General features: G+C 47.9%; 212 protein-coding genes and 1 tRNA gene (1 of these 213 cut by a window edge). 103 read left to right on the top strand and 110 right to left on the bottom strand.

Translation table 11 applies throughout. The annotated features are described in order from the left end of the window. The 3 genes in view from mpl to KIU71_RS10545 are tightly spaced (at most 13 nt apart) and all read left to right on the top strand, a layout consistent with a single transcriptional unit that may run on beyond the window. On the top strand, positions 1-672 hold the 3' end of the coding sequence (gene mpl, locus KIU71_RS10555; protein WP_214131239.1) for a UDP-N-acetylmuramate:L-alanyl-gamma-D-glutamyl-meso-diaminopimelate ligase. Its footprint begins 726 nt before the window's first position; only the last 672 of its 1,398 coding nucleotides appear in the window; the start codon falls outside the window, past its left edge; it ends in the stop codon at positions 670-672. Next, entirely contained in the window at positions 669-1,286 is a 618-nt protein-coding gene (locus tag KIU71_RS10550) for a flavin prenyltransferase UbiX (protein WP_214131238.1), read from the top strand. The genes mpl and KIU71_RS10550 overlap by 4 nt, the downstream gene beginning before the upstream one ends. A 13-nt stretch (positions 1,287-1,299) precedes the next feature. Then, entirely contained in the window at positions 1,300-2,094 is a 795-nt protein-coding gene (locus KIU71_RS10545) for a S1/P1 nuclease (protein ID WP_214131237.1), read from the top strand. A 1-nt stretch (position 2,095) separates the two neighbouring features. Here the strand turns inward: KIU71_RS10545 and rraA are convergent, their stop codons facing one another. After that, positions 2,096-2,581, bottom strand: a complete 486-nt coding sequence (gene rraA / locus KIU71_RS10540; protein WP_214131236.1) for a ribonuclease E activity regulator RraA — start codon at positions 2,579-2,581, stop codon at positions 2,096-2,098. A 201-nt stretch (positions 2,582-2,782) separates the two neighbouring features. Here rraA and KIU71_RS10535 point away from each other — a divergent pair, with 201 nt between their 5' ends. Genes KIU71_RS10535 through KIU71_RS10500 form a run of 8 tightly spaced genes read left to right on the top strand, consistent with a single transcriptional unit; the run spans position 2,783 to position 9,098 of the window. After that, complete coding sequence (locus KIU71_RS10535) at positions 2,783-3,313, top strand: phosphatase PAP2 family protein (RefSeq protein WP_214131235.1); 531 nt, start codon at positions 2,783-2,785, stop codon at positions 3,311-3,313. Between the two features lie 9 nt (positions 3,314-3,322). After that, positions 3,323-4,390 (top strand): MJ1255/VC2487 family glycosyltransferase, encoded by a 1,068-nt coding sequence (locus KIU71_RS10530; RefSeq protein WP_214131400.1) that lies wholly within the window; start codon positions 3,323-3,325, stop codon positions 4,388-4,390. A 49-nt stretch (positions 4,391-4,439) separates the two neighbouring features. Next, positions 4,440-4,643 carry an LPS translocon maturation chaperone LptM gene (lptM, locus tag KIU71_RS10525; protein WP_214131234.1) on the top strand — a complete coding sequence of 68 codons (204 nt, stop codon included), beginning with the start codon at positions 4,440-4,442 and terminating at the stop codon, positions 4,641-4,643. Continuing rightward, positions 4,643-5,893 carry a diaminopimelate decarboxylase gene (lysA, locus tag KIU71_RS10520; RefSeq protein WP_214131233.1) on the top strand — a complete coding sequence of 417 codons (1,251 nt, stop codon included), beginning with the start codon at positions 4,643-4,645 and terminating at the stop codon, positions 5,891-5,893. Before lptM ends, lysA begins: the two co-directional genes overlap by 1 nt. 35 nt (positions 5,894-5,928) lie before the next feature. Next, positions 5,929-6,759 (top strand): diaminopimelate epimerase, encoded by an 831-nt coding sequence (gene dapF / locus KIU71_RS10515; protein ID WP_214131232.1) that lies wholly within the window; start codon positions 5,929-5,931, stop codon positions 6,757-6,759. Further along, on the top strand, positions 6,756-7,460 hold the full coding sequence (locus KIU71_RS10510; RefSeq protein ID WP_214131231.1) for a DUF484 family protein: 705 nt from the start codon (positions 6,756-6,758) through the stop codon (positions 7,458-7,460). The genes dapF and KIU71_RS10510 overlap by 4 nt, the downstream gene beginning before the upstream one ends. Before the next feature lie 2 nt (positions 7,461-7,462). Beyond that, positions 7,463-8,374: a tyrosine recombinase XerC gene (gene xerC, locus KIU71_RS10505; RefSeq protein ID WP_214131230.1), complete on the top strand. Its 912-nt coding sequence runs from the start codon at positions 7,463-7,465 to the stop codon at positions 8,372-8,374. Between the two features lie 4 nt (positions 8,375-8,378). Next, positions 8,379-9,098, top strand: a complete 720-nt coding sequence (locus KIU71_RS10500) for an HAD-IA family hydrolase (protein WP_214131229.1) — start codon at positions 8,379-8,381, stop codon at positions 9,096-9,098. A gap of 7 nt (positions 9,099-9,105) precedes the next feature. Here the strand turns inward: KIU71_RS10500 and cysE are convergent, their stop codons facing one another. Then, positions 9,106-9,918 carry a serine O-acetyltransferase gene (gene cysE / locus KIU71_RS10495; RefSeq protein ID WP_214131228.1) on the bottom strand — a complete coding sequence of 271 codons (813 nt, stop codon included), beginning with the start codon at positions 9,916-9,918 and terminating at the stop codon, positions 9,106-9,108. Positions 9,919-10,073: 155 nt separating this feature from the next. Here cysE and uvrD point away from each other — a divergent pair, with 155 nt between their 5' ends. Together uvrD and KIU71_RS10485 are read left to right on the top strand one after the other, a co-directional pair. Beyond that, the gene (gene uvrD, locus KIU71_RS10490) at positions 10,074-12,242 is read left to right on the top strand and encodes a DNA helicase II (protein ID WP_214131227.1); all 2,169 of its coding nucleotides are present in this window, start codon (positions 10,074-10,076) and stop codon (positions 12,240-12,242) included. 44 nt (positions 12,243-12,286) lie between these two features. Continuing rightward, positions 12,287-13,534, top strand: coding sequence for a diguanylate cyclase (locus KIU71_RS10485; protein ID WP_214131226.1), 1,248 nt, complete (start codon positions 12,287-12,289; stop codon positions 13,532-13,534). Here KIU71_RS10485 and rarD read toward each other — a convergent pair. Together rarD and KIU71_RS10475 are read right to left on the bottom strand one after the other, a co-directional pair. After that, positions 13,517-14,431, bottom strand: coding sequence for an EamA family transporter RarD (gene rarD, locus KIU71_RS10480; RefSeq protein ID WP_315853277.1), 915 nt, complete (start codon positions 14,429-14,431; stop codon positions 13,517-13,519). The two genes, KIU71_RS10485 and rarD, sit on opposite strands and share 18 nt — an antisense overlap. A gap of 12 nt (positions 14,432-14,443) precedes the next feature. Next, positions 14,444-15,784, bottom strand: coding sequence for a magnesium transporter (locus KIU71_RS10475; RefSeq protein WP_214131225.1), 1,341 nt, complete (start codon positions 15,782-15,784; stop codon positions 14,444-14,446). Positions 15,785-15,911: 127 nt separating this feature from the next. Here KIU71_RS10475 and recQ point away from each other — a divergent pair, with 127 nt between their 5' ends. Beyond that, positions 15,912-17,741: a DNA helicase RecQ gene (gene recQ / locus KIU71_RS10470; RefSeq protein ID WP_214131224.1), complete on the top strand. Its 1,830-nt coding sequence runs from the start codon at positions 15,912-15,914 to the stop codon at positions 17,739-17,741. Here recQ and KIU71_RS10465 read toward each other — a convergent pair. Together KIU71_RS10465 and KIU71_RS10460 are read right to left on the bottom strand one after the other, a co-directional pair. After that, positions 17,732-18,406 (bottom strand): glutathione S-transferase, encoded by a 675-nt coding sequence (locus KIU71_RS10465; protein ID WP_214131223.1) that lies wholly within the window; start codon positions 18,404-18,406, stop codon positions 17,732-17,734. The two genes, recQ and KIU71_RS10465, sit on opposite strands and share 10 nt — an antisense overlap. Before the next feature lie 82 nt (positions 18,407-18,488). Continuing rightward, positions 18,489-18,791 carry a c-type cytochrome gene (locus KIU71_RS10460; protein ID WP_214131398.1) on the bottom strand — a complete coding sequence of 101 codons (303 nt, stop codon included), beginning with the start codon at positions 18,789-18,791 and terminating at the stop codon, positions 18,489-18,491. Positions 18,792-19,107: 316 nt separating this feature from the next. Between KIU71_RS10460 and KIU71_RS10455 the strand changes: the two genes are divergently transcribed. After that, positions 19,108-21,999: an EAL domain-containing protein gene (locus KIU71_RS10455; protein ID WP_214131222.1), complete on the top strand. Its 2,892-nt coding sequence runs from the start codon at positions 19,108-19,110 to the stop codon at positions 21,997-21,999. A 96-nt stretch (positions 22,000-22,095) separates the two neighbouring features. Continuing rightward, positions 22,096-22,710 carry a GTP cyclohydrolase II gene (ribA, locus tag KIU71_RS10450; RefSeq protein ID WP_214131221.1) on the top strand — a complete coding sequence of 205 codons (615 nt, stop codon included), beginning with the start codon at positions 22,096-22,098 and terminating at the stop codon, positions 22,708-22,710. A 20-nt stretch (positions 22,711-22,730) separates the two neighbouring features. Here ribA and KIU71_RS10445 read toward each other — a convergent pair whose 3' ends face one another. Both KIU71_RS10445 and KIU71_RS10440 read right to left on the bottom strand, forming a co-directional pair. Continuing rightward, positions 22,731-25,904, bottom strand: a complete 3,174-nt coding sequence (locus KIU71_RS10445) for an efflux RND transporter permease subunit (RefSeq protein WP_214131220.1) — start codon at positions 25,902-25,904, stop codon at positions 22,731-22,733. Between the two features lie 9 nt (positions 25,905-25,913). After that, positions 25,914-27,020: an efflux RND transporter periplasmic adaptor subunit gene (locus tag KIU71_RS10440; RefSeq protein ID WP_214131219.1), complete on the bottom strand. Its 1,107-nt coding sequence runs from the start codon at positions 27,018-27,020 to the stop codon at positions 25,914-25,916. A 245-nt stretch (positions 27,021-27,265) separates the two neighbouring features. Here KIU71_RS10440 and KIU71_RS10435 point away from each other — a divergent pair, with 245 nt between their 5' ends. Further along, entirely contained in the window at positions 27,266-28,588 is a 1,323-nt protein-coding gene (locus KIU71_RS10435) for a DUF3300 domain-containing protein (protein ID WP_214131218.1), read from the top strand. Between the two features lie 5 nt (positions 28,589-28,593). Here KIU71_RS10435 and KIU71_RS10430 read toward each other — a convergent pair whose 3' ends face one another. Further along, a complete protein-coding gene (locus tag KIU71_RS10430; RefSeq protein WP_214131217.1) occupies positions 28,594-29,463 on the bottom strand; it encodes an ATP-grasp domain-containing protein in 870 nt (289 codons plus the stop codon). A 125-nt stretch (positions 29,464-29,588) separates the two neighbouring features. Here KIU71_RS10430 and KIU71_RS18110 point away from each other — a divergent pair, with 125 nt between their 5' ends. Further along, entirely contained in the window at positions 29,589-29,726 is a 138-nt protein-coding gene (locus KIU71_RS18110; protein WP_390881850.1) for a DUF6436 domain-containing protein, read from the top strand. On the opposite strand, the gene KIU71_RS10425 is transcribed toward KIU71_RS18110, so the two are convergent. Then, positions 29,723-30,256: a DUF1439 domain-containing protein gene (locus tag KIU71_RS10425; protein ID WP_214131216.1), complete on the bottom strand. Its 534-nt coding sequence runs from the start codon at positions 30,254-30,256 to the stop codon at positions 29,723-29,725. The genes KIU71_RS18110 and KIU71_RS10425 overlap by 4 nt on opposite strands. A 139-nt stretch (positions 30,257-30,395) precedes the next feature. Here KIU71_RS10425 and KIU71_RS10420 point away from each other — a divergent pair, with 139 nt between their 5' ends. The 4 genes from KIU71_RS10420 (at position 30,396) to KIU71_RS10405 (ending at position 37,467) form a co-directional block, all read left to right on the top strand. Continuing rightward, positions 30,396-31,310 (top strand): M14 family metallopeptidase, encoded by a 915-nt coding sequence (locus KIU71_RS10420; protein WP_214131215.1) that lies wholly within the window; start codon positions 30,396-30,398, stop codon positions 31,308-31,310. Positions 31,311-31,349: 39 nt separating this feature from the next. Next, positions 31,350-33,230, top strand: coding sequence for a glutathionylspermidine synthase family protein (locus KIU71_RS10415; RefSeq protein WP_214131214.1), 1,881 nt, complete (start codon positions 31,350-31,352; stop codon positions 33,228-33,230). A gap of 593 nt (positions 33,231-33,823) precedes the next feature. Beyond that, positions 33,824-36,043: a TonB-dependent siderophore receptor gene (locus KIU71_RS10410; RefSeq protein WP_214131213.1), complete on the top strand. Its 2,220-nt coding sequence runs from the start codon at positions 33,824-33,826 to the stop codon at positions 36,041-36,043. A 77-nt stretch (positions 36,044-36,120) separates the two neighbouring features. Beyond that, on the top strand, positions 36,121-37,467 hold the full coding sequence (locus KIU71_RS10405) for a PepSY-associated TM helix domain-containing protein (protein WP_214131212.1): 1,347 nt from the start codon (positions 36,121-36,123) through the stop codon (positions 37,465-37,467). Positions 37,468-37,564: 97 nt separating this feature from the next. Here the strand turns inward: KIU71_RS10405 and KIU71_RS10400 are convergent, their stop codons facing one another. From KIU71_RS10400 to KIU71_RS10385, 4 genes are read right to left on the bottom strand one after another with little or no spacing between them, the layout of a single operon-like run. After that, positions 37,565-39,064 (bottom strand): beta-mannanase man5E, encoded by a 1,500-nt coding sequence (locus tag KIU71_RS10400; RefSeq protein ID WP_214131211.1) that lies wholly within the window; start codon positions 39,062-39,064, stop codon positions 37,565-37,567. A 2-nt stretch (positions 39,065-39,066) separates the two neighbouring features. Then, positions 39,067-40,278 (bottom strand): AGE family epimerase/isomerase, encoded by a 1,212-nt coding sequence (locus KIU71_RS10395; RefSeq protein ID WP_214131210.1) that lies wholly within the window; start codon positions 40,276-40,278, stop codon positions 39,067-39,069. Continuing rightward, positions 40,278-41,453, bottom strand: a complete 1,176-nt coding sequence (locus tag KIU71_RS10390) for a glycoside hydrolase family 130 protein (protein WP_214131209.1) — start codon at positions 41,451-41,453, stop codon at positions 40,278-40,280. Before KIU71_RS10390 ends, KIU71_RS10395 begins: the two co-directional genes overlap by 1 nt. 10 nt (positions 41,454-41,463) lie before the next feature. Then, complete coding sequence (locus KIU71_RS10385; protein WP_214131208.1) at positions 41,464-43,332, bottom strand: sodium:solute symporter family protein; 1,869 nt, start codon at positions 43,330-43,332, stop codon at positions 41,464-41,466. A 217-nt stretch (positions 43,333-43,549) separates the two neighbouring features. Between KIU71_RS10385 and KIU71_RS10380 the strand changes: the two genes are divergently transcribed. Then, entirely contained in the window at positions 43,550-44,545 is a 996-nt protein-coding gene (locus KIU71_RS10380) for a LacI family DNA-binding transcriptional regulator (RefSeq protein WP_214131207.1), read from the top strand. 237 nt (positions 44,546-44,782) lie between these two features. Here the strand turns inward: KIU71_RS10380 and KIU71_RS10375 are convergent, their stop codons facing one another. The 3 genes from KIU71_RS10375 to KIU71_RS10365 form a co-directional block, all read right to left on the bottom strand. After that, positions 44,783-45,889, bottom strand: a complete 1,107-nt coding sequence (locus KIU71_RS10375; RefSeq protein ID WP_214131397.1) for a cellulase family glycosylhydrolase — start codon at positions 45,887-45,889, stop codon at positions 44,783-44,785. A 235-nt stretch (positions 45,890-46,124) separates the two neighbouring features. Beyond that, positions 46,125-49,229: a TonB-dependent receptor gene (locus KIU71_RS10370; RefSeq protein WP_214131206.1), complete on the bottom strand. Its 3,105-nt coding sequence runs from the start codon at positions 49,227-49,229 to the stop codon at positions 46,125-46,127. 58 nt (positions 49,230-49,287) lie between these two features. Continuing rightward, positions 49,288-52,470 (bottom strand): glycosyl hydrolase, encoded by a 3,183-nt coding sequence (locus KIU71_RS10365; RefSeq protein WP_214131205.1) that lies wholly within the window; start codon positions 52,468-52,470, stop codon positions 49,288-49,290. A 1,221-nt stretch (positions 52,471-53,691) separates the two neighbouring features. On the opposite strand from KIU71_RS10365, the gene KIU71_RS10360 reads away from it, so the two are divergent. From KIU71_RS10360 to KIU71_RS10345, 4 genes are read left to right on the top strand one after another with little or no spacing between them, the layout of a single operon-like run. Further along, positions 53,692-54,867 (top strand): AGE family epimerase/isomerase, encoded by a 1,176-nt coding sequence (locus KIU71_RS10360; protein WP_214131204.1) that lies wholly within the window; start codon positions 53,692-53,694, stop codon positions 54,865-54,867. Beyond that, complete coding sequence (locus tag KIU71_RS10355; RefSeq protein ID WP_214131203.1) at positions 54,857-56,698, top strand: sulfatase-like hydrolase/transferase; 1,842 nt, start codon at positions 54,857-54,859, stop codon at positions 56,696-56,698. The genes KIU71_RS10360 and KIU71_RS10355 overlap by 11 nt, the downstream gene beginning before the upstream one ends. A gap of 10 nt (positions 56,699-56,708) precedes the next feature. After that, positions 56,709-58,061 (top strand): phosphomannomutase, encoded by a 1,353-nt coding sequence (locus tag KIU71_RS10350; RefSeq protein WP_214131202.1) that lies wholly within the window; start codon positions 56,709-56,711, stop codon positions 58,059-58,061. Next, on the top strand, positions 58,054-58,572 hold the full coding sequence (locus KIU71_RS10345; protein ID WP_214131201.1) for an NUDIX hydrolase: 519 nt from the start codon (positions 58,054-58,056) through the stop codon (positions 58,570-58,572). The genes KIU71_RS10350 and KIU71_RS10345 overlap by 8 nt, the downstream gene beginning before the upstream one ends. Before the next feature lie 91 nt (positions 58,573-58,663). On the opposite strand, the gene KIU71_RS10340 is transcribed toward KIU71_RS10345, so the two are convergent. The 11 genes from KIU71_RS10340 to gmk form a co-directional block, all read right to left on the bottom strand. Then, on the bottom strand, positions 58,664-59,827 hold the full coding sequence (locus KIU71_RS10340) for a BaiN/RdsA family NAD(P)/FAD-dependent oxidoreductase (RefSeq protein WP_315853276.1): 1,164 nt from the start codon (positions 59,825-59,827) through the stop codon (positions 58,664-58,666). A 95-nt stretch (positions 59,828-59,922) separates the two neighbouring features. Beyond that, positions 59,923-60,396, bottom strand: coding sequence for a peroxiredoxin (locus KIU71_RS10335; RefSeq protein ID WP_214131200.1), 474 nt, complete (start codon positions 60,394-60,396; stop codon positions 59,923-59,925). 66 nt (positions 60,397-60,462) lie between these two features. Continuing rightward, positions 60,463-61,275, bottom strand: coding sequence for a class I SAM-dependent methyltransferase (locus KIU71_RS10330; RefSeq protein WP_214131199.1), 813 nt, complete (start codon positions 61,273-61,275; stop codon positions 60,463-60,465). Next, entirely contained in the window at positions 61,262-63,337 is a 2,076-nt protein-coding gene (recG, locus tag KIU71_RS10325; protein ID WP_214131198.1) for an ATP-dependent DNA helicase RecG, read from the bottom strand. Before recG ends, KIU71_RS10330 begins: the two co-directional genes overlap by 14 nt. Before the next feature lie 16 nt (positions 63,338-63,353). Next, positions 63,354-63,938, bottom strand: a complete 585-nt coding sequence (locus tag KIU71_RS10320) for a peroxiredoxin-like family protein (protein ID WP_214131197.1) — start codon at positions 63,936-63,938, stop codon at positions 63,354-63,356. A gap of 161 nt (positions 63,939-64,099) precedes the next feature. After that, positions 64,100-64,753 (bottom strand): peroxiredoxin-like family protein, encoded by a 654-nt coding sequence (locus KIU71_RS10315; RefSeq protein WP_214131196.1) that lies wholly within the window; start codon positions 64,751-64,753, stop codon positions 64,100-64,102. Between the two features lie 78 nt (positions 64,754-64,831). Continuing rightward, on the bottom strand, positions 64,832-65,539 hold the full coding sequence (trmH, locus tag KIU71_RS10310; protein ID WP_214131395.1) for a tRNA (guanosine(18)-2'-O)-methyltransferase TrmH: 708 nt from the start codon (positions 65,537-65,539) through the stop codon (positions 64,832-64,834). A gap of 10 nt (positions 65,540-65,549) precedes the next feature. Next, entirely contained in the window at positions 65,550-65,936 is a 387-nt protein-coding gene (locus KIU71_RS10305) for a RidA family protein (RefSeq protein WP_214131195.1), read from the bottom strand. A gap of 53 nt (positions 65,937-65,989) precedes the next feature. Further along, positions 65,990-68,110: a bifunctional GTP diphosphokinase/guanosine-3',5'-bis pyrophosphate 3'-pyrophosphohydrolase gene (gene spoT / locus KIU71_RS10300; RefSeq protein WP_214131194.1), complete on the bottom strand. Its 2,121-nt coding sequence runs from the start codon at positions 68,108-68,110 to the stop codon at positions 65,990-65,992. 114 nt (positions 68,111-68,224) lie between these two features. Beyond that, positions 68,225-68,494, bottom strand: coding sequence for a DNA-directed RNA polymerase subunit omega (rpoZ, locus tag KIU71_RS10295; RefSeq protein ID WP_214131193.1), 270 nt, complete (start codon positions 68,492-68,494; stop codon positions 68,225-68,227). Positions 68,495-68,569: 75 nt separating this feature from the next. Next, complete coding sequence (gmk, locus tag KIU71_RS10290) at positions 68,570-69,214, bottom strand: guanylate kinase (protein WP_214131192.1); 645 nt, start codon at positions 69,212-69,214, stop codon at positions 68,570-68,572. A 103-nt stretch (positions 69,215-69,317) separates the two neighbouring features. Between gmk and cyaY the strand changes: the two genes are divergently transcribed. From cyaY to KIU71_RS10255, 7 genes are all read left to right on the top strand, one after another. Continuing rightward, entirely contained in the window at positions 69,318-69,647 is a 330-nt protein-coding gene (cyaY, locus tag KIU71_RS10285; protein WP_214131191.1) for an iron donor protein CyaY, read from the top strand. A gap of 16 nt (positions 69,648-69,663) precedes the next feature. Next, positions 69,664-70,341: an alpha/beta hydrolase gene (locus KIU71_RS10280; RefSeq protein ID WP_214131190.1), complete on the top strand. Its 678-nt coding sequence runs from the start codon at positions 69,664-69,666 to the stop codon at positions 70,339-70,341. Between the two features lie 115 nt (positions 70,342-70,456). Next, positions 70,457-70,924, top strand: coding sequence for a YHS domain-containing (seleno)protein (locus tag KIU71_RS10275; protein WP_214131189.1), 468 nt, complete (start codon positions 70,457-70,459; stop codon positions 70,922-70,924). Between the two features lie 106 nt (positions 70,925-71,030). Continuing rightward, positions 71,031-71,951 (top strand): hydroxymethylbilane synthase, encoded by a 921-nt coding sequence (gene hemC / locus KIU71_RS10270; RefSeq protein WP_214131394.1) that lies wholly within the window; start codon positions 71,031-71,033, stop codon positions 71,949-71,951. Positions 71,952-71,964: 13 nt separating this feature from the next. After that, positions 71,965-72,708, top strand: coding sequence for a uroporphyrinogen-III synthase (locus KIU71_RS10265; protein ID WP_250207434.1), 744 nt, complete (start codon positions 71,965-71,967; stop codon positions 72,706-72,708). Between the two features lie 3 nt (positions 72,709-72,711). Continuing rightward, positions 72,712-73,857, top strand: coding sequence for a uroporphyrinogen-III C-methyltransferase (locus tag KIU71_RS10260; RefSeq protein WP_214131187.1), 1,146 nt, complete (start codon positions 72,712-72,714; stop codon positions 73,855-73,857). Then, the gene (locus tag KIU71_RS10255; RefSeq protein WP_214131186.1) at positions 73,854-75,017 is read left to right on the top strand and encodes a heme biosynthesis HemY N-terminal domain-containing protein; all 1,164 of its coding nucleotides are present in this window, start codon (positions 73,854-73,856) and stop codon (positions 75,015-75,017) included. The genes KIU71_RS10260 and KIU71_RS10255 overlap by 4 nt, the downstream gene beginning before the upstream one ends. 101 nt (positions 75,018-75,118) lie before the next feature. On the opposite strand, the gene KIU71_RS10250 is transcribed toward KIU71_RS10255, so the two are convergent. After that, on the bottom strand, positions 75,119-77,755 hold the full coding sequence (locus tag KIU71_RS10250) for a TonB-dependent receptor (RefSeq protein WP_214131185.1): 2,637 nt from the start codon (positions 77,753-77,755) through the stop codon (positions 75,119-75,121). A gap of 179 nt (positions 77,756-77,934) precedes the next feature. Between KIU71_RS10250 and KIU71_RS10245 the strand changes: the two genes are divergently transcribed. Further along, on the top strand, positions 77,935-79,416 hold the full coding sequence (locus KIU71_RS10245) for a tryptophan halogenase family protein (RefSeq protein ID WP_214131184.1): 1,482 nt from the start codon (positions 77,935-77,937) through the stop codon (positions 79,414-79,416). Positions 79,417-79,428: 12 nt separating this feature from the next. On the opposite strand, the gene KIU71_RS10240 is transcribed toward KIU71_RS10245, so the two are convergent. Both KIU71_RS10240 and KIU71_RS10235 read right to left on the bottom strand, forming a co-directional pair. Then, positions 79,429-80,979: a tryptophan halogenase family protein gene (locus tag KIU71_RS10240; protein WP_214131183.1), complete on the bottom strand. Its 1,551-nt coding sequence runs from the start codon at positions 80,977-80,979 to the stop codon at positions 79,429-79,431. 4 nt (positions 80,980-80,983) lie between these two features. Next, on the bottom strand, positions 80,984-82,018 hold the full coding sequence (locus KIU71_RS10235) for a LacI family DNA-binding transcriptional regulator (RefSeq protein ID WP_214131182.1): 1,035 nt from the start codon (positions 82,016-82,018) through the stop codon (positions 80,984-80,986). A gap of 320 nt (positions 82,019-82,338) precedes the next feature. Here KIU71_RS10235 and KIU71_RS10230 point away from each other — a divergent pair, with 320 nt between their 5' ends. The 6 genes from KIU71_RS10230 to KIU71_RS10205 all read left to right on the top strand — a co-directional run bounded on the left by KIU71_RS10230 (position 82,339) and on the right by KIU71_RS10205 (position 90,529). Next, positions 82,339-84,909: a family 20 glycosylhydrolase gene (locus KIU71_RS10230; protein ID WP_214131181.1), complete on the top strand. Its 2,571-nt coding sequence runs from the start codon at positions 82,339-82,341 to the stop codon at positions 84,907-84,909. Between the two features lie 12 nt (positions 84,910-84,921). Then, entirely contained in the window at positions 84,922-85,824 is a 903-nt protein-coding gene (locus tag KIU71_RS10225) for a BadF/BadG/BcrA/BcrD ATPase family protein (protein WP_214131180.1), read from the top strand. Next, positions 85,821-86,819 (top strand): glucosamine-6-phosphate deaminase NagB-II, encoded by a 999-nt coding sequence (gene nagB-II / locus KIU71_RS10220; protein WP_250207433.1) that lies wholly within the window; start codon positions 85,821-85,823, stop codon positions 86,817-86,819. Before KIU71_RS10225 ends, nagB-II begins: the two co-directional genes overlap by 4 nt. Then, positions 86,816-87,961 carry an N-acetylglucosamine-6-phosphate deacetylase gene (gene nagA / locus KIU71_RS10215; RefSeq protein WP_214131179.1) on the top strand — a complete coding sequence of 382 codons (1,146 nt, stop codon included), beginning with the start codon at positions 86,816-86,818 and terminating at the stop codon, positions 87,959-87,961. Before nagB-II ends, nagA begins: the two co-directional genes overlap by 4 nt. Next, entirely contained in the window at positions 87,958-89,277 is a 1,320-nt protein-coding gene (locus KIU71_RS10210; protein ID WP_250207432.1) for a sugar MFS transporter, read from the top strand. The genes nagA and KIU71_RS10210 overlap by 4 nt, the downstream gene beginning before the upstream one ends. 145 nt (positions 89,278-89,422) lie before the next feature. After that, positions 89,423-90,529, top strand: a complete 1,107-nt coding sequence (locus tag KIU71_RS10205; protein ID WP_214131178.1) for a hypothetical protein — start codon at positions 89,423-89,425, stop codon at positions 90,527-90,529. Here KIU71_RS10205 and KIU71_RS10200 read toward each other — a convergent pair. Together KIU71_RS10200 and KIU71_RS10195 are read right to left on the bottom strand one after the other, a co-directional pair. Then, positions 90,526-93,627, bottom strand: coding sequence for an efflux RND transporter permease subunit (locus KIU71_RS10200; RefSeq protein WP_214131177.1), 3,102 nt, complete (start codon positions 93,625-93,627; stop codon positions 90,526-90,528). The genes KIU71_RS10205 and KIU71_RS10200 overlap by 4 nt on opposite strands. Beyond that, entirely contained in the window at positions 93,624-94,700 is a 1,077-nt protein-coding gene (locus tag KIU71_RS10195; protein ID WP_390881849.1) for an efflux RND transporter periplasmic adaptor subunit, read from the bottom strand. Before KIU71_RS10195 ends, KIU71_RS10200 begins: the two co-directional genes overlap by 4 nt. Before the next feature lie 216 nt (positions 94,701-94,916). On the opposite strand from KIU71_RS10195, the gene KIU71_RS10190 reads away from it, so the two are divergent. Further along, positions 94,917-95,831 (top strand): MipA/OmpV family protein, encoded by a 915-nt coding sequence (locus KIU71_RS10190; protein ID WP_214131176.1) that lies wholly within the window; start codon positions 94,917-94,919, stop codon positions 95,829-95,831. 8 nt (positions 95,832-95,839) lie between these two features. On the opposite strand, the gene KIU71_RS10185 is transcribed toward KIU71_RS10190, so the two are convergent. Next, complete coding sequence (locus KIU71_RS10185) at positions 95,840-96,571, bottom strand: phosphatase PAP2 family protein (protein ID WP_315853275.1); 732 nt, start codon at positions 96,569-96,571, stop codon at positions 95,840-95,842. Positions 96,572-96,785: 214 nt separating this feature from the next. Between KIU71_RS10185 and KIU71_RS10180 the strand changes: the two genes are divergently transcribed. Further along, positions 96,786-98,867: a S9 family peptidase gene (locus tag KIU71_RS10180; protein WP_214131175.1), complete on the top strand. Its 2,082-nt coding sequence runs from the start codon at positions 96,786-96,788 to the stop codon at positions 98,865-98,867. Positions 98,868-99,077: 210 nt separating this feature from the next. On the opposite strand, the gene KIU71_RS10175 is transcribed toward KIU71_RS10180, so the two are convergent. The 5 genes from KIU71_RS10175 to KIU71_RS10155 all read right to left on the bottom strand — a co-directional run bounded on the left by KIU71_RS10175 (position 99,078) and on the right by KIU71_RS10155 (position 102,739). Next, positions 99,078-99,239 carry a DUF1328 domain-containing protein gene (locus KIU71_RS10175; protein ID WP_214131174.1) on the bottom strand — a complete coding sequence of 54 codons (162 nt, stop codon included), beginning with the start codon at positions 99,237-99,239 and terminating at the stop codon, positions 99,078-99,080. A gap of 592 nt (positions 99,240-99,831) precedes the next feature. Next, the gene (locus KIU71_RS10170) at positions 99,832-100,149 is read right to left on the bottom strand and encodes a hypothetical protein (RefSeq protein ID WP_214131173.1); all 318 of its coding nucleotides are present in this window, start codon (positions 100,147-100,149) and stop codon (positions 99,832-99,834) included. An 18-nt stretch (positions 100,150-100,167) separates the two neighbouring features. Then, positions 100,168-100,611: a host attachment protein gene (locus KIU71_RS10165; protein ID WP_214131172.1), complete on the bottom strand. Its 444-nt coding sequence runs from the start codon at positions 100,609-100,611 to the stop codon at positions 100,168-100,170. A gap of 308 nt (positions 100,612-100,919) precedes the next feature. Further along, the gene (locus KIU71_RS10160) at positions 100,920-101,120 is read right to left on the bottom strand and encodes a CsbD family protein (protein WP_214131171.1); all 201 of its coding nucleotides are present in this window, start codon (positions 101,118-101,120) and stop codon (positions 100,920-100,922) included. A 92-nt stretch (positions 101,121-101,212) separates the two neighbouring features. Next, positions 101,213-102,739 carry an ATP-binding protein gene (locus KIU71_RS10155; RefSeq protein ID WP_250207431.1) on the bottom strand — a complete coding sequence of 509 codons (1,527 nt, stop codon included), beginning with the start codon at positions 102,737-102,739 and terminating at the stop codon, positions 101,213-101,215. A gap of 306 nt (positions 102,740-103,045) precedes the next feature. Between KIU71_RS10155 and KIU71_RS10150 the strand changes: the two genes are divergently transcribed. From KIU71_RS10150 to KIU71_RS10140, 3 genes are all read left to right on the top strand, one after another. Next, positions 103,046-103,297, top strand: a complete 252-nt coding sequence (locus KIU71_RS10150; RefSeq protein WP_214131170.1) for a hypothetical protein — start codon at positions 103,046-103,048, stop codon at positions 103,295-103,297. Positions 103,298-103,636: 339 nt separating this feature from the next. Next, positions 103,637-103,903 (top strand): XRE family transcriptional regulator, encoded by a 267-nt coding sequence (locus KIU71_RS10145; protein WP_214131169.1) that lies wholly within the window; start codon positions 103,637-103,639, stop codon positions 103,901-103,903. Next, the gene (locus tag KIU71_RS10140) at positions 103,903-105,216 is read left to right on the top strand and encodes a type II toxin-antitoxin system HipA family toxin (protein ID WP_214131168.1); all 1,314 of its coding nucleotides are present in this window, start codon (positions 103,903-103,905) and stop codon (positions 105,214-105,216) included. Before KIU71_RS10145 ends, KIU71_RS10140 begins: the two co-directional genes overlap by 1 nt. Positions 105,217-105,260: 44 nt before the next feature. Here KIU71_RS10140 and KIU71_RS10135 read toward each other — a convergent pair. Then, positions 105,261-105,337: transfer RNA gene (locus KIU71_RS10135), tRNA-Arg, on the bottom strand. A gap of 380 nt (positions 105,338-105,717) precedes the next feature. On the opposite strand from KIU71_RS10135, the gene KIU71_RS10130 reads away from it, so the two are divergent. Together KIU71_RS10130 and KIU71_RS10125 are read left to right on the top strand one after the other, a co-directional pair. Beyond that, positions 105,718-106,080, top strand: a complete 363-nt coding sequence (locus KIU71_RS10130; RefSeq protein ID WP_214131389.1) for a c-type cytochrome — start codon at positions 105,718-105,720, stop codon at positions 106,078-106,080. Positions 106,081-106,138: 58 nt separating this feature from the next. Beyond that, the gene (locus KIU71_RS10125; protein ID WP_214131167.1) at positions 106,139-108,745 is read left to right on the top strand and encodes a sensor domain-containing diguanylate cyclase; all 2,607 of its coding nucleotides are present in this window, start codon (positions 106,139-106,141) and stop codon (positions 108,743-108,745) included. Here the strand turns inward: KIU71_RS10125 and rep are convergent. Then, on the bottom strand, positions 108,735-110,747 hold the full coding sequence (gene rep, locus KIU71_RS10120; protein ID WP_214131166.1) for a DNA helicase Rep: 2,013 nt from the start codon (positions 110,745-110,747) through the stop codon (positions 108,735-108,737). The two genes, KIU71_RS10125 and rep, sit on opposite strands and share 11 nt — an antisense overlap. A gap of 166 nt (positions 110,748-110,913) precedes the next feature. Between rep and ubiK the strand changes: the two genes are divergently transcribed. After that, positions 110,914-111,168 carry a ubiquinone biosynthesis accessory factor UbiK gene (gene ubiK, locus KIU71_RS10115; protein WP_214131165.1) on the top strand — a complete coding sequence of 85 codons (255 nt, stop codon included), beginning with the start codon at positions 110,914-110,916 and terminating at the stop codon, positions 111,166-111,168. Between the two features lie 4 nt (positions 111,169-111,172). Here the strand turns inward: ubiK and KIU71_RS10110 are convergent, their stop codons facing one another. From KIU71_RS10110 to KIU71_RS10100, 3 genes are read right to left on the bottom strand one after another with little or no spacing between them, the layout of a single operon-like run. Further along, positions 111,173-113,125: a methyl-accepting chemotaxis protein gene (locus KIU71_RS10110; protein ID WP_214131164.1), complete on the bottom strand. Its 1,953-nt coding sequence runs from the start codon at positions 113,123-113,125 to the stop codon at positions 111,173-111,175. Between the two features lie 25 nt (positions 113,126-113,150). Next, positions 113,151-113,972 carry a 4-hydroxybenzoate octaprenyltransferase gene (ubiA, locus tag KIU71_RS10105; RefSeq protein ID WP_214131388.1) on the bottom strand — a complete coding sequence of 274 codons (822 nt, stop codon included), beginning with the start codon at positions 113,970-113,972 and terminating at the stop codon, positions 113,151-113,153. Between the two features lie 40 nt (positions 113,973-114,012). Next, the gene (locus KIU71_RS10100; protein WP_214131163.1) at positions 114,013-114,576 is read right to left on the bottom strand and encodes a chorismate--pyruvate lyase family protein; all 564 of its coding nucleotides are present in this window, start codon (positions 114,574-114,576) and stop codon (positions 114,013-114,015) included. A 415-nt stretch (positions 114,577-114,991) separates the two neighbouring features. Between KIU71_RS10100 and KIU71_RS10095 the strand changes: the two genes are divergently transcribed. Further along, positions 114,992-115,408 carry a flagellar basal body-associated protein FliL gene (locus KIU71_RS10095; RefSeq protein ID WP_214131162.1) on the top strand — a complete coding sequence of 139 codons (417 nt, stop codon included), beginning with the start codon at positions 114,992-114,994 and terminating at the stop codon, positions 115,406-115,408. On the opposite strand, the gene glpG is transcribed toward KIU71_RS10095, so the two are convergent. The 7 genes from glpG to KIU71_RS10060 all read right to left on the bottom strand — a co-directional run bounded on the left by glpG (position 115,386) and on the right by KIU71_RS10060 (position 123,044). After that, positions 115,386-116,261 (bottom strand): rhomboid family intramembrane serine protease GlpG, encoded by an 876-nt coding sequence (glpG, locus tag KIU71_RS10090; RefSeq protein ID WP_214131161.1) that lies wholly within the window; start codon positions 116,259-116,261, stop codon positions 115,386-115,388. The two genes, KIU71_RS10095 and glpG, sit on opposite strands and share 23 nt — an antisense overlap. Further along, positions 116,258-116,584 carry a thiosulfate sulfurtransferase GlpE gene (glpE, locus tag KIU71_RS10085; protein ID WP_214131160.1) on the bottom strand — a complete coding sequence of 109 codons (327 nt, stop codon included), beginning with the start codon at positions 116,582-116,584 and terminating at the stop codon, positions 116,258-116,260. Before glpE ends, glpG begins: the two co-directional genes overlap by 4 nt. Further along, positions 116,584-117,612 carry an L-threonine 3-dehydrogenase gene (tdh, locus tag KIU71_RS10080; RefSeq protein WP_214131159.1) on the bottom strand — a complete coding sequence of 343 codons (1,029 nt, stop codon included), beginning with the start codon at positions 117,610-117,612 and terminating at the stop codon, positions 116,584-116,586. Before tdh ends, glpE begins: the two co-directional genes overlap by 1 nt. Next, on the bottom strand, positions 117,609-118,805 hold the full coding sequence (locus KIU71_RS10075; protein ID WP_214131158.1) for a glycine C-acetyltransferase: 1,197 nt from the start codon (positions 118,803-118,805) through the stop codon (positions 117,609-117,611). Before KIU71_RS10075 ends, tdh begins: the two co-directional genes overlap by 4 nt. Positions 118,806-118,929: 124 nt before the next feature. Further along, complete coding sequence (locus tag KIU71_RS10070) at positions 118,930-121,371, bottom strand: putative bifunctional diguanylate cyclase/phosphodiesterase (protein WP_214131157.1); 2,442 nt, start codon at positions 121,369-121,371, stop codon at positions 118,930-118,932. 3 nt (positions 121,372-121,374) lie between these two features. Then, entirely contained in the window at positions 121,375-122,577 is a 1,203-nt protein-coding gene (locus KIU71_RS10065; RefSeq protein WP_214131156.1) for a TonB-dependent receptor, read from the bottom strand. Continuing rightward, positions 122,574-123,044, bottom strand: a complete 471-nt coding sequence (locus KIU71_RS10060) for a hypothetical protein (protein WP_214131155.1) — start codon at positions 123,042-123,044, stop codon at positions 122,574-122,576. Before KIU71_RS10060 ends, KIU71_RS10065 begins: the two co-directional genes overlap by 4 nt. 80 nt (positions 123,045-123,124) lie before the next feature. Here KIU71_RS10060 and KIU71_RS10055 point away from each other — a divergent pair, with 80 nt between their 5' ends. Then, positions 123,125-124,423, top strand: a complete 1,299-nt coding sequence (locus tag KIU71_RS10055; protein ID WP_214131154.1) for a 3-deoxy-D-manno-octulosonic acid transferase — start codon at positions 123,125-123,127, stop codon at positions 124,421-124,423. Here KIU71_RS10055 and KIU71_RS10050 read toward each other — a convergent pair. Beyond that, positions 124,410-125,483, bottom strand: coding sequence for a glycosyltransferase family 9 protein (locus KIU71_RS10050; RefSeq protein ID WP_250207430.1), 1,074 nt, complete (start codon positions 125,481-125,483; stop codon positions 124,410-124,412). The two genes, KIU71_RS10055 and KIU71_RS10050, sit on opposite strands and share 14 nt — an antisense overlap. A gap of 83 nt (positions 125,484-125,566) precedes the next feature. On the opposite strand from KIU71_RS10050, the gene KIU71_RS10045 reads away from it, so the two are divergent. After that, complete coding sequence (locus tag KIU71_RS10045; RefSeq protein WP_214131153.1) at positions 125,567-126,295, top strand: 3-deoxy-D-manno-octulosonic acid kinase; 729 nt, start codon at positions 125,567-125,569, stop codon at positions 126,293-126,295. Between the two features lie 67 nt (positions 126,296-126,362). On the opposite strand, the gene KIU71_RS10040 is transcribed toward KIU71_RS10045, so the two are convergent. From KIU71_RS10040 to KIU71_RS10030, 3 genes are read right to left on the bottom strand one after another with little or no spacing between them, the layout of a single operon-like run. Beyond that, positions 126,363-126,758 carry an adenylyltransferase/cytidyltransferase family protein gene (locus tag KIU71_RS10040; protein WP_214131152.1) on the bottom strand — a complete coding sequence of 132 codons (396 nt, stop codon included), beginning with the start codon at positions 126,756-126,758 and terminating at the stop codon, positions 126,363-126,365. Between the two features lie 9 nt (positions 126,759-126,767). Continuing rightward, the gene (locus KIU71_RS10035) at positions 126,768-127,604 is read right to left on the bottom strand and encodes a glycosyltransferase family 2 protein (RefSeq protein WP_214131151.1); all 837 of its coding nucleotides are present in this window, start codon (positions 127,602-127,604) and stop codon (positions 126,768-126,770) included. Positions 127,605-127,612: 8 nt separating this feature from the next. Beyond that, a complete protein-coding gene (locus tag KIU71_RS10030; protein WP_214131150.1) occupies positions 127,613-129,157 on the bottom strand; it encodes a capsule assembly Wzi family protein in 1,545 nt (514 codons plus the stop codon). Positions 129,158-129,275: 118 nt separating this feature from the next. Here KIU71_RS10030 and coaD point away from each other — a divergent pair, with 118 nt between their 5' ends. Next, positions 129,276-129,794 (top strand): pantetheine-phosphate adenylyltransferase, encoded by a 519-nt coding sequence (coaD, locus tag KIU71_RS10025; RefSeq protein WP_214131149.1) that lies wholly within the window; start codon positions 129,276-129,278, stop codon positions 129,792-129,794. A 17-nt stretch (positions 129,795-129,811) separates the two neighbouring features. Here coaD and mutM read toward each other — a convergent pair whose 3' ends face one another. The 7 genes from mutM to radC all read right to left on the bottom strand — a co-directional run bounded on the left by mutM (position 129,812) and on the right by radC (position 134,133). After that, positions 129,812-130,624, bottom strand: a complete 813-nt coding sequence (mutM, locus tag KIU71_RS10020) for a bifunctional DNA-formamidopyrimidine glycosylase/DNA-(apurinic or apyrimidinic site) lyase (protein WP_214131148.1) — start codon at positions 130,622-130,624, stop codon at positions 129,812-129,814. A gap of 18 nt (positions 130,625-130,642) precedes the next feature. Then, a complete protein-coding gene (locus tag KIU71_RS10015; protein ID WP_214131147.1) occupies positions 130,643-131,098 on the bottom strand; it encodes a hypothetical protein in 456 nt (151 codons plus the stop codon). Positions 131,099-131,195: 97 nt separating this feature from the next. Next, entirely contained in the window at positions 131,196-131,351 is a 156-nt protein-coding gene (rpmG, locus tag KIU71_RS10010) for a 50S ribosomal protein L33 (RefSeq protein WP_010179093.1), read from the bottom strand. 11 nt (positions 131,352-131,362) lie between these two features. Next, positions 131,363-131,599: a 50S ribosomal protein L28 gene (gene rpmB, locus KIU71_RS10005; protein ID WP_214131146.1), complete on the bottom strand. Its 237-nt coding sequence runs from the start codon at positions 131,597-131,599 to the stop codon at positions 131,363-131,365. Between the two features lie 184 nt (positions 131,600-131,783). Continuing rightward, positions 131,784-132,590, bottom strand: a complete 807-nt coding sequence (locus KIU71_RS10000; protein WP_214131145.1) for a glycosyltransferase family 2 protein — start codon at positions 132,588-132,590, stop codon at positions 131,784-131,786. Between the two features lie 23 nt (positions 132,591-132,613). Beyond that, positions 132,614-133,348 (bottom strand): glycosyltransferase family 25 protein, encoded by a 735-nt coding sequence (locus tag KIU71_RS09995; protein ID WP_214131144.1) that lies wholly within the window; start codon positions 133,346-133,348, stop codon positions 132,614-132,616. 110 nt (positions 133,349-133,458) lie between these two features. Further along, a complete protein-coding gene (gene radC, locus KIU71_RS09990) occupies positions 133,459-134,133 on the bottom strand; it encodes a RadC family protein (RefSeq protein ID WP_214131143.1) in 675 nt (224 codons plus the stop codon). A gap of 88 nt (positions 134,134-134,221) precedes the next feature. Between radC and coaBC the strand changes: the two genes are divergently transcribed. Both coaBC and slmA read left to right on the top strand, forming a co-directional pair. Further along, the gene (coaBC, locus tag KIU71_RS09985; RefSeq protein WP_214131142.1) at positions 134,222-135,451 is read left to right on the top strand and encodes a bifunctional phosphopantothenoylcysteine decarboxylase/phosphopantothenate--cysteine ligase CoaBC; all 1,230 of its coding nucleotides are present in this window, start codon (positions 134,222-134,224) and stop codon (positions 135,449-135,451) included. Continuing rightward, positions 135,451-136,041, top strand: coding sequence for a nucleoid occlusion factor SlmA (gene slmA, locus KIU71_RS09980; protein ID WP_214131141.1), 591 nt, complete (start codon positions 135,451-135,453; stop codon positions 136,039-136,041). Before coaBC ends, slmA begins: the two co-directional genes overlap by 1 nt. 44 nt (positions 136,042-136,085) lie before the next feature. Here slmA and KIU71_RS09975 read toward each other — a convergent pair whose 3' ends face one another. After that, on the bottom strand, positions 136,086-137,783 hold the full coding sequence (locus KIU71_RS09975) for a M28 family metallopeptidase (RefSeq protein WP_214131140.1): 1,698 nt from the start codon (positions 137,781-137,783) through the stop codon (positions 136,086-136,088). A 152-nt stretch (positions 137,784-137,935) separates the two neighbouring features. Here KIU71_RS09975 and KIU71_RS09970 point away from each other — a divergent pair, with 152 nt between their 5' ends. From KIU71_RS09970 to KIU71_RS09925, 10 genes are all read left to right on the top strand, one after another. Further along, positions 137,936-138,502, top strand: coding sequence for a TetR/AcrR family transcriptional regulator (locus KIU71_RS09970; protein ID WP_214131139.1), 567 nt, complete (start codon positions 137,936-137,938; stop codon positions 138,500-138,502). Between the two features lie 73 nt (positions 138,503-138,575). Beyond that, positions 138,576-139,682, top strand: coding sequence for an MBL fold metallo-hydrolase (locus tag KIU71_RS09965; RefSeq protein WP_214131138.1), 1,107 nt, complete (start codon positions 138,576-138,578; stop codon positions 139,680-139,682). Positions 139,683-139,729: 47 nt separating this feature from the next. After that, positions 139,730-140,056 (top strand): DUF1820 family protein, encoded by a 327-nt coding sequence (locus tag KIU71_RS09960; protein ID WP_214131137.1) that lies wholly within the window; start codon positions 139,730-139,732, stop codon positions 140,054-140,056. 14 nt (positions 140,057-140,070) lie between these two features. Further along, entirely contained in the window at positions 140,071-141,831 is a 1,761-nt protein-coding gene (locus tag KIU71_RS09955) for a DUF885 domain-containing protein (protein WP_214131136.1), read from the top strand. Between the two features lie 9 nt (positions 141,832-141,840). Beyond that, positions 141,841-142,347: a hypothetical protein gene (locus tag KIU71_RS09950; protein WP_214131135.1), complete on the top strand. Its 507-nt coding sequence runs from the start codon at positions 141,841-141,843 to the stop codon at positions 142,345-142,347. Between the two features lie 72 nt (positions 142,348-142,419). After that, positions 142,420-143,100, top strand: a complete 681-nt coding sequence (gene imuA / locus KIU71_RS09945; RefSeq protein WP_214131134.1) for a translesion DNA synthesis-associated protein ImuA — start codon at positions 142,420-142,422, stop codon at positions 143,098-143,100. A gap of 6 nt (positions 143,101-143,106) precedes the next feature. Beyond that, positions 143,107-144,534 (top strand): Y-family DNA polymerase, encoded by a 1,428-nt coding sequence (locus KIU71_RS09940; RefSeq protein WP_214131133.1) that lies wholly within the window; start codon positions 143,107-143,109, stop codon positions 144,532-144,534. After that, complete coding sequence (locus KIU71_RS09935; protein ID WP_214131132.1) at positions 144,534-147,605, top strand: error-prone DNA polymerase; 3,072 nt, start codon at positions 144,534-144,536, stop codon at positions 147,603-147,605. Before KIU71_RS09940 ends, KIU71_RS09935 begins: the two co-directional genes overlap by 1 nt. 307 nt (positions 147,606-147,912) lie before the next feature. Next, positions 147,913-150,063 (top strand): prolyl oligopeptidase family serine peptidase, encoded by a 2,151-nt coding sequence (locus tag KIU71_RS09930; RefSeq protein WP_214131131.1) that lies wholly within the window; start codon positions 147,913-147,915, stop codon positions 150,061-150,063. 70 nt (positions 150,064-150,133) lie between these two features. Then, positions 150,134-150,919: a substrate-binding periplasmic protein gene (locus KIU71_RS09925; RefSeq protein ID WP_214131130.1), complete on the top strand. Its 786-nt coding sequence runs from the start codon at positions 150,134-150,136 to the stop codon at positions 150,917-150,919. Positions 150,920-151,035: 116 nt separating this feature from the next. On the opposite strand, the gene KIU71_RS09920 is transcribed toward KIU71_RS09925, so the two are convergent. From KIU71_RS09920 to rpmH, 23 genes are all read right to left on the bottom strand, one after another. Continuing rightward, the gene (locus KIU71_RS09920) at positions 151,036-151,452 is read right to left on the bottom strand and encodes a F0F1 ATP synthase subunit epsilon (protein WP_214131129.1); all 417 of its coding nucleotides are present in this window, start codon (positions 151,450-151,452) and stop codon (positions 151,036-151,038) included. 36 nt (positions 151,453-151,488) lie between these two features. Continuing rightward, the gene (gene atpD / locus KIU71_RS09915; protein WP_214131128.1) at positions 151,489-152,877 is read right to left on the bottom strand and encodes a F0F1 ATP synthase subunit beta; all 1,389 of its coding nucleotides are present in this window, start codon (positions 152,875-152,877) and stop codon (positions 151,489-151,491) included. Between the two features lie 33 nt (positions 152,878-152,910). Next, a complete protein-coding gene (gene atpG, locus KIU71_RS09910) occupies positions 152,911-153,771 on the bottom strand; it encodes a F0F1 ATP synthase subunit gamma (protein ID WP_214131127.1) in 861 nt (286 codons plus the stop codon). A gap of 58 nt (positions 153,772-153,829) precedes the next feature. Beyond that, a complete protein-coding gene (gene atpA / locus KIU71_RS09905; protein ID WP_214131126.1) occupies positions 153,830-155,371 on the bottom strand; it encodes a F0F1 ATP synthase subunit alpha in 1,542 nt (513 codons plus the stop codon). 14 nt (positions 155,372-155,385) lie between these two features. Continuing rightward, on the bottom strand, positions 155,386-155,919 hold the full coding sequence (gene atpH, locus KIU71_RS09900; RefSeq protein WP_214131125.1) for a F0F1 ATP synthase subunit delta: 534 nt from the start codon (positions 155,917-155,919) through the stop codon (positions 155,386-155,388). Between the two features lie 12 nt (positions 155,920-155,931). Next, positions 155,932-156,402, bottom strand: a complete 471-nt coding sequence (gene atpF, locus KIU71_RS09895; RefSeq protein ID WP_214131124.1) for a F0F1 ATP synthase subunit B — start codon at positions 156,400-156,402, stop codon at positions 155,932-155,934. A 39-nt stretch (positions 156,403-156,441) separates the two neighbouring features. Continuing rightward, a complete protein-coding gene (gene atpE, locus KIU71_RS09890; RefSeq protein WP_214131123.1) occupies positions 156,442-156,672 on the bottom strand; it encodes a F0F1 ATP synthase subunit C in 231 nt (76 codons plus the stop codon). Between the two features lie 59 nt (positions 156,673-156,731). After that, a complete protein-coding gene (gene atpB / locus KIU71_RS09885; RefSeq protein ID WP_214131122.1) occupies positions 156,732-157,565 on the bottom strand; it encodes a F0F1 ATP synthase subunit A in 834 nt (277 codons plus the stop codon). A gap of 47 nt (positions 157,566-157,612) precedes the next feature. Next, positions 157,613-157,999: an ATP synthase subunit I gene (locus KIU71_RS09880; RefSeq protein WP_214131121.1), complete on the bottom strand. Its 387-nt coding sequence runs from the start codon at positions 157,997-157,999 to the stop codon at positions 157,613-157,615. 196 nt (positions 158,000-158,195) lie between these two features. Further along, positions 158,196-159,077, bottom strand: coding sequence for a ParB/RepB/Spo0J family partition protein (locus KIU71_RS09875; RefSeq protein ID WP_214131120.1), 882 nt, complete (start codon positions 159,075-159,077; stop codon positions 158,196-158,198). Between the two features lie 17 nt (positions 159,078-159,094). After that, a complete protein-coding gene (locus KIU71_RS09870) occupies positions 159,095-159,892 on the bottom strand; it encodes a ParA family protein (RefSeq protein WP_214131119.1) in 798 nt (265 codons plus the stop codon). Between the two features lie 8 nt (positions 159,893-159,900). Further along, a complete protein-coding gene (rsmG, locus tag KIU71_RS09865) occupies positions 159,901-160,551 on the bottom strand; it encodes a 16S rRNA (guanine(527)-N(7))-methyltransferase RsmG (RefSeq protein ID WP_214131118.1) in 651 nt (216 codons plus the stop codon). Continuing rightward, complete coding sequence (gene mnmG / locus KIU71_RS09860; protein WP_214131117.1) at positions 160,548-162,449, bottom strand: tRNA uridine-5-carboxymethylaminomethyl(34) synthesis enzyme MnmG; 1,902 nt, start codon at positions 162,447-162,449, stop codon at positions 160,548-160,550. The genes rsmG and mnmG overlap by 4 nt, the downstream gene beginning before the upstream one ends. A gap of 486 nt (positions 162,450-162,935) precedes the next feature. Continuing rightward, positions 162,936-163,718 (bottom strand): DUF4097 family beta strand repeat-containing protein, encoded by a 783-nt coding sequence (locus KIU71_RS09855; protein ID WP_214131116.1) that lies wholly within the window; start codon positions 163,716-163,718, stop codon positions 162,936-162,938. Between the two features lie 73 nt (positions 163,719-163,791). Beyond that, a complete protein-coding gene (locus KIU71_RS09850; protein WP_214131115.1) occupies positions 163,792-164,628 on the bottom strand; it encodes an ATP-binding protein in 837 nt (278 codons plus the stop codon). 36 nt (positions 164,629-164,664) lie between these two features. Continuing rightward, positions 164,665-165,309, bottom strand: coding sequence for a DnaT-like ssDNA-binding domain-containing protein (locus tag KIU71_RS09845; RefSeq protein ID WP_214131114.1), 645 nt, complete (start codon positions 165,307-165,309; stop codon positions 164,665-164,667). Then, positions 165,306-165,755 (bottom strand): FMN-binding protein MioC, encoded by a 450-nt coding sequence (mioC, locus tag KIU71_RS09840; RefSeq protein ID WP_214131113.1) that lies wholly within the window; start codon positions 165,753-165,755, stop codon positions 165,306-165,308. Before mioC ends, KIU71_RS09845 begins: the two co-directional genes overlap by 4 nt. A gap of 238 nt (positions 165,756-165,993) precedes the next feature. Continuing rightward, complete coding sequence (gene mnmE / locus KIU71_RS09835) at positions 165,994-167,376, bottom strand: tRNA uridine-5-carboxymethylaminomethyl(34) synthesis GTPase MnmE (RefSeq protein ID WP_214131112.1); 1,383 nt, start codon at positions 167,374-167,376, stop codon at positions 165,994-165,996. A 12-nt stretch (positions 167,377-167,388) separates the two neighbouring features. Continuing rightward, entirely contained in the window at positions 167,389-167,871 is a 483-nt protein-coding gene (locus KIU71_RS09830; RefSeq protein WP_214131111.1) for a YajQ family cyclic di-GMP-binding protein, read from the bottom strand. Between the two features lie 29 nt (positions 167,872-167,900). Continuing rightward, positions 167,901-169,589: a membrane protein insertase YidC gene (gene yidC / locus KIU71_RS09825; RefSeq protein WP_214131110.1), complete on the bottom strand. Its 1,689-nt coding sequence runs from the start codon at positions 169,587-169,589 to the stop codon at positions 167,901-167,903. Between the two features lie 9 nt (positions 169,590-169,598). Next, a complete protein-coding gene (gene yidD / locus KIU71_RS09820; RefSeq protein WP_214131109.1) occupies positions 169,599-169,868 on the bottom strand; it encodes a membrane protein insertion efficiency factor YidD in 270 nt (89 codons plus the stop codon). Continuing rightward, the gene (rnpA, locus tag KIU71_RS09815) at positions 169,835-170,191 is read right to left on the bottom strand and encodes a ribonuclease P protein component (protein WP_214131108.1); all 357 of its coding nucleotides are present in this window, start codon (positions 170,189-170,191) and stop codon (positions 169,835-169,837) included. Before rnpA ends, yidD begins: the two co-directional genes overlap by 34 nt. A gap of 14 nt (positions 170,192-170,205) precedes the next feature. Further along, positions 170,206-170,340 (bottom strand): 50S ribosomal protein L34, encoded by a 135-nt coding sequence (gene rpmH / locus KIU71_RS09810; protein ID WP_008842504.1) that lies wholly within the window; start codon positions 170,338-170,340, stop codon positions 170,206-170,208. A gap of 581 nt (positions 170,341-170,921) precedes the next feature. Between rpmH and dnaA the strand changes: the two genes are divergently transcribed. The 15 genes from dnaA (at position 170,922) to KIU71_RS09735 (ending at position 185,265) form a co-directional block, all read left to right on the top strand. Further along, positions 170,922-172,373, top strand: a complete 1,452-nt coding sequence (gene dnaA, locus KIU71_RS09805; RefSeq protein WP_214131107.1) for a chromosomal replication initiator protein DnaA — start codon at positions 170,922-170,924, stop codon at positions 172,371-172,373. Between the two features lie 24 nt (positions 172,374-172,397). Next, positions 172,398-173,501 carry a DNA polymerase III subunit beta gene (gene dnaN, locus KIU71_RS09800; RefSeq protein ID WP_214131106.1) on the top strand — a complete coding sequence of 368 codons (1,104 nt, stop codon included), beginning with the start codon at positions 172,398-172,400 and terminating at the stop codon, positions 173,499-173,501. A gap of 7 nt (positions 173,502-173,508) precedes the next feature. Beyond that, positions 173,509-174,606 carry a DNA replication/repair protein RecF gene (gene recF, locus KIU71_RS09795; RefSeq protein ID WP_214131105.1) on the top strand — a complete coding sequence of 366 codons (1,098 nt, stop codon included), beginning with the start codon at positions 173,509-173,511 and terminating at the stop codon, positions 174,604-174,606. Between the two features lie 3 nt (positions 174,607-174,609). Beyond that, positions 174,610-177,027, top strand: a complete 2,418-nt coding sequence (gyrB, locus tag KIU71_RS09790; RefSeq protein WP_214131104.1) for a DNA topoisomerase (ATP-hydrolyzing) subunit B — start codon at positions 174,610-174,612, stop codon at positions 177,025-177,027. Positions 177,028-177,161: 134 nt separating this feature from the next. Beyond that, a complete protein-coding gene (locus tag KIU71_RS09785) occupies positions 177,162-178,502 on the top strand; it encodes a sigma-54-dependent transcriptional regulator (protein WP_214131103.1) in 1,341 nt (446 codons plus the stop codon). A gap of 24 nt (positions 178,503-178,526) precedes the next feature. Continuing rightward, positions 178,527-178,745, top strand: a complete 219-nt coding sequence (locus KIU71_RS09780; RefSeq protein ID WP_214131102.1) for a hypothetical protein — start codon at positions 178,527-178,529, stop codon at positions 178,743-178,745. A 36-nt stretch (positions 178,746-178,781) separates the two neighbouring features. Then, positions 178,782-180,290, top strand: coding sequence for a sensor histidine kinase (locus KIU71_RS09775; protein WP_214131101.1), 1,509 nt, complete (start codon positions 178,782-178,784; stop codon positions 180,288-180,290). 25 nt (positions 180,291-180,315) lie between these two features. Beyond that, the gene (locus KIU71_RS09770) at positions 180,316-180,735 is read left to right on the top strand and encodes a response regulator (protein WP_214131386.1); all 420 of its coding nucleotides are present in this window, start codon (positions 180,316-180,318) and stop codon (positions 180,733-180,735) included. A 5-nt stretch (positions 180,736-180,740) separates the two neighbouring features. Further along, positions 180,741-182,741, top strand: a complete 2,001-nt coding sequence (locus KIU71_RS09765; RefSeq protein ID WP_214131100.1) for a response regulator — start codon at positions 180,741-180,743, stop codon at positions 182,739-182,741. A gap of 95 nt (positions 182,742-182,836) precedes the next feature. Further along, complete coding sequence (locus KIU71_RS09760) at positions 182,837-183,307, top strand: DUF2383 domain-containing protein (protein ID WP_214131099.1); 471 nt, start codon at positions 182,837-182,839, stop codon at positions 183,305-183,307. A gap of 187 nt (positions 183,308-183,494) precedes the next feature. Then, the gene (locus KIU71_RS09755) at positions 183,495-183,821 is read left to right on the top strand and encodes a DUF883 domain-containing protein (RefSeq protein ID WP_214131098.1); all 327 of its coding nucleotides are present in this window, start codon (positions 183,495-183,497) and stop codon (positions 183,819-183,821) included. 10 nt (positions 183,822-183,831) lie between these two features. Beyond that, a complete protein-coding gene (locus KIU71_RS09750) occupies positions 183,832-184,323 on the top strand; it encodes a hypothetical protein (RefSeq protein WP_214131097.1) in 492 nt (163 codons plus the stop codon). Further along, entirely contained in the window at positions 184,320-184,571 is a 252-nt protein-coding gene (locus tag KIU71_RS09745; RefSeq protein WP_214131096.1) for a hypothetical protein, read from the top strand. The genes KIU71_RS09750 and KIU71_RS09745 overlap by 4 nt, the downstream gene beginning before the upstream one ends. 258 nt (positions 184,572-184,829) lie before the next feature. Then, positions 184,830-185,006, top strand: a complete 177-nt coding sequence (locus KIU71_RS09740; protein WP_214131095.1) for a DUF1328 domain-containing protein — start codon at positions 184,830-184,832, stop codon at positions 185,004-185,006. A gap of 67 nt (positions 185,007-185,073) precedes the next feature. Then, positions 185,074-185,265, top strand: coding sequence for a hypothetical protein (locus KIU71_RS09735; protein WP_214131094.1), 192 nt, complete (start codon positions 185,074-185,076; stop codon positions 185,263-185,265). A gap of 63 nt (positions 185,266-185,328) precedes the next feature. Here KIU71_RS09735 and KIU71_RS09730 read toward each other — a convergent pair whose 3' ends face one another. From KIU71_RS09730 to KIU71_RS09710, 5 genes are all read right to left on the bottom strand, one after another. After that, positions 185,329-185,778 (bottom strand): hypothetical protein, encoded by a 450-nt coding sequence (locus tag KIU71_RS09730; protein ID WP_214131093.1) that lies wholly within the window; start codon positions 185,776-185,778, stop codon positions 185,329-185,331. Positions 185,779-186,050: 272 nt separating this feature from the next. Continuing rightward, a complete protein-coding gene (locus tag KIU71_RS09725) occupies positions 186,051-188,489 on the bottom strand; it encodes an efflux RND transporter permease subunit (protein ID WP_214131092.1) in 2,439 nt (812 codons plus the stop codon). Further along, on the bottom strand, positions 188,470-189,330 hold the full coding sequence (locus KIU71_RS09720; protein WP_214131091.1) for an MlaA family lipoprotein: 861 nt from the start codon (positions 189,328-189,330) through the stop codon (positions 188,470-188,472). The genes KIU71_RS09725 and KIU71_RS09720 overlap by 20 nt, the downstream gene beginning before the upstream one ends. Next, complete coding sequence (locus KIU71_RS09715; protein WP_214131090.1) at positions 189,327-189,650, bottom strand: hypothetical protein; 324 nt, start codon at positions 189,648-189,650, stop codon at positions 189,327-189,329. The genes KIU71_RS09720 and KIU71_RS09715 overlap by 4 nt, the downstream gene beginning before the upstream one ends. 156 nt (positions 189,651-189,806) lie before the next feature. Then, complete coding sequence (locus KIU71_RS09710; RefSeq protein ID WP_214131089.1) at positions 189,807-190,832, bottom strand: DNA topoisomerase IB; 1,026 nt, start codon at positions 190,830-190,832, stop codon at positions 189,807-189,809. Between the two features lie 330 nt (positions 190,833-191,162). Here KIU71_RS09710 and KIU71_RS09705 point away from each other — a divergent pair, with 330 nt between their 5' ends. Then, on the top strand, positions 191,163-191,678 hold the full coding sequence (locus tag KIU71_RS09705) for a hypothetical protein (RefSeq protein ID WP_214131088.1): 516 nt from the start codon (positions 191,163-191,165) through the stop codon (positions 191,676-191,678). Between the two features lie 77 nt (positions 191,679-191,755). On the opposite strand, the gene KIU71_RS09700 is transcribed toward KIU71_RS09705, so the two are convergent. Continuing rightward, positions 191,756-192,265: a DUF2878 domain-containing protein gene (locus KIU71_RS09700; protein WP_214131087.1), complete on the bottom strand. Its 510-nt coding sequence runs from the start codon at positions 192,263-192,265 to the stop codon at positions 191,756-191,758. A gap of 200 nt (positions 192,266-192,465) precedes the next feature. Here KIU71_RS09700 and KIU71_RS09695 point away from each other — a divergent pair, with 200 nt between their 5' ends. The 4 genes from KIU71_RS09695 to KIU71_RS09680 all read left to right on the top strand — a co-directional run bounded on the left by KIU71_RS09695 (position 192,466) and on the right by KIU71_RS09680 (position 196,328). Next, positions 192,466-194,106 carry a diacylglycerol kinase family protein gene (locus KIU71_RS09695; RefSeq protein ID WP_214131086.1) on the top strand — a complete coding sequence of 547 codons (1,641 nt, stop codon included), beginning with the start codon at positions 192,466-192,468 and terminating at the stop codon, positions 194,104-194,106. 3 nt (positions 194,107-194,109) lie between these two features. After that, positions 194,110-195,453, top strand: a complete 1,344-nt coding sequence (gdhA, locus tag KIU71_RS09690) for an NADP-specific glutamate dehydrogenase (protein WP_214131085.1) — start codon at positions 194,110-194,112, stop codon at positions 195,451-195,453. A 210-nt stretch (positions 195,454-195,663) separates the two neighbouring features. Then, complete coding sequence (locus KIU71_RS09685; protein WP_214131084.1) at positions 195,664-196,101, top strand: hemerythrin domain-containing protein; 438 nt, start codon at positions 195,664-195,666, stop codon at positions 196,099-196,101. A gap of 8 nt (positions 196,102-196,109) precedes the next feature. Then, positions 196,110-196,328, top strand: a complete 219-nt coding sequence (locus KIU71_RS09680) for a hypervirulence associated TUDOR domain-containing protein (protein ID WP_214131083.1) — start codon at positions 196,110-196,112, stop codon at positions 196,326-196,328. A 36-nt stretch (positions 196,329-196,364) separates the two neighbouring features. On the opposite strand, the gene KIU71_RS09675 is transcribed toward KIU71_RS09680, so the two are convergent. Continuing rightward, positions 196,365-196,712 carry a hypothetical protein gene (locus KIU71_RS09675; RefSeq protein ID WP_214131082.1) on the bottom strand — a complete coding sequence of 116 codons (348 nt, stop codon included), beginning with the start codon at positions 196,710-196,712 and terminating at the stop codon, positions 196,365-196,367. A gap of 204 nt (positions 196,713-196,916) precedes the next feature. Here KIU71_RS09675 and KIU71_RS09670 point away from each other — a divergent pair, with 204 nt between their 5' ends. Further along, positions 196,917-198,239 (top strand): DUF2254 domain-containing protein, encoded by a 1,323-nt coding sequence (locus KIU71_RS09670; RefSeq protein WP_214131081.1) that lies wholly within the window; start codon positions 196,917-196,919, stop codon positions 198,237-198,239. Here the strand turns inward: KIU71_RS09670 and KIU71_RS09665 are convergent. Together KIU71_RS09665 and KIU71_RS09660 are read right to left on the bottom strand one after the other, a co-directional pair. Next, entirely contained in the window at positions 198,236-198,577 is a 342-nt protein-coding gene (locus KIU71_RS09665; RefSeq protein WP_214131080.1) for a BON domain-containing protein, read from the bottom strand. The genes KIU71_RS09670 and KIU71_RS09665 overlap by 4 nt on opposite strands. Further along, on the bottom strand, positions 198,564-199,658 hold the full coding sequence (locus KIU71_RS09660) for a DUF748 domain-containing protein (RefSeq protein ID WP_214131079.1): 1,095 nt from the start codon (positions 199,656-199,658) through the stop codon (positions 198,564-198,566). Before KIU71_RS09660 ends, KIU71_RS09665 begins: the two co-directional genes overlap by 14 nt. Before the next feature lie 282 nt (positions 199,659-199,940). On the opposite strand from KIU71_RS09660, the gene KIU71_RS09655 reads away from it, so the two are divergent. The 4 genes from KIU71_RS09655 (at position 199,941) to KIU71_RS09640 (ending at position 202,800) form a co-directional block, all read left to right on the top strand. Then, the gene (locus KIU71_RS09655; RefSeq protein WP_214131078.1) at positions 199,941-200,534 is read left to right on the top strand and encodes a CC0125/CC1285 family lipoprotein; all 594 of its coding nucleotides are present in this window, start codon (positions 199,941-199,943) and stop codon (positions 200,532-200,534) included. A gap of 11 nt (positions 200,535-200,545) precedes the next feature. Further along, positions 200,546-201,517: a mechanosensitive ion channel family protein gene (locus tag KIU71_RS09650; protein WP_214131077.1), complete on the top strand. Its 972-nt coding sequence runs from the start codon at positions 200,546-200,548 to the stop codon at positions 201,515-201,517. 313 nt (positions 201,518-201,830) lie between these two features. Further along, entirely contained in the window at positions 201,831-202,277 is a 447-nt protein-coding gene (locus tag KIU71_RS09645) for a PA2169 family four-helix-bundle protein (RefSeq protein ID WP_214131076.1), read from the top strand. Positions 202,278-202,404: 127 nt separating this feature from the next. After that, a complete protein-coding gene (locus tag KIU71_RS09640) occupies positions 202,405-202,800 on the top strand; it encodes a hypothetical protein (protein WP_214131075.1) in 396 nt (131 codons plus the stop codon). Positions 202,801-203,267: 467 nt separating this feature from the next. Here KIU71_RS09640 and KIU71_RS09635 read toward each other — a convergent pair whose 3' ends face one another. Beyond that, on the bottom strand, positions 203,268-203,840 hold the full coding sequence (locus KIU71_RS09635; RefSeq protein ID WP_214131074.1) for a BON domain-containing protein: 573 nt from the start codon (positions 203,838-203,840) through the stop codon (positions 203,268-203,270). A 157-nt stretch (positions 203,841-203,997) separates the two neighbouring features. After that, positions 203,998-205,065 (bottom strand): mechanosensitive ion channel family protein, encoded by a 1,068-nt coding sequence (locus KIU71_RS09630; RefSeq protein ID WP_214131073.1) that lies wholly within the window; start codon positions 205,063-205,065, stop codon positions 203,998-204,000. A 245-nt stretch (positions 205,066-205,310) separates the two neighbouring features. On the opposite strand from KIU71_RS09630, the gene KIU71_RS09625 reads away from it, so the two are divergent. Continuing rightward, positions 205,311-205,481, top strand: a complete 171-nt coding sequence (locus tag KIU71_RS09625) for a hypothetical protein (protein WP_214131072.1) — start codon at positions 205,311-205,313, stop codon at positions 205,479-205,481. 10 nt (positions 205,482-205,491) lie between these two features. On the opposite strand, the gene KIU71_RS09620 is transcribed toward KIU71_RS09625, so the two are convergent. From KIU71_RS09620 to glyQ, 3 genes are read right to left on the bottom strand one after another with little or no spacing between them, the layout of a single operon-like run. Then, on the bottom strand, positions 205,492-205,974 hold the full coding sequence (locus KIU71_RS09620; RefSeq protein WP_214131071.1) for a hypothetical protein: 483 nt from the start codon (positions 205,972-205,974) through the stop codon (positions 205,492-205,494). Positions 205,975-205,990: 16 nt separating this feature from the next. After that, positions 205,991-208,063 (bottom strand): glycine--tRNA ligase subunit beta, encoded by a 2,073-nt coding sequence (gene glyS / locus KIU71_RS09615; RefSeq protein WP_214131070.1) that lies wholly within the window; start codon positions 208,061-208,063, stop codon positions 205,991-205,993. A 5-nt stretch (positions 208,064-208,068) separates the two neighbouring features. Next, on the bottom strand, positions 208,069-208,974 hold the full coding sequence (gene glyQ / locus KIU71_RS09610; RefSeq protein WP_214131069.1) for a glycine--tRNA ligase subunit alpha: 906 nt from the start codon (positions 208,972-208,974) through the stop codon (positions 208,069-208,071). Between the two features lie 107 nt (positions 208,975-209,081). Between glyQ and KIU71_RS09605 the strand changes: the two genes are divergently transcribed. Continuing rightward, positions 209,082-209,678 carry a DNA-3-methyladenine glycosylase I gene (locus KIU71_RS09605; RefSeq protein ID WP_214131068.1) on the top strand — a complete coding sequence of 199 codons (597 nt, stop codon included), beginning with the start codon at positions 209,082-209,084 and terminating at the stop codon, positions 209,676-209,678. Here KIU71_RS09605 and KIU71_RS09600 read toward each other — a convergent pair. The 3 genes from KIU71_RS09600 to KIU71_RS09590 form a co-directional block, all read right to left on the bottom strand. Beyond that, the gene (locus tag KIU71_RS09600) at positions 209,668-210,108 is read right to left on the bottom strand and encodes a DUF2489 domain-containing protein (RefSeq protein ID WP_214131067.1); all 441 of its coding nucleotides are present in this window, start codon (positions 210,106-210,108) and stop codon (positions 209,668-209,670) included. The genes KIU71_RS09605 and KIU71_RS09600 overlap by 11 nt on opposite strands. A gap of 5 nt (positions 210,109-210,113) precedes the next feature. After that, positions 210,114-210,641 carry a Der GTPase-activating protein YihI gene (yihI, locus tag KIU71_RS09595; protein WP_214131066.1) on the bottom strand — a complete coding sequence of 176 codons (528 nt, stop codon included), beginning with the start codon at positions 210,639-210,641 and terminating at the stop codon, positions 210,114-210,116. 466 nt (positions 210,642-211,107) lie between these two features. Then, the gene (locus KIU71_RS09590) at positions 211,108-211,743 is read right to left on the bottom strand and encodes a c-type cytochrome (protein ID WP_214131065.1); all 636 of its coding nucleotides are present in this window, start codon (positions 211,741-211,743) and stop codon (positions 211,108-211,110) included. Between the two features lie 172 nt (positions 211,744-211,915). On the opposite strand from KIU71_RS09590, the gene yihA reads away from it, so the two are divergent. Then, positions 211,916-212,527 carry a ribosome biogenesis GTP-binding protein YihA/YsxC gene (gene yihA / locus KIU71_RS09585; protein ID WP_214131064.1) on the top strand — a complete coding sequence of 204 codons (612 nt, stop codon included), beginning with the start codon at positions 211,916-211,918 and terminating at the stop codon, positions 212,525-212,527. 279 nt (positions 212,528-212,806) lie between these two features. Here yihA and polA read toward each other — a convergent pair whose 3' ends face one another. Continuing rightward, on the bottom strand, positions 212,807-215,572 hold the full coding sequence (gene polA, locus KIU71_RS09580; RefSeq protein ID WP_214131063.1) for a DNA polymerase I: 2,766 nt from the start codon (positions 215,570-215,572) through the stop codon (positions 212,807-212,809). 602 nt (positions 215,573-216,174) lie between these two features. On the opposite strand from polA, the gene KIU71_RS09575 reads away from it, so the two are divergent. The 3 genes from KIU71_RS09575 (at position 216,175) to KIU71_RS09565 (ending at position 219,238) form a co-directional block, all read left to right on the top strand. Next, positions 216,175-217,626: a TrkH family potassium uptake protein gene (locus KIU71_RS09575; RefSeq protein WP_214131062.1), complete on the top strand. Its 1,452-nt coding sequence runs from the start codon at positions 216,175-216,177 to the stop codon at positions 217,624-217,626. Positions 217,627-217,730: 104 nt separating this feature from the next. Continuing rightward, complete coding sequence (locus KIU71_RS09570) at positions 217,731-218,414, top strand: hypothetical protein (protein ID WP_214131061.1); 684 nt, start codon at positions 217,731-217,733, stop codon at positions 218,412-218,414. Then, positions 218,414-219,238, top strand: coding sequence for a hypothetical protein (locus KIU71_RS09565; protein ID WP_214131060.1), 825 nt, complete (start codon positions 218,414-218,416; stop codon positions 219,236-219,238). The genes KIU71_RS09570 and KIU71_RS09565 overlap by 1 nt, the downstream gene beginning before the upstream one ends. 2 nt (positions 219,239-219,240) lie before the next feature. Here KIU71_RS09565 and trkA read toward each other — a convergent pair whose 3' ends face one another. The 4 genes from trkA to def are packed head-to-tail and all read right to left on the bottom strand — an operon-like array spanning position 219,241 to position 223,421. Continuing rightward, positions 219,241-220,620 (bottom strand): Trk system potassium transporter TrkA, encoded by a 1,380-nt coding sequence (trkA, locus tag KIU71_RS09560; RefSeq protein WP_214131059.1) that lies wholly within the window; start codon positions 220,618-220,620, stop codon positions 219,241-219,243. A gap of 28 nt (positions 220,621-220,648) precedes the next feature. Then, a complete protein-coding gene (rsmB, locus tag KIU71_RS09555) occupies positions 220,649-221,977 on the bottom strand; it encodes a 16S rRNA (cytosine(967)-C(5))-methyltransferase RsmB (RefSeq protein WP_214131058.1) in 1,329 nt (442 codons plus the stop codon). Continuing rightward, entirely contained in the window at positions 221,974-222,909 is a 936-nt protein-coding gene (fmt, locus tag KIU71_RS09550) for a methionyl-tRNA formyltransferase (RefSeq protein WP_214131057.1), read from the bottom strand. The genes rsmB and fmt overlap by 4 nt, the downstream gene beginning before the upstream one ends. 2 nt (positions 222,910-222,911) lie before the next feature. After that, entirely contained in the window at positions 222,912-223,421 is a 510-nt protein-coding gene (gene def / locus KIU71_RS09545; protein WP_214131056.1) for a peptide deformylase, read from the bottom strand. 169 nt (positions 223,422-223,590) lie between these two features. Between def and KIU71_RS09540 the strand changes: the two genes are divergently transcribed. From KIU71_RS09540 to aroE, 7 genes are all read left to right on the top strand, one after another. Continuing rightward, on the top strand, positions 223,591-224,658 hold the full coding sequence (locus KIU71_RS09540) for a LysM peptidoglycan-binding domain-containing protein (protein ID WP_214131055.1): 1,068 nt from the start codon (positions 223,591-223,593) through the stop codon (positions 224,656-224,658). Between the two features lie 46 nt (positions 224,659-224,704). Further along, complete coding sequence (gene dprA / locus KIU71_RS09535; RefSeq protein WP_214131054.1) at positions 224,705-225,844, top strand: DNA-processing protein DprA; 1,140 nt, start codon at positions 224,705-224,707, stop codon at positions 225,842-225,844. 1 nt (position 225,845) lies between these two features. After that, a complete protein-coding gene (locus KIU71_RS09530) occupies positions 225,846-226,322 on the top strand; it encodes a DUF494 family protein (RefSeq protein WP_214131053.1) in 477 nt (158 codons plus the stop codon). Between the two features lie 23 nt (positions 226,323-226,345). Continuing rightward, the gene (locus tag KIU71_RS09525) at positions 226,346-226,900 is read left to right on the top strand and encodes a DNA topoisomerase family protein (protein ID WP_214131052.1); all 555 of its coding nucleotides are present in this window, start codon (positions 226,346-226,348) and stop codon (positions 226,898-226,900) included. 3 nt (positions 226,901-226,903) lie between these two features. Then, complete coding sequence (gene hemF, locus KIU71_RS09520) at positions 226,904-227,836, top strand: oxygen-dependent coproporphyrinogen oxidase (RefSeq protein WP_214131051.1); 933 nt, start codon at positions 226,904-226,906, stop codon at positions 227,834-227,836. Positions 227,837-227,986: 150 nt separating this feature from the next. Continuing rightward, on the top strand, positions 227,987-228,670 hold the full coding sequence (locus KIU71_RS09515; protein ID WP_214131050.1) for an OmpW/AlkL family protein: 684 nt from the start codon (positions 227,987-227,989) through the stop codon (positions 228,668-228,670). Between the two features lie 131 nt (positions 228,671-228,801). Continuing rightward, entirely contained in the window at positions 228,802-229,629 is an 828-nt protein-coding gene (gene aroE, locus KIU71_RS09510; RefSeq protein WP_214131049.1) for a shikimate dehydrogenase, read from the top strand. A 13-nt stretch (positions 229,630-229,642) separates the two neighbouring features. Here the strand turns inward: aroE and KIU71_RS09505 are convergent, their stop codons facing one another. Further along, positions 229,643-229,882 carry a hypothetical protein gene (locus KIU71_RS09505; protein WP_214131048.1) on the bottom strand — a complete coding sequence of 80 codons (240 nt, stop codon included), beginning with the start codon at positions 229,880-229,882 and terminating at the stop codon, positions 229,643-229,645. 61 nt (positions 229,883-229,943) lie between these two features. Then, positions 229,944-230,480, bottom strand: a complete 537-nt coding sequence (locus tag KIU71_RS09500) for a gamma carbonic anhydrase family protein (protein WP_214131047.1) — start codon at positions 230,478-230,480, stop codon at positions 229,944-229,946. Between the last annotated feature and the right edge of the window lie 206 nt (positions 230,481-230,686).

The raw sequence follows: 230,686 nt of genomic DNA, 5'->3' as shown, positions 1-230,686 counted from the left end.
AGCCATTGGGACTACACCTTACTGAATAAAGACGGTAGCCATTTCGTCGTGCTAAATGAAGGAGTGCCATGCGGTGAAGTGAAGTGGGATCTGATCGGTGATCACAACGTCAAAAACGGCATGATGGCCATCGCAGCCGCGCATCATGCCGGTGTCAAAACTACCGATGCTGTAGCCGCTTTATGTGCATTCAAAAATGTGAAGCGCCGTATGGAAGTCAAAGGTCAGGTAGGTCATACCCGTGTCTATGATGATTTTGCTCACCACCCGACGGCCATTAAGACCACGCTGAATGGTCTGCGGGAACGTGTTGGCGATGAGCGTATTATTGCGGTTCTGGAGCCTCGTTCACACACCATGAAGATGGGCGTGCACAAGGCCGACTTAGTGGATGCTTGGCGAGCCGCAGACGAGGTATTTCTCTATATGGCGGACAATGTGTTGTGGCGTATCGATGAGATTGGCGATATTAATGGTCCCCCCTTACGGGTTTTCACCAGTGTTGATGAACTTGTTGAAGCGGTTGTGCGTAGTGAGCATGCTGTTGCAGACGTTCCACCGGGTACTCCGGAGTCACTGAACGTGCCGCAGCAGCATATCTTAGTCATGAGTAACGGTGGATTCGAAGGGATCCACGGCAAACTCTTAGCGCAGTTGGGGAAATCCGAATGACAGGTAAACGCATTACGTTGGCTATCACTGGCGCATCGGGTGCGCCTTATGCTCTGCGTTTATTAGCGCAGTTGCTAGCGGCCGACTACACCGTATTTGTATTAATGTCGTCTGCAGCTCGAGTAGTCTTTGCGACAGAAGAAAATCTGAAAATTCCGGCCGGGGCAGACAACGCAACAACATGGTTTTCAGACCATTTTAAAGCAAAACCGGGACAATTGATTGTGTGCGGCAAAGACGACTGGTTTTCGCCAGTTGCGTCGGGATCGTCGGCCCCTCAGCAAATGATTATTTGCCCATGCTCAACGGGAACATTGTCCGCAGTAGCGCGAGGCGCATGCGATAACTTAATTGAACGCGCTGCGGATGTCGTGATTAAAGAAAAAGGGCAGTTGATCGTTGTGCCCCGAGAAATGCCACTATCCACAATTCATCTAGAAAATATGCTCGCGCTAAGCCGTTTGGGCTGCACGATAATGCCGGCGGCACCGGGCTTTTACCATCAACCTGAATCAATTTCAGATTTGATCGATTTTGTGGTGGCCCGCATTCTCGATCATCTATCCATTCCACAAACATTAGTGGGGCGCTGGGGCTACGCGCCATCGGTCTGATACGGGATTTTATATGAGACTTTTTATTCTTTTAACCTCGTTAGCCAGTCTGCTGCTGGTGAGCACACAGGTTTCGGCGTGGGGTCAGATTGGCCATCGCATTACCGGTAAAATTGCTGAGCAGTATTTGTCTGAATCGGCAAAAAATGCCGTCCAACAATTGTTACCGAATGAATCTTTGGCCGAAGCCTCTACCTACGCTGATGAAATGCGTTCAAACCCTGATGATTTTTGGCAAAACGTGGCCGGGCCGTACCACTACGTGACTGTGCCAGTGGGCAAACACTACCATGAAGTCGGTGCGCCAGAACAAGGCGACAGCGTGACCGCGCTTGCAACGTTTAAAGATGTGCTTCTGGACGAGCAAAGTAGCCGGGCAGATAAGCAACGTGCGTTACGCTTTATCGTGCATATTATTGGTGATTTACACCAGCCGTTGCACGCCGGTAATGGCACTGATCGTGGCGGCAATGACGTCAAAGTTCGCTTTTTCTGGGAAGACTCAAATTTACACCGCGTGTGGGATTCGGGACTGCTGGATCGACGTCAGTTGTCTTACTCCGAATGGTCTGAATGGTTGTCTGCGAAGATTGAGCCACAAGATGTCACTCAATGGTCTAACACCGATCCACACGTTTGGATTGCTGAAAGCACAGCGATTCGCGATACCGTTTATCCTGACAATGCGAATGACTTAAGTTGGGACTACTTGTATGAGCATTTGCCGACAGCCACCTTACGTTTACAACAGGCGAGCGTGCGCATTGCAGCCTATCTCAATGCGCTTTATGCACAACCTGCCGAATAGGCTAGTCGATATCCAAAGGCTCTGGCGACAGTACTATTCCGGTACTGTCGGCGTAGAGATGATCTTCTGGCAAGAACGTCACGCCAGCAAAGTTGACCGCAACATCAATATCACCGGTTTGTTCATCGCTGGCAAGCACAGGGATTGAGCCGACAGCAAAAATGCCAATGTCCAGATCTTCGAGCGCATCGACCTCGCGCACGCTACCATAGCAAAGGATGCCTTCCCAGCCGTTTTCAACCGCCAATTGAGCAATATTTAAATCAATCAGCGCACGCCTGACGGAACCCCCTCCATCAATCAATAAAACCTTGCCTTCACCATTTTCAGCCAAGACACGGTCGATTAGACCTTTATCTTCGTAGCATTTTACCGTGGTTATTTCGCCGCCAAATGAAATACGGCCACCGTAGCTAGCAAATATCGGTTCGACAACATCAACGCTGTCTGCAAACAGATCACATAATTCTGATGTGTTGTATTCCATGGGGTTTCCTATGATTATCATGATGATGACATTTCGAGTGTAGAGGGTCGCGCTGTGCTTTGCCACAAATACTCTCAGTTATTCTGTACAGGCTTGTCGCGCGGGGTGCGATTGTCACAAACACTTCTTTTTAGTGTCACAAAGTTGTCATTCGCTTTACCTAAGCTCCGCTGTGTATTTTATGCACAAGTGGACGCCGTTATGACGATCAACGCGACACCAAACGCCATTGTGAAAGCCGACCGCGAGCTATTTTGCTTTCTGTTCAACAAAGCCAAACAGTATGATTGTCGGCCCGTAATCTGGCTCTCAAAAACCGGTGACGGCTATTTGTACTTCTTGATTGGCGCTTTATTGTGGGCCTTTGAACATCAGAATGGCCAACTATTCCTATACAGCGCGCTGATTGCCTATGCGCTCGAAATCCCAATGTACCTGATCCTTAAAGCGTTTTTTAAGCGCCCACGGCCTTGTGACCTATTAACAAACTATAAATCGCACATCAAACCCTCTGACAAATTCAGCTTGCCATCTGGGCATACCGCGGCGGCTTTTCTGATGGCAGTAATGGTCGCTTCATTTTATCCCCCGTTTGCTTTGCTTGCGTTTGGCTGGGCCGGACTCATCGGATTGTCGCGCATACTGCTGGGTGTGCACTATCCCAGTGATGTGATTGTGGGTGCGGTGCTTGGTCTATCAATCGCCACCATTAGCATTCAAGTGATGGCATAAGAATTAATGATGAAAATAGCTTACGGTGTTCAAGGCACCGGTAATGGACATATCACACGTGCTCGTATTATGGCGAAAGCACTGGCACAACGAAGCGATGTTGATGTCGATTTCTTTTTCTCTGGTCGCGAGCCTGACCGCTACTTTGATATGCAATGTTTTGGTGACTATCGCACATTTACTGGCCTAAGCTTTATTACTGAGCATGGTAAGGTTAATCAATGGGCAACATTGACACAGGCCAAGCCTGCCGAACTGGTGCGTGATATTCGTGGGCTTGACTTAAGCCAATACGATTTGGTGCTCAACGACTTTGAGCCGGTGACAGCGTGGGCCGCGCGTCGGCAAGGCATTCCCTCCATGTCGATCAGTCATCAAGCGGCATTTGCTCAAGGCGCCCCGAAGCAGGGTGCTGGGCTCATCGATAGATTTATTATGCAGTATTTTGCACCCACCGATATTCAGATGGGTGTACATTGGTTTCACTTCGGGCAAAGCATACTGCCGCCATTCATCCATGAGAAGCCGCTGGCGAAACCCAGTGGAGAACACACGTTAGTGTACCTTCCTTTTGAAGCGATCGAAGATGTGCGTTTAATGCTTGAGCCGCTCAGTGAACGCAGCTTTGTGTGCTTTCACCCAGCGATAACGGCACCGCAGGTTGACGGTCATATTCATTGGTATCCAACTTCATTAGCCGAGTTCAAGCTGGCTCTTCAGCATTGTAACGGTGTGATTGCGAACGCGGGCTTCGAGCTGTCCAGTGAGAGCTTGCAGCTAGGCAAGAAGCTGCTATTGAAGCCCCTTTCGGGTCAATTTGAACAACTCTCCAATGCGCAAACGCTGAGCCAACTTGGGCTTTGTCACATTATGTTTCGACTCGACACAGACAGCATCGAAGAATGGCTGGACGTTGCCGATATCGAACCCGTGGTGTTTCCGGATAATCCTGACATTTTGATTGACTGGTTAGTGAAACGAAATTGGGCGGATACGACGCAGGTCTGTGAGCAACTTTGGAAACAAGTGAAGTTTCCAGACCAGACCCGACAAAAATTGATGACGCTTGCTTTTTAACGAGTCGATGCGATGATATTGGCCTATTCGATATCGATTGCGAGACATTGTGTTGGCCACCCGTTTCTTTTCACGTTTTTGTAAATTCACTGTCACTATGGTGATACTGGTTCTCGGCGTCACTGCTTGCGGGTATCGGGGCGCCTTGTATTTACCACCAGAAACTGAAAAACAACGCTCAACAGAGTCGTCAGACGCGACTACAGGCCAACCCAATCAGGCTGAGCAATCCTCTGAAGATGAGCCACACTGATGGATTTTTTTGAATACCGCGATACCACCCTGTTTGCTGAAGAATGTGCTGTTTCCGATATTGTTAAACAGCATGGCACGCCTTGTTACATTTACTCTCGTAAGACGCTAGAGCGTCACTGGCACGCTTTTGACAATGCCGTAGGCAAACATCCTCACCTGATTTGCTACGCCGTTAAATCAAATTCGAATTTAGGCGTACTCAGCGTCTTAGCGAAGTTGGGATCTGGTTTTGACATTGTCTCAGGGGGTGAGTTAGCACGCGTCGTTGCGGCAGGCGGTGATCCCAGTAAAGTTGTGTTTAGTGGCGTCGGCAAAACATCAGCCGAAATTGAATATGCGTTAGCTCAAGGCATCATGTGCTTTAACGTGGAGTCTGAGTCGGAGCTGCACCGTATCAGCACTGTTGCGCAGAAGTGTGATCAGACTGCAGCTATTTCCATTCGGATTAACCCTGATGTTGATGCCAAGACTCACCCGTATATTTCCACAGGTTTGAAAGCCAACAAATTTGGCATTGCACGCGACAATGCCGTCGCGATTTATCAATTAGCCGCGTCGCTGCCGAATTTAAACGTCGTGGGTATGGATTGCCATATTGGTTCGCAGCTCACCAGCTTGGAGCCCTTTGTGGATGCCCTAACCAGGCTTCTTGACCTTATCGACGAGCTCGCAGAATTGGGCATAGTGATTAAACACCTCGATGTCGGCGGAGGCTTGGGCGTGAAATACCGCGATGAGCAGCCCCCACACCCTGATGCCTACGCCCAAGCAATGGCAGAGAAAATGGTCGGCCGCGAAGATCTGCTACTCATTCTTGAGCCAGGTCGCGCAATCAGTGCAAACGCCGGTATTCTGGTGACGCAGGTGGAGTTCATCAAACACGGTGAAGAGAAAAATTTTGCCATTGTTGATGCGGCGATGAATGACCTGCTACGCCCAGCGCTTTACTCAGCCTATCAGGACATTGTGCCGGTCTCGATGAATTCCGAAGCGTCTGAATTAATGTATGATGTGGTCGGTCCGGTGTGCGAGACAGGTGATTTTCTCGGTAAAGAACGGCTGCTACGCATTAATCAGGGCGATTACTTAGCGGTGAGAAGTGCTGGTGCATACGGCTTTGTGATGGCCTCTAACTACAACAGTCGCTGCCGTCCTGCGGAAATTATGGTGGACGGCGACAACGTTCATGTGGTTCGTGAACGAGAAAAACAAAAAGATCTCTGGAAAGGTGAGTACAAACTTCCGTAAACTAGAGGCATAACTAAAATAAAGCTGCGCTAATCATGCAAGTCGAATTTTCAAAAATGCACGGGCTAGGCAACGACTTTGTCGTTGTGGATAACGTGTCTCAGAATGTTTTTCTGTCAAAAGAAAAAATTCAGCAGCTTGCTAATCGCAATTTCGGCATCGGCTTTGACCAATTGTTAATGGTTGAGCCGCCCTACGACCCTGATCAGGATTTTCATTATCGGATTTTTAACGCCGATGGTTCAGAGGTTTCTCAGTGTGGAAATGGTGCGCGATGTTTTGCTCGCTTTGTCAAACTTAAGGGCTTGACCAATCGCAATAAGATTGTGGTGAGCACCAAATCAGGTCGAATGGTGCTTTATCTTGAGCGCGACGGCAATGTCACCGTCAATATGGGAAAACCAGAATTTTCGCCTGCGAATATTCCCCTACAGGCACAAAAAGAAGAGAAGACCTATATCATTCGAGCCAACGACCACACCTTATTTTGTGGTGCCGTGTCGATGGGTAACCCGCATTGCGTCATGGAAGTCGACAACGTGCAAACAGCGGACGTAAAAGGATTGGGGCCGCTGTTGGAAACACACGAACGCTTTCCTGAAGGTGTGAACGTTGGGTTTATGCAAATTATCAATCCATCGCACATTAAGTTACGTGTATATGAACGCGCTACTGGGGAAACCTTAGCCTGTGGCAGTGGGGCTTGCGCAGCGGTTGCAATCGGCCAAATTCAAGGTAAATTAGGAAAGGATGTGCGCGTTGAACTCCCCGGCGGCGATTTAAAGATCCGCTGGCAAGGTAAAGACAACGTACTCAAGATGACAGGACCTGCGGAACATATTTACGACGGAACATTCCAGCTATGAAGGACGCGACACAAGCGGCTGAGAACCAGGTAATAGCCTCCCTCGCCGAACAACAATTAGACGTGCCGCCAGCCAACGATGAGAGCGTTCGAGCCTACCTGCTCCAGAACCCCGATTTCTTCTCGCGCTGCCCGGAGTTATTGGAAAAATTGGTTATTCCCCATGAGCGCAGTGGTAGCGTTTCATTGGTAGAAAAACAAAGTGAGATTTTGCGCAATAAAGTGCGCCAACTGAGCCGCAAAATTCATCAGTTAATCGCCATCGCAAAGCAAAACGAGCGGATTTATCGCGTGTACGTCGACTTAAATCTGCGCTTGTGGCGCTGCACTGACTTTGAAGATATTCAAAACACGCTTGAACAGGTCATGCTGCAACAGTTGAAATTGTCTGCTGTGGCAATCAAGCCCTTTAAAGGCCCCTATGCGATGCCAGAAATACAGCAGCGTTTGTTTATTGAGAAGCATTTCAAAAACAGAGCATTTTATTTTGGACGCCTGACGGAGCATGAAAAGCACCTCTTATTCGATGAGCAGACTGCTCAGTCTTGCGTGTTAGTTAGACTTGGCGTTGACAACGATTGCGGGATCCTCGCGGTTGGCAGCAATGATCCGGGCCACTTTAATCCGGATATGGATACCTTGCTACTGACTCAGCTTCAGCAGTTCCTAAACATACTCTTGCCTGATATTTTAGGCGCATAGCCATGACTGACCATCCCGCGGATGGTGAAATCCACCTGTGGCTATTGCGCTTCATAGACTACCTACGCATTGAACGAGGTCTATCTGAGCACACGGTGAGCAGCTACAAGCACCAACTGGGTGCAGCATTCGATGATGTCCCTTGCGCCGCCTTGAGTGACCTTAACCACAACGTTGTGAAAAATGCACTTGCCGCTGCCCGTCGAAAAGGGCTCAGTGCGCGCAGTTGTGCACTGCGGCTGTCATCAATGCGCAGTTTTTTCCGCTACCTCATCCGGCATAATCAGTTGTCTGTGAATCCTGCTGACGGTGTGTCAGCACCCAAACAAGGTAAGCCACTACCGAAACACATCAGTGTTGACCAAGCACAGCAGCTCCTTGATGCCAAACAGGACGAAGGTGCCGCCGATCTTATTGCCCGCGATGAGGCCATGTTCGAGTTATTGTATGGCTGTGGATTGCGTTTGTCTGAATTGACCGGTTTGCAGCTAAATGATGTTCAGTCTGATGGCACGTTGCGCGTGCTGGGAAAGGGCAATAAACAACGCATTCTCCCATTGGGCCGCAAGGCACGCAGCGCGCTCAATCACTGGCTCACGATCCGTTCGCAGATGACCCAACCCGATGAAACTCGCCTGTTCGTCAGCCGCCAGCAGCGCCCCATATCTAATCGACAGGTGGCAAATCGATTGAATCAAATGGCAGCACAGCGCGGCCTCGATGGTTCGATCAGCCCGCACAAGCTTCGCCATTCTTTTGCGACCCATGTGCTCGAATCCAGTGGCGATTTGCGTGCCGTGCAGGAATTGCTGGGTCATGCAAACTTGTCGACCACACAAGTTTACACACACCTTGATTTTCAGCACCTCGCCGCGGTGTACGACGCGTCGCACCCTCGCGCTAGGAAAAAGTGAAATTATGATATTTTATCGACGCTTTCAGCCACCCGCTGCGATCACCTTTGATTTAGATGACACGCTGTATGACAACCTACCGATAATCAAGCGGGCGGAACAGGTTTTGCGCGACCATTTGGTTGAACATCACCCTGAGGTTTTTGCACTCATCGCTGCGCAATGGCAATCTGTTCGGCAAGCGTGTATTGCACAAGACCCACGTCTTGGTTCCGACATGAGCCAATTAAGGCTGCAGATTTTGCAGCGTTTAGCCGAGCAAGCTGGCTATTCCAAGGCTGAGCAAGAAAGCGTGGCAGACACGGGCTATCGCTTATTCTACGAAGCACGCAGTGCATTTTCGGTGAACAAGACTATTGATTCTTTATTGTTTGAGCTCAGTCAGCGATGCCCGCTGATTGCCATTACCAACGGGAATGTAAATCTGCAGCAAGTCGGTATTGCACAGTATTTTCAAGCGAATTTTCAGGCCTCGCTCGACTACCCCGCCAAACCCCATGCTGCCATGTTCAACGCTGCACTGGATCACTTAGCCATTCAGCCGGACAAGATTCTTCATGTGGGCGATCATTTGATCAAAGACGTGCTCGGTGCTCATCAATGCGGTATGCAAACTGCTTGGTTTGCTGTCAATCGGCCGATGCGATTGGGTCACGAAGAGGTCGCGGTGCTGCCAACCGTGGAACTTCAGCAACTCAGCGAGTTGCTCACACTCACCGAATAAACGCGATTCACTTTTTATCGTTCAGTACATTTTGCTGCATCGACTGACATGGCATGGTGCAGTCGGGTTTGCCAACGACCTTAGCTGGCACACCGACGACAGTCACGCCCGCAGGGACTGACGCAAGTACAACACTACCGGCACCCACCTTAGAGCCTTTACCGACCTCAATGTTGCCTAAAATTTTTGCTCCAGACCCCACCATCACACCGGCGCGAATCGTGGGGTGGCGCTGACCAGATTCATTGCCGGTACCGCCTAAAGTCACATTTTGCAGGATCGAGACATTATCCTCGATGACTGTTGTTTCTCCAATGACGATCCCGGTGGCATGGTCGAACATAACGCCTTTGCCAATTTGCGCGGCGGGGTGGATATCCACCGCAAAGACTTCTGAATTGCGGCTTTGGATAAAAAGCGCCAAGTCATGTCGGCCTTGTTGCCATAAATAATGAGCAAGACGATGCACCTGCACGGCTTGAAAACCTTTGAAATAGAGCAACACCGGCAGGTATGAATCGACCGCAGGGTCGCGATCGACGACAGCCTGTATGTCAACGACAGCGGCTTCACTGATGCTCGGCGCCAATAAGTAAGCTTGCTCGAATACTTCGCGTATCGCCAATGCAGGCATCACCTCATCGGCTAGCTTGTTCGATAAGATAAAGCTTAAAGAACTTTCAAAATTGTGATGCGCAATTAAACAGGCGTGAATGTAGCTTGCCAACAGCGGCTCACGCGAGGCAGTGTGTTGGGCTTGCTGTTTTAACGTCTGCCAAAAAGGTTGTGTCGCAGAGTCGGTGTAAAGTGAAGTCTTCATGATTGCACTCATTGGGCGTTAAGTTTATGTGGTGGGGTCGCGACGCGGAAAATCAATAGACGATTTTCACCGAGCCGTGATTCCCCTAGTGCTGTATAAATGACCAGATATCTGTATACTTTAGCGTTTTGATGAAACCAGGGTAAAGCAGCCTGATGGATGTATCCAGACTCCTTGATGACCTCAACGATAAACAGCGCGACGCCGTAGCCGCTAAACCTTCTGACATGTTGGTTCTGGCCGGAGCAGGTAGTGGCAAAACACGTGTTCTGGTTCACCGAATCGCGTGGTTGATTGAAGTAGAACATATCGCGACACACAGCATACTCGCGGTGACCTTTACTAACAAAGCAGCACGAGAGATGCGTGGGCGCATTGAGAATTTAATGGGTCAATCGCTGCAGTCCATGTGGATCGGCACCTTTCACGGCTTGGCACATCGCTTATTGCGCAGCCACTTTGAAGAGGCCAAGCTGCCGCAAAGTTTCCAGATCCTCGACTCAGATGATCAATATCGATTAGTGCGTCGCGTTTTAAAAAGCATGAACCTCGATGAAAAGCACTATCCGCCCAAACAAATACAGTGGTTTATCAATGGCAATAAAGATGAGGGGTTACGCCCCCAGCATATTGAAACCCACGGCGATCCAACGCAGATAAAGATGCGGGAAATATACGAAGTGTATCAACAAACCTGTGACCGCTCGGGTTTGGTCGACTTTGCGGAACTGCTACTCAGGGCGCACGACTTGTGGGTCAACAATCCGTCGTTGCTGGCTCACTACCAACGGCGTTTCAGAGCTGTGTTGGTGGACGAGTTTCAAGATACCAACAACATTCAGTACGCTTGGTTACGATTGCTGGCAACCGGTGACAATGACATGATGATCGTGGGCGATGACGATCAGTCTATTTACGGCTGGCGCGGTGCAAATGTGCAAAACATACAGCATTTTCTAAATGACTTCCCCACTGCCACTACGGTTCGCCTTGAACAGAATTATCGCTCAACCGGGAATATTCTCACTGCCGCCAATGCGGTTATCGACCATAACTCAGGCCGTCTTGGTAAAGAGTTGTGGACCGACGGTGAAGAAGGCGAACGCATCGGTATTTACGCTGGATTCAATGAGCTCGATGAAGCACGCTTTATTGTTTCGCAAATCAAGCGCTGGTCTGACTACGGTAATGCGTTAGAAGACTGCGCAATCTTGTATCGCAGCAATGCACAGTCTCGCGTGTTGGAAGAGGCTTTATTGCATGAACGAGTCGCCTATCGAATTTACGGCGGATTGCGCTTTTTCGAGCGACAGGAAATTAAAGATGCGCTGGGCTATCTGCGTATGATCAACCAACCGCTCGACGATGCCGCATTTGAACGTGTAGTCAATACGCCGACTAGAGGCATCGGCGACAAAACCCTGACTCAAGTACGTGAAAATGCTCGCGCGATGGAACAGTCGTTGTGGCAAACATCACTGACGTTGTTGACTGAAAAACGCTTATCAGGTCGAGCGGCTAGTGCGCTACAGGCCTTTGTTGACCTGATTTTCACCCTGCAGAAAGAGGTTCAGGACCAGTCGCTGGAACAGCAAGCCGACATTGCTATCCGCCGCTCAGGACTGTATGCGATGTATCAAGCTGAAAAAGGCGAAAAGGCTCAGGCGCGAATTGAAAACCTAGAAGAGCTCGTGTCTGCGTGCAAGCAGTTTGAAATGCCCGATGAGGTTGAAAATATGTCTTTGCTGGATGCCTTTTTGGCACACGCCTCGTTAGAGGCAGGTGAGTCACAGGCAGACAGCCATCAAGACGCCGTGCAATTGATGACTATCCATACCGCTAAGGGCTTAGAGTTCCCAATGGTCTTTTTGGCAGGGGTAGAAGAAGGGATGTTCCCAAGCCAGCAGTCATACGAAGAACCTGGCAGGCTCGAAGAAGAGCGTCGCCTATGCTATGTCGGAATGACCCGCGCCATGCAAAAGCTATTCATCACCTACGCAGAAACGCGGCGTGTTTACGGTCAGGATAAATTTCATACGGCCTCTCGATTTATCAAGGAAATGCCGCAAGAGTGTATTGAGGAAATACGCCTACGTACTACCATCAGCCGCCCGGTACACAACCGATTCAGTGCAGCAGCCTCGTTAGATGCCTTTGATGACAGTGGCTTTGCTCTGGGCGACAGGGTGATGCATCAAAAATTTGGGGATGGAACGGTCCTCAACTACGAGGGCTCCGGCGGGCAAGCGCGAGTGCAAGTGAATTTTGATGATTTTGGCACAAAGTGGCTGGTATTAAGTTATGCAAAGTTGTCTAAACTTTAAATCCATTGGTATAGTGTTGATTCTTTCTACCCATTAGGTATGCAATGCAGCGCAAGGTATTAGTGATTGAGGACAGTGCGGTTAGCATGAACCTTGTCACCAGGCTAGTGCAGCAGGCTAAATTGATGCCGATATGTGCTGCTACGCTGACCGAAGCCAAACATTTATTTTCGCAGTCCAATCCTGAGGAGTTTCTGTGCGCCGTGGTTGACTACCACCTACCTGATGCGCCGCATGGCGAAGCCATCGACTACGCCATCGCCAGCTTCGTTCCCACGATAGTGATTACCGGCCGGTTAGACGAAGAAACCCGTACTCATGTGCTGAGCAAAGAAGTCGTTGATTACATTCCAAAAGAAAATACGCAAGTTTACGACTATCTGAGTCGCCTGCTCGCCCGGATGGAAAAAAACAAACACATTGGCGTATTGGTCGTCGACCATATGCGCAGTAGTCGCACCAGTATGGCGTCATTGTTGCGACGGCACAATTTTGAAACGTTTGAAGCTAGCAGTGCCCAAGAGGGGTTAGATATTCTGCACCAGCGCGACAATGTTCAGCTGATAGTCACTGATTTTAAAGTTCCCGACATGAATGGCACACAGTTTGTCGCTGAACTGCGAAAGTCCTGGCCAAAAGAACAACTGGCTATCATTGGGGTATCTTCTGGCAATAGCGCCTTGCTGTCTGCAAGGTTTATCAAAAGCGGTGCCAATGACTTCCTGCAGAAACCTTATTGCCATGAAGAGTTTCTGGTTAGGATCATGCAAAACGTCGAGTACATTGAGAATGTTGAGACTATTCGCCGTGCCGCTAATTCAGACTATCTCACCGGGTTGCCTAACCGGCGTCATTTCTTCTACTCCGTCAACCACGTGGCGCGGACATCACCGGCTTTGCAAAGCGTCGCTCTAATCGACTTAGATCACTTTAAGCGCGTGAATGACCAGTTCGGTCACGACGCGGGCGACAAAGTCCTTAAAGAAGTCGCCAAACTGATCGCGAACCACTTTTCTGACCACAATGTGTCTCGGTTCGGCGGTGAAGAATTCTGCCTGTATTTCGCAAACGTTGCCGCCGAGGAAGTGGACAAAAGCCTAGAATCATTTCGCCGGGCAGTGCGTGAGCGCCCCATTCGCCATCAACAACAAGATATTCCTATATCCGCCAGCATCGGCGTAACCCACCAAGGTCGTAAAAATCTGGACGCGATGCTCGCCAAAGCAGATGAGCTGTTGTATCGGGCTAAATCCAGTGGGCGTAACCAACTCCAGTCAGACTTGCTCGCGTAATATCAGTTTGCGCTGCAAACGATAATGTCTGAGCGAATCCCAGCAGAACAGCAACAACGCAGACCACACAAAGGCAAAGGTAACCAGCCGGGCGGTATGCAAGGGTTCATCGAATAAAAATATCGCGAGCACAAACATGATGCTTGGGCCGATGTATTGGAAAAAACCCAGCGTCGTATACTGAATTCGCCGCGCGGCCGCCGTAAAGCATAGCAAAGGTGCCGTCGTAACCACACCAGCAGCGAGTAGTAGGCTATTGACGTACCATTCATTAGACACCATGTCACTGGCGCTACTGGCAAACCAAAGCCAATAACCCAATGCAAATGGCAGCATCATTAACGTTTCCACAAATAACCCGGGAAGCGAATCCACGGCGACAGTTTTACGTAGAAGCCCGTAAAGTGAGAACGATATCGCTAGCGTCAGTGCAATCCATGGTAAATATCCCAAACCAACCACGGCGATAACGACCCCTGTCAACGCAAGCAGAACAGCGAGCTTTTGCAATGGGCGTAAGCGCTCGGCCAGAAACAGGCGGCCAAATAACATATTAAACAGTGGATTAATGTAATACCCCAAGCTGGCTTCAAGCAGTTTGTCACTGTTTACCGCCCAGATAAACAATAGCCAGTTTCCAGCAAGCAGCAGACCTGCCAATAGCAGCGTTCGCATAACTCTGGGCGAGCGAAATGCCCGTTTAATCTGTGGCCATTGACGCCGCAGCGCAATCAGACCGATTAATATCACAATCGACCAAACCACGCGATGCACCAGAATTTCAGTTGCGAGCATGAACACCAGCAATTTGAAATACAGCGGTGCAAAGCCCCACATACTGTACGCCGCAATGGCAAAAAGGACACCGGCTTTGGTGCGTTGTTCAGAAGCTGTCACGCGTATGTCATCCTACAGTAAAAACAGGCTACCCAGACCCAAAAACGCCACAAAGCCAACGATATCGGTCACAGTAGTGAGTATCACCGAGCCCGACAACGCGGGATCGATCTTAAGTTTTTCAAGTAACACCGGTAAAAATACGCCAGCGACGGCGGCGGCAATGATATTGAGTAAAATCGCCAGAGCGATAACCACACCCAGCAGCGGATTCGCAAACCAGAAGAAAGCAATAACGCCGACCACCACAGCCCAGATCACGCCGTTCACCGCGCCCACTTTAAATTCTTTGCGTATCAGCGCTTTTATGTTGGCAGCATTAACCTGCTTTAGCGCAAGGCCTCGCACAATCAGAGTTAACGTTTGACTCCCCGCAATGCCGCCCATGCTGGCAACTACTGGCATCAATACTGCCAGCGCCACCACTTGTTGCAAAGTGGCCTCAAATAAGCCGATAAACCACGACGCCAAAAATGCGGTAATCAAATTGATGCCTAGCCACAAGGCACGGCTACGAGCACTTTTTGCCACCGGAGAAAACAAATCCTCATCTTCATCCATACCGGCTGTTGCCATCACCTGTCGCTCGTAATGTTCATTCACCAGTTCACTGGCAGAGCCGATATCAAGACGGCCTAGCAGCTTGTTGTTATCGTCTACCACTGGCAGCGATGCGAAACCTGAGCGCTGCACGAGCAGTGAAGCTGAAACGTTTTCGTCGCTTCCTTTGAGAGTCGATACCGTTTCTTCTGCCAATTCAACCAGTGGTAAATGGTCGGCAGCACCGTATAAACGGTATATTTTGATCACTTCCGCAAACTGGCCGGAGCGATTAACCAGATAAATTGAATCACAGTAATCAGGCACCCCCCTGCGCACCAAACGCAGCCCATCTCGCACTTTAGCGTTCAAAGGCAGCACCAATAGACTGTGATTTAACCAGTGCCCTATTTGATCATCGGGGAATTGCTTAGCATCGTTGAAATAGGTTTGCTGTTGAGAATCGAGCGCTTCATAGGCACGGTCAATCAATCGATTCGGCAATGAGTCGGTGAGTTCTAGCAGGTCTTCAGCGTCGATGTCGCTGAACATACTGCTCCATTCACTGTGCTCAGTAGCATCAATAAGGATTTCTCGCGGATCCGAACGCATTTCAACCAGCACATCTAATTTGCGGTGCTTCGGCAGAGCTTTAAACGTGGCAATACGCTGCTCAACCGGCAACGACTCCAGAATAAATGCGATCGCGGTATCGTCTTGCTCTAACATGGCAGCAGAGCGCGCTATATCAGACGCCTCTTGGGCAGGAGTGCTCACCAACTCTTCAATTAAATCAGGCAATTGTTCATTCATGGTGACTTCTCCTAAAATGTACCGACTTGTATCATATAGACAGTGAAGCGACAGGGTAAAACGCGTATCATACGCAGTATTCACTGCAATTTTGCTGGACTCATGTTATCACCAATTTGCCTCAGTAATGCATAACCAATCGTCCCAAGATATTCAAAAACGCACGCCACGTGAGATCCTCAGCTCGGTGTTTGGCTACGACGCCTTTAGAATGGGGCAAGAAAGCGTGATTGAGAATACATTAGCGCGTCGCGACAGTTTGGTGCTCATGCCAACCGGTGGCGGCAAGTCGCTGTGCTATCAAGTACCGGCTTTACTGATGGATGGCGTAACCATCGTTGTCTCGCCGCTCATTGCATTGATGCAAGATCAGGTTGAACAGTTAGGCGCTAATGGCGTTAACGCAGCGTTTGTGAATAGCAGTGTCGATGATGCAACCATCGAACAAACATTTGCGGCAGTGACTGAAGGCACTATTAAGATACTGTACGTAGCTCCCGAGAGGCTGGTGCAAGGACGGTTTTTGCAGCGCCTGTCGGCGTGGTCTGTTGCGGCATTTGCTATCGACGAAGCGCATTGCGTATCCCATTGGGGCCATGATTTTAGGCCGGAGTATCGGCAACTTGGGTTATTGAAACAACGATTTCCCGATGTCCCGGTGGTGGCGCTCACTGCGACAGCTGACACCACAACACAAGCCGATATTCAATTCCAATTGGGGTTACAAGAACCACTAGTCTTAAAAAGTAGCTTTGATAGACCGAATATCCGCTATAACGTGCTACCGAAATATAAGGCGTTTGACCAGGTTGTTGCTTATGTTAAACAGCAAGATGGCAGTGGCATCATTTATTGTAACAGCCGACGTAAAGTGGATGATTTGAGCCAGCGACTTCACCGCAGTGGTTTTAAAGCAGCAGGATACCATGCGGGTTTAGACAGTGATGAACGCCAGCGCATTCAGCGTCAGTTTTTGACAGACCGGATTGATATTGTCGTCGCGACAGTGGCGTTCGGTATGGGCATCAATAAGAGTAATGTGCGCTACGTCATCCATCATGATGTGCCACGCAGCATTGAGGCTTACTATCAGGAGACTGGCCGAGCCGGACGCGACGGTATGCCATCAGAAGCTTTGCTCTTATTCGATGAAAAAGACGGTGCTCGTATACGACAATGGATCAGTATGGGCAACAGTGATCGTGAGAACATCGAATTACAAAAGTTTGCTGCGATGGAGTCTTTTTCTGAAGCACAAACCTGCCGTCGTCAGGTGCTATTGAATTACTTTTCTGAGTACGCTGACCAAGAGTGCGGAAACTGCGACGTCTGTCTGGACCCACCTAAACATTTCGACGGGCTGGTGACAGCGCAAAAAGTACTATCGTGCATATTGCGCATTGGTGAGTCGGTTTCAGGGCAATATTTGATCGATGTGTTGCGTGGCAAATCACACCGGCGTATCACTGAAAGTGGTCATCAGAATTTGTCTACGTATGGGATTGGCAAGTCAGAGAACGACGAATACTGGCATAGCATTCTCAATCAACTTATTCATAAAGGACTCATTCGCATTGACATCACTGACGGCGCGAGCGTTAAACCGACCGAAGCAGCGCGCGCCGTTTTACGTGGTGACGTTGAGATTAAACTAGCGATTCCACGCTTAACCATCAGCAAAAGCAAAGCCAATACGGCACGTAAAGATTACGACAAAGCACTGTTTGCAAGGCTTAAGCATTTGAGAAAATCAATTGCTGATGAAGATAGCGTGCCACCGTTTGTTGTTTTCAGTGACGCGTCTCTGGCTGACATGGCCAGTCTCCTGCCAACCAATAAAGCCGCATTTTTGGCAGTCAGTGGTGTGGGTGCCACCAAGCTTGAACGCTATGGCGAGCCATTTCTGCTCGCCATTAATAACTACCTTGACGCGGCCACAGAGGGTGACTATGCGTAATCGTATTTGGGCGCTTTCTTCAACGCTGCTTTATAAGCGGGCCGTTGATGGACTCGGTCCACAAACGCGGTAATTGCAGGGAATCGATCACGCCCTTGTCTGGCGACAACCGCTTCGAGAGGAAAGCTCATTTGAAAGTCTGCGGCTCCAAGCGCATCACCGACAAACCATTGCCTATCGATTAAGTGCCGTTCTACGTACTCAAGATTGGCAGCGATATTAGGACCGAAATAGGCGTCCATCACCGCATCAACAAATTTGTTGACAATGAACTTAACGAAAAAAGGACTGGCTTTCGCGCGCCCTTTGTCTAGCACCATTTTGGCGACCAAAGGGGGCATAAAACTGCCTTCTGAGTAATGCAACCAGAATGAGTGTTCTTGTTTTTCTTTGTCACTCGGGTGGGTATTCACGTCATCGCTCGCGTTATTCGAGTAACGTTGTAATAAATAATCGATAATATTGCCCGACTCAGCAATGGTGGCGTCGCCATCGGTCAACACCGGTGACTTGCCAAGTGGGTGCACGAGCTTTAATTGGCTGGGAGCCAGATTGGTTTTCGGGTCTCTCTGATATACCTTTAACTCATAGGGTACATTTAACTCCTCCAGCAACCAGAGAATACGTTGAGAACGGGAGTTGTTTAAATAATGAAGAACCAGCATTGAGAGACCTTGTTAATAGTTAACATGCTATGCATACAGGCTCGCCGACTGTTCGGTTTACATTGCGTTAGACTAATTCACTCTATTCAACTGGCTTATTGCCTAAACTGGTATAATAAGCGGCGAGATTTTCGATGTCTTTGTCGCTCAGAGCCGCCGCTTGGGGCGTCATTAGCATATGCTTTCTCATGCCACTTCGATAGGCTTTCAGCGCATCAATTAAGTACAGTTCTTTTTGGCCGGCGAGATTAGGGTACATCGGTATGATTGAAATACCATCCACTCCATGGCAGGCTGCACACACGACAGCGCGTTCTTTGCCAGCCTGCGCATCTCCGGCGCTGGCGGAGGAGTGACTCAATAAAATGCAGCCTACGACAGCCATCAAATTAGTAAACGTACGTGAAAAGCAAAAACGGCGCATACCTATTCCTTATTCGATTCGACAAAAACGACGGTAATAATGCAATTAAGCTACGCTTACGCTGAGCAATTGCAAGCACTTACCTCACTGGTAGCTGTGCAACGCTTATCTAGCCCGCAGTGGGTGTTGCGTTGTTATCATCTTTAACGCGCATGTAAACCAATGGAGCCACTCGCCCCCATCTGAAAGCAATGGGATAGCGCTCAGTTGTAGCAGTTAATCTCAACACCCGCTAGTATTAGTCAAAATCAGCTCGTTTTTACAGGTTGTCATCACTTTGAGTCAGCATACTCTGCAGCAGTGGCTAAGTGGCTTTTGGGTTTTAGTATTTGTCGCGTGTCTCACTGCGCCACTTGCATCGGCGCAAGATACACCAGCTCATATTCACATAACTGATGATTTCTCACAGCAATCATTGCGAAATGCATCTGAGTCTTTGCGCTCACCAGCTCAGATCCAGCTCAGTGATGTGAAAATTCGTTCTGACTGGCAACCTCGCTGGTCAACTGACCCTTTGAGCGACGACCAGCGTCTGTGGATCAGAACGTCTTTGCGTAATGACACAAACTTCGAAGCCAATTTATTGCTCACCATCGCTGAACCTTCGGTGAATGCCATCGATGTGTTTGTGCTGGATGACAAGAATCGCATTGTGCAGTCATTCTTAACCGGTAGTTCTCGCGACTTTGCGCTTCGCCCCATTGACCACCGCCATTTCGTGCTGCCGTTTTCCGTGATGCCGCGCGATCAGGTTAGCGTCTACATCCGGGTTGCCGATGATGGTCATTTGTTGTTGCCGGTTTCCGTGTATCAAGCTGAAATATGGCTTGCACAAGAACAAGCACAGCAAGTTTTATTTGGTTGTTTCATCGGTGCACTGTTTGTATTCACACTGTACTTCTTAGTGACTTACTCGTTACTGCGTAGCTCTGTGCGTTTTTGGTTTTCGGTGACATGTTTAAGCTTACTGTTGGCGGTGCTGAATATCGAAGGGTTTATTGGCCAACTCAGCCAAATAACCTCGCTGAATACCCCTCTTAATGGCCTGCTACTGGCGATGCTGATGTTTAGCATGGCGAAAGTGTCGCGCAATCTGTTTGCCAATACGCCCAAAGTTTTACGCCTTATATCCTACAGTTTACCCACGTTCATCGCTGTCAACTCGATATTTGGCGAGTCGCAGTGGTTGATCCAAACAAATATTGTTGTCATCGGCTTATGCATCATAAGCCAGTCATTGATGGCTATTCATTACCGCAACCGCTTTAGTAGCAGCCCCAGTAAAATCTATTTACTGGGTTGGTTGTGTTTAGTCTGTGCTAGCAGCATCGATCTGTATTACTTTACCGATGGCAGCTACCCAAGTTCAGTCATTATTGCCATTGTTGTTGTGCTCAGCATCCTGAGCATGATGTGTATCGGCGTTGCCATTGAAGCCAATGAAAAAGTCATCCTCCGCTTTGAGCAATCAAAGCAGGAAGAAAGAATTGATAGCCTCAAACAGTTTTACCAGCTGTTCCGGAATTCAGCCGAGGGATTGTACACCTCGACACCGACCGGGGATTTAGTGTCGGTCAACCCAGCGATGTGGCAGTTGTTCGGCTACGATAGCGAATCCGACATGCTGAGCAGCATTAACAATACCAATGAGTTTTACGCGAATAAAAATGACCGCGATGTGCTTATCGGTGAATTGCTGGAGAAAAAATCCGTCTTAGGCAGAGAATTCAAAGGCCGCAGAAAAGACGGAACAGAATTCTGGTTTTCATTGTCTTGCCAACTGCACAGTGATGGTGAACGTACATTCTTGTATGGGTCGATATTTGATGTTACCGAACGAAAGCAATCAAATATCAGCCTTGAATATTTAGCCACGCATGACTCACTCACCGGCGTGTACAACCGGCGTGAATTTGAGCGCCAGTTACAGCGTCGTTTACAACGGCCCTTTCGCGAGCATGCGCCACTCACCATGTTGTATCTCGATCTCGATCAATTCAAAGTGGTCAACGATACCTGCGGGCACAAAGCGGGCGATGTGCTGTTGCAGCAATTGGCCCACTTAATCGATGAATGCGTGGGGAAGAAAGGTTTGCTATCGCGACTGGGCGGCGACGAGTTTGGGGTGTTAATGGCTGATGCCAGTAGTGATGAAGCATTTTTATTGGCCAATCGTTTACTTAATGTCGTATCTGACTTTCGGTTTATGTGGGAAAACCGTGTTTTTTCGTTGGGAGTGAGTATCGGTTTAGTCGAACGAGCGCCGCATATCGGTTCTCCAGAGCAAATGATGAGTATGGCCGATGCTGCCTGCTATATCGCCAAAGAACGTGGGCGAAACCAAATTCACCGTTATTCTCAGGATGACGTCAGTACCAAACGTTACGAGAACGAATTAAACTGGCTGGAACATATCAACACGGCGCTGGAAACAGACCGATTCTGCCTGTACTACCAACACTACCAGCCGCTACACGAGTCGGTGCAAGGGCACCGATACGAACTGCTTTTACGCATGCAGCCCTCCGACGGTGACATGGTGCCTCCTGGCGCTTTTTTACCTGCTGCTGAGCGTTATTCACTGGGTGCCAAAATCGATCGCTGGGTTATCCATCATTATTTTCAGTGGCTTGGCGCCAACAGTGAGCATCAGCAAAGTCTCATAAAATGTAATATTAATCTGTGTGGTCAGTCGCTTGCCGATCGCGATTTTAAACTTTTTGTGTTAAATGCGTTTGAAAAGTTTGGCGTGTCTTACAGCAAAATTTGTTTTGAAATCACGGAAGGGATGGCCATCATCAAGATGGATGAAACGTTGGAGTTCATCAAAACCTTTAGCCAATTGGGCTGCACTTTTGCCTTAGATGATTTTGGCAGTGGATTTTCGTCGTATGGCTATTTAAAACAGTTGCCCGTTCAATATGTTAAAATTGATGGGGGTTTTGTGCGCGACATGCTAACGGATCCAATTGATATGGCGATGGTCAGTTCGATTAACGATGTGGCTAAAGCGATCGGTATGCAAACGGTCGCGGAATTTGTTGAAAGCAGCGAAATCAAGGTTCAACTCGGCAAAATGGGGGTCGACTTTGCTCAAGGCTATGGTATTGCAACACCGCAGCCGTTGCTTGAGTTTGCCCCTTTTGACCACAACTCACCGCGTACCTAACCTGTCAGAAGCCGCTTGTTTTAGCGTATTCCATCCCAACATTAGGGACAGGTTTTCAAGTGGTGTACACTGCACGCTTCAGTGAACGAGAATAAAATGAAAGAATCGCGCCCCCAATTTGAATATATCAGCGCTGCAAAGCTGCCCACTCGCTTCGGTGAATTTCGCATTCATGGTTTTGTTGAACATAGCGGTCAGGAACACGTTGCATTGTCGTATGGCGACTGGCAACCCGATGACAATGTTTTGATGCGAGTGCATTCCGAGTGTTTAACCGGTGATGCATTGTTTAGCACTCGTTGTGATTGCGGTTTCCAACTTGAAAAAGCCCTGCAAAATATTGTCGAGCATGGCAAGGGCGTTTTGCTTTATCTGCGTCAGGAAGGGCGGGGTATCGGTTTGCTTAACAAGATAAAAGCTTACCAACTACAAGACACTGGCATGGATACCGTGGAAGCGAATCTGCATTTGGGGTTCGATGCTGATCTCAGAGAGTATTCGATTTGCGGTTTTATGCTTGAGACACTGAACGTCAAAAATGTCGTTTTGATGACGAATAATCCGCGAAAAGCGGCCGCCTTAAGTGATTTAGGCATCAATATCGTTGAGCGTAAACCGATTGATCACGGCATGACAGATGATAACAAACATTATCTTCGCACCAAAACGGAGAAGCTAGGGCACCTTTTCGATGCCCATCTGCTTAAATAACCCAAATTCAGGTTAACTAACTACTGGCGAGTGGCAGGCTCAGCTTCTCCACAGTCAGTGGTATCCAGCTTTTCACCTTTTACCCACATAGAAAGTCGGCGGCATAACACGTAAAAAATAGGCGTAAATATCAAGCCAAACAGGGTCACGCCCAGCATGCCGAAGAACACCGCGACACCCAGAGCCTGGCGCATTTCAGCCCCCGCGCCAGACGCCAGTACCAAGGGCACTACGCCCAGAATAAAAGCGAACGATGTCATGAGAATGGGGCGCAACCTCAAGCTAGCCGCATCAGAGGCAGCTTTGTATAAGGGCACACCGTTCTGCTCTTGCTGACGCGCGAACTCGACAATCAATATCGCATTCTTACTGGCTAAACCGACTAACACGATCAAGCCCACCTGCGTCAGAATATTGTTGTCCATGCCCATCATGCTTACGCCAGTAATTGCGCTAAGCAAGCACATGGGTACAATCAACACGACCGCCAGCGGTGTAGTCCAGCTTTCATACAGGGCAACCAGCAGCAAATATACAAATAACACCGCAAAAGCAAACGCAAACATACCCGTGTTGCCAGCTTGTTTTTGCTGGTAGGCCAGCTCCGTCCATTCGTAACTGATACCGTCGGGCAGAATGTCTGCGGCTAAGCGTTCCATCGTCGCAATCGCTTCGCCAGAGCTGTAGCCCGGCGCGGTGTCACCGATTAAGTCAGCCGCAGGGTACAAGTTGTAACGCGGTACGCGCGATGGACCTGAGCGATAGTCAAAGGTTGCTATAGAACTGAGTGGCACCATGTCACCTTCCGCATTGCGCACACGTATACGATTAATATCTTCCGCCGACATCCGATACGGCGCATCAGCCTGAGCCGTTACCCGGAAGGTTCTACCCAGATAGTTAAAATCATTCACAAAGGCACTGCCCAGATAAATTTCCAACGCGTTAAATACTTCAGACACTGGCACACCCAGCTTTTCAGCGCGTTCACGGTCAATATCAGCAAACAGTTGTGGTGTACTGGTTTCGAAAAAACTGAATACTGACGTCGTCGCCGGTGCTTGATTCGCCGCACCGGCCAATTGCCACATTGCGCCTTCAAGCACGCCCAGCCCTCGCCCACGGGTGTCTTGTAGCATCATTTTAAAGCCACCACCGTTGCCGACACCCCTCACCGCGGGCGGTGGTATAACCACTACGAAGGCTTCCTTGATAGACGTCATCTCAGCGCGTACCTGATTGACCAGTGAATCAAACTCGATGCCCTTGGCAATGCGATCGTCAAAGCTCGCTAAGGTCGGAAAGATAGCGGCCGCGTTAGACGCGTTGGTGAAAGTAGCCCCAGAAAACCCGGTAAAGCCAACCGAATTGTCGATACCGTCGATAGCCAGTAGTTTGTCAATCGCACGCTTAACGACTTCATCAGTGCGTTCGAGAGAAGCGCCAGGCGGTAGCTGGATGCTCACAATCAAATACCCTTGGTCCTGCGCTGGGATAAATCCCGCAGGGACTCGGTTAAACTGCACGGCGGTGAGTATCATTAATCCTGCATAAACGACCAGCGCGATCGCGCCTAACCGCACGAGGCGGCAGACTAAACGCCCATACGCACTTGAGGTCTTGTCCATGAGAAAATTGAAGCCGTGCATCAGCTTCGCAATAGGGTTAGTTCGCTGCTTTTTCTGTGCATGCGGTTTGAACAATAAAGCGGCTAGCGCAGGGCTGAGAATTAATGATACCAACACAGAAATTAGCGTCGCCACGGCAATAGTCACGGCAAACTGAGTGTAAAATTGCCCCGAGATCCCCCCGACAAAGGCAGTAGGCAAAAATACAGCGACTAACACCAGCCCCATTGCAACCAGTGCGCCACCCACTTCAGTCATGGTCTCACGGGCAGCCCGCAAGGGCCCCATGCCGTCCGCCATCAAACGTTCCATGTTTTCGACCACCACAATTGCGTCATCGACAACAATCCCGATGGCGAGCACCAACCCAAACAACGTTAAATTATTGAGTGAAAATCCAAAGGCATTCATCACCGCGAATGTGCCCACCAATGAGATGGGTATTGCCAAAATCGGGATCAATGCTGCGCGCCAATTTTGTAAAAATACCATGATAACCAACACCACCAGCGCGATAGCTTCGTAGATAGTCAGTTCTACTGCATCAACCGATGAGCGAATAAATTCAGTAGGGTTATAGACAATTTCATACACTAAATCAGGTGGAAAACGCTCCGCCAACTCAGCCATAGCTTGCTGAATACCTTCGGCGGTTTCCAGCGCGTTGGAGCCAGGGCGTTGGAAAATTGGCATTGCTATTGCGCTGTCGCGCCCCAGATAGCCGCGCGTTGCATAGCTCTCTGCGCCTAATTCAACCCGGCCAACATCAGACAGCCTGACAATACGGCCATCATCGTTCTTGATAATGACACGTTCAAACTGCTCCGGCTCAATCAAGCGGCCTTGGGTTTGCACAGACACTTCAAACGCGGTCTGACCGTTAGTGACCGGAGCTTGATTTAGCGTACCACTGGCGACCTGCACGTTCTGGCCGCGCAATGCCCCGATCACTTCGGCGGCGGTCATATCGACAGAGGCGATACGATCCGGATCAAGCCACACACGCATTGAATATTGACTGGCACCAAATAGGAGAATGTCACCCACGCCGTCAAGCCGTGTTAATCGGTCTTTAACCTGCAGCGTGACGTAGTTGGCAATGTAGGTTTGGTCATATGTCCCGTTGGGTGAGTACATATTCACCACCATCATCAGATCAGGCGAGTTTTTCTTCGTGGTAATGCCCAGACGCCGCACTTGTTCCGGTAAGCGAGGCTCTGCAATAGCGACGCGGTTTTGCACCTGAACCTGTGCTTTATCCAAGTCAGTGCCGAGCTTGAAGGTTACCGTAATGGTCACGCGCCCATCTGCCGTTGACTGCGACGACAGATACAGCATGTCTTCTACGCCGTTAATTTCTTGCTCAAGCGGCGTCGCTACCGTGTCAGCGGCGATTTGCGCATTTGCGCCAGGATAGGTCGCGGCAACTTGAATGGTGGGTGGCGCGACTTGCGGATACTGCTCAATCGGTAGCGAGAAGTACGACAAGCCGCCAACAATTAACACGATAATCGCCAGCACACTGGCGAATTTAGGACGATCAATAAAAAAGTGAGAAATATTCATGTAAATGCCCTACCAGCGATACTGGTCGGCAAGCGAAACTGTCTGCGGTTCTACCGCCATACCATCACGCGCGCGCATCAAACCGTTGACCACAACGCGATCGCTGGCGGTTAAACCCGAATTGATCACCCGCAGTTCAGGCGTGTGTAAGTCACCAATGGATACGTATTTGCGCGCAAACACATTATCTTGCCCCACGACGTACACAAATTTACGTGATTGATCGCTCCCAATGGCCGTGTCGGGCAATAGCATCACATCCACATTCTCTCGCGCCAACAGTTCTATGCGCCCAAAAACACCGGGTAAAATCAACCCATCAGAATTATCTAGTATCGCTCGGCCCTGTATCGTACCTGTACTGCGGTCAATTCGATTGTCTACAAAATCCATCACACCTGTATGCGAGTACTCTGTTTCGTCCTGTAACTTTATGCGCACTGGATTGGGCGTGTTGCGCGAACTTTTCCGTTCATCACTCTGCGTAAATCGGGAATACTTTAAGAACTCATTTTCACCGGCCTCAAAATAGAAATGAATGGGGTCAACCGACACAACCGTCGTCAGCAGCGTGGCTGATTCTGCCGAAATAAGATTACCGACATTGACATAGTCGCGGCTCACCAAACCACTGATTGGCGAGCGCACCTCGGTAAACTCCATATCCAACTTGGCCGCTTCCAGCGCGGCATTCGCTTGCTGAAACTCACTAAAACGACGATCGACCTCTTCCTGAGAGATTGAATTTTTTGCACGTAAATCCTGACCTCGGTCAAGCTCTTTTTTGGCGAGGTCGTAGCGTGCCTGAGCACTGTTTAAGGCAATCTTGAAGGGCCGCTGATCGATCACGAACAACACATGGCCTTTTTCCACCTGCTGACCATCCCGAAAATTGACTGAATCCACATAGCCGCTAACGCGCGCACGTATTTCGACCTCGCTGACAGCTTCAAAGCGCCCTGAGTATTCGTCCCACTGCGTGATGGTGGCGCTGATGGGATTCGCAACGTCAACCTGTGGTGCCTGCGGGGGTTGTTGCGCTTGTTCTGGTTGAGAACATCCAGCCAGTAAGGTGAAAGTGACAATAATGAACACACTGATGTGAACCAATTTCATGGTGAATTCCTTTGCGTTACCGTAAATATAACTCTCTTAACAGCGGATAAAAGAGAGTGCCGACTGAATCGATTTAGATGAGACGTGAAAAGCGTTACAGTTACTATACGCCTTTCCAAAAAATAGACCAACTCTACGCGGAATAACTTATACGAAGAGTGATTGTGTTCAGCTACGGTTAAGACCCCAACGGCTATAACGTCACCATGGCCGCATTAACTGACGGCACTCAATGAGGTGAAGAAATGAAATCGACACAAAAATTAGCCTTAATCTATGCGCTGGCGTTGGTGCTTAGTATTAGCCTTGCGATCCAGTTCGCCAGTGCGCAGGAGCAGACCGAATACACAGCTTCCACGTTAACTGAGGAAGAATTGGACCGAGTATTGGCCCCAATTGCCCTGTATCCCGACACGCTATTAACCCATGTTCTGATTGCATCGACATATCCGCTGGACGTCATCCGGGCGGCTCGTTGGCGAGATAAGAATGAAGGTTTAGACCACGATGATGCCCTGGCAGCCGTTGAAGACTTTGATTGGGATCCGAGCGTCAAGGCTCTCGCGCCGTTCAATGATGTACTGCAAAAAATGGCAGAAGACATTGATTGGCTCAATTACCTCGGCGACAGCATGGTAGCAGACGAAGAATGGGTGATGGCTCGCGTACAAGCATTGCGAACCCGCGCTTATGCGCAGGGGAATTTGAACAACAACGATTATATCGCGGTGGAACGAGAAGACGACGTGATCGTTATCGAAACCGTGCGCGAGCGAGTCGTTTATGTGCCCTTTTATGACACACATGTGGTTTATGGTTCTTGGTGGCATCACCACAACCCTTACTACTGGCACCATCCACGTCACTATCGCGCTTATCACAGTGGATTTTACTGGGGCCCCAGTATTCGGGTTTCAACCGGGTTCTTTTTTGGTGGGTTCCATTGGCGCCATGGCTATGTTGTCGTTAATCCTCATTATCGCGTTCGGGGTTACAGTGGCTATCGGCACGGTTACAAGCGGGTATACAGCCGTGAATATCAGCGCTGGTCTCACAATGTTCAACACCGTAAAGCGCGCTATAACAACCGTGTAATCACCCATTATAACGCGCGCCGATCTCAGCCGGCGGGGATCGTGTCGTCGCGCGAGGCGCACAGCAAAGTACAGGTGCAGAACCATCGTCAGGTGCAAACTCGCGAGTATGGCGACTATCAGAAGGCGGTGCCGCTGGAACTGAAAAGCCAGCGCAGAGTAGAACGCAGTAATGTGATCCGTACTGCAAAACCGTCTGAATCACGCAAAGTTAACCGAAATGACGTGGTACGCCCTAACCAGCCCGCAGCGCGGGTGCAGAAATCGCAGCCAAGTCAGCGGATTGACAAGTACGAGGCAAAACAAGACCGGGTGGTACCGACGAAAGTACCGCAGGCAACACGAAATGTGCAGACACAACGCTCGGTTCAGACCAAAACGGTCACTCAGAGTCAGCGTTCGCACCATCGTAGTAAGCCGTCTGTACAACATCGAGCCAAGCCGGTCAGACCGACCGTTGATCGTGAAAAGTAACGGCGCTAACCGTGGCCGAATTTGCTCACAAAGGCATCAGCGAAGCGCTGCGCGGAATGATCGTCCATATTAAAATAGAGGCTGGGCTCAATTAACTCGACTTCCATGACGGCAAGGCCTTGTGCGGTTTCAATAAGATCGATACGCGCATAAAGTGCACGCGCTGGCAGGGCTGCCAGCGTTTTTTCCGCAACCTCAAGCATTGCTGGTGTCGGCGTCACAGAGCTAAGTGAGCCTCCATGCTCCTCTTGCACCCGAAAGTCATTGTGTTTCGGCGTTTTCAAAATCGCGTGACTGTAGTCATGGTCAAAGTAAAATAAGGAGTATTCTCCCGGTGATAAAATGGATGGCAGAAAAGGCTGAAGCATCAAAGCGCGCTGTGCAAAAACAGCCATCAACTGAGGCTCCTCGCTGGAGATATCAGCATTTGACAGTCGATAGGTAAAGTCAGCGTTTGCGCTGACAACGGGCTTTACGATCAGCTCGTCACTGGCAAACGCTGACATCGCTGCGTGCAACATGCCTTTTTCCAGTTTCTCTTCCCAGCGAGTAGGCACTATCGGCACGCCTTGTGCGTTAAGGTCGCGCAGGTATCGTTTGTCAATATTCCACTTCATCAGCGCCAGCGGATTTTCCAGCGTTGCCGAGGAACTGTCTATACGCGCTAAACACTGCACAAACGCGTCAACGTCCTGCTGATAATCCCAAGGGCTGCGAACCAACACCACATCATATGCGTTCCAGTTCACCATCGGGTCACGCCATGATTCGATTGCGGTACGCCAGTTGGCGGCACGTAGCGGTGCGTCAAGAAGCGTGTCGTAGGAAAAAAAATCATCCAAACTATCCATGCTGAGTATCGCGACGTTTTTCATTGAGAATTTCTACTGTTTATGCAATGAGTTTACGGTGAGAGATGATAACCCGTTTCATCGCAAACACCAGCGGCTCATCGTGAACCTCGAATTGTCCATGCAGGTCCGAAATTTCTGCGATACACTTGATACCCTCAACGCCAGCAGTAGCGATTGTGTATGAAGCCGGTAAGTTATTGTATTTAGGCCCCTACGCGGCGGGACTGGGTTGCTTCTGTGCCAACGACGCTCCTGTGTTTACGAACAAGAATAATAATTCTTAAAGCGTTATCACTAATTTTTTCTTATCAATTTCAATCGACTGAGGCTTAATTTCACCTAAGCCAATATCAAATCTGGATAAATCGATTAAAACGATCAAGGGCAGTGATTCACCGACCACACTGCGGATGGTGTCCAACAATTCTGCGGTATCATCCATAGAACTTTCTTGCACCGTGAATTCGCTCAGTGTGGGATTCTTAACCTGTAAATTGTAGTCTGCTGGATCATACGCCAGTTCACCAGACAGTGAACCTCGGGCTTTCAGCATCTGGCGATTTTTGATTGCGGTAATTTCAGTCGAAATGCGCAATGAACCGGTAGCGTCGTCAATAGTGACAATCGGGTCGGAAAAGAAAATGTCGGTGCCTTGGTAACTTTTCTTCTGCGGAAAAGCCGCTTGAACAAACCGGTTAATATCTTGCTCGCTAATCGAAAAAGAGATAGCCGACACCGGCAGAGAAGTCAACAAAACGCCCGCTGCGAATAGCATCAGACAAACAATCTGTGAACGCATAATGCGATATTTCATAAAAATCCTATTCATAATAAACAAACACAACGCCCCATAGATAGGGCACCTTTGCATCGCCAACGATTCCTAAGATGAAAGGCGTGTTACGACAGTCTATACTAGCACCCTTATGAATCAACCGAACAGCAGGAAATCAATGACCTATCCAGTATCAATTGGCACACCGGGTAAGCCATGGGGCGAGCCAGAGATAAACCAGTGGCGTGAAATGCAGCAGCGTGTGCGCAGCTATCAAGAACAGGTTTTGGATAAAATTGATAGGTTGGATGGCCGTTTTGAACGTGTGCAATATGGCGCGTTACCCTATGATGAACAGCGTTACCCGCTGTACGCTTTGAAGACGAAAGAGTGGCAGCGCAACAAGCCTTACGTATTAGTAACTGGCGGTGTGCATGGCTATGAAACCAGCGGGGTACAGGGTGCTTTGGCATTTTTAGATCGTTGCGCAGAGGACTATGCAAAACACTTCAATATCATTGTAGTGCCCTGTATCAGCCCATGGGGCTACGAAACGATTAATCGCTGGAATCCGCATGCTGTTGACCCCAACCGCTCGTTTTTCACCAATTCGCCTTCACCAGAGGCAGCACAAGTTATGGCACTTGTTGAAGGCTTGAATGTAGAGCTACTTGCGCATTTCGATTTGCACGAAACCACGGATACCGACAACACTGAGTTTCGCCCAGCTTTGGCTGACAGAGACGGCACCACTCACGACGAATGGACAATACCGGATGGATTTTACACGGTTGACGATACCAGTCGTGCCAATCAGGATTTTCAGGCAGCAGTGATAGCGTCTGTTGAAAAAGTCACTCATATTGCGCCGCCAGATGAGCATGGCAAAATCATTGGTGCTGACGTGACTCAACACGGCGTGATCCACTATGACAAAACATCGTTGCACCTGTGTGGTGGATTTACCAATGCCCAGTACGTGACGACAACCGAAGTGTACCCTGACAGTGAGGAAGCCACTCCAGCACAGTGCATCGATGCACAAGTTGCGGCAATAACCGGTGGATTAGACTATCTGTTGACGCAAAAATGATCATACTATAGGCGTTCAACATTTCACTTCGGTACCTTCATGGCTGACCGTAACGAACGCATTGAGCGCCGCTTTGGCGAGCCGTTAGGTACTGCACCCGGCGGCGTGATTTCTTATTCATCGGATTACAAAACGGCCGATGCCAGCGTATTTCCTTCGCGTAGTTCATTCCGCAGCTATGTTAATGGCATTTATATGGGTTACAAATGGCAGTGTGTGGAGTTTGCCCGCCGCTGGTTGTATGTCAATAAAGGCTATATTTTCAACGATGTTGCCATGGCATACGACATTTTTAACCTATGCTATGTCCGCGATCTCATTAATTATCAGGAGCTGCCACTGCATTCTTTTAGGAATGGTGCATTGCGTCGCCCTGAAGTGGGTTGCCTGTTGATCTGGGAAGAGGGCGGTGAGTTTGAGGAAACCGGTCATGTGGCGATTGTGACCGAGGTTTTCGAGGATAAAATTCGCATTGCTGAACAAAACATGGATTTCTATCAGTGGCCAGAAGGGCAGGACTATTCACGCGAGATCAAAGCCAAAGTGGGCGCGCAAGGCGACTATTGGCTCCATTGCCCGTCGCAGGGCTCCACCATTCTTGGCTGGGTCATTCAAACCACGGACCCAACCCACGCTGTGGTGCACGAAACGCCTGACAGTAAAGCGCTAAATATTGTCGCCCACGTAGCCAAAGCCTCCTCACATTCAGAATTGCCATGGCTGAATCTCGCCAACGATGACGAAAGCGCCTATGTCGATATGATGGGGGGCCACTTTCTTGCTGCTCAGACCACACAGCGGCTACGCTATTATCAAATTACGGCGGCGGCAAAGGCGGCGCTGGAATCTGCAACCGATGAGCTGCATCAAATGTTCTTGCACGCTACCGATTACGCACTCGAGCGACCCGAGCTGTTGCGTAAATTTGGCTTGCCGGATACGGTTCTCTCGAAGATTAAAGTGTCGTGGGAAAATCGTAAAAATCAATTGATCACCAGCCGATTCGACTTTGCCATGTCTGAGCGAGGGCTCAAAGTCTATGAATACAACTGTGACTCGGCGTCGTGTTACATGGAAGTGGGCAAGGTGCAGGGAAAGTGGTTTAAACACTTCGATGTAAAGGGCGGCTATGATGCAGGCGCAGAACTCACTAGAAAGTTAATTAAAGCCTGGAAGGTCAGTGATATCGATGATGTGATACATGTTCTGCAAGATGATGATGCCGAAGAAACCTACCATGCCCTGTATATGAAAAGTGCGATTGAAGCGGCAGGGCATCGCTGTGAGATCGTGGTGGGCGTGGATGCTTTGCGCTGGGGGGAAAATGGCTGCATCGTCGACGCACTAGGTAATCAGGTTAAGTGGGTATGGAAAACTTGGGCATGGGAAACCGCCATTGACGAGCTGCGCTTTGATAACGAGCAGACGGCAAGCCGGCCTTTAAACTCCCACAATAGCACGCCCTCCCTGTCAGACGTTCTGCTCAATAATGATATTATGGTGTTTGAGCCGCTGTGGACGCTCATTCCGAGTAACAAAGCCATCTTACCCATTCTCTGGTCGCTATTTCCAAACCACCCGCTGCTACTCAATACCGATTTTGCGCTCAACGATGAACTGTGCGCCAGTGGCTACGTAGTTAAACCCATCGTGGGTCGATGCGGGGCAAACATCAAACTCATCGATCATCAGCAGCAAACACTAGCGGAAAAGGCAGGCGCTTTTGAACATCGTGAACAAATTTATCAGCAATTATTTGCATTGCCACTAATTGAAGGCATGTATGTGCAAGTATGTACGTTTACAGCGCAAGGTCATTACGCGGGTGCTGGCGTTCGCGTCGATCCAAGTATGATTATTGGAAAAGACAGTGACTGTGTCGCACTTCAAATTGACTACGAAGAAGAAACTGACACATAAACGATGAAAACATCGTTTTATGTGCAAATTTGGCACTATACCGCGCACGGTAAGGTTACTTCACTCAGGTCACTTTACGCATTCGATTTAGTCATGCCTCATCATACACATTGGTCTTCATCAGTTAGTTTCTTGCGATCTTTTCTTAGATCACTGGCGCATCGACGCTGGGCAATACTGGCTTCACCTTGCGTCTTCAAGCGAAAACATTCGTGAGAGCAAACCTTTTGTTCTGGACAAAGCGGTCATCGACCCAGCGCGCTAATCAACCTAAACGCGGGATAAGTTAGAATAGTCATTCTTTAACCATGAGTGGACCTGATTGTTGGAGTCATTTTAGCCGTAATTTGCAGATTCTCCTTGAGTAACGACGCCGCCTCAGGCTATTAAAAGACACCCGTAGCCTAAACAATAAGATATGCAACAATAAAGGATGCAGAGCGCCATTTTGCAGTGACGGTGCGACAGGTTCACATCGTTTAGCGACTAAAACATAAAATGAAGCATTTTTTGCAGTTAATGAGAATCATTGTTATTTGCATGCGCATGGATTACACTCGCGTTCATTGTACATACATGGAGTCTGTAAACTGATGCAGCTCACGCTTTTATCACACCGCAACGCAACGAAATTTGCCTCCCGACCATCAAAAAACAAGTGTCATATAGCTATCTTGGCCAGCACAGTCATTGCTGGAGTGCCGTGTGCAACTGCAAATCCTCAACAAAGCGACGCAGAGTCAAACATTGAGGTTGTGGAGGTTGTCGGTAACAAATACCGGCCGCAGGAAGCGTCATCTTTAGGCTTTGGTCTTGAGATGGATAAACTACCGGCCAGTATCGCCGTTTTATCCAGTGATTTTATTAAGAATTCGCAAACCGACAGGCTGCGTGATTTGCTTACCTATATTCAAGGCGTAACCCTTTCTGACGATGGAGGATGGACGGCTGATGGGATTATCATTCGCGGTTTTGACACCAACGGGCAGCTCTACTTTGATGGGGTGAAACAAACGCCGCTGACCATTAGACCGAACTTTGCCACCATCGAGCGTGTGGAAGTTTTAAAAGGTGCCGCCAGCGCTGATTTTGGAGTCACGGAACCCGGTGGCGTGATCAACATTATTCGAAAGAAACCGTTCAATGGTCAAGCTGGTAGCCTGAATGTATCGGCGGGTAGCTTTGGTCAGCGCGAAGCTACGCTGGATATGAACAGCGCATTTCTCGCCGAAGGCCAACTGCAGACGCGATTGATTGCTTCCTACACTGAATCGGCTGAATGGCGTCAAGGGAGAAAAGATAACGACAACATCTACGACTTTGTGATTGCCCCCTCCATGCGCTACGCCTACAGCGAAACCGGCGATGTGATCCTTGCCTATGAGAAAGTGTACCAGGCAGACCCTCAGGATCGCGGTATTATCTATGTTGAAGATGCATTTGAAGGGGGCTTTGCACCGCGAGATTGGAGCTGGCATCAAAACTCAGGAGAGCAGGTGAATCGAATCGACCGACTCACGTTAGAATGGCAAGACCAAGTCACCAGTGATCTAGCTATCAGAGCACTCTACAGTTATACCGACTACCATTATGTTAATCGAGAATATCGAAATGCGAATACAGAGTTTCGCGGAAATGGATTGAGCCCCTATAGTGCGGATGGACGGTCATGGAATGGCAACACCACGTTTGAGGCACGCTACGCTTTCTGGGACTCACAATCAGACACAACCAATCTTAAATTTGAAATGGAATATGACTTCAGCTTAGGCAACGTTGAAAACGCCATTATCGCTGGCTGGCGCAAGTTTGACACTGAAGAAAACGGTGCGTTTTTCGATACTCAGGTTGAAGGCAATACCACCGTCAATCTTTTCAATCCCGATCCGAATGGGTTGAGCACTGATGTCACGGTTCTGCCAGATCCCTTCCTGGGTGGGCAAACGATCGAAGAGACCGGCTACTTCGCCAAGTTACTTACGGAATTTTCACCCAAATTCCGAACACTGCTCAGTGCTCAATATACTGAGTTTGAGGGAGACTCTTTCGGGGATATCAGCCAGAGTGATGATGTATCCATTCGTGTTGCAGGCTCCTATGACATTCATGAAAACTTCACGCTGTTCACCGGTTACAGCGACGCTTTTCTGCCGCAAGGCGGCGTGACACGAGCCGGTGAGATGCTGTCACCCACCCACGATAAGAGCTATGAAATTGGCGTTAAGGCATCGCTATTCGACAGTCGGGTGTTGTGGACTAGCAGCTTATTTCACACAAATCGTAGCGATATTGTCGCCTCTGACCCAACCAATGATGATGATCTCAATGAGTTCTTTGTGATCAACTTTGGCGAAGTCGAAATCTCTGGGTTTGAAACCGAATTTGCCGGGCGTGTTAGCGATCAATTCAACGTACGCGTGGGTTTCTCGCTATTAGACTCTGAAATTATCAAAACAGATACCGGCCCGTTCGAAGGTAATGAGTTTGCCAACACCGCCGATTTGCAAATCAGTGGCTTTGCCGACTACAACTTTGCCCGCTTTGAACTGCCTCGATTGACGGCCACGCTGGGTGTGATCCATATTGGTGAACGCCAAGGCAATAGTGGCAATACGATCCAATTACCGGCTTACACTACTGTCGATATAGGTCTGAATTACGCGGTGTCAGAACGACTGGAATTGTTCGCCTTTGCCAGCAATGTATTTGACGATACGGTAATTTTGTCGATGCAGGACTCAGGGACTCGCTCCGACCAAGTTGATGTGGGCAATCGCAGCTTATTTCGCGTGGGTGCAAAATATCAATTTTAAGTCGTTCGGCGTTAACTTATGGAGATATAAGACGGTTTTGTTAGCCGTCTTTTCTCTTTGGAAAAGGTGTGTGCAGCGTGGCAGCAAAAAGTTGGTTTAAGCTACACAGCGTCGTTGGGGTACTCACCGGCCTATTGCTTTTTATCACCTGCTGGAGCGGCACGTTCGCAGTGATATCGCATGAGTTGGATTGGCTGACAACGCCAGCGCTGAGAATTCAGGCTCAGGCAAGCGCGTTTGATTGGCAACAAATGCACTCGAATGTGCAGGAACGTTACCCCAATTCAGAGATCCGCTGGATCAGCGCGCCGGAATTCAAAGGGTTTGTCGCCACTGCGGTTATTGACCGCCCCTCACAACCGTTATCAAGAGTGTATCTGAACCCTTACACCGGAGAGATCACGGGTGACAGCAGTTACTTCACCATTCAACGTTTCTTTCGCAGTTTTCACATGAGCCTGTTTGATGTAGGCGGCATTGGCTATTGGATCATCTACCTGCTATCTATCGCCTTGACGCTTTCGGTGATAACGCCCTTATTATTTTACAAACGCTGGTGGAAGCAGTGCTTTCAGTTCAACTGGGGCCGTGGAAGAAAACGATGGAGTGAAGCGCATAAGTCCTTCGGTGTCTGGGGGCTCGGCTTCTCAGTCATTATCGCAGCCAGCGCAGTGTGGTACCTGATTGAAGCCCTTAACTACGAAATAAACGGTGTCTGGAGTTATGCAGGACAAGATGAACACGCTGTGATCACAATTGGCGCTGCTGCCAGCGATCATAGCCTTCCATTAATAGCCGTTAACGATTTAGTCGCACGCACATCAACGCTCCGACCCGACATCACCGTCGGCCAAGTATCTTTTGATAAAGAGCTTGGCACCGTCAAAGTGCAGGGCAAAGCGAACAACATTTTGGTTCGCGAGCGTGCGAACCATATCCTTTTTGATTGGCGCACCGGCAGCGTTATTTATGAACAAAACAGTGCAACCCTGCCTGTATACTGGTTTATTTCTCACATCGCCGATCCGCTGCACTTCGGTAACTTCGCTGGACTAACCAGCAAGATAATGTGGTTCATTTTTTCATTGATGTTGTGTTTCAGCGTGCTCAGTGGCACTTGGCTGTATGCTTACCGTACCTTGCGCAGCGCCGGTAGTCGCGCTGATAGACGCAGCGTGCTGATCGCAGTGATTGCCACTCTATTGACATTAATCGCTTCCAGTTACGCGGGGTGGCAGGAAATACTCGGCTACGGCAGCGTCGTCAACGCCGCACCGACGTTTCCGGACGTGAATCCAGCGTCCTTAAGTGTACTCGTCGCGTGGACGTTGTCTTCGGTTGTCATGATCGTTGTGTGGTGCCTACTTTTATTAAACCCAGAGAAATTTAACATTGCTCCTCGTCGGCGAGTCGTTTCAGGTTAGCAAGAATGGCACTGTTTTCGGATTGTCCCTCATCCATTATGAGGAACAATCTTATTAGAAAGTATTACGTAAGTAGAGAGGTGGGAGCTTTTTTCAATCAAGTAGCGCTATTACAGCGGCCCTGCGCAGACCATGTTTGAATATTTGAGGGCTCAGATTCTCCACTCTCATTAATTGCAATTATCCGATACTCGTAGTTATTACTATCAAAATCTGCAATAGCATCTTTGAACAACACATTGACCTTGGGGTCAAACTCCAACTGACCATCGGAAAGCTTGGTGGTTAGCGAACGCCATACATTGCTTCCCGACACTCGTCTCTCAATACGATATATGCGTCCGAGCGGCGCTCCCATAAACCTTATCTCGCCACACTCGCCAATCGGGCGCAATAGTGGAGAAAGCGGCACGGGTAGCGGGGAGGCATAACCTAATCCTTGCATGCTGGCTTGCATCTGGCGAACCAGATTTATAACTTGGATTTCTTTGTTTTGGTATGCTTCAGGAAATCCGGGTAGGCGGTAGCTTTGATATCCCGTATCACCTTCATGATGCCAGTAAAAACCGCCATCGTGACGATGACCACGGAAGCCCCAGACAAAGCCGCCCACCGCCCGATGGCCAGCTACCTCCTTACTAACAATGGCCTCAGCGATCGATTTCATTTTATCTGTCGGCAGTAAGCCATACTCCCCAACTATGTAAGCTTTTCGTCCGGCTATGGATCCTAGATCGTGTTCAACAGTGTCCGGATTATTATTTCCATTCACTGAGTAAAAATGGTTGCTGATAATATCGACGTTTTCGTCGATTAGGGAAGAAGGAGTAATAGACAAATAGTTGCCATCAACCACTAGTTGGTTTGGTGCCAACGACTTAATTTTTGCAGCAGTGGCCGAAACAAACTCCGAAGTACTATCCTTTAATTCATTTCCTGTTTCCCATGCCATAATGGCTTTTTCTTCAAAGTAGTGCCGCCCTGTAAGGCTATTTTTTCTGGTAATTACAGATTCAATAATGTGCAAATAAGCCTTGTAGGTTTTACTGTCAGTCCGGTAAAAGTCAGCGCCTGTTTCACCATAAAATGCTGCCAATTCTGCTCGTCCTCCCCACCACTGCCAATGATCAATGAATGGCAGAATAAGGCGAAGATTGTGCTTGTCAGCCAAGGCAATCATACGATCATAAACCTTCATTGCTTGCTCATTGAGCTGCGGCATTCCTCCTTCAATCACGGGAGAGTTGATGTGCGTTTGACGACCGCACGCACTGTCATCCGGGTGTTCTATGGATAAGACATAGATCCTCATGGCAGTGTGCCCAGAGCGCGTTAATGCTTGGATCCAATTGTGTTGCTCATCTTCAGTAGGCCATTTAAAGTGTTGCCCCCACCCTCTTCGATCTTGTTTGCAAGTGCCACGAGCGTCATCTTCAATGCGATGCAATTCTGGAGCATGCAGACCAAAAAAGCGAAATTCCTTTTTACCGTCATATAATTGGCTTCCCTGCCGGCTTATAAAATAGTCAAAAGAAAATACTTGACCCGAAGTCACAATCAATAGCGCAGCCAATACGAGAGAAATCCTAATGCCCATGATTATCTCCCTACCCGCTTCAAGCGTTTTTGCAGTTCGAGCATTGCGCGACCGTTGTGGTACGGTCCTTTCCAAAAGCCTGCTTTATAATGCAATTGCTCACCACCTTGTGAACGGGCCAGCCAAAGCCATTCACCCTCATCGAAATGCTCGTCTTCTAAAAACTTCCAGATAGGCAGACAGACATCTAAATAGTGCTTCTGACCAGTTAGTTGATAGGCGTTCACAAAGCCAACCAAAGCCTCAGCCTGCACCCACCAGTAGCTGTTTTGCCCAAATACTCCACTGTGAAACTCGTACTCATCCAGCATGTAACCTGCCGTTGCCAGACCTTTTTGATAGCACGCTTGTGCCAGCTCTATGGCGGCAGTGTTTACTTTTTGCTTGATAACTTCTTGTCCCAATGCATCAGCGGCTTCGCACAATAGCCAACTGGCTTCAATGTCGTGACCAAATGAAACAGACTGACTAAGGCTTTTCCATTGGATGTCAAAGAACAGTGATAAATGGCATTTCCCTGCGCCTTTGATCTTGTCAAGAAAAACCTCTAACACGTGTTCCAGTGCTTCCTCAACTCGCGCATCCGGAGCAATTGTGTACAGTGATGTGTAAGCCTCCAAGACATGTAAATGTGTATTCATGGATTTGGGACAATTAAGATCTTTATCACTTAAGCGATAATCTTCAATATTTCCCCAAACCCGGGTACATGCCTCAATGTAGCCACCGTTGAGTTGGTCACGCGCATTAGTTTCCACCATATCAAAGAGTGACCTTGCCATTTCCAGAGCTTCGGTCTCTCTGGTCAATTTGAAATAACTGCACAGAGCATAGATTCCAAAGCACTGTGCATAAACTTGCTTTTTATCATCCAGTGGAACCCCCTGAGAATCGAGCGCCCAGAATAGTCCCCCATACTCGCGGTCGTGAAAGAAAGTCTTTAGCCAGTCATAAGCGCGATATGCTGTAGCCTCATCCACACTGTCACGACTTTGTGCGGCCAGCTCGCTAAAAAACCACAAAATTCTGGTATTTAAGACTACGCCTTTAAAGGAGTCGGGGACCGGTAACGCCTGATTGTCCACTTGCCCGTAAAAACCGCCGCAGTGTTTGTCGAGAGCATGTCGTTTCCACCAACTGGCTATCGTTCGCAATTCTTGAGTAACCGCCGAGGATGAGAACCCGACATCGCTGACAATAGGTTCTGTAAGCATCAGGTTCGTCCTGCGTTGTGGTCAATTAATTCATTTATTGCCCGAACCGAGCATGCTGAGGTCAGGCCATCGGCAGGAGTATTAGTACAATAATCGAGCAAACGTTCTACCGTTGTTGTTGCCACATGAAGTCGAGTATCTGAAGAGGCATAATAGATATAAAGGTTGTCTTCATTATCTCGAATCCAGCCATTGCAAAATACTACATTACTTACGTCTCCCACGCGTTCTGATCCTTCTGGTGCGATCAGGTAACCGCCTGGGCTATGAGTAATACGCCAAGGCTCGTCAAGATCAGTGAGCAATGAATAAAGTACGTATCGCAAGCCGTCTGCAGTATTTCTAACCCCGTGGGCCATATGTAACCAACCGTTACGCGTTCTAATCGGTGTCGGTCCTTGTCCATTTTTAAGTTCGTAGATGGTATGATAAGCCTTGGAATGAATGATTTGTTCTTGTTCAACTTTCGCCCCATCCATGGTACGGGTTAGCCCCCAGCCGATACCGCCGCCGCCGCCAATATCAATGAAGCCATCTTGAGGCCGCGTGTAAAGCGCATATTGACCATCCACAAACTCCGGGTGCAATACAACATTGCGCTGTTGGCCACTGTTAGTCACTAAATCCGGCAATCGCTGCCAGTTCACCAAGTCTTTAGTTCGCGCGATACCGCACTGGGCAATTGCAGCAGAAGTATCATTGGGTTTATTGGAATCCTTGCGTTCGGTACAGAACAATCCATAAATATAGCCGTCTTCGTGCTGAGTAAGCCGCATATCATAAATATTTGTGTCTGGCTCTTCCGTTTCGGGTATGTCAATGGGACGCCCCCAAAAGTGGAAATTGTCCACACCATTGTCGCTTTCCGCGACGGCGAAGAATGACTTCCTATCGTAGCCCTCCACTCTGACCACCACAACAAAGCGGCCGTTAAAGTATATTGCTCCAGCATTAAACGCAGCATTCACGCCTAGCCTTTCCATTAGGTAGGGGTTAGTGCGCTGGTCAAGGTCGTAACGCCAATTCAAAGGTATGTGCTCGGCGGTAATAACCGGATATTGCCAACGGTCGTAGATTCCATTGCCCAAGCCTTGGATTTCATTTCTTCTGGTTAAAAGTTGCTTATGGTCGGATTCAAGTAATTCCAATCGTTTTGTAAATATATATGAATTCATTTTTTCTCAACTATTTGATTAGTTTCTGCAGAGGAGCGTCGTAGCCATGGGTCTCGGGTTGAGACTGTAACTTCGGCTCATCGTTGAGTTTGTCCCACCAACTAAATTTAAGAATAATGGTGGTCAGCAATGCGCAGCCAAGGGTCGCAGTAAAGCCCTGCCATTGCTGGATAACTAGGAAAATTGGTGCGGCAGTCAGACATGTATGCCAGACTAAGCCAATAACCACGTTCATCATGTCGCGAATAAAGTTGGGATTACCCTGAACAGTTGGATCATCATACTGTGCGGCCATCAGCACGGGTTTCCAAAACCCCCAGGGCCGGGTACGCAAATAAAATTTCTTCAGCACCTCCATGTCATCTGGCCCGCTGATAAGGCTAGTCACTACACAGATCACTAAACAGAAAGCGAATAAGAAAGGAAATGCGAAGAGTGGTGAAACATCAGTAAACATCATCGGTACCGCCCCGACAATGCCTGCGGCCATACCAGCAAAATAAGCCATACCGGAAAACCGCCACCAATACCATTTGAGCACATTGGAAGCGGTATAGCCGCCGTACAACGCTGACACTAACCATAAAACGATGCTGTTCAGAGAAGGAATGAACAAACCAATAAGGGTGCCCATAACAATAAATGCTACAGATACAACATAACTCATCATCACTGACTGCTTTTCAGTAGCATTGGGGTTCACATATCGCCTATATATATCGTTGACCACGTATGCCGGTGCCGCATTGGTGGTGGCTGCAAACGTAGACATGAACGTTGCTAGCAAACCGGCGATAATTAGCCCAAGTAGTCCGCTAGGGACAAAATTGGCAAGAGCGAAAGGCAAGATTTTTTCAAAATCGACGTTCGGGCCCATTTCTCTGAGTGTGGGCATAAAATACACCAAAGCGAGTACGCTGAGACCAGTAATCATCATATAGCGAGGGAACAACAAGACAATGCTGACAAAACCACTCATTTTTGCAGCTTCCGCTGGAGACCTAGCGGATAGTACACGCTGCATATCAAAGTTTGGTGCAGGTCCTGCCATGCTTTGCAATACCCCTTTGAACAGCACCAACATGATGAATACGCTGAACAGTGACCAGCCATCTTCTATTATCTTCTGATTGGCCTGCTCCAGGATACCGCTCCAGTCCAGTTCTAATTCCCAAGCAAAGGATAGCGACGTCCAGCCTTCGGGAACCACCTCCTGCAGCATTTGAGGTGAAACTTGTTGCATGGCAATCACACCGATAGCGATGCAGGCAACGGTCATGATAAGAAATTGAAGCACTTCAGTGAATACCACACTCACCATGCCCCCTTTCACCACATAAATGGAGGTGATAGCAGTGATGATAATTCCATACATCACTTCGTTATAGTGTGGATCGGCATGTAGATGCCAAGGAAGGAAGATTGCTGCAAATTTACCTACACCAACAAATCCATAAGCCAAGAAGCCCAGCACACTCAATAAAGCAAAAAGCACAACCACAAGGTGGCTCAGTTTTGCACCAGTGCCCTCACCAAAACGTAAACGGATCCACTCTGCACCTGTCATAGCGCCGGATCGCCTCAACCAGATAGATAAAAAGATCATCAGGAAAATCTGATTGAAACTTGGCCACAACCAAGGGATATAAACGCTCTTTAAGCCGTAAATAAATAATAAATATACCATCCACATGGTACCACTGATATCGAACATTCCGGACGCATTGGAAAGGCCTAGAAATGGCCAGGAAATTTGGTTGCCCCCCAAAAAATATCCCCGTGTATTATTCTTTGCTAGTTTGGAAACCAGAACACCAAGAAGCACTACGGCAATTAGGTACAGTGCTAGAATAGCGATGTCCAAGGACGTGAGTTGCATGAAGAGCCTCTTTGCGAATAGCGCGTTACTTAAATGTTAAAACTGTCGGTCAGAGTAAAATGAACCGGTTCATTTAGCAAGGATTAATTTATTCGTCTGGTTAAGCTCATTGATTGGTTGAACACGAGAGATTACACTGAGTGAACCGGTATAAAAATTTAAACTCTATAAACAAATTAGCCGCTTGGGTTTAAATGATGACAACAAGGTTATTAGCATGGCAACGATCAGGGATGTAGCCCAGGAAGCGGGTTTATCAACAGGCACCGTGTCCAAGGTACTGAGCCATCCTGAAAAGGTCTCTAAGAAAAATCAGATTAAAGTTCATGAAGCGATCGCTAAACTCAATTATAAACCGAATATGCTGGCACAAAAATTTCGCAGTAAACGGTCGAACACAATAGTGGTAATGGTGCCGGACATCGCCAACCTTTTCTTTGCCAAAGTCATTAGTGGCATTGAGACGGTAGCCCAAGCCTCTGGCTTTAGCGTGTTGTTAGGTGATACCAAAGATTCTCTGGCGCAGGAGAAAGAATTCATTAAGATGGTGGAAACTCGTCTTGCTGATGGCGTGATAAATTTACGCCCTTACCGAAAAAGTGATGCATTGCTACCAAAGGACGGCGTGCTGTCGGTGGCTGCCAGTAGCTGTGAAAATACCCCTTCTTATTCAGTCCGAATTGACAACGTGGGGGCATCGGTGAAGGTGATTAATCACTTATTGTCACTGGGCCATAAGCGAATCGGAGTAATCTCAGGCTTGAAAAATAACCCACACACCATTGACCGTTTAAAAGGTTATAAACAAGCTATCGCGGAAGCTGGTATTGATTACGACCCATCCATCGTAATTGAAGGTGATTTCAACTACTGGTCTGGACTCAGCGCCGCTGAACAGTTTTGCAAAATGACCGACAGACCCACTGCCATATGCTGCTTCAACGATGAAATGGCAATAGCCGCTATTAAAGGGTTCAGCGAAAAAGGCCTTAAGGTGCCCCAAGATATTTCAATTACCGGCTTTGATGATATGGATGTATCGAAATATATCATCCCGACACTGACCACCGTAGCCCAACCAGCAGAAAAAATGGGAGAACGTTCAGCTGAATTATTGTTGGCACTTATCAACGAAGATACTCCTAGCGCCACGGAGCATATCCTGCCTTATGAATTCGTGATTCGAGAGAGTACAGCTCCACCACGACATTAGATTGTAATCAGTCACAAAATGTTTAATCTAAACTGACCTGTGTGCGAATTATAGATTTCCTAGGACATGCCTTAGGCTCTTACCCTCACGGCGTCGTTTGGAGCTGAAATTGACTCTAGCGACGTCATATCGAGCTCTGTGACGACATTTTAATGGGACGCAAACTTCAATCACTGTAGCATATATGCCTTAGACCCCTATCCAGCGGAACCTTGCAGTCTCAGGGCTAATATACGCTTAAGGGCAAATGCTTTGAGAAACACAACTTTGGCTGTTCTCCCACCCCCAACCGCCAACATCTGTGGAGCACATTGGCCAGACCGTCCCATCAGTCCAGGTACACTGGGAGCTCGCTCCGTTGCCATCGCCACCATACACGCTGGCAGCTACCGAAGTTTCCTTAATGCCATTGGCACCGTGAATCAAACGGTTGCCCCATGAAGATAGGTTATTGGGATTCCAGCCATTTACGATGTCTAAATCAGTACAACAAGGTCCATTTCCCGACCAAGACCAACCCAGATAACCAAACCCCAGTTGTTCCGCATTCTGCATGATGGCATCTTCGTCCACATTGTTGCCATTATGACTTGCACCAAATTCGCCAACAACAAGCACCAGACCATTATTAGCAAATGTCTGCATATAATTTTGTATAGCGGAAGCATTGCCAAAAACCTCATACATGTGTACATCGAAAATCACATTCTGCTGAGGATCCGCGTACAGAATGGTTGAAGCGTTGTCACGCAGAAAGTACTGCCAGTCCTGCCCCCAGTTACCCGCTGTAACCATAAGGGTGTGGGTAATACCACCAGCCCGTAAGGCATTTATCGCATCGATATGATCATCGACATAGTCAGTAGCACTGACACCGTTACCAAAGGGCTCATTAGCAATGTTGATGATTATGTAATCTTCCTGCCCTTGAATAGCTGATTTGATGTCGCTACTTAACCAATAAGAGGTAGCACTAGAGATGTGAGTGGCGGTCGTTTGCTCTGGGTAGCCCGTAGAATCATGCACTTCCAATATGCAAATCAGAGAATTTGACTTGCAAAGTTGAATCAGGTTGCCTACTTCGCTACCACTGTTACGCGACCACTGCGTACCGTTACTTAGAACAATCCGCACTGTATTAGCACCTGTTCCTGCAATATCAGTGATGGCTTGGGTATTGGAGGTAAACCAGGTGTGAGCATGGTTCACTCCTCGCATTACGAAGGGATTGCCATTGCTGTCGACCAATTGTCCATTGTTTACGCTGAAGCCCGCCCACGCTAGATGGGTCAAAAAAGTCAAGCAACTCGCAATACCATACAAAAAAGCTTTTTTATTTTTCATGTTGTGGATAGTCTCCTGAAATCATAAATTCTAACGTCATTAAATGCCGCAACCTTTACTTATTATTTCTCACTGAGAGCGCCAAACCATTTTGCAATACCATATCGATGTTCAACGCAGAAGGTCTTTGCACGGCCTATCGCTGGTGCTAATACGAAGGGGCTTCAGCCCGATTCAACAAAACAAAAAAGAGCTAAAACCGGCGGAGTTAGCGACCACCGGTTCATGAGTGCTGCTACATCCGGTATTGAATACCGAATGTCACGCGACGCTCGTTAATAAACCGCTTATCAAGCATATCTTCCCATTGGAAGTACTGTTCGCGGCTCTCCTCAGTGAGGTTAAGCCCTTGAAGTGATACCGTGATATTATCGGTAAAGTCATAGCTCATCGACGCATCCAAATACAAGGTAGCATTTAGATATTTGGCCAATTCATAATCCCCTACCCGCCGGATAGACAAAAAGGTTTTGCTACGATAATTGGCTGCTAAACGAGCCTGAAAAGCATCGTCTTCGTACCAGAGCGCAAAATTGGCCTGATGTTCTGAGTTATCCAGCATTGGCGTATCGTTACCATAGTAATCAGTTTCGTCACTGGTGCTGGGTGAATAAGTGTAGTTCGCATTGATACCAAAATTAGCCCATATTCCATCTAGGAAATCAAATCCTTGCTGGTATCCCAACTCCACCCCTTCTACGCCCGCGCCTCCGCCATTGCCAATCGTTGTTGTTGGTACCAGACCGGTGAACTCGGTGGTGGCCGGATCGTACCCCCTCACCTGACCGTCACTGTCTGTTATCGGCAAGTAAACAGTCGTATTCTTGATGAAAGACTCAATATCAATGTAGAAAGCCGCTACGCTCAACATACCGGTTTCACTGAAATACCACTCATAAGAGAGATCCAGATTGGTGGAGCGCCATGGCTCAAGCTGTGGGTTACCCTGCTGGTTGGCAGAAACCGCACAGAACACATCAGAGCCGTCCGGAGCCTGAACATCACACGCAAGGATACGAGCAACGTTGATGCCGCCCGCCAGATTGTTAGTATTGTGAGGTGTTACCGTTTTTGTATATGAAAAGCGCACCAATTGTTCGTCGGTCAGATTGAGCGTCAGGTTTACTGACGGCAGCACATCGGAATAATCCCGTTCGGTATTGATTACCGCTGCTGCCGGCGGCAGCATGCCAAGTGCGCCGGACAATATATACGTCACGCCATTGTAAGTTGCCATGCCATTGGTGGCGATATCTGACTGGTTAATGTCCAGTTCTGTTTTTACATAACGCAGGCCAACATTTCCACGGTATGTCATGCCAGCGATTTCACCGTCCAGATTAGCCTGCAAATAGGCTTCCTGTGTTATTTCTTCTAAATCATAGGAATTGGCTCCATCGGGTGACTGTATATTTTGACCATAAACTTCATTGTGCCAACCTAGTGGATCCGCCATAGCATCAGGGTCAACAAAGTACAGACTTCCCAGCCCAGAGGTGCCTTGGAAATCACTAATCTGGGTAATCATGCCTCGCTCGTCCAGTGATTCAAAGGAGATTGGCGCGATGAAGGACTCTAGAGTATCTGGAGCCTGACTAGCCGAATCTTTCCAGCGAGACAGGAAGGCATCACCATACTCGTTGGTTCGCGCTACACCGCCTATCCAAGATTGCTGTTCAACGTCTCTCTGTGCATACCGAATGCCAGCATCTAGAGAAATTACTGGCCCCCAATCTGCCAGGTAGGTGGCATCCAATCTAAGTACGTCAAGCTCAGCATCTCGATTTGCGCCAGTTAGGTTTGACGAGGTTGCCGCATAACGGTTGATGTTGCTACCAAACACTTCATTTACTTCCTGACCATCAACGTACATAGTGGAAGGCAATGACCAATACTGGGTGTTTCCGGTATAGCGAATCCCGATCGGAATCATGGTGTAATCACCTGCTAACGTGCCATCGGGCAACTGAGCCGGCTGGCCGTCATAACCCCACGGGTTAACGTCGCTTGCAGGTTCTCCACCTGGTCCTTTGTAAGTTGCGTTGACCTGCGCACCACTATTGATGTAGGCATCGACCACACTCAGAGCATTATCGTCCCGAGCCTCACCATGCGCCCAACGCACAGTCCCGCTTACCACACCGCCGTTATCAAATTTGATTTCAAGATTGGTATTGAGTGACTCGCGATCAGAAGCATTGGCTTCAGAATGAACCATCGTGCGTCGGGCTTGAAGCACACCGTTGCTGAAAGAGTTGAGCGCGCCCCCCTGATCGACCGGCATTCCAGTTTCGTCTTTAATCAGGTTTTCATGAGCAACAAAGCCGTCCGCTTCGGGCGTAAACCAACCAGTAACGCTCTGCCAAGCCTGTGAGGCAATGAAGCCTGCTTGAGTGCCCAATTCGTCCATATCAGTGTAAAACACTTCACCAATGACCTGAATATCATCTGTGGCCTGCCATTGGAAAGAGCCATTTATCCCAAGGCGTTCACGGGAAATGAACTGATTGGCAGCTTGATGACCCTGAAAGGCGTAGTAGGAATCATCAATAGTACCATTTCCGTTCGCGTCCAAATCTGCCTGCACGAAGGTATTGGCTTCGGTCGCAACAAACCCCCAGTCATTGCCGGCAGATCCAACCACATAGTCAGCCAGATTTTTATCCGATACGGTTACCGATAAGCTGCCCCCGAAATCGGAATTGCGGTTGTAACCAATAAAGGTTGTCAACAGACCATCAGTTTTTTCACCCATAGAACCATCAGTAGCTTCAACCTTGGCATTAAAGGTCAATCCCTCTTCCAGGTCGAAAGGCCGATAGGTGTTAAGGTTGATCACGCCGGACATACCAGACGAAATCATTCCTGCCTCGCGAGATTTATAAACATCTAGCCCAGACACCATTGATGCTGGAATATCAGTAAAGTTTGGCTGAACGGTGGTAATCGAGCTGGCAGACAACATTTGCTCACCATTTAGTGTGGTACCCACCTGGCTGATACCGCGAATATTCACCGAGCTGCCTTCCCCGCCAGAGCGGTTCACCTGAACACCGGTAATACGCTGCAGTGAATCTGCGATGGTGGCGTCTGGCAATTTACCAATGTCGGTTGCCGAAATGGAATCACTGACAGTATTGGCAAACCGTTTCTCACTCAATGACTTAACCTGAGAGCCTCGGATACCTCTGATTTGGATAACCTCAACAATATTACTTTCTGCATCAGGTTGAGGGTTATCGGAAAGGGCCTGCTGAGCAAGTACGGAAGTGCTGAGTAGGGCAGTGCTCACGCTGGCGGTAAGCAGACTTATATTAAAGAGTTGCTGTATAGAACGCATAACTGTTTCCTTTTTACGGCTGATTCGGCAGGGGCGTGAGGGCACCTGCCTAGCTCTGTCATTCAAATGAGATTGTGTCGATGTAGAAGGTGCTTTGATCGCTGGTTAACCCTTGGAATTGCACACCAAAACCCTGCAACTCTGAAAGATCGCTTATATCCAAAGACAATTGTACAGGTTCCCCGGTTACGGCAATCGCTCCGGCATCACGCCACGCTCCATCTTGATCTTTGGCCCACAGTTTTGCTGTGGTCTCCGCACTAGGGGTTGCTACGTGGGCTACCACAGTCAAAGTACTCACATCGCTTGCTAGCAAAATTCCATCAGCAGGGTAGGTTTGAAGAATGACTTCATCACCATTACTAATACTCACCTCGCCTTTGAGTGAATATATCCCACTGTCTGACCAGCCGTCGCCTAAGGTCAACCCATCGACCGGTGACCAGTTAACCTGTAGTTCAAATTCACCGGTACGCTCAAAGCTTTCGAACACGCGCGTATCTAGTGCTAAGGTATCAACATGAAAGTGGGCATTAGTGCTGGCAGGATCCACGCCGTTGAAACGGATCCCTATACCGTTAAGTACATCCACATCAGATACATCAATACTGAGTTCAGTGCCTCCATCAGCTAGAGTTATTGCCGCAGGCCAGCTTTCCACGCCATCCGGGGCCTTGAAGAACAAATGAGCGTCTACTGCTGGGCCAGCATTTCCGGCATTAACTATAACGCTGAGCGTCGAAATATCGGCTACATCAATCCCTCCCTCGGGATAATTCTGTAGCACAATGTCAGTGGCCGAGCCTAACGCTGCGAGGTCGTGGTAAAACGCCAGAGACTGTTCTCCATCGCTCGCCCATGCTCGCGATATGGTAGTGCCCGGCGCATTAGACCAACTGACCTGGCTGTGCCAGCCCCCTACGTCCGGCTCAAAGTCGATGAGTTGTGTACCGTCTAGCGCTATGTTATCGATAGCATAAGTGGCTTCAGTCGCATCTCCGCTAAGTCCCATGAAGCGCACGCCGAGACCATTTATGGTGTCCACTTCACTCACGTCAATGCTCAATTGCGTTCCTTCCTCGCTGACCGGCACGGCTTCAGGCCAGCTTTCTACGCCATCTGGTGCCTTGAAAAAGATATGTGCAACCACATTGCTGCCGGCACTGGCGATAACAGCGGTCAGAGTTAGTTCCGACGCACCTGATACGTCAATACCACCTTCGGGGTACGTTTGCATCACGACGTTATCGAGGGTTTCAATCTGCGTCATGTCTTTGGTGATTGCTAAGGCATACGCACCGCTGTCGGACCATAGATCAGAGACCTGCAACCCGTCGGTGGGTGCCCAGTTGACTTGTGCCTCCCATTCGCCCACCGGCACTTCAAAGTCGGCATATGTACCCTTAACCCTTTCCCGCCCACCTGGCACATCTTCTGCATTTAAAACACCGTCAAAAGCATAATTTTCATCTACTTCAACGGGATCGGCGCCTTGTGGTCCAATCACCGAGTCTGGATCCCAAGGCTCCGAATTCCACGTTATGAAGAACGACCACATAGCTTCTTGCTCGTGCATTAGAGCAACATCAGGAATAGTGCCGGTTTCGGTGAGCGCCACCATTTTGCGAGCATTATGTCGGTCCTGCAGAGTTTTATACTGCGTAACAAATGTATGTGTGTCGTCATTTCTGGGCTCGCCGTAGCCATCAAAGCCAACGATGTCAACCATGTCATCGCCTGGATACCAATCTTCGCCCAGACCATCGGTGTGGGTGAATACCCAAATTAAATTGTTTAAGCCATGATGGTTGGTGTAACGATCAAACATCAAAGACCAAAGCTGTTTGAACGCTTCAGCTCCCTGAGCTCCCCACCAGAACCAGCCCCCCTGAGCTTCGTGTAAAGGGCGCCACAAAACAACGATATCGGCTTCTTGTAGCTTTTTAAGTTCCTCTGCGACGGTATCCATATCGGTGAGCAATTGAGCATATTCTTCAGATTCTGTATCGGACAGCGCCATTGCGACATTGAAGGTAGTGCCATCGGTGTAGAAGCTGCCATCGCCATTACCGGTATTGCCACTTGGCGCGCGCCAGTGGAACAATGCGGATACGATAAAGTTCTGGCTGCTGCGATGAGCAATGATCGACTCAGTCAACCCACTCGCATCCGTGCCGTTGTAGGAAGCCGAATAATTCATGTAATCAAACGCAATAATGGCCGGAGAATCATCGCCGGTGACATCAATGATTTTCTGTGTTTCAAGAAGAGGAAATTCATCACCTTTCTTGCTAGGAAATTCGGTTTGCCCAGATAAAGTGCTGACTAGATAGTTGTCACTCAAAAATTGCATCAGGTCTTGGGCGCTCTGTGACGCATCTGAAACCACAAGATTTGCTGGTACAGGTAGCGGCGCTGGTGGTTCTGAAGCAGGTATCAGTGAGATACTGTCAATGCGGTAATAATTCCAGCCACCGCCCACTTCTATTGTATTAGTTCCTTCCCTCAGCTCGACCACGCCTACGCGGATTTCCTCCCATTGTCCTGTGGCATCAAATTCGAGGGCATAGTCAATACCATTCACGTTAACTCCGGCCACCTTGCCACCGTAGTCACTGGGAATAGCATAGCGAACGTTAAGGGTATAAAAGCCTGATTCTGCGATAACAGGAAATACAACCGACATACCAGGTTCAATGTCGGCGGTATGGGTATCATTATTTGCTCCCTGAATGTATGCGTCATCGCCGTTAGTAACCAATTGGACACCATTAAGAATGGTTTCAGAGTCTCCGGCATCCATTACTATCACCGAGTCTGGATCAAACACGCTGACATCTACACCGTCCACCAAGGGGTCGCCATTTTCATCCAAGGTTGCCGTGCCATCAGTCTCAAAAACCGCGACACTAAAGGAAAGCAAGCCAGATAACAGTGAATCAGGAACATTGAAACTAACAGTCATAGTGTTGTCTGAACTCAGCTCTACTGTCTCTCCCCCAGTCTGAGTCCATAAAACAGTTTGACCATTAGTGGTTCCCACCAAACGAGCACTCAAGGTAACTTCATCGCCCGGCTTTACTTCGATATCTTCAGAAGCAATCACACTTAACGGTTTTTCTTCTGGTTGATAAACCGCTCTTTCCGAGTTGAGCTCTTCTCCGCCAAGGCAGCCTCCAAGGCCAATGAGAATGGCCGCACAATAAAAACTGCGCATCCATTTGTTTTGGTGATTGTTCATGTTCCTAGTCCTCAATCCATATTGCGATTTCATATATGCCGACCCAATTATGAACCGGTTCACTTTATGTTTATAAAAAAACCGATTCGAAGACGCTACAAAAAATGAACCGGTTTATTTACATGAAACATACATCGCTGAAAAGATAATTTCAACTATTTTAACGTTTTCTTTACGTAACGTTAAAATTTGCTTTCGTTGTTCCTATGAGAGCGTCCGTCATGCTTACTAAAAATAGTCAACGTAGAAGCCAGGTCACTCGACTATGTCGCTGGCTCGATAACTACACAATATTCCTTTCCCGTCTTTTAGGTGTTGCACACATAACCTATTACCGGACACTGCTACTCTTGACGGTAATAGGCAATGCTTTCTGGTCACTCGCGACCGCTTCAGATCTGAAATGATTTGTAATTGTTCGCGCCATAGGGCTATTTATAGAGTCGGCAAGCCCCTGAACGATGCTTTCTTCTTACACAAAACAGCCATCGTCAACCAGCTGAGAAGTAACGCTTTGATACGCCCGGTGGCACCTGATAATTTAATGATGGTTTACATCCTCAAAACCAAATAATCTTGATTAATGGTAGTCTTCTGCATCGATTCATGAAGAGGCGATATTGATCAAATCTTATTTTCAGGGTTCAGATAAAAGCAGTAATAACGAAAGGTTATATGTATACAAATGATATAAGTATACCAGAATATCAAGCATTACTGCTGGTGTTATTGACGATTTAATGAACGCGAAACCTTTCATTGTTCGATTCATAGAACTCTTTCTGTTCGAGCTTCGGCTAGCTAATCAACTGTTTACAGTCACAAAAAAATCCTGTAAAAATAACATAATGAACCGGTTCACATCAAAGTTTATGTTAACTTATGATATCGAAGTTTCGGCTAAATAACGCTGAAACAGTGAATTAACTGGGTGGGAAGCAGGAACTTGGAAAGTTTATGATGGCTTCTTTTGTCAGTCCAGTTTAGTAAGAATAATCGCGGATGCTGAAGAAAGGTTTTGTTGGATGAAAAGCAAAACAAGAAGACCTTGTCCGCAAAACTCCAATTTGCCTTGTATTATGTCATCTTGGGGGCATTTCGTCAGTTTGCTTTTACTAATGCATAGCAGCATTTTTTTCACGATAAAGTGAACCGGTTCACATTTAACTGAAGAGCAGTTTAGTAGTTTGACGACTGATTAACCGACCGGATTTAAATTACATGATTGAGACAAACACAAGTTGCTGCCAGCAACTGAACGCTGCCGCGGATTACTCGCAGTGGTTGCGCAGCGAAGTATTGCCTGTTTGGAGTGGTGTAGGAATTGACCAACATGGTGCCAGCGTTGAGCGTATTCTCGCGTCCGGTATGCCCGATATCAGTGCCAACAAGCGTATTCGAGTGCAAGCTCGTCAAATGTTCTCCTTTGCGTACGCACAACACCGTGGCTGGATTGACAACGGAATTGAATTGATTGCTGATCTGGACCGGTTCGTTGAACACTATGCGCGTAAAGAAGGCAGTGGGATCTATGTTCATGTGCTGGACGCTAACAACCAAGTAATAAACTCGCATCAGGATCTATACGACTGTGCTTTTTTTTTATTAGCGTACGCATGGCGCTATCATGTATTTGGTGACTTGAAGGCGCTGAACCGTGCCAATAAGCTTCTGAAGCATATTGATCTTGAACTTAAGCAATATCCGGGAGGATGGAGCGAAGGCAGCTCCCCCTCACCCTTCCGCCGTCAGAACCCTCATATGCACTTGTTTGAGGCCTTTCTGGCACTCTATCGAGTAACCCAGCAAGGAAAATGGTTGGCCAAAGCGGGTGAAATATTTTGTTTGCTAGAAACGCGATTTATCGATCATCAACAAGGTGTTTTACTCGAATACTTCGACATGAAGTGGCAACCATTAAAACACAACGATGAGCTCATCGTTGAGCCGGGACATATGATGGAATGGGTTTGGCTGTTGAGGCAATATCAACAACATACGCAATCTCCGGTAGAGGGCTTATGCCAATCGCTCTATCATAATGCGCTCAGTTTAGGATTAGACAAACACACTAACTTACTGTTCGATGAAATTTCACCAGTTGGGGTTCCCCTGAAAGCAACAAAGCGTTGCTGGCCAATGACTGAATGGGTGAAAGCCAGTCTTGCGCAATCTGACAATGCTGACGACAAGCACAACTACGACTACATAGCAGATGCAAACAATGCTATCGCCAGCCTACTCCAACATTATCGTTCAGGCGCACAATACATTGATCAGTTGGGCCAAAATAATGAAGTGACTTGCGATCATGCTCCCGCCAGCACGCTGTATCACTTGTTGATGGCAGAAGCCGAAATTCATCGATTTACAAAAGGATTTGTAGATGTTTATTAAATTTTGCCTTGCTTCCATGACACTCGTCTTTTCTGTCGTTATCAGTCCATTAGACGCTAGTGAACGACCGAATATTCTTCTGATCACAGCGGATGACATGGGATTTGATGACCTGTCTCTTCACAGTCACCCTTTTATAAAAACACCAAATATCGACGAGCTTGCCTCTAACGCTGTGCAGTTTAGCGATTTCAGCGTTACGCCTGTTTGCTCTACCACCCGAGCGTCGCTTCTGACGGGGCGAAACTTTTACAAAACCGGCGTGTCTGGCGTACACGGCGGCAGAGACTATATGCATCTGTCGGAAACTTTGTTGTCTGACATGTTGAAAACTGCCGGCTATCGCACAGGTATATGGGGGAAATGGCACATTGGTAAATCTGAAGGATACCTGCCTTGGGACCGGGGATTTGACGAGGCATATTATGCTGAACTATATCGTCATCAAAACAGTTTCGGCTTTTTAAACGGTGAAAGGGTCGAGCACGATAGGTGGGTTTCTGAAGTCGTGACCGACTATGCTATTGATTTTATGCAAAGTGAAGATGACCAACCTTTTTTTGCTTATGTCAGCTACTTGGCGCCACATGAACCGTGGTTGGCCCCTAAACAATTTACGGCTCCATTGCTTAGACAGGGTTTGCGGCCTGCTATTGCAAACCTGTATGGCATGGTGAATGAGATGGACTACCATATTGGCCGTCTCATGAGCCACCTTAAGCGTGCAGACCTTATTGACAATACCATCGTAATATTTCTCAGCGACAACGGTCCGTGGTGGGATTCCAGTAATTTCGGTGCCATGACGACGTCAGAATGGAAAGCACGCAATCCAAGCAACATGTACGGCAATAAAGGCCAGTCATGGCAAAACGGTATCCGATCCCCCTTGTTTGTCCACTGGCCCAGCAATTGGAAAGCTAGTTCAGTATCCCGTTATGTTGATGTCAAAGACATAGTGCCAACGTTGCTAGATTTGTTAGATATCTCTGGGCCACCGAACAACCCGATAGACGGCACTTCTTTTTTACCCTATTTGCAAGGCAGGACTGATGGTTTCAATCCTCGCGTCACATATATAGCATCGCATGAGGTAACTTCTTCCAAGCCTAATTTCAATCAGTGGGCACCAATTGACGATAAGGCCCGTGAAGGGATGACATTTGCTTCACAGCTAATCGGGTTGCGCACAGAACAATACAAACTTTTACTCAACCCAGCGATAGACAACAAGAATTATCCTACCCCCATTGACGGCTATGTTTTGTTCGATATGGTAAATGATCCGCTGGAACGAAAAAATGTCATTGAGAAATTGCCCCAAGTGGCCCAAAGCCTCAAACAGGAACTGGAAGATTTCTTTTTCACTTTGCTTCACAGCCACGATAGTTATTTACCTCCTGTCTATTTTGTCGGTAAGCAATCCATTTCGGTAGTTAATGGGTTTGGCCCGTCCAGCATCGAGGGAAATACACGAAGCGGCCCTCATCACCTGAAGAATATGCGGGAGTATGGAGATAAGGCCACCTATACCCTTCAAGTCGAGTCAGGTGGAACATATAAGGTGTACTTAAGCCAATCCAGTCACAACAGCGTAGGTCTTAAGATAAAAATGACTATTGCAGACAGTTCCTTGACTTATGAGTTCAACGAATTCCCCCTGCAGCTCTTGGGCACGCTAAGCTTTCCAGAAGGAGAACAAAACTTATCACTAGAAGTGCTTGCCAATAACAGTAAAAAAGCCTGGTCGTCTGTTGATGGGTTACGCCGCTTTTTTTTAATTCCAAAAGATAGTGATATTCAGCCAGATAGCTGGCCGCTACCTAACTAAGGATTATTTTATGTCGAGTCTAAGTTGTTTTAAAGCCTATGATATTCGCGGTATTGTGCCTAATGAATTGAATACCGACATTGCCTACACCATTGGCCGGGCATTTGCCACAGTCATTGATTGTCGGACAGTGGTAGTCGGCCATGATATCCGGCTTACCGGGCCGAAAATTTGTGATGCGTTGGCAAGAGGCTTGATGGAACAGGGTACGAATGTGATCAATATTGGTCTTTGCGGTACCGAAGAAATTTACCACGCCGTGCAGGCACTCGAAACGGACGCAGGAATCTGTGTGACTGCCAGTCATAATCCGGCTAACTACAATGGTATGAAATTTGTTGGTAAATACGCTAGGCCAATCTCCCGTGATAACGGTTTATCCGACATTCAGCGCATCGCCGAGAACCGGGTTTTCACGCCATCAAAGCGACAGGGACACTTTTCACATACCAACCTGCGAAGTGAATATGCCGATAGGCTCATATCGTGTGTAGATACTGGCTTACTTAAACCACTGAAATTAGTGGTCAATGCGGGGAATAGCGGCGCTGGGCTGGTGATAGATGCATTGGAGGCATTTCTTCCGTTTCACTTTGTCAAGTTGCACCATCAACCTGATGGCAATTTTCCTAATGGCGTCCCCAACCCGCTTCTGGAAGAAAATCGTCAGGAAACCAGTCGCGCAGTCATTGAGCACCAAGCGGATATTGGCATTGCATGGGACGGTGACTTTGATCGCTGCTTTTTTTTTGATGAAAAAGGGCAGTTTGTGGACGGGTATTACATCGTCGGACTATTGGCCAAAACCCTATTGGGGAAACACCCCGGCAGATCCATCGTTTACGATCCTCGACTTTACTGGAACACAGTAGAACTCGTTGCGCAAGCAGGTGGTAAACCAGTAGTCTCCAAAACCGGTCACGCCTTTGTGAAACAAGCCATGCGGCAACACAACGCCATATATGGCGGTGAAATGAGTGCTCATCACTACTTTGCGGACTTTGGCTACTGCGATAACGGCCATCTTCCCTGGCTACTGATTAGCGAATTACTCAGTCAAAGTCGTTTATCACTATCAGATTGGGTCGATGATTCCATAAAGCGTTTTCCATGCAGCGGAGAAATAAATCTACACGTTGCAGACGCTGACCAAGTTTTGATTTATCTGGAGCGATGTTACACCACAAAAGCGAACAAGGTGGAGAAGCTTGATGGTTTGGGCATGGAGTTCGATCGCTGGCGGTTTAATGTCAGAGCCTCTAATACTGAACCCCTGCTTCGGGTCAACGTTGAGAGTCGTGGCGACAAAGCACTTTTAGAGGCAAAAACTCAAGAACTCCTAAAGCAGATCGAGCGTGTTTAAATACTGTCCCAATTGTAACAGTAAGCAAATCATTAAGACTGATCTAGCCCGCTATGATTGCCCTACTTGTGATTATGTTTTTTATCATAATACTGCTTCAGCAGTGGCGGCTATCATTCGGTGTGAAGAAGCGATTTTGTTCAACGTCCGCTCAAAGGAACCGGCCAGAGGAATGCTCGACCTGCCAGGCGGGTTTGTAGACTATTATGAGCGTCTTGAGCATGCGCTGACGCGTGAAGTTGAAGAGGAATTGGGTATTACTCTAGCTGACTGGAACTATTTGAGTTCCTACCCTAATCAGTATCTGTACAATGGGATTGTATATCACACCTGCGACGCAATATTTGATACAACCTTGAGCGATAAACCCACCATTACCCTACAGCAAACTGAAGTCTGCGATTATTGCTGGATCCCTATAAAAGAGATTGATATTACTAAGATTGGCTTTAAATCAATGCAAAATGCCGTGTTAGAGTACATAAACTGCAAAATTTTTGACGCTCTTTAATACTGACGAGCGCGCTATATACTGGCTTAGCCTTGGGTTTGGTTGAAAAGTAATCTTTCATCAGTACATTGTAAAAGACCGTTAAGACTCGTCAACACACCTGCCCACACACCCAACCGCTACTCCAAGCCCATTGGAAATTGTAGCCTCCCAGCCACCCTGTGACATCCATGACTTCACCGATAAAATACAGACCCTCAACACCTTTTGCTTGCATCGTTTTGGACGATAGATAGTGAGTATCAACGCCACCCAGTGTCACTTCGGCGGTACGATAACCTTCGGTGCCGTTTGGTTTGATGCGCCAATCAGTGAAGTGCGCAATGACGGCGTCTATTTCAGCGTGAGTGTATTGCTTGAGGGCCTTGTTCTCAATTTCCATTACCGCCAACATCGTTAGCACAAATCGCTTTGGATAACGCTCTGCGAGGGCAGTTGATAAAAGAGAATCACGATTCTCTTTCGATTTATTGGTTAGAAACGAAGCTAGGTCAAATTGGCTGGCAAGGTTAAGGCTGACCTCTTCACCCGGCTCCCAGTAACTGGAAATCTGCAGTATTGCTGGGCCACTTAAGCCGCGATGCGTGAATAAGATACTTTCATTAAAGGTTGTGTCGTGGTAGCGCGCTGCGGCATCAACGGAGACGCCACTGAGTTCGGCTAAGAGGGTTTTATCTTTCTCATGCAACGTGAAAGGCACTAAACCAGCCCTAACGGGTATCATTGGAATGCCAAATTGTTCGGCAATCTTGTATCCCAAGGGGGTAGCCCCTAGCTTTGGCATGCTGAGTCCTCCCGTTGCGACGACCAGAGATTCACACTGCAGTGTACCGGTGTTGGTTGCCAGGCTGAAACCTGAGGCGGTTTTACTCACAGACAACACATCGGTTTTGGGTGAGACAACGGCCCCGGCTTCAGCACACTCTGTCAGTAGCAGTTCCACAATTTGCTTGGCTGAGTCATTGCAAAATAACTGCCCCAGTGTTTTCTCGTGGTAGGCGATGCCGTGTTTTTCTACCAGCGCAATAAAATCCCATGCGGTATAGCGACTCAGTGCAGATTTACAGAAATGCGGATTGTTTGACAAAAATTTTTCTGCCGACGCGTACATGTTCGTGAAGTTACAGCGTCCACCACCTGACATCAGGATTTTGCCACCGATACGTTTGGCGTGATCGATAACAACGGTTTTACGGCCACGCTGCGCAGCCTGGGCGGCACAGAAAAGGCCTGCCGCACCAGCACCGATGATCACAACGTCGTAGTGAGATTCTAGTTGGACAGTATTTGATTTGATAACAAAGGCTCCGCGCGCTGCATGCGCGGAGTATAACAGTTTGTCAGCGTGCGCTATAAAGCCTTTAGCAATGTCTCGGCGTCGCTGACTTCGAATCGACCGGGCTCTTCGACATTAAGTACTTCAACAACCCCATTGTCGACGAGCATGCTATAGCGCATTGACCTCACGCCACCAAAAGTATCGGTATCCATATCCATCCCCGCCGCTTGGGTAAAGCTGCCATTTCCATCTGCCACCATCATCAGGTGTTCGGCATTTTGACTCTTGCCCCATGCGTCCATCACAAAAGCATCATTGACAGACAAGCAGATGATTCGATCGACGCCTTTTGCTCTGAATTTATCTGCCAATGCGACAAAACCGGGTAAATGAGCGGCTGAACAGGTAGGCGTAAACGCACCCGGCAACGCAAAGAAAGCGACTTTTTTATCAGCAAACAAATCATCGGTCGTCGGATTTTTCATTTCGCCGTTATCCAAATGACTGAACGTCGCGTCGGGTAAACGTGTGCCAACTTCTAACATAGTTATCTCCTTTGAGAGTGAAATGTTTCAGTGAGGGAAACATTAAAAATAGATGTGGATATCGTGTTAATGCTGCGACATCTTCGACACAAGATAGACATCAAACCGATGCTTTTTACTGTTCATTGACATATTCGGTTTGGTCCCGCCTAAAAAAGGCGCAGACGAAGGCCGTTTGACCACAACGCGATCAGTTGCCAGAGCCATCGCGGGTGCGAGTAAATCATCGGCGTCTGGGTCAACTCCTAATAACGATTGTAATGCCTGCATTTCTTTTTTAACCAGCGCAGACTTTTTACGGTGAGGAAACATGGGATCGAGATAAATCGCGTTTGGGCGTCGGCGCTGGTCATCACAACAATAGTTATTGAGCAAGGTCTTCGAATCTCCTTTGTGCAAACTCAGCCGTGGCACCAGCCATGCGCCTAGCGGATCGGCGTGCAAACGCTGCAATGCGTCGTCTAATAGCGCGGCGACTAATGGCGAACGCTCGAACAGGATTACTGAGCAGCCCACGCTGGCAAGAACAAATGCATCCGTACCGAAACCGGCTGTCGCATCAATCACGGTGTAATCCGAAGCCCCTTTTATGCCAATGGCTTTCGCGAGTAACTCGCCTTTACCGCCGCCTTTGGCTTTTCGAAATGCCAGTGCAGACGACATAAAGTCAATTCTAATATCACTCTGAGCAGGCGTATTTGCATTGCGTAGCGCCAGCCCATCGGGATGATAAACCAGCCCCACACCGTCATGGATTTGGTCAACCACATGCCATGCAGCGCCATTTAAAAGCACATCCATACGACTTGAGAACGATGAGTCTTGTATAAAGCCTGAGGCAATCTCAATAGGAATCGAAGCTTCGTTAGGCGTTGCCATAATGTTCCTTGTAACCTAGCCATCGATTGATCAGCGCTTGCGCATGACTAGGGAACTCACGCCATACCTGCTCAGCCAATGATTGCACCTGTGGCACTAAAGGTGCGTCGCGCACGATGTCGGCAATTTTGAGATAAGCGATTCCAGTTTGCCGAGTACCTAACAACTCTCCTGGCCCTCGAATATCCAGATCTTGTTGTGCGATATAAAATCCATCATTCGATTCACGCAGCACCGCCAGCCGCTTACTGGCGGTTTTCGATAACGGGCTTTGATACATTAATACGCAATGGCTCTCGATGGCGCCACGCCCGACGCGCCCGCGCAATTGATGCAACTGTGCAAGGCCGAGGCGCTCCGGATTTTCAATAATCATTAAGCTCGCGTTGGGTACGTCAACGCCCACTTCAATCACGGTGGTGGCAACTAACAAGTCCACTTCAGCAGCCTTGAACTGCGCCATGATCGCCTGCTTTTCGCTGCCCTTGAGTCGCCCATGTACCAGACCAACCTTCAGCTCAGGGAGTGCCGTTCGCAAGGCGATAGCGGTTTCTTCTGCCGCCTGACTCTGGATGGCCTCCGACTCGTCAATCAAAGTGCACACCCAGTAAGCTTGACGCCCATCATTCACACAGGCCTGTCGCACGCGTTCAACCACGTCGATACGGCGCGTATCCGGGATAACCACCGTTGTTACCGGCGTCCGGCCGGGCGGCAATTCATCGATAATGGAAGTGTCTAAATCCGCATAGGCCGTCATCGCGAGTGTTCGCGGGATCGGTGTCGCTGTCATGACCAGTTGATGAGGATAACGTCCTTGCACTTTGCCTTTCTCACGCAAAGCCAAGCGCTGATGAACGCCAAATCGATGCTGCTCGTCAATAATCACCATAGCAAGATTGGCGTAATCGACACTCTCTTGGAAAATCGCATGGGTTCCGACCAAGAAGTCGATCTCGCCGGCCTTTAGCGCTGCCAGTGTGTCGTTTCTCATTTTCCCCTTCAACTTGCCAGCAAGCCAGCCGACACGCAACCCGAGCGGCTCAAACCAACCGCGTAAGTTATTCGCGTGTTGTTCAGCCAGCAATTCGGTTGGTGCCATCATCGCCACCTGAAAGCCAGCCTCCATGGCTTCCAATGCTGCCAGTGCGGCGACCAGTGTTTTGCCAGAGCCAACATCACCTTGCACCAAACGCATCATCGGGATGGGTTTGCGTAGGTCAGTTTGGATTTCTGACAATACCCGCTGCTGCGCAGCCGTGGGAGAAAACGGCAAGCACTTCAAGAGCTTGGCCTGCAGTTGTTGGCTTGATGGTAGGGCAAACCCGGCGAGCTGTTGCGCCTGTTTACGCATTTTCAACACACTCAGGTGGTGGGCCAGAAGTTCTTCAAGGATCAAGCGTTGCTGCGCAGGGTGTTTACCGGCTTCTAAAAGGTCTATCGAAATGTCGGGGGTAGGTCGATGCACTACCCATAGCGCTTCATGTAGGCTTAACTGCTGCTCGTACAGTCCGCTGGGTAAAATGTCATCGAGCGCGCCAGCGCCCAATTGAGCTAATGCTTGATCCGTCAGCTTCCGCAACGTTAGTTGTTTAATCCCTTCCGTTGTCGGATAAACCGGCGTTAAGCTTTCCTCAACAGATTGCGCTTTATCTGCTTCAATCAATTTGAACTCTGGGTGCATCATTTCAAGGCCATGTTTGCCTGTGCGGATTTCGCCAAAACAACGCACTTGCTGGCCTTTCTCTAGCATATTTTTTTGTGCTGCCGTGAAGTGGAAAAAACGTAAGGTGATTGAGCCCGTGCCGTCATTAATACGCGTGGTTAACATGCGTTTGCGGCCGAACTGTACCGAAGTCGAGGTAACTTCTCCTAGAACACTGACATGCAGAAAGGGTTGTAGGTCGCATATCGCATAAATGCGCGTGCGGTCTTCATAACGACTGGGAAGGTGAAAGAGCACATCCTGCACCGTTTTAATCTGAATTTTTTCCAGCTTTTCAGCAACTTTAGCGCCAACGCCTTTGAGCTCAGTGATAGGAGATGTAGCAAGTACCGGCATTGAGGTTACCGCACACTCATCGGGACAGCCTGGCCGCTTGATACAACAACTGCGGATTTATACGCTGACGAAAATTGGGATTAACGTAAGCAAAACGGATTAATCCTGTGGTGTCCACCACATAAACGGCCGGTACAGGCAGCACCACTTGTGATTCTCCCGCCAACGAAACAACCTCTGCGCCCAATTGTCCTTTAATGTTTTGCACCGTCGCATCATCCACGTAGTAGCCTAGGCCAAAGGCTTGAATAGCGTTTAATTCACTATCTGACAATTGGGTCATTTCAAACGGTGTATCGGTGCGTTGCTGATTTAAGCGGGTGGGGGAATCAGGCGAAATAGCAATCATTTGGTAGCCTAAATCAATGATGCGTTGCTCGACTTCGACCAGTCCTGCCAGTTGGCGGCTGCAATAGGGGCACCATCCACCACGGTAAAAAATGACGATAGCAGGCTTCTTTTCAATCAAACTCAGTAGAGAGATATCCCCGCCAAAGGTGGTCTTTACGGTGACATCAGGCACGAACTGCCCAATCAACAGTGGGCGGATATCAACAGCCTGCTCAGCAATGGGTCGGGCAGCGGATAGCGTGCTCGCCATTAGCAATGATCCGAACAGTAAGAAAAGACAACAGAAGGCGCGCATAACTCAGTCTCGAAAACGTCTGATGCGTTAGTGTAGCCGACTTAGGGCAGTTCGCCTAGCCGTACTCAGGTCAGGCTAAGTACAGGCCAAGGCGCGAATTGACAATATAACGAAGATTAATCAGAGGCTTTTTTCAGCGCCTTGGCGGCACCTAGCAATAACTCAGCCGAAGGGCGTACACGGTAGTTTGGATTGACGTAACTAAATTCAATTAAACCGTCGGTGTTCACGAAAAAGACAGCGGGTGCAGGCAAAACGGACTTAGCATTGGTATCTTGGGTCAAATCGACATCCATTTTTTCTTTGTACAACTTAGTGGTTTCATCTTCAACGTAGAAGCCCACGCCGAAGCCGCGGATGGTATCTAAAGATTCGTCAGACAACAGCGTTACCGCAAATTCGGTTTCGAGCTTTTGTTCCTGTAGACGTGTGGGTGACTCTGGTGAAATCGCTAATACTTGATAACCCAGTGCAATCAAATCGCTTTCAATATTCTTAAGCTCAGCCAGCTGGCGATTACAGTAAGGGCACCATCCGCCGCGGTAAAACAACACAATGCTAGGCTTCTGCATGGTCAACGCTTTCAGGCTTACTGGTGCTCCATCCGCTGTTTTAAGCGTGGCAGAGGGCGCAGGCTGGCCATTCAGCAATGGAGTGACATTCTCAGCAGCATCAGCAATTTGAGCGCGATCGAGTGCCAGTGCAGAGCCAGACACAAGGAGACTGATTCCGGCGACGGCAGATAAGAGAGACAACAGGTGTTTTTTCATAACGTTACTCAGTAAGTGAAATTCATTGGTAGAGACCTAAACAGCCGCTACAAAATTTCATTTAATCGCGTTACGCGATCACAGATGAGTTGTTTTAGCGAATTCTTTAACCGACATTTGCATCTGTTGCCACCATTGCTCATCCGCAACGATACGGCCCTCGTCATCCACTCTTGGATAACCCATTTTCTTACGCGCGCACACCTTGTGCAAACGCGGAAAGCCGCCCTCGAACAGTACGCGCTGACACTCAGTTTCAGACAGCCGAGGCGTGTCATACAAACCCGCAATCGTGCGTTGGCGCTGTGCTTCATAAAGCACAAGCGCCCCCGCGACAGAAACGTTTAAGGATTGAACCATGCCCACCATTGGGATCACGATATCAGTGTCGGCCAGAGCGATCGCCTCTTCGGTTGCACCACTTTTTTCCTGACCCAAAATAATCGCTGTCGGCTTGGTGTAATCCACGTCGCGAAAATCAACAGCTGAGTCACTTAAATTAGTCACAAGAATTTGCATTCCTGTACCTTTAAGATAGTTTACCGCGTCACCGATAGACGCGTGCGGGCGCTGCTTGACCCATACCTGGCTGCCCATGGAGGTGCCTTTGCGGGTTGCGTTTTTAGCACTCCAAACACCGTGAATTTCATGGATACCCACGGCGTCGCAACTACGCACAACGGCAGCCACATTATGTGGCTTATGCACCTCTTCTAGGCATACCGTCAAATCTGGCTGGCGTGTTTTGAGTAATTCTCGAATACGCGCATTGCGCTCCGCTGACATTTGCATGGTGTTACTCCGGTAACTCCATGACACCATCGATTTCAATCTGCGAACCTTTTGGCAGCGCCGCGACGCCAATCGCGGCCCGCGCTGGGTAAGGTTGAGAGAAGTATTGGCTCATAATGTCGTTAACCGTTGCAAAGTTGCTTAAATCGGTCAGATAGATATTCACCTTAACCAAATCCTGCATACTGCCACCCGCGGCTTTGCACACGGCCTGAAGGTTTTTGAACACCTGTTCGGCTTGCCCGGCAAATTCATCAGACACCATTTCCATCGTGTCTGGAACCAAGGGGATCTGACCTGACAAATACACCGTGTTACCGGCTTTAACCGCCTGACTGTAAGTACCAATCGCTTTAGGAGCACGATCTGTTTGAATTATCGCTTTTGACATGGATTTTCCTTTAAATTCATTGATTAAATGGGGGTGGCGCAGCGGCCACTCGATCATTGCGTGTCGCGCTTTTTCAGTTTGCTGTGGCGCGATACCCGTTGAACTTCAGGCATCGTCCTAATTTTTCGCATGATTTGCGCAAGGTGGACGCGGTTCTTCGTTGTCAGTTGCAAATCAATATAGTAAATGTTGCTTTCTTTTTCATCGGTTTGCAGACCAATAATCGTTGAATCGCAGCTGGCAATCGTATTGGTTAATGTTGCTAATGTGCCTTGATGATTAAATAACTCAATACGTAGCGAGGCTTTAAATTCACCCTTGGCATCCACTTCCCATTGCATGGGCAGTACTCGCTGAGGTTCCTCACGGCTGAGTTTGCGAATATTTGTACACCCGGTCTGGTGGATAACCATACCGCGCCCTGGCGACAAAATGGCCACGACTTCATCATCTGGGATAGGGTAACAACACTGCGAATAGTGCACCAATAACCCTTCGGAGCCGCGGATCGGCACATTGCCCTTCTTCTCAGGCAAGTCAGCGCCCTCGCCTAATAAGCGGCGTGCAACAATGGCACTAAGCTCATTGCCTAAACCGATGTCGGTGAGCAAATCGTCAAACGTTTCATGCTTGGTTTCTGCAACGACCCGTTGAATATCATCAGCGGCGATCTCATCCAGCTTCACACTGCCGAGCGCGTGGCGCAGGAGCCGATTGCCCATATTTACCGCTTCTTGCGATTGCTGGCGACGTAAATATTGGCGAATGCGCGTTCGTGCGCGAGCGCTTACCACGAAGTTAAGCCAATTCGCGTTGGGTTTGGCACGTGGCGACGTAATAATCTCTACCGTTTGACCGTTTTCCAGCGGTTTACTCAACGAGTAATTCCGACGTTCAACACGCACCCCTACACAGGTGTTACCGATATCCGAATGCACGGCATACGCAAAATCCACCGCGGTCGATCCCATGGGTAATTCAATGATCCGTCCATCGGGCGTAAACACATAGATTTCATCAGGAAATAGGTCTGTCTTGACACTTTCAATAAATTCAAACGATGAACTCGCGCTTTGTTGCAGTTCAAGCAGCGATTGCATCCATTTACGTGCGCGTAGTTGGGCCGTGGTATCAGATTCGCCAGCCTCTTTATACAGCCAATGTGCGGCTACGCCTTTATCCGCCATCTGATCCATTTCCTGAGTGCGGATTTGGATTTCAACCGGGATACCGTGAGGGCCGATCAGGGAGGTATGCAGGGACTGATAACCGTTAGTGCGCGGAATGGCAATATAGTCTTTAAAACGATTTTCAATAGGCTTATATAGCGAGTGCATTGCACCGAGCGAGCGATAACAATTGTCGACGGTATCGACGACTATGCGGAAAGCATAAATGTCCATCACCTCGTTAAACATCAGCTCCTTGTTCTTCATTTTTCGGTAAATGCTATAAAGGTGTTTTTCTCTCCCGATCACAGACGCATTAATGCTGTATTCTTCGAGTCGCGTGTTGAGTTCCTGGCGGGTATTTTCAATCACCGCCTTGCGATTTCCGCGAGCCTGCACAACGGCCGATTTGAGTGCGCGATGGCGCATTGGATACATTGCCTGAAAGCCGAGGTCTTCAAGCTCGTTTTTAATATCGTGGATCCCCAATCGATGCGCAATAGGCGCATAGATTTCGAGCGTTTCGAGCGCTATTCGCCGGCGTTTATCCGGGCGCAGTGACCCTAGTGTACGCATGTTATGAGTACGGTCGGCCAATTTGATCAGGATGACACGGATATCTTGCACCATAGCCATCATCATCTTTCGAAAATTTTCAGCCTGCGCTTCCTGTTTGCTATTAAACTGAATCTTGTCGAGCTTGCTAACGCCTTCAACTAACCCGGCAACCACCTCGCCAAATTGCTCACTGAGCTGCTGCTTATCAACCGATGTATCTTCAATAACGTCGTGCATTAGCGCCGCCATGATGGTTTCGTGATCCATATGCATATCGGCAAGGATCCCAGCGACGGCGACGGGGTGAGTGATGTATGGGTCTCCACTGGAACGCATTTGTCCTTCGTGTGCATCGCGCGCGACCACAAAAGAATCGCGCACTAACGCCACTCGCGCTTCTGGCAAGTAAAGCTTTAGTTTAGTTTGTAGGCCTTCGAACAAATACACAGTGTTAGTAGCGACTCTGAGGAGGTTATATGCTTAGAATACGGTGAACGACGCAAATTACCAAATGAAAACGCCAGCATATTCGCTGGCGTTTATCAGTGCTTGAAACGATGCTTATTCGCCGAGGATATTCGCCACTGACTGAAACTCAACTTCGTCTTGATGCTGCTGATCGCGCATCTCTTCTGCTTCAATCGTCTTGGCTGTGACCAAACCTTGCTCGATTTCGCGCAATGCGGTCACGGTTGGCTTGTCATTGCCCATATCGACGAGTGGCGTTTTGCCTTCTGTCGCGAGCTGGCGTGCACGGCGTGCAGCAACTAGTACTAAATCAAAACGATTGCCAATTTGATCTACGGCATCTTCAACTGTAACGCGAGCCATGTCGTTCTCCGTTTTTGCGATTGTTGAAAAAAAGGTCGCGTAGTATAGCCTAAGCTTTATACAGACGGTAGCGTTTTATTCCAGCAGATCGGAAATCAGATCGCTATGTCGCAATCGTTGATTACTGACTTTTTCACGTTGTGCGAAAACAATGTTTTCTAGCCCAACGAGTGCCGTTTCAAAATCATCATTGATCAGCATGTAATCAAATTCGTTAAAATGACTCATCTCATCTTTCGCTTTTTGCATTCGCGCTTGGATCACTTCGTCACTATCTTGGCCGCGTGAGTCCAACCGGTCACGCAACACACTGATGCTAGGCGGAAGAATGAATATTCCCACAGCGTCTGGCATCAGCGCTTTGACCTGCCGAGCGCCTTGCCAATCGATATCTAAAAATACATCAACGCCTCGCGATAACGTATCTTCAATGGCTAAACGTGACGTACCATAGTAGTTATCAAACACTTCAGCCCACTCGAAGAATGCACCTTCTTGTATAAGTTGTTCAAAAGCTTCACGATCGACGAAGTGATAGTGTTCACCATCGACTTCACCCGGACGCGGTTTTCGCGTGGTGTGAGACACCGATACGCGCATGCTTTTTGAGGCAAGGGGGTCGCTGCCACAATGTTTTTCCAGCAACGCCTTGATTAAACTTGATTTGCCAGCGCCAGACGGCGCCGACAAGATAAATAGGTTACCCAGCAATTGAACCATAGCAAGTATCGCCAACTATTTGATAATGGGGCAATCAGCCCTAGTGATATTAACTGCGGCAATGTTAGCATAGACCCAGAAAAAACGTGAGATGACAACCAACATGAACGATACCGAGTACGACAACCGAGTCGATGCAATATTTTTGCAGATTGAAGAAGCGTTAGATGCACTGGATGAAACGGAACTTGATATTGACTACGAAAGCGCTGAAGGGATCTTAACGCTGATTTTCACTAACGGCAGTAAAATCATCATGAACAAACAACCTCCTCTCCACCAAATCTGGGTGGCGACCAAGTACAACGGTCACCACTTCAATCTTGAAGGCGAGCAATGGATTGACGAACGCAGTGGTGCAGAGTTTTGGCAGTTTATTGATGAAGCCACCAGCAAACAGGCAGAAACGCCCGTTAAACTCTCGCAAGCTTAACTGAGTAAAATCGATTATGACTGAAGAAAGACTTCCCTTTGTCGATGTGCCAGCACAAGGTACGCATCGAGCGACCGTGATTTGGCTGCATGGGTTAGGTGACTCAGGAAATGGCTTTGCGCCGATAGTTCCTGAACTGAAATTACCTGCGAATGCGGGTGTGCGTTTTATTTTTCCGCATGCACCGGTCAGGCCAGTCACCATTAATAACGGCATGCCGATGCGGGCGTGGTATGACATTAAAAGTCTGGACTTTGACTCTCGTGCGGATATTACCGGTGTTGAAGCCTCTGCGGCACAGGTTGAGCAGCTTATCGACGACGAAATCAATGCAGGCATCAGTGCCGAAAACATCATTATCGCTGGGTTTTCACAAGGGGGTGTCATTGCACTACACTTAGCGACGCGTTCAAAGACCACTTTCGCAGGTGTTTTGGCGTTGTCCACTTACATGGCCGAGCCCGAGAAACTGGCCGACAAACACACGCAAGCCAATATCAACACCCCGATGCTGCTCTGCCACGGCCAGCAAGACGAGGTAGTGCCATTATTCTTAGGCCATGCGGCGTTCAAGTCGCTGACTTCGCTTGGCTTTAAAACCGATTGGAAAGAGTATTCAATGCAACACAATGTGTGTGCTCAGGAAATACAAGATATCTCGCAATGGCTGCGTAACACGTTAACACTGAATTAATTTGTAAGCGCGATTTAGCGCTTCGGGGCAGGCTATGACGACCTGTGGTGAAATTTTTTTAACAGTCGACCGGTTTAATCCCATGTTGATGATTGAATTTAATTAAGGAACCACCATGAAACGCTTCGCCCTGATTTCCCGCGTTATCGCACTCTTTGCATTATTAGTAAGCTCGGCCACGGTGCTGGCCGATGACCCGATCGAAACCGGTACATTTAACAACAAAGCTATTTATGGCTACGATACCGTGGCTTACTTCACACAAGATAAAGCGGTAGAAGGGTCCGACGAGTTTATGACGTCGTGGCGAGGTGCAGACTGGTATTTCTCTTCGCAAGAGCATATGGATTTATTTGTTGGCAATCCGACTCAATACGCACCGCAGTACGGCGGTTACTGCGCTTATGCGATGTCAGATGGTCGCTTAGTCGGCGTCGATGAAGAAGCGTTTACCATCCTCGATGGTAAGCTTTACCTCAATTACAGCAAGAGTGTCATGAAGGAATGGCGTACAAATACCGCACAGTTTATTCAGGAAGCCGACCAACACTACCCCAAGCTGGTTGATTTACCTGCCGAGTAAATGGGTTTTACTCAGAGCACTTAAACGCTCCACGCTGGCTGCTTGAAAGTCTTTTTTCAGTTAAACTAGTGTCACATTGATTGACTGACGTTGGACTGCTGTGACTATTGATAAAACCATTCGGATAGCGACTCGCAAGAGTGCCTTGGCGCTGTGGCAAGCGGAGTTTGTAAAAGCTCAGTTGGAGCAACATCACCCTCATATTCAGGTGGTTTTGGTGCCCATGTCGACTCAGGGCGACAAGATACTCGATACACCTTTGGCTAAAATCGGTGGAAAAGGGTTATTTATCAAAGAGCTTGAAATCGCCATGATGGAAGGCAAAGCTGATATTGCGGTGCATTCGATGAAAGATGTCCCGGTGGCGTTTCCTGACGGATTCAGCCTGCATGCTATTTGTGCGCGCGAAAACCCATTTGATGCCTTTGTCTCAAATGATTACGCTCACCTCGATGACTTGCCGCATGGAGCCATCGTCGGAACGTCAAGTCTGCGCCGGCAGTGCCAGCTTCGCCACTATCGCCCGGATATTCAAATAAAGGATTTACGCGGTAACGTGAATACGCGGCTTCAAAAGCTGGATGATGGTGAATACGACGCCATCATTCTGGCCGCCGCAGGTCTTATCCGTCTGAATATGCACCCTCGAATTCGCTATACACTGCCTGCTGAACAATCCCTTCCTGCCGTAGGTCAAGGCGCAGTGGGTATTGAATGCCGCGATGATGCTGATGAACTGATCGCGCTGCTAAAGCCTCTCCAAGATCAACAAACCTATTATCGAGTTAGCGCGGAACGCGCTATGAATGCCCGTTTGCAGGGCGGCTGCCAAGTACCGATCGGCAGCTTCGCTGAGCTAACGAACGAACAACTGTGGCTTCGCGGACTCGTCGGTAGTGTGGATGGCAAGACGCTATTGTATGCGGAAGCGACCGGCAATGTGAATGATGCTCAGGCTCTTGGCGAACAGGTTGCTGATGCGTTGATTGCACAGGGCGCTGATGCGATCCTCGCCAAGCTGCAATAACATTCCTTAACGCATGTACTTGTTAGTTCGCCCCCAGTCAGGTGTCAAAGCCAGCGCAGATTTTTTTACGCGCTCTGGCATTTCAGTGGCGCCTTACGCCGTGCAGGATATAGTTCTTGAGCCTGAGGCGATTACCCAATTACACAGTCTCATTCGCCAACGGCGGCAGGCGTTTGATCACGCCATCGTTACCAGCCAGTATGCGGTTGACGGGTTAGCCCGAGCAATGCGTAATGAAAGCGAACCGGTGACATTAGCGAATTCAATCATTGCTGTGGGTGTAACCACACAACAGAAATTGCAAGCGTTACCGCAACTCAGTCAAACACCGATCCTACGCCCTCTGGCGGCGTCGGCTGAAGGTATTCTGGCAATGTCGGAGCTTGAGTCCATGCACGCATGCTCAGTGCTGTTGATTAAAGGTCAGGGCGGGCGGGAAATACTGTCAGATACTCTCAGGAAGCGCGGCGCAATAGTCCACGAAGCCGCGGTCTACTCGCGTAGCGAATGTCATCCGCAGCCGCGATTATCACCCCACATCAAATCTGCATTATCTGGCGTCATTGTGACTAATGGAGAGGCCATTTCGTTGCTGCTCGCCGTGCCAGAGAACAATGAGCTTAAACAGCTACCGTGGGTCGTAGTGAGTCAGCGAAATGCCGAGATTGCCAAAGGTTATGGTATTGAAGAGGTTTACATAAGCGCTGGCGCAACTGACGCGGCATTGCTAAAGTGTTTACAGCAAATTACGGAGTAATGCATGTCACGTCCTGACGATCTACCATCAAATAATCTTATCGAGGTGCAAAATGAGCCGGTGAAACCTGCAAAGACGGGTGGTTTGTGGGCGCTAACGTTATTTAACCTGATTGTGCTGGCTGCACTGATAGGTGCGGGCTGTTGGTTTTATTTCGCACATTTTCAGGCGGAGCGTGTAGCGACACAAAACTTGGTTGACGCCATTCCCCAGCAACAGGCGGCAGTCTCGTCTTTACAGCAAACGCAACAACAACTGCGCGACAAACTTGCCGCAGTGGCGAACAGTGAACGCGTTGCTACCGAAGCGAAGCAGGTTGCAGAAGCAGCGCGCGCCAATGCTGAAACCGACGTTGCTAATTTACGGGGCGAGCTGTCTGAACTGCGCCAACTTTTTACTGAGCTCGAAGGTCGTCGTCCCGCCGATTGGCTATTGGCTGAAGCAGACTACCTAGTGCGATTGGCGGGCCGCAAACTATGGCTTGAAGAAGATGAGCGCAGTGCACTGATGTTACTCGCCGCAGCTGATGCACGCATCGCTGATTTGAACGATGCCTCACTGTTACCTATTCGAAAGTTGCTGGCGCAAGACATTCAGCGCCTGCAACAGCTCAATCCAGTCTCTACTACCTCTGTGGCGCTGTCGATTTCAGGCATGATGCCTCAGGTGGATAACCTACCGATTGCAACGTTGAAATTGCCTGAGCCAACCGATAACGCGGAGGTTCAAGCACCCTCAGAATCACTCTCCGATTGGCGCGAAAATTTGACGCGAGTGTGGCGTTCGCTGATGGATGATTTTATCAGCATCCGTCATCGCGAAACCGCGGTAGAACCGCTGATGTCCGAACAGGCACAATGGCTGGTTAGAGAGCAGCTGCGCTTTGCGTTATCCCAAGCGAGTGCCGCCGCCCTTTCAGGTGAATCAACGCTGTATCAACAATCATTGCAACGCGCCCTTCAGATTGTGATTGATAATTTTGAACTGGCTAATATCTCAGTTGAGCAATTCTCAGCAGCGCTGCAAAATCTTCAGCAAACCGATATCAGCAAAACATATCCTGACAAATTGATGTCGCAGCAGCCGCTTACCGACAAGCTCGATGACAGAATAAATCGCCTATTCAGCAACAAAGAGAATAGCGTATGAGTCGTTTGGTCATGGTAATACTCCTGCTTATTGCGATTGTCGTGGCAATGATTGTCGGCCCTTCTCTGGTCGGTGAAAAAGGTTACGTATTGATCGCGATGGGCAATACCACTATCGAAACCAGCGTGATAGCAGCATTGTTTATGGTGCTTGCTGCGATTGTTGTGTTTTTAGTACTGGAATGGCTGGTTAAACGACTTTACCGAGTCCTTGGTGGCTCAAAAACCTGGCTGGGCAGCCTCAGTTCACGTCGCGTTAATCGTGCTTATTTTAAAGGGATCACCGCTTATTTCGAAGGCGACCTGGTGCGCGCTGATAAGTGGCTAAGCCGCACGCACGACGGCGATTTTGATGGGGTTAACTTATTGGCCGCAGGTCAAGTAGCGGCAGAGCAAGGTCAAACAGAGCGAGCGCATAAATTATGGCAACGCGCTGCGGACGATTCCCGCGCCGATTACGCCGCAAAAGTGTGTATCGTAAAACAGTTTGTGAAGGATGAGCAGCCTCATCAGGCTCTCGATGTCATTGAAAGTCTTTCCGAAAAAGAACAACAGCGCCGTTCAATTGTTAATTTGTGGATATTGGCATTAGCGCAAGCCGGCCGCTGGCAAGATATACAGCAGAAGCTGCCAAAATGGCGCGGTCCACTAGGTGAAGACTATCACCTCTGGGCGCGGCAGGCTGCACAAGGTGAGTTTGCTGAGATTGCGAGTAAATCAGGGGCCAATCAATTGATGCAACATTGGCATCAACTCCCCCGATCAGTGCGGCGCGACCCGGCCAAGCAAGCGGCCTACGTGCAACAATTGCTGGATCAGGGCATGCATCAAGACGCACAAAAGCATCTCGTGGAGTGGCAAAGTAGTGGGCAAGTACCGCAGTTACTGCCGCTATTTAAGCAGTTGCGTTTACCCAACCCCAGTCCATCGGTTAAGTTAATTGAGCATTGGCTTAAAAGCGATGAAAACAATGTTGAGTTATTAACCACGCTGGGGCACATCGCATGTAATTGCGGCAACGACATTCTGGCAGAGAAAGCGTTGCAAAAAGCGGTTAAGCTGGAGCCGTCGCAGGAACGTTTGCGTTTGCTGGCAAACATCAGCGAACGTAAGCAAGATAATGTAAAGGCGCTCGCGCTTTACAAACAGAGCGTCGAGTAAAAAAAAGGATGGCCAATGGCCATCCTAAAAAAGTCCTTGCGGTTGATTGTTACCTGATTCCCTTCATCAACGTTAAGGCCAGCGGACACACATAAAGTGGCTTAGTAACGGATATTCACACCGGCGAACCAGCGCGCTCCATTCTCAGCCAGTTGTCGCCACGTGCCATCAAAAGCGTCTTGTGAATGGCGCGCGGTCCACAACTCATTGGTCACGTTTAACCCTTGAAGGTTAATGTCGATGTGATCGTTCACGTGATACGTGAAGGCAACGTCGACAGACGTGAAATCGTCGATAAAGTTCGCTGAACCACGATTGAAACCTTCGAAGTACTTACCGCGATGATTGACCATCACGCGCGCTTCGAACATGTCATTTTCCCAGTAGGGAGTGACGTTCCACATGGTTTCAGAGTTACCCGGGAGGAAACCTTCCTCGCCGTCGATTTGTTCAACCTTGGCGTCGGTGTAGGTATAGTTGGCGACAATACCAAATCCATAGCCGAATTCAGTTTGGAAACTAAACTCAATACCACTGAGGTCTGCAGAGCCGCCGTTACGCGGGCGGGTAATCTCAAAGGGTTGGTCGAAGCCCGGTACGTTTTCCTGGCTTGATGTCACAAAAATATAGGAGTCAATGTCTTTAAAGAAGTACGTAGCCGACAACAAAGACGCGCTATCGAAGTACCATTCTAGGCCCGCATCCAACTGATTGGCTTTCCAGGGTTCAAGGTTCGGGTTACCGCCCGATCCTGTTCTGAACTCCTCGATAATCGATAAACCACCTGCCAGTTGACCATAATCAGGGCGTGCAATGACCTTCGACAATGCACCACGGAAAATCAAATCTTCATTGATGTTATAGGCTAAGTTGAAGCTAGGTAACACCTCAGCATAATCACCATTTTCTGTACCGATGGTAGTGAAAGCACCGTTTTCCTGTAGCCAACCGGTCGAATCAAGTTGTGTATCGACATAACGCAGGCCGAGATTACCTCGGAAGTTTTCACCCGAGAATTCAGCCATCACGTAGGCAGCCAGTATGTCCTCTTCAATCAGGTAAAATGCACCACGGTCTTGACGTGAAGCCGCTTTAACATCGTTCGGAATACTGCTGCCACCAAACGCCAAAATGTCGCCCATGTTGAAGATCGGCAATGTGGTCAACGAATTGGGGCCTGCCTGCTCAGAAAATAAACCTGACTCCACGGTGGTGGGTAAATCCGCATAGGTTTCGACATTGAGCGTGTCGAATAACTGTGCCCATTCATCTGCAAACTGATACTGATCAAGTGATTTCTCATGCGACTTATACTTTCCACCCACGTGGATCGCGTGCACATCCACCCAACCCATTGAAATATCAGTATTAAAAATCGCATCAAGTTGAGCAAAGGTTTCGTCAGTTTCTTCGACGCGTAAACGCGCTCCGTTAGCAACGGCTGGGTAAGACGCCGGATCGGCGGGGTCGAAGTTGGTGAATGACTGTTGCAGACGTCCACCGGTGAGATCGAGTGTTTGTGTTGCATCAGGCGATACTTGCCCTGTTTCAATATGCTCTGCCCCCACTTTGCCGGACAGGCCCCAAATATAGATGTCGTTATCTGCCGAGGTTTTTCCTAATCGCGCTTTAACGGTATAGGTATCCTGCTCATACACCATACCAAGATCAATAATGTCATTGGTTGGCTTAGACTGACGGAAAAACGTATCAGGACCAAAGAAGTACTCAGCATCCGCTACGTTAATGTCATGTTTTAACGCTAAACCGCCGCTGGTTTGTTCAGTAACATTGCGGATGCCATCAATGCGACCCGGAATGGTGAGGTAGTTTGAGTTAAGGTTATTCGCTTCCATTTCGAAGCGCAGATAAGACAGCGTAAACTCTAATTCGTCCATTGGCTGATATTGCATGGTCACGTTGTACGCTTCACGCTCACGCTCTTGTTGGAACAACGCAGAGCCAGCACCCCAGGTCGCCGAAGTCGCGTCCGAGCTACCATCTAACACGGTAGTGGGCGCAGACAGGTAATTCTCCATGTTCTCGCGGTTTGTGGTGCGCTTCTGGCTACTCACATTGACCAGAATACCGAAGGTTTCGTCCTCTGTTTTCCAGCTGTATAAGCCTGACAGTTGTGGGTCGAACTCTTCGGCTAATTCACTGTACTGCACTTCCGCTGTAGCGAAGAAGGCGTTTGCATCCAGATCCAGCGGCTTGCGCGTTTCAATATCGATGCTACCGCCAATCGAACCTTCATCAATGTTAGCTTGTGGCGACTTAAAGACACTTAACGAAGACACTAACTCAGCGGCTAACAAATCAACAGGAAAACCACGGCTTGGCGCATTGCCCTCAAACCATTGGGCAGCGGCTAGCGTCTGGCCATTTAGGGTAGTTAAGCTTAATGAAGGAGACAGACCACGAATGCTGACGCTCTCACCTTCGCCGAAACGGCTATTCAACGCGATACCGGGAAGGCGGCGCAATGCCTCACCGATGTTCTTGTCAGGGAACTTACCTAGATCTTCTGCACTGATTACGTCGACAACGTTATCAGAAAATCGTTTTTCGTTGAGGTTTTCCCGCTGTGATGCAGCAAACCCTCGTACTTCAATTTTTTCAATGTTTTGCTCATCGCTCGGCGTCTCTTGAGCAAGGGCAGCGGGCATAGACAGTGCGCTCAGCACTGCTATGGTGAGTGCAGAATATTTTGCTTTAGATAAGTTATTGTTGTTCATAAGTAGTCCCAGAAGTCTAAGTCAAGTAAAATGACATCGCTGTCATTTTGATCAATACTAATTGCTGACACCGTTGTCATCAAGGTTTTTTTACAAAATATTTACAGCGACAGGATTAAATCCTTACAATTGCCTGCAATAACGCGGGTTTACACCACTTTTTAAATAAAGGTATGACTATGAAGGAGCAACCCTCACCCGTTTCACTGGTGATAGTGGGCGGTGGAACAGCCGGTTGGATGAGTGCACTGATGCTTCAAGCTCGCCTAGCACAGCGTTGCTCCATTACGTTGATTGAGTCTGACACCATCGGCACAATTGGTGTTGGCGAGGGCACCACACCGTTTATTCGACAATTTTTTCACGCGATTAATGTCAATGAAGCCGATTGGATGCCACATTGCGATGCTACGTATAAGTGCGGTATCCGCTTTCCTGATTGGTCAACAGTGCAAGGCTACCAAAGTTACTACCACCCATTTTATTCAGCGCTGGACTTACCCCACGGCGATCAATTCTTCACTCAGGCCAATCAGCGCCGACGCGGTATCAACGTCAACGCACAGCCCGAGCATTTCTTTCTCGCGCCCTATCTTTCCGCGTTAGGAAAAGCCCCGATTGCGCCACCCGCGTTGAACACCACATTAGATTACGCCTATCACTTTGATGCCGGCAAACTCGGCGATTACTTACGCACATTAGGTATTAAGCGCGGTATCACACATTTGGTCGGTACGGTAAACAGTGTGGAAACCAGTGACCATGTGGAGATTAGTGCCGTTCTCAGCCCTGAGCACGGTCGTTTGCATGCGGACTTCTTCGTGGATTGTAGTGGCTTTCGCGGGCTGCTGATTGAACAAACGCTACAGGATCCGTTCGTCAGTTTTGCCGACAACTTACTGAATAACGCCGCGGTCGCAATTCAAACGCCTAATGACGTGAGTCGGCGAACTGAAACTCGCTCAGAAGCGTTAGCACACGGCTGGATGTGGCAGATCCCACTAACGTCCCGGCAGGGCAATGGCTACGTATATAGTCAAGATTTTTGCATGCCACAGCAGGCCGAGACGACACTACGAGAACGGCTTTCGCTAAGCGACAATACTTCCTGCCGACATCTTAACATGCGTGTCGGCAGGCGCACTGAGCACCTCAAACGAAATTGCATGGCGATTGGTTTGTCGCAAGGATTCATTGAGCCATTGGAGGCAACTGCGTTAATGCTCGTGCAGTTCTCAATCGACTTGCTTGCCAGCGGGCTTGAGCAGCACGGCGCTGATTTAAGACACCAGTCAATGACAAAAAAACAAATCAACCAGCAGATTAACCGACTATTTGATGGTGTGCGTGATTATATTGTGGCGCACTATAAAACCAACTCGCGCACAGATACAGATTACTGGCGCGTGAACCGTGAAGATACTCCGGTATCAAATCGACTTGAGGCAATATTAACCGCTTGGCGCTCCAAACAACCGATCGAGCCCATATTAGCAGAGCATTCGGCTGAGCTGGCCTATTTACGCCCGAGTTGGTATTGCCTACTGGCTGGTACAGGCTACGCCAGCGAACCGTTATTGCAGGGTGAAGGTAACGACGGCACAGCCGCAGCGCAAGCACACTATCATGCGCTAGCACAACAATTCCCCGACGCTCGATAAGTCAATCGTCCGTTATACAGATTGCGGGAAATGACTGCGAGATAATCGTTCGAGTAGCTGCCTGTGGGAGACCAACCGCTGACTCAAATTATGTTTACGTTGAGCTATCGCAGCAAAGGCTTCGTCAGCGATTGAACTTTGCAAGCCATAGTGTTTAGCCTGTGTTGTTAACGCATGTCGAGACTGCATGCCATACAGAATAAATTCATAACTCTCGCGAGTAAAAGGCTCGAATGCGTGGCTGAATTCATACTGGCTGGGTGGTGTTGTTTTCCAACGCATAAGCTTTTCAGCCAATCCTTTCGGCCAGGTTGCAGGGTCTTTGTTGGCCCGCCAGAACGGTGAGTCATTCCGTTCCGATAGCACATAGTGGAGCTTAATGAATTCAACGACTTTGTCCCATCGATAGGCAAATGACTGATTGAATTGCGCTGCGGTGTAATCCACTTCCTCTCGCGAGGCCGGAAACATGTCGGCCAACATATAACAGGACGCTTCGATCAAAAAAATCGCGCTGGCTTCCAGTGGCTCCATAAAGGCGGCGGACAGCCCTATGCCCAGGCAATTTTTGGCAAATACACGTTCTCTCCTGCCGCTGCGGATCGGTAACACCCGAGCGTCAAGCCCATCAGCGGATTTTCCTAAGTAGCTGCGCAATGTATCTTGTGCTTCGTCATCCGTACAATGAGCCGAGCTGTACACGTAGCCGGTCCCTCTGCGGTGTGTGAGTCCGATGTCCCAAATCCAGCCACTGTCTTGTGCCGTCGACTGCGTGTAAGGCTTGATAGGATCTTCCGGGGTTTCATAGGGAACCTGAATGGCAACCGCACGGTCTGTGAGTAAAATGTTGTCATAGTCAATGAAAGGCACGTTCAACGCGCCGCCTAGCAGTCGTGAGGCAAAACCCGTGCAATCGATAAACAAATCACCCTTAACCAAGCCCGCCTTGTCGGTTTGCAGAACGGCGATATCACCGTGATCGCTCAACGTTACCTCAACCACATTCGCTTTGAAGTGCGTAACACCGAGCTCATCCACTGCGACATCTCGCAGCAATTGCGCAAATTTTCCGGCGTCTACATGGTAAGCGTAGTGAAGTAGTCCTTCATATTCTGACGTCGTGATCATTTTCGGCGCTAAGTTCAGCTCACAGGCTTGCTGCTGCAGAGAGACTGCATCGGCATAGGAACTGGCATTTTGTGATTGCGATTGAGCTAACCAATGCGGCACCGGGTTGAGAGGCCAATTAAGGGAGGGGGCATCGAATAAGTGATAGTAAAACTCGTTATTTCCTCCCCAGTTGACAAACTTAGAAGCTTGTTTAAAGGTGGCGCAGCACTCGCGCATAAAACACGTTTCTGAAATGCCTATTTGCGACAACGTTTTGCGCATTGTTGGCCACGTACCCTCGCCTACACCGACGGTGTGTATGTCCGGTGACTCAATCAGGGTGATTGCAACCGGCTGCTGCCGCTTTTGCGGCAACATTTTTGCCATGTAAGCAGCGGCTAGCCAACCGGCCGTGCCACCACCAACAATCACCAGCGATTGGATAGGTTGCATACATTTACTCCGGCAAGAATGTTGACTCGCGTACAACTAATTCAGGATGGAAATGCACGTGAGAAACGGGCTCTGAACGCTGCTTACCTGAGCGTTCTTTTTGAATTTCACTGATCAGAAGCTCTGCCGCTTGGCGCGCAATTTGATCAGTAGGCTGTGCGGCAGTGGTAAGCTTAGGCCAAGTTTGCCGCGAGAAGGGGCTGTTTTCAAACCCCGCGATGGCCAGTTGACTCGGCACGTCGATACCATTTAATCGCGCCGCAAACAGCGCACCCGAGGCAATCTCATCGTTACACGCGAAAATAGCGGTTGGTGGGTGCTCACTTTCAAAAAGCTTATTCAGTCCTTTTACGCCACTTTCGAAAGAGTAAGTCCCATCAATCTCCAACTTGGTGTCGTAAGCGATACCGCTTTCGGCCAATGCCTCACGAAAACCTTGTTTTCGTTCTTCGGTTGAGCGGTGCCCCTTGTCTCCAGAGATAAAGCCGATGCGCTTGTGCCCTAACGACACCATGTGCGCCACAATATTACGCGCCGCGTCTCTATCATGAACAAAGACACAAGGGCGATGATTTCGCTTCGTTGCACTGCCAGAAACGATTCTCACATAAGGAATACTCACTGCATCTAATGCATCCATGACCGGTGCCATTTCAGATAGTGGTGGAGAAAGCACTAACCCTGCCAACTGAGAGCGTTGACTCATGCGCATCAGCTCTTCGGTGACTGACAGGCTTTGGGCATTACAGGGGTGAATGATGAGTTCATAGCCTTTTTCCTGACAGGCTTTGAGTATGCCATTTTGCATATTAATGATGTAGTAAGCATTCGGGTTATCGTACACATAACCAATCGCATAGCTTTTTGTGCCCGCCAGATTGCGAGCAGCTGTATTCGGCTGATACTGCAACTGCGCAATGGCCTGATTGACCTTTTCGATAGTCTCTAATTTGACGGAAGGTTCGTTATTAATAACGCGCGATACCGTTTTGAAAGAAACGCCAGCAAGCTTTGCGACGTCTTTAATTGTTGTCTTCAAACGGATTTCCTTGGCTGAATAACGCTGGACATAATGAGTAGTGAAAACCTAATAGTAAAGAACCAAGAGCCAGATGCTAACAAGCTAAGTGCTTATCTAATCAGACTAAAAACGAATTGTTAATAAAAGTTTGCATGAAGTACACCGGTGTTGTAAAGTTATTTTGATGACAGCGTTGTCAATATTTGCAGAGTTATGGGTTTACATTCGTTCGCACGAACCTGAAACTCACGTTAAGCATGGCCCCTTAAAAGAGGCGCCCGCTACACATTAGATGACAGCGCTATCAAAATTTATTCGTTTTCGAAGGATGCCAGGCTATGCGTAACGTTATGCTCGCGATTTGTATCGCGCTCTTTTCTACAGGATCAGTCGCTGATCATCTCAGTCAGGAAAAATTGGCTTCTTTGGCTGAGACCCTTGAGGTCAGTTATCAAGTTCAGAGCAACTTTGAAACCTCAGACTGCGCACGCTATTCACTCGGCGAGTGTTTCAGTGCTGAGTTGACGATCACCTTCGAGCAACCTATATCCACACATTGGCAATTAATTTTCAGCCATCTGTCACCCATCGCCGGCGTTGATGCAGAGCATTTTACGGTGGAACACGTTAATGGCGACTTACACCGGCTGCGCATCAATCAAGATATGATTGCGGGTCAAACCATTACAGGTACCCTGTATATCCCCTTTTGGCATGCTTCGCGAAGCGATGTCGTGCCCAATATGTATGTCACTGCCAAAGGCCTTGAAGCCGTTTTGGTGAGTAGCACCGCAGCAGTGGTTGACCCATCAACGGGAGTCAATTATGCATCTCATGCAGGTCATTGGAACAGCGCTGATCAATTCAAACGGGGGCCGAATGATGTATTACCCATTGCCAATGCTGAATGGCTCTATACGCATTATCAACGCATAGTGCAGCCTGACCAAGCCGACATTGCTCATCCTGATAGCCCCCGAATCATCCCGCAGCCGCTGAGCAGCGTATTCACCGGCCAGCGAGTTACGCTTCCAAACGGTATCACACTGGAGGATGAAGTCTCTGCCCGTGGTTTAGGCGCTGCCAAAGCGTTTATGAAACAAGCCCAACTCACCCTGTCTGATAACGGTTTGCGACTTCAATTTCAATCAACATCACTGCCGTCGGGTCACTACCGTTTAAGTATTGAGCAGGACCGTATTGTGATACACAGTGGGGATAATGTGGGTAGCGATTATGCGCTGTTAAGCTTGGTGCAATTATACGATTCTGAAACGGCAACACTCCCCATCGGACAAATTGAAGATGGCCCTGCCTACGAGTATCGTGGAATGCACCTCGATATCGCGCGAAACTTTCCGGGCAAACAAGCCATATTCGATGTGGTCAATGAGATGTACCGCGGCAAACTCAACAAGCTTCACCTGCATTTTGCTGATGATGAAGGATGGCGAGTGGCGATTCCTGAACTACCTGAACTCACTGAAATCGGTGGTTTCCGCTGTGCTGATGAAAGCCAGTGCCTACAACCGCAGTTGGGTGCGGGCCCATCAAGAGACACCAGTGTAAACGGTTTTCTCTCTCAGCAAGATTACATTGAGCTGTTGCAGTATGCCGCATCTCGACATGTCGAGGTGATCCCCTCCTTCGACATGCCCGGGCACTCGCGTGCTGCTATCATGAGCATGCAGGCACGTTATGACGCGCATCAACACAATGCTGAAACTGATTACGTTGACCTGCGCCTGACTGATTCTGCGGACACCACAGAATATAGCTCAATTCAGTATTACAACGACAACACCATGAACCCGTGTATTGAGCGGAGTTATGCCTTTGTTGATACCGTACTCGACTCATTAATCGACACTCATCATCGCGCTGGCGTGACGCTGAAAACATTCCATATGGGCGCAGATGAGACCGCTGGCGCCTGGGTTGAATCACCCGCCTGCCGCAAGGCGTTTGAACGGGAACTTAGTCAAAAAGATGTTCACGACATCCTTGGTTTGTTTGTTCGCCGGGTGTACTTGATGACGCAGGATAAAGGTTTGACGCTTGCCGGCTGGAGTGACGGTATGAGCACCGTTCCGGCGGAACAGCGTAGTGACAATATGCTGGTCACCTTTTGGCAAACACTCGCCTCTGGAGGTGATCAAACTGCACAGGACTGGGTCGAGTCACCGGCAAAAATAGTGTATGCGTTCCCTGACGTACTTTACTTCGATTTTCCGTATGCAAACCATCCGCTGGAGCCTGGTTACTATTGGGCGTCGAAAAACACCGACACGTTTAAAGTCTTCCAATTTACACCAGAGGCTTTGTCAGTGCATCGCTGGTTATGGAAAAACCGCATGGGTCATCCCTTCGAAACGCCGGAGAACCCGTCAGCGGTAAGCACGGGAAAGCAGGCAACAACAGCGCCTCATGGCATACAAGGCCAGTTGTGGAGTGAGGTTGTGCGCACGCCTGAGTCGCTGGGTTATATGGTTTATCCTCGCCTTTATGCATTGGCTGAGCGCGCGTGGCACAAACCCGCCTGGACCGACGCTGCACAGCAAATCACTGCCGAAACCGCCGCAGATAAGCTCAGTGCTGTCACATCCGCTCAGCGAAGCGCATGGCGAAACTTCGCCGCCCAAGTTGTTCGTTACCATTTACCGCAACTTGAACAACTGGGAATTAATTTTCGCTTACCGCCGCCGGGCGTATTCAAAACACCCGAAGGTGTTCAAGTGAATTCGCTATACCCAGATTTGATTATCGAATATCAACGCGCAAAATCGACGTGGCAACCAGTCAAAGCCACCACTACATTAGAAACCGGCGATAAGTTTCGAACTCGCTTACCGGACTCCACACGCGTCAGTGCCGTCTCGTGCTTGTCTTCCGCACATGGACGCTGCTAAATGAGTGTTGCAATGAAACAAGATCAACAACCTTACTATGTCGGCATTGATGGTGGAGGCACTAAATGCCGCGCCGTTATGTTCAATCACAAACAACAGGTGGTGGGCACCGGGCTGGCTGGCCCAGCCAACGTTGCCCGCTACGGTATCCGGGCGCTTCACGCGATGGTCGACGCCGTGCACGATGCCATCCAAAATTCAGACGCAGGCAGCTCGCTGCACTGTGAGGACTTGCACGTTAGCGCCGGCCTTGCTGGCGCGAATTTATCAGAAGCACGGCTGCAACTAAATGAGTGGCGGCATCCGTTTAAATGTTTTAGTTTTACTTCTGATTTGCATACCGCGCTTCTTGGCGCACATGCGGGTGCAGATGGGGCCGTATTAATTGTTGGCACAGGTTCCTGTGCGGCGGCACTAAAAGATGAGACCTTGACGCAGATCGGCGGACACGGATTCTTATTGGGCGATAAAGGCAGCGGAGCATGGCTAGGTAAGCAAGCACTTACACTTACGCTTGAAACCTTGGATAAGGCCGCGCCCTTAAATGTGCTCAGCGAACAAGTGTGTAAACGTTTCGCCACTCACTCGCCGCTGGCGCTGGTTGAGCGCTTCAATAGCGCCATGCCTTCAACATTCGCGCAACTCGCACCGCTTGTTTTACAGTGCGCTATTGATGGCGATCCGCAAGCGCTCAAAATTGTGCGTGATGGGGCAGACTACCTGTCGACCATTGCGCAGGAAGCTATCAGTCAAAGCGATGGGGATCTAGTGCTGGTGGGAGGTGTTGCCCAACCGATCTCGCGCTGGCTATCAAGCTCGGTTCGTGAACGAATCGTCGCAGCACGCAAGGGCCCGGAATGGGGCGCTTATTTCTACCAGACTAAGCAACACAACATGAAGGAAAAATCAGTATGACATCCTCTAGCCTCATGGCCATTGAAGCGCGCCAAAGTGCAGACGTCATTGAAACACAACTTCGTCAGAACCAAGCACTATTCGATACACTTTGCGAAGAACTACGCGAGTCACCACCGCGCACCATTATGATGATTGGCCGCGGCACTTCCGATCATGCAGGCGTGTTTGCTAAATATTTATTTGAAGTGGGTTGTGGCATTCCAGTTATTGCCGCTGCGCCGTCGGTAGCAGGCGTGTTCAATTCAACCTTAAAGCTAGACGGATGTTTAGCCATTGCGGTTTCACAGTCCGGTAAAAGCCCTGATATATTGCACCAGACTCGGCTGGCTAAACAAGGTGGAGCCTACACGGTCGCGCTGGTGAATGATACCAGCTCGCCACTGGCTGAACTGGTTGATCAAGTTGTGCCGCTGCACGCGGGTGAAGAGAAAGCGGTTGCGGCCACCAAAAGTTACCTTGCGACACTCTCCAGCTTATGTCAGTTATATGCCATGTGGCAGCAGGATGGCACCTTACAGGATGCACTTGCCCTACTACCTAGCACTTTGCGAACGGTTCAACAACAGGCAGCCCGATTGCTGTCGGACGATTTAGCCGGTGTAACTCATTGTGTTGTACTAGGTCGAGGCTTTGGCTACGCGATAGCACGAGAAGTTGCCCTAAAATTGAAGGAAGTTCTCGGCATTCATGCCGAAGCATTTAGCAGTGCTGAGTTTTTACATGGGCCGGTTACTTTGGTACATAAAAAACTGTGTGTGTTAAATATTGCAGTAGACGATGAGAGTCTATCGTCACACAATGATCAAATCGTCAATGTAGCGCAGCGCGGCGGCAAAGTGCTTTCCATGTCAGTTGATAAGGAATTACATCCCAGACTTCACCCACTGCTGATCATGCAGCGCTTCTATCTTGATATCGAACATATTGCAATAGCGCGTGGCCTCGACCCTGATGAGCCCGTTGGACTTAAAAAAGTAACGGAAACCCGATGAAGCTTGCCTTTAAAAAAATTCACACACCACTCGGCTGGTTATACGACCACACGATTAGCGTAAAAGACGGTAAAATCGCTGATATTCATCCGACTCAAGCAGGTGACTCCCCGTCTTTTCAAGGCAACATGGCAGTACCCGGTTACATTGACATTCAGGTTAATGGGGGAGGCGGTGTTCTGCTTAACCAAATGCCCTCGGCTGAAGGTGTCAGCCGTATTTTCAAAGCTCATCAGCAGTATGGTACAACCGCGATGTTACCCACACTGATCACCGACTGCTTTGAAACCATGCAACTGGCCGCTGACGGTATTGCTGAAGCGCGCCGCGACCTGTCTCTGGGGATTGTGGGTGCTCATTTTGAGGGCCCTTGGCTGAGTGAAGCGCGCAAGGGTGTTCATTCAGCCCATCACTTGCGCCGCCCCGTTGAGCAAGAGCTGGCATTATTGCGCCAGTCTAATTTAGGCAAAGTCATGGTGACCGTTGCACCGGAACAAGTTGCCCCCCAAATCATACGCGAAATGACACAAGACGGTATCGTGGTATTTTTAGGCCATTCCAACGCGCCGGCCAATGACGTGGAAGCCGCCTTGGATGCTGGCGCGGTTGGCTTTACTCATTTATACAATGCGATGTCGCCGATGCAGTCTCGTGAACCCGGCATGGTCGGCACCGCATTGGCGAGCGAACAATCGTTTGCCGGTCTTATCGTCGATGGACATCATGTCAGTCAAACCTGCTGTCGAGTTGCAATCCGTGCCAAGGGTGTGAATAAAATAGCATTGGTAACAGATGCGATGGCGCTGGCGGCAACCTCAGAATCACACATGCCATTCTTTGACACAGAGATACGCCGCGACAACGATAAATTAACCACACCTGATGGCACTTTGGCGGGTTCCTGCCTGACGATGCGCGATGCAGTCAAGAACACCGTTAGTTTATGTGCCACGCCACTCACCGATGCGATTCAAATGGCGACACTGACGCCAGCGACTTTGCTCGGCCTCAATCACGTTATGGGTAAAATTGATATTAGCTACCAAGCGAATATTCTCTCGTTAAATGAACAGCTCGATATTGAACAGGTTGTTCAATATGGCAAGGTCGTTTCGCCAACCATTACAAAGGCATCATTATGACAACAGACACGTCGCACCTCACATCATCACCTCGCAATAGTGCAGTTATGCCCATGGTCATTATTGGCACATTGTTTTTCATCTTTGGCTTCATAACCTGGCTTAATGGCGCGCTCATTCCTTTTTTACAAATTGTGTGCGATCTCACCGAGTTTCAGGCTTTGCTGGTCGCCTTTTCATTCTATATCGCCTATACGGTGATGGCGCTGCCCATGTCATGGGTTCTTGACAAAACCGGCTACAAAAATGCGATGGTGCTTGGCTTGTTGATCATCTCAGCAGGTTGCCTGCTGTTTATACCTGCCGCTTACGGACAAACGTTTGCGCTGTTCCTGTTTGCCCAATTTGTGGTGGGTACGGGGCTCACCATTCTGCAAACTGCCTCCAATCCCTATGTCGTTAAAATTGGCCCTCATGATACAGCAGCCGTGCGGATCTCGATTATGGGCTTGCTCAATAAGGCGGCTGGTGTGATCGCGCCTATCGTATTTACGGCACTCGTGTTGGGTGATTTCGCCGGAATTACCGCTCAGTCGGTTGCACAGATGGGCGAGGCTGAGCGTGCGCAGCAGGTCAGTGCCTTGGCCGATGGTTTAGTCTCGCCCTATCTTGGTATGGCGATTGGCCTGATCCTGCTTGGTGGGCTATTAAAAGTGTCTAAGCTACCCGAACTCGATCTCAGTGAAGACGCTGAGTCTGGCGATTCTCGGTCAATTCTTGCATTCCCGCAACTTATCCTCGGCGTAATGACCTTGTTCATTTATGTCGGCGTAGAAGTGATTGCCGGTGACACCATCGGCCTTTTCGGGTCTCAGTTGGGCGTTGCCAACGCAACCACACTCACTTCCTACACAATGATGTTCATGGTGATTGGCTATATCGTTGGTTTATTGGTTATCCCTCGGCTGCTATCACAGTCACAGGCACTCACTGGATCAGCATTATTAGGTATTATTCTTTCGCTTCTGGTGGTGTTTTCATCCGCAGAGTCGACTTTGGTGTCTGAGTTTGTGTGGGGATGGACGGGCATCGCCACGTTACCCGATACCATTACCTACATTGCACTGCTTGGTTTTGCCAACGCGATTGTCTGGCCAGCAGTATGGCCACTGGCTTTACATGGCTTAGGCAAACTGACAGCCAGAGGTTCCGCGTTATTGATCATGGGCATCGCCGGTGGCGCAATTTTACCGCTGATTTATGGAGGTCTCGCTGAATCCATAGGGGGCCAAGCCGCGTATTGGATGCTCGTTCCCTGCTACGTCTTCATTTGGTTTTACGGTTTCAAAGGACATACCCTGCGCGCATGGCGATAACGTCATGCGCAATCGTCAACAACGTCCTTGTGTAAAGTAGGATTGCTGCGACATTGTTTGTTGCAGCAAAAGCGACATGGATTGAAGTTATGCGGCGCTTGACGCATACTCAAGGCTGCATTCACAGGCAGGATTGAACAGTAATATGACCCTTGGTTCTCGAATTATCTGGCTGATAATGATCGTCATTATTGGTTCGGTTTTTTATTCGCACTTTTTTCAAAACACCGAAGAGACTGTGCAAACGCCAACCAAAGTCGTCACGTTTGATGAACGCCTATTGCGCTGCAACGAAGTGACCTCTGCGCAGCCAACAGATGCTTTCACTACCTGCCAAGCCGCTGCCGAAGAGGGTTCATTTGCAGCACAGAAAAAAATTGCCTGGGCCTACACCCAAGATGGTGAGTTTCAGGACTGGCAAGCGGCCTTTGACTGGCTACAGCATCAAGCGTACCGCGATAGGAATCTACAACTGTTAAGCAGTATTGTGCTGTTTTTGTTGGGCGAATCCGATGAAGACAAGCTCAAAGCCGAACGTCAAATACGTGAGCTTGCGAATATTCGTGTCGCCAGTGCGCAAGCGTATTTAGCCACGCTATATTATCTTGAGCTGAACCTTCTGCCGCGTGATGCCAATCAGGCATGGCTGCTTGAAAATGCTTTTGAACAAACACAAGCCTATGTGAACACCTTTGAAATGGTCACTGTGTATGTTAACGGCTTCGGTACCCGGAAAAATATTGATAAAGCACGTGAACTGCTCGCGCAATATGCGAACGCAAACTTCCCAGTAACCACCAACAACGCAGCATGGTTTTTAGCGACGCTCGATAGAAATCCGCTCACTGAGCCTGATTACGCAGTGTCACTGGCTTCTTCAGTCGTTAATGATCCTGAACACGCTGAACGTTACACCTATATTGACACACTAGCCGCAGCACATGCTGCTGCTGGCGACTACACGCAAGCGGTCGCGGCTCAGGAACAAGCGATTACCTTGTTAGCACAGGCCGAGTTGGATGAAACCAGAAAGGCCTCTCTGCTAGAGGAGTTTGAACAGCGTTTGACGGAGTATCAGGCGGGAGAGCCCGTCATTCTCGATACTGTGTTTGTCGAGAAGAATGCCTTTTTTGAAGGGTTAAAGCGCGACATTGAGCGCATTTTGTTACGCTCACTGGCAAAGGCCATACAGCCACCCGAGGGTTATTCACCAACGCTGCCTACAGCAGGCGCAAAGCCTGCTGAGGATTAATGCGTCGTAGAAGCGTCTTCTAATTCTTTTTCCAGTTGGCGCTCCTCGTTCGCACGAGGTTTGCTAAAGCGCGCCAAGGCAAGATAAAGCACTGGTGTTAGGTACAAGGTAAATACCACAGCAAAGCCCAACCCACCAAAAACTACCCAGCCAATCGCGTTGCGTGATTCAGCGCCTGCCCCCGTAGACAGAATAAGGGGTAAACCACCTAAAATAGTCGACATTAACGTCATCATAATCGGACGCAAACGAACTTCACCGGCTTTCACAACGGCGTCATACACGGATTCGCCGCGGTCGCGTAATTGGTCGGCAAATTCCACCAGCAAAATGGAATTTTTCGCCAGCAAACCGATAAGCATCACCAATCCAATTTGCGAATACACGTTGATAGACGTACCGGTTAGAAATAGCGCATAAATTGCTGCCGCAATACCAAAAGGAACTGTCAGCATGACAACTACCGCGCTATTGACGCTTTCAAACTGGGCTGCCAACACCAACAATACAATCACAAACGCCAGGACATAGGTCAGCATAACTTGCTGAGAAGTCTCTTCAAACGTTTGTGCCTCACCTAAAAACACGAGCCCGATACCATCGGGTAGCGACTGTTGCGCAAGTGCACGCAGCGATTCTACCGCCGTTTGGATAGTTACGCCTTCAGGCAACTCCATTTCCAGTTCGATGGCGCGACGCTGGGCGTGACGTTCAAGCTCGGCTGCGACGCCCTCCTCACTTAAATACGCGATGCTAGACAGCGGCACTAAACTCCCCTCATTTGAGGCAACAAAGAGATTGGTAAGATCGGCTGGCGCACTCGTACCTCGGTTGCTTGACTGTAAAATGATAGGAATGGATTGGTCGCCCACGTTAAGATCAGCGATATCATCACCATTAATCGCGGCTCGCAACGTACGACTGATATCGCTAAACGGCACGCCCAACTCTTCCGCGCGGCGTCTGTCGATATTGACACGAAGTTGTGGCTGAGTGGGTTGGTAAGAAATACGAACGCTACCCAGCTCAGGCAGCTCACCTTCAATTAGCGCGCTGAAATCTTGTGCTGCCGCATAGATTGTTGCGTAATCTGAGCCTGTCAGCGCCAGTTCGAGCCCGCCGCCCTGACCACGTAAATTCAGACTGTTAGAGCCAAATGCTCGGCCCGGAGCGCCCGGAATCCCATCCAGCGCCGGACGTAACTGTTCAATCATGTCTTGCTGGCTCGTATCACGATCATCCCAATGCGCTAATGGGACGGTGATAAATACGATGTTTGGGTCCCATCGGCCGACTATCGTATAGATACTTTCTACCGCACCAGAATCCACAAAGGGCATCAGTTGTTGTTCCATTTGCAGGGCTTGGCGGTCCATGAAGTTAATGCCGACACCATCAGGCCCGCGGGCAAAGACACGTACCGAACCGCGATCTTCTGGGGGGAGTAATTCGTTATCAATCTGTTTGTACAACCAACCCGCCCCGCCAGCAGCGAGTAAGCTGAGAACAACCACCAGCCATGCATACCGAAGCGCCATGGACAATGAACGATGGTAAAAACGCAGACAAAATCGCCCAAATGCGGCGAAGGTTTTATCGAACACCCCGGTGCGTTTAGTTTTCAGTGGCAGTCGAGCCGTCAGGGCAGGGACCAATGACAAAGCAACAAACGATGAAATAATCACCGCACCGGCGAGCACGCCGCCAAACTCACGAAATAAACGCCCCGCTGTGGACGGTAAAAAAGCGATGGGAATAAATACCGCCGCCAATACCGCCGTGGTTGCCACAACGGCAAAAAAGACCTCGCGGGTGCCTAGCACAGCCGCCGCACGCGGGCCCAAGCCCATTGAGCGGCGGCGTTGAATATTCTCTGAGACAACAATAGCATCATCTACAATCAGCCCCGTAGCAAGCACCAGCGCAAGTAAGGTGAGAATATTGATTGAGAATCCCAACGCCCACATCACGCCGAGTGCACCAATAAGCGATACCGGGATTGAAAATGCCGGAATGAATGTACTGCGCAAAGACCCGATAAATACCCACAACGTGAGAATAACCAAAAGCACTGTCAGCGACAGTGAAATCATCACTTCCTGAACCGAGTCACGAATAAACTCAGCATCATCTGAAGTAACGGTGAGCGTCATATCCGGAAAACGTGTATCCAGCGACTCAACCATAGTTAACACTTCATCGGATATTTCTATGGTGTTTGATTTCGCTTGTCGAATGATACCCACACCGATGACAGGGACGCCGTTTAAGCGCACATAGCTGCGCGGATCGGCCGGCCCAAAATACACGTTTGCTACATCGCCAATACGGGTTTCTCCGCGCACGACAATATCTTCAACATCTGCCGCGGTGACCGATGTCGCATCGGCTCGAACAATTAATTGCTGGTCGCTGGAGCGCAAACTACCCGCAGGAACATCAAACGGAGCCAGTGACAGTGCGTTTGCAACGTCGGTCATCGACAGCCCAAAACTGGTGAGGCGCAGCGGATCGACACTGACACGCAACACGCGCTCTCGGTCACCATCTAAACGCACATCCGCAACACCCGGAATGCTCAAAAATAACGGGGCAAGGTCGGTTTCAACGCGTTCGGTTAAGCTCTCTAAAGTCAGTGAGTCGCTTGCCACTGCGATATTCACTACCGACTGCGCATCGTTATCCGCCTTGATAATCGACAATTGCTCAACCCCGTCGGGTAGCTCTCGTTGAACGCGACTGATGGACTCTCGTGTTTCATTGGCCGCATCTTCTAAATCAATGCCGGGACGAAACTCCACACGTATACGGGATGACCCTTCCTCACTCTGAGCGCGAATAGATTTTACTCCACTCACTCGCGCTACAGCGCCTTCCAAACGACTTGTGATTTCCGCATCTACTGTTTCGGGTGACCCGCCGGGATAACTTGCACTGACGGTGACGATAGGTCGGTCGACATCCGGTAACTCTCGCACCTCTAATCCATTCACCGCAGCAAAACCCGCGATGATAATCAGCAAATTCACCACAATGATCAGCGCCGGGCGGCGAATAGACAGCGACGGCAAATCACCTAACACAGGTGCAGACTTCATCCTTGTGCCCCGCTGGTTGTCTGCTTAATCGCCAATTGCGCGCCATCGAAGGTAACCGCTTGTCCCGAGCGTAAACGCTGCACGCCTTCTGCGATTAAGGTTTCACCCTCGGCCAAATCGCCATCCACCAAAATTCGTCCGCGCAAACGCTGCTTGACTTCAACCGGCACCTTTGTCGCTTTGCCATCAACGGATTTCCACACGTAAGCACCCGCTGCCCCCCATAATAAGGCGGCTTCAGGGATTGCAGCATAGCGCTCACCTAACAGAGTTAAACTCACCCGAAAACTCATGCCGGGCCGATAGTTATCATGCTGATTGTCCAGTAAGGCCCGGGCGCGTAGTGTGCGGTCTGCATCGTTAATGCGAGAATCAACCTCTGCGATTGATGCACTGATAGTTTTGGCGCGGTTCGACCATGGCTGAAGCGTGACTGCAGGCTTGTTCAGCAACACTTGCAGCGCAGATTCGGGGGCTCTGAAATTAACCAGCATCTTGTCGCGCTGGTCAATCGTTGTCACAGCGGTTTGTACCGTGATCCTATCGCCAACTTCAACATCGGTGAGGCCAACAACGCCGTCAAAAGGGGCAATCAAAAACCGGTCTTCCAAATCTGCTTTCGCTTCATTCAATGCAACTTGGGCTAGGTCTCGCAGTGTCTTGGCATCATCTAACGCGCTTTGCGCCACTGCACCTTCGTTGAGGCTGTCTTTAAGACGCTGGTAAGTACGCTGCGTATCAGCAAGCTCAATTTCAGCACGTGCTAACGCGACTTTCTGCCGCCGAGCATCCAGTGCCAACAGCACGTCCCCTTGCTTGACAGATTGACCGGGAGCGAAATTAACGGCAATGACGCGATCGGCTACTGCCGGAAATAGTACCACTGACTTTAGCGCCTCCGCCGTACCCACCGCTTCGACTTTAGTTTCAATGGTCTCAAACGTCACGGGCTCAACCAGCACTGCCGCTGCACTGTCCCCGCTCCATTGAGCCGAGGCTGTTGATGACGTAAAAACAAGCACACTGATGATAAAGGCAGCATAGTGAGTAAAAGACGAATTCTGCAGCCGCACGATAATTCCCCGCGATTGAATGAGTGTGAGTATTACGCGTTAGCGTAACGTGATGATCATTCTCGTACGCGCTATTCATCGAGAAAATCGGGCTATTGACGGAGACTGTCAATCTCAACGCCCAAGAAACCACTTTGTTCGTGATTGTTCATCCTTTTGTCATCTTCGGGCGTACACTTAACACATTCTAATTGATTTTATGCTAGGAACGGCGTAATGCCTGTCAAAACTATTGTTTATCTCACGATGCTCTTGGCCTGTTTGTGCGCCAGCAGCGATGTCGTTGCAAACACCGCCGAATCAACTCCAGAGGAGTCTCCCGACCGCAGCTTGACTGGTTTCGAAGCCCTTGATGAAGCGCAGCCCTTATGGGAGTTCGGTGTGGGCGGTGGCTTTATCGAAGTGCCTAACTACCCCGCATCAAGCGAGCGTAATTCGATTGCACTGGCTAGCCCTTATGTGGTTTACCGTGGCGACGTTTTTCGTGTTGGTGGCGGTAACGGTGCTCGTGCTGTGGTGTTAGAAGACAGTGATTTCGAGCTTGACCTGTCTTTCGGTGGCGCTTTTGCAGCGGATACCGATGATAATTCCGCTCGTGCAGGAATGCCTGAGCTGGATTTTCTGTTCGAGATTGGGTCGCAACTCATATATCGCGTGAAAGACTTTCGTTTTGCCGACGGTGGCAACGGTCGCTTAAACGCCCGCCTGCAAACCATAGCGGTCTTTTCTACTGACTTTTCATCATTGGATGATCGCGGCTTTCTTGTCGAGCCCGCGCTGACCTATCAGCAACGAGGCGTACTCTTCAAAGATACCGGACTCAACGTGTCGTTAAGTGCGATTTTTGCGACCGAGCGATTGCACGATTATTTTTATCAAGTTGATGAACCTTTTGTCACCGCTACACGACCTGCCTACGATGCACAATCAGGGTATCTCGGCACAGAAGTGTCCGTCGGTGTGTCGTTTCCGATTCACCCTAAAATTCGCGGCTTTGTGGGTGGCTCAGTCCAGTTCCATCAAGGTTCAGCCAATGAAAGCAGCCCATTGTTTGAAGAAGAGATAACCTACAGTGTTGGTTTAGGCTTTGTCTGGCGGCTATATCAAAGTTCGGAAAAAGCAACGTGGTAACGTTGCTGCTAGCGGTGCTTTCCAATCTCAAGACTCAGGGCCTGCGGATTGACCAATTTCCGCAGCTTCTTTAGCTGTCGCCAACGGTAAATAATGTAGATGAGTAGCGCCCAAGCACAACCAACTAACCAGCCAGCGACGACATCTGACGGATAGTGCACCCCTAAGTAAACTCGACTGATGCCGATGGAAATCGTCAGTAGGGCAGCAATTGCAAAACAGAACGTTCGCATCCGCCGAGCGGTCTGTTGTACAGCCAACAAACCCGCAATGGTAAAATAAACAAGCGCTGACATCATGGCGTGACCGCTCGGAAAGCTACTGGTGTAAACGTAACTTCCGTGCGGAACCAATTCGGGTCGAGGGCGGCTAAACCCGTACTTCAGTGAAAAACTCAATGCCATGCCGGTGGCAATGCCTATGATTACCATTGCGGCTGCTTTAGGTTTACGTACCAGCACAAGCGCAAGGGTTGACGCCAGTGTGACCAATACCAGAATGCCAACGCCACCCAACGCTGTAATGTCGCGCATCAACTCTTCCACCCAGTGTGGTCCGAGGGGGTCGGATAAGTCGTATTCATTCCTAAACATCAGCACAACGCGATTATCTATCGTCAAGGTCGTTTCTGCAGTAACCAACGCAGCAAGCTCAATAAACCCCCAACCGGCGAGCGCGATTGTGAAAAAAGCCATTAACTGCCAAGTATCTCTGAGCATGTACTTAAAGAAATTAATCACTGAAGATACCCCTCTTCATTGTTCGCCAACGCTGAGTAGCGCTGCTGATGTCGATGTTTTCCCACATAAGAATCGCGTTGTTTACGCGTCACTGTCAACTTTCAACCACGCTCGCGTTAGAAAAAAACAGGCTAAAAACATCGATGAACAGTTTTTAATCCTCTATCGTGTAGAACTCTGTGAATGAAAAACAAAAAACGATGGAGAAACGTTTATGCTTAAAAAGCCTTTCCACCAGTCTATTTTAGCTGGCTCAGTGATGCTAGCGACGACCGGAACAGTGAACGCAGCGACCTTTGAAATTGAGCACCTACCCCAATTGCACAACGCTGGCAATGTGACCGTATCCTCTGACGGTGAGCGCACAGCCTATACGCTAACGCAGCCGCGCGACATGGTGGCCGGCGATGAAGACGGAAGTGCTGATACGCACCTTTACGTGATCGGCAAAAATAGCAAACCGGTCGCTTTTGTCACCGGCAAAGGCAGCGTTTCAGGCCTGTCTTTCAGTGCTGACGGTAAAACACTTTATTTTCGCAGCAAGCGTGACGACGACAAGCATACTTCACTGTATGCAATCTCAATGAGCGGTGGTGAGGCTCAAAAACAATATTCCTACGAAACCAGCATTGGTGATTACGCAGTTTCAAATGACGGCAACACGTTGTACTTCGTTGCCAAGCCCAAGTACGATAAAGAAGACTTAAGCAAAAAAGGATTTAAAGCTAGAGCCTACGAAGAAGACACTCGTCTTGCCAGCTTATGGTCAGTGGATCTCTCCACTGAAGATGCTAAACCCGTCAAAGTGTTAGGCGACGGCGAGGTCAGTAGCTTTGACTTATCCAGCGACGGCTCGACGATTGTTGCCGCAGTTGCTCCAACCAACTTAATTGATGATTATTACATGCTGCGCGACCTCGTTGTGATGGATGTGAATTCCAGCGACGTTAAAACGCGCATTGACGTGCCGGGCAAATTGGGGACATTTGAGCTATCTGACAAGGGCGACTACATCGCGTTTTTAGGTGGCACTGACATTCACGACACCTCTGATGGTGTGCTTATGCTTGCCGACGTCGATAAAGGTAGCTTCGCGCAACTGACTCCAGACGCGCAGCAACACATCGTTGATGTCGACTGGTTGGGTAAAGATTTGTTAGCGGTTGCACACCGCGGCGTAGAGAGCGCAGTCGTGCTATACGCCAAAAATGGTGACATCAAAAAAACCTATAACACGCCCGATGATATCGTTGTACGTAGCGCTGACGTCGGAAAAGGCGAGATCCGCTTTATCGCAGACGCCCCTGACCATCCGAGAGAAGTTTTCGAACTAGAGAGTCGCAAAGTGACTCAGCTTACCAATCACAACGCGTGGTTGAGCGATATTGAGCTGGCTGAACAAAGTACTTTTACCTACAAAGCGCGCGACGGTGAAAAAGTCGAGGGTCTGTTAGTCACACCCAATGGCAACAAACCAGCAGGTGGCTGGCCGCTGATACTCACGGTGCATGGTGGTCCTGAAGCACATTACAGTGACGGTTGGTTAACCGGGTACTCCACGCCAGCGCAATTTGCTGCCGCTGACGGTTACGCGGTGTTTTACCCTAACTACCGCGGCTCAACCGGTCGTGGTGTTGCCTTTGCTAAGCAACATCAGGACGACTACGCCGGTAAGGAATTTAATGATCTTGTAGACGGTGTTAACGCATTGGCTGATGCCGGCATTATCAATAAAGATCGGGTTGGCATCACCGGAGGTTCATACGGTGGGTATGCTTCTATGTGGGGCGCAACTGCGCTGACCGAACACTTTGCCGCAGCCGTGGCGTTTGTCGGTATATCCAATCAGGTATCTAAGTTTGGTACCAGCGACATTCCAAATGAAATGCACCTTGTGCATTCACTCAAATGGCCGTGGGAAGATAATTGGATGAATCTGATCGAGCGCTCTCCGATTTTTCATGCGGGCAAGAGTAAAACGCCTACGTTGATCATGCATGGCGAAGAAGACACTCGCGTTCACCCGAGCCAGTCCATGGAATTATTCCGTGCCATGAAAGTGCGCACGGAAACTCCTGTACGTCTGGTGTTTTACCCTGGGGAAGGTCACGGAAATCGCAAAGCGGCAGCACAGTATGATTATGCATTGCGCTTGATGCGTTGGATGGATACTTACTTAGCAGACGGGGCCAGTCGACAAACGCCAATGCCGGATTTTGATTTAGGAATGGCTGAGCGGTTGAAGTCTGATGACGAAGCGCCTACCGAAAATGACGATGACGGTAGCGCCGACTAGATTCAAGTAAATACAAACGGGCTCATTTGAGCCCGTGGTTTTAACCAATTAGTTCATCGCTGTGATATTGCCAACAACCACCATCAAATACCCACTCACCCTAGCTCCTCAAATGACTGAGTGAAGTATAGGAATAATTATTAGGTACGAGATTGCAAGGAAAAACGCCGCCTCTGGGTGGCGGCGCGAACTATGATTTAAGGCCTTGGACTAAGGTTTGCGACGACCCATCACCAGTGAAATCACCAGCAACACCAAGAATACGAAAAAAATGATTTTTGCGATGCCCGCAGCAGATCCGGCGATGCCACCAAAACCCATCACGGCTGCAATCAATGCGATAACTAAAAATATAACTGCCCAACGTAACATACTGATCTCCTTATATTGATTTCGTTTTTCAGTATGCTTCAAGTGTGCCAAACCAACGAACAAGACATGCGCCCCTTGCCAGTTGCGGGCTTAATTAGTCTGTCGCGTTAAAAAATAATTATTTCAATGGAAACAGGCTGATAATTTTGAGTGAAAACTGCACAAGTACAGTGTAATAAATTCACGTCATCTCAACACGCAATGTTTGTTTCTATCTGACTTTTTAGCCGCGTGGTGAGAAATACAGCTTATACCCCTAACTTTTGTCCTTAAACAAATACCCAGAGCCGTAGACGCGTGTAATCAATTCCGTGTTGCCACTTCAACGTAAAATACTCGCTCGGTTGGCAGAACGACCGGCATGTCGGTTTTTGCTCGTAACGACCGACAGATGTTAAGACCATCATCAAACAGCGATTGTGCGATAATTCGCGCGGTGGAATGTGCAAATACTATGGAAGTCTTTAAACGAAAAAGCGAAATCCACGCAAGCGCCATGGAAAGTCAATCGCTCTGGGAGCGATTACCACAGCGGTCGTGATTGGTGGTGCAGAATGATTTGTGTCGGCCTAGTCTATTGAACCCAACACTTTTACTGAGGAGCCCTCTTCGCTGGCCACGGACCGTAAACTATTTTCGCCGTCGATGACTCTGCTTGCGCCGTCGGTGACTCACCTTGTTGCGGAAAGAAATCTTGGATGAATTCTTCGATTTGGGCCGAGCTTTCCTGTAACTCAAAATCAATTTTGTTCTCTGATGATGTCGAAGTGCGCATTCGAGAAACACTAGCATTCCGATGACTCGCACTCATCGCTGAGTTGAGTGAAGCAATCCCCTCCTGAATGGTTTCTTCTGATGGACAGTTAGAGCAGGTGGATATGTCGTTGCTTCGCGAGGTATGTAAATTCATGCTCATTCTCCCGTTGACCTAGGCGCTTTTGACCAACTTCAAAAGTGTATCCTTATCTTTCCCGTGAGCGTTTTTGCTCACCGACTTGTCGATCAATTTTTGCAAGTTTGCATCCATCAAATCACGCATTAACCCCAGCATTGATGGTTCTGCTACGATATCGATACTGTGCAACTTATCGTTTCGACGAGCGCTTTCCAGTTCATCAACGACACTTTGCGCAAACTCATGCTTAGCTCTATCGCTAGGTGATTGCTCGCTGGTTAATGCGTCCTTGCCTTGAATGTGACTACCACCGCCTGACATAACACCCGGTCTGTCAGTCACTAAATCTTCATCCTGATAGCGCCGGGTTCCATTGCCAACACCGCCGATCTCTTCAAGCGCAGTTCCTCCGGCCAGATATTTGTACAAAGTCGCTTCTGAGCCATTGGCAACAACCAACCATGATTGTTTATTCATATTCCCTCCTGATACACGTCTAGGTTTGAGATACGTGCTTTATGCGATACCAAACGTTAGTTTTCGTCGTGTTGAATGCTTCAATCGTGCCAAAAGTGCAAAAATGTCGGCGCTTGCTATTTTGCGCGTCAATAGGTTTCCTCACATCTTTTTAAAGCGCAATGAAATTAAAAAAATGTTGTTACCTTCGTGTAATTCTTTCACAGCAACATTCACACTATTTTCGCACTTCATAAAAAAAGCCCAACATGGGCAGCCTTGTGTTGCTTCCCAGTTGGGCTTTTAAGTATCGTGTCTATCGAACAGCGTTATGAATTGCTGTTGTAAAACTCGTCGACCTCACGCTCAGCTTCTTCCTTCGACTTTCCGTATTTCTCTTGTATTTTGCCAACTAATTCAGTGCGGCTGCCTTTCATTTTGTCTAACTCATCATCGGTTAGATCGCCCCACTTCTGCTGTGCTTTGCCTTTAAGTTGTTTCCAATTACCTTCAACTTGATCTTTATTCATAAATATCTCCTTGTCAGTTCAGGTTAGTGCCTCGCACTGCGTTCACAATGCAAAGCCACTCGCTCTTAGAAAAGCAATTGGTGTGCCATCGTTCAAGGAGTTGTGAATATAGCCAACAAAACTTTGCGCAAGGCATCATGGTCAATCGGTTTTGCGAGGTGATGATGCATACCTGCAGCTCTAGCCTTGTCGACATCGGGTTTAAGTACTGCAGCCGTCAAAGCAACGATCGGAACGTTAGGATGAGTTTGATGAATTTGAGTGGCAGCCTGAAAACCATCCATCTCTGGCATATGCAAATCCATAAACACCACATCAAAGTGAATGCGCTGACAGGCAGCAATAGCTTCTTTTCCGCCCGACACGATAGCCACCTTCAGGCCGTAGCGCATTAATATGTTTTTTGCGACGACCTGATTGATTTCGTTGTCGTCTACCACCAGTGCTCTTCCGTCAAACTGGTTCACCACATCTGTCATTCCGTCAACCTGATTCACAGGCTGCTCATTCGACGCCTGAAACGCTAGACAAAACGAGAACTCGCTACCAAGCGCATTACTGGTAAGACTATTTTCAAGAATAAGCCGTCCCCCCATATTTTCTACAAGGTTTCTGGCAATTTGCAGACCCAACCCAGTACCGCCGAATTGACGCGCCGTTGAGCCATCAGCTTGCGTGAAGGGAGAGAAGATTTCATCTCGGTGCTGTACCGGGATCCCTATGCCGGTATCAGCGACGGAGAAGCGTAACGTTTGCTGCTTTTCATCTTGCTCAACAACTGCAACGCTCAGCACCATGTTGCCGTGTTGCGTAAACTTGATGGCATTACTTATGAGATTACTCAGCACCTGAGAAAGTCGCATCGGGTCGCCTACAACCACAGGCCATACCGATTCAGATAAATGGATCTGCAGTTCGAGTGATTTTTGTGCTGCGGAAGAGACAAAAACGGCTTCGACATCTTCGAGCACCCGCTGAACCGAAAATGGCACATTTTCAATCACTAGCTTGCCAGCGGTCAATTTAGATGAATCCAGTATATCGTTCAGGATCCCCTGTAAAACTTGCCCTGAACGCATAACCTTCTCAAGATAGTCGCGTTGTGTATCAGACACCTCGGTTGCTAATGCGCTTTCTACCAGCCCCAGGATACCGTTCATCGGTGTGCGGATTTCATGCGACATTGTGGCGAGAAACTGTGTTTGGGTTTGATTTGCCTGCCGCGCACTGTGCAATGCTTCTTTCAGCGCGTCAGACTTATCCATGCTGTCGACAAGGGCTTTTTGGAGGTAGCGAACCAGCACCATGACCATGGCTGCGACCATGAAGTTAGTAATACACAACCTAAGCCAGATAGCGTAGTCAAAGGGAACCGGAGAAAGAGGCACTATTAGGGTTGAAAGCGTGATCGCTAGCACCGGTATGAGTCGCCAAGGCCCGCTAAGCAACATGATAGGAATGATGGTCGCAAGCGGTATCAGCGTAACGGGAACAATACCATTTAATAACACCAAAAACGGCACTAACGGCACCGAAAAAACGACCCATAGTTTGGCCAGCCATTTATTGTAGCGAGGCCTAGCTATCGCCAGCACAGATAAAACAAACCAGGACAGCATAAATGCCTAGGCAAACAGCGCATTTTCAGGTGTTGTGACGTAGATCACTAACCCTATAACTATGGAAAATCCGAGCAAAATGCGAAAACCGGCTTTACGTAACTGATTTTCTACGTAAGCTAAGTTTCCTCTAGCCTCAGGCATATAAACACTCATCGATGCAATATGACCATCAAAGTATAGGCATACTCTCCGAAAAATTTCTGCCCTTATTTCGATGCGATGACGCAATAACGCAACATGATTGCGTGGCGTAATGGGGTATCATTAGCAGCAAAAGGCATTTTAAAGGAGTACCTCCACAGCGTGGCAAAACCGAATAAAAAGGGCCCCACCCGCACGGTGCTTATCTCATGCGCGCAGTGCAAAGCGCCACTGTACAAATACCGCAAAGGTGGCAAAGGTGCGCTGGTGAAATGTTTTATCGAACGAATTGTAGAAGATTATACGAATCAGCCATGCGAGTGCCCTCAATGTCATCAGACCTTCGCGCGCGAAACACTGATCCGGGGAACACCTGCCTACAAGATGATTGGTGGGAAAGCACATATGAAGTGAGGGGCGGTGAGCACCATAGTTTAGCGCGTTGCCACATTCGAGCAACGCATGTCACTTTTATCCTTCATTAACGTGGCGAACTGACTCAAGCCGTGTGAATTCCATTTAAATCGGAGGCGTCTCGTTATGGGGATCCCACAACACCTGATAAGGACGTGAAGTTGACATCAATCAACAGCGTTGACCTGGTGAGATTAGAAAATTGACACTCTGACTAGGACTGGTTTTCTTATACACAAATCCGTATAAAATTGATTTATGCGATTTTCTGTATATAGTAACTTTATACAGGAATTAGCATATCTTAAATTTATACGCAAATCGGTATACGAGACTGACATGAAAATTAATACGCCTAAGGATCTTAGCGCCATTATCAAGGACAGTAGAAAAGTCAATGGATGGACTCAAGCTGATTTAGCAAAACGCATTGGTGTATATCAACGAGATATTTCTAACTGTGAAACCAAGCCTGAAAAAGTCTCGGTCGATATGCTCATCAAACTTTGTGCGTCACTAGACTTAGAGCTGAAGGTCGACAGCCTGTCCAAGGGTGAAGAATCCACGCTGACTACTCCACGCGCGAAAAAATCACTGAGATTCTGATGGGACGAAAATCACATACCCGCACACTCTTTTGCTCAATGAACGGGTTTCCTGTGGGTGAGTTGTATTTAAAAAATGGACGTTTGAGCTTTAAGTACGACCACGACTGGCTAGAGGTAGGGGGAGGCCGCGCTATCTCCCTAAGCCTGCCTATGCAGCGAGCTGAAATAAAGGGAGAAGCTGTACATGCTTACTTTGATAATTTGCTGCCGGATACAAGCGCTATCAGAGAGCACATAAAAGATCGCTTAGGAGCAGATAGTGCAAAGCCCTTCGATTTGTTAGACAAGGTTGGAAAAGATTGTGTGGGTGCGCTCACATTCACTCAAGCACCTGCAACAGGAGAAATGCTTCCGCTGTCGCTTACTCCATTATCTGAGGGTGAAGTCGCACAAATTATCAGAGACACTCGTTTTGAGAAAATGCTAGGTATGAACTCAGATGATGACTTCAGAATTTCGCTTGCTGGCGCGCAGGAGAAGACCGCTCTAACTCTATGGGAAGGAAGATGGTGCCGACCACATGGCTCAACGCCAACCACGCATATCTTAAAGCCGCCCATTCTTCATCACGAAAGCTTGGGAATAGACTTATCTTCGAGTGTAGACAACGAATGGTTCTGTCAGGTATTTATGAAAAACCTCGGTCTAGATGTCGCAGATTGTGAAATTGCGCAATTTGAAGACCAGAAGATATTGGTGGTGAAACGCTTTGATCGCAGAATTGAGGAAGAGTCTATTTTCCGGCTTCCCCAAGAGGATATGTGTCAAGCGCTCGGTAAAGTGAGTGGTTCAAAGTATGAGGAAAAGGGCGGCCCAGGTTCCCAGCAGATTATGAAGCTGCTGTCTGGTTCAAAAAACGCATACGAAGATAGACTCGAATTTTTGCGTGTACAAATCGTATTTTGGTTACTTGCTGCAATTGATGGGCATGCAAAGAACTTTAGCATTGCACTAGATCAGGATGGATATCGGCTCACTCCGTATTATGATGTGTTGAGCGCATATCCCTATTTCGGGCAAGGGAATATTCAGGCAAAGAAAATAAAGATGGCGATGAAAGTCCATAGTAAAAACACACATTACAAATGGAGTGAGATCATGCCACGGCACTGGCCAGAGCACGCAAAAAAGCAGGGGGTAGATGAGGAGCAAGCACTCGCCATCATGATTACTTTAAATGACACGGTAGAGACAGCGCTAAATACCACTCTGAAGCAAGCTAAAGAACTTTTTGATATGCATGTTGGGGAGGTAATAACCGAGCACACACTCAATTGCCTGAACAAAATGACAACTTTTCTAAACGGGTAGTACCCGATAGGACGACTCCGGGCATTCTGCCCAGCGAACCGTGCTGGCGCACCCGATAGGATTCGAACCTATGACCTTTGCCTCCGGAGGGCAACGCTCTATCCAGCTGAGCTACGGGTGCGTTGTATAGTGTTGTTTCTTCGTTCACTTCCGTGTGGCATGCTTCCAGTCAAATCATCCATGATTTGCCGTTCACGTCTTGTCGAGTGATGTTAAATCACTCGCCATCTCCTGCGGAGCACGACTTTCACCCAGCTGAGCTACGGGTGCTCGATAGCGGCGCTTATGATACGTGCCAAAAAAAGGCGCAGCAACCGATTTATCTGGGTTTATCGAGGATTATTCGGGTTTTTCTGCGTAAACTGGCGAATATCTCAACAGTAAACGGTTGTTCGATAATAAATTACCGCTATAATCGGAAAACTTTGATTGTAAGCTTTATTTATCGTTCGGCTGGAGTCTGTTGTGAAACTAAAAGTATGTATCGGTTTGTCTGCGCTAATGCTCAGTGCGCTGTCTATAAATGCTCAAGAAATGACGGACGAGGAAATAGCTGAGCGTATCAAGCCTTACGGTTCAGTGCATGTAGCAGGAGCGCAGGCGGCTGTCGCTGATGCTGGCCCTCGTTCGGGTGCTGACATCTATAATCAAGCGTGCGTAGCTTGCCATGGTTCAGGCGTTTTGGGCGCTCCTAAGAATCAAGTTGCCGCTGACTGGCAACCTCGCCTGGACGAAAAAGGGTTTGACGGTATTTGGGAAAATGCCATTAATGGGATTAACGCCATGCCGCCCATGGGAACCTGTGGCGACTGCTCTAATGACGATATTAAAGTAGCGATTGAATATATGCTTGAAGGTATTTAACCACTCTCCGTTATTTGCTTTACACGTCATGGATAGCGCGCGGCCACAATGAGGTAGTATGTCAACCGACACGTCGAAAGTTGAATTATCCGAAGAGGAGCTGCGCGAGCTCATCCCTCAGTTACAGCAGCTAACTGAGCAATACAAGCGCGCCGAGCGCGTTCAAAAAGCACTCTTTGATATTTCAGAGCTGTCCAGCTCCGTCAGCGATCTCAATAGTCTTTACCGATCCATTCATGAAATCGTGGGTGATTTCATGAATGCCGACAACTTTTTCGTTGCTTTTTATGAGCGCGATGAAGGCATGATTGACTTCGTTTATTTTGTCGATGAATTCGACGAGCAAACCGTGAAGCAAATTCCCGCTGAAGAACTGAGTGGCGGGATAACTGGGTTTATTTTGCGCAGCGGCGAGCATCTCCAATTCGGCCGGCACAATGCCAAAGAAGTTTTAGAACCCAAAGGCATTAAGGTCATGGGTTCATTGCCCGTCGATTTTATCGGCGTGCCGCTAAAACGCGGTAATCAGGTGATCGGTGCGATGGTAGTGCAGACTTACGATGAAAGCGTGCGCTACAGTGCTGAAAATCTGGAAGTGTTATCGTTTGTTTCGCAGCATATCGTAACCACTGTCGATCGGGTGAAAAGCCGTGAATTGACGGAAAGAACCATCCGCGAGCGCACGAAGCAACTGCGTAAAATGAACGACGAGTTGCAGGACGAAATACTGGAGCGACAAAAAGTTGAATCGTTACAACAGGCGTTATTCGAAATCAGTGAAGTCGCCGCGAATCTCGATGACGATATGGACTCGTTCTACGTCAATCTGCACAGTATATTGTCGCGCCTGATCAGCTCTCCCAACTGCTACGTCGCCATTCTGGATGAATCCAAAGAACATTTGAAATTCCCCTATTTTAGCGATGAAGAGTCAGAGGCTCCGTCGCAGCGGCCACTTGGCTATGGGTTAACTGAGCTGGTATTGCGCACGGGGCAGGCTGAATTGGTCAACCCTTCCCGTGTCGTGGAGCTGGTTGAATCCGGTGAATTGGATGTGACCGTAGCGCAAAATATGTTGACTAAGTCCAACTCGTGGCTGGGTTCACCGCTCGTGGTAGAAGGCGAAATTTCGGGTGTAATCGCTGTACAGACCTACGGCAAAAGTAATAAATATACCTCGCGTGATTTGGAATTGCTGCGCTATGTGTCACACCATATTGCGGTTGCGATGGAGCGAAAACGCCAATCCGAAGCGATACAGGATTACACGCAGCAGCTCAGCCAACGGGTTGAGGCGCGCACCGCTGAACTGAATCGAGCTAACGACATCTTGAAGAAGCAAATCGATCAGCGCAAAGAAATTGAGCTTAAGCTGATCCATGACGCACATCACGATGAACTTACCGACTTACCCAATCGCACGATGTTTACCAGCCGCTTAGAATTGGCACTGGCCAATAAGCGACGCCATCCATCTAACAACTTTGCGGTGCTGTTTATCGATTTGGACAGGTTCAAAGTGATCAACGACACCTTGGGTCATCATGCTGGTGATCAGTTCTTAATTGAAGTGGCACGCCGCATCGGTACATGTATTCGCGGACATGATTTGTTGGCGCGCTTAGGCGGTGATGAGTTCGTTATTTTACTTGATAACTTCGACTCTTTATCCGATGTAGAAGAGGTCGCAGGTCGTGTCATTGACTCAGTTGCAGAACCGTTTCTATTAGAACAAAAAGAAATGTACTCGGGTGCAAGCATTGGTATTGCACACTTGGATATAACATACCAAACCGCTGATGAAATCGTGCGTGATGCCGATGCAGCCATGTACCAAGCCAAGCAACAGGGGCGTGGCCGTTACGTCATGTTCGATAAAAGCATGCGCGAACGTTTGCTTGAAGAACTGGAGCTGGAAAACGAATTTCGCAGGGCGCTGCGCGAGTCAGAATTTGAATGTTATGTACAACCTTCTGTCAGCCTAGAGTCGAAAACACCGATGTACTTTGAATGTTACGTGCGTTGGGAGCACCCTACCTTGGGAAAAGTGAAGCGCGAGCAGTTCTGGCAAATTGCGGAGCAAAGTGGGTTAACCCTTGAACTGGACAACTACATGCTGGAACAGGCCTGCGCTCAGATCAAGCGATGGGAGCAAAGCGAGGGCCCAGAGAAAGACTACAAAATTGCCATCAATATGTCGATTAATCACGTGATCCAGGGAAACTTGGTGACACGCTTACTGGAATTCATTGAAGCGCAGGGTGTGTCCTCCGAAAAGCTTGTGTTTGAGTTTGATGAAAATGACTTAAATCGACGCTCTCAATTTATTCTGCCAGCCATTAAAAAGCTCCGCCGGGCTGGCATATCGCTGGTCTTAGACAATTTCGGCAGTGGTCTGGCGTCACTGAGCTATTTATTCTCATATCCGTTTGATTACGTCAAAGTGGATCACCGTTTCGTTAAGTCATTGCCTCGCTCGCAACGCAACCAAAAGCTGATCCAATCGATTATGTTGATCAGTGAGCATCTGCGTTTTTCAGTCATCGCTGAGGGTGTTGAAACCGAGCAGCAATTTAATACTCTTGAAGATTTAGGCTGTAAGTTTGGTCAGGGTAAGTTTTTATGGCCGTCTGAAAAGCTTCAAATCACGAGCACTATCGGTTAAGCATCGTCCTGATATTGGCAATGCTACTTTCACTTTTTTTCTGACGTTCTTCCTGAGTGACAGGCTTCTTATTAAACTCCCACTCCACATCATCTTGCGGCAACTCATGCAGAAAGCGGCTGGGTTCCGGGTTAATGGTTTCCCCATACTGCCGACGCTCACGGGCAATACTAAAGACCAAACTTTGTTGAGCGCGTGTTATCCCAACGTAGGCTAAGCGTCGCTCTTCATCAATGTTGTCTTCATCAATGCTGGATTGATGAGGGAGTAAGCCCTCTTCCATGCCGACCATAAACACATGGGGAAACTCTAGCCCTTTGGATGCATGCAACGTCATCAATTGTACCTGATGGCTTTCACCATCTTCTTCACCACGCTCCATCATGTCACGCAGGATAAACCGATTGACCGCTTCCTGTAATGTCACCGGCGATTCAAGCTCACTACCTTCTACCATGCCCTTTAGCCAGCCATACAGTGTACTGATGTTGGCCATTGCCATTTCGGCCGCTTTAGGGCTGGTACTGTGTTCGTACAACCACTCTTCATAACCCATGGTCTTAATCATCTCGCCGACCGCAGCCAGAGTATCGCCTCGCGATGCGTTGTCGGATAGTGTGACTAACCAGCGGGAAAAATCCTGTACTGCGTGTAAGCCGCTGCCAGATAACGTAGACGTTAGGCCTTGCTCACAACAGGCCGCAAACAAAGACAGGCTGTGCTGATTAGCATAGTTACCCACTTTTTCTAAGGTTGCCCTGCCAATGCCACGATTGGGCACATTGATGACGCGCAGAAGCGCATTGTCGTCGTCTGCATTCACCAGTAAGCGTAAATACGCCATCATATCTTTGATTTCAGCTCGTCCGAAGAAAGACATACCGCCGCTGATTTTGTAGGGGATCCGGTTGCTCATCAGCAGCTTTTCAAACACCCGGCTTTGGTGGTTGCCGCGATAGAGGATCGCATAATCTTTGTACGACGTTGCATTCATAAATTTGTGTGCTAGCAGTTCAGCCACAACGCGCTCAGCTTCATGTTCCTCGTTTTTAGCGATGATCACGCGCAACGCATCCCCGTAACCCAATTCAGAAAATAAGCGCTTTTCGAACACGTGCGGATTATTCTGAATGAGAATGTTGGCACTATGCAGAATTCGCCCTGAAGATCGGTAATTCTGTTCCAGCTTGATGACTTTGAGTTTTGGAAAATGCTCCTGCAATAGCACCAGATTCTGAGGCCGAGCGCCACGCCACGAGTAAATGCTTTGATCATCATCGCCCACCACGGTGAAACGCGCTCGCTCACCCACCAGCAATCTGACCAGCTCATATTGACTGGTATTGGTGTCCTGATATTCGTCGACCAGTAGATATCGCAACTTAGCTTGCCACTTTTGTCGGACATCTTCGTTACCACGAAGCAATAAGGTGGGCATGAGTATTAGGTCGTCAAAATCGAGTGCGTTATACGCTCTTAAGTGATTCTGATATTGTTGATAATAGGCAACCAATTGCTGTTCACCGGGCGACTGCGCATGCCGACTGAGCGATTCAGGCAAGAGCAAGTCATTTTTCCAGTTCGAAATACAGGTTTGCAGTAGCTTGAGCTGATCTTTATCACCGTCGTACTCGTCGTGGGTGAGATCCTTCAGTAGCGCCAAACTGTCTTTATCATCAAACAGTGAAAACCCTGCCTTTAAGCCCAGCGATGTCACGTGTTTCTTGATGATCGTAAGCCCCAATGTGTGGAACGTAGACACCATCAGACCGCGCACTTCTCTCTTGCCCAACGTTTGCGCCACGCGTTCTTTCATCTCGCGCGCGGCTTTGTTAGTGAAAGTCACAGCAGCAATCTGTCGCGCTGGCATTTCGCACTCGCGCACCAAATAAGCAATCTTATTCGTGATAACCCGCGTTTTACCACTGCCCGCACCGGCCAGCACCAAGCATGGGCCAGAGATATAGGTGACAGCGGTTTGTTGAGCGGGATTTAACTGCATAATCTCGAATCGAATGTCGGCAAAAATAAAGGCGCTAGTTTACCCGACTTTTAGTGTTTGTGAGTTAAATTCATGGTTAATCATTGCAAGTCCGTCATGCCGGTTTACACTATAGCCATCCGCGGTGCTAGGCGGGCCGCACTCAACGCTGATTAAAGGATCCAACATGCTTGACCCGAAAAAACTTGAAGATATTGCAAAACAAATCGCCGACTCTGTGCCTCCCGGAGTTAAAAGCATGGCGGAGGGTGCCGAACAACGTATCAAACAAATTTTGCAATCGCAGCTGTCAAAGTTAGATTTAGTCACACGAGAAGAGTTTGACGTACAGACCCAAGTACTGATCCGTACTCGTGAAAAGCTTGAGGCCTTAGAAGCGCGCGTTGACGCGCTAGAAGCAAATGACGCAACGTCGAAATAACGGATTAGCGGGCAGCGCGCGTGCCCTTTTGTAAAGCCGAAAGCTCCTGCTCTAACGTTTTTACAACGGACAGCAGTTGCTCCGCCGAATTATCGGTTTGTTCCGCTCCCCCTTTAGCTGCCTGACTGATGGCAGCAATTGACTCAACCTGATCAGCCACCGCCTGTGTCACATTGCTTTGCTCTGTCGCTGATTGCGATATTTCAGTGTTCATCTTATTGATGGTGCTAACCACTTCACTGATCCGTTTTAACGCTTTGCCGACCACTTCGGCCTCTGTCACACTGAGGTTCATTTGTTCCCGGCTCTGTTCCATGCTTTGGTAAGTTTCACTGGTGGCCTGCTGTAGGCGAGTAATAATGTCATGAATCTGATTTGTCTGCGCCTGCGTGCGCTGCGCTAAAGTGCGCACTTCATCCGCCACCACAGCGAACCCTCGCCCCTGTTCGCCAGCCCGCGCCGCCTCGATCGCCGCATTCAACGCCAACAAGTTGGTTTGCTCGGCAATTTCGTTGATGGCACTAGACACCTGACCTATATCCTTGCTGTCTTCTACCAATCGGTTGAGCGCAGTTTGTGAACGTGATGACTCAGTTTGCATCTCCTGCATTACTGATTGTAGGCGGCCCAACAGAATTAAGCTCTGATGAGCTTCTTTTTCCGCCTCAATCGAAGACTGAGAGGCCGTTTCAGAGTTATTATCAACCTTACTGGCGACTTCGGTCAGCATACCCATTGACTCAGAAATACGAGCTGTTTCCTGTTGTTGCTGGTGTACACCGTCGATCGTCTGCGTAGTAATTGTTTTTAAACTGGCAGCCGAGCCACTCAATGTAGTAGCGGCCTCACTCAAGCGCTTGACCAGCTGCTCCAAATTACTGGTCATGGAATTCAAATCTGTTGCAATGGCGCGCATTTCGTCTTTCGTACACACTTTGACCCGTGTTGATAAATCACCACCTGCAATTGCATGAACCGCGTTTACCACACGAGCCACCGTGTCAGTGACCGAAAAATACATACCGAGAAACAGATAAAACGCCAGCAAAACAGCAACGATGGCCACACTAATCACAAGCCGATTTTTAAAGGTGGCATCGTTGATGCGGTCATCCAGTAAGGTTGCCAGTGCCGGCTGAGCTTGCTTAGCAAATTCTGCTATCGCGCTGCTGGAGTTTAAGCTAGCGGTGGTAAAGTTACTTGTATTGGTTGCGAAGCTGTCTGGGTCAAGAATTTCAAGGCTCACTGTGTTGTGATATTGCACAAGTTGCTCTTGTAAACGAGCCCAAGGGTTGGCCAGCGCGGCCCTAACGCTTGTATTCTCAGCCAGCGCAACGCGCACAGAACGGTCGACATTTTCAATAAACAACGGAAGTTTTTGATTGGCGTTGGATAAACCAATATAGGTGTCAGGCGTAAAACTGCCGGTTACCAGCACCTGCCGACCCAGCGTTGCGGTGCTGACTAATTGCTCTTGCAACTGCGGAACAGTATTCACTAGCGTAGTGATCAAATAGCTGCTATCAAGTGACTGATCGAGCTCCAAATTGGTTTGATCGGCCACTGTCTGCATCAAACTGCTCAGTACACTCTGTGCATCGTTTGGTTGATCTTTAATCGCTGTTCGGTAACGAGCCAGCGCCTCAGCAATCCGCTTTTGACTCACTTCGGGCAAAGAGTGAGTGTCTAATTGTACAGCGTTAGTGAGTGGAGTTCCTCTGATCGCAGCCGTGGCGATAGCAAGCTGTTCTTTTTGAAGGGTTGCTATTATTGACAGGCCCACTTTTTCGGTTTCGCTGAACTCAATATCGCGACTGTACTCACGTTGCAGTAGGATGAGGCTGAGCAAAAGTGGGATAAGGAAGATAATACTGACGAGCGTGAATTTGGTTGAAAAACGCAGATTTGACATGACGCTTTGCGCAGGGCTACTCAACGATGCAATGACGCCAGGCATATTGTTTTCCTCTTAAAAAGTTCACCTACAGCCAGTAATGTAATCCAATACCGAGTGTTATAAGCAAACCGACATAGTGATTATTTAAAAATGCGTTAAAGCACGCTTCTCGTTCTCGCTGTCGCGTTCTGATCTGCTGCCGTATCAACAATATAGCTGAAAATACTACGCACAGATAAAAACTCAGCGAAAAGTGCAGTATCCACCCCACGTAACAAAGCAGCGCAATAAACGCTGTTTGCAGAAGGGAAATAATGATCCAGTCATACTGACCGAATAAAATGGCGGTTGATTTCACGCCAATGCGCACGTCGTCATCACGGTCGACCATGGCATACTGAGTGTCGTACGCTACGGTCCACAATAGGTTCGCGCTATAGAGCCACCACACCCAAGCGGGGATCTCATTCAAAATTGCCATGGCCGCCATCGGCATCGACCAGCTAAACGCCGCACCCAGCACAACTTGCGGAAGGTGCGTGTAACGCTTCATCAATGGATAGACTGCAGCAAGCAGCAAAGCAACGAACGATAGTAGAATGGTGTTGAGATTTAACGTGAGCACCAGTGCAAATGCGGCCAACACTAACCCCACAAACAACCACAGTGCCTGCGATAATGTAACCGCCCCCGAAACAAGAGGGCGCTGAGCGGTGCGCTTTACTTGTCCATCAACGCGCCTGTCCGCAATATCGTTGATCACACACCCTGCAGAGCGCATAACCACAACACCCAGCGCAAATACAATCGAAATGTGTAGACTGGGCTCACCCTGGGCAGCAATCAATATTGCCCAGAATGTCGGCCAAAGTAACAGATAAATACCGATGGGCTTGTCGGCGCGCATCAGTTGCCACAATCCAAACAGTGTCGATCGTTTAGGTAAGTTAACGCTCACTGACACTGACCTCGCTGAATTGATAAGCTGGCGCGCTTGGAAGAAACCATTCAGCTACCGACAATTTATGCGCTGAAAAGCTAAATACGGAACGGCGACCATAAACCTGACAAAGGTTGTCGTTATCACTGTGGCTTGTATCGCTCAAGTGGATTGCCAAACGTGCTTTTAATGCCGTATAAGGAGTAGCGCATAGCGCAAAATCGCCGCGTTTAAAGCGCGGATCGTTAAAAATACGCTTGCCTAGCGGCTGGTTACCCAGATTAATCAGCTCGCCCTGATTTATCGCGCGCGGAATGACTGAGCGCGCAAACACCCAAGGTACACCATCGCCAAGCAGCATCACTTCACGAATAAAAAACGGGCTATCGTGACGATTCAATAAGCCAGATTCCGTTCCGCTAGGTGTAGCTTCAGCATGAAACAACACTTTCACATCCAACTGGCGACACTGGCTCTGTAAGCGCTCGGTTAGCGAACCAGTATCAAGTAGCCAGTTTGCGAGCGTCGCGTCCTCTAACGTAAACGTATGTGGCGGATGCCAGCTACCCATTGGAGGTTGATTAATTATTTCGCTACTGTGATTCATTCAAAAGACAAGACATTGGTAATTTAGAGAAAGAGTTTGCTGCCGATAATCATACCATTGAGCGCAAATAAATAGCTATTTAGGCGCTTTTATTCCGCACAATTCACAGTACAGTTTGATAAACTAATTTGGACTTGGGATAAGACGATCCGCACAGCTTTGAGTTTACTGCTAACGTTAATCGACGTTATCCAGTAGTGGCCTCAATCTTAAGATCAAGGTGCTCAAATTAAGAAACAATGGGTACTTTCAAGCGTAAGCGCTGCTGGACGAATCTGTTTATCCCGAGTTTAGGTTAAATAAGTGCGCTTGGAAGCATGTTTTTTAGCCAACGCTAAGCCCATTAATCATTGAGGTGACTATGTTTCGATGCCGTTTTATGCCCAAGCAGTTATTGATATCAGTGCGCTGTTTTCTAGCAGCGTGGATAGTGGTGATTGCATCGTGGCCATCTCATGCCCAGCAAACCGAATACGCCTATATTGGTTTAGAGCCAGACATTATCACCAACTACTTGAGCGGCAATGCGCGAACACTAGGCTACGTGCGCGTTACGGTGGAGTTGATGCTGGACGACGCAGATAACCTAGAAATCGTGGAACACCATATGCCATTGATGCGCGCACTGGTGATTGAGGTTTTCGGCCGCCAACCTGAAGATAAGGTAAAGTCGCTGACTGGCCGCGAAGATATCCGCCGCACTATCTTGCAAATGCTACAGGAAAGGCTGCAAGCGGAAACCGGCAACCCGATTATCAAAGATGTTATTTTTACTAAATATCTTTATCAGGGGTAATCTCTGATACACGTTGTTGCGGTTTAAGCTGTGCAACGATAAATGCCCCGATACAACCACTGAATAGACCAACCGTATGCGCGGTATTGGCCATCGATATCCACAACACGTCAGCATACCCAATGACCAACCAAACCAACAAAAAGCCGATAACTGGCTTGGGTAAGTTAATACCCCATTGAGGGCGCAACCACCCTAACCACCATACAAATCCCACTAGCGCGTACACAACACCTGACAAACCGCCAAAGTTGGCGCCGCTTACCCACAGCTGAGCGACATTGGAAAACACACTGGACAGAATAAACACAATAAATAGCGTACTAAAGCCGAGCCGACGCTCTATCTGCGAACCCAGCATTAGCCACCACAGCAGGTTAAACACCAGATGCAGCGCAGAAAAGTGGATGAAATCAGGTGAGATGAGTCGCCACCATTGATTAGACTCAGCGATAGCGTGCAGTGGTTGAATAAAAAACCATTGCTGTATGCCCGCAAAGAATCCCAGCATGGTCGCAACAAAGACGCTGACACAGACAATACCCACCAGCGCAGTAAACGGTGTCTTCAAGAGCTTAGCCGGTTGCAAATGCCCTAAACCCAAATCGACTGGCTGACGCGCCTGCTCACCAACGAGCCACGCGTCCTGCTGATATTGCGGAGACGTCGGATTTTCGATAAACGCTTCAGTGAGTTCCACCGCGCGTTTTACGTGAACTAAGTCGTGCAGCACAACCGCATGACGCTCCGACGCTACCCACTTATAGTGAGCGGGTATCCCGTGCGCGTTGAGGTGAGAGGTTAAAAGCCGCGCAGCGGACTCCTGATTAAATTGGATCAGCTCTTGGCTCAATCTGCCGCGCCTGTTTCAAACGGAAAAGACTGTTTCCAGGCTTCAAAACCCCCGTCCATACTATAAACTTCTTCATAGCCCTGATGAATAAGAAACTGCGCAGCCTGCTGGCTGCTGATACCGTGATAACACACAACAATAACCGGCTTATCGAAATCGGTACGCTGAGTAAAATCATGTAATGAGCCGTTCGTGAGGTGATATGCGCCGGGCATGTGCCCAGCCGCAAAGGACTGTTCATCGCGAATATCCACAATAGCCGCCTGACTATTCTGCATCATCTGTTCAGTCTTATTCACATCGATATGCGCGAATTCCGTCATTATTTACCCCAGTTCAAAATCACTTTACCGGATTGGCCTGAGCCCATGGTATCAAAACCCTGTTGGAAATCATCGACATCAAATTGATGTGTAATAATTGGCGATAGGTCCAGCCCACTTTGCAGCAAACTTGCCATTTTGTACCAGGTTTCAAACATTTCACGACCATACACTCCTTTGATCATGAGTCCTTTGAAGATCACTTGATTCCAGTCAATTGCAACATCGCCTGGGGGAATGCCTAGCATGGCTATCTTTCCGCCGTTATTCATGCGCTGTAACATGGTATGTAACGCGGAAGGGACGCCCGACATTTCCAGTCCAACATCAAAGCCTTCTGTCATCCCTAGCTCGTCCATCACGGTTTTCAAATCTTCTTCTGACACGTTGACAGCGCGTGTCGCGCCCATCTTTTTAGCTAATGCTAAGCGGTAGGGATTAACATCTGTGATCACTACATAGCGCGCTCCCACATGCTTTGCGACTGCTGCCGCCATGATGCCGATGGGTCCAGCGCCGGTGATCAGCACATCCTCTCCAACCAGGTCAAAACTAAGCGCGGTATGCACTGCATTCCCAAAGGGATCAAAAATGGCAGCCAGATCATCACTGATGTTATGCGGGATTTTAAACGCATTGAACGCAGGAATAACCAGATACTCGGCAAACGCGCCCTGACGATTCACACCAACGCCTTGGGTGTTGCGGCATAAATGGCGGCGCCCGGCACGGCAATTGCGACAATACCCGCACGTGATATGACCCTCACCGGAAACACGGTCACCTTTTTTGAAGCCTTGCACTTCGCTGCCCATATCGACCACTTCGCCCACATACTCGTGACCGACAATCATCGGCACCGGAATAGTCTTCTGCGACCAATCATCCCATTGATAGATGTGCATATCGGTGCCGCAGATGGCGGTTTTTCGGATTTTAATTAATAAATCGTTATGCCCCACGGGTGGCATTGGGTTATCGACTAACCAGATACCCTTTTCGGCATGTTGTTTTGCAAGCGACTTCATTGAAGCACTCCTAATGAGCGACCAACCTCAATGAACGCATCGACCGCTTTGTCGACGTGTTCAATGGAGTGCGCTGCAGACATTTGTGTACGAATACGCGCCTGACCTTTCGGCACCACTGGAAATGAGAATCCAATCACGTAAATTCCTTTTTCCAGCAACTGGTCAGCCATATCGCTAGCCAGCTTAGCGTCGCCAAGCATAACTGGGATAATCGCGTGGTCTTTACCCGACAAGGTAAAACCAGCATCTTCCATACGCTGACGAAAATGTGCGGCATTGCGTTTGACCGCTGCGCGTAAATCGGCTCCCTGTTCCATCATGTCAAACACCTTGAGCGATGCTGATACAATTGGTGGCGCAACTGAATTGGAAAACAGATAGGGGCGTGACCGCTGGCGTAGCCACTCGACCACCTCTTTTTTACCCGACGTGAATCCGCCCGAGGCTCCGCCCAGCGCCTTACCCAATGTGCCGGTAATGATATCCACGCGGCCCATCACTTCACAGTATTCATGGCTGCCACGACCTTGTTCTCCAACAAACCCGGTAGCATGACAGTCGTCCACCATCACCATTGCGCCGTACTTTTCAGCCAGATCGCACACGCCTTTCAAATTCGCAATCACGCCATCCATCGAAAAAACACCGTCGGTCGCAATTAACTTGTGCCGGGCACCATCGGCAACAGCTTTCTTCAGCTGTTCTTCAAGTGCAGTCATATCATTACTCGCGTAACGGTAGCGTTTTGCCTTACTTAACCGGACGCCGTCAATGATGCTGGCGTGATTCAGCGCGTCGGAAATGATCGCGTCTTCTGGATCAAGAATAGTCTCAAATAAACCACCATTGGCATCGAAGCAAGACGGGTAAAGTATGGTGTCTTCCATGCCCAAAAAGTCACTGATTTTTTGTTCTAGCTGCTTGTGAATGTCTTGCGTTCCACAAATGAAGCGCACTGACGCAACCCCAAACCCGTGTGAATCTAAACCGGCTTTTGCCGCCGCAATCAAATCAGGATGATTAGCTAACCCCAAATAATTATTGGCGCAAAAATTGATTACGCTTTCGCCGCCAGATACCCGTATATCGGCTTGCTGTTGCGTGTTGATGACGCGCTCTTTTTTATACAGGCCGTCGTTTTTTACGGTCTCAATTTGCTGGCTGAGATGCGCCAAAAATGCATTAGACATTGCTACCTCCGGTGGGTGAGATGACATAATAATAAACCTAAGGGAGGTCGTACAGTAAAGTACGTTCGATTGACAGAGTTAATTGTTGAGTTTCTCGAACACTAAGTTGGTTAGAGCAATACGTTTAGCTTACGTTAGAGATTTTCCACACACCGTCATGGCAATTTTCCAGCAAGGTTTGCCACAAGTCTTTTTCGCTAATGGGCCGAGAGATAAAATACCCTTGACCGAGATGACACTCAAAATGACATAGCAGTTCGTACTGCGCGTAGGACTCAATTCCCTCCGCGACTACCGTGACACCTAAGCCTTTAACCATGGAAATCGCCGAAAAAACGATATTCCGGTCGCTTTGGTCATCAAGCATCCCGCTAACAAACGACTGATCAATTTTGACCACATCGGCAGGCATCGCTTTTAAGTAGCTCAGCGATGAATAGCCAGTGCCAAAATCATCAATGGCAATTCGACAGCCGAGCGCTCGCACCTCGTTCATCACTTCACAGGCCCGCGCTAAATCCTCAACCAGACTGGTTTCCGTTAATTCCAGCTCGATGCGTTCAGGCGCGAGGTTATAATGGCGCAATTGCTGCTCAAGATAGTCAACTAAGTTATTGTCTAGAAACTGCTTAGCCGAGACATTAATTGCCATGCCTATATCGTTATATCCATTCAGTGATAACTCTGCCAACAGTGACATCGACCGCGCTATAACCCAATAGTCAAGCTGCATCATCAGCGAAGTTTTCTCTAACACAGGAATAAACTCGGCTGGCGAGACCGCACCTTTCTCTGGGTGATTCCAGCGGATAAGAGCTTCGAAACCCACTAAGGTACCGCTGCGCAAATCGACCTTTGGCTGGAGTGCTAAATAAAACTGATCTTCTTTGAGTGCCACCCGCGCTTCATTTTCAAGCTCTACACGTCGCTGCAACTTAGAATTCATGGCCGAATCATAGGTTTTGAACGCAGACTGCGACACGGACTTGGCTTCATACATAGCAATGTCGGCGTGACGTAAAAGTTCAGCGGCGGTTATATCAACGTGGTCGGTTAATGCGACGCCAATACTCACATTGATGAAAAAAGTGAACTCTTTAACCTCAAACGGCCTGGTAAAGCTTTCAATAATCTTTTCTGCGACCTGCTCAGCATCTTTTTGCTCTGCGATATCAGGCAGTAAAATACCGTATTCATCGCCGCCGAAACGCGCAGCAATATCGGTTTCACGCAATTGAAACGTAATTCTTTTGGCGACTTTTTTCAGTAATCGGTCGCCGATACTGTGGCCGTGGGTGTCGTTAATACGCTTAAAATCATCAATATCCATAAACATAAAAGCAACAGCACCTTCGGCACGCTTTAAAAGCGCGATGTGTTTATCTAACTGAAACATCAGCATGCTGCGGTTTGGTAAACCGGTTAACGCATCAAACATGGCCATTTTTTCAAGCTGAACCTGATCCTGATGGGATTGTCTGTTGAGTTTCTCCAGATTACGGCCCAATGATTCGGCTGCATGTTCTAATTGGTCCAGCTCATCTTCGAACCAGATAGATTTAGGCATGCTCAACTCTCTGAATTCATCAAAGCGATTTTCAGCTAACAACGGGAGTCGTTCAGTCAGATTTTCTAACTTGCGCCGATAACTGCGCAGCAACAGCACCACCAGTAGAATAAAACACCCACTCAATAGCACCGCGCCACTGATAACTACAACGTAATAGTTGCGCAACGCAAAATAACGCTCACTGATATCGGTCACCGTCAGAATGTAACGATTGTTGTTAAATTGCTGGCTTACCGGGATCAAGTTAAGCAACAAGGCTTCGTCATCTGTGGTTACCACATGCCCATACTGATAGAGACTCTGCATATCCAAGCTTGCAGGAATGCTCTCAATCAACGCGGTAAATCGCTGTAAGTTGCTTGCCGTTAATACGCCTTCAATGTGAAGTAGTGCCTGCGTGTCTGCTTCGCTGCGCTCCTTGACAGAAACTACAGCCACGCGGGCGTCAGCAGACATGGCGAAGGTGGCCAACAGTTCTGACAATGGATATTCCACACCGATTATTGCAGTTTGCCCCGCTTGGTTTGTCATCACGGGCACACCGAGAAAATGCGCACACCGTGGCAAGCAAAAAACGCGGCCGGTAGGTCGTTGTAGCTGAGAAACGTTATTCTTGAAGAAGGTCTGTGCGCTTGTCGGCAATACGGCAGTCTCAAACGATACGTCGCCGGTATCCTCAACCAACCAGATGTTGTCCACCTGCCATCGCATTTGCAACATATCGAAGCGATCAAAAAGGTCCTGTTGGATACTGGAACTTTCTCCGTCGTACACGTCACCCGCAAAGCTCTCGATATACCCAGTGATCCGCTCACTGATGAAATTATTAAACAATTGGTATTGTTTATAGTATTGCGATTGAATGCGCTGTTGTTGGTTGGTGAGTTCCTGATTAGCACCGTTGATCAGTAAACTCGACAGGGCGATACTGAACACGATTAACAAAGATATCAACACAATAACCAGCTTCTGTGCAATACTCAGCCGCTTGGTCATTAGTTAGAACCAATACATCAGTTGAATTGACCACATATTCCAATACTCCGACGGCGCACTCGCCCTATCGGGCACCAGCAATGGCGTAAGTCGACCTGCGCCGCGTACCCGATTGAATTCTGCCTGTATCGCCATGTCTTCACTGATTTGATAAGTCAGCCCCAGCGTTCCAGTATCCATAAAGCCAAAATAATTTGGCACTTGACCGCCGGTGAGCCTTGGTATCGATGCGCCGCTACGGTCTTTACGATTTTGATCATAGAGATCGAGGCGGAATAAAAGGTCCCAGCGCGGGGAAGGCATTAACGTGAGCTGCACGTACCCGCCTTCACCGGTAGCATCAGATACAAAGTCTTCGAACAATACGTTCCGATAAATAGCGCGCTCGCGCATAATTTCAGAGGTTAGCTCCCAGTACCGTGACTGGTATTGCGCAGCGATTGAAACACGCCTCACGGTAGCGTCTCCGTTCATAAATGGGTCAAGCTGTTGACCTGGTTCATAATCGAAGTCAGAGTCCAAGCCGTTGATACCGATGGTAAAATCAGAGTCTGGCGAGTGCCAGTACACACTGGCTTGGTGCACAAAATCCTGATTTATTTTACCTTTCGCACTCTCGCCCAAAAGTTGTTCAGTCCAATTGCGATCCACCGGTGAACTCCCATAGCTCCAATTCAGCTCCCAGTCGCCCAGAGACGTTGACGTATTCGCCCTGACCGCCACGCCATCGCTGCCCAGCGCGATATCCCGAAAACTATCAAAGTAAATAGACTGAGGGAGCATGTTACTGGGCCGCGTGTGAGGAACATCACGTGTTGCCGAATAGATCCAGTGATAGTTTTTGTATCGCCCCAGATGCACATTGACATTCCAGTCAGCGTTGCGCACTGCATGCCAGTCTAAAAAAAGGTAGTCAATCCGCACGCCCTCGGGATAACGATTACCATTATTCAGGTAAACAACTTGTCCATTAAGACTCACAGTATCACTGAATTGATAGCGTCCATTGAGCCCAATCTCAGTCAGCGCGAAGGACACATCTCCCTCATCATGCACAAAATTGCTGTTTGCTGCTCGCTGCACACCTTGCGCAATAAAGCCGTTGTAAGTAAAGTCCGCGCTGTTCTGTGCTGCACTCTCGTGGTGTGCAAGTGCAAGAATAAGTGCAGAGATGCCACTGAGTGTGAGTCTAATTCCGTGTCTCATTCGTTGGTGACCTCGATAATTTTAACGGCCTGATCCGGCGCGGAGGAGACGATATAACCAATTGCACCGGGTGTATTCGACACAAGTTTGAGCATATTCTGTGTTGAAGTTGCTATCATCGGTGGCGCTGACTGGCCTGAATAAATCAATTTGTTCCATTCGCGTTCAAGTTGATAGGGAAATAGTTTGAGTGTTTGCTTTAAGAACTGTGAATGTTTGTTGTTATCACTGGAAAAAACAATGAGTGAGATTGGCTCGCCGCTATCCCACGTGCGTTGCTTGAGCATGAAAATACGCCGCAACTGCCGTTCGCTTACCGAAGCCTGTGTTACAGCCGGATGTGCAATAACATAGGTATCCACTTGCTGTGCGCCGATTTCATAAGAAAACAACGTTAGCAACAAGCAAATAACTAAATGAAAAAATTTCAATACGGCTCCACCATGCTTAAGAGTATGTGTGTTCATCGATGGCCTAAGATCGACAGACTTTATCATCTTCTAACGGTATCATAACCAACAACTTGAGCGATCCTCTGTGAGCGACTTTGACTAAAACGATTCAATACCGATTCCTGCTTACTCTCTACGGTATGCTTTGGTACGCTATATTACCGGGCCTGTTGTTGATATTTTTAGCCCGATTGGCGTTACGCAAGTCAGGTTATAATAGCACTCGCTTGAGTCGTTTTTCGATTTTTTCTGCATCACTTAAACCATCGAACATAGTGTGGCACTGCGTATCAGTGGGCGAGGTTGTTGCTGTAGTGCCGTTGATCAAAAAACTGCTGGCTCGCCACCCACACCTGACCATCACCATAACAACAACAACAGCCACGGGCGCGGCGCAAGTGAAGCATCATTTTCAAGGCGAATGGGAAGCGCGCGTGCAGCACATGTATTTACCCTATGACTGTGGCTGGTTCATGCGACGACTGATCAGCCGTATTCAACCTGAATTGGTGATAGTGACTGAAGTCGAGATATGGCCTAACCTGATTAACGTCAGCACCGCGCGGCATGTCCCCACAGCGATAGTGAATGCGCGCATGACAACACGTTCTGCTGATGGGTATGCGAAACTTGGGCGGTTTTTTAGCGAAACGGTGCGACAATTTGCGTTCATCAGCTGCCAAAGTAAAGCGGACAAAATGGAATATTTGCGTTTAGGCGCTCGCCCTGACGGTGTCGTGATCAGCGGCAATGTGAAATTTGAATTGACGCCTGTTCAACCGAATGAGCTGCTACAGCAGCAACTTGATGCGTGGACTCAGCAAACCGACGGTATCATTGTCGCTGCTGGCAGCACGCATGAACCTGAAGAAACACTGTTACTGGATGCCGTGGATACTCTCACGGAGCCACCAGCACTGTTGTGTATCGCGCCCCGACACCCAGAAAGGTTTGACCCCGTTGAAAGCCTGCTTAAATCACGAGGTATCGCTTATACTCGGCTGTCGACAGGCCAGCCCGTCAATGCCCAGACGAGAGTACTACTGATTGATGCTATCGGCCAATTACACACGGTTTATCGTTGCGCTGACATCGCTTTTGTCGGTGGTAGCTTCGCACCGCGAGGCGGCCACAATGCGTTAGAGCCAGCACTCTATAGCACGCCGGTAGTGATGGGCCCCAGTCAATACAATAATCCGCAGATGTATCAACAACTCAGCGAGGCAGGCAATCTGGTCACGGTAGACAACCTGACAAGTTTGCAAAAACAATTGCAAGCGTGGGCGGCTAACCCGCAACGACGTGAAGCGGCGGGCAACGCAGGTAGTCAGGTGATCAGCCAAAATCGCGGCGCGTTGAATGCAAATGCTGCGCTGATATCTACTCTGCTGTAAACAGAGTTTCAAGCGCGCGAATAACATCGCTCACTTCAATGCGTTGCATGAGATCGTCTCCCTTGGCGCGCTTACCCCATGCCAAGGCACGCCAGTGTTTTCCATACTGCGCTTCGACAACCTGGTCATAAACTGAAACGACTCGGCTAATATCGTGATACGGCCCGGTTCGGCGCGGGTTGCTATGCGCGTATAAACCGACGACCGGCGTACCTACCGTAGTGGCCATGTGAGCTGGGCCTGTGTCGGGCGCTAACACGCAACGTGCATTAGCGAGTACAGCCAGCAATTGTTTTAAACTCGTTTTGCCGATGAGATTATGTGGAGATATTGAAGTTTGAGCACAAATGGCCTCACCCAAGCGTGTGTCCAGCGCCGCTGGAGATCCGCACAAGACAGTTCGAATTCCCTGATTATGCAAGTGATCGGCCACCGCTGCATATCGTTCAGGTAGCCAGCATCGTTCAGCCTTGGACGCCGCAGGGCATATTACTACGTAGTCACCCCATGCCTGGTTGAGAGTCTGTGCGTAAGCGATATCGTCTTCGGTGATTGGCATCTTCCACGTCACCGGATTTGGTGTCGGCACACCCACCGCTTGCGCAAACCCCATAAAACCCTCCAGCACGTGCGCATAAGGTTGCGGTGCAATTCGCCGATTGATGAAAAGGCTATGAAGCTCCTTACTTCGAGCGTGGTCGAACCCAAGGCGATAGCGAGCGTTGATTGACCGCGAAACCCAATTGGCGCGCAACGCGACTTGCATCATAAATAATACGTCAAAGCGTTTACCCGCCAGTCGATGCTTGAGCGCTTTGCGTGCAGTCGCGCCCTGCTTTTTATCAAATTCGACAAACTCAACGCCCGGCAAGCCCCTTAAAAATTGGTGTTCTATTTTTCCAATCACCCACGTGATTCGAACATCTGGCCGCGCCAATTGTATTGCCTGCACCATTGCAACAGCGTGGCAAACGTCACCAATGGCAGAAAGCCGCAGGATACATAATGTCGCATTTTCAGGGAGCGGAATGGGGTGTTCGACGGGTGAGGTTAAATTCAATGGTTCAAAATTCTTCGAAATAATGTGTGATATTTGATTACAATTGGCTTCAATACTCAAGCGCAAAAGAATCACAGCTGTTTATGCACCCGCTTTCCTACATCCAATTTGAGCAAACGCATGTGTGGTTTTATCCCGAGGCGCTGCGCCAACATCAGTTGTCAGAACCAACACCTCGATGGTTTGAACCTCATCATCTGCCGCACGAATTTACTATCACTGGCAGCGCCACAGGCCGGGGCACAACATGGTTTTTGGCGGTAAATAACACGCAGTTGGTGCTTCGTCACTATCAGCGCGGCGGTCTCATCTCACGGTTAAGTCGCGACACATTTATGTTATTTTCAATGCCGATGACGCGTCCAGTGCGCGAATTGCGTTTGCTGGCACAATTGCAGGATTGGCATCTGCCCGCGCCGCAACCTATTGCGGGGCGGGTAATACGCAATGGTCTTGTGTGGCGCGGCGATCTACTCACTGTTAAAATCCCCGGCGCCAGCGACGTCCATTCACTCCTATTGTCTCGATCTTTATCCATCATGGAGTGGCGACATATTGGTGCCACCATTCGCCGTTTTCATAATCGCCAGGTGTTTCATCATGATTTAAACATTCACAACATCATGCTGGATGATGAGGGTCAGGCATGGCTGATTGATTTTGATAAATGTGGAGTGCGCAACGGGCAGCGATGGAAAAAAGCAAACCTTGCACGATTGAAGCGCTCACTGGATAAGGAAAGCGTCTGCAATCCAAACTATCACTTCACAAGTGACAACTGGCAAGCGATCCTTGATGGGTATGGGCGTTAGCCACGTTCAAGTAAACTGAGCTTTAGATAAGAAAATCTGCAAGATTTTGAATTTTGGTTAAAGTGAGTTATTTCACTTCTCGGATGATTTCGATAATTTCAGTAGTCGACACTGACGGCGTGCGTGGTAGGTAAATCACTTTACACAGATTGGCCAAATGATCGAACTTACCTTGCCAGTCATCCCCCATCACCAAAACATCAGCGCCATGCGATCGAATATACTCTGATTTACGCTGCAAAGATTCCTCAACAAATACGGCATCGACACAGCGCAGAGCCTGAATGATTTCAATGCGATTATCCAAGCTGTAAATCGGATTTCGGCCTTTTTTGTCGAGATTGAGCTGATCGGATGATACGCCCACAGTGAGATGATCCCCTTGCGCTTTGGCGCGAGCGAGCAGGCGAATATGGCCAACGTGACAGACATCGAATGTGCCAAAGGTAATCACTTTTTTCATACTGACGCCTTAATGATCAGGGGCTTGGCTGTTCGATGAAGTTTTTTCACTGCGACTCAGAGCCTGCTCCATCAGTTTGGCCTCTTTTAAAAATGCATACTGCGCATTTAACGTGGCGAGGATAAAACCGCGCCGTCCAAACAAAAATAACCGCTGCACACAATACTGTCGAATAAATTCTAACGGCAGGATCAGCACAAGCTTTAGTAATGAAGGCTGCTTACTGCCAGCCCACTTTTCTTTCGCACGAAGCGACGAATAGCAATTAAGTTTAGCCACTAACTGCTCTATTTCATTGTATCCATAATGGTAGAACGCCGCATCGCTTTTCACCTCACACCCATTGACCTGAGCAGTTTCGTGTACTTTTTGCTGCGTGTTAAATTGCGCTTTGTCAGTGCGATACAATCGACAGTTATTGGGTAGGCGGGTTTTAACCGGCGGCAGTGCATCAATAAAAAAATCGCGACGCTTGAAACGCACAGCGTCCACATCAGGCCGATTGACCAAGACCGCCATTTCGCTGATCATCTCCTTTGTGGGAAGTTCGTCAGCATCCAGATTGAGCGCCCATGGCTGCGAGCATTGCATAAAAGCGATTTGTTTTTGAGCCGCGAACCCGAGCCATTGCTGGTGAATAACGCGCGCACCAAAACGCTGAGCGATATTCACGGTATCATCGGTGCTGCCACTGTCGACCACAATGACTTCGCGAAAGCGTGTTAACGCAGGAAGTAAACGCGATAAATTGTGTGCCTCATTCTTGGTAATGATGAACACACTGATCGGCAGAGTTTCTGCTCCAGACGTATCGGCATTGTTGGTTTCAACGGGATGAGCTGACATTCTCGTGCCTAATAATTCAATGCATAACGCAAATGCACATATCCAGTAACATCTGTTTGCGTGTCTGTGCTTGGAAATTCACGGTGTGACAAGGTTGCCCCCAACTTTATCTGCCAATCACCTTGAATGGTTTGGTAATACCCAGATGCGTACCACAAGTCTTCCTGAGGCTGCTCGGTCAATACCGGTGATGGTTTTTGCCCATCCGAATTTAACTCAACATAGCTTACACTTAACGACACGTTATCATTATTGGCGCGTTGCCAAAGTGTGCCTAAGGTCACTTGTTTAGCATCGCTGTCAAATGTGCTCCCGATAGCGCGGTTGTAGCGTCGATAGCCTGACGAATAAATGTTGTTCTCATAAAAACAATTCGTGGCCGTGTTGCCATCACCGTTGCACGCAATATTGGTGTCGCTGGTTTCAATAAAGACTTTCGCGCCGAACAAGTACGTTGAGAGCCCAAACAGATTTGCATTATCGGTCACGCGATAACCATCAACGGCGTCTTCGCCAATGCGCTGTGCATACACAGACACCGGTCGATTGAATAGGTTTAGCGTGTACTTCAGGTCAAAGCCTGCAATGTGGTTGCCTTTGGTGGTATTTAACGAAGGATCGCACTCACTCAGTCCGTTCACGCATTCATTGCGAAACGTCAACACGTCAATAAAGTCCGAAAACCCGTCAGGCTGGCCTTCACCGCCCCACATGGCTGCCCACGAGGCTCCTAATTCTAGCCCTTTAAATGGTTTAAGCGTGAACCGCGTTTTCCACAAGCGCGCTTTGGGTACATCTCTGTCATGCTCCATCTGACCTAACTGCGCCGTAAAGTACCAAGGACCCAACCAGCGTAGCCAAGGATGCTCTGATGCGGTTGCCGTGCCGCGAGAAAGCGCAATGGAAGGTACAGGCCGTGCATTATTCGATAAGATTAAGCTACTGCCCTGAGCAGGGCCCCACCATTGATCCATGGCGCTGGCTGACAATACCCAACCAGCGTACTGGTAAGCGAGGTAGCTTTGGTCAAAATGCGTATCGCCACCACTTTCTAAATTCAGCGCCAACTGAGCGGACCAATTTCCAGCCGTGTACGAGGTGAGTTTTGTGACCCTGGCTGAAGGTGCCTGCTCACCATCAAAACGGGTTAAACGACTGGGATCAGTAGCCGCATAAACATCCAAAAAGCTCTGCATACCTGCTCGAGATTGCCGCTTAAGATAATGTTGCAGCCGTGTCGCCGCCAGCCTCGCAGGCACAGGCAGCGTTGCGACATCAACATCAGCTAATTGGTCTGCGATACCACGCCACGGCACTGGGTAGCTCGTAACCGACGCGTCGACAACAGCATATTCAGTCAATGTGACGAGATCGTGATGAAGCTGTGGATCAAGCGCACCAATCCACGGTGTGGCAAATGCGCCAACGCACGTTGAGTACAACGCACATGAGAGAATTAAACGCTTAAATCGCACTGACTTTTCCGTTTCTGCAACTAAAACCGAATAGTAGCGAAAATGCCAGATTAGCACTAGAGGATGTTTATCTTTCATTCCATGCCACCGGTGACCGGAACAGACTAAGCCCTGTTGTGACAATCAGCGAATACATTGCATCAGTATTCGATTCAGGTTAGTGTCTGGCGAGTTCGGAACCAGCTAATATAACTGTATGCACACTAAAGCTATTTATCCAGGTACCTTCGATCCTATCACGAACGGCCATGCCGACTTAATCGAGCGGGCAGCTGAAATGTTTTCCAGCGTCATTGTTGGTATTGCTGCGAATCCGAGTAAAAAGCCGCTATTTAGCTTGGAAGAGCGAGTAAAACTTATCAGTGATATCACCATGCACCTTGATAACGTTCAGGTGATGGGCTTCACCGGCCTTCTCGCCGACTTTGCTGATCAGCAACAAGCCACTATCTTGATCCGTGGGCTAAGAGCGGTATCTGATTTCGAATACGAATTTCAGTTGGCCAATATGAACCGACGCTTGAATCCTAAGCTTGAAAGTGTGTTTTTGACGCCCGCTGAAGAGAACTCTTTTATTTCCTCCACACTGGTCAAAGAAGTTGCCTTGCACCGAGGGGATGTCAGTGAATTCTGTCACCCCGTAGTGCAACACGCGTTGCACGAGCGTTTGCACGGAGGCAATCAGGGCAAGCAGTTAGACGAAATACAATATTAAACGCGATTGTCCGATGGCTAGCGTTGGCAATCCGGGCAGTAAAAAGAATTTCGCTGCCCAATCACCACACTTTTTATGGCTGCCCCACATTTCTCGCAAGGCGCGCCAGCGCGACCATAAACGCGCAGATGTTGACTGAAATAGCCAGGCTTCCCATCTGCTTGAGTAAAGTCTTTTAGTGTCGTCCCACCTTGTTTAATCGCTGCGGCCAAGACATTACGGATATGCTTGGTAAGCACTGTGTAGCGCTCTCGACTGATTTTACCGGCAGCGCGACGCGGATCTATCCCACTTAGAAACAGCGCTTCATTTGCATAGATATTACCCACACCGACGACGGTCTGATTGGCCATTATGAAGTTCTTGACCGCCACCTGTTTTCCTCGCGACAACGTATACAAGCGTTGGTCATCAAAGTCTTCGGTGAGCGGCTCGGGCCCTAAGTTGCACAACAGTGGCATCGGCGGCGCATCCAGCGGCTGCCACAGGCACGCGCCAAACCGGCGGGCGTCATTTAAACGCAGGCATTGGCCTGAACTGACCACAATATCAATATGGTCATGCTTCAATGGCGCAAGCGCCTTGTCGACCACCCGCAATCTGCCTGACATGCCCAAATGCAGCACGATACTACCAACATCGGTGTTCAGAAAAAGGTATTTTGCTCGTCGCTTGATGGTGTTGATGGTGTGTCCAACAGCGTGTTGTATCGCCTCTGGTACCGGCCAGCGCAGTTGAGGATTGCGTACAAGGATTGCCTCAATTCGTTTGCCCTCCAGATGCGGAGAAATCCCTAAACGGCTCACTTCAACTTCAGGTAATTCAGGCATAGTTACATCCCATCGAGGTTAAAAAACAAGCGCTTCATAATCAACATTATCAACACGGTATACGCTGTTGGCGATGCGGACCCATGCCGACGACGGGTGTGATGCTTTCGGCACGTTGAACAATTCGATTGTGACTGGCTCAGCATAGCCTGCCAACCAGATACTGGCGTTGACCGAGGCTGAAAAGTCAGCCAATTCAGCAGCCGGCGTCAGCCGCGCAGCATGCCAGCGTTCAACGATACGTGCAGCATCGGCATCCGTATATTGACCGCCGCGAATGCGCCAGTCTGTACCCACGCGCTGCAGCGAATGCGTGCCAATATCCACCCTTAACAGCATGTCGTGTTCTGCGATCAGCCGGGTTGCGGCTGCGCTAGGTGGCTTGGGTAGCCACTTATCCATATTGAACAACATGATCATGGCTAACATGGCAAAAATAACCAGATTATTGATCGCGCGGGTTGATAGTTTCATGGGCACAGAATGGCTTAATTAATAGGCGTGTTACCATCATAACGCAAAAAAACCCGGACGATGCCGGGCTTTCATTAGGAGACAAAAAATTAAGGAATTACTTAATTTTAGCTTCCTTGAACATGACATGCTGGCGAATTTTAGGATCAAATTTCTTGATCTCCATTTTGCCTGGCATGTTGCGTTTGTTCTTATCAGTGGTGTAGTAGAAACCGGTACCCGCTGTAGACACTAACTTGATTTTATCACGCATGATTCAGTTCCTTAGATTTTCTCACCACGAGCACGGATGTCAGTCAGTACTGAATCAATACCCTTTTTATCGATGATACGCATGCCTTTCGGCGTAAGGCGTAATTTAACGAAACGATTTTCGCTTTCAACCCAAAAACGGTGGGTTTGTAAGTTTGGCAAAAAACGACGACGAGTCGCATTGCGCGCGTGTGAACGGTTATTACCTACCGCTGGACGCTTTCCTGTCACTTGACATACTTTTGACATTTTTGTCTCCAGAACAACGATTTACTATGTTGTTGCTCTCGTAACTCACGCCACGTACGAACAACTAACCTACAATTAAGAGGGCGCATGTTATACAGCAAATACCCCTCATGATCAACTTTAATTGCGATCGATCATGCGATCTTTTTGCACAATTCGCTGCTCTTTTTGGCATTTAGCGGGACTACTTTAACCCAAATGCGGTTTTCTTCAGCTTATTTTTCTTAGTAAAACGTCTAATCTGACGATTTTTCTCGCGCATTTCGTCTGTTACATACCCTCTGGCATGGTCAAGGTGCAAGCAAACTGCGGAATAGCGCAATTGCTTTGATTTTATACCTCGATTGAATAAACGTTCACCCAATTCTCGGTCCTCACCACCGTATTGCATCCTTTCATCGAAGCCGTTCGCAGCCAAGATATCGCTGAGCCAACCTGATGCATTATGGCCGTTCCAGGTTGCTCCGGCAGGGGTGATTTTATTGTACAGGGCGGCTCGCCAACCCGTTGCCGTTAACTTCATGGTTTTATAGGTTGGTTTTAGCCCATGCTCATAGAGCCATTGTGTCGTAAAAGCGACGCCACTCTCAATGTGCTCAGGTTGGATCGCTTTGCTGGTGGTCAGGGGTAACTTAAAATAGCCGCCGGATAGAAAGTAGCCTGGCTCGCGATAGTGCATATGCTGAGCGAGAAAGTCGTTACGCAATACGCAGTCGCCGTCGGTAAAAACCACATAATCTGACCCCACCTGCCGCAACGCTTTATTCAGTATGCGTGTTTTCTGAAACCCTTCGTCGGGTTGCCAGACGTGCTGGATTTTAATGGGAGATTGTTGCTGAAACCACGCGATTGCTTCTGCCGTTTCAGCACTTGAGCCATCGTCGGCAATAATAACCTCAAATGCCTGAAAGGTTTGAAAGTGTAAACTCCATAGTGTTTTGAGCATCCATTGCGGCGAATTGTAGGTCGAAAAAATAATCGATAGCTGCATGGGTTTTATTCTTCTTATGTGTGTTATCGCGCAAGGCGGCGCTTATTTTCACTGCGGTTACGCCAGTAAAAACGCCACTGGTTTTTCCATTTCAGCCACCGGTCTACCGGCGCCGTATTTCGCTGCTTGACGGAGTTTATTGTACTGGGTAATGCATCATTTGGTATACCAAGGTAGGGCAACAAACCGAACAGTCGCAAGTCTTTTTCCCACCAGTGCTGCAAATCAATGTCAACAGGACGCGCAATGGAAACGCTGTTTGCGAGCAGTTTCCTCGCCCCGTCCAAACTCACCGCTTGCGCACAGGTGCGGGCGGGTGTTTTGGCGTAAACCACCCGCTGGTGACCCTGCCAGTCGCTTACGTGGATCACTTGTCGGGTGCGTGAATGCCCTGCGAGTTTAATATAGTCCCAGTCATTTGGCATACTTTCCAAAACCGTGAGGTATTGCCGTAAGTCTCCGGTCAGTGTGATGTCGTCTTCCAGAACAATCGCAAAATCCAGTTGATTATCAACAATTGATTGCCAAGCGCGGCGGTGACTCAAGTAACAGCCAATTTCACCTGCATTCAGTGGTTTATGATAATGCCCACCCTGACCATCATAAACAGCCGCTATATCAGCTTGTGACAACGACTTACCGTCCACTGCGTCTATCCGCGTAAATGCCATATTCTGGCGGTCAAACTGTTGCTGCAACTGCGCTAGCCGATCGGAAGAACGCTTAAGATTGATAACCATATAGGCGTGTGTTGTCATTCAGTAACGGGTTCCCGTAGAGCACAATGTGACCGTAGCGGCCTTTCTAAGGGCTTATGGTAGCGGATGAACTCAGCTGTGCGCAAACGTAAACCTGTAATACACCGACGTTACAATAACCCGCGTTCTGCAAATGACACCGTCGTCGCCCCACCAACCACAAAATGATCGAGAACACGTATGTCTATGATGTGCATCGCATTGCGGATTTGTTCGGTGATGGCAATGTCAGCCTGGCTTGGCTCGGCAACGCCGGAAGGGTGGTTGTGCACCAGAATCACCGCGGCGGCATTATCCTCCAACGCTTGCTTAACCAGCTCGCGAGGGTACACGGCGGCGCTGTTAATGGTGCCGAAAAACATTTTTCTAAACGCAATCAACTGGTGCTGACTATCCAGCATGAGGAGTGCGAACACCTCTTGAGTCAAGAATCGCATCTGTTGTTGGACGTAGCGTTTTGCTGCATCCACACTGGTGAACACATCTTGGCGTTTAAGTTGGTACTCTGTGCAGCGATTGGCGAGTTCCATCGCACAAACCAACTGTGCATATTTTGCTAAACCAATACCCGGCTGCGCGATCATCCGTTGTTTTTTAGCGCTCACAAACTGACCTAAGTCACCAAATTGATTCAGTATATCTCGTGCAAGATCAATGGCGCTTTTACCTTGAACTCCGGTACGCAAAAACACCGCCAAAATCTCTGCATCACTGAGCGATTCGGCGCCAGTCAGCAACAGTTTTTCACGAGGCCTTTCTGACTTAGGCCAATCAGTGATTTTCATTAGCACCGTCCCTTGCTACTATTTCGATTATCCAATATAAACCATGTGGTTGGGTTGTGGCAGCGTCCATAAGGCCAGTTTAGCGTTCATGCAATTGAAAAATAAAAAGATTTTACTTGGAGTGACTGGTGGAATAGCGGCCTACAAAGCGCCTGATCTGGTGCGAAAACTGGTCGCACAGGGCGCTTCGGTTCGTGTGGTATTGACCGATTCAGCCCTTGAGTTTGTTAGCCCACTAGCCCTGCAAGCGGTGTCGGGTAATCCCGTGCATCATGCGTTGCTCGATCCATCGGCAGAAGCGGCTATGGGCCACATTGAACTGGCTAAATGGGCAGATATACTGCTCATCGCACCAGCAACTGCCAATTGTTTAGCCAGGTTAGCCCACGGTCTAGCGGATGATCTACTTAGCACGCTCTATTTGGCCACCACTGCGGATGTGTTTGTGGCACCCGCAATGAATCAACAAATGTGGGCTGCACCAGCGACGCAGGCTAACTTACATGTACTCAAACAGCGTCACATTCAGTTTTTAGGCCCTGCGGCCGGTGAACAAGCGTGCGGAGACGTGGGTGCTGGCCGAATGGTTGAGCCTATCGACATCGCAACGGCCATCGCTAACGCTTACTCACATCCACAAGATCAACAGCTACTGTTAAATAAGCGGGTCTTGATTACCGCTGGCCCGACACGCGAGGCGCTTGATCCCGTACGTTACCTAAGTAATCACAGCAGTGGCAAGATGGGTTATGCCATTGCCGCCGCTGCGGTGAAGGCGGGCGCTAAGGTCACCTTAGTGAGCGGCCCAACGAACCTTGAAACGCCACCCGATGTTCATCGATTAACCTGCAGTAGTGCGGCAGACATGCACGCGCTGGTGATGTCTCATGTGGCAGATTGCGACATTTTTGTCGCTACTGCGGCGGTTGCCGATTATCGTGCTGAACACGAATCATCTGAAAAAATTAAAAAAACTGACGATAAGCTCACGCTAACGCTGGTAAAAAACCCCGATATTCTGAAAGATGTTGCCGCACTCGAACCGGCGCCCTTCACCGTTGGCTTTGCTGCCGAAACGCAGAATGTAGAGGCGTACGCCACCAAAAAGCTGCAGTCAAAAAAATTAGATATGATCGCTGCAAACGATGTCTCGGATGCCGATATAGGTTTCAACAGCGATAACAACGCACTATTGTTGTTGTGGTCGGATGGCCGTGAAAGTTTACCGCGAGCTCCAAAGTTTGAACTTGCTAATCAATTAATTGGTGCTGTCGCAAGGCAGTATGATAAAAAACATAATGCGCATGGAACTGATTAATGCCAGCCACTAAAAAACCCAATCGTCGAGCACAAATATTGCAATGTCTGGCTGGAATGCTGGAAACCAATCCGGGCCAACGTATCACTACTGCCAAGTTAGCTGAAAAGGTGGGCGTGTCTGAAGCGGCGCTCTATCGCCACTTTCCCAGCAAAGCGCGTATGTTTGAAGGTCTGATTGAATTTATTGAAGAGACCCTGTTTTCAAGGATCAACAAGATTGTTAGTGAAGAGAAGGATGCGGTGCAGCGCTGTCAGCTCATATTGCATCTGATTTTAGGCTTCGCAGAAAAAAACCCGGGCATTACCCGTATACTGAATGGTGATGCCTTGTTGGGTGAACAAGAGCGCTTACGCGCGCGTATCGCAAAGCTGTTTGAACGCCTTGAAACTCAGCTTAAACAGGTTCTACGCGAGCGCAAACTGCGCGAAGGGAAAGCGCTGCCCGCGGACGAAGGCATCATCGCCAATATGTTAGTGTGTTATGCGGATGGCCGGATAAACCTGTTTATTCGTAGTGAGTTCACCCGCAAACCGACGGAAGACTTTGCGGCACAGTGGCAGTTTATAAAGTCTCGATTTTTTATGTAGGACGCTAGCTTTGCGCAGATGCAAAGCTAGCCTTACACGCTGACTTATTCCGGCGCAAAAGTGTCGCCAAAAAAGTCACCTTCATTCCAGCGCGTGCGCTCCGCCTGATTGGCTAACGTCAACCCTATCTGTACATTCACGGCGGTAAATTTAGTCGCAGCTTGCCAATTAAAGTCCTGATTCAGGTCGTCGGAGGGCTTGTGATAGTGGGTCGAAATAAAATGCCCAAACACCTCACTGCCATCAACGTCGGGATCAGACGCTTTTAAGCCCGGCACCAAAAATACGGCAGGTACGCCCTGTTTTACGAAGCTGTAGTGGTCAGAGCGCGTAAATAGTGCTTGCTCCGGCCATGGGTCTGGGCTGAGTTCTATACCAACTTTCTGCGCGGCGTCGTCCACAGAGGCTTGCATATCACTGTGGTTTGCACCAAATGCGATGACGTCGGCGAATTCATAAGTTAATATCGGCATATCCAGATTCACGTTGGCGACCATGCTACCTTTGGGCACTGTTGGGTTGCGCGCGTAATAATCTGCGCCTAATAAACCTTTTTCCTCACCGGTCACCGCAACGAATAAGATTGAACGCTTAGGTTTAGTGTCCATCTGACTAAACAGCCGCGCTGTTTCGAGCATCACAGATGTGCCTGAAGCGTTATCCATAGCGCCATTGTTGATTTTGTCTTTTTTTACTGTTTTAGCAAAACCGATATGGTCGCTGTGCGCCGAATACACTACATACTCATTTTTTAACTCAGGATCAGACCCTTCAAGTATGGCTGCCACATTGGGACTGGTGATGGTTTTGTGCTCACTTTCACGACTCAATGCCACGGTGTAAGGCAGATCAAACCCAGCTGGCGAGCCATCGCTTTCCAGTTCAGTGTATATGTCGTCTAGAGAACGCTGCGCGCCCTCAAACAGTAATTCTGCTGAATCCATGGGTAGATAAGCGCTGCCAATCAGCGATTTTTGCACGTTCGCAGGTTCACCATTCTCTTTCAACCAACGCATGGCTGGCGTGTGTAAATAATTGAGCGAGTTTTGATAAGGACGCACTTTCTCAGATTGAGGTGTAACGATGGTGATCATGCCCACAGCGCCGTTCTGTGCAGCATAGCGTTGCTTTTGGCTGCCCGACGCAAAGTGCGCGCCTTCTTCTGACGGAAAGTGTTGTGGTTTGCCTGATAGCGCAACCACAATCTTACCGTCGACATCAAGCCCCGCGTAGTCATCATGTTCCAGCAGGGGCGCCGTGATGCCGTAACCAACGAATATCAATTTGGCTTCCACATTGCTTTCTGTCGAAATCAGATCAGGACCCATGATAAATTGCTTTGGATAATCCAGCGTTTGGCTGCCTTCTGGGCCTATGATCGCCATTTTCGGCGATTCCTGAACCAATGTGGCGTGGCGGAATTCAACACGTTGCATGTAGGCGCTCATACCTTGAGCTTGCGCGTCTGTTCCCGCTGGCGTTAAACCATATTTAGCCAGTTCGGTGGCAATGTATAACGACGCAATTTCGTGGCCTCGAGAACCCGTTTCCCGCCCTTCAAGTAAGTCATCCGCGAGAAAATGCAAATGCGCTTTAATCCGATCTGCATCTGGCGTGAGAGCTTCTGGTGATACCTCTTCTGTGGCCCAGCTGAGGCTACTAGCTGCTGCGAGCAAGCTTAGGGTAAGAATGCCGCGTGTCAGTTGCTTGACGAAATGATGAGTCGATACGGTTGTAATCATGGTGCCTGCTTAGCGTATAAAACATTGCGCGCAGTTTACCTGATCCACCTGAGCGATGGTATGCCGCTAAACGTATAAATCTGTGCGGCAAACTTGACATAGCGACAAATCCACTTAGGCTAAAGAATAATAATTCTTTAAAAGGAACCGACATGCCACGTGCGCCAATGTACGACGTCGACGAGGTCATGGAGCAAGCGATTGATGTGTTTCTAGAGCACGGATTTCATGGCACCGTCATGGATGAAATTATCGCACGGACCGATTTCAATCGTCGCGGCTTTTATTTGGAGTTTGGAAGTAAGCAGGCTTTTTTATACCGGGTTATTCAGTTCTACATCGACACGCAATTGCAGCGTGTTATTGCTGCACTCGAGTCTGATTCTGGTGTGCAGGCCATTGATGACTTCTTTTCACGCTATCTAGCGTTGATTGGTGGGCGGGGTTGTTTGCTAATCAACTGCGTCGCTGAATTGGGATTTGACGATCCTACTATTCGCGATATGGGAAGACACTATATTGACCGCTTGCAAATTGACTTTATTGCCTGTGTCGAACAGGCAGTTAATCATCATGAGTTGCGACCTGAGACGAATATTGAAGCGATTGCTCTGCAACTGACCAGTTATGTACAAGGGTTCGCTATTAACGCCATTTTGGCGCAAGACGCTGACGAGTTGAAACTAGCGACGCAAACGCTGTTGCGCGGCAATCGATGAATCAGGATCCAATCCATCGCCCCTGTTCTAGCGTATAGTCAAACCTCACGGTTTTTTGTTAAGGATGTTGGCGATGACTTTTGCCCAAGTGATTCCCTATTGGGGCCTGCGTGTTGTGCTAGTGGCAGCGGTTGTCCTCAGCATGAGTTGCAGTGCCACGACACCCGAGTCTGTGGACTGGTTTCAACCGAATAAAGCACACCACACACTGGATGAAAACGGCCATGTGCGCTTTGTGAATACGCATGTTAAAGACAAAGATAAGTCGTTTTTCGACTTCATGCGGATGCGCTTTTTTGGTGATGAATCCTGGGCTGACCATGCTGCCTTGGCTGATACGGTGTCCTCGCGCCCGGTGGATATTGGGTTGATAACCACACCGCCGACAAAACCGACCGTTACCTGGCTGGGGCATTCAACGTTTTTATTCCAACATCAGGGCGTGAATATTCTTACTGACCCAGTGTTCAGTGATCGCGCGTCGCCGGTTTCTTTTGCCGGCCCCAAACGCTACTCGCCACATGTTATTGATTACCGTGACCTACCGGCCATTGATATGGTTGTTATCAGTCATAACCACTACGATCATTTAGATAAGTTGGCGATTGAAATGCTAGGTCCGCAAGTACATTACTACGTCCCGCTTGGCTTGAAACCTTGGTTTGTAGAGCGGGGCGTTGCGGCCGATAACGTGACTCAAATGGATTGGTGGGAAACGCGCAGCACAAACGCAACGAACCTGCGCGTTCAGGCTTTACCCTCTCAACACTGGTCTGCGCGTGGATTGTCTGACCGTTTCTCAACCCTGTGGGCAAGCTGGGCGATAACGTTTGACGATTTCACACTCTGGTTTGCCGGTGACACGGGCTATACCCAAGCCGTGTTCGAACCCATTGGGAAGGCACTAGGGCAGGTGGATTTAGCACTCATCCCGATTGGAGCCTACGCTCCGCGTTGGTTTATGCAGGATTATCATGCCAACCCAGAAGAGGCTGTGCAGATGCACAAAGACGTTAACGCGACGTTGAGTATTGGTATGCATTGGGGAACGTTTCCACTGACTGCCGAACCACCCGCTGAACCCCCTTTGCGTCTGAAAGAAGCGCTTCAAGCAGCTCAGTTATCCTCTGCTGAATTTATGGTTCTGGACATTGGCGAAACGCAGGTAGTGATGGAATAACCCCGACTAACTCGCTAAAATCATCGCTAATATTTCCAGGGTGGTTTATGAGCAGTAAAAAGCCGTTATTTAGAGTGCAATTTGTCAGCAATGGCGAACGTTATGAAGTGTACGTGCGCGAAGTCAGTCAAGGCAATCTGTTTGGGTTTGTTGAAATAGGCGATTTTGTGTGGGACACGCACACCAGTTTGGTACTGGATCCGAGTCACGAAAAATTGAAAGACGAATTTTCTGACGTGGTGAATACGTTTGTACCGATGCACAACATTTTACGTATCGACGAAGTTAAGAAAGAGGGTAGTGCCAAGATTACCGCGTTGTCGGATAAGGTAATGGCTTTCCCGAGTGCACTTTATACACCGAAGAAAACCTAAAAAGGAGTGTTCTAATGCGTGCTTTTATGCGTTTGGCGTTAGTCTCGCTGTGCTTAATGACTGGCATGAGCCAAGCCAAAGATGAAGACAAACTCAATCAACTGGTAGAGGAAATCTGGCAGTATGAGTTGAAAAGTTTTCCTCTGATGGCTAGCAGCGAAGGGGTGCGAGATTACGATGCTCAGCTTATGGATATCAGTGCTGGCGCATTAGAACAGCGTCATCAGCAATTTACCCAATACCTGAACAAACTGGATGAAATCAATCAGAAAGCTTTGTCACGAGACGGCCTGATCACGTTATTGATGCAGCGCTACCGCTTACAAAACTACGTAGATTTGTATCGATTTAATGAGCATTACGTTCCAATCACATCTGAATACGGCTTTCACAGCAGCTTAGCGCAACTACCCAATAATGTGCGTCTGAAAAATACTCAGGATGTCGAAAACTACCTGTCTCGTTTAACACTCGTTGCCCAGCGTATGCAAGACAACATGGCGTGGATGCGTCAGGGCATGCAGGTCGGCATGACGCAACCTAAAGCCGTGTTGGTCGGATTTGAAGAGTCTGTTACCCCACTGATTGTAGATTCGCCCGAACAAAGCCCGTTTTACGCGCCGCTTGAAGCACTCGGCGAGGAATTCACAGCGCAACAAGTGGAAAAGTGGCGTACCGACGCTAAGGCGATCATTGCCAAACAGATAGTGCCAGCTTATCAGGCTTTCCATGATTTTTTAGTGGATGAGTACATCCCTGCGGCACGTGAAGATATCGCGGCGACTTCATGGCCAAACGGTGAAGCCTTCTACCAAAATCGTATTCGCTATTACACCACGACAGATATGACTGCCGCTGAAATTCATCAGTTAGGGCTGGATGAGGTCGCACGTATTCGCGCTGCAATGCAGGGCATTATTGATAAACTCGAGTTCGAGGGTGACATAAACGCATTTATCCAATTCTTGCGTACTGACCCACAGTTCTACGCCAAAACTGCACAGGAGTTGCTCGTTCATGCGTCTTACATTGCCAAACAAATGGACGCTAAATTGCCTCAACTTTTCGGTTTACTCCCACGCACTCCTTACGGTGTTGCGCCGGTGCCTGACAGTATCGCCCCGAAGTACACCACCGGTCGCTATGTTTCTCCACGGCGTGATGACCAACCCGGCTATTACTGGGTCAACACTTATGCGTTAGATAAGCGGCCGCTCTATGCCATTCCCGCGCTCACGTCGCACGAAGCGGTACCGGGGCATCATTTACAAATTTCGCTTGCTAATGAAATGCAAGGATTACCGCCAGTACGTCGTAAAACCTATATTTCAGCGTTTGGTGAAGGCTGGGGGTTATATTCTGAATTTTTGGGTAAAGAAGTCGGCATGTACGAAGACCCTTACGATGATTTTGGTCGCTTAAGCTATGAAATGTGGCGAGCGTGTCGGCTGGTGGTTGATACAGGCATGCATACCATGGGCTGGTCTCGTGACAAAGCGCTTGAGTATATGCTGGAAAACACAGCGCTGTCTGAACATAACGTAAAAACTGAAATTGACCGGTATATTTCATGGCCAGCGCAAGCCTTGTCTTACAAGATTGGCGAAATCAAAATTAAAGCGTTGCGCAAAAACGCTGAAGCGGCACTGGGCGAGCATTTTGATATTCGCCAGTTTCACGATGCCGTTTTGGCTGAAGGTTCAGTACCGCTGTTTATATTAGAACAAAATATTGAGCAATTTATTCAAACCCAGCTCGAACGTACTAAGGAGTAATTCGCCGTTATGATATCCGCTGGCATCATTGCCATTATGTTGATTATTTTGATTTATTTTGTGGTGCGGGGGCAAAGCCTCCAACGCGAAATTAAGCTGGCGCAAAATAATAGCAAATCCAGTCTGAGAAAAGTAAAGCTAACCCAGCGCCAGTTGGCATTTACCGCAGCTGAACTGCAGCGGATCTACGCAGCTCGCTTGGAGTCTTTACATAAACGCGGGCTGATGGGACAAGACGATCATAAGGTTGCCAGTATTATTATTAAACACGTCGAATTTGTGGTGATGAAGTGTAATGAGCACGGCATGACTGTGGAAGAGGCTGTGACGCTGGCAATTAAAAATCAAAACCTGAAAATCGATGAGGTAAATGAGTTCATCAAAGCACAACCTAGCGATGTGCGCATGGCATGGTGCCAAAATACGGTAGATGGCTTTATCGCAGCCTGTCGTAGCATCAGTATCGGCTCGCTGAATACGCAGGCGGCCGACACAGAAAGCGCCATGACTGAGTAGTACTTAATCTGATCTTGCAGAAATACACCAACACATTATACTGTATATCCGTACAGTATAGTGTGTTGTATTATGTCTGCGTTAATTACCCAACTTAAAAATAAACAACTTGTTTGGCAAGCCTCCCGCACACCGCAAGTCTCTTCTCGCCTGCCGACCGGCATTGCGAAGCTGGATGACGCACTGCAAGGTGGCTTTCCAACACAAGGCATGGTGCTGATCCGATCCAGCATGGGTATTGGTGAATTACGCCTATGCTTACCTCTGTTACAGCAGCGTCAACACGAACAACGTCATGTGTTTGTGATTGGTGCACCCATTGAGCTTAACGCTGACGCGCTAGCGGAACATGGCATTCAGGCTGCGCGCACCTACTTTGTTCAAGCGAACGACCAAGCTAAACAGCTATGGGCCTGCGAGCAGTGCGCCAAAAGTGGTTGCTGTCACACCGTGTTACTCTGGCACGAGGGCTTATCCGTTAGCCAGGCAAAGCGCTTGCAAGTGGCTGCGGAACAAGGAAACTGCCTGCTGATTGCTTATCAATATCGCGGCCAAGCACTCCCTCTACCCATCAGCTTATCTCTGCACATCTCACGACAAACCGAGCATTTGCACATTCATATTGAAAAACAGCGTGGCGGCTGGCCTGTACCCACATTTACGGTTAAGCACACGTTAAGTAGCATTCATTCTGCTCAGCAAAGCCCGGCACAGACATCAAGCAACATCGTTCCACTTCGCGCTCAACGTTAATCTGTTATGCAAGGCTTATGGCTCTATTTACGCTTTAATGCGCTGCAACTCAGCCATGTTGTTGATGAAAACGGCCTCGGTGCAGAGCAGGCCAGCCATCCTATCGCTGTGTACTGTGCGCACACCAACCAGCTGTGCCAAATGAATGCTGCTGCCGCGCAAGCCGGGCTGACACTTGGCATCGGCTTGGCAGCTGCCAGTGCGCTGTGTGCTGAATTAGATATTATTGAGTATGAGCCCGAGCAGGAAACCAAGCTGTTACACAGCATTGCTGAACAACTCTATGGTGTAACGGCTGATATTAGCCTGGATCATCCGAATGGCTTATACCTGCGAGTTGACAATATGCTGAAGCTGTATGGTTCAGTACAACACTATTGGCAAACCCTACAGCGCATACTTCAACCTCGCCGATTTAACTATGCTTGCGCGTATTCAATTAGCGCAGTAAAAGTACTTGCCAAAGCCGGTTACAATAATATCAATGCTAACCCCAACGCGTGGAAAAAAGCACTTTGTGGTACGTCACTCAGCTATTGTGAATTAACGCACAAGCAAATTGATGCCCTAAACCGAGTCGGTATTCAGTCTTTTAAGCAACTGTTTGAACAGCCAGTGAGTGCGTTAGCCGCACGATTTGATGGCGAAGTATTGCGCTATCTCAGCCAGTTAAAAGGTGAGCGCTTTGAGCAGCTTGCTCTCTACCGGCCTTCACAGAAGTTTTACCAGCACAGTGAGCTTCTCTACGAAATTACTCATAGTGAGCGCTTACTTAAGCCTTTAGCTAACCTACTTAAACATCTTGAAAGCTATCTGGTTCAGCGGGGGTTAGTCGCTTTTGATATAAATATCGACATGCAATTGCGCGATAAACAAAACCAGCGCTGGCAGTTGCACAGTCCACAAGGCGAAAGCCGTGCAACGGCGTGGCAGGAAATTGCAGCGATCCGCATTGAACACATCACCCTGACAGCGCCGGTACAAGGCATTAGTCTTTCAGCTCAGCAGCTATCTCCTGCGGTCGCAGCCAATGATGATTTGTTTGCGGGTAAGCGCCAAACAATGAACGCGCTACAACTACTCGCCCGCTTGCAGGCAAAACTGGGCTCAGAGGCCATTGCACAGGTGCAACGAGGTGATGATTTTCGCCCCGAATACATCAATCGCTGGTTGAGTGGTGGGCAAGTACCGTGCATCACTCAGAGTGCTAATCAAGCACAGTATTATGATCGCCCCACTTTTTTACTCTCGCAGCCACAACCGCTGTCAGAGCCCAGCAAAATACTCACATCACCCGAGCGATTGGCGACAGGGTGGTGGGACGATGCCCCAGTAGAACGGGATTACTTTATTGCGCAAAACCCTCAGGGCCAGTACTTGTGGGTATTTCGAACAGCGGATAATCAGTGGTTTGTACAAGGGTATTTTGCCTAATGGCTGCGGAGTTGTTTTGCCAAACCAACTTCAGCTTTTTAACTGGGGCTTCACACCCGGAAGAGCTTATCGCACGTGCTGATTTTTTGGGTTATCGCGCGTTGGCGATAACCGATGAATGCTCTGTCGCTGGAATAGTTCGAGCCTATGCGGAAAAGCGCGACAAAAACTTGGCCATCAAACTAATTGTAGGCAGCTATTTTATCCTTAATACACAGTGTAAATGCATTTTGCTTTGTCCCAATCATGATGCCTATAAAGAGTTGTGCCGCATTATTACCAATGCGCGTCGGCGCGCAGATAAAGGCGACTATCGGCTAGATGAGTGGGATTTAAAGAGCGTGCGGCATTGCTTGATTATCTGGCTGCCTGATGACGATCATCAGGGGCAGGAAAACACCGCAGCTTGGTTACTCAAGCACCACGCTGAACGCACCTGGATTGGTGCACAGCGGTTATTAGTCGCCAATGAACCCCAACGTATAGCACGTTTAAAAATATTGGCAGAAACCTATCAGTTGCCGATGTGTGCCTGTACGGGTGTATTAATGCATGAAGTAGAGCGCCAACCCCTTCAGCATGTGCTCACAGCCACTCGTTTGGGTAGACCCGTAGCTGATTTAGGCCGAGAGGCTTTGAGCAACACAGAGCGAAGCCTGAGAAGCCCTGACAAACTGGCTAAACTTTACCCTCAAGAATGGCTGACACAAGCAGAACATATTGCCGAGCGCTGCCATTTTTGCTTATCGTCTTTGCAGTATCAGTATCCCAGCGAACTGATACCTAAAGGATTTGACGCGACCAGCTATCTGCGTTTATGTGTTGAGCGCGGGATCAAAAAACGCTTTGTTAATGGCCTGCCCAATGACATTCGTGCGTTAATTGAAAAAGAGCTTAAACTGATCCAAGAGCAACGTTATGAATATTTTTTCCTGACCATTTACGACGTTGTACAGTTCGCAAAATCACAAGCTATTTTGTATCAGGGCAGGGGTTCTGCGGCTAACTCAGTGGTATGCTATTGCTTGGAAATTACCGCTGTCGACCCGCGCCAAATTAACGTTCTGTTTGAACGATTCATTTCTAAGGAGCGTAACGAACCACCCGATATTGACGTCGATTTCGAGCATGAACGGCGTGAAGAGGTTATTCAGTACATTTATCGAAAATACGGTAGAGAACGTACCGCATTGGCGGCGACCGTTGTGTGCTATCGGTTTAAAAGCGCGTTACGCGAGGTCGGTAAGGCTCTGGGTATTAATCGGGCGCAACTGGATTTTTTCATCAGCAATGTCAATCGCCGCGATCGTGATGTCAGCTGGCAATCGCAACTGGGTGAGCTGGGTCTGGATCCTGATAGCCGCATTAGTCAGCACCTGGTGGCTTTGGTTAACGAGTTGATGGGCTTTCCACGTCATTTGTCACAACATGTAGGTGGGTTTGTCATTTCTGCCGGGCCTCTTTACGAACTGGTACCCGTGGAAAATGCCAGTATGGCTCAGCGCACCGTCATTCAGTGGGATAAAGACGACTTGGAGGCACTTGGACTCCTCAAAGTGGACGTACTCGCGCTTGGCATGTTAACCGCTATCCGCAAGTGCTTCGATGTATTGTCTCTGCACTATGATCACCACACCAGCATTGCTGATATTACGCGCCTTGGTGACGACCCTCAGGTCTATCAGATGCTGCAAAAAGGGGATTCTGTTGGTGTTTTTCAGGTTGAATCTCGCGCTCAGATGACGATGTTACCGCGCTTAAAACCAGCCTGTTACTATGATCTTGTCGTGCAAATTGCCATCGTGAGGCCTGGGCCAATTCAGGGTGATATGGTACATCCTTATTTACGTCGACGGGATGGTCGGGAAGCGATTGATTACCCGTCTGAAGAAGTCAAATCTGTCTTGAGCCGAACCATGGGCGTACCCATTTTTCAAGAGCAGGTGATACAACTGGCGATGGTCGCCGCAGGGTTTTCTGGCGGCGAAGCCGATCAGTTACGCCGCGCCATGGCGAGCTGGAAGAAGAACGGTAAACTCGTCCAGTTTCGCGACAAGCTTAAACGCGGTATGCAAAAAAAAGGCTATCAGGATGACTTTGCTGAGCGGCTTTATCAGCAAATTTTAGGCTTTGGTGTATACGGCTTTCCTGAATCGCATTCAGCCTCGTTTGCGGTTCTAGCCTACGTATCCTCTTGGCTTAAGTGTTATTACCCAGCAGCCTTTTATGCCAGTTTACTCAACAGCTTACCCATGGGGTTTTATTCAGCGTCACAACTTATTCAGGATGCTCAACGACATGCGATTGAAATACGCCCTGTGTGCATTAATGCATCGTTGTTAGATCACCATTTACAACCGAATAAGAAAGGCTTTGCTATCAGGCTGGGGCTACGTTTAGTCAAAGGTTTATCTCAGGCAACAGCTGTGCGGCTTGTTCAGCAACGACCGACGCAAGGTTATGCCAGTATTGCTGACGTGAAGCAGCTTGGCATTCATTCGTTAGAGTTACAGGCACTGGCCAGCGCGGATGCGTTTAAAGGTATTGCCGGTAATCGCTACCAAGCGCGCTGGCAAATCATGGAAACGGTCTCTCAACTTCCGCTCATGCAAGGCGAAAGGGATCCGCATCAACTGTCGCTGGTGCCGACAGAGGTTGATGATCTGGTTGAAGACTACCGAGCGGTAGGCGTTTCACTCAACCAACATCCGGTCGCACTGCTGCTCAACGCCAATAAGCTCCCACGCTTTACGTTCGCCAGCGACCTTGTTCATCAAGCACACAAGTCCGTTGTTTCCGTGATCGGCTGCGTAACCGGCCGGCAGGCTCCAGGTACAGCATCAGGCGTGACTTTTATGACACTGGAAGATCATACCGGCAATACCAATGTGGTGGTGTGGCAAGCTACAGCACGCGCACAAAAACAAACCTATTTGAAGTCAACCATTTTACAGGTAAACGGCATTCTGGAGCGTGGTGACGGCGATGTTATTCACGTGATTGCCGGACGCTTAACCGATCTAACTGGCTTATTAAGCGAGTTGGATTTAAAAGCCCGTCATTTTTATTAGATTTATCAAACACCTCAGTGATAGACCATCTATCTACCGTTAATCACAACATGAATTACGAGCCTGTTATTGTTGCTTGACCCAGTGAGAAGCGCACCCATCATATAAAGATTAGGAAAAAAAGTGATCTGTCATGCTAAAGGTGCGTTAATATTTATGCGGTTAACTGGAGCCGCCCGTAGAGTTAACCTCTGTGTTTACAAAGCTTTACACTGTGTTGCTCTCGTTTTTGACCCAAATTATTCGCCTTCCTTAACCAACTACCGTAAAACACGGTGTAAGCAAAAATTAAACAGGTGCAAAATACATGAAAAAAATCCTGACTCTCGCCATGATTGGCGCATTGGCTGCTTGCCAACCCAGCGACGAACCATCACAGCAGGTTAAACAACCCTCGGAGCCAGCCAACGTGAAATTTGACTATCCAGTTACCGCCAAAGGTGACGTCGTTGATACGTATTTTGGACAAGAGGTCGCCGATCCGTATCGCTGGTTAGAAGATGACCGTAGTGCTGAAACTGAAGCCTGGGTTAAGGCGCAAAACGCAGTGACTCAAGACTATCTTAGCAACGTGCCTTATCGTGACAAAATCGCTGATACGGTAAGGGATATGCTCAACTATGAGCGCATCTCCGCTCCATTTAAGGAAGGCGAGTATACCTACTTCTATAAAAATGATGGCTTGCAGAACCAGAGTGTTGTGTACCGGCAAAAAGAAGGCGGGGAACCCGAGGTTTTCTTAGATCCGAACACATTCAGTGATGACGGAACCGTTTCTCTTGCAGCGCTAACATTCTCCGAAGACGGGTCGCTAGCGGCCTATCAAACCTCAACGGGGGGCAGCGACTGGCGTGAAGTTTATGTCATTGATACACAAACCAAACAACAAGTTGAAGATAAACTGGTTAATGTCAAATTCAGCGGTTTGGCGTGGTATAAAAATGAGGGCTTCTATTATTCCAGTTATGACAAACCTAAGGGATCTGAGTTAAGCGAAAAAACTGACCAGCATAAGGTTTACTATCACGCTATAGGCACGCCTCAAGCGGACGATGTCAAAGTATTTGGTCATACCGATGCGCAAAAGCATCGTTATATTCAAGCTGCGGTGTCCGACGACAACCGTTTCTTATTTATCGCAGCGGCGAACGCAACGTCGGGAAATCGCGCACTACTAAAAGACTTATCAAAACCAGATGCCGATTTTGTGGTTGTGAAAGAGGATATGGCGTCAGATGTATACCCGCTCACAACACGTGGTGACAAGCTCTATTTAGTTACTAATCACAACGCGCCAAACATGAAAATCGTGGTAGCCGATGCGGCCAATCCTTCAGTCGATAACTGGCAGGACTTTATTGCAGAGACTGAACATGTGTTATCGCCGAGTACCGCTGGCGATGCGATTTTTGCGGAGTATATGGTTGACGCGATTTCGCAGGTTAAACAGTACGATTTCTCTGGCAAACTCGTTCGTGACGTTAGCTTACCCGGATTGGGTTCAGCCGGCAGCTTCAGCGGTAAGAAAGACGATAAAGTGACTTACTACACGTTTGCTAACTACACTACGCCCACCACAATCTATGCCTACGACATAGATTCCGGCGAAACCAACTTATTCAACGAGCCTGCATCAGCATTCGAGAGCGCACAGTTCGTTTCAGAACAAGTGTTTTATGCGTCTAAAGATGGTACTCAAGTACCCATGATCATCACGCACCATAAAGACACTAAACTCAATGGTAAAAACCCAACATTACTTTACGGTTATGGCGGTTTTAACGTCAGTTTACCGCCACGCTTTCGTTCTACCGTGGCGGCATGGTTAACACTCGGTGGCGTATATGCTGTGCCCAACATTCGCGGTGGCGGTGAGTACGGTAAGGCCTGGCACAAAGCCGGTACGCAAATGCAAAAACAAAATGTGTTTGATGATTTTATTGCAGCCGGTGAATTTCTGATTGAAAAGGGCTATACCAGCAGTCAGCATCTGGCGATACAAGGTGGCAGTAATGGTGGGCTATTGGTGGGTGCCGTGATGACCCAGCGCCCTGATCTAGCGCAGGTTGCTCTGCCTTCGGTCGGTGTATTGGATATGCTTCGCTATCATACGTTCACGGCAGGTGCGGGTTGGGCTTATGATTATGGTACCAGTGAACAGAGCGAAGCCATGTTTAACTATTTGCTCGGCTATTCACCCTTGCACAATGTAAAGTCTGGGGTCGAATACCCTGCCACGCTGATCACAACGGCTGATCATGATGACCGCGTTGTGCCTGCGCATTCGTTTAAATTTGCCGCGACGCTGCAAGAGAAACATACCGGTACAAACCCGCTTTTAATCAGAATTGAAACCGACGCTGGTCACGGTGCAGGTACGCCCATCAGTAAGACTATTGAACAATATGCAGACATCTATGGTTTTACGTTGTTCAACATGGGTATAACAGAGCTGTAATACCAAAGCGGGCAATCCTTTTGCCCGCAAAAAGTCTTCAGCGTTGCATAACTCTGCTACTGTTATATTGATGATAAAAAATACCTTCAAAAAGCGGCATCGTCAGGCTTTGAATCTTGTGCGACTGGCATTATTGATTAGCGGCCTGACGTGGCTTATGCCTGTACAAGCAGAACACGAATTGCCCAATCTGACATTGGGTGTGCTGGAGTTTCCGCCTTTTTCTTACACCGATGAAGCGACAGGGGACTGCACCGGCTCAGCTATTGAACTAACGCGTGAGATTTTAGCATCTTACAGCCTCAGCGTTGAAGCAATCTGTGCTCCTGCATTACGCGTTTATTCGATGTTGGAGTCAAGTGAAATTGATTTTACCATCAATATTAAATCCACACCGTATATCCAGAACAAAGTCCGGTTTTCGCAAATCCCCTTTGGCCTTCTTCATATTATGTTGGTGAGTCATGAGCGTCGAGGTTTCGAAAACATGGTCAGTGCGATCCGCGGCTTTGGCTACCACGGGGTACGTCAAAAAATGCTTGAGCGCGGCTTCGTTTTTCAAGATACGCCAGGCAGTATTGACGCCATCAAAATGTTTTTACGCGGCCGAACACGTCACTTACTCACCTATGAAGGCCCATTTAATTATCACCTAGCGCGCCAAACTGATGCAGACATGCGCAATTTCACGATAGACCCTTTGCTAACGGTACCCACCTATTTTGCGGTATCTCAACGCTCACCCTATAGCGATCAGTTGATTCATGTGTTTGATACACATGCCAAGCTAAACAACCTTAGCCGTTTCGAGGAATTGCTAGGGCCAACACAGCGTCCCGAAAAAAGCGAACCTTAGCGCGTGAAGCGCGTTTATCCGTTTGAAAGCCACTGCCTGCTAGCTATGCCAGCGTCGCTGAGCAAAAAAAACCGGCGATACAGCCGGTTTTTTGAGGTTAAATCAGTAATCGCGCGTTATTTACGTAATTTTTGAATTAAGCGTAATTGCGCGACAGCTTCTGCAAGCTCTATAGCTGCTTCAGCGTAATCAAAATCTGCACCTGGGTTAGCGATTTGTTCCTCAGCACGGCGTTTAGCTTCTTCTGCCGCTTGCTCGTCGAGATCTTCTGCACGTACCGCTGTATCAGCCAGCACAGTAACCGCGTCGGGTTGTACTTCAAGCACACCACCGGCGATATAAATCATCTCTTCTTCGCCAAACTGTTTCACAAGTCGCACCATGCCAGGCTTCAATGCAGTGAGCAGTGGCGCGTGCCCTGGGTGGATACCCAGTTCACCTTCACTACCCGTTACCTGGATCGTCTCAACAAGGCCCGAGAAGATTTGCTCTTCTGCACTTACCACATCAAGATGAACTGTCATTGCTGCCATGGGCACCTCCTAAAGAGAGCGCTTACGCGCTCCGGCTTATTTCTTCTTGTTCGCTTTCTCAAGCGCTTCGTCGATAGAACCAACCATGTAGAAGGCTTGCTCAGGCAGGCTGTCGTAATCGCCTGCCAAGATACCTTTAAATCCACTGATAGTATCTTTAAGCGACACGTACTTGCCTGGTGAACCGGTAAAGACTTCTGCTACGAAGAACGGCTGAGACAAGAAACGCTGGATCTTACGAGCACGTGTTACTACCTGCTTGTCTTCGTCAGAGAGTTCATCCATACCCAAAATAGCAATAATGTCTTTTAGCTCTTTGTACCGTTGTAACACGGTTTGAACGCCACGCGCAGTGTCGTAGTGCTCTTGACCGATAACGAGCGGATCAAGCTGACGCGACGTAGAATCCAAAGGATCTACCGCTGGGTATATACCTAATGAAGCGATATCACGCGACAATACAACCGTTGCATCCAAGTGAGCAAAGGTGGTTGCTGGTGAAGGATCGGTTAAGTCATCCGCCGGTACATAAACTGCCTGAATAGACGTGATTGAACCCGTTTTGGTCGATGCGATACGCTCTTGGAGCACACCCATTTCTTCAGCCAATGTGGGCTGATAACCTACTGCTGATGGCATACGGCCAAGCAATGCTGATACTTCTGTACCAGCTAGGGTATAACGATAGATGTTATCAACGAAGAACAGTACATCACGGCCTTCATCACGGAACTTCTCTGCCATGGTCAAACCGGTTAACGCAACGCGCAAACGGTTTCCAGGCGGCTCGTTCATCTGACCGTACACCAACGATACTTTATCAAGTACGTTGGACTCGTTCATTTCGTGATAGAAATCATTACCCTCACGCGTACGCTCACCCACACCGGCAAATACAGAATACCCACTGTGTTCGATAGCGATGTTACGGATAAGCTCCATCATGTTAACGGTCTTACCAACACCTGCACCACCGAACAAACCTACCTTGCCGCCTTTAGCAAACGGACAAACAAGGTCGATAACCTTGATACCCGTTTCAAGCAGTTCAACAGAGCTGGATTGTTCTTCATAAGTGGGCGCGGCGCGGTGAATAGACATACGCTCTTCTTCACCGATTGGGCCCGCTTCATCAATTGGATTACCCAATACATCCATGATGCGTCCCAACGTGGCTGTTCCAACAGGCACCGAAATCGGCGCGCCGGTGTTATCAACCGTTAAACCGCGACGCAAACCGTCAGTGGTTCCCAAAGCGATAGTTCGAACAACTCCGCCACCTAATTGCTGTTGCACTTCTAGGGTCAAGCCCCCTAAGTCACCTTCGGCCACTCTTAGTGCGTCATAAACTCTCGGTACAGCAGATTGCGGAAATTCAATATCCACAACGGCACCAATGATTTGGACGACCTTACCTTGACTCATAATTTGTCCTCGTTATCTTTTTAAACCTGTTACCTAAACCGCAGCCGCGCCGCTCACGATCTCGCTGATTTCTTGCGTGATCGCTGCCTGACGAGCTTTGTTGTATACCAATTGCAAATCATCAATAAGATTGCCGGCGTTGTCTGTTGCAGCTTTCATCGCTACCATTCGCGCAGCTTGTTCAGACGCTGCGTTTTCAACGACACCTTGATACACCTGAGATTCAATGTAGCGCTTCATCAATGCCTCTAAAATCGGCTTAGGTTCAGGCTCATAAATATAATCCCAGCTATGCTCAGCTGACTCATTTTCTGATTTAGGCAAAGGCAGAAGCTGGTTCACTACCGGCTCCTGAGACATTGTGTTTACGAACTTATTGTAAACAATAAATAGCTTATCGAGCTCACCGCGATTAAATGCATTAATCATTACTCGAACAATACCAATGACATCATCAACACTTGGTTTGTCGCCTAAGCCGGATTCGGCAGCCATAATATCGCCACCAAACCGATTAAAGAACGCGCATGCTTTTGATCCCAGCGCAGCAAAAGACACTTTCACACCTTTGTCTTTCCACTGTTTAGTATCTTTAACAACTTTCTTAAACTCGTTGGTATTCAAACCGCCACACAACCCTCTATCGGTTGAAATAACAATGTAACCCACGCGTTTAACTTCACGTTCTTCTAAGTAAGGATGGCGATACTCTAGGCGTCCATGCGCCATATGCCCAATAACTTTCAGCATACAGTCCGCATAGGGGCGCCCAGTGGCCATGCGCTCCTGCGCCTTTTTCATCTTAGACGCAGCAACCATTTCCATCGCGCTGGTAATCTTTTGAGTATTCTTGATACTCCCAATTTTACCTTTAATTTCTTTACCGCTGGCCATGATACTTTCTCCAGTTACCTATAACGTAAGAGGTGCTCTACAAGAGAGCACCTGCTAATTACCACGTTTGTGTCGCTTTAAACGACTTTAGTGCGTCGCTCAACTGTGACTCAATGTCGTCGTTATAGTTACCTGTATCATTAATCGTTTTAATCAACTCAGCTTTTTCGCTGTTCATGTACGAGTGAAGTGCGGCTTCGAAATCGAGGATCTTATTCAGTTCCACGTCTTTTAAATGGCCTTTTTCCACGGCAAACAATGATACTGCGGTGTCAGCGACCGAAAGCGGCGCATACTGTTTCTGCTTCATCAGTTCCATAACGCGTTCACCATGCTCAAGTTGAGCACGCGTTGCGTCATCCAAATCTGAAGCGAACTGCGAGAATGCGGCTAGTTCACGGTACTGAGCAAGCGCTAGACGAATACCACCGCCTAACTTCTTAACAATTTTAGTCTGCGCTGCACCACCTACACGAGAAACTGAAATACCCGCATTAACCGCTGGGCGAATACCTGCGTTAAACAAATCGGTTTCAAGGAAGATTTGACCATCGGTAATCGAAATTACGTTGGTGGGTACGAACGCTGACACGTCACCCGCTTGCGTCTCGATGATTGGCAGTGCGGTAAGTGAACCCGTTTTGCCTTTCACTTCGCCTTTGGTGAAGTTTTCAACATACTGTTCGTTCACTCGTGCAGCGCGCTCGAGTAGACGCGAGTGCAAATAGAATACGTCACCGGGGTAGGCTTCACGGCCTGGCGGACGCTTCAATAGCAATGAAATCTGACGATAAGCAACAGCTTGCTTAGACAAATCATCATACACAATCAACGCATCTTCACCACGGTCACGGAAAAATTCACCCATGGTACAACCTGAATACGGCGCCAAATACTGCAACGCAGCTGACTCAGACGCAGATGCAGCGACTACGATGGTATTTTGCAACGCACCGTGCTCTTCAAGTTTACGTACTACGTTAGCAATTGTAGATGCTTTCTGACCAACCGCCACGTAAACACAAGCTACACCCGTGTCACGTTGGTTGATGATTGCATCAATCGCTAATGCTGTTTTACCGGTTTGACGATCGCCGATAACCAATTCACGCTGGCCGCGGCCAATTGGAATCATAGAGTCGACAGACTTGTAACCCGTTTGTACGGGTTGATCAACCGACTGGCGTTCAATAACACCCGGGGCAATCTTTTCAACTGGCTCAAAACCTTCAGCATCAATCGCGCCTTTTCCGTCAATTGGCTCGCCCAGCGTGTTAACAACACGACCAAGCAACGCACGACCGACTGGTACTTCAAGGATACGACCTGACGACTTAACTTTATCGCCTTCTTGTAGGTCCGCGTAGGGACCCATAACTACCGCACCAACTGAGTCACGCTCAAGGTTAAGTGCAATCGCATAGCGACCACCCGGTAGTTCAATCATTTCACCCTGCATAACATCTGCAAGGCCGTGGATACGAATAATACCGTCGGTTACACCGACAATCGTACCTTCATTTCGCGCTTCACTCGCGATATCAAACTGTTCAATACGTTTCTTGATCAGTTCTGCAATTTCTGTGGAATTAAGTTGCATGCTCTTTATCCCCGTTATGCTTGCAACGCGTCTGCGAGACGGTTCAATTTGGATTTTACGGAACCATCAATGACAGTGTCGCCGGCTTTTATCACCACGCCAGCAACCAATGCAGGATCCACGTTACAGTTAAGCTTTACTTTGCGTGCTAAACGTTGTTCTAACGATACACTGAGTTTGCCTTTTTGAGCATCTGATAACGCTGAGGCCGAGGTAACTTCTACGTCGACTTCTTTGTCATAATCTGCCTTGAGCTCCGCATACAGCTTGGCAATCTCAGGTAGTGTTGTTAAACGCTTATTGGCAGCCAGTACCTTAATCAGGTTTTGACCGTGTTCATTGAGCTGTTCGCCACAAATATTGATGATTAAGTCTGCCAGTTGATCATCCGCGGTGGTGCTATACAAAACGCCTTTTATCGCATCATTACGGGTGACTTCGGCAGCAAAAACCAACATATCTTGCCATTCAGCAATGGCTTTGTGCTCAATTGCAAAATCAAAAGCAGCTTTTGCATAAGGGCGAGCAACGGTTGTTAATTCAGCCATGGCTCATTACCCTTACAATTCAGCGACAAGTTTTTCAACAATGTCGTCTTGTGCTGCTGCATCGATTTCGCGCTGAAGAATACGCTCTGCGCCAATCACTGCCAAAGCAGCGACTTGCTTGCGTAAATCTTCTTTAGCACGGTTCCGTTCAGCTTCGATTTCTGCATAACCCTGATTGATAATCTTCTCTCGCTCGTCATGACCGCGCTGAGTTTCTTCATCAACAAGTTGGTTTGCACGCTTTTTAGCTTGTTCAATGATTGCCGCTGCTTGTTGTTTGGCATCGCGCAACTGCTCTGTAGCTTTCGCCTGAGCAAGTTCGAGATCTTTAGCACCTCTTTCAGACGCTGCCAGACCGTCAGCAATTGTCTTCTGGCGTGCTTCAATAGCCGCCATCAAAGGTGGCCACACATATTTCATGCAAAACAGTACGAATACTGCAAAGGCAATCAACTGACCTATTAGAGTGGCGTTCATATTCATGACGACTCTCCTAAATTAAATTTCGCTGAAGAAAGTCGATTAAAGTAAATATGCTGGTGGCGCGAACAATAGGAACAAGGCTAGACCTACACCGATCATCGCGATCGCATCGATAAGACCCGCAACGATGAACATTTTAACTTGAAGTTGGGGGGCAAGGTCTGGTTGACGAGCAGCAGATTCAAGGAACTTGCCACCTAGCATACCGAAACCAATAGCAGTACCTAAGGCAGCCATTCCAAGAATTATAGCAACAGCGATTGCAATCATTTTGTATCTCCGAGTTTTAGTAAAGTTTAAAGTTAAAGTTAAACAGTGTGTAACAAAGCCTAGTGATCTTCACTCGCTAGACTCAAATAAACGATGGTTAACATCATAAAAATGAAGGCTTGTAACGGTAGCACTAATAAGTGAAATACTGCCCACATAAAGTGCATAGGCAATTGCAACAAGCCCACACTGGCAATCAGAATAAATATCAATTCACTGGCGTACAGGTTCCCGAACAAACGCAGCGCCAATGAGAATGGCCTTGCTAACAAGGTAATCGATTCAAGAATAAAGTTAACCGGTATGAATGCCCAATGACCAAACGGCTGTAACGTTAGCTCTTTAGCAAACCCAGACACACCTTTCATTTTCAATGAGTAGAAAATCATTAAAAAGAAAACGCCAAGTGCAAGCGCAACCGTTAAGTTAAGATCAGTGGTAGGAACCGCCTTCATATAAACATCATGCGGGTCCATGCCAAACCCATATTGACCAATCAATCCCGCGGTCATCGGTAATACATCAACAGGCACCAGATCCATCAGGTTCATCAACAAAACCCAAACAAAGATGGTCAAAGAAAGAGGCGCGATGAGTGAGCTTTTACCGTGAAAAGAGCTTTTCACACTGCTATCGACGAAATCGTAAATAAGTTCGACAAACGCCTGCAGCTTCCCCGGAACGCCGGTTGTTGCGTTTTTAGCCACGCTGCGAAAGACCCATAAGAAAAGAATACCAAGCCCAATTGACCAACCCAAGGTATCAACATGCCAAACCCAAAAGCCGGCATCTTCACACGCTTTGTTAAATGCAATTCCGTCTTCACCGGAGCACATTCTGGCGTTGGTTAAATGGTGCGTGATATATTCTGAGGTAGTGTATTCAGAAGCCATTGTTTAACCCAAAAGTTTAGTAAAAATTCATTATTTAAACAATGCGCTTAAACGATAGAGCGCTTTGTTAACCAAAATACTGTCAGCCAATAGCTTAATGTGGTCGTCATAAACGCAAGAAAAACGAGCAATGGTTTTGCGTGGACTAAGCCAAATGCGACAACAAACCCTATGACACAAAAAACAAACTTTAGGCGCATACCTTTGCCAATACTCTTTGCCACGGCATCAGATTGACGAGCGCCAGAAAATCGAAAAGAAAAAAACGCTAAAACGCCATTGGACACAATACTCGTGAGTGACCCAATCACGATTGCCGATAGGCCATCTGGCGAAAAAAAAAAGACCACCAGCAGCATAACAAGAAATACCCACATCTGCGCCACTGCAGCACGAAATGCCAGCTTTTTTCCCTGCTTTGCTAAATCATCCAAAAGCGTTAAATCTTCTATTAAAGCCCTAAAAAAAGCGTCGAAAGTATACTTGTATCTTAGATATTTTCAACCGCTTCGCGCATTTTGGTGCCCATACTGAAAATTTACCAAACAAACAACAGCAAAAGACCAAATTAGTATCATTTAGCCTGACAGTATCATCAGTTAAACCGAATAATCAGAACAGTTCAGGCGCTTAATCTTTTTCTTTTAAGGCTAACTTTTCCAAAATGCCTTCTAATTCGTCTAAAGACGAGAAACTGATGGTCATTTTGCCCTTACCTTTTGCATTATGATCAATTGCGACCGGCGCACCGACAGTTTCTGAAATTCGGTTTGATAATCGTTGTACATCAGGGTCCACCGTTTTTGGCGCCGCCGGTTTAGCGGGTTCAAGAAGGCGTTTGACCAACTTCTCCGTATCGCGCACAGTTAACCCTTTGCCAGACACATGCTGGGCTGCTTGCGATTGCGCATCACCTTCTAAGGCCAATAGTGCACGTGCATGACCCATTTCAATGTCACCGTGCTCAACAAGCAGTTTGACGTCGGCATTGAGGTGATTCAGTCGCATCAGGTTTGTGACAGTAGTGCGTGATTTACCCACCGCTTCAGCAACTTCCTGATGGGTGAGCGCAAACTCTACCATTAGCCGGTCAAGTGCTTGTGCTTCTTCCATCGCATTCAGGTCTTCGCGTTGAATGTTCTCAATCAGTGCGATGGCGACTGCCGACTCGTCAGGAACGTCTTTAATGAGACAGGGAATAATATCTAAACCAGCAAGCTGAGCAGCTCGCCAACGGCGTTCACCTGCAATTATTTCAAATGTTTGATCGTCAATAGGGCGAACCACTACCGGTTGGATAACACCTTGTGAGCGGATAGACGATGCCAAATCTTCCAACGCTTCAGGCGACATGTCCTTTCGTGGCTGGTATTTGCCTGGTCGTAAAAACTCAATGGGCAGTTTACTTAATTCACTGATTGAAGCACTGCTGTGCTCTTTATCTGAATTCGCTTGGTTGGTTGCGAGTAGCGCGTCTAAACCGCGACCTAATCCACGTTTCTTTGCTGACATGGTTTCCTCAAATGCACTTAACTTGCTTGCGCTGCTGGTGCTATTTTATTTTTATCTCTACGCCGTAAAATTTCGCCCGCAAGGGCCAGATAGGCTTTAGCACCCGTGGATGATTTATCATAATACATCGCTGGGGCGCCAAAACTGGGTGCCTCAGCAAGCCTGACATTCCGTGGGATCACGGTCCGATAGACTTGTTCGCCAAAGTGACGTTTTAACTGTTCCGATACATCATTGGCTAGACGATTACGCGGGTCGTACATGGTGCGCAATACGCCTTCAATTTTTAACTGCGGATTAACCACTGAAGCGAGCTTTTGGATAGTATCCATCAAAGCCGTTAATCCTTCCAATGCATAATACTCACATTGCATTGGCACAAGCACAGAATCAGCCGCGGCAAGCGCATTAACGGTGAGCTGATTTAACGATGGCGGACAGTCAATGAAAATAAAATCGTAGTACGCTAACACCGGTTTGAGCGCATTTCTCAAACGCAATTCACGTGCAAACACTTCCATTAGCTTAATCTCTGCGGCAGTCACATCACCATTACCCGCAATCAGATCGTATTTGCCCGATGTGCTTTTGATAATCACATCGTCTACAGGTTTGTCTTCAATCAGCAATTCGTAGCTGGTGGCATCAACCTCGTATTTATCAATGCCACTGCCCATCGTCGCGTTGCCTTGCGGATCAAGATCAATCAGCAATACTTTTCGTTTCGTCGCAGCCATCGAGGCGGCAACGTTGACTGCGGTGGTCGTTTTTCCGACACCACCTTTTTGGTTAGCGATTGCAATAACCTTAGCCAAGCGGATTCCTATACTCGTTTTTTCAGTACAATCAGATTTCGTTCACCGACCAAAAAAGGAACATCGAGTGAGTGAGTACTTACAATCTGAATGTCATCGGGTAATTCACTAAGCTCATCTTGCGGGTATTGCCCTTTTAATGCAAGAAATTCAGCCGTATCGTCAATCAAATGTCGACAACAATTCACCATATCATTGAGTGACGCAAATGCTCGACTAAGCACACCATCGAGCCTTTCCGGAGGTGAGTATGCTTCAACTCTGGATTGCACCGCAACCACGTTTTGAATTGCCAATTCAAAGCAGGTTTGTTTCATAAATCGTACGCGTTTGCCTAAACTGTCCAAGCAGTAAAAACGAGCTTCAGGAAAAGCAATCGCTAACGGTATTCCTGGTAATCCTGGTCCCGTGCCAACGTCAATGTAGGTCTTGGGTTGAATAAATTGTGCAACAGACAATGAATCAAGCACGTGTCGAATGAGCATGTCCTTGGGTTCCCGCACTGACGTTAGGTTATACGCCTTATTCCACTTATTCATCAACGCTAGGTAGCCGAGAAGCTGTTTTTGCTGAACTTCGCTGAGTGGCAAGCTGAGTTTGGTTAAACCCTGTTTGAGTAAATCAGAAAACTCGGCTTGCTGCTGGGTGCTAAACGTCATGCGGTTTCGCGCTGTTGTTTTCGAACGGCACTCTGTTTCTTTAAATACACCAACAACAATGAAATTGCCGCTGGGGTGATGCCAGACATACGCGAGGCCTTACCAATGGTTTCCGGGCGGGCATCGGTCAGTTTTGCCACAACTTCATTACTCAAACCTGAGACACGGGTGAAATCGAAATCGTGAGGGATTAGCGTATTTTCATGGCGCTTAGTCTTTTCAATTTCATCCAGCTGACGATTGATATAACCGGCATATTTGATCTGAATTTCGACCTGTTCAGCCGCCAGCGGGTGCGTTAAACCTGGCCCTAATTCATCAATTTGCATCAGCGTAGCGTAGGTCATCTCAGGGCGACGAATAAGTTCTTCCAGTGAGTGCTCTTTAGTCATCGGTGTTTTAAATAGGCGATTCAATTCAGCTGCAGCAGGGTGCTGGGGATGCACCCAGGTATTGCGTAAACGCTGTTGTTCTTGCTCTATGTGTTCAATTTTTTGATTGAAAGCGCGCCAGCGCGCATCATCAACTAAGCCTATATCTCGGCCAAGCGAGGTCAGTCGAATATCGGCGTTATCTTCGCGCAGCAGCAAGCGATACTCAGCACGACTAGTGAACATTCGGTACGGCTCTTTCGTGCCCATCGTTGCCAAGTCGTCAATCAAAACGCCCATGTAAGCCTGATCGCGGCGTAAAATGAGTGGATCTTTTTGCTGCACTTGCAGTGCCGCATTTGCACCCGCAATAAGACCTTGTGCACCGGCTTCTTCATACCCTGTTGTCCCATTAATTTGGCCGGCAAAGAACAATCCGCCAATGTGCTTGGTTTCAAGGGTTTGTTTTAAGTCTCGTGGATCAAAGAAATCATACTCAATCGCATAGCCCGGCCTGATGATATGCGCATTCTCGAAGCCATTAATCGAGCGAACTAATGCCATTTGAACATCAAAAGGTAAACTCGTCGAGATCCCGTTGGGATACACTTCAATACTGTTTAGACCTTCAGGTTCAACAAATATTTGATGGGACACTTTGTCTGCAAATCGCGTAATTTTGTCTTCAATGGATGGACAATAGCGTGGGCCAACCCCTTCAATAACCCCAGTATACATGGGTGACCTGTCCAAACCGCCACGGATTATATCGTGAGTTTTTTCATTCGTATGTGTGATGTAACACGGAATTTGGCGAGGATGGTCGCTAACATTCCCCATAAATGAAAAAACCGGCAGCGGTGTATCACCGGGTTGAGCTTGCATGACTGAAAAATTCAGGCTACGTGCATCCAGCCGAGCAGGCGTACCGGTTTTTAAACGGTCTACCCGAAAAGGTAATGCACGAAGGCGTTGAGCCAGCGCATTTGCCGGCGGATCTCCCGCTCTGCCTCCCTGAAAATTTTCCAAGCCGATATGGATGGTACCGCCGAGGAAAGTGCCCACGGTCAACACGACGGTAGGTGCTTTAAATTTCAGGCCCATTTGCGTTACCACACCACACACACGATCATTTTCAACGATCAAGTCATCACAGGATTGCTGAAACAACGTCAAATTGGGTTGGTGTTCTAGAATGTTGCGCATTGCCGTTCGGTACAGCGATCTATCTGCTTGCGCACGCGTTGCTCTGACCGCTGGCCCTTTGCTGCTGTTCAAAGTTCGAAACTGAATACCTGCCTTATCAGCCGCGATCGCCATGGCCCCGCCTAATGCATCGATCTCTTTGACTAAATGACCTTTGCCGATCCCCCCGATCGCTGGGTTACATGACATCTGCCCCAAGGTCTCAAGGTTATGTGTGATCAGCAATGTATTGGCACCCATGCGGGCAGCGGCGAGGCCAGCCTCAGCGCCTGCGTGGCCACCACCAACGACGATCACATCAAAGGATTGTTGATAAAACACGTTTTACACCTCGAAACCCTGCGGGCTTCATTGAAAAACTAAGCAAATAAAATCGGGCGCATATTCTATCTGAACCTCAACATTAAACAAATGTTTATTGTTTAAAGATTGGCCGATGTCGATCATTTTTCAAGTGACAGGATCGTGTGGTGAAAACAGGTGATCGGGATCCCTAATAGATATAGCTTTTATTCTATTAGTTTATTATTACTATTATTAAGCAGCACTAACTCTGTGGTTAACTGAATTAATGCTATTTATTTCAATGTTTTACGAAAAAAGTTAAGTGTGATCAAATCACCTTAAGCTGCGATCGAACCTGTGTATAAATGATCGCTTTATCCACAGCTCAAAAATTCATCAAATTAGGTCACAGCTTGATCCGTAGTAGATCACATCTTATGTCCGATCTTATCCACAGCTGTTAAGATCCTTTGTACAAACTGTGGTTAAGTGACAATAACCTGTGATCAAATGATGATCGTTTTACCGTTGGATCACTTTGATCCCACCACCGCTAGTTTTTAAGGTCAGCTCCTTTCCACCGCCATTCACTTGCCCTTCGATTGCGCGTTTTGTGACTTTTCCGTCAACTGTGAAATCGGTTTTTACGTATCCGCCAGAGGTTGACGCATCAACATCAAATGCTGTTCCCTTGGGTAAGTAAGCTTTAATCGATCCGCCTGATGTGGAGAAGTCAACGTCGTGCGCCAGTTCCCGTTGAAATGAGACTTTAATGCTGCCCCCTGAAGTGTGAGCATCTATGTCGCCTTCAACATTATCCACGCTGATTGAGCCGCCCGATGTGTGTATATCAACATCACCAACAATATCGTTTAACCCAATAGAACCGCCTGATGTTTTGGCATCCACATTGCCGTTCAGATCGTCAATCCGAATCGCACCACCCGACGTGAACAAGTCGACATCGTAGTTTTCTGGTAAGGTTAGGGAGTACGAAACACTCACACGGTTGTTACCGCTCCAATCACCTTCGCGCTCGCCAACAATCTGTAGTCCCTTATCTTTTTCTTCAAAAGTGACTTCAAAATCATCTGCAGAGGGCCCCTCGATGTCTACGCTGGCAACAATTGTGTTCTGACTATGGGTATTGATAATGATTTTACCCGTATCAGTTTTAAGCAATAGTGTGCCCTGAGCATCGACAGTAAATTCGCGCTCTATGGTTTCGTTAGCAAGAATTATGGTTGAAACGCTAAGCGCAACCACGGTTGTCGTTACGAGTAAAAGTGGGGATTTTTTTAGCATTGTTTGTCGCTCACTGTTTAGGTTGTTATACAGTGAGTCGCGACCAAACCATAAAAGGTTTAAATCAATCGAATTACATTTGATTCGGTTGGTAGGTATTTACGCTACTTTCTTCTGGAAGTGTTGGTGTGATTGACTTACGGCGACTGGGGCCGCTGAATTTTACTTTATAAGTGTCGTACTCTTTGATCGATTCGAAGCAATAACGACCTAACGCGAGCTCAAGTTCATTCAGATTGTGGTTGGTAATCAATATGCAGTTTTTATGATCAACAAGCCGTTGTCGCAGAAGATTGCCAAGCCAGCTCTGGGTATTTTTTTTAAGCATGGTTTCGTTCACGCATACTTCGTCTAGGATGAGCAAATCGACATTGAGTAGCTCATTTTGTATTTCTCGAAATTGCTCGCCGATATTGTCTTTCGCAGAATAATCATAAGAGAAAAAGCGCATTTCCAGCAAGCTGGACAGCTGACGGTACAGTACCGTTGTTTCATACTTTGAAATTAATTGATGCGCAATCGCACCCGCAATATGTGATTTTCCGCGTCCATAATCACCGTAGAAAATCATCATATGCGAGCTGTTCTTTCGCCAATTGGGATCAGCGTGCGCCGCAATAAATGATTGTGCAATGCTTACCGCTTCAACAACATCTTCGCTATCTTGCTCCAGTGTGTCGAATGTCCAGCGAGGATTAAGATCAGAACGCCCATAAATTTGTTCAATACGTTGCTGCCGGGAAACCTGTTGAAGAGCCGAAACTTCTTGATTAGCAAGTTTTTCGTATTCCTGACGCACTGTTTGATAATTAAGCACCGTTGTATCGGCGTCGCTCGAACCTGACTGATTAGGAGCAGATTTGCCGAGTGTGCGGGCTAGCGTGGCGATTCGATCATTAAGCGATTTCACAACAGTTCACATCGATGGTCAGTGGGAACGCAAAGACTACTGCTTTGTTGCATATTTTTCCACTAGCTTACGTGCATTTTCGTCTGCTTCAATCCCTGAGGTTGGGCTCGTCAGCTGGCTGCCTACTTGTTTTTTCGTCGAACCGCTGCGTGCTGAGCGGCGCATCTTCAGAAAGCTAATAAATTTTTGTGTCCATTGAAATTGGGTCAGTAGGGTGTCGGGTCTGCCTAACCAATAGGCAACAAACTCGCCAACGTCTTCTGAGGTGTACTGGGTATCGATTAACCCAGTGAGTTGAGCCAATTCTTTCGCAAGCTCACTGCAAGGCTGCCATGTGGAGTGCATTGAATCTTTATGTCCGTGAAGATCCTGAAACGGCTTGGTGGGTACAGCAACTAAAGGCAGCACAACGTGTTGCTTATTTAAGCTTTTTTCTATGTCCAGATTGTCTGGCAGACTTATCAAACCAATATCTGCCAGTTCTTTCAAACAGCGATTGATATGCCGTCCTAATGTGAATTCCGTCGTGCCATCACTGAGTAATGACATCAGGGCTTTATAATTGAGCGGCTCACTTGCACCCGTCGTTTTGTGCGCATTAGGCCTTAGCCCCAATACATAGAGTACTCGCGCCGCGTTACTTATAGGCTGTAGCAAAGCGCTGTATTCCGCGTCGTTCATGGATTTTTATCAACCATCAATGGATGATGTTGCGCTAACCATTCTACCGCTACATCTTCTGGAATGGGATGCTGCAATACGTCTATCTCGAACACATCGGTTTGTGGTTTTGCGCCGCTCTTTAACATTAACTGATGCAGTTTATTGCCCGCTTCGCAAAAGGTGTCGTAGCTACTGTCACCGAGTGCAATGACGCAGAAAGGCAATGGGTCGAGTTTGAGTTGATTCAGTTGCGTTGCAAACCGCTGAATATTGTCGGGGAAATCACCGGCACCGTGGGTTGAACTGCAAATTATCCAGTGATCGTGACGAGCAATCTCATTGGCGTCCGGTTCAAGATGAATGTCAACCTCGTGTTGGCATTCGCGGAGCTTCTCAGCCAAGGCGTCAGCGACATACTCGCTTGCACCGAGAACGCTACCAACAATAATCTGCACATTCGCCATAACGTATTGATATATCCTGTTTAAAATTGCCTCATAAACCGCTATGTTTTAGCGCTATAAGGTTATTGTAACGCGTGCTAAGCGCGATGAATATGCAAAGATATCTGCTTTTTCCGCTACTACTTGTCTGTGTTGATAGTTTGGCATCATCTCAATGGGGTGCTTTACACTTCAGAAATGGTGACGTGGTTCGGGGCGAATTCAAGGTACTCGTGCGTTACTACTTCTAACCAAGGCACTATTTGCCAATACAGAATGAGGAAAAAATCCGCCCCAGTAAATCATCGGAACTAAACTCACCGGTTATTTCGTTAAGATGGTTTTGTGCAATACGTAGGTCTTCGGCGAGTATTTCACCAGCAGCATGTTCAAGTAATTGGGTTTGACCACTTAAAATGTGTTCGTTCGCGGCATTTAATGCTGTTAGGTGACGTCGCCGGGCGATGAACTGGCCGTCTGTCTGGCTTGCGTAGCCCATACATTGTTTTAAATGTTCGGCTAACGCTTCAATTCCAACACGCTGGCTAGCTGCAATGCGGAAAATAGGAATTTCTCCGCGTTGCGTTGAAATCACCTCAATACAATGGTCTTCAGTGACAAGATCTTGTTTATTTCTGACCAGAGTCACGCCTACTTCGTCAGGAAGCTGATGCATAAAATCTGGCCAGGTCTGGTAGGGATCAAGTTCTGGCGTTTCTGCGGCATCAACGACAATAAGCACCTGATCGGCATTGCGTATTTCATTCCAGGCACGCTCAATGCCTATTTGCTCAACCTTATCATCACTATCGCGTAGACCTGCCGTATCAATAATGTGCAGCGGCATTCCATCAATATGAATGTGTTCTTTCAATACATCCCGTGTGGTACCGGCAACATCCGTCACAATTGCCGCATCTCGACCAGCCAGAGCATTCAGCAGGCTCGATTTTCCTGCGTTGGGCTTGCCCGCAATCACAACTTGCATACCCTCTCTGAGCAGAGAACCCTGTTGGGCACGATGACGTATTTCGGACAAGGTTGATACAATGCTGGCTAGATCACCAGCCACTTTACCGTCGCTTAAAAAATCAATTTCTTCTTCTGGAAAATCAATCGCCGCCTCAACGTACATGCGCAGCTGGATAACTTGCTCAACCACTGCATGAATTTGCTGTGAAAATTCGCCTTGCAGACTGCGCATGGCGCTACGCGCCGCCTGTTGAGAACTTGCGTCTATAAGATCAGCAATTGCTTCTGCTTGCGCCAAGTCCAACTTATCGTTTAAAAAAGCGCGCTCACTGAATTCGCCAGGTTTAGCTACGCGAATGTTATCTATGCGTAATATTTCACTGAGCAACATGTCGATAACAACTTGACCACCGTGCCCTTGCAGTTCAAGTACATCTTCGCCTGTGAATGAGTGCGGCCCTTGGAAAAACAAGGCGATGCCCTGATCAATCGCTTCGCCATGCTCATCCCTAAAGGGTAAGTATGTGGCAGTGCGCGGGGGAGGGCATTGGCCTAACACTTTAGTGGCAACGGTTGTTGCACCAGGTCCTGAAACGCGCACAATCCCGACACCGCCTTTGCCTGCTGCAGACGCTTGCGCCACAATGGTGTCGGTTTGTTCAAACGTCATCGCTGTAATGCGCTAGTCGCGGAAATTGGTAAATTGGAATGGTTGGCCTAAACCTGCTGATTTCACCAATGCCATGGCTTCTTGAAGATCGTCACGCTTCTTACCAGTGACACGAACTTGCTCGCCTTGAATTGACGCTTGCACCTTCAGCTTGGCGTCTTTAATCAACTTGACAATCTTCTTGGCGGTGGGTTGGTCAATGCCTTGTTTAAAACTCATCAACTGACGTACCGTTTTACCGCTCGCATCGGCTGATTTAGCTTCCATACACGCGGTATCCATGCCACGTTTGCTGCACGCGTTACGCAACATAGAATCCATTTGCTGAAGCTGAAATTCAGCTTCAGCGACCATTAAAACACCCTCATCCGTTGATTTAAAGCTGGCTTCTACACCGCGAAAATCAAACCGGGTATCCAGTTCTCGGTTAGCGTTGTCGGTCGCATTTTTAACATCGACCATATCGATTTCAGAGACGATATCAAATGACGGCATCAGCCACTCCTCATTATTAAATGTTCTAGTTAATGCGTTTTAATCCCGCGCTTTTCCATTGAACGATAAATTAGTTTCGCCTGAACTAAGGTGATCAAGTTACTCACCAACCAGTAAAGCACCAAACCGGCAGGGAACCACAGGAAGAAAATACTCATTGCGACCGGCATCCACTGCATGATTTTTTGTTGCATCGGATCCTGAATCGTCGTCGGGTTGAGCTTTTGCAAAAAGTACATGCTTGCTCCTGTCAAAACCGGTAGGACAAAGTAGGGGTCTTTAACGGATAAATCAGTGATCCACAGCACAAAGTCGGCATGACGTAATTCAACACTTTCCAACAGTACCCAGTAAAGTGCCAAGAAAATCGGCATCTGTAGCAACAGCGGGAAACAGCCTCCCATCGGATTGACCTTTTCCTTCTTATACAACTCCATCATTGCCTGTGACATTTTTTGCCGATCATCGCCATAGCGCTCTTTCAGTTGCGTCATTTTAGGCGCCAGGACCCGCAGTTTAGCGAAGGACTCGTACTGTTTCTTTGTTAACCAGTACATTGCGCCTTTAACAATAATGGTGATCAGGATGATTGCTACACCCCAGTTGCCAACTAGGCTATGTAAAAACTGCAATAAGGAAAACAGCGGTTGAGATATCCACCAGAGGATCCCGTATTCAACAGTCAGGTCTAGTCCGCGGGCGATATTTGCAAGCACATCTTGATCCTTCGGCCCCATGTAGAGCGTGCTTGAAACGGTTTGCGTTTCGCCACTGTTGATCATTACCGGAGGCGTGGTGTAGCCAATAATGGCGTATTGATTATTCAAAATACGCGAGTAAATGGTATTGGTCTGTTCCTGTGGAGGCACCCACGCTGACACAAAGTAATGTTCCAACATGCCAACCCAGCCACCGACAGTGGCTTTGCGTAAGTTTTCGTCTTCAAAATCATCGAAACTGAATTTCTCGTATCGTGTGTCCTGGGTGGAATACGCTGCGCCCCGGTAAGTCGGCATAAACATGTTGCCATCTGGCTGCGTTAACGTTTGTTTTAGCTGGGCATATTGCTGTATTTGCGCCGTTTCACTGGCATTGTTATTGATGGTATAGCTGACATCCACTTCATGCGACCCGCGCTGAAAAGTGAATGTTTTGGTGACCGAAAGTCCCGCTTCGTTTGACCATGTAAGCGGGACGCTTAACGTGTCGCCCGTTAGCGTATAGTTGTCTGCCTGTGCAGAATAAAGTGGGCGACCCTGAGGATTGGCATCAGGGCCACTGGCACCAACCAATCCACTTTGCGCGACATACAGAGAAGCGCTGTCTGCGCGTAATAAGCTATAAGAGTCATCTGAGCCCTGAGTCACCGGAAATTTGACCAAATCAGCCACTACGATATCACCGCCAATCAAATCTAAGGTTAGGGTGAGGGTGTCAGTTGAAATGGTGACAAAACGATTTGACTGTGCCGGAATTGGGGCTGCCTGATTCTGGGCAACCGGTACATCTTCAACGCTTTCCAATGCTACATCTGTGGGCACTGCACTGGCGTTTGTGGCGCTCGGTACAGAATTCGGTTGCGCATCGACAGATGAATTTGCGTTCGACGATTCAGCATATTGTACCGGTTGCGGGCCGTAATCTTTCTGCCATTGTTGCCAGAGTAAAAAACTGACTAAGGCGAGGCCAATGATCAGAAAGCTGCGTTGCGATTCCATAATAGTCTCTTATTTGTGCTTAATTTTAGTAGATGTTGAAGGAACAGGGTCAAACCCGCCCGAGTGTAATGGGTGGCATTTTAATATGCGTTTTACGGATAACCAACCGCCAATCAACAAACCGTGGCTTTTTAGCGCTTCTATCGCATAAAAAGAACAAGTTGGATGAAAGCGGCAACTTTGCCCAATTAAAGGCGATAGTAGTTTTTGATAGCAGCGGATCAATGCAACGGGTAAGGCAATGATTACACTGCGCAGCGTTTTGCGAGTTTTTTCCATAGCTTATCCAATAGGGCAAAGAGTTCAGGGTTGGTTAATTTATCGGCATTTGACTTGCCGATAATGACTATATCAACATTTGGTAATTGGTGCTGATGTAATCGAAAACTTTCACGCAGGATCCTCTTTAGCCTATTTCTGTCATGCGCTTTACGCACACGCTTCTTAGCGATAGTGATACCGAGCCGCGGATGATTGTACTGATTGTGTCTTGCGAGAAGTGTGAATTGCGAAGAGCTGGTTGGAATAGCGTCATCAAAAACGAAAGTAAAGTGGGAGGGAGTTAACAAACGTAACTCCCGAGTAAATTGGCACCCGCCCACTGTACTATTAGAGCTTATGCTGAAAGACGAGCACGACCTTTTGCACGGCGGTTAGCAAGCACTTTACGACCATTTTTTGTCGCCATGCGAGCGCGGAAACCGTGTGAACGCTTACGCTTCAGATTGCTCGGTTGAAAAGTTCTTTTCATCGCCAGAGTCTCATCATTTAGGGGTTAACAATACACTTGATGCGAAAGCATAAATACCTCGCCTCAAAAGGACGCTGAATTCTAGAGATCTCGTGGCTTCATGTCAAATAGAATATAGATTTAATTGAGGATGTTAGCCGTTTTAGACAGACAATGTGCCCAAGTCGGCGGTTTCATCAATTAGAATACATTATCAGCGTATAAAATTAGCTCACTGTGTGAGTAAATAATCCGAAATACTTAATTTATCCACAGTTATAACAATATCACCTATCAAAAGCATTGATCTTTTCGCCACTCCGTGGATCTGTGTGGTTTGTTTCGCTAATTGGTAAATTATAATAATTACCAATAAAAACAGTATGATATTGTTATTTTAATCGAGGGTCAGCGATTAGATCGCAATCTGCATTTACATTAAAATTGAGACAAGAGATAATTCACAGCTCGCTTTTTTTCGCAGTGAAAGTTAACCCAAAACTAACTTTCGAATTGATGTTACAGCGTACCAGCAATACAGCACTCAGGTGAATGATATTCACAAAATCATAAAATAAACAATGGGTTATAGGTTTTAATACATGGATATTTGGTCTCAATGTCTCGATCGTCTCAAGCAGGAGTTGCCGTCACAAGAGTTTAGTATGTGGATAAGGCCATTGCAGTGCGATCTCGACGGCGACATATTGACCTTATACGCCCAGAACCATTTCATACTTGATTGGGTTCGTGATAAATATCGCGACGTGATCTCTGCGCTTCTGAGCGAATTTAGTGATTCGAATCCACCGTCGCTGAAGTTAGATGTGCAATCACGTCGACCAACGACATTCAACCCTCCGGCGAGTGTGAAACGCACCGAGGCACACGATGAGCCACCGGGCGAGCAGCAATCTGGGCAGCTCAATAATCAAGTGACACGTGCACCCGTAAAAACGGACGAAGCGTCACTATTAACGCCGCCACAACAAACGCCAGCTCGCGTAACGCCTATTCCGGCCGGTGTTTCTCATAAAAACAACCTGAATCCAGGTTACAAATTTGATAGTTTCGTTGAAGGTAAGTCGAATCAGCTTGCGCGTGCTGCCGCCTCTCAGGTCGCAGATAATCCGGGCAAAGCCTACAACCCGCTGTTTATCTATGGCGGCACTGGATTGGGTAAAACTCACCTTCTGCATGCGGTAGGTCACGGCATCCTCGCTGGCAAACCCAACGCAAAAATCGTCTATATGCATTCTGAACGCTTCGTGCAAGATATGGTGAAGGCGTTGCAGAACAACGCTATCGAAGATTTTAAGCGCTTTTATCGTTCTGTTGATGCACTGCTTATTGATGACATTCAGTTTTTTGCCAACAAAGACCGTTCACAGGAAGAGTTTTTTCACACCTTCAATGCGCTACTCGAGGGCAACCAGCAGATAATCCTCACGTCCGACAGATATCCGAAGGAAATTGCGGGGGTGGAAGATCGACTTAAGTCTCGTTTCGGTTGGGGGTTGACCATCGCTATTGAGCCCCCTGAGCTAGAAACTCGCGTCGCGATCTTGATGAAAAAGGCATCGCAAAATAACATCAGCATGCCGAATGAAGTCGCGTTTTTTATTGCAAAGCGGCTAAGGTCGAATGTTCGTGAACTTGAGGGTGCGCTTAATCGAGTGATAGCCAATGCCAACTTTACTGGGCGTCCTATCACCATTGATTTTGTTAAAGATGCGTTGCGTGATCTGCTATCGCTGCAAGACAAACTCGTGACCATTGAGAATATTCAGAAAACGGTAGCAGATTACTACAAGGTTAAAGTGTCAGACATGTTGTCAAAGCGGCGCAGTCGTAGTATTGCTCGGCCAAGGCAACTCGCAATGGCATTGGCTAAAGAACTGACTAACCGAAGTTTGCCGGAAATAGGTAATGCCTTTGGAGGCCGGGACCATACCACGGTACTTCACGCTTGCAGAAAAATAGAGCAGCTAAGAGAAGAAAGTCATGATATAAAAGAGGACTATAAAAACTTAATCAGAACGCTGTCTTCCTAAAGTCAAAAGCGAGTAAGTGGATCGATGAAATTCAAGATTAGCCGAGAAAAATTCCTGCAGCCTTTGCAGTTGGTAGTCGGTGCTGTTGAGCGCCGCCACACATTACCCATCCTATCGAATGTACTGATCAAAGTGAGTGAAGACGCACTTTGGCTTACCGGTACTGATTTAGAGGTTGAATTAATATCAAGCGTTTCATTGGAAGGTGAATGCACAGAAGGTGAGACCACCGTTCCTGCAAAGAAATTGTTGGATATCGTGCGCGGTCTCAATGATGGTAATGATATTGTTTTTGAGGTAGAAGGCAATAAAGCAATTATTCGCAGTGGCAGAGGGCGGTATTCATTAAGCACTTTATCTGCTAATGATTATCCGAATCTGGAAGACTGGGAAGGCGAAACTGAGTTTGAGGTGGTCCGCTCAGATTTGAAGCGACTTATCGAAAGTACGGCTTTCTCGATGGCTCAGCAGGATGTTCGTTACTATTTGAATGGCATGTCGTTGGAGACAGACGGTGCTGTTGTGCGATCCGTTGCCACAGACGGTCATCGCCTGGCGTTATGTAAGCTTGAGCTAGAGGGTTTGTCATTACCGGCACGGCAGGTCATTATTCCTCGAAAAGGCGTGCTCGAAATTTCTCGATTGATTGAAGACGATGACAAGGCAGTAAAAATACAGATTGGCTCTAATCATATTCGTGTTTTTAGCGCCGACTTTATCTTTACCAGTAAATTGGTTGATGGTCGTTTCCCTGATTATCGTCGCGTGTTACCGAAAGAGTGCAATAAGGTAGTGAAGTCGGATAAAGAGACACTGAAGCATGCTTTTTCGCGAGCGGCTATCTTATCCAATGAAAAGTTTAAAGGGGTTCGTTTGAATCTGGCTAGTGGCGAGCTAAAGATTACCGCCAACAACCCTGAACAGGAAGAAGCCGAAGAAATTGTTGATGTAGACTATTCTGGTGAAGACTTAGAAATTGGCTTCAACGTCGCCTATTTGATTGATGTTATGAATGCACTAAAGTCTGAAAGCTTACAAATCTCATTGTCTGACAGCAATTCCAGCGCATTGATCGAATCTGACGACAATAGTGCTGCTCAGTACGTCATTATGCCAATGCGATTGTAGTGCGCCCATGAAACTGGAGCTCCTCCAGGTTAGTCATTTTCGTAATTTACATGCTCTGAATATCGAACCTTCCACTACCCTTAACCTCATTTATGGTGACAATGGTAGTGGAAAGTCTTCGATATTAGAGGCTATTCATTTTTTGGGCTACGGTCGTTCGTTTCGTACGGCTAAACCAAAGCTTGCCATTCAAGAAAGCCACGTTGAATTTCATATTTTCGCGCGTTGTTATGCTGATTCCGGCGTCGTCAAGAAAGTCGGGCTTAGTCGCTCCACTAGAGATGAGTTTATTTGCAGTATTGACGGTGAGCGCTCAAAGCGGGTCTCTGACATTGTTTCACTTCTGCCGGTACAAGTATTCACACCACAAAGCATAGATCATCTCATTGGCTCGCCGTCGGCAAGGCGAAAGTTTATCGATTGGGGATTGTTTCACGTGGAACCATCTTTTGATGCAATTGCTAGGACTTATCATCGCGTGTTGCGTCAGCGAAACGCGCTACTGAAACAGGTCTCGTACCACAGAGGTGAACCAAGCACGCAAATCGGGTATTGGACAGAGCAGCTTGCTATGGTAGGAGTTAAGTTAGACGAGCTACGCCAACGAAGTGTTAAGGCCATAAAAAGCCAATTCGATGACCTTGTAGCAGAATTTTTACCTGAGTTTTCATTCGAAATATCGTATCATAGCGGGTGGGATACGGAGTTGCATCTAAAAGAACAACTCAGTGCAAAGCTAGAACAAGATATAAAGTTTGGTCACACCAGCCTAGGCCCACATAAAGGCGATTTCAAGGTAAAGACACACGGCCAGTCGGCATTTGACATTTTATCTCGTGGTCAGCTTCGAATGTTGGTTGCCGCATTGCAGCTTGCGCAAACCCAGTATTTGCAGAAGAGCGGTGATCAAAAAGGCGTATTTTTGTTGGACGATATCGGTGCTGAGTTGGACCAAGCTCATAGAGATATTTTCGTCAAACGACTATTAAAAACGGATACACAAATTTTCATTACCGCAATCGATAAAGCGCAGTTTACGCTCTCGACTGAGGTAAATAATAAGAAGATGTTCCACGTGAAACATGGTCACGTGACAGAGGAGTAACACATGGCAGAGCAGCAAAATTACGATTCTTCAAGCATCAAGGTGCTTAAAGGGTTAGACGCAGTACGAAAAAGACCGGGGATGTACATTGGTGATACTGATGATGGTACAGGTCTACACCATATGGTCTTTGAGGTCGTTGATAACTCAATAGATGAAGCGCTTGCTGGTCATTGTAGCGAGATTAAGATTGTTATTCACACGGATGGATCTGTATCGGTAGCGGATGATGGTCGAGGAATTCCTACAGAAATACACTCTGAAGAGGGGGTATCCGCTGCTGAGGTTATCATGACAGTACTTCACGCAGGTGGAAAGTTCGATGACAACTCCTATAAGGTTTCAGGGGGGTTGCACGGCGTGGGTGTTTCAGTTGTCAATGCACTGTCGAGTAAATTAAAACTCCGCATCCGTCGCGCTGGAAAATCATACGAGCAAGAATACGCTCACGGTGTGCCACAAGCTCCATTGGCCGCAACAGGAGAAACGGATAAAACAGGTACGATGGTGCGGTTCTGGCCAAGTCATGACACATTCACGCAAACAACATTCCATTACGACATCTTGGCAAAGCGGCTTCGAGAGTTGTCCTTCCTAAATTCCGGGATCTCGATAATTCTCAAAGATGAGCGTGATGGGAAAGAAGACAAATTTATGTACGAGGGCGGCATCAGAGCCTTTGTAGAATATCTGAATCAGAACAAAACGCCTGTTCATCAAAAAGTTTTTCACTTCTCAGTCGACCGTGAAGACGGTATTTCGGTTGAGGTGTCTATGCAATGGAATGACGGGTTTCAAGAAAATGTCTTTTGTTTTACCAACAACATTCCCCAGCGCGACGGTGGCGCACACTTAGCTGGGTTCCGCGCAGCCTTGACCAGAACGCTAAACACGTTCATGGAAAAAGAAGGGCTAAACAAAAAAGCGAAAACCAACACATCTGGCGACGACGCTCGAGAGGGGTTAACGGCGGTTGTCTCAGTGAAAGTGCCTGATCCAAAGTTTTCTTCGCAAACAAAAGACAAATTAGTGTCGTCTGAAGTGAAGTCAGCAGTAGAAACGTCAATGGGTGAATTCTTCACAGACTTCTTGCTGGAAAATCCCGCGGAAAGCAAAATCATTGCTGGCAAAATCATTGATGCGGCGCGTGCAAGAGAGGCAGCGCGTAAAGCGCGCGAGATGACGCGGCGCAAGGGTGCACTAGATTTAGCTGGGTTACCGGGTAAGTTGGCTGACTGTCAGGAGAAAGACCCGGCCCACAGTGAACTCTATATTGTGGAGGGTGACTCTGCGGGTGGCTCGGCAAAGCAAGGTCGAAACCGCAAAAATCAAGCTATCTTGCCTTTAAAAGGGAAGATTCTGAATGTGGAAAAAGCACGGTTCGACAAAATGCTCAGTTCACAGGAAGTTGCCACGCTTATCACTGCACTGGGTTGTGGGATAGGCAGAGATGAGTACGATCCAGAAAAGCTCCGTTATCATAGTATTATTATTATGACCGATGCGGACGTTGATGGGTCGCACATTCGTACACTTTTATTGACCTTCTTCTATCGCCAAATGCCCGAAATTATAGAGCGGGGCTATGTGTACATCGCTCAGCCGCCGCTGTACAAAATTAAGAAAGGTAAACAAGAACAGTACCTGAAAGATGATGATGCCCTTAATCAGCATCTCACCGCTATCGCGGTTGAGAATGCATCGCTTTTCACAAACGCCGACGCTCCTGCCATTAAAGGGATTGGGTTGGAAGCATTAGTTAAGTTATATCAAACTACAGAGCGCATGATAGGGCGAATGAAGCGCGTAATGCCGGTATCACTGCTGAATGGCATGGTTTACTCTCAGGTGTTAACAAAAGCCTCAATGAGCAACGCTGAGGAACTGGAGTCATTTGCCAAACATGTGATCAGCTCTATGGATGCGAATGACGAAGGTGCAACCTTCACCTATGAAGTACGTGACGACATTGAAAACTCTGTCAAATATCTAGCCATTATCATGCGCATGCACGGAATCGACTACGAATATTCAATCGATACCGAATTTGTTGACAGCGTCGAGTACGCTAAAATCGCCGAACTTAATGCGGCGATTAACGGCATGATGGAATCTCGCGCGTATATTCAACGGGGTGAGCGTACTGAGCCTGTCTCTACCTTTGAACAAGCACTCAAATGGCTGATGTCAGAGGCGAAACGAGGTCAGTACATTCAGCGTTATAAGGGACTTGGCGAAATGAATCCTGAGCAATTGTGGGAAACCACTATGGATCCTAACAGCCGCCGTATGTTACAGGTCACTATTGAAGACGCCATTGGTGCCGATCAGCTATTTACCACCCTGATGGGTGATAACGTTGAACCACGCAGAGCATTCATCGAGGCTAATGCGCTTAATGTAGAAAACCTCGACGTGTAGGCCTAAATATTGTATCGACGGATTGATGCCACCGAAGAAGTTATTAAAGCGCACTTAAATTGTGCGCTTTTTGTTGGAATAATTAAATATCTCGGTATTATTATACTCATTATTGCTATTTGCTAAGGAACGCTGTGCTCACTGTCTTACTTGTCGATGACGACACTGAATTCACCGAAGTTGTATGCACGATTCTTGACTATTTAGGTCACGAAATTTTGACTGCTGCTTCTTTAGAAGAAGCCCGGCAATGGCTAAAACAAGAAACGTTCGACCATATCCTGCTCGACTTCATGCTTCCTGATGGCAGTGGTATCCATCTTATTGATGAGATTAATACGTTATCGAAAGTTCCTCGTGTAACTCTTATCACTGGCCACCCATCTGTTAAAGGCATTATTAAGAGTTTGACCGGACCCAAAGTTGACTATTTGGTCAAGCCCATCAATCGGGAAGAGTTAGAAAATGCGCTCAGTTCAAAAAAATCGACGGCTGCACCGAAAACGAAAAAAAGTACCGTCAAGTTACATTTCGGGCACTTAATTGGTGAATCAGAGTCGATGCACGAATTGTATACTCTGATTGAAAGGGTGAGCAAAACCAACGCGAACGTGATGTTGATGGGTGAGAGTGGTGTAGGTAAAGAGGTTGTTGCCACGGCGATCCACGATGCAACAGGTCGCGAAGGGCAGTATGTTGCGACCAACTGCGGCGCATTTTCCAAAGAACTGATCGGTAGTGAATTATTTGGTCATGAAAAAGGCGCCTTTACTGGCGCAGTTGGTCGGAAAGAGGGCGTTTTCGAGCGAGCAGTCAACGGCACCCTGTTTCTTGATGAGATAACCGAAATGCCAATGGATATGCAGCCAAATCTTCTGCGTGTACTAGAATCAAAAACGGTCACGCGTGTGGGCGGCACCAAGGAGATCCCCGTTAACTGTCGGGTGATTAGTGCAACCAATCGTTCAACCGAAGAGATTGCCGAAAGTAAAATCATGCGCGAAGATATTTATTTCCGTCTTGCCGTGTTCCCAATCACTATTCCAACATTACGTGAACGCAAAGAAGATATACCTGACTTAGCGACTTTCTTTATTGACCAACTCAATAAAGAAAATGAAACGGATTTCGCTTGGTCTTCGGAACAGTTTGCGTTTCTTCAAGCTTACGACTGGCCAGGCAATGTGCGCGAGCTACGCCACTTTGTGCATCGTGCAGCGATTATGAGTGACCCTGACAGTAGTTTGATCACGTTACCAAAAACCATTGCGTCTCCGTTTACAAAGACGACCAAAGCGAGTTCTTCAGCCTTAACGGCAGGTCGCACGATTGATGATGTAGAACGCGATTTAATCTATGCAACACTAGAAAAAGTGGATGGTAACAAAACACTGGCGGCTGAAATGTTAGGTATCAGCACTAAGACTTTATACAACCGTCTACATGCGTATGGCGATATTACAGCGAGTGCTTAATTTATTTTCACTAGGAGATACGCAATGACGGATGAGCAGGTCGCAGAACTCAAGAAGATGATCCATGACGCTCGTAAGCCATTAAATCGTATTTCAATGCAATCTGAAATCGTAAAAATGGCGTTAAATGGCGAGTTACCTGCTGAAAAGGCCATTGATGCACTGGCCAAAATTTTGCAGGGAGCGCAAGATTGCAGCCAAGTACTCGCAGACTTTGACAAACATTTGATGTCATTGCGCTAACCCTTACCTCACACGGGATATCCCACAAGGACAAGTATGCTAAGAATGTTATTTCAGTCGGTATACGGGTGGTTAGCGCTTATTGTACTAGCGGTGCTCATCACCACATCCAATTCATTCTTGGCACTGACAGCGCTCAGCAACCTGACTGATTTGGAAGAAGACTTAGAAAATACCAATACCATCATTAACGCAATCAACGATGTACATGTTGGGGTGTTGCGCGTTGAGTCCGGTCAGCGAGGTTTTCTTCTAACCCAAGATGCTGATTACCTTCAAGATTACACGGAAACCTTGAACGATATCTTGCCGAAGCTGGCGAATTTGTCTTCAGTAAGGTCAGTGTCAGACGTGCAACAAGAGCGTATCGCCGATGCACTCAAATTGAGTGAGAAAAAGCTGAATGAGATGATTGAGACCGTCGAACTATCACGCGAAGGTCGCATGGACGACGCACTTGCTTTGGTAAATACAGAGGTTGGGCTTGCCATGTACCAACAACTCGAAGCATTATTTACAGAAATCAATCTGTATGAGCAAAATATTCAGGTCGGTCACCGCGCGCAATTAAACGAAGTGCTTACCGAATCAAAACTCACCTTTGCTATTTCGGCCTTTATGACGACCGCGTTGATCCTCGGATTGTTTCTGCTTATCTATAAAGCGAATCGGGAACAGCAGGAGCACAGAGATGAATTGGAGCGACAGAATCTCGAATTAGAAGAGCAAGTCGAAAAAAGAACGCAGGTATTAAAGCTTTATTCAGAAGAATTATCCCGCAGTAATAGAGAGCTGGAAGACTTCGCCTTTGTCGCCTCACATGATTTACAAGAACCTCTACGCAAAATCCGCGCGTTTGGCGACAGAATAAAAACCGGCTACGCCGACGTATTGGATGAAAGAGGACAAGACTTTCTGGGCCGGATGCTCAATGCAGCCGCGCGCATGTCGACGCTAATCAGTGACTTACTTGAGTTTTCGCGTGTTTCCACACGAGGCAAAGAGTTCGCGCCAACTGACCTCAATCGCGTGCTTGAAACGGTATTGGAAGATGTAGAATTGCGCATTGCTGAGAAAAACGCTACCGTCAATGTTGGCGACCTACCCACGATTGACGCAGATAAGTCGCAAATGGAGCAGGTATTTCTCAATTTAATGACTAATTCACTCAAATTTCAAAAGCCAGACGTTGCACCGACCATTAATATTTATGTCAGCGAACTCACTCAAGAAGAAATCGAAAGCCGCCAATTGGATACCGAAAAAAAGTTTATTGATATCCATTTTGAAGATAATGGCATTGGCTTTGAGCAAAGTTATGCAGATAAGATTTTCGTGCCGTTTCAACGCTTACATGGGCGTAGTGACTACGCCGGTACCGGCATTGGCTTAGCCGTCTGCCGACGCATTATAGAGCGCCACAACGGAACCATTAACGTAATCAGTAGCCTTGGCAATGGTGCGAAATTTATTATTACACTACCTACCAAGGGGGTTCCCTTTGGACAAAAAACATCATTCTTAGGAGGAGCCCCCATTGAATAAACCTGGAAAAACAATCACCATTTTAATGGCCGATGATGACGAAGATGATAGGCTCTTGGCAGTTGATGCACTCAAAGAAAGCCGCGTATTAAATACCTTTTATACCGTAGAAGATGGCGTTCAATTGCTGCAGTATCTTCGCAACGAAGGTGAGTTCAGTGATGCGACCACTTCACCACGGCCAGGGCTTATCTTGCTCGACTTGAATATGCCTCGTATGGACGGTAGGGAAGCGCTTAAAGAAATTAAAGCCGACCCCAATTTACGCAGTATTCCTGTGGTTATTCTGACCACGTCGAAGGAAGAAGAGGACATGCTCAAAGGATACGATCTCGGCGCCGCCTCCTACATTACTAAACCGATTAATTTCGAAGGATTGGTGGAACTCATGAAGGCGCTTGGCAAATATTGGATAGAGTTCGTTGAGCTCCCTCAGTATAAATAATTGATATGACTGAAGCTGTACGTATCTTGTTGGTCGAGGATGACGAAGACGACTTCTTACTCACAGAAGATTATTTGGTCAATGTACCGAATCAGTCTTTTGTATTAAGTTGGGTGACGACGTCCTCTGATGCAATCAATGCCATTCGTGCGGGTGATTTTCACTTATGCCTGCTCGATTATCTATTAGGTAAAGAAACGGCGGAAGACGTACTAACACTGTTTCAGCAAAGCAACATCGACCTTCCGGTGGTCGTATTGTCAGGACAGTCTGATCCGCAAATTGATGAGCGTGTCATGCGCGCTGGCGCGACGGACTATCTGTCAAAACAAGAAATCGAGACGCCAAAGTTTTTGCGAATGCTGCGTTATGTACTGGCTCGCAGAGAGATCGAAGATGCACGTTTAGCGCGGCAAAAGGTGGAATTACAAAATAAAGCCAAAGATAAGTTTCTAGCCCATTTAGGCCATGAATTGCGCACGCCATTGGCCTCCATTCTAGGCTATACAGAATTGTTATTATCAGACACTGCTAATCAATCTGCCCAGCAGGAGTTGGCGATTATTCACAATAATGGCAAGCATCTGTTAAGCCTGCTGAATGACTTACTAGACATGTCGAAAATCATCGCCAACAAGTTTGAGTTACATAGCCGTCCTATCCAACTCAATGCATTTTTAACCGATGTGTATGCGTTGATGCAGATTTCTGCTAAGGACAAAGGCCTTACCTTAGTGTTTCGCTCTGATGCGGACATTCCCGAAGTGATTTTTGCAGATGCTACCCGCCTACGACAAGTGTTGATAAATCTCATCAACAATGCCATTAAGTTTACCGATAAAGGTGAGGTTACGTTGGCTGTCTCTATGGCAATTCGTGCAGCTGATTTTGAACAACCTGAAAAACATTACTTGCGATTTATCGTCCAAGACACCGGTAGAGGCATGTCTGAAGACAAACTTGAGATGATATTTCAGCCATTTTCACAAATTGAAGACATCATGCGCGCAGAGCAGGGCGGAGCAGGGTTAGGGTTAGCGATTTGTCAGGAAATTGTAAAGCGAATGGGCGGTGATATTACCGTAGAGTCTGAAAGTGGCAAAGGTAGCTTATTTGAGTTCATTATCGACCCGGGTGATATCAGTCAACAGCCGCTAAGACCATTTGAATTGCAAAGAGTCGATAGCCAGTCGTCAACGAAAGGTACGCACGTATCCGGACGCGTATTAGTGGTGGACGACTTACGCGAGCTTCGTCGGCTAACCGGTCACCATATCAAGCAGTGTGGCGCCAGCGTTGAATTCGCCGAAAATGGTTCAGCTGCCATACACGCCATTGAGGTGGCCGAGCAACAGGGTAAACCATTCCACTTAGTGTTAATGGACATCCATATGCCCGTCATGGGCGGACAGGAAGCCGTTAAACAACTTAGAAAGCAAGGTTATAATTTGCCCGTTGTCGCGTTGACAGCAGCAAGTCATAAGGGCCTTTTTGATAGCCTAATGGCACAAGGTTTCGATGGTGTGGTCCCAAAGCCAGTTGATACTAACTTATTGAATAGCGTGCTAGACGAGTATCTCATTGGCGAACAACCAGCTCAGGCGACTGGTTTGCCGTCGGGCAATTCAACGTCACACAACCTGGCCTCGAATTCGCCAAATCGAATACTATTGATTGAGGATGATTTAGACGCAACGGCATTAATGGCAATTCTGATTAATGCCATTGGCGACTTCGAAGTGATTACCGCACATAATGGCGAAGACGCGATTTCGTCGTTTAAAAGGCATCAGGGTGAATTTAGCTACGTTTTGTTGGATCTGACTTTGCCTGACGCGAGCGGCTACGATATTGCCGAAAAGATGAGAGAGGTTAACACGTCGACACCGATTATCGTGATCAGTGGCGCTGAGGCGGACGAGTCAAAGATGAAAGACTTAAACTTGCAGGGCGCACTGTTGAAACCCATCAGCAAGGAAGACCTCCGCACTATCCTTATGCAATAAGCAGAGGTCGCCACAATGGGCCAGTGACGATGAACGAGAATGGCGCAATTCTTGTATCTACTCATGGTGAATTAACAATCCTGTGAGGAATCGTCATGGACCCGTTGCTTTATCTCCCACCTGAAAATCAGCAGCAGCTAGATGCTATTACGCTTAACGATGCGCTTGCAGTTTGCATCGACAGTCTTGAGTTACTGGAGCATGCTGAAAAACACTGTGAGGGCGAAAAGCTCCGTGGTGTATTTGCGAGCCTCATCGATACAAAAAGGCGTTTAGTCACTGAGCTACAGCACCACTTACGTTCGCACGAAACGACGCCAACGATCAATGGAACCCTAACCGGCGATATGCGCAGATGGTATCTAACGGCACGTGAATGGTTTTCAAATGATATCGACCAATTATTGCTGGAAAGACTATATGATTATGAAGTACGCAATCTAAAAATGCTCCAGCAGGCTATTGTTATTAGTGAACGGGTTGAAACGATAGAAGAGTTAAAGTTTGCGAAGCGCCTTATTGAAATGCATATCGACACGTTACAGTCGTTAAAGATGAAGGATTAAAAGGTTAGGATAACTGATGTGCAATAATTACACTGCTGTGTCAAAGTTGCTCAGCTCAGTCGAAAGGTTTCCACTGAGGTTACTAAATAGTTAATGTAAATCAGTCAGTTATTAATTTTAATAGATTGGTATACGGATTGCTGCTTCTCTTGCGTTGAACCTATCTCAATACAAGGAGCTAACTACTATGAACCAGTCAACAACAAAAGAAACGTTCGCGGCGAAAGACACAACAAACTCTTCAGCCGGCAGCACCCATCCCGTTGCTGATCGCGTTAAAGACACGCTTCACAGTTCTGTCGATGCGTTATCAGAACGCGTTGGTAAAACCGAGGAGACGCTAAGAAATTCAGCCACGCATTCATCTGAAGCGGTTGCCCAAAAACGCAAAGAAATGGAAGCTAAGTGGGAACAATCTTCAATTAAACGTTATGCGGTTGAAAATCCAGTCGCAACAGCGGGTATTGCATTTGCCGCCGGAGCATTGCTTGCCTCTTTTATGCGTAAGAAGTAATTTCTAGCACATGTCTTTTGAACGAGATCAAAAGCACGTGAGCCACCCTGTGTTTACCGACGTGTCTGACGCGTCGGTTCAGGGTGAGCCATTACGCGGTTTTGCATCTGACGACAATATTTCTGATGATGCTTCTTTCACCCGCACTTATACCTCATTAAAACGCGCCTACAATGCACGAAAAGCATTTTTATCGGCCGCTATTTCACTTGGAAAGCGCGAATTTGCTTTAGCGCGAGCCGCTTTATTAGGCACGCTTTTTTCCGCGGTCGTTACCGTGTTCCTCGCTTTTTCAACATGGATACTGCTCTGCGTTTTGGGGATCGTACTTTTAACCATTACTGGCATCGCCCTTGTTTACAGCGTTCTCATTATATTTGGAGTCAACGTGTGTTTCATGATGATTTGTGCATTCCTGACTGCGACACTTGCAGAGGAAATCAGCTTACGTCGAACCATCGCGTTGTTCAGTTCTGATAACTCAGAAGGGGACTCACAATGAAGCGCTATTTACTGCCGGGTTACGAAGCAACTGAACGCGCATTTGAACAGTGTCAAACACAAAAATGTGAAGCTCAGGTCAAACAGACGGATGCTGTGCAGCAGATGAAACACCTCATTGCCTCGCCAAAAGGGATGGGTGCAATAGCGGCAATAGGGGCAGCAAATGAATTCGCTAGCAGTGATACAAGCCGAACAAAGCCTGCTCTCACGCTGTTACGCATTATCACATTGCAGTGGCTCACCTAATCGGTACCGGAAGCCCTATCGACATGAACGTGCCTCACATTTCCAGTGGGGCTTTTTTATGTCACATCGTAATTGCGCATTGAGTGTATAATAAATAGATACCTGTAAAATCTGCACAGCGTTTTGCCATAAACTACAAAAAACGAAAATACCACAAGCTCAAATAGCATTTTTTCTATTAAAAACAGAACCTTATAAGTTGGCACGATGTAAGCATAAATCATTGTGAAATCGTTAAAACTTTAAGAGGAAAATATTATGTTAGGGTGGGCAATCACATTTTTTATTATCGCTATCATCGCTGCAGTATTTGGATTTGGCGGGATCGCAGGCGCGGCCTCTGGCATCGCACAAATTTTATTCTTCGTGTTTTTAGCACTACTGGTTATTTCACTCATTGCAAACGCACTGAGAGGTAAAGGACCCACGGTATAAAACGGCCGGTGCTACCGACAAAACCATCACGAAGATAAACGAACACTTACATCAAGGAGCTACACATATGAACTTCAAACAACTTTCAAAAATCTCTGCTATCGCTGTATTTACTTTTTTCCTGGCCGCTTGTGGCGATGATAATGCCGAAGAAGCCGGTGAAAAAATTGACGAGATTGTCACCGATGCTGGCAACGCCGTCGAAGATGCCTGTGAAGATGTCAAAGAAGGCGTTGAAGCAAAAGATCAGGATTGCTAATCGTCCTTTGAGTGAAAAACACCGAGCGTTTGCTCGGTGTTTTTGTTTGTACCGCAAAGATCATTACGCTTTAGAAACAACAACCTTTTCCGTCCACTTTAAGAATGCGCCCAATGCGGCTAGCAATATGCTCGCAGAGACTATAACGGCCACGGGATAGAAAAGATTCCCTGCGAGATCAAGCTGGCTGTATTTTATGATCATAATCAAACCTTCCAACACCAACGCTATGATGACGACACTGACAAAACGTGTAATTGTTTTGCGTATGGTAAACAGCAAATCACTCCCTTCACTTTCCCGATACTCTTTAAATATCCCAACCGCCAGCTCATAGGTAGCCAGCGCGATAAATAAGTCATTAATGGCCTTGATCACACCTGTAATAAAATCTTCCTGATAAAATGCTTCATAAAAATGCACCATGGACAACCCGACTAAACTCATGGAGAAGATGAGAAAGAGCGTTGCGAATATATTGGCAGCAAGGTTTTTAATAAAAGGATGATTCATTGGGTGTCCTTATTATAACTTGGTTAAATCTGACATGACGAAACCGTGATGCACGCTTTCAGCAAATGCTTGTGTTATATCATGAAGCTTATCCGGGCAACATGGGCTATCTCTAATCAATAGGTAAGTGGCGTATAACAGAGGCATCGATGAACTTAGGTGACCCGAACTCCCAGATAAAAATCTGCCAAGGGTTGAGGTTACCGTTTGCGGATCAAGGGCGCTACAGTCTACGCGACTGCAGCACGATGATTTTAGGGCAAGACTTGATGCTAAGACGTAGAACCTTCTGGCTCAGCATCAGCTTTGGCTGCAAATTTATGCAACAGCGCAGGCAGTATGGTTATATCAGAGACGAGCGCCAATAGCATGGCGACGGCAGTCATAGCGCCAAAATAAACGCTTGGTAAAAAGTCTGAAAAGGCGAACATAGAAAACCCAATCGCAATAACCACCGAAGTGATTATGATCGGCTTGCCGGCCTCTGTAAACGCTGTCTGTATCCCTTTACCCCGCGTATTACCGCTTTGGAAACTGTGCACAAAATGGATCGTGTCATCAGTCGCGATACCCATAGCAATCGCGGCAATCGTCATGGTCATTAAATCAAGCGGTATCCCCAGCCAACCGATTGCACCTAAAATGCCTAGCGTCGTTATCGCATTGGGGATCAGTGAAATCAGTGCGATCCGCACTGAACGGAAAATAAGTAGTAACACCAATGCCAAGACAATATAGACAAAGCCCAGTGTTTGGATTTGTGAGTCAACCAGTCGCGATAAGATATCTTGATACAACACAAACAACGACGTCAGGGAAAAGGCATCTGGTGCTAAGCCGACTGTATCTAGATCGGCGCGAATTTGCTCGATAAACCTTGCACGGTCAAGCCCCTCGGTGGTGTCTTGTATACGCATCGCTATTCTGAGTTTGTCACCAGACTCAGAGATGTAACCACCGATCAGTTTATTTGCCACATCCTTATCAATGAGTGAATACACCGAATTAAGTTCGTACTCTGTTAAAGGCTTTCCGCCGTTAACCTCCTTAGCTAACTGAGTAAAACTCACCAGTGATGTGACGCTGCCTGTCGCCTCAAACGCATTTAACGCTTCATGGGCTAAATGTAACTGATTGATGGTATTCGCAGTGACGAGCAAATCATCAGATTGCTCAGTTTGAGGAACATCAATGATGACATCAAGTGGCGTCGAGCCACCAAATTCCTGGTCGATGAAGGTGAGTTCTCTACTCACTTCGGTACCGGGTTTGAAATAATGAATAAAACTATTTTCGACGTTCAGGCGGCTAATGCCTAAACCCAAGCCTGCGGTTGCGACCAGCGTAACAACGATGAGTAAAATTGGCCACTGAGTCACCACATGTTGCGTGCCGGCTAATGCCCGGTCAATAATGCTATTCTGAGGCTGTTTTTGTCTGGTTTTGAAGAATGTCAGCAATGAAGGAAATAGCAGCAGGCTTACCGTCATTGTCACTATCATGGCAATCATCATCATCATACCAAAGCTAACGACTGGCTGGATACCGCTTAACATTAAAGAGCCGAAACCGACTGATGTCGTCAATGTGGCATAGAAACAGGGGGCTAGCTTGTGCTTAAGCATAAAGAAAGTTGGATCATCTGCTTGTGCTTCTTCACGCGTTGCCTGCCGATAAGAACCGATTAGGTGAACAATCACCGCCAAGGTCAAAATAATTTGTAGCGCAATAAAATTGGCAGAGATGACAGTGGCATTGAGCTCAAGTAGTCCAAACAAACCAATGGTGAGCAGTACACTCAACCCACATAAGCAAAGAGGCAGAACCACCCATCGAAACGAACGATAGATAATCAGTAAAAGAATGGCAATAACGACAGCAATCGCACTACCAAAGACCACGAGATCGTTCTTAATAATATCGATAAGGTGATACCCCACCACGTATGAGCCGCCTAGATACACATTGGCGTCAGCCGACACGGACTGGGCGATACGATTAATCGTTTCGATTTCGCGTTCGCGCTGCGTTTGCAGATTTGCTTCGATGGGTTCTGCTTGTTGCTTGAGCAATTCCAGTTGCGTTTCTTCTTGCTCGCTTAACGCGCGATCCAAACTTTTCTTTTTAATGGCAAGTTGTGCGCTTCTCAGTTCATCCAATTTTTCGTTGCGCTCAAACACGATTTGTATGGCAACAGCGGTCTTTTCCTGATTGATTAGTAAGTCAGTGTAAATGGGATGGTCATCAAGCAACGAGTGCATACGTGAACTGCTGAATTGTTGCTTCTGCCATGTGAGGTCGGCGATGTCATCGCCAAACAATAGAGATGTTTCTTCATCAGTTAAGGGCACATTGAGGTAAGAAACGACTGACTTGACTCGCTCCAGTTCGGATATCTTATTGCTCAAGTTCTCAACTTGAGCAATCGATTTCTGACTGAATACGTCACCAGAATTTGGCTTATAGGCCAGCAAAATAAACTCTTCGGGTGCAAATGTTTGGTCAGCCAACTGTGATCGTATAAACAGCGGGTTGTTTTTGACCAGCAGTGTTTCGGCAGATGCGTCAATCTTGAAGGTCGTTGCTGTGTAGCTTAAGAAGGCGGTGACAATTGCAAATAGAATAATGATTGGAAATCGGGCTTTGAGAATGCCGCCAGCAAGAGTACCTGCGAGGCTAGTGTTTTTCTGATTAGTCCTTGAATGCGGCATCGCGCTTCACTCCCTGAAGGTATTGATTACGAAAGTACAGATAAGGATCTTCTGCCTGTTGATAAAGCTCCTCATACGGATCCGACTGTTCAGAGAAGTCACTGAAACCATCAGTACCGTAGAGATAATAAGTATCCGGCGGACTCGTTAAATATCGAATAGGATTGAGAAAGCCTTCACCAATGAGTGAGGTTGTGCCACGTACGCTGCTCTGCCCGAGAAATGGCAATACAAGATAAGCGCCACTGCCAACATGATAATGCGCTAAAGCGTCACCAATCGTTTGCTGTTGAGGCGGAATGTCAAACCATGTCGACGCCGGGTCAAATAAACCCAGTACGCCAATAGTTGAATTGATTAAAAAACGACCGAGGTTGGTTCCTGCACCTTCGACATTACCCGTTGCAAGGTTATTGAGTAGGTTGACCGGTTCGCGAATATTGTCGAAAGCGTTTCCAATGCTTTGCCGAACAGGGGCTGGCACCACAGCTTTATACCCACGTGCAGCGGGAAGTAATGCATAGGTGTAGGTAACGTGGTTAAACTTAAAAATAGCGCGATTAAAGGGTTCTAAAGGATCGTAGTAAACTGTCGGCTCACCACTGCCACCGTCCTCATCAACCATATCCACTACTGTCGGCTCGACTTGAAGAACGCCCTGTGATGTTTGAATAGTGACGGCTTTGCCTTGGCTGAGAGTCTCTTTTGAAACATGGCTCTGCTCATCAGCGGGTTGACTGGGCTGAGTTTCTGCGTCATCTGGAACGCTTGAGCATGCCGTAATAAAAAACGCTGTGCAAATACCCAGCGAGAGGCGCGCGAAGCCGTGACCTACATTCATAAACTCTTTCCTGACCTAGGGTTATCAATACTATTTTGATGATGCTGAATAATCGACAATGCTAACCGCAATGCCTCGTCACGTTGACGATACCATTTTGTATTATGATGTGCCTTAGCCTTTTCAAGATAATGCTCTATACGTTGAGCGCGCAAAAAGTGATCGCGATTCGTCAAATCATAGTCCAGTGGCTGATACTTCGCGACGACATCTTGAATGGGAGAATGAACCGGTGCAGTGCTTTCAATCGACTGACTGGCCATCAGTAAACCTGAAGTGAGCGCCAAAGCAATAGCGCCAGCTTGAATGAATTTGACCATGATTATCTCCGTTGAGTGAATAGCGTATTCGACTTATGCTTAATGCTGGACAGATAAGCAGGATACATTCCAGTTAGATTGACAGTTAACTATCTGAATACTCTTTGTTTTTATTAAATAGTATTCAAATGGCAACATTGACTGTGTAGTTTGTTCCTATTGACTAGAAGACTTTGCACACTCAGGTTTTATAAAATGTAACGCCGCTTTCTCGCTGTCAATCAACTCCGGTTCGTCCAACACTGGATGCAATTTATACTGAGTAAAGGTGTTACCTTGGTGGTCTTTCTCAACGATGCCTTTGAGCACATCGGGGTGAATGTAGTATTCCTCACAGATTTTAGGTGTGTTGCCTAACGCACCGGCAACGCGTTTGACTAACGTTGCCCTAAAGTTCTTGCGCGGATTGTCCTTGACGACTTGCTGGCAATCGTGGGCTAGCGCTATCGCAAGCCGAGTGCCAGCCCACGTCCGAAAATCCTTAGCGCTGAAGTCGTCTCCCGTCACGCTACGAATGTAGTCATTAACATCATCGCTGCTGATATCCAGCCACTTGCCACGGCGCTTAAATCTGAACAGGCTGTATCCGGGTTGTTCTGCGGATTGAATAATCAACTTGACTAACGCGTCGTCATCTAACCTTACATCCCGCGATTGATTATGCTTGCCACGATAATGTAGGAAGATGTCGCCGTCTTGAACATCCATATGCTTGCGGCGTAATGTGGTTAACCCGTAGGTATCATTCTGCTGAGTATAATACTGATTTCCAATGCGCATCCCCGTTTGATCAAGCACCGAGGTGGCGATGGCGCAGACTTTTTTTTCGTTCCAGTCTTGCTGTTTGGCATCCTTGTAAAAACGGGCTCTAAAATCGGGTAGACCGGATGCAAAGGTTGCCAATCGTTTGAACTTAGCGAGTTGGCGCTGACGCAACCAGTCTGGGTGATAAATATATTGTCGACGTGTTTTTGCATCGCAACCGACGGCTTGTACATGGCTGTCGTGTAATTCGCTGATGCCGACACGCTGCCACATTGGGGGGATGGTCAGGCCTTTAATCCGCTTTAACGTTCGTCGGCAACGGATTTTTTTTCCGCTTCGGTCAAAATACTCAAAACCTCTTCCCCGAGGCCGGCGAGTGATCCGGCATACTTCATCTATTTCGACATTCTGTGTCATTGCATTTTAATCCGTTGAGTCAACTAACGATTTATCGCATAACGTGATCTCCATCAAAAATTAGGCCACAAATTATTGAAAAGAAACCTGGAAAGCGTGTAAAAACGATAGGCATTGATGCAAAAAGTACAATAGCAACGGCATGAAAGCGTGTAGTACTCATAGGCGCTCATTACAATGCCACGTAAGGTGTTGGCGGAATCTTAGCCAAGCTGTTGAAATTATTAACTTATTGAGTATTCTAATAGTGTGTGGACTAGCCTTTAATAATCTGTATGAAAATTGCTTAGTCTGCTCTATCCCGGTCGCTTATTCTTCATAGGAGTTTACATGTCTTCACCCTCTCCAGAAACTGACAATCGTATCGCTGCCGTTTTTGGAAGTAAAAGCGCTGCCGAGTCGCTGGCGAGTGAGCTCGTTAAGTCGGCTGATGTGAGTGAGCAGCGAATTAACGTGATTGCACCTAAAGATCATGAATTCAACCGCAAGCTCGAGGGTAGTAGTCAAAAAATAGGCAAGCGCATGCTCAAAGATCACATCATTTGGGGCATTGGTGGTTTGACATTCGGTGCGGTTGTTGCCGGTATTCTGGTCTCATTTGGACCAGAACTGACTCGACAAAATCCCGTTTTCACCTTTATCGCACTAATCAGCCCTGGCATTTTTTCTGGACTATTTATATCGGGATTACTATCGCTAAGACCTGATCACGACATGACCAATGAACAAGTGCGATCGGCTGCACAAAAGGGAGAGTGGACAGTGGTTGTTTCCCTTGATGATAGTGACAGTAAGGAAAGCATTTTAAATAAGATCCGCTCCGCCCAGCCTGTCAAGATTATCTAATTGCAACGATCAACACGTGTTAATACAGCGAGCCGCGACAGGTAATTAGGTCTCGATGCTCGCTCGACAACTGAGCATCAATGTCGAACTTTCTGATACAGTATTCTCAGGCTAAGCGAAACGACCAACCACACGCCAGCCATGGTCAGATAGCTCGGAATTAATGGCCATTCAATGGATACAGCACCGAGTCTCTCACCAGCAAAATAACTGACCGGGGCTAATGTTGAAAAGATAAGCGGCATCAGCACAGGCCTATGAAAAACAGCAGAAAAACTGTGTAAGAGTGTCGCACCGAGTCCTGCCCACAGCACAATAAGCCAGACGGGAATGAATCCGGCCAGAATTTGTTGACCGTTAAACTCAAACAAACCGACGTAGGTGAGCAGTGAATCGCTGATAACCCCTAAAAAGACGGTTAGCCCAACAATCTTAATCTCATTGCGTTTATCTGGCACGCACACAAAATGGACTGCCAATAGCAAGAGCGGGATCACAAGCCACTGTGTTTGTCCAAAGATGCAAGCAAACCATATCGCTTGAAATCCGAGCGCGTTAGCGATACGCCACTTAACCAGTTTTTGCATGATGCAATGCTCCGACCCAGTCATTTCTAAGTATCTACGTTGTAGATTTTACGCATACCGCAAAGATTAAGTTCAGAATTCGTTGAATATCAGTCGTTTGGTGGTGGCACGCCATTTGTATTAGTGCTACCCAATTGCTAATACCCGTCTTATGAATAGGTTTTGCTGCACCGCTATTTACGCTAATAAGGAACGCACCGATGAAAATGATTAAATACTACGTAGGCATCAGTGTTTTGTTTGCACTGTTTGCAGCGTATTCAAACAATGTTTTCATGACGATAACCTGTGCTTGGGTCAGTGTTTCTGTACTAGCGGTTTCGCTCGCGTATGTATTTAACCGACCCACCATATTTCGTAAACGCGAAGATGGCTCAATACCTACTTGGATACGCTGGTTCTTTATTCCCTTTTTGCTCGGCGCTTCTTTATACAATGCGGTAGCGCGTAAACGCGATAAGGTGCCACCTATTCAGGAAATCAACGATCATATTTTCTTGGCGTGTCGGCTGTTTCCCTCCGATGTTGACCTACTCAAAGCACAAGGCGTTACGGCAATTCTAGATGTAACAGCCGAATTTGATGGGCTAGACTGGAGCTCGCAGGACGCTAATTTACATTACTTGAATATTCCTGTGCTTGACCACACAAGCCCTTCGGTCGATCAACTCAGGCAAGCCATTCGCTGGATAAATCACCAGGCAAAGGCGGGAGGTAAAGTCGTTATCCACTGCGCGTTGGGGCGAGGACGTTCGGTGCTTGTCACGGCAGCGTACTTGCTATCAAAGGATGCGACGTTATCGATTGTTGATGCCATGAATCATATCCAATCTATTCGAACAACGGCACGACTCAATAAACATCAACTTAAAGCGCTGCGAAAGGTCAAGAAGGGAGGGCGCCTTAAGCTGGGTGATAAATTAGCGCTTATCGTCAACCCCATTGCAGGTGGGGGGAAATGGGCACATGAGAAAGACTACATTCTGGAGCGACTGGAACAGACATACGATGTCACGGTAAAGCTCACCACCGAATCCATTTCTGCAAAGACGTTGACGAAGGAAGCGTTAGACGATGACGTTGATTTCATCGTTGCGTGTGGCGGCGATGGAACGCTCGCTGAAGTGGCTGACCAAGTGTGTGGCAGTAGTGCGGTCATGGGCATTATTCCGCTGGGTACGGCAAACGCCCTAAGTATGGTGGTCTTCGGGACAGCCAGTAAGCTGACACCGATTTCCACGGCGTGTGACGTCATCATCTCTGCGCAATCAATGACCGTTGATACCGCATTATGCAACAACAAACGAATGCTTTTGGTCTGTGCGCTTGGGATTGAAGCTGACATGATCAAGCGTTCTGATCGGGGGGCTAAGGACGAAAAAGGTCAAATGGCCTACATCCAGTATTTTTTAGAATCGATGTTTGATTCTGCGACTCAATCCCTTGAAATAACGCTCAATGATGACGAACCATTCTCGGTTGAATCCAGCAGCTTCGTTGTCGCTAACGCGGCGCCGCCGTCTACTGTATTAGCGCAAGGGGGGGGTAATCCTGATATCAATGATGGTCAACTGGACGTGACCTACTTTGATGCTGAAAAGTCATCTCTCGACACGGTATCTTCAGTGGCTGGCTTAACGCTGAGCGGGCTGCTAAACGGCCGGCACACTGAGCTGGTTGAATTCAGACAGTGTGAGAAAATTCAAATCAAGGGCCAACAAGAACTAGATTATGTACTGGATGGCGAAGTATGTAGCGCAAAAACCATTTTTATTCAGTGCGAGCCAAAGTCGCTCACTTTACTGTGCGCGCCCGAAGCGATCGCAAACCAACAAGGATAATTTATGACATACACGTCGAATTGGGACAAGTTCGATCACTGGCTTAACACTCGCAATCAAGGGCAGGATGAATTTATTCAAGCCGTGCGAGAAATTGCTGCAGATGTGCAACCGATTATTAATGTGCATGAAGAGTACAAACATCATCGTGTGCTGTATCGGCTGGCTGAACCAGACAGAATAATCACCTTTAAAGTGGTATGGCAGAATGACAACGGTGAGCTACGTATCAACCGTGGATGGCGTGTTCAGCAATCCAATGTATTAGGCCCTTATAAAGGGGGGTTGCGGTTTCACCCCACAGTGAATGAATCGATACTGAAGTTTCTTGCGTTTGAGCAATGCTTCAAAAATGCGTTGACCGGTCTGCCACTAGGTGGCGGCAAAGGGGGGAGCGATTTCAACCCGAAGCACTGCTCTGATGCTGAAATTATGCGCTTCTGCCAGGCGTTTATGACCGAGCTAAATCGACACGTGGGTCCGCAAACGGACGTACCTGCCGGAGATATTAACGTAGGGCAGCGCGAAATTGGCTATTTATATGGGCAATATCGCCGCTTGGCGAATGAATTTGGCGGCACGATTACCGGGAAGCCGCTGGAGTTCGGCGGCAGTCTAGTACGGGAAGAAGCGACAGGTTACGGCGTGATTTACTTTACCGAGAATGTCATGTCGGCAGCGGATGATAAGCTCACCGATAAGCGTATTAATATTTCGGGTGCTGGAAATGTAGCGCTTTACGCCGCTCAAAAAGCAATCTCTCACGGCGCGATAGTCACCACCTTATCGAACAGTAAAGGAACACTGCATATTAAAGAGGGCTTGGAAAGCACCGACCTTAATATGATTATCAGTAATAAAGAGTCTGATAATGCACTCAAGGACGCGGCCGACGAGGGCGTTGGCGAATGGTTGGCAAGAGCAACTCCCTGGGCTATTCCGTGCGATATCGCAATGCCCTGCGCGACGCAGAATGAAATTCTGCTGCAGGACGCGCAACGTATTATCGACAACAAAGTGCAATACGTTGTTGAGGGTGCAAATATGCCTCTCAGTGAAGACGCCGCAGAATTACTGCATGCTTCAGATTTGGTGTACATACCGGGTAAAGCGTCAAATGCAGGTGGTGTGGCAATGTCTGGCTTTGAAATGAGTCAAAACGCTCAGTTTGAACCCTTATCGTTTGGCGTCTTAGATCAAAAACTAAAAGACACGATGGCGCATATCCATTCGCAGTGTTGGGAAGATGGATTTGCCGCAGATAGCGATCAGGTCAACTATAGTCGTGGGGCAAATGTCGCGGCCTTCCGAAGACTGGCGGATGCGATTGTGGCTCAAGGGTACTAGGTTAAGGCGTGCAATCTGTGCGCCACACGCTGTAAGTTCTACAAAATATTTGTCAATGACCGGCGCACGGAAAATTAAAAATAATCATTTCAATGAGTTATGTTTTTGTTCGATTGGTTTGTTTATTGCTGTTATCTGGTGTTCACATTGAATCAAATGAACACAAGGTGACGTAATTCACTGCACTTCATTCATTAATAAGGAATTAATATGCAAATCTTTGAAGCTATTCGACAGGACCACGAGCGCCAGCGCCTGTTGCTTAAAATTTTGGTAGAGACGAGTGGTGCAACGGAAGCTCGCAGAGAGTATTTCGAAGACTTAAAGAAAGAGTTAACTCAGCACGCAAAGGCGGAGGAACGCTATTTTTACTCTCCTTTAATGGAAAGTGACAAGACAATTGACGCATCTCGCCATGGTATCGCTGAACACCATGAAATTGACGAGTTAATTGAGAAACTTGACCAGACCAGTATGAGTAGCGCGGCGTGGTTGCGTTATATGAAAGAGCTTCAGGAAAAAGTGGAGCATCACCTTACGGAAGAGGAAAGGGAATTTTTCCAGCGAGCCGGTAAAGTCCTATCTGAAAAGGAAAAGGAAGCGCTTGCTGAGGAATATCAATTAGAGATGGAGCCCATTCGGGGATAGTTGCTCTGATGAAAAATTTTCCAACGAACACAAAAGTCACGTGGGAATGGGGGCAGGGTACTGCCTCCGGCTATGTGCGCGAAAAATTTACTGAATCAGTCACAAAAACGATTGACGGTAATGAAGTGACTCGGGATGCTGATGAGAATAACCCAGCTTATTTGTTGGAACAGGATGACGGTCAACGCGTACTAAAATCAGCCTCTGAACTGAAGAAAGCAAATTAGCAAAAAAAAAGAGCATCATTGATGCTCTTTTGTGGCCTAGCCTTCGGATTCAACGACGGCAACGTCAGTGTCGAAAATTTGCTTTGAAATAGCCTCCACTTTGCGTTCATTTATGTTGGGATCTGTTTTTTGCTGAACCACTGAAATGCCGGATTGTGATGGCAATACATTAAGTGTCACTTTATCATCAACCATAATCGTCAATTCTGTAAATGGTCTTTTGACCGGAAACACAGCGTTTTTATCGATATTTTCAAGCAGTTCAGCATCACTTGTTTCAGTGTCGACTGGGCCTGCCATTTGTGCGCCAACGGAGGCGCTAAACATTAGGCCAGTGGCGATTGCAGCCGCTGTCATGTTAAAAAGTGAATTATGTTTTGTCATGATGTTCTCCTGAGTGACATCGGATGCCACGATTTTGGTAAACTCATGATAGACAATGCAAGACCGGTTCCATCGTAATTATCCATTCTAAGTCTATGACAAGATTGGATTTTTTAAATTAAATCTAATTTTTTATGCGTCGCACAAGTAATAATTACAGACGTTTACTCGCCGTTTTACACTGCGAACTATTGAGGAAGTGTTATGATAACCGGCCGGATTAAGGCTCAATTTGACAAAATCAAGGACGCTGTCAATTCCAGTTTCTGGTTTATTCCCAGCCTGTGTATCCTATTGGCTTTTATCACATTGGCAATCACTTATCAGTTTGACCATTCTGGCGCGTTGCGTGACTGGGTTTTGGTTAAATGGCTTTACACTATCGACCCTGTAGGCGCTCGAACAATATTGTCGACTATCGCTAGCGCGACGATTACGGTGACGAGCATCGCATTTTCAATGATTGTTGTTTCTTTAACGCTGGCTTCATCGCAGTTCGGGCCGCGCTTATTGCGCACCTTTATGCAAAATAGAAACACGCAATACGCGCTGGGCGTTTTTGTTGCCACCTTCGTGTATTGTTTAGCATTAATTCGGTTTGTAACCGTAGACGAGTCTAACCCTTTCATACCCGGGGCGGGGCTAACCGTAGCACTTTTGCTCACCTTAGTTTCAATTCTGATGCTGGTCTTTTTAATTCACCATGTCGCAATATCGATCCAAGCTGACAATGTGATACAACGCTGTTGGCTTTCTCTCCACAATGATATTGACAGGATGTTTCCGGCCGACAAAGCGCCGCGTGATACTCAATCGACTACGTTGGTATGGGAGTCATTGCCGAGAACGTCTGATCTTGTGTCTGACACCACTGGATTCGTTCAGGTCATAGACTATAACGGGCTATTAGAAGCGGCAATCGAATGCGGAGTAGGACTCTCTCTACATATTAAACCAGGCGATTATGTGTCAACCAAGTTACCCATCGCGACCGCACATTACGCGCATGAGGATCAGCAGCTACCGTCGTTGGCAGATTATATAGTGACAGGGCATTCCCGCACGCCAATTCAGGACCCGGAATTTGCCGTAAATCAGTTAGTTGAGATTGGGTTAAGAGCACTCTCACCGGGGATTAATGACCCGATCACTGCCATCACGTGTATCAAGCGATTGAGCAGTGCACTTACCCAACTGAGCGATAGGACTTTTCCCGACACATATCTTTGTGACGAGGAGGGGAGAGTACGCATTGAGCGCAAAGCCATTACCTATGCGGGTATGGTAGAAAGTGCATGCAATCAGTTGCGTCAGAACTGCATGCCCCATCCCAGCGTGATTATTGCCTTTCTTGAAATGCTTAACGCGGTCGTTAAGACCTGCGAACACGCCGACCGCATTGACCAGTTGCTTAAACAAGGCTCTGCGCTTGTCGAGCAAGTAACAGAGTGTCAGTTGCACGCCAGCGATGAGAAGGACATTCGCGCCCGGTACAATCGGCTAAAACAAAGTTGCAGCGAATATTAAGGCGTTATTGTCAATTCGTTATTTACGCGTACAACCCCGTCAATGTTTTCAATAAGGCGCTCGGCATACTCTTTCTCTTCTACAGAATCAATGTGACCCTTGAGCGTGACGATGCCGTCTTTACTGTAAACGTCGATGCTAAATCCGGTGGTTTCTGACGCGAGGAAAAGTTGTGCTTTGGCCAGCGAGATGATTTCACCATCCTGTATTGACGTTGCTACAGGAGTCGAATTAACACTGTTTTCATCCGCCGCTATGTCAAGTCGACCTGAAAACGCGACAGCGACACCTAGCCCGATCAGAACGATAATTGCCAGTACGTGTTTATGACTCATCATTGTCCTCGCTTTGTTGGGTAGGTTCGAATGTAATCACATCCTCAACTTTGAGCTGATAGGCTTGAACAAAAGCATTATAGAAAAGCCCAGAAATGGCTTGCGTAAACGACATTGACGGATCACTCAAGTCGCCGCTGATGGGAATGCGCGTGGCGACTAAGTCTTTATTGTTATTTTCAAACAGCGTAGCCAGAAGTGCGCTAATACCCTCAACAAAAAGCTGAAGTGGGTTGTCGCCGTCTTTCACAACATCTTCTTTCCATGAGAAAACCGTGAGATCGTACACACCCGCTTTAAAATAACCTTCTACTTTTCCGGAATTGCTTTTTAGCTCTGCTGCAAAATCAAATTCGCCAGCTTCGATATCAAACGGCGCATAAATCTTGATGATATTTTCAGTCATCGATGTTGGCACCCGGGCAATTTCCACATCAACATCGAACGTAGGGAGTTGAGTATTCGGATTGAGTGCGCCTTTAATATCGACCTTGGATGTACCCTCGACCGCGCCTGTAAACGCTAATTCCGTTAAAAGATCGGATTCCGCATCATTATGAAGATTGGTCACTTCACCATTCAGTTCATTTAGCATGATGCCACCGAAAAGGTTAGCGGAAATGGCGCTGAAGGCGATTTTTCCATCAATGACAGTCAGTTTTTCAACTGAGAACGGTGAAAGATCGTTTGCCAAACCAATCCATGTTTTTTCATCCAACACGGCCTCTTGAGTAATATCGGTCTCTCCACGCCGATCAAGTGCGGTTATCGTTGGCTGATGTAATGTTATTTGTGTGACCAGCTCACCGGCAAGCAGCTTCTGCCAGGATATACCGATGGTGAGATCTTTTGCTGCGAACAGTGGTAACGGACTTTCCGCACCTGCTTGTCGAATACTGATACCGCTAACCGTGTATGAACCGCGTATCAGCGCCAGTGAAACGTCGTCTACGTAACCCTCTATGCCGGGCTGGTCGGCAATGGCTTTATTCGCATACCATTTGGCAGCGTGAGGTGCTGCAATTCTGGCGCTCAATAAAACAATGGCCAGAACGACTAAACTGAGTACCCCTTTTGACGACATTATCACACCTAAAATCAATTGAACGGTAAGAAATGGTTGCAAGGACCAAACCAAATAAAGATGAGTTTCTCAAATTTTCCTGAAATCAACTGCTTAGCCGAAAACGGCAAAGCGATGAAGCGGTTGCATTGAGAGCGATACGCCCTTTATTACACGAATGGCTGTAAAAGCGACAATAAATATAAAGAGTTACTTAACAAGTGATTGATATGTAGTTAATTTCTCAGGGTATTATTCTTGCTTTACACCGTTAAAAGCGAAAACCAACCAAGGAAATTGGCGATGACAACAGGCATAAGCACGACATTTATCCGCTCTGTAACGGTAGGCTTTATACTACTGACGATGTGGGGTTGTTCAAATCAATACGCACTCCAAACACCCTCCAACTATGTCAAAGCAAGTAGCGACACCAGCGTAGGGTATTCCAGTGTGCAACTCACGCAAACCACACATCGGGTGATGTTTACCGCTTCACAGGTGACTGGACCGGTGAAAGTTCAGGAATATGCCATGCAGCGTGCGGCTGAAATCGCGAAGTCAGCAGGCTACTCTGCATTTACTATCTTCGACAGTGATGCGGTGTTGGAAAAACCGCAACGAGAGTTGCACAACGATGTATCAATTAATCGGAAAGTGCCACCAGAAACGCAATGTACCATGTCGGGGTGTACAGAAGTGGGCCAGTCTGATTCGATGATGACCCCGCAAACCTATGATTTGAACGGTGAGAGTGGGCTAATACATTATTCCATGGTGATACGACTGGGCGATGCTTCCGCTTTTTCACAGGCAGACATTGAGTACTTCCTTGTGGATAGCGTTTTAGCGGGTGAATTTGGGCCTGCTGTTAAACCCCGTCAAGCGAAGCCATAGGGAGTATTGGTTTGGAGTTTAAAGTCGTTGATAAATTCTGGTCGCTGATCAACGAAAAGCTGGAGTTGTGGATTGAACTGGGGATCAAACACCTTCCTAATATCGTTGTCGCTATTTTCATCGCCATACTGTTTGGCATCCTGTCGCGCCTTGGTGGGCGTGTCATTAAAAACTTGTTGCGTAAGAGTTTTGAATCTCAGCAAATTGCCGATCTACTGACCGCGATCCTCAAAGTATTAATTATCGCGATTGGTGTATTTATCGCACTGGAGTTTGTCGGGTTGACCGGAACTGTCACGTCTTTGCTCGCGGGCGCAGGTATTATAGGGCTTGCCATCGGGTTTGCCTTTCAGGATATGACCGAAAATCTGATTGCTGGGGTAGCGATGGGAATAAGAAAACCGTTTGAGCTCGGCGATGTTATCGAAGCTGATCATGTATTTGGTAACGTCAGAGCGATTAATCTTCGAAACACGCTGGTGGAAACGTTCTATGGGCAGATTGAGGTAGTGCCGAACAAGATTTTGTTCCGAAATATTCTGACCAACTACTCAACCACTGGGCGCCGCAAAATTGAAGTGCCTGTGGGTATTTCCTATGCGGATGATATCGAAAAAGCGGTGGAGGTGATTGTGGAGGCGCTGAATCAGAAGGATTATGTGATCCGCTCTGATGAAACAGCGGTGTACGCGAAAGAATTCGGCGACAGTAGCATTAATTTGCTCGTTTGGTTTTGGATAAAATACCCCGGTGACGTCGGATTCATGCAAGCAAGACACGATGCGGTTGTGGCAGTGAACAACGCACTAAAAGAGGCTGACATTCTTATCCCATTCCCCATCCGTACACTCGACTTTGGTGCAAAAGGCGGTGAAAAGCTCAATACAATGATTGGCTCTGGGCAAAACAAAGAGAGTCAATCGTCTAACAGAAGCGAGCAATCAGAGCAAGCTGACCAAGGTGAAGAAAGCGCCTCAGATTAGTCAGACCATGTACTCGTAAGTGCAATCACAAACCCGATGTTGGTCGCCACCATCATCGGGTCTTTTGATTTTGGATACCGTGTACACCTTGTAAGCTTTCTTGCAAAGGTTACAAACATTGCTCCCGTCGATGCTTGAAGCACCTAATAATTAAAAGGTGATTTTTTTAACTATCTGATATTTATAGAGATAATAAACGTCTGTGCAAACTGCCGGTTGGCGTGAAGTATGCAAACTCGTCAATGAGCATTGCTTCACTCTTTTCACACCAAGACAGAGCAATCATTTCTGAAATTTACGCAAGGAGTATATTATGTCGAAACAAGTACGTGATGTAGAAGACGTCGCAGAGATTATTAAAGTATTAAATGGTGGCATCGAATTCTATCAGGATGCACTCACTAAAATTGAGACTCCTAATGTTCGCAGCATGTTTAGCCGCATGATTGAAGAAAAGCAACAGGCTATAGCTTCTTTGCAGCCTTTTGCGATTGCTGAGAAAGGTGAGGTGGAAAGCGGTACCTCTACAGCCGTTGACCTTCGCAATATGTATACGAATGTGTTGGGCATGTTTTCTTCAGATAAAGCGCATACTTACGTTGATGAACTGGAAGAGGTCGAAGATAAAGTACTAGAAGTTATGGATAAAGCGCTGGAAGAAGACCAGCCAGCCGCTTGTGCTGCCGAACTTCGTCGCATCAGAGCTCGCATGCAGCAGTGCCATGATGAAATGAAAGCGTTACAGGAAGCAACATCATAACGCATCGCTAAGTGTTACCCTGTGATCAAACCTCCACCTGCCGGTGGAGGTTTTTTTTAACCTAAATGTATCTAAAGCGCTATAGTTACGAATGACAAGCTTGCTCGCCCTCAACCCGGAGAACTAAATGGCCAATTGGCGCGGTAAAGTAAGAATTTTTGTGCATGACAATATTGTGTTTGATATTCCCAGTCGATTGTTTACAGAAAAGGAGATAGAGCAGTGTCGTGCGCGTGTGCTGGAGGCGGCTGAGCCGCTAAACAAATGGGTTCTGTTGTCTATTCCAGATGAAAGTGTGGGCTTGACGCCACCGGCGTTAGCGAATCTTGAAGACTGCTACAAACGATTTTTCTCGCACGGTTGCAAAGGTATCTTGATCCTGACGCAAACGGCGTCTGCAAAAATAATCAAACATCACATGCAGCAGGCAAAGCTGGATAACTGTGTTTGCCATAATTCTATTGAGACCCTTATTCAACAGGCTGAAGACTGGCTAGACATGCCAGGTATTTTGACTGAGTAAAAACAGAAGCCGCCATGGCATTGAGTCGAAAAATGCGCGGGTGTTATCTACGAAGAATCGTCATCGTGGCGGATGCCACGATCGCCTTGGAACTCTGCAGATCCAGTAAAAACACTACATAGAACCGTCAACGTAAAGTGCTCGTGTGCTAGGTTCGCTTTGCTTTACTTAGGCGTGTTAGCAGCTCAATTCAACGTATCTATCAATGCATTAGGGAGGTTGCGGCCGTCGTCGCAATGACGCGTTTCTTCGAGCAACGTAGTGTCTGCTCATCGTCTATTTTAGCCTGTCAGGCAAGGCAAAAACTTACGGCGACAAGCGCGAGATTGGATATGTGTTAGTAAAGTTAAGTCACTCCACATAACCGTGCAATTGACTTAACAGAGCACTCTTTGTTGGACAACACCAGTGACTGAAGCACAAAAAAGGGGCGAATTTCGCCCCTAGTTTATTCCTCGAAAGAATGATTAACCGCGGTTAATCACTTTCAGGTTATTTTTGACGTTTTTAACGTCTGACGCATTCTTAGCAATCTGAACCGCTAAATCTTCCTGTGCATCAGAGTCTACATTACCAGTGAGCGTTACTTCACCATTCTCAACGTCAACATCAATATCCATTCCAGAAATATCTGAGTCAAACAGTAAGCGCGTTTTAACGACAGTCGCGATTTTAGCATCCGTTAACGCACTGTCATTTTCCTCATAGTCCTTATCCATTTCACGGTCGTCGTCCATCACAACAGTGAGTTTGTTGTCGACATCAGTGACACCGTCGATACCAACAATCAGCTCTTCAGCCAACTTCTTATCAACGTCGTTGTTCACTTTACCGGTTAGGATCACTTTACCGTTTTTCACATCTGTATTGATGTCAAAAGAATCAAGATTGCCGTTGAACAGTAATGTTGCTTCCGCTTTACCGTCAATCCATGCATCCATTGCAGTTGATTCCCAAGAATTTTTTTGCGTCTGTGTCGCCGCGCCAGCTGTTGCTGTTAGCGTACCTGCTACACATAGTGCTAATAATGAGCGTTTCATAGTGTATCTCCTTTTTTAACAATTCGAGGTAAGCTATGCGAGAGCTGTGCCACACTTTAACTCTATGAAAATAAAGGCTTTAACGGTGTGGATAAGAAAATAACACGGACATCTCAAAGCAACATTTACCGGTAAGGCTGAAAAAAACTCCCAGCATTTAAAGGATGTTGCCACCTTGTTCAGGGGATCGCGCACGGGCTGCTTGCTGACGGATGTCATGTGTGTCGCTACCTGTGCCGTCTAACTCATTGTTAAGCTGCGTATCTTGCTGTTGCATGGGTTTTGCCTCAGTTGCCTCCGGCGACGGTATCGCTGTCGCCGCTGACGTACTCGACCCACTCTGGGTGACTAAGTCGCTAGGGTCTGCAAGTTCAACCCGCAACGGGGCAGGGAAGATAACCTCACGCGCATCATCGGGCATGCTCACACCAGCTCGCTCTAAGGCTCTCATGACGGTTCTCATTAGCACTGATGATACTTTGACTAGCGAATGTTGCTCACTATTGATCCAGAAGTACACTTTAAGATTGACCGTGGAAGAGCCAAGCCCATCGACCAACACTTGTGGTTCCGGATCAGCAAGCACGGCAGGGTGGCTTGCGGTGACCTCCAGCGCGATACTCTGCGCATTGGCGATACCGGAGTCGTAGCCAATCCCAATCACAAAATGTCCGCGCATAAAGGGATTCGCCGTGAAGTTTTTCATCACGCTTTTGTAAACCGTGGCATTCGGGATCTGAATATGGTTACCGTCAAAATCGACTAAGGTCGTCGCTCGAGAGGTCACCTGATTGACCACACCTAAATGCCCGGAGACTTCAATCACATCGCCGAGTTTAAACGGTTTCTGTACACTCAGGAGCAGGCTGGAAATGAAATTTTCAGCAATGTCTTTAAAGGCGAAACCAACAACCAAACCGATCAATCCAGTACCACTAATGACGGCAACCGCAAATTGCGTGAGCCCCGCGAGGCGCAGGAACAGGTACACGCCGACAAGGATAATCATAAAACTGACCACACGCCGAGCCACTGTTCTGATCAGTTCACTTTGACTAATGTGACCAATAGGCCTGATTAATACTCGCGATAGTGGCCCAGAAAGGACAATGAAAAGCACAAGGAAAAGTACACCCATACCCAATGCTGGCAACTTGGCAATGACTAGCGCGAGAAACTCGTTAGCATCATTCATAAGCGAGGTCGAGATATTGGTGTCTTGCATAGCTCTCTCCAAATCAAAAACAATTCATGCTGTGCGCTATTAGGCGGTAAGAATATCCCACAGTAGGCAGTAATGACTCATACTTTTTCTACACCAGCATGGTTTCTCTATCTCAAAAAAACATCGCCTCCCTTGCCATAAAAAGGCTAGCAGAGCATTAATCACCGCTAGGCACGCTTTTCGCAACTCAATGTGTAATGACATCATCTAGCCCATATGTGGTGACCATAAGATTAGGAGATCGTATGAAAATTTCAATCATGATCATTGTGTTATTAGTCTCAGTAGGTGCACTGCTGAAACTCACCGGGGTTACCTCAATGAGCCCATTGTTAACCTTTATCGCAGCCTTTGGGTTATTTATGGTCATTGGTTTAGGGGCGCTGGTAGTCGCACGAAAACGTAACCGACAGTAAGTGCTGGGATCTAGCGTCTGGAAACGTTAAGCGTGATCGCTCCACTCTGGGTAGGTTCCACCCAAAACGTGTACCATCCGGTCGACTGCGGGGTGAACTGTAAATTGGCTGTCTCTGCGCCACAGTATAATGAATGCGTTGACGTTAACGTTATTATTTCTACTATATCTTGAGACCCGCAGCTGTTGGCGGGGGTCCAATCGGCGTCGGCAACCTTAAAATCATACGGTTGACCATCAGCAATCAGTTCGATCGTTACGCTGTAACCACCACGATAATCTTTCGTCAACCGATAGGCTGGCTCAGCTTCCCACCAGTTGAACACCCCCCGTAAGTAAAGCGACGAAACATCAACAGGCGCCTGCTTTTCAGCAATAATAGAGGGCAAACCACCGGTTGTGGTGCAACCCGCCAGAAAAACAGTGAGTAGCGCAACGGCGGTGCGGCTAAAAAGCCACAAGCTAGAAGCTGTGCGGCGTTTCAACAATAACATTAGCTTTCTTGACCCCTTAAATTGATAAACGGCTGATATCAGCAGTACACTCAAATACTGAGCGTAGCTCGCCAAGGAGTGCGATTCGATTATTGCGGATCTCCTCGTCATCAGCCATCACCATCACACTGTCGAAAAACGTATCAACCGGTTCTTTAAGCGAAGCCACCTCGGCGAGAACGTCTGCGTAGTGGCCAGCTTCCAATGGCTGACGAATGGCTGATTTGGTCGACTCGAGTGCCTTGTACAATGCAATCTCGGCAGGCTCAATCAACCTCGACTGAGACAACGTCAGTGGCACACCGTCTTGTACGTTCTTATTTAAAATATTGGCCGTGCGTTTGTGAGCAGCGGCTAAGGATTCAGCAGCGGGGTGCTGTTTAAACCCTGCCACAGCGTGGATCCTGTCATTAAAATCTGCAGGCTTAGTGGGCTGTTTCGCGGCGACGGCTTGAACCACGTCGACATCGATTTGCTGATCTTGATAGATTGCGTTGAACCGACCCAATACAAAGTCGAGTACCTGTTCCGTAACGTTATCGTTGGTTAACTTGCCGTCGAGTTGTTCTCTGGCAAATGATATTAAGTCGATCAAATCCAATCTGAGATTGTTGTCTACAATCGTCCGTAACACACCAATGGCAGCGCGGCGGAGCGCAAATGGATCCTTATCACCTTTGGGCAACTGGCCAATCCCAAAAATGCCAACGAGCGTATCTAATTTATCTGCCAGCGCAACGCTGATACTAATCGCATTGGTGGCAATGCTATCGCCCGCAAAGCGGGGTAGGTATTGCTCGAAAAGGGCATTGGCGACAAGCTCATGTTCACCGTCGTGGCGGGCATAATGCATACCCATTACTCCTTGCACATCGGGAAACTCCATCACCATATTGGTCATTAAGTCTGCCTTGGATAGTAGTCCTGCACGTCGGGCAAGTTCACTATCCGCATTCAGTTGGGCAGCAATATGCCCAGCGACTGCAGCGATGCGTTGTGATTTGTCGGCCAGCGTGCCCAATTGCTTTTGGAACAATACTGTGGAGAGCGATTCAATTCGCGATGCCAATGTAGTTTTTTTATCGGTATTGAAAAAGAATTCGGCATCAGCCAAACGTGGGCGAATAACTCGCTCGTTGCCTTCAATGACCTGCTCAGGCTGGGTACTATCGATATTTGCCACAAACAAAAAGGTTGAGGCGAGCTGCTCTTTGGCATCCAACAAGGGTACATACTTTTGGTCATCTTTCATTGTATAAATGAGCGCTTCTTTTGGCACTGCCAAAAAGCCTTTATCGAAACTTGCTTGCATAATCACCGGCCATTCGACCAGCGAGGCAATTTCGTCTAACAATGACTCAGAATAATTTGCCTTTAGCCCAAGTGTTGAAGCTTGCGCGTCAAGTTGTTCAGCAATACGTGTTCTGCGCGCCTCGAAATCAGCAAGTACATACTCACCTTCGAGCTGCTGAACGTAGCTGTCGGCGTGCGTAATGTTTACCGAACCGGAACCGTGAAAACGATGACCTTGGATGGTGGTACTAGAACGTTTCCCGAGCACCTCAATATCAATGAGTTCGTTACCATACATGGCCAGTACAGTATGCACTGGTCGAATAAACTGCGCCTCAGAATTTCCCCAGCGCATAGGCTTTTGAATGGGCAGCGCGTTCAGTGCTTTCTCAACCAGCGACTGAAGTTTAGCCTGTATCGATTCACCGGTTTGCTGCGCGTTATGTAAAAGCCATTCACCTTTGTCTGTTTTCAGACGCTGTGCTTGCTCTACCGTAATCCCGTTTGCATTTGCCCATCCCTGAGCGGCTCGCGTTGGATTACCATCTGAATCAAACGCTGCGGATACCGCGGGGCCGCGTTTCTCAATAACTTTGTCAGGTTGCGTCTCGCTGAGCGCTTTCACATGCAAAGCAAGACGACGAGGAGCGGCAAAATAATGTACAGAGGCAAATTCAAACTCGTCTTTCGCAAGAGCTGCAGATAAGCCTGCTTGAAATGCCTCAGCCAGACCTTTTAGCGCCTTTGGCGGCAGCTCTTCGGTACCAATCTCAATCAATAAATTCTCTTTGCGCATTGTATTTACTGCTCCTTCTTGCACAGAGGGAAACCGAGGGCTTCACGGCTTGCATAATATTGTTCCGCACAGGCTTTCGCCAAACTGCGAACGCGCAGAATATAGCGTTGGCGCTCTGTTACTGAGATAGCATGGCGAGCGTCGAGTAAATTAAACGCGTGGGATGCTTTCATCACTTGCTCATAGGCGGGTAATGCCAACCCTTTTTCAATCAGCAATTGACTGGCTTTTTCGCAACTATCGAAGGTCGCAAACAAGGTATCAACGTCAGCATATTCAAAGTTGTAAGTGGACTGCTCAACCTCGTTTTGATGAAACACATCGCCGTACGTAACTTTACCCATTGGGCCGTCAGTCCATACCAAATCATAAATGCTGTCAACGTCTTGAATGTACATAGCCAGACGTTCTAAGCCATAGGTGATTTCACCAGTGACGGGCTTACATTCCAATCCGCCGACTTGCTGAAAGTAGGTGAATTGTGTGACTTCCATACCATTTAGCCAGACTTCCCAGCCTAAGCCCCACGCTCCCAAAGTGGGTGATTCCCAGTTGTCTTCAACAAAGCGGATATCGTGCACCAGCGGATCGAAGCCAAGCATACTCAGTGAATCCAGGTACAACTGCTGAATATTATCAGGTGATGGTTTCAGCATGACTTGAAATTGATAATAGTGCTGAAGACGATTTGGGTTTTCACCGTAACGACCATCAGTGGGGCGGCGGCAAGGTTGAACGTAGGCGCTGCTGATAGGCTCAGGGCCTAAGGAACGTAAAAACGTCATTGGGTGAAACGTACCCGCCCCCACTTCCATATCAAGCGGTTGAATAATGACACACCCTTGGCGAGCCCAGTAATCTTGAAGTGCAAGGATCAGTCCTTGAAATGTTTTGATATCAAATGTGTGCATGCGACCAATACAGTTAATGGCTAAAAGGAATTAACGTGGCATAGTATACATTCTCAGCCGCACTGAATGTAGGCTTATCTTTAATCCTAATACTGAGAGCTTATCCGATGGAAACTAACGAGCAAACTACGCCGAAACGATGCGAGTGGGTAGGCAACCATGCCATCTACGAAGACTACCATGATCAACAGTGGGGGCGTCCAGTATTAGACAGCCAGCAGTTGTTTGCCAAGCTTTGCTTAGATGGGCAACAAGCCGGTTTGAGCTGGCTGACGATTTTGAAGAAACAGGCAAATTACGAAGCAGCATTCTTCAACTTTGATCCTGATAAAATCGTACAGATGACAGACGCCGATGTGGAAACTCAAATGCAAAATGCCGGCATCGTGCGTAATCGCTTAAAAATCCAGTCTATTATTAAGAATGCGCGTGCCTATTGCCAGCTCAGAGAACAACAGCCGTTCAGTGAGTTTATCTGGCAGTTCACGCAGGGCAAAACAGTGGTGAACGCATGGCAAGATATTGGACAAGTTCCTACGTCTACTGCTCAATCAGACGCCATGTCAAAAGCGCTGAAAAAAGCAGGCTTTAGCTTTGTTGGGACTACAATCTGTTACGCATTCATGCAGGCCGTCGGGATCGTCAATGACCATACGACTGATTGCCATTGCTATGCAGAGACCGCAGCGCTTGCTAGGCGCTGATATTTTTGAGTCGTGACACTTCCATCAACACTTTGCTTTCGTACTCAGACTCGATATTTTCTCGTTCGTTATCTTGGGTGCGGCGCTGCAGTTTGGTCAATGCATTGCGTGCGTCGTGTGTTGGAAAATGACTAATTTTTTCATACAACTCATACGTTGCCGGAAAGTCAGCTCGATAGTTAGGTTGAGGTGTCAGCGGCATCGCATCAAGCAGATTACAAATGCGGATAACGCCCTCTGAGAGATTGCACTGTTGCTGCTCCATCGCCAGTGCGATCGTCTGAATACTCTGTGTGATGTTGTCAATGCGTACTTGTCGGGCGGCCGTCTGACGAGTGGTTTGTTGCTTTAGTTGAAACAACAGCCGCCCAGCATAAAAACTTAAACCTACGACAATCAGCAGCGCACCAGCAATCAATAATTCAAGCATAAAACCTAGTCTTTGAAATCGTCTATGTGAATAGCGTCGAGTTGGCTATAAGGATCATCACTATCGGTTTCTACTTCATCATCCTCAGTTATACCAAGCAGATCACAGAGCACTTGATATCGCGCTAAACGCTCGTTTAACCACTGCTGATCAGCTTCACTTAATGGCGTTTCGTCTTCAAGTTGATCGAGCAACGCGTTAAACCGTTCATCACTTTCAAGCGCGGCTAACTCAGCGGCTGGCGTGGCAAACCGCTTTCGTGTCGGGGTCGGGCGTTTTTGCTTTGGATCAACGACCAATCGAATGGGCTTCTTACTGCCGATGCGTTTGTCTTGTGAGCCGCTATTGCGTGCCACAGGTTTATTGTCTGACTCTACATTATTTCGAGTACCTGGGGCATTGCCAGACTTTCGTTTCTGACGAGTGGCATGAGGATCCTCTTTCCCACCCTTAATTCTAGACGGGCGTTTATGGTCTGGCGACTTACGAGTTCCAATAAGGCCGACTTTTCGAGATTTTTTTACGCGAGGCATGATGTACAAATTGTTAGCAGATTAGGCCCTTATTATAACGGGCATTTACGTGCGCTGCATTAGAACCACATCATTTACTCGAAAATGGCAGTTAAAATCAAGTTGGAGGGCCTAGACTGTGTGGCAGCAGATCATGCAAACGTATTTGAAGCCGAAAAGAAAAAAAGGTGAGAGCATAAAGCTTTCACCTTGTTTGTGAGCGTCTGTCGACACTTCTCCCATTGTGCACATCATGTGCTTTATTCCATCCTGGCGCTCTTCTTTTTATTGATATTATCAGAGCGTTATATTGTTTAGGGTCTTCCTGACACTTTATTTTGTCTTCCGATGTTTGTTACTGCAGATGACACTCAGCTTGTTTTTTTTGTTATTCAGCGCGTCTGAACTGCTTTAACTGCAACTTAGAATACATCAAAAAAGTTTTATTACAACTTTTTTACATAAAAAATGCCAAATTTTTGACGACTTAATGTAATCCGCTCACATATTGAGACAATAATTCGATGTCTTCATCAGTTAATCGCTTAGCAATATCTCGCATCATGCCATTCATGTCGTTATGACGTGTTCCAGCGCGAAACATCTCAAGTTGTGATTTCGTGTAAGTTGCATGCTGCCCGCTGATATCTGGGAAGCCAGCTAACTCCATACCATTGCCGTGAGGCCCATGACACGCGATACACGCAGTAATTCCGCGCTCCTCGTCACCTCCGCGATAAAGTGCCGCACCGGGCTCAATAACGTCTTCAGGTGTTTCACCGGGTGTCATTTCCTGGCTTGCGTAATACGCGGCAAGATCTCGCATTGTCTGTTCCGACAGGCCTGCGGCCATGCCATTCATCACGGCATTGTTGCGGCCTTCTTCGCCACCTGTTTGTGATGCTAGTTTAAATTCGCTCAACTGCTTATAAAGGTAGTTTTCGTGTTGCCCCGCAATTTTCGGGTTCAAATCGATCAGACTATTTCCATCGACGCCATGGCACGCTGCGCAGACCGCTGATTGAGCCTTACCTGCTTCTGGGTCACCTGCGGTTCCTTCCTGTGCATAAGCAGAGGCTAGTCCCAGAAGTGCAATACTAAATAGCAAACCAAGTTTTTTCATAAATCATCTCTTCAACGAATAAATTGTTACCCTAAAAGCGTGATAACATTCACATTTTACACGTTTCACACCGTAGAAAAACCTATTCCCTCATAATTCGTGCAGATTTTATTGTGCACTTGGGCACAGGGCTTAGCGGGTGGCGCGCCTAACGGCACATTGCAGAGGCAATATGACATATTTTACGCAAGCAACATTTCACAAAAGTGCACCAGATATTAGCCATTTAGGCGAGGATTCTGGTATTGAAGTCGCTTTTGCGGGCCGTTCTAATGCCGGCAAGAGTAGTGCGCTTAACACGCTGACGCGGCAAAAAACACTCGCTCGCACCAGTAAAACACCCGGACGCACACAAATGATCAATGTGTTTGAACTGGAGGCCGGGAAGCGATTGATTGATTTACCCGGCTATGGCTATGCCAAAGTGCCCATTGATATGAAAAAGAAATGGCAGCGCGCACTGGGTGAGTACTTACAAAAGCGTGAATCGCTGAAGGGCCTGGTCGTGTTGATGGATATTCGCCATCCGTTTAAAGACCTTGATCAGGAATTAATTTACTGGGCTGTTGGGGCTAACATTCCAGTGCTCGCGTTGCTTACCAAGGCGGATAAACTTAAAAGCGGCAAGCGAAAAGAACAAGTGATGATGGCGCAGGAAGCATCGTTAGCATTTTGTGGCGATGTGACGGTTAAGGCATTTTCATCTTTGTCTAAGATTGGCCTGCCAGATCTTGAGCAGATGTTAGCTCACTGGCTACAGGTTGAATCTGGAGAGCGGGAATAAAAAAGCCCCACCATATAGGCGGGGCAACAGGACTTCAGAGAAAACACACAAAAACCGATAAGTCAGAGTGCGGCCTATCCGTAAAGTTCAAAGTTTTTTCAACAATTTCTTCAGGCATAAAAAAACCCCAGCAAACGCTGGGGTTAAAGCAAAGGCTGAAACACACGTTTAAAACCTCTGTACCCTACCTAGCAAAGGGTAATGGTCTTCCATCAAAATGCAAGCACTTTATGTAATAAAATTACCAAACAGTGATAAATTTACTTGTTGATGCATCTGCTAATGAGCTTCATCCCAGTTTTTTCCTTTACCTGCTTCGACTACAAGCGGCACAGAAAGGGAGGCGGCATTCTCCATGCAGTGTTTGATGTCTTCGATATAGCTTTCTACATTTTGTTCTTTTATTTCAAAAACAAGTTCATCATGTACTTGCATGATCATATAGACGGTGTCGGGTGTTTGCTTATCTAGCCATTCACTGACCGCTAACATGGCGAGTTTAATGATATCAGCTGCGGTACCTTGCATGGGGGCATTGATTGCCGCCCGTTCAGCGCCTTTACGGCGCGCGCCGTTGCTCGCTTTTATATCGGGTAAATAAAGACGGCGTCCGAACACTGTGCTCACGTAACCATCTTGCTTGGCGTTTTCTCGCGTCGCCTCCATATAGTTCAACACGCCGGGGTAACGCTCAAAATACTTATCCATGTAATGTTGCGCCTCGTGGCGAGGAACACCTAACTGCTTGGCAAGGCCGAACGCAGACATACCATAAATAAGTCCGAAATTTATCGCCTTGGCCGAGCGACGCTGCTCAGTACTGACTTCGTCCAAAGTGACGCCGAAAACCTCGGCCGCTGTTGCCGCGTGAATATCCTTACCCGTCGCAAATGCAGTTTGTAAACCGGCATCACCGGATAAATGCGCCATGATCCTAAGCTCAATTTGCGAATAGTCGGCAGCAACAATGGTAAAGCCCTCGCGTGCGACGAATGCTTGCCGAACTCGCCGACCCTCTTCAGTACGTATGGGAATGTTCTGTAGGTTCGGGTCGGTGGAAGAAAGGCGCCCAGTGGCCGTAACCGCCTGATGATAGGAAGTATGCACACGGCCAGTGCGATGATGTATCATTTTTGGCAATTTGTCGGTGTAAGTATTTTTCAGCTTACTTAAACCGCGGTACTCCATGATCATCTTTGGTAGCGGATACTCCAGTGCCAGTTCTTGCAGCACGTCTTCTGATGTCGACGGTGCTCCCTTGGGTGTTTTCTTCACCACCGGTAAGGCCATCTTTTCAAATAGAATATGTTGTAGTTGCTTGGTTGAGCCTAAGTTAAACGGCTCGCCAGCCTCATCGTGCACCGCTTGCTCCAACTCCATAATTCGCTGTGCCAATGCCTGTGACTGTTGAGCCAATTGCTGACTATCAATGAGTACTCCGGTTTGCTCCATTTTTGCCAAAACTGGGATGAGCGGCTGCTCAATCGTCTGATAGATAGATTTTACATCGTCGAGTGCTTCAAGTTGCGGCCAGAGGGCTTGGTGAAGTGCCAATGTGACCTCTGCATCTTCTGCGGCATAAGGCGCCGCTTGCTCCAATGCGATCTGGTTGAAGGTGAGTTGCTTGGCGCCCTTTCCGGCAATGTCCTCAAACGCGATGGTGGAGTGCCCCAGATGGGCAAGTGCTAACGCATCCATATTATGCCGGCTAGCCACGCTATTAAGCACATAAGACTCCAGCATAGTGTCATAAACCACACCGCGAAGCGAAATGCCGTAGTTTGCCAGTACATTGATGTCGTACTTGATATGTTGGCCAACTTTTTTCGGTGCGGGATCTTCTAATAGGGGCTTTAACTGGGCGAGCACTTTTTGTCGGTCAAGCTGGTCAGGTGCGCCTGCGTAATCGTGCCCCAGAGGCAAATAAGCAGCTTCTCCCACCTGGGTGCAAAATGACAAGCCGACTAATTCGGCTTGCATATAATCCACGTTAGTGGTTTCTGTGTCGATGGCATAAATGCTGGCTTCTTGAAGTTTAGCCACCCAGGCATCTAATGCTTCCTGAGTCAGTATCGTTTGATACTCGCCTTGAGAAAACGTAGTGTCGGATTGGGAGGATGCTGAGGAGGACGCGCTTTCGTCGATATTTTCCTCACCTGCCAGTTCGCTCGCGATTTGTCTCGACCAGGTTTTAAACTCGTATTCAGCGAACAGCTCAGCCAACGCTTGGGTGTTTTTCGTGGTTGGAGTTAGCGTTGTAGGCTCATAATCTAGTTTCAAGTCGAGCTTGATAGTGGCGAGTTGATAAGACAACTTTGCCTGTTCTTCAAAAGGCGCCATTTTCTTAGCTAAGGTTTTTGCTCCACGAAAATCAAGATCAGCAATTTTATCGAGGTTGGCATAAATAGCATCGATTCCGCCAATACCCTTCAACAAGCCCTGTGCGCTTTTGTCACCGATCCCAGGAACGCCTGGAATATTGTCTACTTTGTCGCCTTTTAGCGCGAGAAAATCAATGATGAGCTCCGGTGGCACGCCAAACTTTTCCTCTACGCCCGCCACATCCATCACTTGATTATTCATGGTATTGATCAACGTAACGTGCTTGTTCACCAACTGGGCCATATCTTTGTCACCGGTGCTGATGAGTGTGTCGATCCCCTGCTGTGATGCTTGATGCGCGAGGGTACCAATCACATCATCTGCTTCAACGCTTGGCTCAACGATAATGGGTAAGCCCATGGCGCGGATAATATTGTGTAGGGGGTCAATTTGGCTGCGCAATTCGTCAGGCATGGGGGGGCGATTTGCTTTGTATTCTGTGTATATCTCATCGCGAAAAGTTTTCCCTTTCGCGTCAAATACCACCGCGATGTGAGAAGGGTTGTACTCATTCAAAAGACTTTTCAGCATATTGATCACGCCATAAATGGCACCGGTATCTTGCCCTTTCGAATTCGTTAGCGGCGGTAAGCCATGAAATGCCCTGAATAGATAGGAAGAGCCATCAATTAGAATGAGTGGTGGAGTTAAATCTGCAGACATCAGTCGTGTTCCCGAAAAAGAGTCTGCCTAGGATGCCATAATTGCTCAGACGAGACCACGGTGCCGCCAATTTTAAAGGTTGTGGATAAGTCTGTGACTAACCCTGTGATAAGCGCGGTGTACACACATTTCTGAACAGCGTGTCAGGAAGTTTAAGTTACTGAAAAATAGTGTAAATTTAACTATTTTTCGTGCAGTGCCTGCGAGAAAAGATAAAAAATAATGTTGTGGATAACAAAATAATGTTGATGGGTTTTTCACCAAACGGCAGCTAATCTACCATAAACTTGGCTCACGTAAACAATTAAATTTAATAAATTATTAACATTTTTCCTAAGTCTCGAATTCGATTAGGGTTTTATTTTTGAAAGGGATGCAGGGTACAAAATTGTCTTGTTGTATCGAGTTCTATGGACGGAACCTGAAGACATTGGCGTTGCTTACAACTAGCCTTTTTAAATCGTCCCTCGGCGCCGAAAAAACGTGCCTGATAAGTCAACGTGCCCTAGCCGCAAACCAAAATTCCAGAAAACACTTTATGTTTTCAGTGCTTATCACCATAATCAAAATTCTTTGCCACTCAAAGGTTGGTTTTTGTTTAGATGCAGTATCGGTCTATTGTCCGGATATTAGGATTACTCGTAGCGCTTTTTAGTGTCACGATGATCCCGCCTGCGCTGGTGTCACTAATGTACCAGGATGGTAGCGGGTTGCCATTCATTCTCGCCTTTATTCTATGCGTCATTACGGGGACTGCGTTTTGGTATCCTAATCGCGAATATCGAACCGATCTGCGCGCCAAAGAAGGTTTCTTGATTGTTGTACTCTTCTGGACAGTACTTGCTAGCTTTGGTGCCTTACCCTTTGTGCTGTTAGAGCAACCCCAAATGAGCTTGACTGATGCCTTCTTCGAGTCTTTTTCAGGGTTGACGACGACAGGTGCTACCGTAATAGAAGGGATTGAATACCTGCCCAAAGCTGTGCAATTTTATCGCCAGCAATTGCAGTGGCTGGGGGGAATGGGGATCATCGTTCTTGCGGTGGCTATTTTACCGATACTCGGCGTGGGCGGTATGCAACTCTATCGTGCAGAGACGCCGGGCCCGGTCAAGGACTCTAAAATGACGCCGCGCATTGCCGATACTGCCAAGCAACTATGGTACATCTATTTTGCGATTACATTTGCCTGTACGGTGGCTTATTGGGCGGCAGGGATGAGTTGGTTTGATGCCATTTGCCACGCGTTTTCAACCATCGCCATCGGCGGCTTCAGCACGTACGACGCCAGTCTAGGGTATTTCAATAGCCCACTCGTTAATATCGTTTGCGTGATATTTTTATGGATTGCTGCCCTGAATTTCTCATTGCATTTTGCAGCAGCTACGTCGCGGTCACTAAAAGGCTACTGGCGAGATCCTGAGTTTAAAGCTTTCTTTGCTATTCAGTTCACCTTGATCACTGTGTGTTTTCTTGTGCTGGTCAGTCACGAGTACTATGCCACCGCTGAAATAGCTTTGGATCAGGCGATGATTCAAGCGGTTTCGATCAGCACCACCGCAGGATTCGCGACGACATCGTTTGCTGAATGGCCCTCTTATTTGCCAATTATGCTGATATTCGCTAGCTTTATTGGCGGATGTGCAGGCTCTACGGGAGGAGGCCTGAAAGTCATACGCGTGTTCCTACTGTTCCTGCAAGGAAAACGCGAAGTGGATCGACTTATCCACCCCAAAGCTGTTTATGCAGTGAAGCTGGGTGACCGTTCTATGCCCGAGCGGGTCGTCGAAGCGGTATGGGGGTTTTTCTCTGCTTACGCGATTGTCTTCGTGGTTATTATGATTGGCCTTATCGCCACAGGACTTGATGATATCACGGCGTTTACAGCAACGGCGGCGACGTTAAATAACCTTGGCCCAGGTTTAGGCAGTGTCGCCGCCACCTACGCAGATGTCACCGATACTGGCAAGTGGTTACTCGTATTGGCAATGCTATTTGGGCGACTGGAAATTTTCTCACTGTTGGTGCTATTTTCGCCAACGTTCTGGCGCAGTTAACATGCATACAGACTCGTGTTTCGTGCTCGGCTGATTAAAAAATAGACAATCCTGAGGGGGGAGTCTAGACTAGGAGAAAACCTAGCGAAAAGGAATTCTATATTATGTCTCCTGCCTTACAAAATTATGTATTTTATCCCTCTACAGCAACGTTGATATTCATTCACTTTCGCACTGTTATTATTTTCACGCTTTTATTCTTCTTACCTGTATTAGCCAATGCTCAAGACGGGTTTGATGATGAAGAAGTCGTTGTTTACCTGAAGAAAATCCGAGATGCACAAGGAAATTATCTTTCTACGGTTACAAAGGCTGCTGCTAAACACATTAATAGTGGTGGTGAGTTTAAAGCTAAACGTTACCGCCGAGATGCGAAAGGTCCCGTGATCAGTGTTGCCTCACCACAGTTTCAATTCGCTGAATACAAAGATGGCATGAGCACCAAAGAGATGGCAACAGCGGGATTAAGCTTGGTTTCAGAGGTGGGTAGTCTTTTCGGGTTTGGAGAAGAAGCCGCTAAGGTTGCAGAAGTCAATTCTTCACTTAATCGTGATAGTGCGTTGTTAGACGCTTGGGGTGATAATCAACAAGTCATGGTGACGATGAATTCTTCCGTTGAACTCATTGAACCGAGCACGGGCGTCGAAATTACACGCACAGTGCAATTCGAAAAAGTCTATGATTCGAAAGCAACGTTTATGAGTGAGCGCGACACAATCATACAAGATGCGGTGCTCGCTGAAATTAAACTTGTGCTTGTTGAGTACATCGAAGACAGTGAATTCTGATGCGGTATACCAGAATTGGGTACGCCATCGGTCTGTTGAGTTTACTGTTCTTTCTGAATCAGGCTCACGCAAGTAAGCAGTGTTTGCAGGCAGATCCAACGTCGGCAAGCGACGTGTTTGAGTGTATTAGCACGGCTACCATGAATTCTCACAATGCAACTAACCCCTTTGGGATGTTACCTAAAACACAATGTAATTTGCTTCAGGAGACTTATCGAAACGTATTGCGAAAGAATGGGCTGAACGCTGAGGAATCTGCTGAAAATATCCCTGATTGTCGCGTTTTGGCTCAGGCGTTAGTTAAGCTTAATGGCGAACCTCCTGTATGGTCATCTTGTTTGAACTATGACGGTACAGCGACCCATATGTTAACGTGCCTTACAACTACGCTTAAGACTACGAGCAATAGACGCGCAACGGCTTCTCTTTCCAACTGTGCCGCCGCCAATATGCTCTACGAGCTGATGCTACGCAGCGTATCGGAACCGCAGAGGATGGGCGAGCTGCCAGACAACTACGAGCAGATCAGTTGCGATGCATTTCTGGGTCAATTAACTGAAATGGATGAAAATGTTGATGAACTTCCCTGTGCTGGGTTCTCTAGGGAGACCATCAATAGCCATGCGAAGCAGTGCTTAATGTCGGAACCGCGGCTTCAGAATGCGAGTATCAAACCAACTTGTCAGATGTTACGCCAAGTCTATCAAGCAAAATTGATCACCGTGTATGGTAAAGTGCCAGAAGGGTATCGTCTATTGCCATGCTCGGTATTGAACCCAATTGCTGATGAATTGCAGGTGCAAAAATCAACAAGCGCGAATTAACGTTAACCAAAGAAGAACGCGCTAGGTTGGAATAGCTTCTCTACATCGCCAATGAACTTTTTATCGACGAGAAACAAAATAACGTGGTCGTTTGCTTCGATCACGGTATTGCTATGAGCAATGATCACCGCATCATCACGTACCACAGCGCCAATCGTGGTGCCCGGCGGTAGTTTAATGTCTTTAATTTCGCGCCCGACCACTTTTGAGGTGTTTGCATCGCCATGTGCAATCGCTTCGATAGCTTCGGCTGCTCCGCGCCGCAAGGAATATACATTAACAATATCACCACGCCGAACGTGTGTGAGCAGAGCTGATATGGTTGCTTGTTGTGGCGACACGGCAATATCGATTTCACCGCCTTGGACCAAATCAACATATGCGCTACGTTGGATCAGTACCATCGCCTTTTGTGCGCCAAGCCGCTTGGCCAACATCGCTGACATGATATTGGCTTCATCGTCGTTAGTTACAGCAATAAAGGCGTCAACCTGTTCAACGTTTTCTTCCGTTAACAGCTCTGAGTCTGACGCGTCACCGTGAAAGACAATGGTTTTGTCCAGATGTGCGGCAAGATATTTGGCGCGCTCGTGATTGTACTCAATCAGTTTTACATTGTGCTTATGTTCAAGCCGCTTCGCGAGCCCTGCACCGATCAGACCACCACCAGCAATCATGATGCGCTTGTAGCTGGACTCCAGCTTTTGAAGTTCGCTCATTACGGCCCGAATATGCTTGCTGGCGGCGATGAAGAATACTTCGTCATCAGCCTCAATAATGGTGGTACCCAAAGGACGGATTGGTTTACCGCGACGATAAATAGCGGCAACGCGAGTCTCTACGTTGGGCATGTGTTCTTTCAATGCGGACAGGGCATGGCCTACCAACAGACCGCCGTAATAAGCCTTCACCGCAACCAAGCTGGCCTTTCCTTCGGCAAACTCAACCACTTGCAGCGCTCCAGGGTAATCGATAAGGCGCTTTATGGCTTGAGTCACTAACTGCTCTGGTGCGATAACATGGTCGATAGGGATATCATCTGGCTGAAATAGCGCTTCTTGATGATTCAGATACTCTTCGGAGCGTACGCGCGCGATTTTAGTCGGTGTGTTGTAAAGACTGTGCGCTACTTGGCAGGCAAGCATATTGCTCTCGTCACTGTTTGTCACGGCAATGAGCATATCAGCGTCTTCGGCCCCGGCTTGCTTTAACACATCAGGATGAGAACCCACACCTGTGACGACTTTAAGATCGAGCCGATCTTGCAGTTCTCGCAGAGTCTCGTTGTTCGCGTCGACAACGGTGATTTCGTTCTTTTCGCCAACCAAGTTTTCTGCCAGGGTTCCACCAACTTGTCCTGCGCCGACTATGATAATTTTCATGCGTTAAGTACCCGCAACCAAGAGCCTGTTATTGTTTTGATAGCGCCTCCGACTTTATCAGTCTGGCGTAATAGAAACCATCCATTTGTTCTTCGCCGGGCAGTATCTGACGGCCGGGGAACTCAACTGTTTCCGAGTCTGTGATGGGATCAAGCTGGGCATCAGCGGTCTCAGCCAAGAACCGCTGCACTTGTTGGGTGTTTTCGGACGGCAAAATTGAGCAGGTTGCATACAATAGTGTGCCCCCCGGTTTTAAACAGCGCCACAGAGCGCGCAAAATCGTTGCCTGTACGTTGACCAGTGTGTCGATGTCGGTTCGTTTACGCAGCCATCGAATATCGGGGTGACGACGGATGACGCCGGTAGCGGAGCAGGGAGCATCCAATAAAATGCGGTCAAACGCGATGCCATCCCACCAATCATCAGTGAGTGCGGCGTCCGCGCAGAGTAAGGTGGCGCTGTGTTTAAGCCGATTCAAATTATCTTCTACACGCTTCAAACGCTGTGCGTCATTATCAAGGGCTACGCAGTCAATGGTTGGGGCAATTTCCAGCAAGTGACTCGTTTTTCCGCCGGGCGCTGCACAACAGTCTAAGATGCGTTCCTGCGCTTGAGGCGCCAAATAATGCGCAGCGAGTTGTGCGGCGCCGTCTTGCACCGCAAACCAGCCGTTGTCATAGCCGGGAAGTTGAGTGATATCTCCAACGCCTTGCACAATAACTGCCTGAGGGTGATTAATTGATAATTCAACAGAAATCTTCTCAGCAGCGAGCGCTGCAGCAAAATCTGTGCGCGAAATCTGCATTTGATTCACGCGTAACCAAAGCGGCGCAGGGCGGTTACTAGCATCTAGAATGAGGTCTTTATCCGCAGGATAATGTTCAGCAATAGCCTGATAGATCCAATTCGACATGCCAGCTAGGGCAGCAGGATTATCTGGTAGAGTTTGATGCATTTTGTCGCGTTGGAATTGTCTCAACACGGCATTAACCAAGCCGCGTAACGAATCTGCACGCAGCAGTTTCACCGCATTGACGGTTTCTGAGATAGCAGCATGTGGCGAAACTCGAGAAAATGCTAGTTGGTACAAGCCCACCATGAGTAAGTGTTCAACGACCTTTTTATTCCCTTTCAGCGGTTTTTGAAGCAGCGATCGTATCCAAAACTGTAAGGTGGGAAGGTGGCGTAGGCAGCCAAAAACCATTTGCTGGAGCCATGCTTTGTCGCGTGACTGTGCGTAAGCATGCTGTCTTTCAGACAAACAATGTCGGCTCGACTGCCCTTGCTCTAGAATGGCATGCAAGACTAAGGCTGCATCAGCTCGCAATTTTGCGGCCTGTTTTTGCGCTTGACTCACTTGAGTAATGTACCCGTGGTGAACCAATCAGCGCGACCATTTAGTACTTGCGCAGCGTGAGCGGGTTTTTTGCCGGGAAACTGCAATTGCTCTAGGCGTAAAACACCGTTGCCCGTCATCACGCAAATACCTTCTTTATCTGCATGGACAATCGATCCTGCTTGAGCCGAGCCGGGTGAAACTGTGTCGATGATACTGCTTTTCCACACCTTGATAACGGTTTCGTTATGAGTAAACCAAGCCACTGGCCAAGGGTTAAAAGCACGCACGTTACGCTCCAACTGAGCAGCGCTTTGCTGCCAATCAAGCTCGGCTTCGGGTTTGCTCAGCTTTTTCGCATAACTGGCTTGAGCGTCATCCTGCGATTGTGGTTGGATGGCGTCTAATTGCGCTAGCGTGTGGATTAATGCGGTGGGGCCGACCTCTGCAAGTTTTGTGTAAAGCGAAGCACTGGTGTCGTGGGCAGCAATAGCGACTTCTTGTTTGTATAGCATCGCGCCTGTATCGAGCCCTTCGTCCATCTGCATGATCGTGACGCCGGTAACTGTGTCTCCAGCCCAAAGCGAGCGCTGTATTGGTGCAGCGCCACGCCATTTAGGTAATAGTGAGCCATGTACATTCAGGCAGCCTTTCGGAAGCGCAGTTAGAATAGAGCGCGGCAGTATAATCCCGTAGGCAACCACCACCATCACATCAGCGTTGAAATTACGTAGTAACGCTGCCGCTTCTTCTGAGCGTAGTGATTCGGGCTGCAATACGGGTAAATTGTGCGCTGCTGCGACTCGCTTAACCGGACTGGCTTGCAACTGCTTGCCGCGGCCTGCGGGTCTATCTGGCTGGGTATAAACTGCAACGATTTGATGCTCAGTGTTCAGCAACGCGGTGAGATGCGTCGCAGCGAAATCGGGTGTGCCAGCAAAAATGATGCGCATGATTATGCTCGAGCCGAGAGGCGAGCTTCTTTCTCAAGCTTTTTGCGGATCCGCTGTCGTTTCAGTGGCGATAAGTAATCTACAAACAACACGCCGCTTAGATGGTCCAGCTCGTGCTGAATACAAATCGCTAATAGGCCGTCAGCCTCGAGTTCGAAAGTGTTACCGTCTACATCAAGCGCACTGACTTTTACCCACTCTGCGCGCTCCACCTTGGCGTAATTACCAGGAACAGAAAGGCAACCTTCTTCGCTGATGGTACTTCCTTTCTTATCAATGATTTCTGGATTAATAAACACGCGAGGTGTGTCCTGCGTTTCAGAAACATCCATAACGACAACGCGGCGATGCACGTTGACCTGAGTTGCAGCCAGGCCGATACCATTTTCTTCTTTCATGGTTTCAAACATGTCACTAACAAGCTGCTTAACTTCAGCGTCAACCTTTTCAACGGGCTGCGCAACGGTGCGTAACCGCTCATCAGGAAAACTTAAGACTTCTAATATTGCCATCGTATTTATCAACTACACTCTTATTCAGTATCAATTCCCATACGAAACGTGACATAACACGCTTTACATGGTGTAAAACGCTATTATTCTAGCGCATTACCGCGTTTGTATGCAGGGTTTCTTAGGAAATTTGCATAAAGACCGATAAAGAGTCTCTGAAGAGGATGTTATGCGAAAACTAAACTTATTTGCATTGTGGCTGATAATGCTGGCACCAATGTGCTGTTTTGCACAGCAGATTGAAGTCAAGCCAACGGCACCTGATACCTACGTGGTAGAACAGGGTGATACGCTATGGGACATCTCAAGTTTGTTTTTGAATGAACCGTGGCTGTGGCCGGAGTTGTGGCGCACTAATACACAAGTCCTTAATCCTCATCTCATTTATCCCGGTGATGTGCTGCAATTAAAGTGGCAAGATGGTCAACCCTATATCGCGCTCACGCGCTCAGACAAACGCCAAATTAGGTTATCTCCCAGCGCATCGAGAACCACGAAGGCGGGCGCTATTCCTCTGTTGGCTTGGTCGGCGATAGCCCCCTATTTAAACAATGACTTGATTATGTCAGTCGATGACTACGACCGGCTTCCGCATCTGCTTGGGAACACGACCGGTGACATTCGCTTTATTTCAGATGACATTGTATTAGCGAGAGCACGAGGCCGATCGACAGATCAGTACAGTGTGGTGCGAAAGCAGGATACGCTATACGACCGCTTCGGAAATGAAATTGGTATTCAGGTTCGCCACGTTGCTGATGCTGCGGTCACTGATGTCCAACCTGAGTCTGAGTGGTTGGTTAAAGTGCAGCAAAGCAATTACGAAGCGAAGCGGGGTGACAAACTGTTTCAGCAAACGGTACAAACGCCAGAACAAATGGAGCTAGTGCCAGCCTCCCGCAAGGTGAGAGGTGAGGTGGTTAGTAATCTGCATCAGCGCAGCCTGTTAGGAAAGCATGATGTTGTGATCCTTGACTTAGGCGATCGAGATGTCGTGCCCGGCATGGTGTTAGGTATCTACCTTCAGGGGCCCACCATCTACGACGGTGATAAGCCGCAATATGATGACGAAAGCCATGTATTGAAAAGTGCGTTTGATGATGGCAACACCATTACGCAGCCTGCACTGAAAATCGGTGAGGCCATGGTCTTCAAAACGTTCGATAAAGCCAGCTACGCCATGATCACACGAGCGAGCGAACTGGTTAAAAATGGTGCCATTGTTGGGGCGCCTTAACTAACGCACCTTTATCTGATGACAAGGGTGCCACGGAGGGCACTTGATGGCATCGCCACTTGAACAAACCTGCTCGGCGCATCACGCTTTTTTAATCCGGCTGTCGTATAGTGTTTCAGGGGGGCCGAGACGACTATTTACACTGCTTAACGCGGAAAAGCTGACCCTACCTGAGATTGCGAAACGCACACCTGCTCAGTTGGCGCGAATGGGTTTCTCTCCTGCGGAAGTCAAGGAACTTTGTAGGCCGCTAAGGGATCTTGCAAAGCCCGTCAAGCAAGCGTTGTTATGGCATCACCCCGAGTTGGAGCAATATGTTGTCTGCATTCATGATGATGACTATCCACCGTTGCTGAAACAGATTGCTTCTCCGCCATTAGTTCTATTTTTGCAGGGTAATCGAGCCCTTTTAACATCACACCAGATAGCGATTGTCGGCAGTCGCTATACAACTCACACAGGTAAAACGACAGCGCACCAATTAGCGCACTCACTTGCCGGTCGAGGAATAACCGTGACAAGCGGTTTGGCGATGGGTATCGACGCAGCGGCACATCGAGGTGCGTTGGCGGTTGGCGGCCGCACACTGGCGGTTCTGGGCTGTGGGATCGACCAAATCTATCCGAAACGCAACCATGCGCTGTATGCTGAAATAACCAAGAATGCAGGGTTGTTGGTCAGCGAATTCTTCCCCGGTACTTCCGCAAAAGCAGAGCATTTCCCGCGGCGGAACCGAATTGTGAGTGGGTTGTCTCTTGGCACAGTGGTGGTAGAGGCTGCATTAAAGAGTGGCTCATTGATCACTGCCAGAATGGCCCTGGAGCAAAACCGAGATGTGTTTGCTGTGCCCGGCAATATTCAGTCTCGCAATTCAGAAGGGTGTCATTACCTGATCCAACAAGGCGCAAAGCTTATCCTCAATGATGAAGACATTCTTGAAGAATATCAGCACCTTAATCTAGCCGGTATTCAACCTTACCTTGAAGTCACGAAAAAAAGTCCCACATCGGGCTTGGCATCGGAAGCATTGTTAGCTAGTGTAGATTATGACGTTACAGAAATAGACGTCATTGCCAAACGCAGCGCGCTAGCAGTTCAAGATGTACTGGCGCAATTATTAGAATATGAGTTGCGAGGTTTAGTAGCGTCGGTTCCCGGTGGCTACGTCAAATTGAGGGGAAAATAATATGTTCGATATCCTCATGTACCTGTTCGAAAACTTTATCCATAGCGAAACTGAAATTCATGTCGATCAAGATGAATTGACCGAAGAGCTTGTGCGTGCAGGTTTTCACCATGATGAGATATACAAAGCGCTAGCGTGGTTAGAGAAGCTAGCAGCGTTGCAAGAAACAGATATTAAGCCTTATTTAACCAAGGGCGTGGTTTCAAGCGTTACACGCGTGTATACCTACGAAGAAGAAATGCGCCTTGACCTTGAGTGTCGCGGTTTCTTAATGTTTCTAGAACAAGTTGGTGTGCTTGATGGGAGTACTCGGGAAATGGTTATCGACCGTGTTATGGAGATAGACGCAGCCGAGTTTTGCTTAGAGGATCTCAAATGGGTGGTGTTAATGGTGCTGTTTAATGTACCAGGCAAAGAGAATGCCTATGCGCAGATGGAAGATCTCCTGTTTGACGATTCAAATGGTGTGTTGCATTAAACGCGTTTTTTGTTCGGCATCGCGTGAGTAAAATTGATCATGCTCTGTTTGGAGCACATAATCATGCCTTAGCGGATGCTTTTGGTGCGTGCCCCAAGTGTGACGCGCAACTGGTGATCAGGCGCAGTAAAAAAGGCGCTTTCATCGGTTGTGCAACCTACCCCGAGTGCGACTACACCAAACCGTTGCACGATACCGAAACACAAACGCTGAAACAGATTGACGGTTCTCTTTGCCCTGAGTGCGAACATTCATTGGCCATAAAGAAGGGGCGGTATGGGCTGTTTATTGGCTGCACCAACGCACCAGAGTGCCACCACATCACATCGCTTAAACCGCAAGCGAACACCGAGGTTAACTGTCCGGCTTGCTCAGCGGGGAAGTTAGTCAAGCGAACTAACCGATTCGGTAAAGTCTTTTATAGTTGCAACCAATATCCGCGCTGCAAATACGTGGTGAATCATAAGCCGGTTGGCAATAGCTGTAGCCAGTGCGGATGGGGTATACTGGTAGACATCAACAATCAATGGCAATGCCCACAACCAGACTGTCACTATACGCAGCCAGCACAGAAGTAATCTATGAGTAAAACGTCATATTCACTTGACCCCATTTCGCCAGTACAAATAGACCAAGTTAAAACTTACCTCTTGTCCCTTCAGCAATCGATTTGTTCGGACCTAGAGCGCATCGATGGTGCCGGACAATTTAAACTTGATGAATGGCAGCGAGAAGAAGGCGGCGGCGGACGCTCCAGAGTGCTAACGGGTGGGCATGTTATCGAGCAAGGCGGAGTTAACTTTTCTCATGTATTTGGCAATAAAATGCCAGCGTCTGCTACCGCTGCGCGTCCTGAGCTGGCCGGCAGGCAATTTCAGGCCATGGGGGTTTCGTTGGTTATCCACCCGAATAACCCCTACATCCCAACATCTCATGCAAATGTTCGATTTTTCGTTGCTGAGAAAGCGGGCGCTGATCCGATTTGGTGGTTCGGGGGAGGATTTGACTTAACGCCGTTCTATCCATTTGAACAAGATGTGGTGCATTGGCATCAAGTCGCGAAAGACTTGTGCGGGCCTTTCGGGGAAACGGTTTACAGTGAGTATAAAGCGTGGTGTGACCGTTACTTCTACTTACCGCACCGCAATGAAACGCGTGGTGTTGGAGGGTTGTTTTTTGACGACCTCAATCAGTGGGGTTTTGAAAAGAGCTTCGCTTTCATGCGAGCCGTTGGAAATGGCTATACCCAAGCCTACGCGCCGATTATGCAGCGTCGTAAAGACACACCGTATGGTGAGCGCGAGCGCCAGTTTCAGTTATATCGTCGAGGTCGCTACGTGGAGTTTAACCTTGTTTACGACCGGGGAACTTTATTCGGCCTGCAGAGCGGCGGGCGAACCGAGTCGATCTTAATGTCAATGCCTCCTCTCGCGCGGTGGCAATATGCCTATCAACCTGAACCAGAGTCAGCCGAAGCACAATTACAGTCTTGGTTAAAGCCAGCTCAGTGGTAATTGTCCGGCGAAACATGCTGCTCTGATTGATGCAGATCAACGTTAATAGGTATCAATTACCGCATCTATTTAACTGTTGTTCCAGATCAATTTTTATCTCTGCGAAACGCCTATAGTGCGCACATCAATTGTCAATGCAGAGAGAAAGTAATGAAAAAATCAATATTGGCTGTCGCCGTCGCCACACTATTTACCAGTCATCTTGTGGTGGCTTACGATAAAGGTGATTTTGTTGTTCGGGCGGGCGTGACTCGCGTTGCACCGGACGAAGCGACGTCAAACGTCAGTGTGGCAGGTGGCGACCTAGGTTTTGGGCTTAACATTAGCAACGATACCCAGTTAGGGTTAAACGTAGCCTACTTTTTTAGCAATAATTTGAATGTCGAAGTTCTCGCCGCGACGCCATTTACGCATGACGTGCATGTGAATAACAACCCGCTTGGTCTTGGTAAGCTTGGCGAAGTTACACACTTGCCCCCGACCGTGACGGTAAATTACTTTTTTAACCATCACACCGCGCAGTTTCAGCCTTACGTTGGTGCGGGCTTAAACTACACTTTCATTTATGATGAAGCGTTTACTGATTCAAACGAGTCACTTGGTTTTAGTGACTTAGGGCTTGATAATTCATTTGGCTGGAGTGCTCAAGTTGGGTTTGATTACCGGTTGGGCAGCAAATGGCTTATCAACGCGTCAGCGCGTTATATCGCTATCAGTACAGATGCAACATTTACCTTAAACAACGCTGCACTAGGCGCTGCGAATGCGCCCGGTAGTGTCGGTGTAGATATTGATCCTTTTGTCTACACGGTGTCAGTGGGTTACGCATTCTAGCGTTTAGGTATATGTGTAAAGCCTCTTATCATTTGGTGGTGATGAGGCTTTTTCATTTTACCATGCAGATACAAAATGCAGGCGATTTGCGCTATCGTGCGTTGTAATAGACGCTCAATAATACAGATAAGATGATCAAGCTCGCCGTTTTTGGAAACCCCATTCAGCAAAGCAAGTCTCCTCAAATACATCATGCGTTTGCGCGGCAATGCGGCCTCTCGATTGATTACCAGCCTTTGCTGGTGGAAGAAGGGCATTTCAACACCATGGCAAGGGCTTTCCTGAGTCAAATGGAAGCGAGGGGGTGTAATGTCACTGCTCCATGCAAGCTTGACGCACACGCTTTCGCGGATGCGTTAACGCCTATTGCCGAACTGACCGGCGCGGTCAATACCTTACATAAGCAGCCAGATGGCGTGATCTTAGGTCACAATACGGACGGTGGTGGATTGATTGACGATATCCTTTCGCAGCACATTCGTATTCACGGGTCTCGAGTGCTGTTAATTGGCGCTGGTGGTGCGGCAAGAGGGGTGTTACCGAGTCTGTTAGCTGAAATGCCAAAGCATCTGACTATCGTTAATCGAACGGTTCATAAAGCCAACGCGCTAGAAGCCATTCATCGTGCAGTGCGGGCTCCATCGTCACTGTCTTTGGAATCGTTTCATACATTGACCGAGGATTCGTTTGATATCATTATTAATGCAACATCGTTGAGCCTAACCAATCAGGTACCTGAGCTTCTACCCTCTATCGTTAAAGGATCTCAACTGGTGTATGACATGGTGTACGCGCCACAAAGAAAGCCATTTTTAGACTGGGCGCTGGATAACGGTGCGACGGCTGTGTCGGACGGGCTAGGTATGTTGGTGGGGCAGGCGGCGTTAAGCTTCGAGATGTGGACTGGCCATAAACCAGATAGTGCGGAAGTAATTAAACACCTACGCCAGCAGTTGTAGCCCGTTACATCACTTAATAGTGTTCGCCCCAATCAGTGATGTAGCACCCGAAAGACTCTCGATACACTGAACTGAGTGGCGTCGCATGTCGTGAAGGCTGCCCTAGTACACTAACGTCAGCAGCGTAAGGGTTATTCTGAGAGCCGTCATTGACCCATGCTAACCAACCTGGCGCACCACCAAATACCTGCTCACACTCCAGAGCCGTTAATTCCCGCACATGAACATCCTTTTCAACATTGATAAGAGACATCTCACTTTAATACTTTTTATTGTTACTACCACTGTACTGACGACACGTTTAATTCACTGGTTTATCCATGCTCATCGATATACTCATTTTTGAGCTTGACGTAGTTAACCGCTGACTGTTTTAAGAAACTGACTTCGTCATCAGTTAATTTGCGACGCTGAGTCATCGGGTTGCCCACATAGAGGTATCCACTTTCCAATACTTTATTGGGAGGCACTACGGTGCCAGCGCCAATAAAAACATCGTCTTCAATAACAGCACCATCCATGATAATCGCGCCCATGCCGACAAGAATTCGATTGCCTAATGTGCAACCATGCAACATACATTTATGCCCTATAGTGACATCATCACCAATGATGAGTGGGAACCCTGCGGGAAAGCGCTCCGATGTGCGGGTGACATGCAATACTGAGCCATCCTGAACATTGGTGCGCTCGCCAATGCGAATATGATTTACGTCGCCACGGGCTGCAACCAAGGGCCAGATACTGGTGTCTTTGCCCAGTGTGATGTCACCATACAACACGGCACTGTTATCGATGTAACAGTTTTCTGCGAGTGTCGGTGTAATACCTTTATATGCGTGTAATGCCATTACTAATCCTTAATTTTCTATAGCTAACCGAGTTCGGTTGCCCAAAAACGTCTATTAAAACGCCTTTTTGATTACAGTTCAGTCAAAAGATCACAAAACTATCTTATTTCTGAAATATTTTATAAAAACTGGTTGACGATGAAAAACCTATCTGTACAATGCGCATCTCGCTTCGGGGAGCAAGCCAAGCAAACGAAAAAAGTTAA

The sequence above is a fragment of the Alteromonas oceanisediminis genome (assembly GCF_018474025.1).
GTDB lineage: Bacteria > Pseudomonadota > Gammaproteobacteria > Enterobacterales > Alteromonadaceae > Alteromonas_E > Alteromonas_E oceanisediminis.
Note: the sequence above shows the minus strand (reverse complement) of the source record. Positions and strands in the feature narration are given on the sequence as shown.

Bases quoted from the DNA above. Each gene is read 5' to 3' on its own strand.
- KIU71_RS10330 (WP_214131199.1), bottom strand. From the start codon at position 61,275: ATGGCAACGCCTAACGAAGCTTCGATTCCTATTGAGATTGCCTCAGGC.
- KIU71_RS09830 (WP_214131111.1), bottom strand. From the start codon at position 167,871: ATGCCGTCATTTGATATCGTCTCTGAAATCGATATGGTCGATGTTAAA.
- KIU71_RS10275 (WP_214131189.1), top strand. From the start codon at position 70,457: ATGAAACGCTTCGCCCTGATTTCCCGCGTTATCGCACTCTTTGCATTA.
- glyS (WP_214131070.1), bottom strand. From the start codon at position 208,063: ATGCGCAAAGAGAATTTATTGATTGAGATTGGTACCGAAGAGCTGCCG.
- KIU71_RS09995 (WP_214131144.1), bottom strand. From the start codon at position 133,348: ATGACAACACACGCCTATATGGTTATCAATCTTAAGCGTTCTTCCGAT.
- KIU71_RS10510 (WP_214131231.1), top strand. From the start codon at position 6,756: ATGAAGGACGCGACACAAGCGGCTGAGAACCAGGTAATAGCCTCCCTC.
- KIU71_RS09645 (WP_214131076.1), top strand. From the start codon at position 201,831: ATGTCGAAACAAGTACGTGATGTAGAAGACGTCGCAGAGATTATTAAA.
- KIU71_RS10535 (WP_214131235.1), top strand. From the start codon at position 2,783: ATGACGATCAACGCGACACCAAACGCCATTGTGAAAGCCGACCGCGAG.
- KIU71_RS09760 (WP_214131099.1), top strand. From the start codon at position 182,837: ATGGACCCGTTGCTTTATCTCCCACCTGAAAATCAGCAGCAGCTAGAT.
- KIU71_RS10475 (WP_214131225.1), bottom strand. From the start codon at position 15,784: ATGAATGAACAATTGCCTGATTTAATTGAAGAGTTGGTGAGCACTCCT.
- KIU71_RS10110 (WP_214131164.1), bottom strand. From the start codon at position 113,125: ATGCCTGGCGTCATTGCATCGTTGAGTAGCCCTGCGCAAAGCGTCATG.
- atpD (WP_214131128.1), bottom strand. From the start codon at position 152,877: ATGAGTCAAGGTAAGGTCGTCCAAATCATTGGTGCCGTTGTGGATATT.
- KIU71_RS09930 (WP_214131131.1), top strand. From the start codon at position 147,913: ATGAAAAAAATCCTGACTCTCGCCATGATTGGCGCATTGGCTGCTTGC.
- KIU71_RS10140 (WP_214131168.1), top strand. From the start codon at position 103,903: ATGGGACGAAAATCACATACCCGCACACTCTTTTGCTCAATGAACGGG.
- rsmG (WP_214131118.1), bottom strand. From the start codon at position 160,551: ATGACGTTTAGCACCCAGCAGCAAGCCGAGTTTTCTGATTTACTCAAA.
- rpmH (WP_008842504.1), bottom strand. From the start codon at position 170,340: ATGAAAAGAACTTTTCAACCGAGCAATCTGAAGCGTAAGCGTTCACAC.
- nagB-II (WP_250207433.1), top strand. From the start codon at position 85,821: ATGACATCCTCTAGCCTCATGGCCATTGAAGCGCGCCAAAGTGCAGAC.
- coaBC (WP_214131142.1), top strand. From the start codon at position 134,222: ATGCAATTGAAAAATAAAAAGATTTTACTTGGAGTGACTGGTGGAATA.
- KIU71_RS09655 (WP_214131078.1), top strand. From the start codon at position 199,941: ATGACAACAGGCATAAGCACGACATTTATCCGCTCTGTAACGGTAGGC.
- KIU71_RS10370 (WP_214131206.1), bottom strand. From the start codon at position 49,229: ATGCGTTCTATACAGCAACTCTTTAATATAAGTCTGCTTACCGCCAGC.
- KIU71_RS10420 (WP_214131215.1), top strand. From the start codon at position 30,396: ATGACCTATCCAGTATCAATTGGCACACCGGGTAAGCCATGGGGCGAG.
- KIU71_RS09755 (WP_214131098.1), top strand. From the start codon at position 183,495: ATGAACCAGTCAACAACAAAAGAAACGTTCGCGGCGAAAGACACAACA.
- trkA (WP_214131059.1), bottom strand. From the start codon at position 220,620: ATGAAAATTATCATAGTCGGCGCAGGACAAGTTGGTGGAACCCTGGCA.
- KIU71_RS10500 (WP_214131229.1), top strand. From the start codon at position 8,379: ATGATATTTTATCGACGCTTTCAGCCACCCGCTGCGATCACCTTTGAT.
- nagA (WP_214131179.1), top strand. From the start codon at position 86,816: ATGAAGCTTGCCTTTAAAAAAATTCACACACCACTCGGCTGGTTATAC.
- KIU71_RS10385 (WP_214131208.1), bottom strand. From the start codon at position 43,332: ATGCAACTCACGTCCTTGGACATCGCTATTCTAGCACTGTACCTAATT.
- KIU71_RS10390 (WP_214131209.1), bottom strand. From the start codon at position 41,453: ATGAATTCATATATATTTACAAAACGATTGGAATTACTTGAATCCGAC.
- KIU71_RS10360 (WP_214131204.1), top strand. From the start codon at position 53,692: ATGATTGAGACAAACACAAGTTGCTGCCAGCAACTGAACGCTGCCGCG.
- gyrB (WP_214131104.1), top strand. From the start codon at position 174,610: ATGGCAGAGCAGCAAAATTACGATTCTTCAAGCATCAAGGTGCTTAAA.
- rpmB (WP_214131146.1), bottom strand. From the start codon at position 131,599: ATGTCAAAAGTATGTCAAGTGACAGGAAAGCGTCCAGCGGTAGGTAAT.
- KIU71_RS09670 (WP_214131081.1), top strand. From the start codon at position 196,917: ATGATAACCGGCCGGATTAAGGCTCAATTTGACAAAATCAAGGACGCT.
- KIU71_RS10175 (WP_214131174.1), bottom strand. From the start codon at position 99,239: ATGTTACGTTGGGCAGTTATATTTTTAGTTATCGCATTGATTGCAGCC.
- recF (WP_214131105.1), top strand. From the start codon at position 173,509: ATGAAACTGGAGCTCCTCCAGGTTAGTCATTTTCGTAATTTACATGCT.
- KIU71_RS09750 (WP_214131097.1), top strand. From the start codon at position 183,832: ATGTCTTTTGAACGAGATCAAAAGCACGTGAGCCACCCTGTGTTTACC.
- KIU71_RS09685 (WP_214131084.1), top strand. From the start codon at position 195,664: ATGCAAATCTTTGAAGCTATTCGACAGGACCACGAGCGCCAGCGCCTG.
- KIU71_RS09710 (WP_214131089.1), bottom strand. From the start codon at position 190,832: ATGACACAGAATGTCGAAATAGATGAAGTATGCCGGATCACTCGCCGG.
- KIU71_RS10530 (WP_214131400.1), top strand. From the start codon at position 3,323: ATGAAAATAGCTTACGGTGTTCAAGGCACCGGTAATGGACATATCACA.
- KIU71_RS10250 (WP_214131185.1), bottom strand. From the start codon at position 77,755: ATGAACAACAATAACTTATCTAAAGCAAAATATTCTGCACTCACCATA.
- KIU71_RS10070 (WP_214131157.1), bottom strand. From the start codon at position 121,371: ATGACCAAGCGGCTGAGTATTGCACAGAAGCTGGTTATTGTGTTGATA.
- KIU71_RS10460 (WP_214131398.1), bottom strand. From the start codon at position 18,791: ATGGCTGTCGTAGGCTGCATTTTATTGAGTCACTCCTCCGCCAGCGCC.
- KIU71_RS10015 (WP_214131147.1), bottom strand. From the start codon at position 131,098: ATGAAACTATCAACCCGCGCGATCAATAATCTGGTTATTTTTGCCATG.
- KIU71_RS10160 (WP_214131171.1), bottom strand. From the start codon at position 101,120: ATGAATAAAGATCAAGTTGAAGGTAATTGGAAACAACTTAAAGGCAAA.
- KIU71_RS10030 (WP_214131150.1), bottom strand. From the start codon at position 129,157: ATGAAAGATAAACATCCTCTAGTGCTAATCTGGCATTTTCGCTACTAT.
- KIU71_RS10180 (WP_214131175.1), top strand. From the start codon at position 96,786: ATGCTTAAAAAGCCTTTCCACCAGTCTATTTTAGCTGGCTCAGTGATG.
- dnaA (WP_214131107.1), top strand. From the start codon at position 170,922: ATGGATATTTGGTCTCAATGTCTCGATCGTCTCAAGCAGGAGTTGCCG.
- KIU71_RS10545 (WP_214131237.1), top strand. From the start codon at position 1,300: ATGAGACTTTTTATTCTTTTAACCTCGTTAGCCAGTCTGCTGCTGGTG.
- uvrD (WP_214131227.1), top strand. From the start codon at position 10,074: ATGGATGTATCCAGACTCCTTGATGACCTCAACGATAAACAGCGCGAC.
- KIU71_RS09515 (WP_214131050.1), top strand. From the start codon at position 227,987: ATGAAAAAATCAATATTGGCTGTCGCCGTCGCCACACTATTTACCAGT.
- KIU71_RS09570 (WP_214131061.1), top strand. From the start codon at position 217,731: ATGTCTCCTGCCTTACAAAATTATGTATTTTATCCCTCTACAGCAACG.
- rep (WP_214131166.1), bottom strand. From the start codon at position 110,747: ATGCAGTTAAATCCCGCTCAACAAACCGCTGTCACCTATATCTCTGGC.
- KIU71_RS10350 (WP_214131202.1), top strand. From the start codon at position 56,709: ATGTCGAGTCTAAGTTGTTTTAAAGCCTATGATATTCGCGGTATTGTG.
- KIU71_RS09665 (WP_214131080.1), bottom strand. From the start codon at position 198,577: ATGATGAGTCATAAACACGTACTGGCAATTATCGTTCTGATCGGGCTA.
- KIU71_RS10265 (WP_250207434.1), top strand. From the start codon at position 71,965: ATGTACTTGTTAGTTCGCCCCCAGTCAGGTGTCAAAGCCAGCGCAGAT.
- KIU71_RS09715 (WP_214131090.1), bottom strand. From the start codon at position 189,650: ATGGTCAAATTCATTCAAGCTGGCGCTATTGCTTTGGCGCTCACTTCA.
- gdhA (WP_214131085.1), top strand. From the start codon at position 194,110: ATGACATACACGTCGAATTGGGACAAGTTCGATCACTGGCTTAACACT.
- KIU71_RS09855 (WP_214131116.1), bottom strand. From the start codon at position 163,718: ATGCTAAAAAAATCCCCACTTTTACTCGTAACGACAACCGTGGTTGCG.
- mnmE (WP_214131112.1), bottom strand. From the start codon at position 167,376: ATGACGTTTGAACAAACCGACACCATTGTGGCGCAAGCGTCTGCAGCA.
- KIU71_RS09625 (WP_214131072.1), top strand. From the start codon at position 205,311: ATGAAAATTTCAATCATGATCATTGTGTTATTAGTCTCAGTAGGTGCA.
- KIU71_RS10320 (WP_214131197.1), bottom strand. From the start codon at position 63,938: ATGGCGAGCACGCTATCCGCTGCCCGACCCATTGCTGAGCAGGCTGTT.
- KIU71_RS10380 (WP_214131207.1), top strand. From the start codon at position 43,550: ATGGCAACGATCAGGGATGTAGCCCAGGAAGCGGGTTTATCAACAGGC.
- KIU71_RS10255 (WP_214131186.1), top strand. From the start codon at position 73,854: ATGAGTCGTTTGGTCATGGTAATACTCCTGCTTATTGCGATTGTCGTG.
- KIU71_RS10045 (WP_214131153.1), top strand. From the start codon at position 125,567: ATGCACCCGCTTTCCTACATCCAATTTGAGCAAACGCATGTGTGGTTT.
- KIU71_RS09700 (WP_214131087.1), bottom strand. From the start codon at position 192,265: ATGCAAAAACTGGTTAAGTGGCGTATCGCTAACGCGCTCGGATTTCAA.
- ubiA (WP_214131388.1), bottom strand. From the start codon at position 113,972: ATGCGCGCCGACAAGCCCATCGGTATTTATCTGTTACTTTGGCCGACA.
- dnaN (WP_214131106.1), top strand. From the start codon at position 172,398: ATGAAATTCAAGATTAGCCGAGAAAAATTCCTGCAGCCTTTGCAGTTG.
- KIU71_RS10040 (WP_214131152.1), bottom strand. From the start codon at position 126,758: ATGAAAAAAGTGATTACCTTTGGCACATTCGATGTCTGTCACGTTGGC.
- KIU71_RS10240 (WP_214131183.1), bottom strand. From the start codon at position 80,979: ATGCAACCTATCCAATCGCTGGTGATTGTTGGTGGTGGCACGGCCGGT.
- KIU71_RS10145 (WP_214131169.1), top strand. From the start codon at position 103,637: ATGAAAATTAATACGCCTAAGGATCTTAGCGCCATTATCAAGGACAGT.
- KIU71_RS09745 (WP_214131096.1), top strand. From the start codon at position 184,320: ATGAAGCGCTATTTACTGCCGGGTTACGAAGCAACTGAACGCGCATTT.
- KIU71_RS10430 (WP_214131217.1), bottom strand. From the start codon at position 29,463: ATGAAAAACGTCGCGATACTCAGCATGGATAGTTTGGATGATTTTTTT.
- KIU71_RS10415 (WP_214131214.1), top strand. From the start codon at position 31,350: ATGGCTGACCGTAACGAACGCATTGAGCGCCGCTTTGGCGAGCCGTTA.
- gmk (WP_214131192.1), bottom strand. From the start codon at position 69,214: ATGGTTCAATTGCTGGGTAACCTATTTATCTTGTCGGCGCCGTCTGGC.
- KIU71_RS10095 (WP_214131162.1), top strand. From the start codon at position 114,992: ATGCCCAAGCAGTTATTGATATCAGTGCGCTGTTTTCTAGCAGCGTGG.
- KIU71_RS09505 (WP_214131048.1), bottom strand. From the start codon at position 229,882: ATGTCTCTTATCAATGTTGAAAAGGATGTTCATGTGCGGGAATTAACG.
- KIU71_RS09775 (WP_214131101.1), top strand. From the start codon at position 178,782: ATGCTAAGAATGTTATTTCAGTCGGTATACGGGTGGTTAGCGCTTATT.
- KIU71_RS09540 (WP_214131055.1), top strand. From the start codon at position 223,591: ATGCGAAAACTAAACTTATTTGCATTGTGGCTGATAATGCTGGCACCA.
- KIU71_RS10200 (WP_214131177.1), bottom strand. From the start codon at position 93,627: ATGAAGTCTGCACCTGTGTTAGGTGATTTGCCGTCGCTGTCTATTCGC.
- def (WP_214131056.1), bottom strand. From the start codon at position 223,421: ATGGCAATATTAGAAGTCTTAAGTTTTCCTGATGAGCGGTTACGCACC.
- KIU71_RS09780 (WP_214131102.1), top strand. From the start codon at position 178,527: ATGACGGATGAGCAGGTCGCAGAACTCAAGAAGATGATCCATGACGCT.
- KIU71_RS09695 (WP_214131086.1), top strand. From the start codon at position 192,466: ATGAAAATGATTAAATACTACGTAGGCATCAGTGTTTTGTTTGCACTG.
- atpF (WP_214131124.1), bottom strand. From the start codon at position 156,402: ATGAATATGAACGCCACTCTAATAGGTCAGTTGATTGCCTTTGCAGTA.
- KIU71_RS09730 (WP_214131093.1), bottom strand. From the start codon at position 185,778: ATGAATCATCCTTTTATTAAAAACCTTGCTGCCAATATATTCGCAACG.
- KIU71_RS10335 (WP_214131200.1), bottom strand. From the start codon at position 60,396: ATGTTAGAAGTTGGCACACGTTTACCCGACGCGACGTTCAGTCATTTG.
- KIU71_RS09635 (WP_214131074.1), bottom strand. From the start codon at position 203,840: ATGAAACGCTCATTATTAGCACTATGTGTAGCAGGTACGCTAACAGCA.
- trmH (WP_214131395.1), bottom strand. From the start codon at position 65,539: ATGTCAGCGGAGCGCAATGCGCGTATTCGAGAATTACTCAAAACACGC.
- KIU71_RS09500 (WP_214131047.1), bottom strand. From the start codon at position 230,480: ATGGCATTACACGCATATAAAGGTATTACACCGACACTCGCAGAAAAC.
- tdh (WP_214131159.1), bottom strand. From the start codon at position 117,612: ATGAAGTCGCTTGCAAAACAACATGCCGAAAAGGGTATCTGGTTAGTC.
- KIU71_RS10465 (WP_214131223.1), bottom strand. From the start codon at position 18,406: ATGCTGGTTCTTCATTATTTAAACAACTCCCGTTCTCAACGTATTCTC.
- radC (WP_214131143.1), bottom strand. From the start codon at position 134,133: ATGAAAATCACTGATTGGCCTAAGTCAGAAAGGCCTCGTGAAAAACTG.
- imuA (WP_214131134.1), top strand. From the start codon at position 142,420: ATGTCTGCGTTAATTACCCAACTTAAAAATAAACAACTTGTTTGGCAA.
- ubiK (WP_214131165.1), top strand. From the start codon at position 110,914: ATGCTTGACCCGAAAAAACTTGAAGATATTGCAAAACAAATCGCCGAC.
- KIU71_RS10060 (WP_214131155.1), bottom strand. From the start codon at position 123,044: ATGAACACACATACTCTTAAGCATGGTGGAGCCGTATTGAAATTTTTT.
- KIU71_RS10375 (WP_214131397.1), bottom strand. From the start codon at position 45,889: ATGAAAAATAAAAAAGCTTTTTTGTATGGTATTGCGAGTTGCTTGACT.
- KIU71_RS10400 (WP_214131211.1), bottom strand. From the start codon at position 39,064: ATGGGCATTAGGATTTCTCTCGTATTGGCTGCGCTATTGATTGTGACT.
- yidD (WP_214131109.1), bottom strand. From the start codon at position 169,868: ATGGAAAAAACTCGCAAAACGCTGCGCAGTGTAATCATTGCCTTACCC.
- KIU71_RS10190 (WP_214131176.1), top strand. From the start codon at position 94,917: ATGCCTGTCAAAACTATTGTTTATCTCACGATGCTCTTGGCCTGTTTG.
- KIU71_RS10280 (WP_214131190.1), top strand. From the start codon at position 69,664: ATGACTGAAGAAAGACTTCCCTTTGTCGATGTGCCAGCACAAGGTACG.
- KIU71_RS10065 (WP_214131156.1), bottom strand. From the start codon at position 122,577: ATGAGACACGGAATTAGACTCACACTCAGTGGCATCTCTGCACTTATT.
- mutM (WP_214131148.1), bottom strand. From the start codon at position 130,624: ATGCCTGAATTACCTGAAGTTGAAGTGAGCCGTTTAGGGATTTCTCCG.
- KIU71_RS09975 (WP_214131140.1), bottom strand. From the start codon at position 137,783: ATGATTACAACCGTATCGACTCATCATTTCGTCAAGCAACTGACACGC.
- KIU71_RS09925 (WP_214131130.1), top strand. From the start codon at position 150,134: ATGATAAAAAATACCTTCAAAAAGCGGCATCGTCAGGCTTTGAATCTT.
- KIU71_RS09590 (WP_214131065.1), bottom strand. From the start codon at position 211,743: ATGAAAAAACTTGGTTTGCTATTTAGTATTGCACTTCTGGGACTAGCC.
- yidC (WP_214131110.1), bottom strand. From the start codon at position 169,589: ATGGAATCGCAACGCAGCTTTCTGATCATTGGCCTCGCCTTAGTCAGT.
- KIU71_RS10355 (WP_214131203.1), top strand. From the start codon at position 54,857: ATGTTTATTAAATTTTGCCTTGCTTCCATGACACTCGTCTTTTCTGTC.
- KIU71_RS09605 (WP_214131068.1), top strand. From the start codon at position 209,082: ATGGAAACTAACGAGCAAACTACGCCGAAACGATGCGAGTGGGTAGGC.
- KIU71_RS10365 (WP_214131205.1), bottom strand. From the start codon at position 52,470: ATGAACAATCACCAAAACAAATGGATGCGCAGTTTTTATTGTGCGGCC.
- KIU71_RS09740 (WP_214131095.1), top strand. From the start codon at position 184,830: ATGTTAGGGTGGGCAATCACATTTTTTATTATCGCTATCATCGCTGCA.
- KIU71_RS10410 (WP_214131213.1), top strand. From the start codon at position 33,824: ATGCAGCTCACGCTTTTATCACACCGCAACGCAACGAAATTTGCCTCC.
- aroE (WP_214131049.1), top strand. From the start codon at position 228,802: ATGATCAAGCTCGCCGTTTTTGGAAACCCCATTCAGCAAAGCAAGTCT.
- KIU71_RS10485 (WP_214131226.1), top strand. From the start codon at position 12,287: ATGCAGCGCAAGGTATTAGTGATTGAGGACAGTGCGGTTAGCATGAAC.
- KIU71_RS10315 (WP_214131196.1), bottom strand. From the start codon at position 64,753: ATGAAAAAACACCTGTTGTCTCTCTTATCTGCCGTCGCCGGAATCAGT.
- recG (WP_214131198.1), bottom strand. From the start codon at position 63,337: ATGCCGGTACTTGCTACATCTCCTATCACTGAGCTCAAAGGCGTTGGC.
- atpA (WP_214131126.1), bottom strand. From the start codon at position 155,371: ATGCAACTTAATTCCACAGAAATTGCAGAACTGATCAAGAAACGTATT.
- KIU71_RS10395 (WP_214131210.1), bottom strand. From the start codon at position 40,278: ATGCTTACAGAACCTATTGTCAGCGATGTCGGGTTCTCATCCTCGGCG.
- KIU71_RS09725 (WP_214131092.1), bottom strand. From the start codon at position 188,489: ATGCCGCATTCAAGGACTAATCAGAAAAACACTAGCCTCGCAGGTACT.
- KIU71_RS10210 (WP_250207432.1), top strand. From the start codon at position 87,958: ATGACAACAGACACGTCGCACCTCACATCATCACCTCGCAATAGTGCA.
- KIU71_RS09575 (WP_214131062.1), top strand. From the start codon at position 216,175: ATGCAGTATCGGTCTATTGTCCGGATATTAGGATTACTCGTAGCGCTT.
- KIU71_RS09530 (WP_214131053.1), top strand. From the start codon at position 225,846: ATGTTCGATATCCTCATGTACCTGTTCGAAAACTTTATCCATAGCGAA.
- KIU71_RS09920 (WP_214131129.1), bottom strand. From the start codon at position 151,452: ATGGCAGCAATGACAGTTCATCTTGATGTGGTAAGTGCAGAAGAGCAA.
- KIU71_RS09640 (WP_214131075.1), top strand. From the start codon at position 202,405: ATGGCCAATTGGCGCGGTAAAGTAAGAATTTTTGTGCATGACAATATT.
- xerC (WP_214131230.1), top strand. From the start codon at position 7,463: ATGACTGACCATCCCGCGGATGGTGAAATCCACCTGTGGCTATTGCGC.
- KIU71_RS10075 (WP_214131158.1), bottom strand. From the start codon at position 118,805: ATGTCTAATGCATTTTTGGCGCATCTCAGCCAGCAAATTGAGACCGTA.
- coaD (WP_214131149.1), top strand. From the start codon at position 129,276: ATGCACACTAAAGCTATTTATCCAGGTACCTTCGATCCTATCACGAAC.
- KIU71_RS10445 (WP_214131220.1), bottom strand. From the start codon at position 25,904: ATGAATATTTCTCACTTTTTTATTGATCGTCCTAAATTCGCCAGTGTG.
- KIU71_RS10260 (WP_214131187.1), top strand. From the start codon at position 72,712: ATGTCACGTCCTGACGATCTACCATCAAATAATCTTATCGAGGTGCAA.
- KIU71_RS10165 (WP_214131172.1), bottom strand. From the start codon at position 100,611: ATGAATAAACAATCATGGTTGGTTGTTGCCAATGGCTCAGAAGCGACT.
- KIU71_RS09960 (WP_214131137.1), top strand. From the start codon at position 139,730: ATGAGCAGTAAAAAGCCGTTATTTAGAGTGCAATTTGTCAGCAATGGC.
- KIU71_RS10170 (WP_214131173.1), bottom strand. From the start codon at position 100,149: ATGAATTTACATACCTCGCGAAGCAACGACATATCCACCTGCTCTAAC.
- KIU71_RS09660 (WP_214131079.1), bottom strand. From the start codon at position 199,658: ATGTCGTCAAAAGGGGTACTCAGTTTAGTCGTTCTGGCCATTGTTTTA.
- KIU71_RS09600 (WP_214131067.1), bottom strand. From the start codon at position 210,108: ATGCTTGAATTATTGATTGCTGGTGCGCTGCTGATTGTCGTAGGTTTA.
- atpG (WP_214131127.1), bottom strand. From the start codon at position 153,771: ATGGCCAGCGGTAAAGAAATTAAAGGTAAAATTGGGAGTATCAAGAAT.
- ribA (WP_214131221.1), top strand. From the start codon at position 22,096: ATGAAAGAATCGCGCCCCCAATTTGAATATATCAGCGCTGCAAAGCTG.
- KIU71_RS10125 (WP_214131167.1), top strand. From the start codon at position 106,139: ATGTCAACCGACACGTCGAAAGTTGAATTATCCGAAGAGGAGCTGCGC.
- KIU71_RS10435 (WP_214131218.1), top strand. From the start codon at position 27,266: ATGAAATCGACACAAAAATTAGCCTTAATCTATGCGCTGGCGTTGGTG.
- KIU71_RS09620 (WP_214131071.1), bottom strand. From the start codon at position 205,974: ATGTTATTGTTGAAACGCCGCACAGCTTCTAGCTTGTGGCTTTTTAGC.
- KIU71_RS10245 (WP_214131184.1), top strand. From the start codon at position 77,935: ATGAAGGAGCAACCCTCACCCGTTTCACTGGTGATAGTGGGCGGTGGA.
- KIU71_RS10305 (WP_214131195.1), bottom strand. From the start codon at position 65,936: ATGTCAAAAGCGATAATTCAAACAGATCGTGCTCCTAAAGCGATTGGT.
- KIU71_RS09675 (WP_214131082.1), bottom strand. From the start codon at position 196,712: ATGACAAAACATAATTCACTTTTTAACATGACAGCGGCTGCAATCGCC.
- KIU71_RS09935 (WP_214131132.1), top strand. From the start codon at position 144,534: ATGGCTGCGGAGTTGTTTTGCCAAACCAACTTCAGCTTTTTAACTGGG.
- KIU71_RS10130 (WP_214131389.1), top strand. From the start codon at position 105,718: ATGCTCAGTGCGCTGTCTATAAATGCTCAAGAAATGACGGACGAGGAA.
- recQ (WP_214131224.1), top strand. From the start codon at position 15,912: ATGCATAACCAATCGTCCCAAGATATTCAAAAACGCACGCCACGTGAG.
- KIU71_RS09705 (WP_214131088.1), top strand. From the start codon at position 191,163: ATGTCTTCACCCTCTCCAGAAACTGACAATCGTATCGCTGCCGTTTTT.
- atpE (WP_214131123.1), bottom strand. From the start codon at position 156,672: ATGATTGCAATCGCTGTTGCTATAATTCTTGGAATGGCTGCCTTAGGT.
- glyQ (WP_214131069.1), bottom strand. From the start codon at position 208,974: ATGCACACATTTGATATCAAAACATTTCAAGGACTGATCCTTGCACTT.
- rpoZ (WP_214131193.1), bottom strand. From the start codon at position 68,494: ATGGCTCGCGTTACAGTTGAAGATGCCGTAGATCAAATTGGCAATCGT.
- cysE (WP_214131228.1), bottom strand. From the start codon at position 9,918: ATGAAGACTTCACTTTACACCGACTCTGCGACACAACCTTTTTGGCAG.
- KIU71_RS09565 (WP_214131060.1), top strand. From the start codon at position 218,414: ATGCGGTATACCAGAATTGGGTACGCCATCGGTCTGTTGAGTTTACTG.
- KIU71_RS10035 (WP_214131151.1), bottom strand. From the start codon at position 127,604: ATGTCAGCTCATCCCGTTGAAACCAACAATGCCGATACGTCTGGAGCA.
- KIU71_RS10425 (WP_214131216.1), bottom strand. From the start codon at position 30,256: ATGAAATATCGCATTATGCGTTCACAGATTGTTTGTCTGATGCTATTC.
- lysA (WP_214131233.1), top strand. From the start codon at position 4,643: ATGGATTTTTTTGAATACCGCGATACCACCCTGTTTGCTGAAGAATGT.
- atpB (WP_214131122.1), bottom strand. From the start codon at position 157,565: ATGGCTTCTGAATACACTACCTCAGAATATATCACGCACCATTTAACC.
- dprA (WP_214131054.1), top strand. From the start codon at position 224,705: ATGGCATCGCCACTTGAACAAACCTGCTCGGCGCATCACGCTTTTTTA.
- KIU71_RS09680 (WP_214131083.1), top strand. From the start codon at position 196,110: ATGAAAAATTTTCCAACGAACACAAAAGTCACGTGGGAATGGGGGCAG.
- KIU71_RS10000 (WP_214131145.1), bottom strand. From the start codon at position 132,590: ATGCAGCTATCGATTATTTTTTCGACCTACAATTCGCCGCAATGGATG.
- yihI (WP_214131066.1), bottom strand. From the start codon at position 210,641: ATGCCTCGCGTAAAAAAATCTCGAAAAGTCGGCCTTATTGGAACTCGT.
- mioC (WP_214131113.1), bottom strand. From the start codon at position 165,755: ATGGCGAATGTGCAGATTATTGTTGGTAGCGTTCTCGGTGCAAGCGAG.
- KIU71_RS10230 (WP_214131181.1), top strand. From the start codon at position 82,339: ATGCGTAACGTTATGCTCGCGATTTGTATCGCGCTCTTTTCTACAGGA.
- dapF (WP_214131232.1), top strand. From the start codon at position 5,929: ATGCAAGTCGAATTTTCAAAAATGCACGGGCTAGGCAACGACTTTGTC.
- KIU71_RS09765 (WP_214131100.1), top strand. From the start codon at position 180,741: ATGACTGAAGCTGTACGTATCTTGTTGGTCGAGGATGACGAAGACGAC.
- cyaY (WP_214131191.1), top strand. From the start codon at position 69,318: ATGAACGATACCGAGTACGACAACCGAGTCGATGCAATATTTTTGCAG.
- KIU71_RS09875 (WP_214131120.1), bottom strand. From the start codon at position 159,077: ATGTCAGCAAAGAAACGTGGATTAGGTCGCGGTTTAGACGCGCTACTC.
- KIU71_RS09845 (WP_214131114.1), bottom strand. From the start codon at position 165,309: ATGAACGACGCGGAATACAGCGCTTTGCTACAGCCTATAAGTAACGCG.
- KIU71_RS10100 (WP_214131163.1), bottom strand. From the start codon at position 114,576: ATGGGTAGCTGGCATCCGCCACATACGTTTACGTTAGAGGACGCGACG.
- fmt (WP_214131057.1), bottom strand. From the start codon at position 222,909: ATGCGCATCATTTTTGCTGGCACACCCGATTTCGCTGCGACGCATCTC.
- KIU71_RS10205 (WP_214131178.1), top strand. From the start codon at position 89,423: ATGACCCTTGGTTCTCGAATTATCTGGCTGATAATGATCGTCATTATT.
- KIU71_RS10550 (WP_214131238.1), top strand. From the start codon at position 669: ATGACAGGTAAACGCATTACGTTGGCTATCACTGGCGCATCGGGTGCG.
- rpmG (WP_010179093.1), bottom strand. From the start codon at position 131,351: ATGCGTGATAAAATCAAGTTAGTGTCTACAGCGGGTACCGGTTTCTAC.
- KIU71_RS09630 (WP_214131073.1), bottom strand. From the start codon at position 205,065: ATGCAAGACACCAATATCTCGACCTCGCTTATGAATGATGCTAACGAG.
- atpH (WP_214131125.1), bottom strand. From the start codon at position 155,919: ATGGCTGAATTAACAACCGTTGCTCGCCCTTATGCAAAAGCTGCTTTT.
- KIU71_RS10440 (WP_214131219.1), bottom strand. From the start codon at position 27,020: ATGAAATTGGTTCACATCAGTGTGTTCATTATTGTCACTTTCACCTTA.
- KIU71_RS09965 (WP_214131138.1), top strand. From the start codon at position 138,576: ATGACTTTTGCCCAAGTGATTCCCTATTGGGGCCTGCGTGTTGTGCTA.
- hemF (WP_214131051.1), top strand. From the start codon at position 226,904: ATGAGTAAAACGTCATATTCACTTGACCCCATTTCGCCAGTACAAATA.
- KIU71_RS09770 (WP_214131386.1), top strand. From the start codon at position 180,316: ATGGCCGATGATGACGAAGATGATAGGCTCTTGGCAGTTGATGCACTC.
- KIU71_RS10155 (WP_250207431.1), bottom strand. From the start codon at position 102,739: ATGCTGTCCTGGTTTGTTTTATCTGTGCTGGCGATAGCTAGGCCTCGC.
- KIU71_RS09950 (WP_214131135.1), top strand. From the start codon at position 141,841: ATGATATCCGCTGGCATCATTGCCATTATGTTGATTATTTTGATTTAT.
- KIU71_RS09970 (WP_214131139.1), top strand. From the start codon at position 137,936: ATGCCACGTGCGCCAATGTACGACGTCGACGAGGTCATGGAGCAAGCG.
- glpE (WP_214131160.1), bottom strand. From the start codon at position 116,584: ATGACGGAATTCGCGCATATCGATGTGAATAAGACTGAACAGATGATG.
- polA (WP_214131063.1), bottom strand. From the start codon at position 215,572: ATGTCTGCAGATTTAACTCCACCACTCATTCTAATTGATGGCTCTTCC.
- KIU71_RS10225 (WP_214131180.1), top strand. From the start codon at position 84,922: ATGAAACAAGATCAACAACCTTACTATGTCGGCATTGATGGTGGAGGC.
- rraA (WP_214131236.1), bottom strand. From the start codon at position 2,581: ATGGAATACAACACATCAGAATTATGTGATCTGTTTGCAGACAGCGTT.
- KIU71_RS09955 (WP_214131136.1), top strand. From the start codon at position 140,071: ATGCGTGCTTTTATGCGTTTGGCGTTAGTCTCGCTGTGCTTAATGACT.
- KIU71_RS09720 (WP_214131091.1), bottom strand. From the start codon at position 189,330: ATGAATGTAGGTCACGGCTTCGCGCGCCTCTCGCTGGGTATTTGCACA.
- yihA (WP_214131064.1), top strand. From the start codon at position 211,916: ATGACATATTTTACGCAAGCAACATTTCACAAAAGTGCACCAGATATT.
- KIU71_RS09735 (WP_214131094.1), top strand. From the start codon at position 185,074: ATGAACTTCAAACAACTTTCAAAAATCTCTGCTATCGCTGTATTTACT.
- KIU71_RS09940 (WP_214131133.1), top strand. From the start codon at position 143,107: ATGCAAGGCTTATGGCTCTATTTACGCTTTAATGCGCTGCAACTCAGC.
- slmA (WP_214131141.1), top strand. From the start codon at position 135,451: ATGCCAGCCACTAAAAAACCCAATCGTCGAGCACAAATATTGCAATGT.